The 227,217-nt window shown below is 71.7% G+C and carries 208 protein-coding genes and 2 riboswitches (2 of these 210 cut by a window edge); of the genes, 84 read left to right on the plus strand and 124 right to left on the minus strand.

Going from position 1 to position 227,217, the window contains the following annotated elements; genetic code table 11:
- Positions 1-2,238, minus strand: the beginning of a protein-coding gene (gltB, locus tag ACIP63_RS01295) for a glutamate synthase large subunit (protein WP_401510311.1). It extends 2,322 nt beyond the left edge of the window; 2,238 of the gene's 4,560 nt are visible here — the first part of the coding sequence; the start codon lies at positions 2,236-2,238; its stop codon lies beyond the left edge, outside the window.
- Between the two features lie 434 nt (positions 2,239-2,672).
- Positions 2,673-3,404, minus strand: coding sequence for a VIT1/CCC1 transporter family protein (locus tag ACIP63_RS01300; protein ID WP_401510312.1), 732 nt, complete (start codon positions 3,402-3,404; stop codon positions 2,673-2,675).
- A 222-nt stretch (positions 3,405-3,626) separates the two neighbouring features.
- Between ACIP63_RS01300 and ACIP63_RS01305 the strand changes: the two genes are divergently transcribed.
- The 7 genes from ACIP63_RS01305 (at position 3,627) to ACIP63_RS01335 (ending at position 11,485) form a co-directional block, all read left to right on the plus strand.
- A complete protein-coding gene (locus ACIP63_RS01305) occupies positions 3,627-4,775 on the plus strand; it encodes an ADP-ribosylglycohydrolase family protein (protein ID WP_401510314.1) in 1,149 nt (382 codons plus the stop codon).
- Between the two features lie 71 nt (positions 4,776-4,846).
- Positions 4,847-6,097, plus strand: a complete 1,251-nt coding sequence (locus tag ACIP63_RS01310) for an ADP-ribosylglycohydrolase family protein (protein WP_401512225.1) — start codon at positions 4,847-4,849, stop codon at positions 6,095-6,097.
- A complete protein-coding gene (locus ACIP63_RS01315; protein WP_401510316.1) occupies positions 6,033-7,229 on the plus strand; it encodes an ADP-ribosylglycohydrolase family protein in 1,197 nt (398 codons plus the stop codon). The genes ACIP63_RS01310 and ACIP63_RS01315 overlap by 65 nt, the downstream gene beginning before the upstream one ends.
- Positions 7,226-8,593: an ADP-ribosylglycohydrolase family protein gene (locus ACIP63_RS01320; protein WP_401510317.1), complete on the plus strand. Its 1,368-nt coding sequence runs from the start codon at positions 7,226-7,228 to the stop codon at positions 8,591-8,593. Before ACIP63_RS01315 ends, ACIP63_RS01320 begins: the two co-directional genes overlap by 4 nt.
- A complete protein-coding gene (gene rbsK / locus ACIP63_RS01325) occupies positions 8,590-9,474 on the plus strand; it encodes a ribokinase (RefSeq protein WP_401510319.1) in 885 nt (294 codons plus the stop codon). The genes ACIP63_RS01320 and rbsK overlap by 4 nt, the downstream gene beginning before the upstream one ends.
- Positions 9,471-10,667 carry a CaiB/BaiF CoA transferase family protein gene (locus ACIP63_RS01330; RefSeq protein ID WP_401510321.1) on the plus strand — a complete coding sequence of 399 codons (1,197 nt, stop codon included), beginning with the start codon at positions 9,471-9,473 and terminating at the stop codon, positions 10,665-10,667. The genes rbsK and ACIP63_RS01330 overlap by 4 nt, the downstream gene beginning before the upstream one ends.
- Complete coding sequence (locus ACIP63_RS01335) at positions 10,664-11,485, plus strand: HpcH/HpaI aldolase/citrate lyase family protein (RefSeq protein WP_401510322.1); 822 nt, start codon at positions 10,664-10,666, stop codon at positions 11,483-11,485. Before ACIP63_RS01330 ends, ACIP63_RS01335 begins: the two co-directional genes overlap by 4 nt.
- Positions 11,486-11,564: 79 nt before the next feature.
- Here ACIP63_RS01335 and lgt read toward each other — a convergent pair whose 3' ends face one another.
- Positions 11,565-12,551 carry a prolipoprotein diacylglyceryl transferase gene (gene lgt / locus ACIP63_RS01340; RefSeq protein WP_401510324.1) on the minus strand — a complete coding sequence of 329 codons (987 nt, stop codon included), beginning with the start codon at positions 12,549-12,551 and terminating at the stop codon, positions 11,565-11,567.
- A gap of 190 nt (positions 12,552-12,741) precedes the next feature.
- Here lgt and ACIP63_RS01345 point away from each other — a divergent pair, with 190 nt between their 5' ends.
- Both ACIP63_RS01345 and ACIP63_RS01350 read left to right on the plus strand, forming a co-directional pair.
- Positions 12,742-13,059 (plus strand): hypothetical protein, encoded by a 318-nt coding sequence (locus ACIP63_RS01345; protein WP_401510326.1) that lies wholly within the window; start codon positions 12,742-12,744, stop codon positions 13,057-13,059.
- A 35-nt stretch (positions 13,060-13,094) separates the two neighbouring features.
- Positions 13,095-13,379 carry a hypothetical protein gene (locus ACIP63_RS01350; protein ID WP_401510327.1) on the plus strand — a complete coding sequence of 95 codons (285 nt, stop codon included), beginning with the start codon at positions 13,095-13,097 and terminating at the stop codon, positions 13,377-13,379.
- Positions 13,380-13,529: 150 nt separating this feature from the next.
- On the opposite strand, the gene ACIP63_RS01355 is transcribed toward ACIP63_RS01350, so the two are convergent.
- From ACIP63_RS01355 to hisI, 10 genes are all read right to left on the minus strand, one after another.
- A complete protein-coding gene (locus ACIP63_RS01355) occupies positions 13,530-14,363 on the minus strand; it encodes a thioredoxin domain-containing protein (RefSeq protein ID WP_401510328.1) in 834 nt (277 codons plus the stop codon).
- A 75-nt stretch (positions 14,364-14,438) separates the two neighbouring features.
- Positions 14,439-15,251, minus strand: a complete 813-nt coding sequence (gene trpA / locus ACIP63_RS01360; protein ID WP_401510330.1) for a tryptophan synthase subunit alpha — start codon at positions 15,249-15,251, stop codon at positions 14,439-14,441.
- Positions 15,248-16,528, minus strand: coding sequence for a tryptophan synthase subunit beta (gene trpB, locus ACIP63_RS01365; protein WP_401510332.1), 1,281 nt, complete (start codon positions 16,526-16,528; stop codon positions 15,248-15,250). Before trpB ends, trpA begins: the two co-directional genes overlap by 4 nt.
- A 137-nt stretch (positions 16,529-16,665) precedes the next feature.
- Positions 16,666-16,854 carry a tryptophan biosynthesis modulator TrpM gene (gene trpM, locus ACIP63_RS01370; protein WP_107103173.1) on the minus strand — a complete coding sequence of 63 codons (189 nt, stop codon included), beginning with the start codon at positions 16,852-16,854 and terminating at the stop codon, positions 16,666-16,668.
- 35 nt (positions 16,855-16,889) lie between these two features.
- Positions 16,890-17,699, minus strand: coding sequence for an indole-3-glycerol phosphate synthase TrpC (trpC, locus tag ACIP63_RS01375; protein WP_401510334.1), 810 nt, complete (start codon positions 17,697-17,699; stop codon positions 16,890-16,892).
- A gap of 113 nt (positions 17,700-17,812) precedes the next feature.
- Positions 17,813-18,292, minus strand: a complete 480-nt coding sequence (locus tag ACIP63_RS01380) for a DUF2752 domain-containing protein (RefSeq protein ID WP_401510336.1) — start codon at positions 18,290-18,292, stop codon at positions 17,813-17,815.
- Between the two features lie 83 nt (positions 18,293-18,375).
- Positions 18,376-18,627 carry an HGxxPAAW family protein gene (locus tag ACIP63_RS01385; protein ID WP_401510338.1) on the minus strand — a complete coding sequence of 84 codons (252 nt, stop codon included), beginning with the start codon at positions 18,625-18,627 and terminating at the stop codon, positions 18,376-18,378.
- 94 nt (positions 18,628-18,721) lie between these two features.
- Positions 18,722-19,381, minus strand: coding sequence for a TIGR02234 family membrane protein (locus ACIP63_RS01390; protein WP_401510340.1), 660 nt, complete (start codon positions 19,379-19,381; stop codon positions 18,722-18,724).
- Between the two features lie 14 nt (positions 19,382-19,395).
- Positions 19,396-20,889, minus strand: a complete 1,494-nt coding sequence (locus ACIP63_RS01395) for an anthranilate synthase component I (RefSeq protein WP_401510342.1) — start codon at positions 20,887-20,889, stop codon at positions 19,396-19,398.
- Between the two features lie 11 nt (positions 20,890-20,900).
- Positions 20,901-21,281 (minus strand): phosphoribosyl-AMP cyclohydrolase, encoded by a 381-nt coding sequence (gene hisI, locus ACIP63_RS01400; RefSeq protein ID WP_401510343.1) that lies wholly within the window; start codon positions 21,279-21,281, stop codon positions 20,901-20,903.
- 85 nt (positions 21,282-21,366) lie between these two features.
- Between hisI and ACIP63_RS01405 the strand changes: the two genes are divergently transcribed.
- Positions 21,367-21,999, plus strand: a complete 633-nt coding sequence (locus ACIP63_RS01405) for a TIGR03085 family metal-binding protein (RefSeq protein WP_401510345.1) — start codon at positions 21,367-21,369, stop codon at positions 21,997-21,999.
- A gap of 16 nt (positions 22,000-22,015) precedes the next feature.
- Here ACIP63_RS01405 and ACIP63_RS01410 read toward each other — a convergent pair whose 3' ends face one another.
- From ACIP63_RS01410 to ACIP63_RS01420, 3 genes are all read right to left on the minus strand, one after another.
- Positions 22,016-23,617 carry a cation acetate symporter gene (locus tag ACIP63_RS01410; RefSeq protein ID WP_401512226.1) on the minus strand — a complete coding sequence of 534 codons (1,602 nt, stop codon included), beginning with the start codon at positions 23,615-23,617 and terminating at the stop codon, positions 22,016-22,018.
- Between the two features lie 233 nt (positions 23,618-23,850).
- Entirely contained in the window at positions 23,851-25,197 is a 1,347-nt protein-coding gene (locus ACIP63_RS01415; protein ID WP_401510347.1) for a PucR family transcriptional regulator, read from the minus strand.
- 470 nt (positions 25,198-25,667) lie between these two features.
- Entirely contained in the window at positions 25,668-28,418 is a 2,751-nt protein-coding gene (locus ACIP63_RS01420; protein ID WP_401510348.1) for a LuxR C-terminal-related transcriptional regulator, read from the minus strand.
- Positions 28,419-28,578: 160 nt separating this feature from the next.
- On the opposite strand from ACIP63_RS01420, the gene ACIP63_RS01425 reads away from it, so the two are divergent.
- Positions 28,579-29,352, plus strand: coding sequence for an alpha/beta fold hydrolase (locus ACIP63_RS01425; RefSeq protein ID WP_401510350.1), 774 nt, complete (start codon positions 28,579-28,581; stop codon positions 29,350-29,352).
- A gap of 62 nt (positions 29,353-29,414) precedes the next feature.
- On the opposite strand, the gene ACIP63_RS01430 is transcribed toward ACIP63_RS01425, so the two are convergent.
- The 10 genes from ACIP63_RS01430 to hisD all read right to left on the minus strand — a co-directional run bounded on the left by ACIP63_RS01430 (position 29,415) and on the right by hisD (position 37,463).
- Positions 29,415-30,344 carry an alpha/beta hydrolase family protein gene (locus ACIP63_RS01430; protein WP_401510351.1) on the minus strand — a complete coding sequence of 310 codons (930 nt, stop codon included), beginning with the start codon at positions 30,342-30,344 and terminating at the stop codon, positions 29,415-29,417.
- Positions 30,345-30,623: 279 nt separating this feature from the next.
- Positions 30,624-31,556, minus strand: coding sequence for an alpha/beta hydrolase family protein (locus tag ACIP63_RS01435; RefSeq protein ID WP_401510353.1), 933 nt, complete (start codon positions 31,554-31,556; stop codon positions 30,624-30,626).
- 190 nt (positions 31,557-31,746) lie between these two features.
- Positions 31,747-32,502: an imidazole glycerol phosphate synthase subunit HisF gene (gene hisF, locus ACIP63_RS01440; RefSeq protein ID WP_401510355.1), complete on the minus strand. Its 756-nt coding sequence runs from the start codon at positions 32,500-32,502 to the stop codon at positions 31,747-31,749.
- Positions 32,499-32,897, minus strand: coding sequence for a RidA family protein (locus ACIP63_RS01445; RefSeq protein ID WP_401510357.1), 399 nt, complete (start codon positions 32,895-32,897; stop codon positions 32,499-32,501). Before ACIP63_RS01445 ends, hisF begins: the two co-directional genes overlap by 4 nt.
- Positions 32,894-33,619, minus strand: coding sequence for a bifunctional 1-(5-phosphoribosyl)-5-((5-phosphoribosylamino)methylideneamino)imidazole-4-carboxamide isomerase/phosphoribosylanthranilate isomerase PriA (gene priA, locus ACIP63_RS01450; RefSeq protein WP_104789850.1), 726 nt, complete (start codon positions 33,617-33,619; stop codon positions 32,894-32,896). The genes ACIP63_RS01445 and priA overlap by 4 nt, the downstream gene beginning before the upstream one ends.
- Complete coding sequence (hisH, locus tag ACIP63_RS01455; protein ID WP_401510360.1) at positions 33,619-34,260, minus strand: imidazole glycerol phosphate synthase subunit HisH; 642 nt, start codon at positions 34,258-34,260, stop codon at positions 33,619-33,621. Before hisH ends, priA begins: the two co-directional genes overlap by 1 nt.
- 11 nt (positions 34,261-34,271) lie before the next feature.
- Positions 34,272-34,439: a hypothetical protein gene (locus ACIP63_RS01460; protein ID WP_164493711.1), complete on the minus strand. Its 168-nt coding sequence runs from the start codon at positions 34,437-34,439 to the stop codon at positions 34,272-34,274.
- Complete coding sequence (hisB, locus tag ACIP63_RS01465) at positions 34,436-35,029, minus strand: imidazoleglycerol-phosphate dehydratase HisB (protein ID WP_031098999.1); 594 nt, start codon at positions 35,027-35,029, stop codon at positions 34,436-34,438. Before hisB ends, ACIP63_RS01460 begins: the two co-directional genes overlap by 4 nt.
- Entirely contained in the window at positions 35,026-36,144 is a 1,119-nt protein-coding gene (locus ACIP63_RS01470; RefSeq protein ID WP_401510363.1) for a histidinol-phosphate transaminase, read from the minus strand. The genes hisB and ACIP63_RS01470 overlap by 4 nt, the downstream gene beginning before the upstream one ends.
- Positions 36,141-37,463, minus strand: coding sequence for a histidinol dehydrogenase (gene hisD, locus ACIP63_RS01475; RefSeq protein ID WP_401510365.1), 1,323 nt, complete (start codon positions 37,461-37,463; stop codon positions 36,141-36,143). Before hisD ends, ACIP63_RS01470 begins: the two co-directional genes overlap by 4 nt.
- Positions 37,464-37,623: 160 nt before the next feature.
- On the opposite strand from hisD, the gene ACIP63_RS01480 reads away from it, so the two are divergent.
- From ACIP63_RS01480 to ACIP63_RS01500, 5 genes are all read left to right on the plus strand, one after another.
- On the plus strand, positions 37,624-39,225 hold the full coding sequence (locus tag ACIP63_RS01480; protein ID WP_401510367.1) for an oxidoreductase: 1,602 nt from the start codon (positions 37,624-37,626) through the stop codon (positions 39,223-39,225).
- Between the two features lie 221 nt (positions 39,226-39,446).
- On the plus strand, positions 39,447-40,481 hold the full coding sequence (locus ACIP63_RS01485) for a hypothetical protein (protein WP_401510369.1): 1,035 nt from the start codon (positions 39,447-39,449) through the stop codon (positions 40,479-40,481).
- An 11-nt stretch (positions 40,482-40,492) separates the two neighbouring features.
- Positions 40,493-41,269, plus strand: coding sequence for an LON peptidase substrate-binding domain-containing protein (locus ACIP63_RS01490; RefSeq protein ID WP_401510371.1), 777 nt, complete (start codon positions 40,493-40,495; stop codon positions 41,267-41,269).
- A gap of 17 nt (positions 41,270-41,286) precedes the next feature.
- On the plus strand, positions 41,287-41,787 hold the full coding sequence (gene ybaK, locus ACIP63_RS01495) for a Cys-tRNA(Pro) deacylase (RefSeq protein WP_401510373.1): 501 nt from the start codon (positions 41,287-41,289) through the stop codon (positions 41,785-41,787).
- Positions 41,788-41,849: 62 nt separating this feature from the next.
- Complete coding sequence (locus ACIP63_RS01500; protein WP_401510375.1) at positions 41,850-42,239, plus strand: TraR/DksA family transcriptional regulator; 390 nt, start codon at positions 41,850-41,852, stop codon at positions 42,237-42,239.
- 51 nt (positions 42,240-42,290) lie between these two features.
- Here the strand turns inward: ACIP63_RS01500 and ACIP63_RS01505 are convergent, their stop codons facing one another.
- From ACIP63_RS01505 to ACIP63_RS01565, 13 genes are all read right to left on the minus strand, one after another.
- Positions 42,291-42,488 carry a hypothetical protein gene (locus ACIP63_RS01505; RefSeq protein WP_401512297.1) on the minus strand — a complete coding sequence of 66 codons (198 nt, stop codon included), beginning with the start codon at positions 42,486-42,488 and terminating at the stop codon, positions 42,291-42,293.
- Positions 42,485-43,594, minus strand: coding sequence for a metallopeptidase TldD-related protein (locus ACIP63_RS01510; protein ID WP_401510377.1), 1,110 nt, complete (start codon positions 43,592-43,594; stop codon positions 42,485-42,487). The genes ACIP63_RS01505 and ACIP63_RS01510 overlap by 4 nt, the downstream gene beginning before the upstream one ends.
- Entirely contained in the window at positions 43,591-44,376 is a 786-nt protein-coding gene (locus tag ACIP63_RS01515; protein ID WP_401510379.1) for a JmjC domain-containing protein, read from the minus strand. Before ACIP63_RS01515 ends, ACIP63_RS01510 begins: the two co-directional genes overlap by 4 nt.
- The gene (locus tag ACIP63_RS01520) at positions 44,373-45,209 is read right to left on the minus strand and encodes a hypothetical protein (protein WP_401510380.1); all 837 of its coding nucleotides are present in this window, start codon (positions 45,207-45,209) and stop codon (positions 44,373-44,375) included. The genes ACIP63_RS01515 and ACIP63_RS01520 overlap by 4 nt, the downstream gene beginning before the upstream one ends.
- Positions 45,199-46,134 (minus strand): DUF692 family multinuclear iron-containing protein, encoded by a 936-nt coding sequence (locus ACIP63_RS01525; RefSeq protein WP_401510381.1) that lies wholly within the window; start codon positions 46,132-46,134, stop codon positions 45,199-45,201. The genes ACIP63_RS01520 and ACIP63_RS01525 overlap by 11 nt, the downstream gene beginning before the upstream one ends.
- On the minus strand, positions 46,134-48,056 hold the full coding sequence (locus ACIP63_RS01530; protein WP_401510383.1) for a B12-binding domain-containing radical SAM protein: 1,923 nt from the start codon (positions 48,054-48,056) through the stop codon (positions 46,134-46,136). The genes ACIP63_RS01525 and ACIP63_RS01530 overlap by 1 nt, the downstream gene beginning before the upstream one ends.
- Positions 48,057-48,059: 3 nt before the next feature.
- Complete coding sequence (locus ACIP63_RS01535; RefSeq protein WP_401510384.1) at positions 48,060-49,319, minus strand: tetratricopeptide repeat protein; 1,260 nt, start codon at positions 49,317-49,319, stop codon at positions 48,060-48,062.
- Positions 49,303-50,658 (minus strand): MFS transporter, encoded by a 1,356-nt coding sequence (locus ACIP63_RS01540; RefSeq protein ID WP_401510386.1) that lies wholly within the window; start codon positions 50,656-50,658, stop codon positions 49,303-49,305. The genes ACIP63_RS01535 and ACIP63_RS01540 overlap by 17 nt, the downstream gene beginning before the upstream one ends.
- 184 nt (positions 50,659-50,842) lie before the next feature.
- A complete protein-coding gene (locus ACIP63_RS01545; RefSeq protein ID WP_393755593.1) occupies positions 50,843-50,968 on the minus strand; it encodes a hypothetical protein in 126 nt (41 codons plus the stop codon).
- 424 nt (positions 50,969-51,392) lie between these two features.
- Positions 51,393-52,118, minus strand: coding sequence for an ABC transporter permease (locus ACIP63_RS01550; RefSeq protein ID WP_401510388.1), 726 nt, complete (start codon positions 52,116-52,118; stop codon positions 51,393-51,395).
- Positions 52,119-52,152: 34 nt separating this feature from the next.
- The gene (locus tag ACIP63_RS01555) at positions 52,153-53,001 is read right to left on the minus strand and encodes an ABC transporter permease (protein ID WP_401510390.1); all 849 of its coding nucleotides are present in this window, start codon (positions 52,999-53,001) and stop codon (positions 52,153-52,155) included.
- Positions 53,002-53,056: 55 nt separating this feature from the next.
- Complete coding sequence (locus tag ACIP63_RS01560; protein WP_401512227.1) at positions 53,057-54,037, minus strand: ABC transporter ATP-binding protein; 981 nt, start codon at positions 54,035-54,037, stop codon at positions 53,057-53,059.
- A gap of 118 nt (positions 54,038-54,155) precedes the next feature.
- Positions 54,156-55,415: an NYN domain-containing protein gene (locus ACIP63_RS01565; protein WP_401510392.1), complete on the minus strand. Its 1,260-nt coding sequence runs from the start codon at positions 55,413-55,415 to the stop codon at positions 54,156-54,158.
- A gap of 268 nt (positions 55,416-55,683) precedes the next feature.
- Between ACIP63_RS01565 and ACIP63_RS01570 the strand changes: the two genes are divergently transcribed.
- A complete protein-coding gene (locus ACIP63_RS01570; protein ID WP_401510393.1) occupies positions 55,684-55,863 on the plus strand; it encodes a hypothetical protein in 180 nt (59 codons plus the stop codon).
- Between the two features lie 75 nt (positions 55,864-55,938).
- Here ACIP63_RS01570 and dnaE read toward each other — a convergent pair whose 3' ends face one another.
- On the minus strand, positions 55,939-59,475 hold the full coding sequence (dnaE, locus tag ACIP63_RS01575; RefSeq protein WP_401510395.1) for a DNA polymerase III subunit alpha: 3,537 nt from the start codon (positions 59,473-59,475) through the stop codon (positions 55,939-55,941).
- 169 nt (positions 59,476-59,644) lie between these two features.
- Here dnaE and ACIP63_RS01580 point away from each other — a divergent pair, with 169 nt between their 5' ends.
- From ACIP63_RS01580 to ACIP63_RS01595, 4 genes are all read left to right on the plus strand, one after another.
- Positions 59,645-60,970 carry a DUF2252 domain-containing protein gene (locus ACIP63_RS01580; protein ID WP_401510397.1) on the plus strand — a complete coding sequence of 442 codons (1,326 nt, stop codon included), beginning with the start codon at positions 59,645-59,647 and terminating at the stop codon, positions 60,968-60,970.
- A 69-nt stretch (positions 60,971-61,039) separates the two neighbouring features.
- The gene (locus ACIP63_RS01585) at positions 61,040-61,765 is read left to right on the plus strand and encodes a hypothetical protein (protein WP_401512229.1); all 726 of its coding nucleotides are present in this window, start codon (positions 61,040-61,042) and stop codon (positions 61,763-61,765) included.
- 47 nt (positions 61,766-61,812) lie between these two features.
- On the plus strand, positions 61,813-62,628 hold the full coding sequence (locus ACIP63_RS01590; RefSeq protein WP_401510398.1) for a thioredoxin domain-containing protein: 816 nt from the start codon (positions 61,813-61,815) through the stop codon (positions 62,626-62,628).
- A gap of 123 nt (positions 62,629-62,751) precedes the next feature.
- A complete protein-coding gene (locus tag ACIP63_RS01595; protein ID WP_401510400.1) occupies positions 62,752-64,416 on the plus strand; it encodes an alkaline phosphatase D family protein in 1,665 nt (554 codons plus the stop codon).
- Positions 64,417-64,469: 53 nt separating this feature from the next.
- Here ACIP63_RS01595 and ACIP63_RS01600 read toward each other — a convergent pair whose 3' ends face one another.
- A complete protein-coding gene (locus ACIP63_RS01600) occupies positions 64,470-65,048 on the minus strand; it encodes a dienelactone hydrolase family protein (protein WP_401510402.1) in 579 nt (192 codons plus the stop codon).
- 37 nt (positions 65,049-65,085) lie between these two features.
- Here ACIP63_RS01600 and ACIP63_RS01605 point away from each other — a divergent pair, with 37 nt between their 5' ends.
- Complete coding sequence (locus tag ACIP63_RS01605) at positions 65,086-66,228, plus strand: mechanosensitive ion channel family protein (protein WP_401510404.1); 1,143 nt, start codon at positions 65,086-65,088, stop codon at positions 66,226-66,228.
- Positions 66,229-66,251: 23 nt separating this feature from the next.
- Here the strand turns inward: ACIP63_RS01605 and ACIP63_RS01610 are convergent, their stop codons facing one another.
- The 5 genes from ACIP63_RS01610 to ACIP63_RS01630 form a co-directional block, all read right to left on the minus strand.
- Positions 66,252-67,838 (minus strand): Na+/H+ antiporter, encoded by a 1,587-nt coding sequence (locus tag ACIP63_RS01610; protein ID WP_393755616.1) that lies wholly within the window; start codon positions 67,836-67,838, stop codon positions 66,252-66,254.
- Between the two features lie 117 nt (positions 67,839-67,955).
- Positions 67,956-68,432 (minus strand): GNAT family N-acetyltransferase, encoded by a 477-nt coding sequence (locus tag ACIP63_RS01615; RefSeq protein ID WP_401510406.1) that lies wholly within the window; start codon positions 68,430-68,432, stop codon positions 67,956-67,958.
- Positions 68,429-69,370: an RluA family pseudouridine synthase gene (locus tag ACIP63_RS01620; RefSeq protein WP_362930420.1), complete on the minus strand. Its 942-nt coding sequence runs from the start codon at positions 69,368-69,370 to the stop codon at positions 68,429-68,431. Before ACIP63_RS01620 ends, ACIP63_RS01615 begins: the two co-directional genes overlap by 4 nt.
- A gap of 23 nt (positions 69,371-69,393) precedes the next feature.
- A complete protein-coding gene (gene lspA, locus ACIP63_RS01625) occupies positions 69,394-70,008 on the minus strand; it encodes a signal peptidase II (protein WP_401510408.1) in 615 nt (204 codons plus the stop codon).
- Positions 70,009-70,386: 378 nt separating this feature from the next.
- Complete coding sequence (locus ACIP63_RS01630) at positions 70,387-71,166, minus strand: TraR/DksA family transcriptional regulator (protein ID WP_401510410.1); 780 nt, start codon at positions 71,164-71,166, stop codon at positions 70,387-70,389.
- Positions 71,167-71,741: 575 nt separating this feature from the next.
- On the opposite strand from ACIP63_RS01630, the gene ileS reads away from it, so the two are divergent.
- Positions 71,742-74,885 carry an isoleucine--tRNA ligase gene (ileS, locus tag ACIP63_RS01635; protein WP_401510412.1) on the plus strand — a complete coding sequence of 1,048 codons (3,144 nt, stop codon included), beginning with the start codon at positions 71,742-71,744 and terminating at the stop codon, positions 74,883-74,885.
- Between the two features lie 583 nt (positions 74,886-75,468).
- On the opposite strand, the gene ACIP63_RS01640 is transcribed toward ileS, so the two are convergent.
- From ACIP63_RS01640 to rsmH, 16 genes are all read right to left on the minus strand, one after another.
- The gene (locus ACIP63_RS01640) at positions 75,469-76,623 is read right to left on the minus strand and encodes a DivIVA domain-containing protein (protein WP_356716597.1); all 1,155 of its coding nucleotides are present in this window, start codon (positions 76,621-76,623) and stop codon (positions 75,469-75,471) included.
- A gap of 49 nt (positions 76,624-76,672) precedes the next feature.
- Positions 76,673-76,969, minus strand: coding sequence for a YggT family protein (locus ACIP63_RS01645; RefSeq protein WP_401510415.1), 297 nt, complete (start codon positions 76,967-76,969; stop codon positions 76,673-76,675).
- Between the two features lie 67 nt (positions 76,970-77,036).
- The gene (locus ACIP63_RS01650) at positions 77,037-77,648 is read right to left on the minus strand and encodes a cell division protein SepF (protein WP_031098945.1); all 612 of its coding nucleotides are present in this window, start codon (positions 77,646-77,648) and stop codon (positions 77,037-77,039) included.
- A 127-nt stretch (positions 77,649-77,775) separates the two neighbouring features.
- On the minus strand, positions 77,776-78,495 hold the full coding sequence (locus ACIP63_RS01655; RefSeq protein WP_401510417.1) for a YggS family pyridoxal phosphate-dependent enzyme: 720 nt from the start codon (positions 78,493-78,495) through the stop codon (positions 77,776-77,778).
- A gap of 6 nt (positions 78,496-78,501) precedes the next feature.
- The gene (gene pgeF / locus ACIP63_RS01660) at positions 78,502-79,233 is read right to left on the minus strand and encodes a peptidoglycan editing factor PgeF (protein WP_401510419.1); all 732 of its coding nucleotides are present in this window, start codon (positions 79,231-79,233) and stop codon (positions 78,502-78,504) included.
- A 17-nt stretch (positions 79,234-79,250) separates the two neighbouring features.
- Positions 79,251-80,465, minus strand: coding sequence for a cell division protein FtsZ (ftsZ, locus tag ACIP63_RS01665; protein WP_401510421.1), 1,215 nt, complete (start codon positions 80,463-80,465; stop codon positions 79,251-79,253).
- 276 nt (positions 80,466-80,741) lie between these two features.
- Positions 80,742-81,536, minus strand: coding sequence for a cell division protein FtsQ/DivIB (locus tag ACIP63_RS01670; protein ID WP_401510422.1), 795 nt, complete (start codon positions 81,534-81,536; stop codon positions 80,742-80,744).
- Positions 81,537-81,585: 49 nt separating this feature from the next.
- The gene (gene murG, locus ACIP63_RS01675; protein WP_401510424.1) at positions 81,586-82,680 is read right to left on the minus strand and encodes an undecaprenyldiphospho-muramoylpentapeptide beta-N-acetylglucosaminyltransferase; all 1,095 of its coding nucleotides are present in this window, start codon (positions 82,678-82,680) and stop codon (positions 81,586-81,588) included.
- A 6-nt stretch (positions 82,681-82,686) separates the two neighbouring features.
- Positions 82,687-84,153, minus strand: coding sequence for a putative lipid II flippase FtsW (gene ftsW, locus ACIP63_RS01680; RefSeq protein ID WP_401510425.1), 1,467 nt, complete (start codon positions 84,151-84,153; stop codon positions 82,687-82,689).
- A gap of 130 nt (positions 84,154-84,283) precedes the next feature.
- Complete coding sequence (murD, locus tag ACIP63_RS01685) at positions 84,284-85,717, minus strand: UDP-N-acetylmuramoyl-L-alanine--D-glutamate ligase (protein WP_401510427.1); 1,434 nt, start codon at positions 85,715-85,717, stop codon at positions 84,284-84,286.
- The gene (gene mraY, locus ACIP63_RS01690; protein WP_104789809.1) at positions 85,699-86,769 is read right to left on the minus strand and encodes a phospho-N-acetylmuramoyl-pentapeptide-transferase; all 1,071 of its coding nucleotides are present in this window, start codon (positions 86,767-86,769) and stop codon (positions 85,699-85,701) included. Before mraY ends, murD begins: the two co-directional genes overlap by 19 nt.
- Positions 86,766-88,184 (minus strand): UDP-N-acetylmuramoyl-tripeptide--D-alanyl-D-alanine ligase, encoded by a 1,419-nt coding sequence (gene murF / locus ACIP63_RS01695; RefSeq protein WP_401510429.1) that lies wholly within the window; start codon positions 88,182-88,184, stop codon positions 86,766-86,768. Before murF ends, mraY begins: the two co-directional genes overlap by 4 nt.
- 4 nt (positions 88,185-88,188) lie before the next feature.
- Positions 88,189-89,916 carry a UDP-N-acetylmuramoyl-L-alanyl-D-glutamate--2,6-diaminopimelate ligase gene (locus ACIP63_RS01700; protein WP_401510431.1) on the minus strand — a complete coding sequence of 576 codons (1,728 nt, stop codon included), beginning with the start codon at positions 89,914-89,916 and terminating at the stop codon, positions 88,189-88,191.
- Between the two features lie 16 nt (positions 89,917-89,932).
- A complete protein-coding gene (locus ACIP63_RS01705) occupies positions 89,933-91,912 on the minus strand; it encodes a peptidoglycan D,D-transpeptidase FtsI family protein (protein ID WP_401510433.1) in 1,980 nt (659 codons plus the stop codon).
- 4 nt (positions 91,913-91,916) lie between these two features.
- Entirely contained in the window at positions 91,917-92,429 is a 513-nt protein-coding gene (locus tag ACIP63_RS01710; protein WP_401510435.1) for a septum formation initiator family protein, read from the minus strand.
- A 49-nt stretch (positions 92,430-92,478) separates the two neighbouring features.
- Positions 92,479-93,444, minus strand: coding sequence for a 16S rRNA (cytosine(1402)-N(4))-methyltransferase RsmH (rsmH, locus tag ACIP63_RS01715; RefSeq protein WP_401510437.1), 966 nt, complete (start codon positions 93,442-93,444; stop codon positions 92,479-92,481).
- Positions 93,445-93,852: 408 nt separating this feature from the next.
- On the opposite strand from rsmH, the gene ACIP63_RS01720 reads away from it, so the two are divergent.
- From ACIP63_RS01720 to ACIP63_RS01735, 4 genes are all read left to right on the plus strand, one after another.
- Positions 93,853-94,416, plus strand: coding sequence for a beta-class carbonic anhydrase (locus ACIP63_RS01720; protein ID WP_401510439.1), 564 nt, complete (start codon positions 93,853-93,855; stop codon positions 94,414-94,416).
- Between the two features lie 189 nt (positions 94,417-94,605).
- The gene (locus ACIP63_RS01725; protein ID WP_401510440.1) at positions 94,606-95,649 is read left to right on the plus strand and encodes an AAA family ATPase; all 1,044 of its coding nucleotides are present in this window, start codon (positions 94,606-94,608) and stop codon (positions 95,647-95,649) included.
- Entirely contained in the window at positions 95,649-97,022 is a 1,374-nt protein-coding gene (locus tag ACIP63_RS01730; RefSeq protein ID WP_401510442.1) for a DUF58 domain-containing protein, read from the plus strand. The genes ACIP63_RS01725 and ACIP63_RS01730 overlap by 1 nt, the downstream gene beginning before the upstream one ends.
- Positions 97,019-99,439 (plus strand): transglutaminaseTgpA domain-containing protein, encoded by a 2,421-nt coding sequence (locus tag ACIP63_RS01735; RefSeq protein WP_401510444.1) that lies wholly within the window; start codon positions 97,019-97,021, stop codon positions 99,437-99,439. The genes ACIP63_RS01730 and ACIP63_RS01735 overlap by 4 nt, the downstream gene beginning before the upstream one ends.
- A gap of 204 nt (positions 99,440-99,643) precedes the next feature.
- Here ACIP63_RS01735 and ACIP63_RS01740 read toward each other — a convergent pair whose 3' ends face one another.
- From ACIP63_RS01740 to ACIP63_RS01750, 3 genes are all read right to left on the minus strand, one after another.
- The gene (locus ACIP63_RS01740) at positions 99,644-100,048 is read right to left on the minus strand and encodes a DUF3040 domain-containing protein (RefSeq protein ID WP_033303312.1); all 405 of its coding nucleotides are present in this window, start codon (positions 100,046-100,048) and stop codon (positions 99,644-99,646) included.
- Between the two features lie 289 nt (positions 100,049-100,337).
- Entirely contained in the window at positions 100,338-101,108 is a 771-nt protein-coding gene (locus ACIP63_RS01745; protein WP_401510445.1) for a class I SAM-dependent methyltransferase, read from the minus strand.
- A gap of 102 nt (positions 101,109-101,210) precedes the next feature.
- Positions 101,211-101,750: an SAV_6107 family HEPN domain-containing protein gene (locus tag ACIP63_RS01750; protein ID WP_401510447.1), complete on the minus strand. Its 540-nt coding sequence runs from the start codon at positions 101,748-101,750 to the stop codon at positions 101,211-101,213.
- A 167-nt stretch (positions 101,751-101,917) separates the two neighbouring features.
- Here ACIP63_RS01750 and ACIP63_RS01755 point away from each other — a divergent pair, with 167 nt between their 5' ends.
- The 5 genes from ACIP63_RS01755 (at position 101,918) to ACIP63_RS01775 (ending at position 107,884) form a co-directional block, all read left to right on the plus strand.
- A complete protein-coding gene (locus ACIP63_RS01755; RefSeq protein WP_401510449.1) occupies positions 101,918-102,691 on the plus strand; it encodes an ATP-binding cassette domain-containing protein in 774 nt (257 codons plus the stop codon).
- Positions 102,663-104,750 (plus strand): YhgE/Pip family protein, encoded by a 2,088-nt coding sequence (locus ACIP63_RS01760; RefSeq protein ID WP_401510451.1) that lies wholly within the window; start codon positions 102,663-102,665, stop codon positions 104,748-104,750. The genes ACIP63_RS01755 and ACIP63_RS01760 overlap by 29 nt, the downstream gene beginning before the upstream one ends.
- Before the next feature lie 29 nt (positions 104,751-104,779).
- On the plus strand, positions 104,780-105,391 hold the full coding sequence (locus tag ACIP63_RS01765; RefSeq protein ID WP_356707290.1) for a TetR/AcrR family transcriptional regulator: 612 nt from the start codon (positions 104,780-104,782) through the stop codon (positions 105,389-105,391).
- Between the two features lie 347 nt (positions 105,392-105,738).
- The gene (locus ACIP63_RS01770) at positions 105,739-106,356 is read left to right on the plus strand and encodes a DUF4126 domain-containing protein (RefSeq protein ID WP_401510453.1); all 618 of its coding nucleotides are present in this window, start codon (positions 105,739-105,741) and stop codon (positions 106,354-106,356) included.
- A 31-nt stretch (positions 106,357-106,387) separates the two neighbouring features.
- On the plus strand, positions 106,388-107,884 hold the full coding sequence (locus ACIP63_RS01775; protein WP_401510455.1) for a phytoene desaturase family protein: 1,497 nt from the start codon (positions 106,388-106,390) through the stop codon (positions 107,882-107,884).
- Positions 107,885-107,939: 55 nt separating this feature from the next.
- Here the strand turns inward: ACIP63_RS01775 and ACIP63_RS01780 are convergent, their stop codons facing one another.
- The 5 genes from ACIP63_RS01780 to ACIP63_RS01800 all read right to left on the minus strand — a co-directional run bounded on the left by ACIP63_RS01780 (position 107,940) and on the right by ACIP63_RS01800 (position 112,402).
- A complete protein-coding gene (locus tag ACIP63_RS01780) occupies positions 107,940-108,851 on the minus strand; it encodes a hypothetical protein (RefSeq protein ID WP_401510457.1) in 912 nt (303 codons plus the stop codon).
- 50 nt (positions 108,852-108,901) lie between these two features.
- A complete protein-coding gene (metF, locus tag ACIP63_RS01785; protein WP_401510459.1) occupies positions 108,902-109,819 on the minus strand; it encodes a methylenetetrahydrofolate reductase [NAD(P)H] in 918 nt (305 codons plus the stop codon).
- A 119-nt stretch (positions 109,820-109,938) separates the two neighbouring features.
- Positions 109,939-110,589, minus strand: coding sequence for a thiamine phosphate synthase (gene thiE, locus ACIP63_RS01790; RefSeq protein WP_401510460.1), 651 nt, complete (start codon positions 110,587-110,589; stop codon positions 109,939-109,941).
- Between the two features lie 146 nt (positions 110,590-110,735).
- Positions 110,736-111,101: an Rv2175c family DNA-binding protein gene (locus ACIP63_RS01795; RefSeq protein ID WP_359466418.1), complete on the minus strand. Its 366-nt coding sequence runs from the start codon at positions 111,099-111,101 to the stop codon at positions 110,736-110,738.
- Between the two features lie 62 nt (positions 111,102-111,163).
- Positions 111,164-112,402: an NAD(P)/FAD-dependent oxidoreductase gene (locus ACIP63_RS01800; RefSeq protein WP_401510463.1), complete on the minus strand. Its 1,239-nt coding sequence runs from the start codon at positions 112,400-112,402 to the stop codon at positions 111,164-111,166.
- A gap of 146 nt (positions 112,403-112,548) precedes the next feature.
- A riboswitch (TPP riboswitch) is annotated at positions 112,549-112,661 on the plus strand.
- On the opposite strand from ACIP63_RS01800, the gene thiO reads away from it, so the two are divergent.
- From thiO to ACIP63_RS01825, 5 genes are all read left to right on the plus strand, one after another.
- Positions 112,659-113,873, plus strand: coding sequence for a glycine oxidase ThiO (gene thiO / locus ACIP63_RS01805; RefSeq protein WP_401510465.1), 1,215 nt, complete (start codon positions 112,659-112,661; stop codon positions 113,871-113,873). It overlaps the preceding riboswitch by 3 nt.
- A gap of 86 nt (positions 113,874-113,959) precedes the next feature.
- Positions 113,960-114,196 carry a sulfur carrier protein ThiS gene (gene thiS / locus ACIP63_RS01810; protein WP_401512230.1) on the plus strand — a complete coding sequence of 79 codons (237 nt, stop codon included), beginning with the start codon at positions 113,960-113,962 and terminating at the stop codon, positions 114,194-114,196.
- 2 nt (positions 114,197-114,198) lie between these two features.
- Entirely contained in the window at positions 114,199-114,993 is a 795-nt protein-coding gene (locus ACIP63_RS01815; RefSeq protein WP_401510467.1) for a thiazole synthase, read from the plus strand.
- A 127-nt stretch (positions 114,994-115,120) separates the two neighbouring features.
- Positions 115,121-117,040 carry a Stk1 family PASTA domain-containing Ser/Thr kinase gene (gene pknB / locus ACIP63_RS01820; protein WP_401510469.1) on the plus strand — a complete coding sequence of 640 codons (1,920 nt, stop codon included), beginning with the start codon at positions 115,121-115,123 and terminating at the stop codon, positions 117,038-117,040.
- A gap of 21 nt (positions 117,041-117,061) precedes the next feature.
- A complete protein-coding gene (locus ACIP63_RS01825) occupies positions 117,062-117,925 on the plus strand; it encodes a deoxyribonuclease IV (protein WP_401510470.1) in 864 nt (287 codons plus the stop codon).
- Positions 117,926-117,956: 31 nt separating this feature from the next.
- Here the strand turns inward: ACIP63_RS01825 and ACIP63_RS01830 are convergent, their stop codons facing one another.
- Complete coding sequence (locus ACIP63_RS01830) at positions 117,957-118,589, minus strand: sulfite oxidase-like oxidoreductase (protein ID WP_401510472.1); 633 nt, start codon at positions 118,587-118,589, stop codon at positions 117,957-117,959.
- 155 nt (positions 118,590-118,744) lie between these two features.
- Here ACIP63_RS01830 and bfr point away from each other — a divergent pair, with 155 nt between their 5' ends.
- Positions 118,745-119,224 (plus strand): bacterioferritin, encoded by a 480-nt coding sequence (gene bfr, locus ACIP63_RS01835; protein WP_356707303.1) that lies wholly within the window; start codon positions 118,745-118,747, stop codon positions 119,222-119,224.
- Positions 119,225-119,267: 43 nt separating this feature from the next.
- Here bfr and ACIP63_RS01840 read toward each other — a convergent pair whose 3' ends face one another.
- A complete protein-coding gene (locus tag ACIP63_RS01840; protein WP_401510475.1) occupies positions 119,268-119,537 on the minus strand; it encodes a bacterioferritin-associated ferredoxin in 270 nt (89 codons plus the stop codon).
- Between the two features lie 159 nt (positions 119,538-119,696).
- Entirely contained in the window at positions 119,697-121,043 is a 1,347-nt protein-coding gene (locus ACIP63_RS01845) for a class II 3-deoxy-7-phosphoheptulonate synthase (RefSeq protein ID WP_187355852.1), read from the minus strand.
- A gap of 104 nt (positions 121,044-121,147) precedes the next feature.
- Between ACIP63_RS01845 and ACIP63_RS01850 the strand changes: the two genes are divergently transcribed.
- Together ACIP63_RS01850 and ACIP63_RS01855 are read left to right on the plus strand one after the other, a co-directional pair.
- On the plus strand, positions 121,148-121,204 hold the full coding sequence (locus ACIP63_RS01850) for a trp operon leader peptide (RefSeq protein ID WP_124277238.1): 57 nt from the start codon (positions 121,148-121,150) through the stop codon (positions 121,202-121,204).
- Between the two features lie 119 nt (positions 121,205-121,323).
- Entirely contained in the window at positions 121,324-123,222 is a 1,899-nt protein-coding gene (locus ACIP63_RS01855) for an anthranilate synthase family protein (RefSeq protein WP_401512232.1), read from the plus strand.
- 115 nt (positions 123,223-123,337) lie between these two features.
- On the opposite strand, the gene ACIP63_RS01860 is transcribed toward ACIP63_RS01855, so the two are convergent.
- The 5 genes from ACIP63_RS01860 to ACIP63_RS01880 all read right to left on the minus strand — a co-directional run bounded on the left by ACIP63_RS01860 (position 123,338) and on the right by ACIP63_RS01880 (position 128,289).
- Positions 123,338-124,342, minus strand: a complete 1,005-nt coding sequence (locus tag ACIP63_RS01860; protein ID WP_401510477.1) for a 2-hydroxyacid dehydrogenase — start codon at positions 124,340-124,342, stop codon at positions 123,338-123,340.
- 99 nt (positions 124,343-124,441) lie between these two features.
- Entirely contained in the window at positions 124,442-125,479 is a 1,038-nt protein-coding gene (locus tag ACIP63_RS01865) for a 6-phosphofructokinase (protein WP_401510479.1), read from the minus strand.
- Between the two features lie 112 nt (positions 125,480-125,591).
- Complete coding sequence (locus ACIP63_RS01870) at positions 125,592-126,284, minus strand: response regulator (RefSeq protein ID WP_401510481.1); 693 nt, start codon at positions 126,282-126,284, stop codon at positions 125,592-125,594.
- Complete coding sequence (gene macS, locus ACIP63_RS01875; RefSeq protein ID WP_401510483.1) at positions 126,281-127,498, minus strand: MacS family sensor histidine kinase; 1,218 nt, start codon at positions 127,496-127,498, stop codon at positions 126,281-126,283. Before macS ends, ACIP63_RS01870 begins: the two co-directional genes overlap by 4 nt.
- 68 nt (positions 127,499-127,566) lie before the next feature.
- Positions 127,567-128,289 carry a lysophospholipid acyltransferase family protein gene (locus ACIP63_RS01880; RefSeq protein ID WP_401510485.1) on the minus strand — a complete coding sequence of 241 codons (723 nt, stop codon included), beginning with the start codon at positions 128,287-128,289 and terminating at the stop codon, positions 127,567-127,569.
- A gap of 215 nt (positions 128,290-128,504) precedes the next feature.
- Between ACIP63_RS01880 and ACIP63_RS01885 the strand changes: the two genes are divergently transcribed.
- On the plus strand, positions 128,505-129,284 hold the full coding sequence (locus ACIP63_RS01885) for an alpha/beta hydrolase (protein ID WP_401510487.1): 780 nt from the start codon (positions 128,505-128,507) through the stop codon (positions 129,282-129,284).
- A complete protein-coding gene (locus ACIP63_RS01890; RefSeq protein ID WP_401510489.1) occupies positions 129,277-129,945 on the plus strand; it encodes a hypothetical protein in 669 nt (222 codons plus the stop codon). Before ACIP63_RS01885 ends, ACIP63_RS01890 begins: the two co-directional genes overlap by 8 nt.
- Positions 129,946-129,962: 17 nt before the next feature.
- Here ACIP63_RS01890 and ACIP63_RS01895 read toward each other — a convergent pair whose 3' ends face one another.
- The 6 genes from ACIP63_RS01895 to ACIP63_RS01920 all read right to left on the minus strand — a co-directional run bounded on the left by ACIP63_RS01895 (position 129,963) and on the right by ACIP63_RS01920 (position 134,934).
- The gene (locus tag ACIP63_RS01895) at positions 129,963-130,724 is read right to left on the minus strand and encodes an endonuclease/exonuclease/phosphatase family protein (RefSeq protein WP_401510491.1); all 762 of its coding nucleotides are present in this window, start codon (positions 130,722-130,724) and stop codon (positions 129,963-129,965) included.
- A gap of 73 nt (positions 130,725-130,797) precedes the next feature.
- The gene (locus tag ACIP63_RS01900; protein WP_099176282.1) at positions 130,798-131,739 is read right to left on the minus strand and encodes an ROK family glucokinase; all 942 of its coding nucleotides are present in this window, start codon (positions 131,737-131,739) and stop codon (positions 130,798-130,800) included.
- A gap of 75 nt (positions 131,740-131,814) precedes the next feature.
- Positions 131,815-132,306: a DUF5304 domain-containing protein gene (locus ACIP63_RS01905; protein WP_401510493.1), complete on the minus strand. Its 492-nt coding sequence runs from the start codon at positions 132,304-132,306 to the stop codon at positions 131,815-131,817.
- Between the two features lie 80 nt (positions 132,307-132,386).
- On the minus strand, positions 132,387-133,550 hold the full coding sequence (locus tag ACIP63_RS01910) for an ArsA-related P-loop ATPase (RefSeq protein WP_401510495.1): 1,164 nt from the start codon (positions 133,548-133,550) through the stop codon (positions 132,387-132,389).
- Positions 133,551-133,554: 4 nt separating this feature from the next.
- Positions 133,555-134,004 carry an SRPBCC family protein gene (locus ACIP63_RS01915; protein WP_073747652.1) on the minus strand — a complete coding sequence of 150 codons (450 nt, stop codon included), beginning with the start codon at positions 134,002-134,004 and terminating at the stop codon, positions 133,555-133,557.
- Positions 134,005-134,124: 120 nt separating this feature from the next.
- Positions 134,125-134,934, minus strand: a complete 810-nt coding sequence (locus tag ACIP63_RS01920; protein ID WP_401510497.1) for a metallophosphoesterase — start codon at positions 134,932-134,934, stop codon at positions 134,125-134,127.
- A gap of 280 nt (positions 134,935-135,214) precedes the next feature.
- Here ACIP63_RS01920 and ACIP63_RS01925 point away from each other — a divergent pair, with 280 nt between their 5' ends.
- Positions 135,215-137,011 (plus strand): AMP-dependent synthetase/ligase, encoded by a 1,797-nt coding sequence (locus tag ACIP63_RS01925; RefSeq protein ID WP_401510499.1) that lies wholly within the window; start codon positions 135,215-135,217, stop codon positions 137,009-137,011.
- A gap of 64 nt (positions 137,012-137,075) precedes the next feature.
- Here the strand turns inward: ACIP63_RS01925 and ACIP63_RS01930 are convergent, their stop codons facing one another.
- Positions 137,076-138,218 (minus strand): glycosyltransferase family 4 protein, encoded by a 1,143-nt coding sequence (locus tag ACIP63_RS01930; protein WP_401510500.1) that lies wholly within the window; start codon positions 138,216-138,218, stop codon positions 137,076-137,078.
- 77 nt (positions 138,219-138,295) lie between these two features.
- On the opposite strand from ACIP63_RS01930, the gene ACIP63_RS01935 reads away from it, so the two are divergent.
- Entirely contained in the window at positions 138,296-139,552 is a 1,257-nt protein-coding gene (locus ACIP63_RS01935) for a glycosyltransferase 87 family protein (protein ID WP_401510502.1), read from the plus strand.
- Here ACIP63_RS01935 and ACIP63_RS01940 read toward each other — a convergent pair.
- From ACIP63_RS01940 to ACIP63_RS01955, 4 genes are all read right to left on the minus strand, one after another.
- Entirely contained in the window at positions 139,509-140,762 is a 1,254-nt protein-coding gene (locus ACIP63_RS01940; RefSeq protein ID WP_401510504.1) for a hypothetical protein, read from the minus strand. The two genes, ACIP63_RS01935 and ACIP63_RS01940, sit on opposite strands and share 44 nt — an antisense overlap.
- Before the next feature lie 194 nt (positions 140,763-140,956).
- Positions 140,957-141,982 carry an NlpC/P60 family protein gene (locus ACIP63_RS01945; RefSeq protein WP_401510506.1) on the minus strand — a complete coding sequence of 342 codons (1,026 nt, stop codon included), beginning with the start codon at positions 141,980-141,982 and terminating at the stop codon, positions 140,957-140,959.
- Positions 141,983-142,273: 291 nt separating this feature from the next.
- Positions 142,274-143,635, minus strand: a complete 1,362-nt coding sequence (locus ACIP63_RS01950; RefSeq protein ID WP_401510508.1) for an NYN domain-containing protein — start codon at positions 143,633-143,635, stop codon at positions 142,274-142,276.
- A gap of 37 nt (positions 143,636-143,672) precedes the next feature.
- Complete coding sequence (locus ACIP63_RS01955) at positions 143,673-143,915, minus strand: hypothetical protein (protein WP_014156692.1); 243 nt, start codon at positions 143,913-143,915, stop codon at positions 143,673-143,675.
- 151 nt (positions 143,916-144,066) lie between these two features.
- Here ACIP63_RS01955 and ACIP63_RS01960 point away from each other — a divergent pair, with 151 nt between their 5' ends.
- Positions 144,067-144,834 carry a rhomboid family intramembrane serine protease gene (locus tag ACIP63_RS01960; RefSeq protein ID WP_401510510.1) on the plus strand — a complete coding sequence of 256 codons (768 nt, stop codon included), beginning with the start codon at positions 144,067-144,069 and terminating at the stop codon, positions 144,832-144,834.
- Positions 144,831-145,112 carry an Lrp/AsnC family transcriptional regulator gene (locus ACIP63_RS01965; protein WP_104784870.1) on the plus strand — a complete coding sequence of 94 codons (282 nt, stop codon included), beginning with the start codon at positions 144,831-144,833 and terminating at the stop codon, positions 145,110-145,112. Before ACIP63_RS01960 ends, ACIP63_RS01965 begins: the two co-directional genes overlap by 4 nt.
- 73 nt (positions 145,113-145,185) lie before the next feature.
- On the opposite strand, the gene ACIP63_RS01970 is transcribed toward ACIP63_RS01965, so the two are convergent.
- From ACIP63_RS01970 to ACIP63_RS01995, 6 genes are all read right to left on the minus strand, one after another.
- Positions 145,186-146,562: an aminotransferase class V-fold PLP-dependent enzyme gene (locus tag ACIP63_RS01970; protein ID WP_401510512.1), complete on the minus strand. Its 1,377-nt coding sequence runs from the start codon at positions 146,560-146,562 to the stop codon at positions 145,186-145,188.
- A 182-nt stretch (positions 146,563-146,744) separates the two neighbouring features.
- Positions 146,745-146,862: riboswitch (SAM riboswitch) on the minus strand.
- An 84-nt stretch (positions 146,863-146,946) separates the two neighbouring features.
- Positions 146,947-148,011 carry an anthranilate phosphoribosyltransferase gene (gene trpD / locus ACIP63_RS01975; protein ID WP_401510514.1) on the minus strand — a complete coding sequence of 355 codons (1,065 nt, stop codon included), beginning with the start codon at positions 148,009-148,011 and terminating at the stop codon, positions 146,947-146,949.
- Positions 148,012-148,137: 126 nt separating this feature from the next.
- Positions 148,138-149,763, minus strand: coding sequence for a cytochrome bc complex cytochrome b subunit (locus ACIP63_RS01980; protein ID WP_401510516.1), 1,626 nt, complete (start codon positions 149,761-149,763; stop codon positions 148,138-148,140).
- Positions 149,760-150,812 (minus strand): Rieske 2Fe-2S domain-containing protein, encoded by a 1,053-nt coding sequence (locus ACIP63_RS01985; RefSeq protein WP_401510518.1) that lies wholly within the window; start codon positions 150,810-150,812, stop codon positions 149,760-149,762. The genes ACIP63_RS01980 and ACIP63_RS01985 overlap by 4 nt, the downstream gene beginning before the upstream one ends.
- Entirely contained in the window at positions 150,809-151,618 is an 810-nt protein-coding gene (locus ACIP63_RS01990; protein WP_401510519.1) for a c-type cytochrome, read from the minus strand. Before ACIP63_RS01990 ends, ACIP63_RS01985 begins: the two co-directional genes overlap by 4 nt.
- A gap of 55 nt (positions 151,619-151,673) precedes the next feature.
- A complete protein-coding gene (locus ACIP63_RS01995) occupies positions 151,674-152,294 on the minus strand; it encodes a heme-copper oxidase subunit III (RefSeq protein WP_014045480.1) in 621 nt (206 codons plus the stop codon).
- Positions 152,295-152,481: 187 nt separating this feature from the next.
- Between ACIP63_RS01995 and ACIP63_RS02000 the strand changes: the two genes are divergently transcribed.
- Positions 152,482-152,883: a hypothetical protein gene (locus ACIP63_RS02000; RefSeq protein ID WP_362930549.1), complete on the plus strand. Its 402-nt coding sequence runs from the start codon at positions 152,482-152,484 to the stop codon at positions 152,881-152,883.
- Positions 152,884-152,945: 62 nt separating this feature from the next.
- Here ACIP63_RS02000 and ACIP63_RS02005 read toward each other — a convergent pair whose 3' ends face one another.
- From ACIP63_RS02005 to coxB, 4 genes are all read right to left on the minus strand, one after another.
- On the minus strand, positions 152,946-154,202 hold the full coding sequence (locus ACIP63_RS02005) for an Ig-like domain-containing protein (RefSeq protein WP_401510522.1): 1,257 nt from the start codon (positions 154,200-154,202) through the stop codon (positions 152,946-152,948).
- A 125-nt stretch (positions 154,203-154,327) separates the two neighbouring features.
- The gene (locus ACIP63_RS02010) at positions 154,328-154,726 is read right to left on the minus strand and encodes a cytochrome c oxidase subunit 4 (protein WP_104784882.1); all 399 of its coding nucleotides are present in this window, start codon (positions 154,724-154,726) and stop codon (positions 154,328-154,330) included.
- Entirely contained in the window at positions 154,723-156,459 is a 1,737-nt protein-coding gene (gene ctaD / locus ACIP63_RS02015) for a cytochrome c oxidase subunit I (RefSeq protein ID WP_401510524.1), read from the minus strand. The genes ACIP63_RS02010 and ctaD overlap by 4 nt, the downstream gene beginning before the upstream one ends.
- Complete coding sequence (gene coxB, locus ACIP63_RS02020; protein ID WP_104784885.1) at positions 156,456-157,424, minus strand: cytochrome c oxidase subunit II; 969 nt, start codon at positions 157,422-157,424, stop codon at positions 156,456-156,458. The genes ctaD and coxB overlap by 4 nt, the downstream gene beginning before the upstream one ends.
- Before the next feature lie 272 nt (positions 157,425-157,696).
- On the opposite strand from coxB, the gene ACIP63_RS02025 reads away from it, so the two are divergent.
- Positions 157,697-159,079, plus strand: coding sequence for a cysteine desulfurase/sulfurtransferase TusA family protein (locus ACIP63_RS02025; RefSeq protein WP_401510525.1), 1,383 nt, complete (start codon positions 157,697-157,699; stop codon positions 159,077-159,079).
- Positions 159,080-159,110: 31 nt separating this feature from the next.
- Here ACIP63_RS02025 and ACIP63_RS02030 read toward each other — a convergent pair whose 3' ends face one another.
- Positions 159,111-160,085, minus strand: a complete 975-nt coding sequence (locus ACIP63_RS02030) for a carbohydrate kinase family protein (protein ID WP_401510527.1) — start codon at positions 160,083-160,085, stop codon at positions 159,111-159,113.
- A gap of 160 nt (positions 160,086-160,245) precedes the next feature.
- On the opposite strand from ACIP63_RS02030, the gene ACIP63_RS02035 reads away from it, so the two are divergent.
- A complete protein-coding gene (locus ACIP63_RS02035) occupies positions 160,246-160,458 on the plus strand; it encodes a hypothetical protein (protein WP_401510529.1) in 213 nt (70 codons plus the stop codon).
- Between the two features lie 132 nt (positions 160,459-160,590).
- The gene (locus ACIP63_RS02040) at positions 160,591-162,039 is read left to right on the plus strand and encodes a hypothetical protein (RefSeq protein ID WP_401510531.1); all 1,449 of its coding nucleotides are present in this window, start codon (positions 160,591-160,593) and stop codon (positions 162,037-162,039) included.
- A 76-nt stretch (positions 162,040-162,115) separates the two neighbouring features.
- Here ACIP63_RS02040 and ACIP63_RS02045 read toward each other — a convergent pair whose 3' ends face one another.
- On the minus strand, positions 162,116-162,472 hold the full coding sequence (locus tag ACIP63_RS02045) for an iron-sulfur cluster assembly accessory protein (protein WP_056784314.1): 357 nt from the start codon (positions 162,470-162,472) through the stop codon (positions 162,116-162,118).
- A gap of 220 nt (positions 162,473-162,692) precedes the next feature.
- Here ACIP63_RS02045 and nadA point away from each other — a divergent pair, with 220 nt between their 5' ends.
- Positions 162,693-163,880 carry a quinolinate synthase NadA gene (gene nadA, locus ACIP63_RS02050; RefSeq protein ID WP_401510533.1) on the plus strand — a complete coding sequence of 396 codons (1,188 nt, stop codon included), beginning with the start codon at positions 162,693-162,695 and terminating at the stop codon, positions 163,878-163,880.
- Between the two features lie 82 nt (positions 163,881-163,962).
- Here the strand turns inward: nadA and ACIP63_RS02055 are convergent, their stop codons facing one another.
- From ACIP63_RS02055 to ACIP63_RS02075, 5 genes are all read right to left on the minus strand, one after another.
- On the minus strand, positions 163,963-167,115 hold the full coding sequence (locus tag ACIP63_RS02055; RefSeq protein WP_401510535.1) for an efflux RND transporter permease subunit: 3,153 nt from the start codon (positions 167,113-167,115) through the stop codon (positions 163,963-163,965).
- Between the two features lie 183 nt (positions 167,116-167,298).
- Complete coding sequence (locus ACIP63_RS02060) at positions 167,299-167,985, minus strand: response regulator (protein WP_401510537.1); 687 nt, start codon at positions 167,983-167,985, stop codon at positions 167,299-167,301.
- Entirely contained in the window at positions 167,982-169,247 is a 1,266-nt protein-coding gene (locus ACIP63_RS02065; protein ID WP_401510539.1) for a sensor histidine kinase, read from the minus strand. The genes ACIP63_RS02060 and ACIP63_RS02065 overlap by 4 nt, the downstream gene beginning before the upstream one ends.
- A 131-nt stretch (positions 169,248-169,378) precedes the next feature.
- Positions 169,379-169,657: a hypothetical protein gene (locus ACIP63_RS02070; protein WP_401510540.1), complete on the minus strand. Its 279-nt coding sequence runs from the start codon at positions 169,655-169,657 to the stop codon at positions 169,379-169,381.
- A 10-nt stretch (positions 169,658-169,667) separates the two neighbouring features.
- On the minus strand, positions 169,668-170,450 hold the full coding sequence (locus ACIP63_RS02075; RefSeq protein ID WP_262346702.1) for a PspA/IM30 family protein: 783 nt from the start codon (positions 170,448-170,450) through the stop codon (positions 169,668-169,670).
- A 296-nt stretch (positions 170,451-170,746) separates the two neighbouring features.
- On the opposite strand from ACIP63_RS02075, the gene ACIP63_RS02080 reads away from it, so the two are divergent.
- From ACIP63_RS02080 to ACIP63_RS02090, 3 genes are all read left to right on the plus strand, one after another.
- Positions 170,747-171,346, plus strand: coding sequence for a DUF3043 domain-containing protein (locus ACIP63_RS02080; protein ID WP_104784900.1), 600 nt, complete (start codon positions 170,747-170,749; stop codon positions 171,344-171,346).
- A gap of 26 nt (positions 171,347-171,372) precedes the next feature.
- Entirely contained in the window at positions 171,373-172,140 is a 768-nt protein-coding gene (locus ACIP63_RS02085) for a class I SAM-dependent methyltransferase (RefSeq protein WP_401510543.1), read from the plus strand.
- A 119-nt stretch (positions 172,141-172,259) separates the two neighbouring features.
- Entirely contained in the window at positions 172,260-173,333 is a 1,074-nt protein-coding gene (locus tag ACIP63_RS02090; RefSeq protein ID WP_401510545.1) for a S1C family serine protease, read from the plus strand.
- A 71-nt stretch (positions 173,334-173,404) separates the two neighbouring features.
- Here the strand turns inward: ACIP63_RS02090 and ACIP63_RS02095 are convergent, their stop codons facing one another.
- The gene (locus ACIP63_RS02095) at positions 173,405-173,608 is read right to left on the minus strand and encodes a hypothetical protein (protein WP_099176312.1); all 204 of its coding nucleotides are present in this window, start codon (positions 173,606-173,608) and stop codon (positions 173,405-173,407) included.
- Positions 173,609-173,694: 86 nt separating this feature from the next.
- Here ACIP63_RS02095 and ACIP63_RS02100 point away from each other — a divergent pair, with 86 nt between their 5' ends.
- A complete protein-coding gene (locus ACIP63_RS02100) occupies positions 173,695-174,897 on the plus strand; it encodes a bifunctional adenosylcobinamide kinase/adenosylcobinamide-phosphate guanylyltransferase (protein ID WP_401510546.1) in 1,203 nt (400 codons plus the stop codon).
- Positions 174,898-175,015: 118 nt separating this feature from the next.
- On the plus strand, positions 175,016-176,065 hold the full coding sequence (gene cobT / locus ACIP63_RS02105) for a nicotinate-nucleotide--dimethylbenzimidazole phosphoribosyltransferase (protein WP_401510548.1): 1,050 nt from the start codon (positions 175,016-175,018) through the stop codon (positions 176,063-176,065).
- Between the two features lie 142 nt (positions 176,066-176,207).
- Here cobT and ACIP63_RS02110 read toward each other — a convergent pair whose 3' ends face one another.
- Complete coding sequence (locus ACIP63_RS02110; protein WP_401510550.1) at positions 176,208-176,981, minus strand: hypothetical protein; 774 nt, start codon at positions 176,979-176,981, stop codon at positions 176,208-176,210.
- An 87-nt stretch (positions 176,982-177,068) separates the two neighbouring features.
- Here ACIP63_RS02110 and ACIP63_RS02115 point away from each other — a divergent pair, with 87 nt between their 5' ends.
- The 9 genes from ACIP63_RS02115 to ACIP63_RS02155 all read left to right on the plus strand — a co-directional run bounded on the left by ACIP63_RS02115 (position 177,069) and on the right by ACIP63_RS02155 (position 190,615).
- Complete coding sequence (locus ACIP63_RS02115) at positions 177,069-177,857, plus strand: adenosylcobinamide-GDP ribazoletransferase (protein WP_401510552.1); 789 nt, start codon at positions 177,069-177,071, stop codon at positions 177,855-177,857.
- 193 nt (positions 177,858-178,050) lie between these two features.
- Complete coding sequence (locus ACIP63_RS02120) at positions 178,051-179,598, plus strand: leucyl aminopeptidase (protein ID WP_401510553.1); 1,548 nt, start codon at positions 178,051-178,053, stop codon at positions 179,596-179,598.
- Positions 179,599-179,941: 343 nt separating this feature from the next.
- Positions 179,942-181,330, plus strand: coding sequence for a dihydrolipoyl dehydrogenase (gene lpdA, locus ACIP63_RS02125; protein WP_401510554.1), 1,389 nt, complete (start codon positions 179,942-179,944; stop codon positions 181,328-181,330).
- Between the two features lie 55 nt (positions 181,331-181,385).
- Entirely contained in the window at positions 181,386-183,200 is a 1,815-nt protein-coding gene (gene sucB / locus ACIP63_RS02130) for a 2-oxoglutarate dehydrogenase, E2 component, dihydrolipoamide succinyltransferase (RefSeq protein ID WP_401510555.1), read from the plus strand.
- Between the two features lie 149 nt (positions 183,201-183,349).
- On the plus strand, positions 183,350-183,973 hold the full coding sequence (locus tag ACIP63_RS02135) for a GntR family transcriptional regulator (RefSeq protein WP_401510557.1): 624 nt from the start codon (positions 183,350-183,352) through the stop codon (positions 183,971-183,973).
- A 277-nt stretch (positions 183,974-184,250) separates the two neighbouring features.
- Positions 184,251-186,920, plus strand: a complete 2,670-nt coding sequence (gene aceE / locus ACIP63_RS02140; RefSeq protein WP_401510558.1) for a pyruvate dehydrogenase (acetyl-transferring), homodimeric type — start codon at positions 184,251-184,253, stop codon at positions 186,918-186,920.
- 387 nt (positions 186,921-187,307) lie between these two features.
- Positions 187,308-188,966 (plus strand): glycosyltransferase, encoded by a 1,659-nt coding sequence (locus ACIP63_RS02145; RefSeq protein WP_401510560.1) that lies wholly within the window; start codon positions 187,308-187,310, stop codon positions 188,964-188,966.
- A gap of 75 nt (positions 188,967-189,041) precedes the next feature.
- Positions 189,042-190,010, plus strand: a complete 969-nt coding sequence (locus ACIP63_RS02150) for a helix-turn-helix transcriptional regulator (RefSeq protein ID WP_401510562.1) — start codon at positions 189,042-189,044, stop codon at positions 190,008-190,010.
- Positions 190,011-190,093: 83 nt separating this feature from the next.
- Positions 190,094-190,615: a DUF4240 domain-containing protein gene (locus ACIP63_RS02155; protein WP_362934035.1), complete on the plus strand. Its 522-nt coding sequence runs from the start codon at positions 190,094-190,096 to the stop codon at positions 190,613-190,615.
- A gap of 22 nt (positions 190,616-190,637) precedes the next feature.
- Here ACIP63_RS02155 and ACIP63_RS02160 read toward each other — a convergent pair whose 3' ends face one another.
- Positions 190,638-191,165, minus strand: coding sequence for a GNAT family N-acetyltransferase (locus ACIP63_RS02160; RefSeq protein WP_401510564.1), 528 nt, complete (start codon positions 191,163-191,165; stop codon positions 190,638-190,640).
- 76 nt (positions 191,166-191,241) lie between these two features.
- Here ACIP63_RS02160 and ACIP63_RS02165 point away from each other — a divergent pair, with 76 nt between their 5' ends.
- Both ACIP63_RS02165 and ACIP63_RS02170 read left to right on the plus strand, forming a co-directional pair.
- Positions 191,242-192,141: a TIGR01777 family oxidoreductase gene (locus ACIP63_RS02165; RefSeq protein WP_401510566.1), complete on the plus strand. Its 900-nt coding sequence runs from the start codon at positions 191,242-191,244 to the stop codon at positions 192,139-192,141.
- Between the two features lie 185 nt (positions 192,142-192,326).
- Complete coding sequence (locus ACIP63_RS02170; RefSeq protein WP_401510568.1) at positions 192,327-193,625, plus strand: NAD(P)/FAD-dependent oxidoreductase; 1,299 nt, start codon at positions 192,327-192,329, stop codon at positions 193,623-193,625.
- Positions 193,626-193,633: 8 nt separating this feature from the next.
- On the opposite strand, the gene ACIP63_RS02175 is transcribed toward ACIP63_RS02170, so the two are convergent.
- A complete protein-coding gene (locus ACIP63_RS02175; RefSeq protein WP_401510570.1) occupies positions 193,634-195,256 on the minus strand; it encodes a regulator in 1,623 nt (540 codons plus the stop codon).
- A 312-nt stretch (positions 195,257-195,568) separates the two neighbouring features.
- On the opposite strand from ACIP63_RS02175, the gene lipB reads away from it, so the two are divergent.
- The 4 genes from lipB (at position 195,569) to ACIP63_RS02195 (ending at position 198,666) form a co-directional block, all read left to right on the plus strand.
- On the plus strand, positions 195,569-196,378 hold the full coding sequence (gene lipB / locus ACIP63_RS02180; protein ID WP_401510571.1) for a lipoyl(octanoyl) transferase LipB: 810 nt from the start codon (positions 195,569-195,571) through the stop codon (positions 196,376-196,378).
- A gap of 111 nt (positions 196,379-196,489) precedes the next feature.
- Positions 196,490-197,458: a lipoyl synthase gene (gene lipA / locus ACIP63_RS02185; RefSeq protein ID WP_399228590.1), complete on the plus strand. Its 969-nt coding sequence runs from the start codon at positions 196,490-196,492 to the stop codon at positions 197,456-197,458.
- A gap of 269 nt (positions 197,459-197,727) precedes the next feature.
- A complete protein-coding gene (locus tag ACIP63_RS02190; protein ID WP_356707364.1) occupies positions 197,728-197,928 on the plus strand; it encodes a hypothetical protein in 201 nt (66 codons plus the stop codon).
- A 30-nt stretch (positions 197,929-197,958) separates the two neighbouring features.
- Positions 197,959-198,666, plus strand: coding sequence for a DUF4191 domain-containing protein (locus ACIP63_RS02195; protein WP_104784929.1), 708 nt, complete (start codon positions 197,959-197,961; stop codon positions 198,664-198,666).
- A gap of 104 nt (positions 198,667-198,770) precedes the next feature.
- Here the strand turns inward: ACIP63_RS02195 and ACIP63_RS02200 are convergent, their stop codons facing one another.
- On the minus strand, positions 198,771-199,238 hold the full coding sequence (locus ACIP63_RS02200; RefSeq protein WP_401510573.1) for an RDD family protein: 468 nt from the start codon (positions 199,236-199,238) through the stop codon (positions 198,771-198,773).
- A gap of 222 nt (positions 199,239-199,460) precedes the next feature.
- Between ACIP63_RS02200 and glnA the strand changes: the two genes are divergently transcribed.
- Positions 199,461-200,870, plus strand: a complete 1,410-nt coding sequence (gene glnA, locus ACIP63_RS02205) for a type I glutamate--ammonia ligase (RefSeq protein WP_104784933.1) — start codon at positions 199,461-199,463, stop codon at positions 200,868-200,870.
- A gap of 72 nt (positions 200,871-200,942) precedes the next feature.
- Here glnA and ACIP63_RS02210 read toward each other — a convergent pair whose 3' ends face one another.
- Complete coding sequence (locus ACIP63_RS02210; protein WP_401510574.1) at positions 200,943-202,271, minus strand: NAD(P)-binding domain-containing protein; 1,329 nt, start codon at positions 202,269-202,271, stop codon at positions 200,943-200,945.
- Positions 202,272-202,374: 103 nt separating this feature from the next.
- Between ACIP63_RS02210 and ACIP63_RS02215 the strand changes: the two genes are divergently transcribed.
- On the plus strand, positions 202,375-202,740 hold the full coding sequence (locus ACIP63_RS02215) for an ArsR/SmtB family transcription factor (protein ID WP_401510575.1): 366 nt from the start codon (positions 202,375-202,377) through the stop codon (positions 202,738-202,740).
- Between the two features lie 14 nt (positions 202,741-202,754).
- Here the strand turns inward: ACIP63_RS02215 and arsB are convergent, their stop codons facing one another.
- Positions 202,755-203,882 carry an ACR3 family arsenite efflux transporter gene (gene arsB / locus ACIP63_RS02220; protein WP_401510577.1) on the minus strand — a complete coding sequence of 376 codons (1,128 nt, stop codon included), beginning with the start codon at positions 203,880-203,882 and terminating at the stop codon, positions 202,755-202,757.
- Positions 203,879-204,187, minus strand: coding sequence for an ArsR/SmtB family transcription factor (locus ACIP63_RS02225; protein WP_401510579.1), 309 nt, complete (start codon positions 204,185-204,187; stop codon positions 203,879-203,881). Before ACIP63_RS02225 ends, arsB begins: the two co-directional genes overlap by 4 nt.
- A 92-nt stretch (positions 204,188-204,279) precedes the next feature.
- Here ACIP63_RS02225 and ACIP63_RS02230 point away from each other — a divergent pair, with 92 nt between their 5' ends.
- Entirely contained in the window at positions 204,280-204,702 is a 423-nt protein-coding gene (locus ACIP63_RS02230) for an arsenate reductase ArsC (protein WP_401510581.1), read from the plus strand.
- Positions 204,703-204,753: 51 nt separating this feature from the next.
- Here the strand turns inward: ACIP63_RS02230 and ACIP63_RS02235 are convergent, their stop codons facing one another.
- The 5 genes from ACIP63_RS02235 to ACIP63_RS02255 all read right to left on the minus strand — a co-directional run bounded on the left by ACIP63_RS02235 (position 204,754) and on the right by ACIP63_RS02255 (position 209,046).
- The gene (locus ACIP63_RS02235) at positions 204,754-206,502 is read right to left on the minus strand and encodes a choline/carnitine O-acyltransferase (protein ID WP_401510583.1); all 1,749 of its coding nucleotides are present in this window, start codon (positions 206,500-206,502) and stop codon (positions 204,754-204,756) included.
- A gap of 99 nt (positions 206,503-206,601) precedes the next feature.
- A complete protein-coding gene (locus ACIP63_RS02240; RefSeq protein ID WP_401510585.1) occupies positions 206,602-207,408 on the minus strand; it encodes a class I SAM-dependent methyltransferase in 807 nt (268 codons plus the stop codon).
- Positions 207,409-207,457: 49 nt separating this feature from the next.
- Positions 207,458-208,321, minus strand: coding sequence for an arpA protein (locus ACIP63_RS02245; protein WP_401510587.1), 864 nt, complete (start codon positions 208,319-208,321; stop codon positions 207,458-207,460).
- 89 nt (positions 208,322-208,410) lie between these two features.
- A complete protein-coding gene (locus ACIP63_RS02250; protein WP_401510589.1) occupies positions 208,411-208,662 on the minus strand; it encodes a hypothetical protein in 252 nt (83 codons plus the stop codon).
- A 114-nt stretch (positions 208,663-208,776) separates the two neighbouring features.
- On the minus strand, positions 208,777-209,046 hold the full coding sequence (locus tag ACIP63_RS02255) for a hypothetical protein (protein WP_401510591.1): 270 nt from the start codon (positions 209,044-209,046) through the stop codon (positions 208,777-208,779).
- A 119-nt stretch (positions 209,047-209,165) separates the two neighbouring features.
- Here ACIP63_RS02255 and ACIP63_RS02260 point away from each other — a divergent pair, with 119 nt between their 5' ends.
- On the plus strand, positions 209,166-209,525 hold the full coding sequence (locus tag ACIP63_RS02260) for an arsenate reductase family protein (protein WP_401510593.1): 360 nt from the start codon (positions 209,166-209,168) through the stop codon (positions 209,523-209,525).
- A gap of 344 nt (positions 209,526-209,869) precedes the next feature.
- Here the strand turns inward: ACIP63_RS02260 and ACIP63_RS02265 are convergent, their stop codons facing one another.
- Positions 209,870-210,793: a Gfo/Idh/MocA family protein gene (locus ACIP63_RS02265; protein WP_401510595.1), complete on the minus strand. Its 924-nt coding sequence runs from the start codon at positions 210,791-210,793 to the stop codon at positions 209,870-209,872.
- Positions 210,794-210,998: 205 nt separating this feature from the next.
- On the opposite strand from ACIP63_RS02265, the gene glnII reads away from it, so the two are divergent.
- The 4 genes from glnII (at position 210,999) to ACIP63_RS02285 (ending at position 215,097) form a co-directional block, all read left to right on the plus strand.
- Positions 210,999-212,033, plus strand: coding sequence for a glutamine synthetase (gene glnII, locus ACIP63_RS02270; protein WP_393766253.1), 1,035 nt, complete (start codon positions 210,999-211,001; stop codon positions 212,031-212,033).
- Positions 212,034-212,389: 356 nt separating this feature from the next.
- Positions 212,390-213,022, plus strand: coding sequence for a winged helix-turn-helix domain-containing protein (locus ACIP63_RS02275; RefSeq protein ID WP_401510598.1), 633 nt, complete (start codon positions 212,390-212,392; stop codon positions 213,020-213,022).
- A gap of 177 nt (positions 213,023-213,199) precedes the next feature.
- Positions 213,200-214,465, plus strand: a complete 1,266-nt coding sequence (locus tag ACIP63_RS02280) for a sensor histidine kinase (RefSeq protein WP_401510600.1) — start codon at positions 213,200-213,202, stop codon at positions 214,463-214,465.
- Positions 214,450-215,097 carry a LuxR C-terminal-related transcriptional regulator gene (locus ACIP63_RS02285; protein WP_401510602.1) on the plus strand — a complete coding sequence of 216 codons (648 nt, stop codon included), beginning with the start codon at positions 214,450-214,452 and terminating at the stop codon, positions 215,095-215,097. Before ACIP63_RS02280 ends, ACIP63_RS02285 begins: the two co-directional genes overlap by 16 nt.
- A gap of 18 nt (positions 215,098-215,115) precedes the next feature.
- Here ACIP63_RS02285 and ACIP63_RS02290 read toward each other — a convergent pair whose 3' ends face one another.
- Complete coding sequence (locus tag ACIP63_RS02290; protein WP_401510603.1) at positions 215,116-215,598, minus strand: MarR family winged helix-turn-helix transcriptional regulator; 483 nt, start codon at positions 215,596-215,598, stop codon at positions 215,116-215,118.
- A 69-nt stretch (positions 215,599-215,667) separates the two neighbouring features.
- Between ACIP63_RS02290 and ACIP63_RS02295 the strand changes: the two genes are divergently transcribed.
- Positions 215,668-216,219 (plus strand): carboxymuconolactone decarboxylase family protein, encoded by a 552-nt coding sequence (locus ACIP63_RS02295; protein ID WP_401510605.1) that lies wholly within the window; start codon positions 215,668-215,670, stop codon positions 216,217-216,219.
- Positions 216,220-216,318: 99 nt separating this feature from the next.
- Positions 216,319-217,800, plus strand: a complete 1,482-nt coding sequence (locus ACIP63_RS02300; RefSeq protein ID WP_401510607.1) for a DUF1996 domain-containing protein — start codon at positions 216,319-216,321, stop codon at positions 217,798-217,800.
- A 36-nt stretch (positions 217,801-217,836) separates the two neighbouring features.
- Here ACIP63_RS02300 and ACIP63_RS02305 read toward each other — a convergent pair whose 3' ends face one another.
- Positions 217,837-218,271: a hypothetical protein gene (locus ACIP63_RS02305; RefSeq protein ID WP_401512234.1), complete on the minus strand. Its 435-nt coding sequence runs from the start codon at positions 218,269-218,271 to the stop codon at positions 217,837-217,839.
- Between the two features lie 150 nt (positions 218,272-218,421).
- Here ACIP63_RS02305 and ACIP63_RS02310 point away from each other — a divergent pair, with 150 nt between their 5' ends.
- Entirely contained in the window at positions 218,422-220,347 is a 1,926-nt protein-coding gene (locus ACIP63_RS02310; RefSeq protein ID WP_401510608.1) for a hypothetical protein, read from the plus strand.
- A 53-nt stretch (positions 220,348-220,400) separates the two neighbouring features.
- Positions 220,401-221,135 (plus strand): TetR/AcrR family transcriptional regulator, encoded by a 735-nt coding sequence (locus tag ACIP63_RS02315; protein ID WP_401510610.1) that lies wholly within the window; start codon positions 220,401-220,403, stop codon positions 221,133-221,135.
- Here the strand turns inward: ACIP63_RS02315 and ACIP63_RS02320 are convergent.
- The gene (locus ACIP63_RS02320; RefSeq protein ID WP_401510612.1) at positions 221,120-221,470 is read right to left on the minus strand and encodes a 5-carboxymethyl-2-hydroxymuconate Delta-isomerase; all 351 of its coding nucleotides are present in this window, start codon (positions 221,468-221,470) and stop codon (positions 221,120-221,122) included. The two genes, ACIP63_RS02315 and ACIP63_RS02320, sit on opposite strands and share 16 nt — an antisense overlap.
- A 114-nt stretch (positions 221,471-221,584) precedes the next feature.
- Here ACIP63_RS02320 and ACIP63_RS02325 point away from each other — a divergent pair, with 114 nt between their 5' ends.
- Positions 221,585-222,130: a YciI family protein gene (locus ACIP63_RS02325; protein WP_401510614.1), complete on the plus strand. Its 546-nt coding sequence runs from the start codon at positions 221,585-221,587 to the stop codon at positions 222,128-222,130.
- Between the two features lie 132 nt (positions 222,131-222,262).
- Here ACIP63_RS02325 and pulA read toward each other — a convergent pair whose 3' ends face one another.
- On the minus strand, positions 222,263-227,217 hold the 3' portion of the coding sequence (gene pulA / locus ACIP63_RS02330; RefSeq protein ID WP_401510615.1) for a pullulanase-type alpha-1,6-glucosidase. 352 nt of this gene lie beyond the right edge of the window; only the last 4,955 of its 5,307 coding nucleotides appear in the window; its start codon lies off the right edge, out of view; it ends in the stop codon at positions 222,263-222,265.

Here is a 227,217-nt window from a genome sequence, read left to right on the forward strand (position 1 = left end):
GGCCTCGAAGACCTGGGCGCCGCGGTAGGAGGCGACGGTCGAGATGCCCATCTTGGACATGACCTTCAGGACGCCCTTGCCGAGGGCGTAGATCAGGTTGCGGATGGCCAGCTCGGGCTCGATGCCCTCGATGAACGTACCGGCGCGGACGAGGTCCTCGACGGACTCCATGGCGAGGTACGGGTTGACGGCGGCGGCGCCGTAACCGATGAGCAGCGCGACGTGGTGGACCTCGCGGACGTCGCCGGCCTCGACCAGCAGGCCCACCTGGGTGCGCTGCTTGGTGCGGATGAGGTGGTGGTGGACGGCCGAGGTGAGCAGCAGCGAGGGGATCGGTGCGTGCTCGGCGTCGGAGTGCCGGTCGGACAGGACGATGAGGCGGGCGCCGTCCTCTATGGCGGCGTCGACCTCGGTGGTGATCTGCTCGATCCGTGCGGCGAGTGCCTCGCCGCCGCCGCTGACGCGGTAGAGGCCGGACAGGGTCGCGGCCTTCATTCCCGGCATGTCGCCGTCGGCGTTGATGTGTATGAGCTTGGCCAGCTCGTCGTTGTCGATCACCGGGAAGGGCAGAGTGACCGCGCGGCAGGCGGCGGCGGTCGGCTCCAGGATGTTGCCCTGGGGGCCGAGCGTGGAGCGCAGCGAGGTGACGAGCTCCTCGCGGATGGCGTCCAGCGGCGGGTTGGTGACCTGGGCGAAGAGCTGGGTGAAGTAGTCGAAGAGCAGCCGGGGGCGCTCGGAGAGCGCGGCGATGGGCGAGTCGGTGCCCATGGAGCCGAGGGGTTCGCCGGCGGTGCGGGCCATCGGGGCGAGGAGGACGCGGAGCTCTTCCTCGGTGTAGCCGAAGGTCTGCTGGCGGCGGGTGACCGAGGCGTGGGTGTGGACGATGTGCTCGCGCTCGGGGAGGTCCTCGAGCTCGATCTCGCCGGTTTCCAGCCACTCCTGGTACGGGTTCTCGGCGGCCAGGGACGCCTTGATCTCGTCGTCCTCGACGATGCGGTGCTCGGCGGTGTCGACGAGGAACATCCGGCCGGGCTGGAGGCGGCCCTTGCGGACGACCTTGGCCGGGTCGATGTCCAGGACGCCGACCTCGGAGGAGAGGACGACCAGGCCGTCGTCGGTGACCCAGTAGCGGCCGGGGCGCAGACCGTTGCGGTCGAGGACCGCGCCGACCTGGGTGCCGTCGGTGAAGGTGACACAGGCCGGGCCGTCCCAGGGCTCCATCATCGTGGAGTGGTACTGGTAGAAGGCGCGGCGGGCCGGGTCCATGGAGGCGTGGTTCTCCCATGCCTCGGGGACCATCATCAGCACCGAGTGCGGCAGGGAGCGGCCGCCGAGGTGGAGCAGCTCCAGGACCTCGTCGAAGGAGGCCGAGTCGGAGGCGTCCGGGGTGCAGACGGGGAAGATCCGGTCGAGCTGCGCCTCGCCGAAGAGGCTGGAGGCGAGCTGGGACTCGCGGGCCTTCATCCAGTTGCGGTTGCCCTTGACCGTGTTGATCTCGCCGTTGTGCGCGACGAAGCGGTACGGGTGGGCGAGCGGCCAGCTGGGGAAGGTGTTGGTGGAGAAGCGGGAGTGGACCAGCGCGACCGCGGTGGCGAAGCGGCGGTCGGAGAGGTCCGGGAAGAACGGCTCCAGCTGCCCGGTGGTGAGCATGCCCTTGTAGACGATCGTGCGTGCGGAGAGCGAGGGGAAGTACACCCCGGCCTCACGCTCGGCGCGCTTGCGCAGGACGAAGGCCTTGCGGTCCAGCGCGATGCCGGTGCTGCTTCCGTCGGCGACGATCAGCTGGCGGAACTCGGGCATGACGGCGCGGGCGCCGTTGCCGAGGATGTCCGGCGTGACCGGGACCTGGCGCCAGCCGAGGACGTCGAGGCCCTCTTCGGCGGCGATCTTCTCGATCTGCTTCACGGCGTCGGTGGAGTCGTCCGCGGGCAGGAAGGCGATGCCTACGGCGTAGGAGCCGGCCTCGGGGAGCTCGAACGCGGCCTCTTCGCGGAGGAAGGCGTCCGGGACCTGAAGGAGAATGCCGGCGCCGTCACCCGAGTCGGGCTCGGATCCGGTGGCGCCGCGGTGTTCGAGGTTGCGCAGTACGGTCAGCGCCTGCTCGACCAGCTCATGGCTGGCCACACCGGTCAGAGTGGCCACGAACCCGACACCACAGGCGTCGTGCTCGTTACGGGGGTCGTACATCCCCTGCTGGACAGGGCGACCGTCCATGGGCGACCAGGCGTCGGAACGCATTGGCTCTCCCGTCGTCGTCGTGGCATGTGCTGTGCCGAGGGACGACGCTGGCCCTCTGCGAAATTTCGTGCAGGTTACATGATGGAACGCTTCTCAAAAAGCGAATAGCCCGTTCCAACATGCGGACACCACGGAGCCGTGGTGCGGGTGGGTCACGATCGGAAGGATCATTGTGGATCACTGTCCGGGGAGACCGCAGAGAGCAGGCGTCGTTGCCCGCGAGTGTCTACGGCTCTTGCCCGGCGGTCATGGAATCGAAACCGCCGAGTAACGGCTACTTATGTGTAGCACTGCATAGCGTCTCATTTTACGGGCGGCTTACCTCATCCGCCCAGTGACGTGCGTCAAGACGTACGTCACACAGGTGCAACAACGCAAGGGTGCCCGGGAAATCCCGTCCGGCGGGCCGGGTTCCCGGGCACTGTCCGGCAGCCTCAGCCGACGGCCACCCCGAAGAGCGCGCCCAGGCCGTACGTGATCGCCGCGGCGGCCCCGCCGAGCACGAGCTGACGCAGTCCGCTGAACCACCAGGTGCGTGCCGTCACCCTGGCCACGACAGCCCCGCAGCCGAAGAGGCCGGCCAGGGCCAGCAGCACGGCGGGCCACATCTCGGTGGCGCCGAGCAGATAGGGCAGCACGGGCAGCAGGGCGCCCAGGGCGAAGGCGCCGAAGGAGGACAGGGCGGCGACGAGGGGCGAGGGCAGGTCGCCCGGGTCGATGCCCAGCTCCTCGCGGGCGTGTATCTCCAGCGCCTGCTCCGGGTCCCTGGACAGCTGGCGCGCGACCTCCTGGGCGAGGGCGGGCTCGACGCCGCGGGACTCGTAGAGCGCGGCGAGCTCCCGCATCTCGTCCTTCGGGTGCTTGCGCAGCTCGCGCCGCTCGACGGCGAGCTCGGCCTCGACGAGCTCGCGCTGCGAGGCGACGGAGGTGTACTCCCCCGCGGCCATCGAGAACGCGCCTGCGGCGAGTCCGGCCAGGCCCGTGATGACGATGGTCTGCTGGGAGACCGCCCCGCCGGCGACGCCCGTCATCAGGGCGAGGTTGGAGACGAGGCCGTCCATGGCGCCGAACACCGCGGGCCGCAGCCAGCCGCCGTTGACGTCACGGTGCGTGTGGTTGTCCCGGTGGGCCTCGTGCAGTACGGCGTCGGTCTCGATGATGGACACAGCTCTCCCCATTTCCGGGAGCGGTCCCCAAGTCGTGCTTCTCGCTCCGCACCGTCGAAAGTACGCACGAAAAAGGCCTCCCGCCAGCAAGGAAGGCCGAACTTACCTGCTTCACGGCCGTCACCCGGGCGGCCGATTTGTACGAAATACGAGCCTCTCTTCGGCGCGATCGGGGAACCTCTCCTATCCGGTGGTTCCGGGTGCGAGTGAAGGGTCGACACGATGGAGCTCATGGCGGACGGTCCGGCGGCGGGCACGGGTGACCGGGCGCGGGGGGCGTTGCTGGGACTCGCGGTGGGGGACGCGCTCGGCGCACCGGCGGAGAACATGCGCCCGTCCGAGATCCGCCGCCGCTGGGGCCGTATCGAGGGTTTCGTCAGCGACGATCCGGCGGGGACCGACGACACCGAGTACGCGATCTTCTCCGGGCTGCTGCTGGCCAGGCACGGATCGGCGCTCACCGTCTCGCATGTCGAACGGGCCTGGCACCACTGGATCGCGGATCTGGACGAGGGTCCGTTCCGGGGAGCCGGATTCAGCGAGCGCGGGACGCTGGAGAATCTGCGGCGCGGGCTGGCCGCCCCGATCTCGGCGCAGCACCGGCACGCCTGGAGTGACGGTCTCGCGATGCGGGCGGCGCCGTTCGGGGTGTTCGCGGCGGGCCGTCCCGCCGAGGCCGCCCGTCTGGTGGCGGTGGACGGCCGGGTGAGCCATGACGGGGAGGGCATCTACGGCGGCCAGGCGGTCGCGGCGGGGGTGGCGGCGGCGATGGTGGGTGCGGGGCTGGCCTCGGTGATCGCGGCCGCGCTCTCGGTCGTGCCGATGGACTCCTGGACGGCCCGTTCGCTGCGCCGCGCGGTCACGGCCGCACAGCGCTCCTACCCGGACCGGCTGGCCACCGAGCGCGCGGTGCGGTCCGCGGTGGTGATCGGCGGCTACCCGTGGACGGATCTGGCGCCGGAGGCGGTGGGCCTGGCCTTCGGCGCCCTCACGGCGGCGCGGGGCGATTTCCGTACGGCGGTGCTCACGGCGGTGAACATGGGCCGGGACGCCGACACCACGGCCGCGGTGGCGGGCGCGCTGGCCGGCGCCCTGCACGGGGCATCGGCGATCCCCAGGGACTGGGCGGCGGCGATCGGCCCGGTGCGGGGCAGCTGCCTGCCGTCCATGCGGGGCTATCACGTCCTGGACATCGCGGATCTGCTGACCCCGGACGACGGGGAGGACACGCCGGCCCCGGCCCGGGAGCCCGCACCCGTCCCCCCGCGGCACGGGCCGCCCGGGACGCGGTCGCCGGGCGGGGCGTGGCACACGCCCGTACGCACCGCCCCGGCCGCTCCGGCCTCCGGTGTCCGGCAGGACGCCCGGTGACCGCCGCCCGCGGCCCCCGGCGGGACGCGCCCACCGCGCCGGCGGAGCCCGCCCCGCACGTGGCCATCACGATCACCTCCGGGCCGGCGGCCGACGGCGGCGTCAGGGGCCGCGGCGCACCGGGCAGGCAGGCCAGGATCGAGGGGCTGCTGCTCGGGCTGGCCGCCGGCGACGCGGCCGGGTGGCCGGCCGCGCGGCACCGTGCGGCGCGGATGCCGGAGTGGACGAGGCGGCTCACCAGGGAGCTGGACACCTTCGCGGAGCAGAACGCGACGACGACCCTCCCCGTGCCCATCGCCCTCAACCAGCCGCCCGAGCCGCTGCGGCTCGGCCCGTCCGACGACGCCGAGTGGGCCGCGTTCTCCGCCCGGACCGTGCTGGCCGCCGCGGCCGACCACGCGCCGGGCCTCTCCCCCGGCCACCGGATGCGGGACGCGGTGGACCGTTCGTGGAACGCGCTGGCGGCGAAGGTGGCCGCCGCGAGTGCCCGGGCGCCCGAGGTCGAGTCGGCCGTCCTTCCGCTGCGGGCCCGGATCTCCGTACGCGCCGGGCTCGGCAATCTGGCCGCCGGGCTCCGCCCGCCCGCCACCGGCCACGACAATCCGCACTACTTCGACGACGCGGCCTGCGTGCGGGCCGCCGTGCTCGCGGTAGTGCACCCCGGCGACCCGGCGGCGGCGGCCGGGCTCGCCGAGTTCGACGCCCGGTACACGCAGGACGGCGACGGGGTGCACGGCGCCCGCGCGATCGCCGCCGCGATCGCCGAGGCCCTGGCCGGGGCGGACGTCGACACGGTGGTGAACGCCGCGCTCGACCAGCTTCCCGAGGGCACCGAGATCGCGCGCAACGCCGTCCACGCGGTGCGGCTGGCCCGGGAGTTCACGGACGAGGCGGCGGGCGCGTTCGCGCTCGTCCCCGTGCTGGAGCACCAGATCGTGGACCACGTCTACAGCTACGGGATCGCCGCCGCCGAGACCGTGCCGGTCGCCCTCGCCCTGACGACCGCCGCCCGGGGCGAGTTCGCCCAGGCCGTGCCCGCGGCGGCCTGTCTGTCCCGGGTCGCCGATTCGGCGCCGGCGCTGGCCGGGGCCCTGACCGGGGCGCTGGGCGGGACGGCGACCGTGCCCGAGGGCTGGCGGGAGGCCTGCCGGACGCTGGCCGGGTGCGCGCTGCCCCGGCTCGCCGGTACGGACCTCATCGAACTCGCCGGGCTGCTGGCAGCCACGGAACCGGCCACCCCGGGTGGACAATCCCGACATGGCACACAAAACATCCGCACCGCTCGAGGCCGGCACGACCACCACGACGCTCACCCTGGATGAACGCATCACCGGAGCCCTCGTCGGCGCGGCCGTGGGGGACGCGCTCGGCGGACCCGTCGAGGGCTGGACACCCGAGCAGATCGCCGAGCGTCACGGCGGCCGGGTGACCGGCGTCGTCGGGCCCTGGTACGGCGACGACTGGCGCACGGCGCGCCCCATCGCCCCGTACCACAAGGGCGACGGGCACGTCACCGACGACACCTTGATGACCCACGCTCTGGTCCGGGTGTACGAGACGGTGCGCGGTCACCTCGACGCGTACTCCGTCGCCGACCACCTCGTCCCGGACCTGATGTCGCGGCCCCGCTGGATCCCGGAGCTGGAGGCCGAGGCGCTCCCCCTGCAGCGGATCTTCCTCGCCGAGAAGTGGATCGTCACCCGGCTGCACTACGGGCACGCCGACCCCCGCGAGGCGGGCTCGGGGAACATCGTCAACTGCGGGGCGGCGATGTACATGGCCCCGGTCGGCCTGGTGAACGCGGCCGACCCGGAGGCCGCGTACGCGGAGGCGCTGGATGTCGCCGGCGCCCACCAGTCCTCGTACGGCCGGGAGGCGGCCGGGGTCCTGGCCGCCGCGGTCGCGGCCGCGTGCACTCCGGACGCGACCCCCGCCTCGGTCGTCGGGACCGCTCTGGCCCTGGCCAAGGACGGCACGCGGTCGGCGATCGAGGCGGTGTGCGAAGTGGCCGCCCGCTACACGGACTTCGAGTCGGCGCTGGCGCCGCTGCGCGCGGCGGTCGCCCCGTTCGACACGGTGGGGCCCCACTACCGCGACCCCTCGCTGGGCGCCCGGCGGCCCTCCCGGCTGCACTCCGTCGAGGAGCTTCCGGTCGCGCTCGGCATGCTGCTCGTCGGCGACGGCGACTACCGGCGCTCGGTGCTCGGCTCGGTCAACTACGGCCGGGACTGCGACTCGATCGCCACGATGAGCGGCGCGCTCGCGGGCGCGCTCCACGGCGAGCAGGGCATCCCCGCGGCCTGGGTGAAGACGGTCGCCGAGGCCAGCCGCCTCGATCTGCACGCCCCGGCGCGGGCCCTCGCGCAGGTGGCCCGGGAGGTCTTCGCCCGGGACACCGCCCGGCGCCGCGCGCACGAGGCGGCGTTCGCCGTGCTGACGGGCGACGGCCGGTGACCGTACGCCTGACATGGGTCCAGCCCGAGGACCTGGTGGGCCACGAGCTGCGCCAGGCCGCGCAGGACGGCCGTGACGCCGGGGACGTCGAGCGGCGCTGGTATGCGGCGGGCGGTGCGCCCGCCCCGGAGCGTGCGGGGGCCTCGGAGCCCGCCGCGCCTCGCCGGCTGCGTGCGCTCGCCGGGGAACTCCTCGACGAACTCGCCCTGCTGGAGTGCCCGTCGGCCGGGGACGAGCCGACGGGCCTGGCCGGGATCCGGGCCGCGTGCCCCCGCTGGCCCGCCCCGCGCGCCCGGCCGGTGTCCTTCGGGCCCGACCGTCTGCACGCGGCCTGGCTGGGGCGGGCCGCGGGCTGTCTGCTGGGCAAGCCGGTCGAGAAGCTGCCCCTGGCCGGCATCCGCGCCCTGGCCCGCGCCACCGGCAACTGGCCGCTCACCACCTGGTTCACCGCCCGCGGACTGCCCGGAGAACTGACCGCCGCCTACCCGTGGAACCGCCGCTCGGCACCCACCTCCCTCGCCGAGAACATCGACGGGATGCCGGAGGACGACGACCTCAACTACCCCCTGCTGACGGTGCTGCTGCTCCAGCGGCACGGTCACGGGTTCAGCACCTCCGACCTTGCCCGGCTGTGGCTGGACGAGCTCCCGGCAGGCCGTGTCTTCACCGCTGAACGGGTCGCGTACCGCAATCTGCTCGACGGGATCGAGCCGCCGGACACCGCGCGCCACCGCAACCCGTTCCGGGAGTGGATCGGCGCCCAGATCCGGGCCGATGTGCACGGCTGGACGCATCCCGGCGACCCGGGGGCCGCCGCGGAACAGGCCCACCGGGACGCGGTCCTCACCCATACGGCGAACGGGGTGTACGGCGCGATGTTCACCGCAGCCGCCCTCGCCGAGGCCGCCGGCGGCGAGACGGACGTGCACGGCTGTCTGGCGGCCGGGCTGCGGGTGGTGCCGCCCCGGTCCCGGTACGCGCGCGCGGTACGCCTCGGTGTCCGGACCGCCTGTGAGGAACCCGACTTCGACACGGTCGTGGACCGCCTCCACGACGCGTACGGCACCACCCACCACTGGGTGCACGTCCTGCCCAACGCGGCGCTGCTCGCCGCCGCGCTCACCCACGCGGACGGGGACTTCGGCCGCTCGGTCTGCTGTGCGGTGTCCGGCGGCTGGGACACCGACTCGAACGGTGCGACGGCCGGTTCGCTCGCGGGCCTGCTGGCCGGGCGGGCCTCCGCGCTGCCCGACCGGTGGACCGCCCCGCTCAAGAACCGCCTCGCCACCTCCGTCCCCGGTTTCGACTCCATCGGCTTCGACACCCTCGCGGAACTGACCCATCAGGAGGTATGCCGCCCATGACGGCCATCGCCGTGCTCGGCAGCACCAATATGGACCTGGTCGCCTACGTCGCCCGGGCTCCCGCGCGCGGGGAGACCGTCACCGGAAGGGAGTTCCGGACCGTCCCCGGCGGCAAGGGGGCCAACCAGGCGGTCGCCGCGGCCCGCGCGGGAGGCGAGGTGGTGATGATCGGAGCGGTCGGGACCGATGAGTACGGCTCGTCGCTCCGGACGAACCTGGAGCACGCCGGTGTGGACACGGACCTGCTGCACACCGTCGCCGGGCCCAGCGGCACCGCGCACATCGTCGTCGACGACGAGGGGTCCAACGCGATCGTGGTGATCCCCGGCGCGAACGGCACCGTGACCGCGCTGGGCCCCGGGGAGAGAGCCGCCGTCGCCGCGGCCGGCCTGCTCCTCCTCCAGCTGGAACTCCCGCTCTCCGTCGTGGTGGAGGGAGCACGGACCGCGAAGGCCCGGGGTGTGCGGACGATCCTCACCCCCTCCCCCGTGCAGCCCCTGCCGTCCGGACTCCTGGACGACGTGGACCTGCTGATCCCCAACGAGCACGAGGCCGCGGAGCTCACCGGGTGCTCGGAACCGCACGCCGCGGCCCAGATCCTCCTGCGGCAGGTCCCCGAGGTCGTGATCACGCTCGGCAGGAAGGGGTGCCTGTACGCCGCACGCGGCGGCGAACCGGTCCTCTTCCCCGCCCCCGAGGTCACCGCCGTCGACACGACCGGAGCCGGTGACACCTTCGTCGGCACGCTCGCCGTGGCACTCGGCGAGGGCCGGCCCGTACCGGAGGCGCTGGCCTGGGCGTCCTCCGCCGCCGCGCTCTGTGTGCAGAAACCGGGCGCCTCCACGTCCATGCCGTACCGAAGCGAGATCGAGGCCCTATGAGTACGACGACCGCTCCCCTCTCCGGCCTGCGGGTCCTGGACCTCGCCACCCTCTTCGCCGGGCCCCTCGCGGCCACCATGCTCGGGGACTTCGGGGCCGAGGTCATCAAGGTCGAGCATCCGCGCAAGCCCGATCCCTCGCGCGGTCACGGCCCCGCGAAGGACGGCATCGGCCTGTGGTGGAAGCTGCTCGGCCGGAACAAGCGCACGCTGACCCTCGACCTGTCCGCCCCGGGCGGCCGGGACGTGCTGCTGAGGCTGGCCGCGGACACCGATGTGATCATCGAGAACTTCCGGCCCGGAACCCTGGAGCGCTGGGGTCTGGGCTGGGAGGAACTCCGTGCCGTCAACCCCCGGCTGGTGCTGGCCAGGGTCACGGGCTTCGGGCAGACCGGCCCGTACGCACACCGGCCCGGTTTCGGCACGCTCGCCGAGGCGATGAGCGGCTTCGCCGCCGTCACCGGGGAGCCCGACGGGCCGCCGACCCTGCCACCGTTCGGGCTGGCCGATTCGATCGCGGCCCTCGCCACGGCGTACGCGGTGATGACGGCACTGTCCGGGCGCGACCTCACCGGGCAGGGACAGGTGGTGGACATGGCGATCATCGAGCCGATCCTCACCGTGCTGGGGCCGCAGCCGCTCTGGTACGACCAGCTCGGGTACGTCCAGCCGCGGACCGGGAACCGCTCCCGCAACAACGCCCCGCGCAACACCTACCGCACCTCCGACGGCCACTGGGTCGCCGTCTCCACCTCGGCCCAGTCGGTCGCGGAACGCGTGATGCGCCTGGTGGGGCGCCCGGAACTGATCGAGGAACCGTGGTTCTCCGCCGGGACGACCCGCGCCGAGCACGCCGACGAACTCGACGAGGCGGTGGGCCACTGGATCGCCCGGCGCACCAGGGAGGAGGCGGTGGACGCCTTCGAGAAGGCCGAGGCGGCGATCGCACCGATCCAGGACGTACGGGACGTGATGGAGGACCCCCAGTACCGGGCGCTGGGCACGATCACCGAGGTCGACGACCCCGAGCTGGGGCCGCTGCGCATGCAGAACGTGCTGTTCCGGCTCTCGGAGACGCCGGGGGCGATCCGCTGGGCCGGCCGGCCGCACGGAGCGGACACGGACGAGATCCTGGCGGAGCTCGGCCTCTCCGCCCCCGCGGTCGCGGCGCTGCGGGACGAGGGGGCGCTGTGAGCGGCCCGGCGGTGGCGCTGACCTGGCTGTACGTTCCCGGGGACCGGCCCGAGGTGGTCCGCAAGGCGCTCGGCTCGGGCGCGGATGTGGTGATCATCGACCTGGAGGACGCCGTCGCACCGGACCGTAAGGAGTACGCGCGGTCGGCGACGGCGGAGCTCCTCTCCGATCCGGTCACGGCGGACCCGATGGCGGTGCCGGTCCATGTCCGGGTCCACGGCGAGGACGACGTGAAGGCGCTGGCGGGGCTGGCGGGGCTGTCCGGGATGCGGCTTCCGAAGATCACCCATGCGGCGTCCGTGCACCATGTCGCGGCCCTGGCCCCGGGTGTGCCGCTGTATCCGCTGCTGGAATCGGCGCTGGCCATCGAGCACGCGTACTCGATCGCGGGGGCGCATCACGCCGTACGGGGTGTGGCGCTCGGCGAGGCGGACCTCCGGGCGGATCTGGGGGTGCGCGACGACGCCGGTCTCGACTGGCCGCGCAGCCGTGTGGTGGTCGCCGCCCGGGCGGCGGGGCTGGATCCGCCCGTGATGTCGGTGTACACGGATGTCCGGGACCTGTCGGGACTGCGGTCGTCCTGTGCGCACGGGAGGGATCTCGGGCTGCTCGGCCGTGCGGCGATCCATCCCCGGCAGCTGCCGGTGATCGAGCGGGCCTTCCGGCCGACCTCACGGGAGGTGGAGGCGGCGGAGCAGATCGTGGAGGCGTCCCGGGCGGAGGCGGGGGCGCAGGCCCTGCCGGACGGAAGGTTCGTCGACGCGGCGGTGGTGGCGACCGCGGAACGCACGCTCGCGTTGGCGCGCTCGCACCGATGATGCCCGTGCACGGGCGAAGGGGCCGCCGGACCGTCGTGGTCCGGCGGCCCCTTCGCGATGTGTGCGGGGACGGGGAGCGTCAGCTCCTGTCGGCCTTCTCAGGGGTCCCGTCGGCCTCGGGGGCCGGCGCGTCGGCCTCCTCGGTGGTCCCGGAGCCGGTCTCTTCGGAAGCGGACTCCTGGGAAGCGGGCTCCTCGGAGCCGGTCTCCCCCGAGGCATCGGCGGTCTTCTCGCCGTCCTTGGCCAGGCTCACCGCGGCGGGCTCGACGATCTCCTCGCGGCCGGGGCGCACCTTCGCCGAGATCACGATGTAGACGACGGCGAGCACGAACACGATGATCGCGGTCCACACGTTGAGCCGGAGGCCCAGCACGTGGTGCGCCTCGTCGACGCGCATGTACTCGATCCATCCGCGGCCCGCGCAGTACGCGGCGACGTACAGCGCGAAGGCGCGGCCGTGGCCGAGCTTGAAGCGGCGGTCCGCCCAGATGACCAGGAGCGCGACACCGACGCACCACAGGGACTCGTACAGGAACGTCGGGTGGTAGGTGCCCTCGACCCGGTTCGTGCCCTCGCTGATCTTCAGCGCCCAGGGGAGGTCGGTCGGCTTGCCGTACAGCTCCTGGTTGAACCAGTTGCCCCAGCGGCCGATCGCCTGGGCGAAGGCGATACCGGGCGCCAGTGCGTCGGCCCAGGCCGGGAGCGGGATCCCACGGCGGCGGCAGCCGATCCAGGCACCGACCGCGCCGAGCGCGATCGCGCCCCAGATGCCGAGGCCGCCCTCCCAGATCTTGAAGGCGTCCACCCAGTTCTCACCGTCGCTGAAGTACAGCTGGTAGTCGGTGATCACGTGGTAGAGCCTGCCGCCGACCAGACCGAAGGGCACGGCCCAGACGGCGATGTCGGCGACGGTGCCGGCTTTGCCGCCTCTGGCGACCCAGCGCTTGTTGCCGAACCAGACGGCGACGAAGACACCGATGATGATGCAGAACGCGTAGCCGCGGAGCGGGATCGGGCCGAGCTCGATCACGCCGGTCGACGGGCTGGGAATGAAGGCAAGGTTCATGACGGGGTCGACGCTACCCTGCCGGACGGGACGTACGGCAAGCCGTCCGGCAACTTCTGGGTAACGGGGCCCCGGCGGAGTGCCCGCTCCCACCCCCGGCGTGGCCGCGACAGAGATGCCTTTCACCTGGGCTCGGCCGGGGTGCGGTGCCTTCTGGACGGGAAGGCCGCCTTCCGCCACCCTACTTGTCATGAACGCGACTCAAAGATTGAGCGTTGCCCTCGCCGCGACCGCAGCTCTCGCCCTCGGCAACGCCGGTGCCGCGCGGGCGGAACCGACCGTGCCGGAACACGCTGTCATCGTCTGTGACAGTGCGAGTCTCTACGCGAATTACGACAGCGCGTCAGGTCCGGCCGGACTGAAACGGACCTTGCTCCGCGGCGACAAGGTGGGGCACACCCGTGGTGCCCACCCGGTCTACAACGGCTGGGCGGCCACGTTCGACTTCGGACCCAACGACTGGGGCTTCGTCAGGCAGGAATGCCTGGGCGGCTTCGGATCCTGGTGATCGACGACCATGACGAGACGACGGAAGGACCCTTCATGACCCGCACGAGCAGGCTCGTCACCCTGGCCCTGGCGCTTGCCGCGACAACGGTGATGACCGTCAGCCCGGCCATCTCCGCCAACGGCACGGTGGGCGAACGCGAAACCGTCTGCGCCGAGGACCTCTTCGTCCGGGTCACCGCCCCCCACGGAGCGTGGATGGGCACGCTGCGCCGAGGGCAGACCTTCCTGGTCGAACAAGGCGGCGGCGACTGGGTCTACGGCTTCGCCTACGGGGACATCAACCGCCGCGGCTGGGTGCAGAACGGCTGGTTCTGCTGAAGCACTGCTCGACACGTGACGGGCCCGTGCTGCCCGGCGTCGAAGGCGGGCGGGTGACCTCCGGCAGTTGCCGGCGTGACGGCACCTGCCGGAGGCACGCCACGGCCGGCGGCATGACGCGGCCGTCCGCCGCGCGGGGTGGCTCGGCCGTCAGTCCTCCGCGGGGGACGCCGACGGCGTTGCCCCCACGGTGCCCGGCTTCTTGCCCTTGTTGGCCTCGGCGACCCACTTCTTGATGTTGGCGGCGGAGATCTGTTCGTTCCCCTTCTTCGGGAAGATCGACTCGCCGTTGAGCAGCGCGGTCGGTGTGCCCTGGAAGCCGCCGTCGGTGAACGCCTTGTTGGACTTCTCGACCCAGCTGTCGTGCGTACCGTCCTCCACACAGCTGCGGAAGGCGGGCGTGTCCAGGCCCTTCACCTTGCCGGCCAGCTCGATCAGCTTGCTGTTCTCACCGAAGGCGTCGTCGGTCTCGGCGGGCTGATTGCGGAAGAGGGTGTCGTGGTACGGGGCGAACTTGCCCGCGTCCTGGGCGCAGGCGGCCGCGTTGGCCGCGCGCAGCGAACCGCTGCCGCCGAGGTTGCCGTCGATGATCGTGGCCAGGTGGTACTCCACCTTGAGCCGGCCGCTGTCGGTGAGCTCCGTGATCGTGTCGCGGAAGGTGTTCTCGAACTGGGCGCAGACGGGGCAGCGGAAGTCCTCCCAGATCGTGAGCGTGGACGGCGCGTCGTCGGCCCCGACCTGGAGGGCGAGGCCGTCCTTGCCCATCGCCCCGGACGGGGTGACGGCGGGCCCGGCCTCGCTGTCCTTGTCGTTCTTGCCGGCATTGGCCGCGATCACACCGATCACGGCTGCCAGCGCCAGCACCCCCACCACGGCGGTCGAGACGATCAGCGTGCGGCGGCGGCGGTCCCGCGCCCGGTCCTGCTCACGCTGCTGGGCCAGCCGGTCGCGCGCGGCTCTTCTGCGGTCTTGGTTCTCGCTCACACCGCGCAAACGAACCGGGGAGGCACGTCAGCGCCTCCCCGGTCCCAGGTCCACCCGTACGGATGACGCCCGCTGTCAGCGCTTTCGAACGCCTTCGGCCAGTTCGGCCGCCAGCGCGCGGACGGCGGCGAGACCTGCGGCCTCGTCCGGGGCGTCCAGCATCCGCTTGACGAAGGCCGAGCCGACGATCACGCCGTCGGCGAAGCCGGCGACCCGCTGGGCGTGCTCGGCCGTGGAGACGCCGATGCCCACGCAGACGGGCAGGTCCGTGGTGGCGCGGGTGCGCCGCACCAGGTCCTGGGCCTGCTCGCCGACCGATTCGCGGGTGCCGGTGACGCCCATCAGCGAGGAGGCGTACACGAATCCGGAGCCCGCGGCCGTGATGGTGGCGAGGCGCTCGTCCTTGCTGCTCGGGGCGACGACGAAGACGGTGGCGAGACCGTGCTTCTCGGCGTGCTCCCTCCACAGCGCGGACTCCTGGACGGGCAGGTCGGGCAGGATGCACCCGGCGCCGCCCGCCTCGGCGAGCTCGGCGGTGAAGCGTTCCACGCCGTAGCGGTCGATCGGGTTCCAGTACGTCATGACGAGGATCGGCGCGCCCGTGGCCTCGTGCGTCTCACGGACCGTACGCATGACGTCGGCGATCTTGAGGCCGCCGCGCAGCGCGATGTCGTCGGCGGTCTGGATGACCGGCCCGTCGAGCACGGGGTCGCTGTGCGGGAGCCCGACCTCGATGACGTCGGCGCCGCCCGCGACGGCGGCCTTGACGGCGGCGATGCCGCCGTCGACGGTCGGGAAGCCGCCGGGCAGGTAGGCGATGAGCGCCGCCCGGTCCTCGGACGCGGCCTTGGCCAGCGTCGATTCGAGAAGCTCTCGGTTGCCGCTCACTTGGTGACCTCTTCCTCTCCGTCGGCCACATCGGCCTCCACGACCGCGTCGGCGCCGTCGTACAGCCCGAAGTACCTCGCTGCCGTGTCCATGTCCTTGTCGCCGCGGCCGGACAGGTTGATCAGGATCAGTCCGTCCGGGCCGAGCTCCCGTCCGACCTCCAGGGCCCCCGCCAGCGCGTGCGCGCTCTCGATGGCCGGGATGATCCCCTCGGTGCGGGAGAGGAGGCGCAGCGCCTGCATGGCGTCGTCGTCGGTGACGGCGCGGTACTCGCCGCGGCCGACGTCCTTGAGGTAGGCGTGCTCGGGGCCGATGCCCGGGTAGTCGAGTCCGGCCGAGATCGAGTAGGGCTCGGTGATCTGGCCTTCCTCGTCCTGGAGGACGTAACTGCGCGAGCCGTGCAGGATCCCGGGCTCGCCCGCGGTCAGGGTCGCCGCGTGCTCGCCTGTCTCCACGCCGTGTCCGGCGGGTTCGCAGCCGATCAGCCGGACGCCCGCGTCCGGGATGAAGGCGTGGAAGAGACCGATGGCGTTGGAGCCGCCGCCGACGCAGGCGACCGCGGCGTCAGGCAGCCGGCCGGTGCGCTCCAGGATCTGGCGGCGGGCCTCGACGCCGATCACCCGGTGGAAGTCGCGGACCATCGCCGGGAAGGGGTGCGGTCCGGCGACCGTGCCGAAGAGGTAGTGCGTGCGGTCCACATTGGCGACCCAGTCGCGGAACGCCTCGTTGATGGCGTCCTTGAGTGTCCTGGAGCCGGACTTCACGGCGACGACCTCGGCGCCGAGCATCCGCATGCGCGCCACGTTCAGCGCCTGCCGCTCGGTGTCGATCTCGCCCATGTAGATGGTGCACTCGAGCCCGAAGAGGGCGCAGGCCGTGGCGGTGGCGACGCCGTGCTGCCCCGCTCCGGTCTCCGCGATGACGCGGGTCTTGCCCATGCGCTTGGTGAGCAGGGCCTGGCCGAGCACGTTGTTGATCTTGTGCGAGCCGGTGTGGTTGAGGTCCTCGCGCTTGAGGAAGACGCGGGCTCCTCCGGCGTGCTCGGCGAAGCGCGAGACCTCGGTCAGCGCGCTGGGCCGGCCCGTGTAGTCGGCCATGAGCTGGTTGAGCTCGGCGGCGAAGGCCGGGTCCGCCTTGGCCTTGTCGTATTCGACGGCCACCTCGTCCACGGCGGCGACCAGCGCCTCCGGGATGAACTTGCCACCGAACGCGCCGAAGTATCCCTCGGCGCTGGGGATCAGACCCTCGGGGTCCGGGATGAAGAAGTCGGACGACATGCGACGTGCTCCTCGAATCGCAACGGGTGGTGTCACCGTATGCGCCATGGGCGGAGCGCCACGCCGACCGGTCGACGGGCGGTGCGGTGGGCGTGCGGATCCCCCTGTACGGGGGGACGGGCGACGGCCGGGGCTCGCTACGGCGCGGACCCCGTGCGCCATCGCATCCCGTTGACCTGGCCCGGCTCGTCGCCGATCACGTACCGCACGCGCCGGCCGTGCACACGCCGGGCGGGGGCACGGCAGCCGCGGGGCCGGCAGCCGCGCGCCAGCGGCGCGTGCGGGTCCCGGGCGCTCGCGCCGGCGGGGCGCAGGCCCGGCCGGATGCGGGCTACGGGACGGTCGGCGGGCACGGGTGGGGTCAGCTCCGTCCGTGCCGGAGTGCCGGGTGGGCGCCTGCGGCGACCAGGTCGGCGACGGCGGCCCGGGGGTCGCGGCCGGTGACCAGGGACTCGCCGACGAGCACCGCGTCCGCGCCGGCGTTGGCGTAGGCGATGAGGTCGTGCGGGCCGCGGACGCCGGACTCGGCGACCTTGACGATGTGGTCGGGGATCTCGGGGGCGACGCGTTCGAAGGTGGAACGGTCGACCTTGAGGTCCTTGAGGTTGCGCGCGTTGACACCGATGATCTTCGCCCCGGCGTCCACGGCGCGCTCCGCCTCCTCCTCGTCGTGGGCCTCGACGAGCGGCGTGAGGCCGATCGACTCGGCCCGCTCGATCAGCGAGACGAGGGCCTCCTGGTCGAGGGCGGCGACGATCAGCAGGGCGAGGTCGGCGCCGTGTGCCCGGGCCTCCCACAGCTGGTACGAGGTGACGATGAAGTCCTTGCGCAGGACCGGGATGTCGACCTTGGCGCGGACGGCCTCCAGGTCGGCGAGCGATCCGCCGAAGCGGCGCTCCTCGGTGAGGACCGAGATGACGGACGCCCCGCCGGCCTCGTAGTCCGCGGCGAGCGCGGCCGGGTCGGCGATGGCGGCAAGGGCCCCCTTGGAGGGGCTGGAGCGCTTGACCTCGCAGATGACGGTCACGCCCTCGCCGCGCAGGGCGGCGACTCCGTCCTTGGCCCGGGGAGCGCGCGCGGCGCGTTCCTTGAGCTCGTCGAGGCTGACACGCGCCTGCCGCTCCGCGAGGTCGGCGCGGACGCCGTCGATGATCTCGTCGAGCACACTCACGCGAGCGGCCCCCTTCCGAAGCGGTGATAGGTACAGGATCAGCCATCTCGATGGTATCCGCAGGACGGCTCAGGGCCCGCATCCGGCGGCGTTACGTCCCACTACCTGGTCATTCAGGGCGCCAGGGCCGAGCCGAACGGCAGATTCCTGACCACGGAGAACGCCAGCAGCACCGCCCCGATGCCCCACCAGTAACCGGGCGCGAGGCCGATCCGCAGGGTCCGTCCCCGGCTCGCGCGGACCACCCAGAGCAGCCAGAGCGCGGCGAAGACGGCGTAGCCGACGACGGCCAGGGCGTTGGCGCCGAGGGCGGCGGCCAGGTCTCCGTGGGCGAACGCGTGGGCGCTGCGCAGCCCGCCGCAGCCGGGGCAGAACAGGCCGGTGAAGCGGAGCATGGGGCAGACCGGGTAGTGGCCGGGTTCGTTCGGGTCGACCGTGGCGACGTATCCGAAGGCTCCGACGACGGCGGCCATGACGCCGACCGGCGTGGCGAGCCGGCGGAGCCGGGATACGGGGGCGGGGGCCGGCAGGCCGGGGCCCGTGAAGGGGGGCTGGTCCGGGGCGGCGGCTGCGGGAGAGGCTGAGGCGTCCACGGGCCGATTGTCCCCGCTCACGACGCGAGGCGCAGCCCCGTCCGGGCTGCGCCTCGCGTCGTGTCGCCGGTGCTCGTGACCGGTCAGGCCGTGATCTGTTCCCGGGAGGCGCGGGCCCGGGCGGCCGCCATCTCGGCGGACTCCTTCGGCATGCCGAGGCCCGCCATCTTCATGGCGAGACCGACGACCCCGCCGAGGAGGACGACGGCGATACCGGCCCAGAAGCCGAGCGTGTTCGCCGCGACCATGAAGAGGCCGGCGATGCAGAAGCCGATGAAGGAGATGATGACACCGGTCCAGGCGGCCGGGGTGTGTCCGTGGCTGCTGCCCGCCATGAGTTGCTCCTAGTTGGTGTTGCGCTGAAGGTGTCGCGCTTACGAAGGCTTGCTGTCATTGTCCCGTACGTGCCGGTGGACGTGAGGCTGGGGGTCATGCCTCGCGCGTCGGGTCCTCGCCGCGGTCCAGGGCCTTCCACAGTTCCTCGGGCCGGTCGGGGTCCGGGGCGGTGCGGGGGGCCTTGCGGGGGCGGGGGGTGCCGTCCCGTTCGTACCGGCCCGACATGGCCGGCCAGCGGCTGCCGTAGCGCAGGGCGAGCAGCCCGGCGAGCAGGATGAGCAGTCCGCCGGCCGCGGTGACGTAGGGCCAGGCGGTGTGGCTGAGGGCGTCGACGGTGGCCGAGGTGTTGCCCGTGGTCTGCGCGGCCCGCTCGTCCAGGGCAGCGCTGTTCGAGGCTCCGGACCAGGCGCTCAGTCCGGCGCCGAGGCCGCTGAGGGCCAGCAGGCCGGCGACGATCAGCCGGCCGCCGCCGCGGACGGCGAAGACGGCGACGAGGGCGGCCAGGCCGACCACGGCCAGGGCGGCGGGAAGGCCGGTGACGTCCTGGCCGTCGGCGCTGAGCGGGAGGGTGCCGCCGCCGACGGCCGCCTTGCCCTCGGCCCAGGTCTGCCCGGAGGCGAGGAGGACGACGGTGGCGCCGGCTGCCCCGAGGAGCAGGCCGGCGGCCAGGCTTCGGCGGCTTCCCGCGCTGTCGGGCGCGGAGGCGGCTCGGGCACGGGGCTGGGGTACGGGGACAGCACTCACGTACTCCACTATCCCCTACCGGCTCAGCGAGCCCCGAGGCGGTTCGCCGTATGCACGGCTCGCAGGACCGCGGCGGCCTTGTTCCGGCACTCCATGTCCTCGGCGACCGGGTCGGAGTCCGCGACGATGCCGGCGCCCGCCTGGACGTACGCGGTGCCGTCGCGGAGCAGGGCCGTCCGGATGGCGATGGCGGTGTCGGAGTCCCCGGCGAAGTCGAGGTAGCCGACGCAGCCGCCGTACAGGCCCCGGCGGCTGGGTTCGAGCTCCTCGATGATCTGCAGGGCGCGGGGCTTGGGCGCGCCGGAGAGGGTGCCCGCGGGGAAGCACGCGGTGAGGACGTCGAAGGCGCCGCGGCCCTCGGCGACGCGTCCCGTGACGGTGGAGACGATGTGCATCACGTGCGAGTACCGCTCGACCGACATGAAGTCGACGACCTCGACGCTGCCGGGCTCGCAGACCCGCCCCAGGTCGTTGCGGCCGAGGTCGACGAGCATCAGGTGCTCGGCGCGTTCCTTCGGGTCGGCGAGGAGCTCGTCGGCGAGCGCCTGGTCCTCCTGCGGGGTGGCGCCGCGGTGCCTGGTACCGGCGATCGGGTGAACCATGGCCCGGCCGTCCTCGACCTTGACGAGCGCCTCGGGGCTGGAGCCGACGACGTCGAAGCCGTCGAAGCGGAAGAGGTACATGTACGGCGACGGGTTGGTGGCGCGCAGGACCCGGTAGACGTCCAGGGCGCTCGCCGTGCAGGGCGTCTCGAAACGCTGGGAGGGGACGACCTGGAAGGCCTCGCCCGCCCTGATGCGCTCCTTGACGTCCTCCACGGCGTCCATGAACGCCTGGCCGCCCCAGAGCGCGGTGTACGGCGGGAGCTCGGAGGGCGGCAGCGCGGCGGGGGTGGTCTCCACGGGCCTGGAGAGGTCGCGCTCCATGGCGTCGAGCCGGGCGACCGCGTCCTGGTAGGCCTCGTCGACCCCGGTGTCCAGGTCGTTGTGGTTGATCGCGTTGGCGATCAGCAGGACGGTGCCGTTCCCGTGGTCGAGCACGGCGAGGTCCGAGGTGAGCAGCATGGTGAGCTCGGGCAGCTTCAGGTCGTCGCCGCCGTGCTCGGTGATCCGCTCCAGCCGGCGGACGACGTCGTAGCCGAGGTAGCCGACCATGCCGCCGGTGAACGGCGGCAGGCCCTCGTCGCCGACCAGGTCGCGGGGGGTGTGCAGGGTCTCGACGGTGGCCCGGAGCGCCTGCAGCGGGTCGCCTTCGACGGGGACGCCGACGGGCGGGGTGCCCAGCCAGTGGGCAGCTCCGTCGAGGGAGGTCAGGGTGGCGGCGCTGCGTACCCCGATGAAGGAGTAGCGGGACCAGGTGCGGCCGTTCTCCGCGGATTCGAGGAGGAACGTGCCGGTGCGTTCGGCCGCGAGCTTGCGGTAGAGCCCGACCGGGGTGTCACCGTCCGCGAGGAGCCGGCGGCTGACGGGGATGACGCGCCGGTCGACGGCGAGCTTGCGGAAGGTCTCGAGATCCATGGCGGCTGACCTTATCGGGGCGCGGTGAGCGGGAGGACGTCCTTGTCGAAGCAGGTGCGGGCCCCGGTGTGGCAGGCGGCACCCGTCTGGTCGACCTTCACCAGGACGGTGTCGGCGTCGCAGTCCAGGGCGACGGACCTGACCTTCTGGATGTGGCCGGAGGTGTCGCCCTTGACCCAGTACTCCTGGCGGCTGCGGGACCAGTAGGTGCAGCGGCCCGTGGTGAGGGTGCGGTGCAGCGCCTCGTCGTCCATCCAGCCGAGCATGAGCACCTCGCCCGTGTCGTACTGCTGGGCGATGGCCGGGAACAGTCCGTCGGGGCCGCGCTTGAGGCGGGCGGCGACGGCCGGGTCGAGATTGCTGGCGGGCGTGGAGCCGGGCGTGCTGGTCATGGGCCCCATTGTGCCGCGCCGGACGGGGCCTCCCGGTCGTCCGTCCACTGGGCGGACCGGGGGCGTCGGTCGTACGCTGGCGGGCATGTCGACCCATGCGAAGCGTGAACGTCTTCTGCTCGCCGACCTGTTGGAAGCGGCGGGTCCCGAAGCCCAGACCCTGTGCAACGGCTGGAAGACCCGTGACCTGGCCGCCCATGTCGTGGTACGTGAACGCCGCGCCGACGCGGCGGGCGGGATCATGCTGGGTGCCCTGAAGAACCGGCTGGAGCGGGTCCAGGCCGAGTTCGCCGCCAAGCCGTACGAGGAGCTGATCCAGCTCATCCGTACGGGACCGCCGCGCTTCTCCCCCTTCGGTCTGAAGCAGCTGGACGAGGCGGCCAACACCGTGGAGTTCTACATCCATACGGAGGACGTGCGCAGGGCCCAGCCCGACTGGTCCCAGCGGGACCTCGACCCGGTCTTCGCCGATGTGCTGTGGTCGCGTACGGAGAAGACGGCACGGATGCTGGGCCGCCGTGCACCCGTGGGGCTGGTGCTGCGGCGCCCGGACGGCCAGACGGCGGTCGCCCACAAGGGCACCCCGGTGGTCACGGTCACCGGGGAGCCGGGTGAGCTGCTGCTGTTCGCCGCCGGGCGGCAGGACGCGGCGCGGGTGGAGCTGGACGGCGACAAGGACGCGCTGGCCCGGCTGCACACGGCCGAGCTCGGGCTGTAGCCCCTTCCCGGACCGCTCAGGCGCCGCCGCGTGCTCGTTCGGGTGTCCAGCGGGCCCGGTGGCGGTGCCGCTCGTCCGGTGGGGCGTCCTGGTCCCGCCGGGACCCCAGCAGTCCCAGCAGGAAGCCCGCGGGGATCGTGACCAGGCCCGGGGTCTGGAGCGGGAAGACGTCGAAGTCCCACTCCGGGAAGAGCGCGACCGGAGTGCCGGAGAACGCCGGTGACAGGACCATCAGGACGCCGATCAGCGGAAGCGTCCCGTACACGGTCCACCGCACCCCGCGGGCGTTGAAGCGCGGCCGGAACAGGGCGTACAGCAGGACGGGCGGCAGGACCGAGGCCGCCGCCGCGAACGAGAGGGAGAGCAGCACCTGGGGGTTGCGTTCGTGGGTGTACGCCGAGAGGAGGACGGCGAGCGCCCCGATGCCGACGACGGCCCAGCGGGCGCGCCGGATCTCCCTGGCGGATGCCTTGCCCTCGCCCTGCGCGCCCGACTTCGCCCTGAAGTCGCGGGCCAGGGACGAGGCGGCGGCCAGGGTGATCCCGGCGACGGCGGCGAGAGTGGTGGCGAACGCGGCGCAGGCGACGACTGCGAACAGGGGACTGTCGCGCGGCCCGGCCGCACCGGGGTCGAGGGCGCTGGTCACCATCAGCAGGGCGGTACCGCCGGCCGGATCGGCGGCGTGCAGCAGGTCCCGGCCGATCAGCGCGGAGGCGCCGAGTCCGACGATGACGATGCCGACGCACAGCAGGGCGACGGGGCTCACGGCCCAGATCCCTGCCCGGCGGGCGGTCCAGGCGTCACGGATGGGATGGAGCCGCATCATGATGTGCGGCATGCAGGCGGCGCCGAGCACGAGGGTGGCCTGGAAGCCGATCAGGTCGAGCCCTCCGGCGAGTCCGTGTCCGAACTGCAGCCCGGGGCGCGCGTAGTCGCCGCCCGCCTTGCTGCCTGCCTGCGCGGCGTCGAAGAGGGCGAACGGGGACCAGTCGAAGCGCGCGAGGACGAGTCCCGCGAGCAGGGTGACCGCTCCCAGGACGACGGCCACCTTGAGGATCTGGATGTAGCCGGTGCCCCGCATCCCGCCGAACGCCGAGTAGCAGACCATCAGTGCGCCACTGGCGACGGTGCAGCCGGTGAGGGCGCCGTCGGGCAGCCCGAACATGGAGGTCATGACACGGCCGGCGGTGGTGAGCTGTACGAGCAGCAGCGGGGCCAGCACGACGAGGGTGGCCACGCCGAGCGCACGGCGTACGGACCCGTCGCCGAGCCGGTCGGCGAGGAAGTCCCCCATGGTGAACACGCCTTTGCGGCGCAGGCGTTCGGCGAAGAGGCGCATGACGAGGAGCAGCGAGGCGACCGTCGCCAGGGCGAACAGCAGGCCGTCGAATCCGGCGAGCGCGACGGATCCGGTGGTGGAGAGCAGCGTGGCGGCGGATACGTAGTCCCCGGCGATGGCCAGTCCGGCGCCGACGGGTCCGAGGGTGGCGCCGCCCGCGTAGAAGTGTTCCGGATCGTCCTGGTCGGCGGCGGCGAGTCCGCACAGCAGCAGGGACACGGCGACGAAGGCGAGGAAGATCACCACGGCGAGGGACCGGGCGTCGATCGCGCCGCTCACCGGGTCCGCTCCGCCGGTACGGCTGTGCAAGGGGCAGCTGTAGACATGCGCGTCATGGCATCAGCCGGGGCGGGTGCGGCACAGGGGACCGGGACGGGGCGCGGCGCGGGTACAGCCCACCCGGCGAAGGACTGTGCCGCCGCACAGCCGGCGCCACCGGGCCCGGGGAGGACCGCCCCCGAGGCCCGGCTCCTCCGGGGCCGGTCGCCCCCGCCGCCGTGTGGGGGCCGCCGTCAGCCCGGCAGCAGCCGCCGTGCCGCCAGCGCCAGGGACACCTCGACGGCGTCGGACGGCCGTGTCAGACAGCGGCCCGTCAGCTGCTCGAACCGACGCAGCCTGTTCAGCACCGTGTTGCGGTGGCAGTACAGCTTCGCTCCGGCCCGCTGGGCCGAGCCGTCCGAGTCGAGCCACGCGGTCAGCGTCTCGATGAGCACGTCCCGGTCCGCCGGGTCGAGCCGGTCCAGCGGCCCCAGGACCCGGTCGGCGAGTGCCGTCCCGAGGCCGGGCGAGGAGACGACGAGTGCGGCGGGCAGGTGCTCGTCGAGCAGGACGGTGCCGCCGGAGGCCGGGCAGGTGCGCAGGGCCGTCTCGGCGAGGCGCCGCGCGTCACCGACGGAGGTGAGGCCGTCGACCACCGAGCTGATGCCGACGCGGGTGCCCGGAGGCGCCGTCAGGCCCTCGGCGAGCGCGGTGAGTTCACCGTCGGGGACCGGGTCGGAGGCGGGCGCGGCCTCGGTGTCGCCGTCGCCCGGGGGCTCCGGCTCGGAGGCCGCCGGGGCGGCCCCCAGCGGCAGGATCGCCAGCTCCACTTCCCCCGCCGAGTGCCAGAGTGCGGGCGTCCCCTCGGCCAGGGCGACCGGCGGCCGCCCGGTGCCGTGCGGGGCGCGGCGGGGCCCCGCGACCGCGAGCACGGCGTATCGCCCCTGCACCGGGAGGCCCAGCATCGCCGCGGCGTCCGGGAGGTCCGCGATCCGGGCGGTGCCGTCCAGCAGGGCCGCCGTCATCAGGCGCTGCTGGTTCTCGCGGCGCCAGGAGAGCCGCCGTTCGGCCTGCCGGTACGCCTCGGCCACCACCCCGCAGTGCTCGTCGACGAAGTTCCATACGTCCGCGGCGACATGGACGAGCAGCCGGGTGTCCTCGGGGTGGCGCCGGGCCGTGTCGTCGACCAGGTCCTGCCAGACCATCGCGCCGCCCATGCGGAAGGCGTGCATGACCGCGTCGAGCGGTACGCCCTGTTCGGCCCTGCTCTCGCCGATCCACCGGGAGGTGCGGTGGGCGGCCTCCCGGAACTCGCGGGGCTGGATGAGCGAGGCGACGTTGTGCCGCAGCGAGTGGTGGACCTCCTGCCAGATCTCGGCGGACTCGGTCTCCATCGCGGCGCGGTAGGCGGGCTCCTGCTCCCGCAACGCCTCGACCAGCCGGTCCGTGAGCTCCGGCAGCGACTCCAGGAGCCCGCGGGCCGCCCGGTGGAGCACCGCTACGGCCTCGCGGTCGGCCAGGGAGCGGAAGCGGTGCGGCAACGGCGCTACGGGGGGTGGTCCGTGCAGCGCCCTGATCCGTGAACGTACGACCTGTGGCATGGCGGCCTCCACCGGGAATCGGCCGGCCGAGGTGGGCCGGCCCCGGTGTGTACCCGGCCCGGCATTGGGCGGGCGCACACCGATCGATCCTGACGACCGCAGAATGGCATACCGCCCGGTCGGTACCTAGAGGTATGCGCGGTTCTTCTCATCACGGTCCTGCAACCTCGCCCCGCCGGCCCGATCCGGACGGGAGACCTGGGGTCTTTCGCTCGGATCAGGCCGGATGAGGCCTAGCGTCTTTCGCTCGGATCAGGCCGGATGAGGCCTAGCGTCTTTCGTTCGGATCAGGCCGGATCAGGGAGCGTGGTCCGGTGCCGTGCATCGCAAGGCGGAGGAGGGAGACGTCGGGGTATCTCCCCTGCTCGAGCGAAGCCGAGAGCTCGGGGAAGGAGCCATGCCGACCGACGACGACGCCGCGAGGTGCGGAGCCAGGGCGCGCGAGCCCAGCATGATCCGAACGAGAGGCCCTAGCGGTCCAGCAGCCTCGCGAGCTCGGTCCGGGACCTGACCCCGAGCGCCGCGAAGACGTTGCGGAGATGGTGGTCGACGGTCCGCGGGCTGACCGAGAGCCGCACCGCCACCTCGCGGTTGGTGGCGCCCTCCGCGACACAGCGCGCGATCCGCTGCTGCTGGGGGGTCAGTCCGGCAAGCGGCCCGGGGCCGCTCTGGTCCGGCGCGTCCACCGCCTCCCCGGCGGCCCGCAGCTCCCCGCCCGCCCGTTCGGCCCAGACGCGGGCCGAGCAGCGCTCGAAGGCGACCAGCGCGTCGCGCAGCGGGCCGCGGGCCTCACGGGTGCGGCGCAGCCGGCGCAGCAGCTGGCCGTGGAGGAGCTGAGTGCGGGCGCGCTCGAAGTCGCCGCCCGCGCGGTCGTGGTGGGCCAGCGCCTCCTCGTACCGGGCGGCGGCCTCCTCGGGCGGTGCCAGCAGGGCGCGGCAGCGGGCGAGCTGGGCGGGGACCTGGGGGTCGGTCGTCCGGGCGGTCCACAGCGCGAACTCCTCCACGGCCACGGCGAGTTCTCCGGCCCCGTCGTCGGCGCGGCCGGAGAGCACCATCGCCTCGATGTAGCACGGCACGGCGAGCATCCGGGTGGCGAAGTGCCCCGTCCCCGGCCCCGGCCTGACCAGCGGGCCGAGCCGGGCCGCCGCCTCGCCGGGCCGCCCGGCCGCCAGGTCCGCGCGGGCGACCGCCCAGGTGGCGAGCATGGCGGCCTGGGCCAGACCGTGCGGCCCCGCCCCGGCCAGCGCTGCGTCGGCATGGGCGGCGCACGCCTCGGCGGGCCCCTCCACCGAGGCGGCGAGCGCGAGCACGGAGTGCAGATGGGTGGCGGAGTTCTGCTGCCCGGTACGGCGGGCCGCGTGCAGCCCTTCCAGTGCGTGGGCCCGGGCCCTGGCGTGCTGCCCGGAGCGCAGTTCGGCGTAGGCGAGCTGTTCCAGGGCGTGCGGCAGCAGGGCTTCGGGCCCCCGGAGGCGTACGACGGCGAGGGCGCGGGCCCCTGCCCGGCAGGCCGCGTCGACCTCGCCGAGCACCAGGGCCGAGGCGCCCGCCCGCACGAGCTCCTCGGCGTCCTCGGCGCGGTCGGCGGAGTCGAGGCAGCACCGCAGGAGGGCGTGGCCCCGGTCGGAGTGTCCGGCGAGCACGGCGCACATCCCGGCGCGGTACTGCGCCATGGACCGGTCGGCGGCGGCGACGGGGACGCGGTTCATGGCGTCCAGGTAGGCGATGGCGTCCCCCATGTCCCACGCCGCCTCCGCCGCGCCGAACAGGGCGTCCAGGGTGCGGCGGGGATCGTGCGGGGCGAGCAGCTCCGCCGCGGTCAGGAGGGCCTCACGGGCGTCGGCGGCCGGCCCGTCGCGCAGGGCGAGCATGCCGCGTACGTAGGGCGCGGCGCCTCCGGCGAGGTGGGGGCCGACGCGGGCCAGCATGGCGCGGGCCCGGCCGGAGTCGCCGGCCAGCCGTGCCTGTTCGGCGGCGGCGGTGAACCGTGCGGCGCGCAGGGCCTCGTCGGTGGAGAGCGCGGCGGCGCGGGCCAGCGCCGCCGAGCGTTCGCCGTGCGGGCGCGGGGCGGTGGCAGCGGCCTCCAGCTTTGCGGCGAGCGCGGCGTCCGGCCCGGGCGCGGCGCAGGCCAGCTGGACGAGCGCGGGCAGCGGGGCCGAGCCGGGCCCGGTGAGCAGCCCGGCGAGCAGTTCGTGCACGGCCCTGCGGCGGCCGGGCGGTGCCCGGTGCAGGACGGCGCGGCGCAGCAGCGGGTGGCTGAAGTGCACGCGGCTGCCCGCGCGTTGGAGCGCCCCGGCGGTGCCGGCGGGCGCGAAGAGCACCCGGTCGAGGTACGCGGTCGCCAGCCCGGCGCGGGCCCCCGCCCTCAGCAGGAGGGCGGCGTCGGCTCCGGCCCCGTCCGGCTCGTGCTCCTCCGCGGCCGCGGCCAGCAGGAGCAGGGTGCGGGTCTCGGGCGGCAGGCCGTCCAGGTGCTCGGCGTGGGCGTCGAGGACGCCCTCGGCGCCGGGGAGCGGGTACGGCAGCGCGGTGCGCCCGGCCAGCTGCCCCGGAGTGAGACGGCCGGCCAGCCCGGCCAGCAGCCGCGGGTTGCCCGCCGCCTCGCGCAGGAGTTCGCTGCGTACGACGGGGTCGAGATCCACCGTGCCGTCGGTCAGCCGGTCCAGGAGCGCGGTCGCCGCGTCGTCGTCGAGCGGGCCGAGGCGCAGGGCGGGCAGCCCTGCGAAGGCGGTCTCGTCGGCCGCGCCGATCACCACGGCGACCCGGCTGCCCGCGCCGAGTCTGCGGGCGGCGAAGACGAGTGCGGCCCGGGAGTCGGGGTCCCAGGCGTGCGCGTCGTCCACGCAGACCAGCAGGGGCTGTTCGGCTCCCAGGCCCCGCAGCAGGCCGAGCAGTCCGCCGGGGGTGATCCCGGAGCCCAGGATGGTGTCGGGCGTGACGGGCAGCGGGCCGGGGGCGGAGCAGAGGAGGGCGTGCAGCCCGCTGTAGGGCAGTCGCCGTTCGGTGGGGGCGGCGGCGGCGTACAGGACGGGTCCGCCGTGCCGTCCGAGGTAGTGGGCGGCGGCCTGCCGCAGCAGGGCGGTACGGCCGAGGCCGGGTGGCGAGGTCAGCACGAGGGTTCCGCCGTCCCCTGCCCGCAGCTTTCCCAACAGGGTTTCCAGGATGGCCAGTTCACCGCTGCGGCCGTACAGCCGGAGCGGACTGTGCACGGTCGTCGATGGGGTCACGCCCTCACGTTACTTCCGCGTAAACAGCGTCGGAAGGCTCGCGTCCGCTCCCGGTTCCCCGTCGGCCCGGAGCGGTGCGGGCTCCCAACGGAACGGCGTCCGTGCTGTGCCGGGGCACAGCCGAGGCCCGTTCCGCGGCGGCCGCCCGTAACGTCGGTGCATGACTGATGAATTGCGTACACACGACGGTTTGACCCTGCGTTACTGGTCCTGGTCGCGGAATCCGGACGGCGGCCTGCCCCCGGTCGTCCTGCTGCACGGCTTCGCCGCGCACGCCCGGCTGAACTGGGAGGGCCCCGGCGTCGTCGAGGCGCTCGTGGCGCGGGGCCGGCGGGTGTACGCCCTGGACGCGCGGGGCCACGGCGAGTCGGACCGGCCGCACGACGACACCTACTACGGCGAGTCGCTGATGGCCCGTGACGTGCGTCTGCTCATCGACCGCATCGGCGCGGACCACGTGCATCTCGTGGGGTATTCCATGGGCGCGGTGGTGGCGGTCCTGGCCGCGGCGGAGGACGCGCGCGTCAGCCGTCTGGTGGCCGGGGGCATAGGTGCGGGCGCGGTGGAGGTGGGCGGCCTGGACACCCGGGTGATGCCGCCCGAACTGGTGTCGGCGGCGCTGACGGCCGACGACGCGGCGGACGCCCCGGAGCGGACCCGGGCGTTCCGGGTGCTGGCCGACACGGCGGGCGGCGACCGGCTGGCGCTGGCCGCGCAGATACGGGCGGTGCACCGGGACGCGCTCCCGCTGGACCGGATCGTCGTCCCCACGCTGGTCCTGGCCGGTGCGAGCGATCCCCTCGCGAACCGGCCCGAGGTGCTGGCCTCGGCGATCGCGGGGGCCGAGCTGACCGTGCTGCCGGGCGACCACCTGACGGCGGTGCGCGATCCCGGATTCGCCGAGGCCATCACGGCGTTCCTCTCGCGCGGCTGAGACCGGGCGACGCGAAGGGGCCGGACCGCGGTACGCGCGGTCCGGCCCCGGTCGCCCCCGGATCAGTGCGGGCAGTTGCCCCGGTACTCCGCGATCGTCAGGCTCGTCGACGGGATCGGGCAGAGGAACTGCTCGTAGCGGGTGTCGTTGTCGATGAAGCGCTTCAGCCACGAGATGCTGTACTTCGCGATCGTCGTGTTGGACGTGTTCGGCGTGAAGTGGGTGGCACCCCGAAGCTCCAGGTACGCCTTGTCCAGCGAGCTCGGCAGCGAGTTGTAGAACGGCTCCGAGTGCGAGGCGACCGACGCGACCGTGTCACCGTCCGCCCCGACCACCAGGGTCGGGGTCTGCACCTCCGGCCACGTCTTGTCCGTGTTCCAGCCGGTCAGCGGGATCGCCGCCTTCAGCGACGGACGGTCCTTCGCGGCCTCCAGCGTGCCGCCACCACCCATGGAGTGCCCCATCACGCCAAGCCGGGAGGAGTCCACCCGGGTACGGACCGAACTGTCCTCGGTCAGGTAGTCGAGCGCGGCGAGCAGTTGGTCACCGCGACTGGCCGGCTGGTCCAGCGTGGTGTTGGTGTCGATGGTGAACACCACGAAGCCCTGCGACGCCAGACGCGGACCCAGCCACGCGATGCTCGACTGGTAGGCGGTGAAACCGGGCGAGATGACGACCGCGCCGAACGTCCCGTCCGAGGTGGACGTCGGGTAGTAGATCGTGCCGCCGCCGAACCCTCTGACGCTCAGCGACGACACGGACGTCTGGGACGTGGCGTACGAACCGCGGCTCGCCTCGATGCTCGAGTTGCTGGGCGCCGGACCGCGCTCGTACGGGTTGTCGGCGGCCTGGGCGCCGCCGGGGACGAGCGCGGTGAGCAGACCGGCGGTCGCCGCCGCTGCCGCCAGGGCGCCCTTGACGGTGCGGGAGCGGCTCTTCGACATCCGGTGGCGGCTCGGGGAGATGTCGCCGGAGGGGAGGTGCTGCTGCACGGGGATTCCTCTCGATTGTGGCGGAACCGCGTCGGGCCGCCGACCGCCCCGTCGTCCAGGGGCTTCGGGAGTGCACCGCGTCGGTAGCGCCGTCCTTCATCGACCTGCCGCCACTCTCGCGCCGGGCACCCCACGCGGTCATCGGCGAGATCGCCGGTCTTCGCTCCGGATCCCGCGGCCGACCGACGGGCGGCGGGCGGCGGGCAGCGGACAGCGGGCGGCGGGCGGCAGCACGAAGGGCCGGACCGCGTGCACGCGGTCCGGCCCCTGGTCCGTCGGTCAGGAGGTGTGCGGGCAGTTGCCCTTGTACTCGGCGATCGTCAGGCTCGTCGACGGGATCGGGCAGAGGAACTGCTCGTAGCGGGTGTCGTTGTCGATGAAGCGCTTCAGCCACGAGATGCTGTACTTCGCGATCGTCGTGTTGGACGTGTTCGGCGTGAAGTGGGTGGCACCCCGAAGCTCCAGGTACGCCTTGTCCAGCGAGCTCGGCAGCGAGTTGTAGAACGGCTCCGAGTGCGAGGCGACCGACGCGACCGTGTCACCGTCCGCCCCGACCACCAGAGTGGGGGTCTGCACCTCCGGCCAGGACTTGTCGAGGTTCCAGCCGGTCAGCGGGATCGCCGCCTTCAGCGACGGACGGTCCTTGGCGGCCTCCAGCGTGCCGCCACCACCCATCGAGTGCCCCATCACACCAAGCCGGGAGGAGTCCACCCGGGTACGGACCGAACTGTCCCCGGTCAGGTAGTCCAGCGCGGCAAGCAGTTGGTCACCGCGACTGGCCGGCTGGTCCGACGTGGTGTTGGTGTCGATGGTGAACACCACGAAGCCCTGCGACGCCAGACGCGGACCCAGCCACGCGATGCTCGACTGGTAGGCGGTGAAACCGGGCGAGATGACGACCGCGCCGAACGTCCCGTCCGAGGTGGACGTCGGGTAGTAGATCGTGCCGCCGCCGAAGCCCCTGACACTCAGTGAGGAGACCGTGGTCTGGGACGTCGCGTACGAACCGCGGCTCGCCTCGATGCTCGAATTGCTCGGCGCCGGACCGCGCTCGTACGGATTGTCGGCGGCCTGGGCGCCCGGCATCAGCGCCGTGACCAGACCGGCCGTGGCGGCCGCCGCCGCGACGGCGAACTTGACGGTGCGGGACCGGCTCTTGGACATCCGGTGGCGGCGCGGGGAGATGTCGCCGGAGGGGAGGTGCTGCTGCACGAGGGGGGATCCTCTCGGTTGTGGCGAACCACACCGCGGCAGCCGGCCGCCCCGTCGTCCTGGGGCCTTCGGGGGAGCACCGCGTGGTGGCGCCGTCATGTTGTTGACGGCGCCACTCTGTCGGCGCGCCCACCGGGCGGACATCGGCGAGATCGCCGGTCTTCGCGGCCGGCGATCTCCCCGCCCCGGGTCAGCGAACGGGGTGCCCGGCCTCGCGCAGGGCACCCTTGACCTCGGAGATCCGCAGGTCACCGAAGTGGAAGACCGACGCTGCGAGCACCGCGTCGGCGCCGGCGCCGACGGCCGGCGGGAAGTCCGCGAGACGGCCCGCGCCGCCCGAGGCGATGACGGGGACGGTGACGTGGGCCCGTACCGCCTTGATCATCTCGGTGTCGTAGCCGTCCTTCGTGCCGTCCGCGTCCATCGAGTTGAGCAGGATCTCGCCCGCCCCGAGCTCGGCCGCCCGGTGCGCCCACTCGACGGCGCCGATGCCGGTGCCCCTGCGGCCGCCGTGGGTCGTCACCTCGAAGGTGCCCTCGGGGGTGCGCCGGGCGTCGACGGAAAGCACGAGTACCTGGCGCCCGAAGCGTTCGGCGATCTCGCGGATCAGGTCGGGGCGGGCGATGGCGGCGGTGTTGACGCCGACCTTGTCGGCCCCGGCGCGCAGCAGCTTGTCGACATCGTCGGGGGTGCGGACCCCGCCGCCGACGGTGAGCGGGATGAAGACCTGCTCGGCGGTGCGGCGCACCACGTCGTACGTCGTCTCGCGGTCACCGCTGGAGGCGGTGATGTCGAGGAAGGTCAGCTCGTCGGCGCCCTCGGCGTCGTACAGCTTGGCCATCTCGACGGGGTCGCCCGCGTCGCGCAGGTTCTGGAAGTTGACGCCCTTGACGACGCGGCCCTGGTCGACGTCCAGGCACGGGATGACCCGTACGGCGAGGCTCATCGCTCACCTGCCCGGTAGGCCTCGACCTCGACCTCGACGACGAGGGAGGGGTCGACGAAGCCGGACACGATGATCATGGAGGCCGCGGGGCGCACGTCGTCGAACAGCTCCTTGTGGGCGCGGCCCACCTCGTCGACGTCGCGGGCGTGCGTGATGTACATCCGGGTACGGACGACGTCCTCGCGGCCGAGTCCGGCCTGCTTCAGGGCGTCGAAGGCGACCTGGAAGGAGGCGACGGCCTGCTCGTACGGACCGCCCGCGGAGATCTGGCCGTTGACCACGGAGGTGCAGCCGGAGACCAGGACAAGGCCGTTCGGGAGCTGGACCGCCCGGGAGTAGCCGAACTTCTCCTCCCAGGGGCCGCCCGAGGAGAGGCGGCGTACGAAGTCCGTCATCCGGCGACCGCCTTGAGGGCCTCTTCCAGGGTGAACGCCTTGGCGTACAGCGCCTTGCCGACGATGGCTCCCTCGACGCCTTCCGGGACGAGCAGGGAGATCGCGCGGAGGTCGGCCAGCGAGGAGACGCCGCCGGAGGCGACGACGGGCTTGTCGGTGGCGGCGCAGACGTCGCGCAGGAGGGCGAGGTTGGGGCCCTGCAGCGTGCCGTCCTTGGCGATGTCGGTCACCACGTAGCGGGCGCAGCCCTCGGAGTCGAGGCGGGCGAGCGTCTCGTAGAGGTCGCCGCCGTCGCGGGTCCAGCCGCGGCCGCGCAGGGTGGTGCCCCGGACGTCGAGGCCGACGGCGATCTTGTCGCCGTGCTCGGCGATGACCTTGGCGACCCACTCGGGGGTTTCCAGCGCGGCGGTGCCGAGATTGACGCGGCGGCAGCCGGTGGCGAGGGCGGCCTCCAGGGAGGCGTCGTCGCGGATGCCCCCGGAGAGCTCGACCTTGATGTCCATGGCTCCGGCCACCTCGGCGATGAGCGCGCGGTTGTCGCCGGTGCCGAAGGCGGCGTCCAGGTCGACGAGGTGGAGCCACTCGGCGCCGGAGCTCTGCCAGGCGAGGGCCGCCTCGAGCGGGGAGCCGTAGGAGGTCTCGGAGCCGGATTCGCCGTGCACGAGGCGGACGGCCTGTCCGTCGCGGACGTCTACGGCGGGGAGCAGTTCAAGCTTCGGCATTACAGCGTCTCGATCCAGTTGGTCAGCAGCTGGGCGCCGGCATCGCCGGACTTCTCGGGGTGGAACTGGGTGGCCCACAGCGCGCCGTTCTCCACGGCGGCCACGAACCGCTCTCCGTGCGTGGCCCAGGTGACCTTGGGGGCACGGATCTTGGCGTTGGTCACTTCGAGGGACCAGTCGTGCGCCGCGTAGGAGTGCACGAAGTAGTAGCGGGCGTCGGCGTCCAGGCCCGCGAAGAGCTGGGACCCCTCGGGGGCCTCGACGGTGTTCCAGCCCATGTGCGGGACGACGTCGGCCTTCAGCGGTCCGACGGTGCCGGGCCACTCGTCGAGGCCCTCCGTCTCGACGCCGTGCTCGATGCCGCGCTCGAACAGGATCTGCATGCCGACGCAGATGCCCATGACGGGACGCCCGCCGGACAGCCTGCGGCCGACGATCCAGTCGCCGCGCGCCTCCTTCAGGCCCGCCATGCAGGCGGAGAAGGCGCCGACGCCGGGGACGAGGAGTCCGTCGGCGTTCATCGCGGTGTCGAAGTCGCGGGTGATCTCCACGTCCCCGCCGACGTGGGCGAGGGCCCGCTCGGCGGAACGGACGTTGCCGAAGCCGTAGTCGAAGACGACGACCTTCTTCTTGTCGCTCACAGTCCTCTACCTCAGTCCCAGAGTCCCTGGATCCGCATGATGCCCGCCACCAGGCACATCACGGATCCGATTCCGAGGAGCACGACGACGCCCTTGGGCATGCCCTGCTTCCAGAAGGAGTAGACGCCGCCGGCCAGGAAGAGGCCGACGATGATCAGAACGGTGTTGAGGCCGGTCACAGGGCGCCCTTCGTGGACGGGAGGATCCCGGCTGCGCGCGGGTCGTGCTCGCTGGCGTAGCGCAGGGCGCGGGCCAGCGCCTTGAACTGGCACTCCACGATGTGGTGGGCGTTGCGGCCGTACGGGACGTGGACGTGCAGGGCGATCTGCGCCTGGGCGACGAAGGACTCCAGGATGTGCCGGGTCATCGTCGTGTCGTACTCGCCGATCATCGGCGCCATCTTCTCCGGCTCGGTGTGCACCAGGTAGGGGCGGCCGGAGAGGTCGACGGTGACCTGGGCGAGCGACTCGTCGAGGGGGACGGTGCAGTTGCCGAAGCGGTAGATGCCGACCTTGTCGCCGAGCGCCTGCTTGAAGGCGGCGCCGAGCGCGAGGGCGGTGTCCTCGATGGTGTGGTGCGAGTCGATGTGCAGGTCGCCCTCGGTCTTCACCGTGAGGTCGAAGAGCCCGTGCCGGCCGAGCTGGTCGAGCATGTGGTCGTAGAAGCCGACCCCGGTCGCGACATCGACCTTGCCGGTGCCGTCGAGGTTGATCTCGACGAGCACGGAGGTCTCCTTGGTGGTCCGTTCCACCCTGCCTACGCGGCTCATGCGTCGTGCTCCTTCTTCAGTTCGCGCACCGCATCGAGGAACGCGTCGTTCTCTGCCGGGGTTCCCGCGGAGACCCGCAGCCACCCCGGTACGCCGTTGTCCCGGACCAGGACGCCCCGGTCGAGGATCTGCTGCCAGGCGATGTGGCTGTCGGCGAAGCGGCCGAACTGGACGAAGTTGGCGTCCGAGTCGGTGACGGCGAAGCCGGACTCCCGCAGCGCGTCGACCAGCCGGTCGCGCTCGCTCTTGAGCTGCGCGACGTACCCGAGCAGCGTATCGGTGTGCTCCAGGGCGGCGAGCGCGGTGGCCTGCGTGACGGAGGACAGGTGGTACGGCAGCCGCACCAGCTGGACCGCGTCGACGACGGCCGGTGCCGCCGCGAGGTAGCCGAGGCGCAGGCCCGCGGCGCCGAACGCCTTGGACATGGTGCGCGAGAGGACCAGGTGCGGGCGGCCCTCGATCAGCGGGAGCAGCGAGGGGCGGTGGCTGAACTCGCCGTACGCCTCGTCGACGACGACCATCGAGGGCCGGGCGGCCTGGGCCGCGTCGTACAGGGCGACGACGGTGTCCGCGTCCACGGCGGTGCCGGTGGGGTTGTTGGGCGAGGTGATGAAGACGACCTCGGGCCGGTGCTCGGCGATGGTCTTCCTCGCCGCCTCCACGTCGATGGTGAAGTCCTCGTTGCGCGGTCCGGAGATCCAGCCGGTGCCGGTGCCGCGGGCGATGAGGGCGTGCATGGAGTACGAGGGCTCGAAGCCGATCGCGGTGCGCCCGGGGCCGCCGAAGGTCTGCAGCAGCTGCTGGAGGACCTCGTTGGATCCGTTGGCCGCCCAGACGTTGGCCGCCGCCACCTCGTGGCCCGCGGTGCGGGTGAGGTAGCGGGCGAGCTCGGTGCGCAGCTCCACGGCGTCGCGGTCGGGGTAGCGGTTGAGGTCGCGGGCGGCCTCGCGGACCCGCTCGGCGATGCGGTCGACGAGCGCGTCGGGCAGGGGGTAAGGGTTCTCGTTGGTGTTCAGCCGGACCGGCACGTCGAGCTGGGGCGCCCCGTACGGGGACTGGCCGCGCAGCTCGTCGCGGATCGGGAGCGCGTCCCAGGCGTTGGTGCTGTTCGTCACGCTTGCGGAACCTTCCAGCCGAACCTGGCCTTGAGCGCGGCGCCGTGGGCGGGGAGGTCCTCCGCCTCGGCGAGGGTCACCACGTGGTGGGTGACCTCGGCGAGGGCGTCGCGGGTGTAGTCGACGATGTGGATGCCGCGCAGGAAGGACTGCACGGAGAGGCCCGAGGAGTGGCAGGCGCAGCCGCCGGTGGGCAGGACGTGGTTGGAGCCGGCGCAGTAGTCGCCGAGGGAGACGGGCGACCACGGGCCGACGAAGACCGCACCGGCGTTGCGGACCCGGCCGGCGACGGCGGCGGCGTTCTCCGTCTGGATCTCCAGGTGCTCGGCGGCGTACGCGTCGACGACCTTGAGGCCGTCCTCCAGGTCGTCGACCAGGACGATCGCGGACTGGCGGCCGGTCAGCGCGGGCTCGATGCGCTCCTCGACGTGCTTGGTCGCGGCGACCTGGGGCCCGAGCTCGGCCTCGGTGGCGGCGGCCAGCTCCTCGGAGTCGGTGACGAGGACGGCGGCGGCCATCGGGTCGTGCTCGGCCTGGCTGATCAGGTCGGCGGCGACGTGCACCGGGTCGGCGCTCGCGTCGGCGAGGATCGCGATCTCGGTGGGGCCGGCCTCGGCGTCGATGCCGATACGGCCCTTGAGGAGGCGCTTGGCGGCGGCGACGTAGATGTTGCCGGGGCCCGTGACGAGGTTCACGGGCAGGCAGTCCTCGGTGCCGTACGCGAACATCGCGACGGCCTGGGCGCCGCCGGCGGCGTACACCTCGTCGACGCCGAGCAGGGCGCAGGCGGCGAGGATCGTGGGGTGCGGCAGGCCGCCGAACTCCTTCTGGGGCGGGGAGGAGACGGCGAGGCCCTCGACGCCCGCCTCCTGGGCGGGGACGACGTTCATCACGACGGAGGACGGGTAGACCGCACGCCCGCCCGGCACGTAGAGCCCTACGCGCTCGACGGGCACCCACTTCTCGGTGACCGTGCCGCCGGGGACGACCTGGGTGGTGTGGGTGGTGCGGCGCTGCTCGCGGTGGACGAGGCGGGCGCGGCGGATCGACTCCTCCAGGGCGGCGCGCACGGCGGGATCGAGCTGCTCCAGGGCCTCGGTGATCGCGCGGGCGGGGACCCGGATCGAGTCGAGCCGGACGCGGTCGAATTTCTCCCCCCAGTCGATCACTGCCGCCGAGCCACGATGGCGTACGTCCTCGCAGATGGGCCGCACCGTCTCCAGGGCGGCTTCCACGTCGAACTCGGCACGGGGCAGCAGGTCGCGCAGGGCGCCACCCTCGGGGAGGGCGGTACCGCGCAGATCGATTCGAGAGATCACACCGCAATTCTCTCAGACCGGTTCAGCCGTCCGGTCGCCCGTATCACTGGCTGATACATGTCCCGGCTGTCACTGCTGACCATTAGCGTTCACGTGGTCACACAGAGGGAAGAACGACTGTACGAAGCGCGGGTCTGACCGCGCAGGCGGAGGTGAGGCAGTGACCGAACCGCACGACGGCGAGATCCCCGACGGGCTCAGCGCCGCGGAGCTGGGTATGTGGCAGTCCTTCCGGAACGGTACGACCTACGATCTACGTTCGCACGATCCGGTGCGCGACGATCCCTTCGCCCCGCACATCTGGGGCCCCGAGCGCAGTGTGGGCGCGCGCACGGTGGCGCGCCTGCTCCTCGACGGCCCGCCCGCGCGGCCGGGGCGGGTGGCCGCGCTGAAGCTCCGGGGCCTGCGGATCACCGGGAAGCTGGACCTGGCGGGCGGCCGGGTGTCCCCGTACGTCGAGCTCACGGGCTGCCGCTTCGAGCAGGAGGTCGTCCTGCCCGAGTGCCACTTCACCACGCTGCGGATGGTGGGCTGCGCGGTGCCGAGGCTGGACGCGGCCCGGCTGCACACGGAGGGTGATCTGCATCTGCCGCGCTGCCGGATCGAGCGCGGTATCCGGCTGACCGACGCCCAGATCGGCACGGACCTCCTGATCAACCAGATCGCCATCGGCCCCGACCGGCGCGGCCGCGCCTTCGTCGGCGACGGGATGTCGGTGGCGCAGGACCTGCAGGCCGAGATGATCGACACGCGCGGGGAGCTGAGCCTGCGGGGGGCGAAGGTCGGCGGTTCGCTGAGCCTGCGCGGCAGCCGGCTGCGCGCCACGGACGGGCGGCGGGCGCTGAACGCCCCGCAGCTGAGCGTGGAGCGCACGCTGTACATGACGGAGGCGTGGGTGAGCATCGACACGGGGAACCAGGGCACCACTCCCCCGTTCGGTGTCGCGCGCGGCGGTGGTCCGGCGCGCGGGACGCGGGCGCAGGTCTTCGAGTGCCGGGGCGCGGTGCGGCTCGACGACGGGCGGTTCGGGGACGCGGTGGACCTGCACAAGGCCCGCTTCGTGCTCGCCGATCGCGAGGAGCTCTCACTGCGCCGGATCGTCACGCCCGAACTGCGCTTCAACGCGGAGCGCCCGAGGGAGGGCCGGGTCGTGCTGAACGGCGCGAAGGTGGTCACCCTGATCGACGTGTCGAGCAGCTGGCCCGGCCCGGGCGGCCTGGCGATGGGCGGCTTCGTGTACGAGAACCTCGTCCCGTACGGCCATTTCCCGCTCTCCCGGCGCCTGGAGTGGGTGCTGGCCGCGACCCCGGAGTACGTCCCGGAGCCGTACGAGCGTCTCGCGACGGTGCTCCGCAGCTGCGGGGAGGACGCGGACGCCCGCGAGGTGCTGCTGGCCAAGCAGCGGCGCCGGCGCGAGACGCTGCCGCCCGCGGGAAGGATCTGGGGCTATCTGCAGGACTGGACGGTGGCGTACGGCTACCGCCCGGGGCGGGCCCTGGTCTGGATGGCGGTGCTGTGGGCGGCGGGGGCGGTGGCCTTCTCCCGGTACCGCCCGGAGTCGATCAAGGGGAGCGAGCATCCGCAGTGGAATCCCGCGCTGTACGCGCTGGATCTGCTGGTGCCGGTGATCAATCTCGGGCAGGACGGCTACTGGCTGCTGGAGGGCGGCTGGCAGTGGACGGCGGCGGCCCTCGTGCTGCTGGGGTGGATACTGGCCACGACGGTGGCGGCGGGCGCGTCCCGGCTCCTGCGGCGCGGCTGACCGGGGGCGGCGCCCCGTCCGGCCGGATCCCTGTCGGCGCAGCGGTCGAAAGGCCGGTCGAGTCCCGGCAGGACGGGCGGTTATCGGCAACCGTACGGTCGGAATCGCGCCACTGACGCGCGCTTCCTTTGCCCTTTCTTGACCTCGGCCAGGGCAACCCTTCCACTCGCTACAGAAGCTTCACAGAGGCCCTCTGGCGCAGCCCTCACCAGGGCTTTTCAATGGTCTGCACCATGGCTTTCCTCCGCGCACTGCTGAGTTCCGCGCGCACGTTCCGGTACGGCCCCGGGCTGACCGCCGGGCTGCCGGCGGACGACGCGGTGATGCTCGACGCCCCCGACGAGCGGCTCTCCCCCGCGCTGGTGGCGGCGGCCCTCGGCGACTTCGAGCCCGCGGCCAAGCTCCTCGCCACGACCAGGGACGCCGCCGACTGGGAGACGCGGGACCGCACGCTGGCCCGGCTGGTCGCCTTCGCGCACGGCCGCGACGGCTGGCTGACCGGCTGGCTGGCCGCCGCCCCGCGCGATCCGGACGCCCTGCTCGTCAAGGCCGCGCTGGCGGTGCGCCGCGCCTGGGAGTCCCCCGCCCACGCGGAGCTGCTGCACGAGGTGGGGCCGCTGATCACGGCGGCGACGGAGGCCGACGCCCATGACCCGGTGCCGTGGCGGCTGGCGCTCGACCACGCCCGGGGCACGCACGCCTCGCACACGGTCTTCGAGTCGCTGTGGGAGCAGGCCGTCCGCCGCTCGCCGCACCACTACGGCAGCCACGTCTCCGCTCTCCGGTATCTCTCGGCCGAGTGGTACGGCTCCCACCGCGAGTGCTTCGACTTCGCCGAGCGGGCGGCCGAGGACGCCGCCGGGGACTCCCTGGTGCAGGCCCTGCCCGTACGGGCGGCCTTCGCCCTGCTGCGGGACGAGAGGGCGTTCGCGCGGGCGACCTCCGTGCAGACGGACCGGATCGACGCCGCCGCCGACCTCGCCATCCGGCTCTCGGCCGGATTCGTCGCCGGTGATCCCTGGCCGGCGGAGGTCCGCAACCTGCTGGCGTACGTGCTGGTCGCACGCGGCCGTGCGGCCGAGGCACTGGAGCAGTTCCGGCTGATCGGGCCCTACGCGACCTCGTTCCCGTGGGCCTCCGTGACCGGGGAGGCGCTCGGCGGATTCCTCGACGCGCGCACCGGTGTCCGGCTCCGGGTGGCCTCTTCCACACCTCTGTGCGGGCGGCCGGAACACGGCGGGCGCCGCGGCCATTAGGCTTGGCCGTTGTGACCACCGCTCGCCTGCCTCTCTTCCCGCTGAACGCGGTGCTGTTCCCCGGCCTCGTGCTGCCGCTCAACGTCTTCGAGGAGCGTTATCGCGCCATGATGCGCGACCTGCTCGAGATCGACGAGGACGAACCGCGCCGCTTCGTGGTGGTCGCGATCCGCGACGGCCGCGAGACCGCCCCGACGGCCACCGGCATGCCGGACACGGCCGCCACCGCGCCTCCCGCCGAGCGGGCCCCGGGCGACGGGTTCGGGCCCGATCCCCTCCAGACCTTCCACCGGGTCGGCTGCGTCGCCGACGCGGCGAAGATCCGTGAGCGCGCCGACGGCAGTTACGAGGTGCTGGCGACCGGCACCACACGGGTCCGGCTGCTCTCCGTCGACGCGAGCGGCCCGTTCCTGACGGCCGAGGTCGAGGAACTGCCCGAGGACCCGGGGGCCGCCGAGGGCGAGGACTCGCCCACGGACGAGGCGGGTGCCCTCTCGGAGGGCGTCCTGCGCGCCTTCCGCAGCTACCAGAAGCGGCTGGCCGGAGCGAGCGAGCGTTCCCTGACGACGGGCGCGGACCTGCCCGACGACCCGTCCGTCGTCTCGTACCTCGTGGCCGCCGCCGCCGTGCTCGACGTCCCGACGAAGCAGCGCCTGCTCCAGGCCCCGGACACCGCGACCCGGCTGCGCGAGGAGCTGGCGCTCCTGCGCAGGGAGACGGCCGTCATCCGGCACCTGCCCTCCCTGCCCTCGTCCGAACTCACCCGCGATCCCACGTACCCCAACTGACCCGAGGACCGGCCCCGGTGGCGAAGAAGTCCAGGAAACAGCAGTCCGGCTCCACCCCGGCCACGGTCGCCCTGACCGCGGCCGGCACCGCGTTCACGGTCCACGCGTACGACCACGACCCCTCGTCACCGTCGTACGGGGAGGAGGCGGCCGAGGCTCTCGGCGTCTCCGCCGACCGGGTGTTCAAGACCCTGGTCGCCGACGTCGACGGTGAGCTGGTCGTCGCGGTCGTCCCCGTCGCGGGGTCCCTGGACCTGAAGGCGCTGGCGTCCGCGGTGGGCGGCAAGCGTGCGGCCATGGCCGACCCGTCGGCCGCCGAACGCACCACGGGCTATGTACGGGGAGGCATCTCCCCGCTGGGCCAGCGCAAGCGCCTGCGCACGGTGCTGGACGCGTCGGCAGGCTCGTATCCCACGATCTGCGTCTCGGCGGGGCGCCGGGGCCTGGAGGTCGAGCTCTCACCCTCCGACCTGGCCACCCTGACGGACGCCACCCTGGCCCCGGTCGGCCGGTCGTAGCGGGAACCCCCGGCGCGTGAGGTGCGCGGAATGCGGACCCCCGTACGACCGTTTCCGCACAGGTGAACGAGTTTTCTGATTCTGTACGTGCCGGACCGGGCGGCCTCGCGGCCACCCGGGAGCGACTGCTCGCGGAGCGCGGCTCCACGGAGTCCCGGCTCACGGCGCTGCGGAGTGATTTCGACGGGATCGTCGAGGCGAACGCGCTGGTGGCGGTCGACGACGAACACGACCCGGAGGGATCCAGCACCGCCTTCGAGCGGGCCCACGTCGCCTCGCTGCTGGACCGGGCGCGGGACCACCTGGAGGAGGTGGACCGGGCCCTGGAGCGGCTGGAGCGAGGCGCCTACGGGCGCTGCGAGGCGTGCGGTGAGCCGATCCCACCGGGCCGTCTGGAGGTGCGTCCGGCAGCGACGACCTGTGTGCGGTGCGCTGCCGGCGCACCCCGCTGACGCCGTCGGCGACGGGCCGGGGAAGCGTGAACCGCTTCCGCGGGCACGCGGTCAGCGCTTGAAGGCGTCCTTCGACTTCTCCTTGGTGGCACGGCCCTTGCCGCGGGCCTCCAGGGCCGCTCCCTTGGCCGCGGTGGTGTCGTCGCCGACCGCGTGGGCAACCTTGCGTACGGCCTTCCCGACGATCTGCTCGGTCTTGGCCTTGCTCTTCTCTCCGGCGCTCATGTCGGTCCTTTCGTAGGTGCTCACCCAGTCGCCTGCCCCTGTCCGCGGGGCGGAAACGGCCCGAAGCCGGAACGCGCCGTGCCACGCGGGGCCGCCGCGCCCGCGGACTCGTCACCGGTCCTGCTCGGCGTGGGTACGCCCGGAGCTCCCGAGCGGGTCAGCAGCCGTTCGACGTCCGCGAGCGGACGCAGGACGCAGCGGTCGAGCAGCAGGGACGGACTGATGAGGGTCGAGCCGACCTCGTGCCCGGCCTTGACGCACGTGTAGGGCGAGCTGTGCACCGTCACGTCGTCGCCGGCCGCCGTGATCCGGCCGGCCAGCGCCGCCTTGCGGGCGCAGATCGCCACCGGTCCGACGATCTCCCGGGTCGCGCGGCCCGCCCGTACCCTCCGCGCCCACAGCAGCTCCAGGATCAGGTGCCCGCGCACGGAGAAGCCGCCGATCGCCGTGCCGAGCAGCCAGCCGTCGCCCATCCGGCCGCGCAGCACCTGCGCCGTGTCCCGGCCGGCCGCGACCTCCAGCACGCTGCAGCGCGGGACGACCGCGCCCCTGCGGCCCCGTCCGTGCCCGGTGCTGCGGCCACCGCTGAGCGCGCGGGTGCTCCGGTCGGTGAGCAGCCCCGTCCAGTAGCCCTCGCGCAGCAGCGTGACGGTCCGCGCGGCGGTGCCCTCGTCGTCGCGCGTGTAGCTGCCCGCGTACGGACGGGCCGCCGGCCGGTCCCGTACGGTCAGCGGGGCCGGTGTCCAGCGGTCGCCGAGGACGCGGCCGAGTGCGCCGCCGTCGGAGAGGTAGTTGTCGGCCTCGCTCGTGTGCCCGAAGCATTCGTGCGCCAGTACCCCGGCTGCCGTGGGCGACAGCAGCGCCGGTCCTGTCACCGGCTCCGTCAGCGGTGAGCGCAGCCGTAGCAGCGCCTGGTCGTCGAGGAGCTGCCGTACGCCCTGCCGCACCTGTCCTGCCACGAAAGGCGGGTCGTAGGCGGCGGCTCCCCACTGGGGCGTCGTGCCGTGGTCCGGAGCACCGAGGCTGATGCGCACCCGCCACAGCCCGTCCCGCTCGTCCGGGACGATCCGTGCCCGCGGCCCCAGCTCCAGGCGCGCCGCGGCCAACGCCGCGGCCAGGACGTCGGTCACGGCGAGGGCACGTCCGTCACCGCCCGCAGCGCTCGTCGCAACGCGTCCTCGAGCCCTTCGGTGTCGGGCGCGCCGAGCGGCAGCGGCTGCCACCAGGCGGCTTCCCGTGACAGTGCGCTCAGCAGGGGCTTGAGGTGCTGGGAGAGCGCGCTCCGCGCGTTGTAGGAGAAGGAGACACTGACGGAGCCTTCACCGTCGTCCCCCTCCACGCCCTCGTGCGGTGCGAACAGCGGCAGGTAGAGCACGTCGCCGGGGTGCAGCTCCGCGCGCAGCGGCTCCTCGGGCAGGTGGCCGGAGGGGACGAAGCCCTTGGTCTCCAGCATGCGGCTGCGCTGCCGCTCCGGCGCGGTGTCCTCGGGCAGACCCACCAGCCAGGTCTTCGAACCCCGCTGCTGCACGACGAAGTTGTCACTGTGGTCGAAGTGGCAGCCGATCCCCGCACCGCGGCCCCGGGTCACCGACAGGTCCGCCGTGCACTCGTCCCAGCCGAACAGGTCGGTCAGCTTCGCGCAGGCGTCGGCCAGTTCCGGCAGGGTGTGCTGCGCCTGGTTGACGAAGAGCACCGTGCCGTCAGGCCGCCGCCGCACCTGCGCTCCGGACCCGGGCTCCCGCGGTGTCCCTTCGAGGCTGTGCTCCAGGGCCTCGATGTCGGGCCAGTCGAGGGAGGGGGCCAGGAAGCGCGGGCCCACGCCGCGCCAGAGGGCCGGGCGGCGGCGCCAGTGCTCGCGGTAGAAGAGGTCCAGGTCGAACCGGTCCGCCTCCGGCAGAATCCGTGTGGTCATCGCAGCCCCCAGGCCCGCAGTCGCTGAAGCAGTTTCGCCCGTACGTCGGGTGGCGTACCCACGTCGTGACCGGCCAGGACCGAGGTCAGGGCGTCGAAGAGGGGGCGTCCGGCCGGGCCGATGACGCAGCGCCCCGCACCCGCGAGGAACATCGTGGGGCGCAGGTCCCAGTCGGCGGGCGCCTCGGAGTAGTCGCGGAAGGCGCAGAAGGTGCCTCCGTGAAAGGCCGAGTCGCGGAGCGTGACGTCGAAGGTGGCCTCCGCGCCCGTGGCGATCGCCCGGGCGACGGCGCAGGCGGCCTCGTGGTGCGCGAGCGGCTCAAGGGCGCACTCGGGGTCGAAGGCCGGTCCGGCAGCCATGAACCGGTGGAAGCACTCGGGCAGCGAGAGACCACGCCCCCGGGGCGAGTAGGGCACGTCGCGGAAGTGCTGGAACTGCGGTGAGGCGAGGAAGAGTTCGGCCACCGCGTTGGTCCCGTGGCCGTGCCGCTGCCGGATCGTCTCCAGGGTGCGCGCGAAGGCCCCCTTGAGACCCTGCCCCGTGCCCGTCCCGCCGCTGACCACCGCCGAGCGGATGTTGCGCCCGACCAACCGCAGTTCCGTCAGGTCCACCCGGTCGAAGACCTCGATCAGGTCCGCGTCGAGCGGCGGCCGCATGCCTCCGGGGCCCTCCGCGGCGAACGCGGAGCGGAACCGCTGGTCGTACAGCAGCCGGTCGAGGACGCCCAGGATGCGTCCGTGCCGCCCGGCCTCGGCCGCGTCACCCGGACCCGGCCCGCCCTTCACGTCGTACGCGTCGTCCGCGTGGTCCACCGCGGTGGCCTCATGCGGCATGAGCGGTCTCCTTCCAGTCGCGTACGAGGGAGAAGAGGCGCTCCGCGTTCGGTCGCGACTTGGGCACGAGCGCCCCGTCGGCGGTGAACTTGGGGTCCTCGTAGGTGATTCCGGTCAGCCGCGGCATCATCGGCAGCAGGTGTTCCAGCAGGGTGAGCTGCTCGTCGAGGAGCACGCCGTGGTGCAGGTCCCGGAAGCGTCCGTCGACGATCTGGCAGCCGGACAGGTGCACCTCGTGGCAGCGGTCGAGCGGCAGGGCCTCGAGACCGTCGAACATGCGCGCTCCGGTGCGCCCCATCAGCCACTGGTAGGCGAGGATGTGACCGATGTCGATCGTCGCGTGCACGCCCGTCTCCCGGACGACGGTGTCGAAGAACGCGAAGGCGTCCAGCGTGCCGACCAGGAAGCTGCCGCCCTCGGTGAAGCCGGGGAACTCCACGGACAGTGGAGCCCGCAGCCGCTCGCGCCACTCCGCGACCCCCGCCACGCAGCGCCGCAGCCCCTCCGCGGTCAGTACGGGCGGCATCGGGTACGGCAGGCTGCGGCCCCCCAGCGACCAGATCCCCAGGTCCTCGATGATCCAGCGGAATCCGTAGCGTTCGACCAGCGCGTTGGTGAAGTCCGCGACGGCGGACCGCTCGTACCCCTCCGGGGAGCCGGTGTTGAGCAGGGTGTGGTGGAAGGCGCGCGGGCGGCCGTCTCCGAACAGTGCGAAGAGGTCGTCGTACGCGGGGTAGTAGCGCTCGGGTGTGAGCGGGCCGTAGTCGATGGGCTGGAAGGCGACGAACATGTAGTCGTACGTCTGCGCGTTGCGCCGCAGGAACGCCGCGACCTGGTCGGTCGGGCGGCCCTCCCCCGTCTTCTCGAATCCGATGCGTTCGCCCCAGACGAGGTCCATGCCCAGGCCGAGTCCCAGTTTGTCCATCAGGCACTCTCCGCTTCCGGTGGGTCGAGCACGAGCAGCCGCTTGTCGACCATCTGCGCCAGCCAGCGGCGCGCCCCCGGCTCCTCTGAGGTGAGGCCGCCGCCGGGGGTACGCTCCACGCCCGCGGGTACGGCCGCCATCCGTGGCCAGGCGACGTCGGCCAGGAACCAGCGTGTACGGACGGAGTCGAGCGCCACTCCGAAACGCGGCCGGGCCCGCAGCGCCGGCCCGGTGGCCGCCGTCCCCGCCGCGGGCCGGTCCCGCGCGCGCGGCGAAAGGTCGGGCCGGACGGCCCGTTCGGCGTCCGGCACCGCCTCGACGGTCATCCGCAGCAGCCGCTGCCTGGCCTCCTCCGTCGCGGTGTCCTCGAGGAGCGCGCCGCCGACCCGGCCGCCGGCGAAGGCAAGGCCCTCGTTGGTGATCAGGTAGGCGTCGTCGTCCTGGCGCCGTCGGTCGGCCCACAGGTAGCTGCCCGGCTCGGCGACGACCAGTTGCATGGTGTCCAGGCCCATCTCCGCCGGGTGACGCTGCACCACCTCGACCGTCTCGCGGGAGCCCTGGACGGCGTCGTCGTGGTCGAAGCCGTCCATGAACGACAGGTTGGTGACGATCCCGGCCCGGGTGAGGTTGAGCACGGCGCGCTCCGCGTGCGCCGCGTCCTGGCCCTTGTGCAGGGAGTCGAGAATGCCTTGGTTCGCGGTCTCGAACCCGGTCGACAGCTGCACACAGCCCGCCGCGCGCAGCCGTTCGCAGAAGGCGGGGTCGGCCAGTTCGCGTTCAAGACGCGCCCGGACCCGGAAGGTGAGCGACGCGCCCCGTCGGCGGACCGCCTCGGTCACGCGCAGCAGATGGCGCAGTCCGGTGTTCTCGTCGGTGACCGCCACATCGGTCATCCCCAACCGGCCGGACAGCGCCACCAGGTGTCCGGCGGCCACCTCCGGGTCGATCTGCTGGAAGGCACGGGCGTCGCGGTAGCGGTTGCCGTACGAGCAGAAGGTGCACTTCCCCCAGTAGCAGCCGACCGTGAGCCGGTAGGGGAACTGGTGGGCCATGTTGGTGTAGACGGAGAAGTCGAACGGCGCGAAGTCCGGCATCGGCTGCTCGCTCAGCACGAAGCCGTCCGCGAGCCCCGTCCGCTCTCGCACGGCGCCGCTCGCGCCGGTGGTCGCCTCCCGCGTGGCCGCTCTCCTCCCCTCCCCCGGTACGCGGGCGCCGGGGCCCAGGACGCGGGCGAGGAAGCCCTCGCCGTGGCCGAGGCACCAGTGGTCGACGGCGTGGGAGGCGGTGACGTGCCGGCGCAGCGGCGCCGCCCACATCTGCACGGTGGGTCCGCCGAGCGCGATCCGCAGCGCGGGGCGCCGTTCCTTGAGCAGCACGCACAGGGTGAGGACGGGGACGAGCTGGCTGAAGAAGGGTACGGAGAAGGCCAGCATCCGTGGCGGGTCGTCGGACAGCAGTTCGTCGAGGCGGTCGGCGCACCAGCGCGCCGACCAGCTCTCGCGGCCGGCGTCGACGTACCTGTCGAGTTCGGGCAGGAGCAGGGGGCCGTCGACGATCCAGCCGTCCTGGGAGGCCTGCTGGGTGACGTAGCGGACCGACGCCTGGATGGCCGTCTCCTGGGCGAAGCCGGTGGAGCGGTCGCGGGCGGTCTCCAGGAGCAGGGTGCCGTGCCGGGCCCGGTAACGCTCACTGACGGTCCGGTAGATCTCGCCCGCGCTCGGCGCGGACGCGCCGGGGACCGCGTCCGCGGCGGACGGTTCGTGACGGCGGAGCAGGACGCGGGCGCGGTACTCCAGGTTCAGATCGAGGGTGCGGACCCGGTAGTCCTGAGCCGTCCAGGCGGCGGCGAGCTGCGGCAACGCCAGGTACGGGAACTGGACGGCCTCGCTCACAGGCGGCATCACCAGCAGTACGTCGCTCATCGCTCATCCCCCTCCCGTGCTCCCGGTGGTCCGTGCCCGCGTCAGCCGTTCGATGAGGTCCAGACGGTCCCGTGCCGCCCCTGCGCTCTCCGGGTCGCCCCGCGCCTCGGCGAGCACCCGGACGGTGCGCCAGACCCCGGCGCGCAGCGGCAGTTCCTCGGCCACGGCGCGGAATTCCGCCAGCGCGGCGCCGGGGCCCTCCAGCCGCAGGGTGGCGCGGGCCGACAGGACTCGCGCGTGCATCGCGAGGGTGTCGCGCGGGTCGAGCGCGACGGCCTCGCGCAGTCGGTCCCTCGCGGCGCCGTGTTCGCCCCGCGCGTAGTGCGCCGCGCCGATCTTGTACGCCAGCCAGCTCGACCGGTACCCCTGGGCGGCTGCCCGCTCGTAGCACTCCTGGGCCCCTTCGGGGCTCGCGGAGGCGTTCGCCAGGCCGCGCAGGGCCACCGCCACCCCTGGCGCGGGATCCTCCGCGCCGGCCTGCCCGCCCTCCGCCGCGGGCTCGTCGTGAGCCGGGAGCCCGGCGCCCTGGTGAACACGCAGCATCAGGTCCTCCGGCCACGGGGTGGCGGGCAGGAAGGAGGACTGCCGGGCACTCAGCCCCAGCCGTCCCGCGACGTCCGGGCCGACCCCGCGGAACTCGCCGGGCAGGAACCCGGAGCGGGTGGACCACGTCATCGCGGAGAGTTCACCCCCGCAGGCCGCGACCAGGTCGGCCAGGTCCTCGACGGAGTGGTCGGCCCTGCCGTGCTCGTCCACCAGCCAGTCCAGGTCGATGTCGGTGACGACGTCTCCGGTCACATGCCGGTCCAGGTGGCGGGTGAGGAGATCGGGGGGTACGACCGAGAGCCGTACGCCGCACAGTGTCACCGCCAGGCAGCACCCGCCGGTCCGCGCGTCGACCGGGGCGCCGCCGGTGGCGATGAGGGACACGCAGTCCACCGCCCTGCTCTCCCAGCCCGCGTACGAGGTCCAGCTCGGCACCCACACCAGGTCGGTGAGGGCGGCTGCGAGGGCGGCGGCGGACCAGAAGTCGTCGAGCCCGAAGGCGCCGGGCACGCCGCGCACGGGCAACCGGCGCAGCAGCTCCGCGGGGGACGTCCCGGCGGCTGCCGCGGCGCGCAGGGCCTTCTCGCCGCCGGGGGCGAGGGGCTTGAGGTCCAGGTGGCGGTCGAAGCAGACGACGGTGCGGTCGCGGTAGGGGCTCTGCGGCCACAGTGCCGCGACCTCGCCGTGCTCCTCGAAGAGGTCAACCCGTCCCTGCATCCCGCACCCTTTCCGGAAGCGGCGCGGCCGGCGCCGGCGCGGGGGGCGTCCTGGGGGCGGGCAGCGGCGCCGAGGAGAAGCGGCGCGCGTCCGGGCTGAGCATGGTGGCGGCCGTGGTCACCAGGACGAGGACGCCTGCCCACAGCATGATCGTGCGGGCGTCGGCGAAGCGGAGCAGTACTGCGCCGAAGAGCTGACCGAGGGGCAGCGAGGCGAAGGAGAAGAAGAAGTCGGCGGAGAACGCCCTGCCGTGCAGCCTCTCGGGCACCTCCCGGCGCAGCCCGGCCATCTTGACGACGTCGAACGCCTGCTGGCCGATGCCGCCCGCGACGAACGCGGCGGTGAGCAGCAGCACCGATCCGGTGGCCACGGGTGCGAGCACGGTCACGCCGAAGAGGCCGAGCAGCGCAAGGGAGTACAGGCCCTTGCTCCGGCCTGTGACGCGCCCGCCGACCAGTGCGCCCACGACGGTGCCCACCGCGAAGGAGCCGAGCACGAAACCGTAGACGGTGGCGCTGTGTCCCGTTTCCAGCAGGAACACCGGCAGGGCGACCATCCACGGTCCGACGGCGAGCAGGACGTGGACGACGGCGAGAATCTGCACGTGCCGCAGCCACCGCACCCGCCACAGCACGGCGAGCCCGCCGAGGGCGGAGCGCAGCAGTGACTCATCGGGCTTCTCCGGCTCGTCGGACGTCGCTGCGGCCGATCCGGCTTTCGCGGGGCTGTCCGTCACGGGACCGTCCGTCAAGGGGCTGTCCGTCACAGAGCTGTCCGGTACGGGGCGCGCCGCGTACCGGGCGCCCGCCCAACGGGTCACGACCGCGGACAGCCCGAAGGCCACGGCGGCGGCGACGGCTCCCGCCGACGAGCTGAGAACGGCGACGACGGTGGCGGCGAGGGTGGGGCCGACGATGCCGGAGGTGTTGCGCATGCCTTCGAGGAGGCCGTACGCGGCGGTGACTGCGGCTTCTTCCGGGTCGGAGCTGCCGGAGCGGTCGGGCGCGTCGGTTTCTCCGTCAGGCTTCCCGGCCGCGCGCGTGCCCCTGCGCAGCACCTGTGGGGTGATCAGCAGCAAGGCCGGTTCGCTCACCGCTTCACACAGGCCGATGAGGACGGCGACGCCGAGAATGACGGCGTCCAGCCGGCCGTCCCAGAGGAGGGCCAGCGCGATGAGTGCGAAGAAGCGGGTGGCATCCGCGGTGACCGCCGCGGCGACGGGATTGACGCGGTCGAGAAGTGCGCCGCTGAAGAGGACGACACCGCCGAGTGCGATGAAGCGGGCGGCGAATACCGCTCCGATGGTCTCCGCTGTCGTTCCCGACCGGGCCGCCGCCACGACGACGATGATCGGAAAGAATGCGTCACCGAGCAGAGAAACAGCCTGCGCAAGGCAGAGCCCGGCGAAACGCCGATTTCCGAGCAGCTGTAGATATGTTCTCACCGGGGACGCGAGACCTTTCTCGAGGAGCCTGCCACCGGCGGTTCCACCGGCCGACGGCAGGCCTGCGTCGGTCCTTCGGTCAGTTCTTGAAGCGGAACGCGTGGAAGGCGACGCTCTCGTCCAGGTCCTCGGCCTCCAGAACTTCCAGGCTGTCGAGGTCTTCGATTTCGTCGAGGATGGTCTGCTCGTTGCGTGACTCGCCCATAATTCCTCCTGAAAACGGAAGGAGCGCGGCAGGCTGATTCCCACAGCGCCGAGAAAAATGCTATCCGGGGACTTCCTGCTTTGAGAATGGCGCACACCCTTTCTGGCCGAAAGGGCGCCCCGAACAGATCGAAGGGCGTTCCGAACAGATCGCCCCCGCACCCGGGAATACCGGTGCCGAGCTGGGCGGAATGCGTGAGCGGAATGGGGAATTCAGAATTCGCAAGGACGTGCGATGGCCGGTTCCTCATCCTTCGAAAGGGTGTCGTCCGGCTCCGCGGTCAAGCGGTGCCCGCGAGTCCGGGGGCAGCACCACTTCGGGTCGTCCGCTTCGGCAGGAAACACACCGCCGTACGGGAGACCTCCCGGCCGCAGAGCACGGACGCCGGCCGCTGATGCCGGCAGGCGACCGTGTCCGGAGCCCGCTACGGCCGTCCCGGGTCCGGCTTGTCCGCCGGCCGGCCGGCCTCTGCCGCCGGCCACTCGGGGGCGCCGGAGGCGGCCCCGTCCCCCGTCTCGGCCCGGGGTGCCCCGTACGGGCTCTCCCACTCCGGCTCAGGGTCCCGCGGTCCGAACAGCGCCGTCAGCCCCAGGTGGACGATCATCGCGGCGATGGGCCAGGCGAGCATCGCCGCCCCCACCGCGTGCAGCTCCAGCGGCGCGTCGAAGGTGACACCCTTGCCGACCTCCTTGGCATGGGCCACCACATCGGACGTCGGCCCGAACCAGGTGCCGATCCCCCACGCCAGCAGGGAGCCGAGCAGCCCGCCCAGGGCGAGCCCCACCACCAGCGGGATGCCTCCGCGACGGCGCAGGAGGAACACGACGGCCGCCGAGACCAGGCCGAAGGCGAGGGCCAGCAGCACGAACGTGCCGTCGGCGCCGATGGCCTCCTCGCCTTCGCTGTTCTTGAGGAACACCGCGGTGTCGTCGGAGACGAGCGGCACCCGGGGCGCCAGCCACAGCCAGAGCAGCCCGAGGCCGGCACCGGCCACCGTCAGCACCACGGCGATCACCGCGGCCTGCCGTAGCTCCGCGCGCCGCTCGTCCGGGCCGGGCTGCTCGCCGGGCAGGACGTGCGAACCGGTGGGCGGGTTCTGCCACGGGTCGTTCGGCTGGGGCTGGTGCGGCGGCGTCAACGGTGCGGTCACGGTGCCATCGTGCCAGGCGGACGTGTGCGCCGCCTCACCGGACCGCCGCACGCCGGTACGCCCATGTGGCCACGGCCAGCGAGAGCACACCGACCGCCGCGCACACCGCGAGGTCGAGGGCGACGACCGCCCAGTCGGGGTGGGCGTCGAAGGACCGGGAGAGCGCCTCGACGCCGTAGGTCGAAGGGAGCAGATCGCGCGCCCACCCGACCGGGCCGGGCAGCCGCTCGGCCGGCAGCACGCCCAGCAGCAGTGCCGCCGACATGCCCAGCTGCCCGAGCAGCGTCGCGATCTCCTGCCGAGGCGCCAGCAGCCCGAGCGCGGCGCCGAGGCCGGAGAGCGCGGCCCCGGAGAGCGGGATGACCGCGACGAGTACCCACAGGTGCGTCATCGGGAGCCCGAACAGCGCGCTGCCCGCCACCGCCGTGACGATCGTGCCGGGCACGGTGAACGAGGCGTACGCGCCGGCCGCTCCCAGCACCACCGCGGCCGGCGGTACCGGCAGCGTCGCGTAGTGGTCGAGCCCACCGCCGGCCCGGAGCTGGCCGAAGTACTGGGCGAGCAGGTTGAGCGCGACGAAGGCCACGACCAGCACGCTGGAACCGGCGACGACGGCCCGTGCCTCCGCACCGCCGTCGACGACCCCTCGCATCAGCACCATGATCCCGACGGACTGGAAGGTCGCGACGAACAGCAGCGGGATGCGCGCGACCCTGGCCCGCGACAGCTGCGCCCGGTACACGGCGGCCAGTGACGGGAGCAGCCTGGCCCGCGGCGCGAGGGCCGCGGGGGCCGTACGGGCGGGCGGACCGTTCCGTACGGCGGAGGCCCGCCCCTTCGGCCCGGTCACCTTCGCGGACTCCGTGGGAACGATGCTCGTCACCTGGCAGTGCTCCCGTCCGACTCCGACACGTCTCGCGACACGTTCACCGTCCTGCTCACGCCTTCACCAGTCCCTCGGCCCTGGCGGCGTCCCCGCCGAGCGCCAGATAGACGTCCTCCAGGCTGGGCGTGGCCAGCGTGAAGTCGTCGAGCGAGGAGAACGCCGCCCCGCCGGTCACCGCGGCGACCGCGGCCCGCGCCTCGTCGGGTCCGAGCCGCAGCACCCACTTGCGCCCCGACTCCTGCGCGGATTCGCGGAGCGCGGCCACCTCCGGGACGTCCAGCGGTGCGCGCTCGCGCCACACGAGCTCGACCCGCACCTCGCCCGCCACCCGTTCCTTGAGCCCGGACGGGGTGTCACAGGCGATGACCTTGCCGCGCTCCATGACCGCCACCCGGTCCAGGACGGTCTCGGCCTCGATGACGTTGTGGGTCACGAGGAGCACCGTCGCCCCGTGCTCGGCACGCCTCCGGTCGACGGCGGACCAGACGGAGCGCCGGGCGACGGGGTCCATGCCGGTCGTCGGTTCGTCCAGCACCAGGACGGGGCGCTCGCCGACCAGCGTCGCTGCGAAGCAGGCCAGCCGCCGCTGTCCGCCGGACAGCTTCTTCAGCGGGCGTCCGGCGAGGCCGGTGATCCCGAGTTCCTCGAGTACGTCGTCGCGGGCGGCGCGGGCCACCCGTACGGGCAGGCCCCTGAGCCGCCCGGTGGTCTCCGCGGCGAGCGACACGGTCAGTTCGTCGAGGGCGGTGGACTCCTGGCCCAGGTAGCCGATGAGCCGCGAGGCCCGCTCGGGGTGGCGCACCAGGTCGTGTCCCAGCACCTCGACGCTCCCGGAGTCGGGACGCATCAGTCCGGTGAGCTGGCGTACGAGCGTGGACTTGCCCGCGCCGTTGGGTCCGAGCAGTCCGAAGATCTCGCCGCGCCGGACATCGAGGCGGACCCCGTCGGTGGCGCGCACCTCGGGGGTGGCGGCGCGGCCTCGTCGGCCGCGGACGGCGGGGTAGGTCTTGACCAGGTCACGCACCGCGCACACGGTGCCGGTCTGTGCCTGCGCTGCGCCCGTAGCCTGTGCTGTGCCCGTACTCACGAGGTATGAGCCTACGGGGTCGGATGCCCCGTATCGCGTCCGGGGCCGGGCAGCGCCGCCCCTCTCACTCCCCCGAGGGAGCGTGCTCGGCGGCGGCCCGTACGTCGATCTCGCGCCAGAATCCCGCCCTGATGGCATAGCGGTCGTGCTCGTCGATCTGGTCGTCCTTGTGCGCGAGCAGGCCGAAGCGGGCCGCGTACCTCAGGAGTTCCCCGTCGATGCGGTGCGGGATGCGCGGGTACATGGTGGACAGCTTCTGCAGGTGGACGGTCTCCGGCAGCCGTTCCATCCAGCGCCGGGCGAAGACCTGGCCGACCTCGAAGGGGTCACCGCCGACGGTGGTGATGTCCTCCTCCCGGTCCGCCCAGCGCTGTTCCGCGCTGGTGAGATGGGCCAGGGTCGGCAGGGACGCGGTCTCGGCCGGCTCGCCGAGCGGCCCGCCGCGCTCGACCCAGCCCTTGTCGGACGACCAGCGCAGTGTCGCGTTGGCGGCCGGCGGCTGCGCGGTCTGCTGCGCGGTCCCCGCTCCGGGGGCGCGCAGGCTCGCCAGGTCCTTGGGGGTGGGGACGCCCTTGTGCCCGGGCGCCGGCTGGGGGTGCGGGGCGGCTTCCGCGCCGGCCGTGCCGGTGCCGTTACGGGCCGCGGCGGCCTGGGCCTCCGAAGCCCGCTCGGCGGAGGCGGCGAGGGCGGCCTCGGGCAGCGGCGCGGACAGGATCGCGGCGATCTCGGGGCGCGGTACGGGCGGGGGCGCGCAGACGCCGCCGGTCTCCTTGGCCCGTACGGCCTTGGTGATCCAGGCCCGGTCGAGCACCCGCCGCTCGTCGGCCTCGGCGACGAGGTCCTCGGACTGGTTGTAGTCACCGTCGGCGGCCTGGACGGCCCAGAGGTGGACGGCGACGCCGTGCTCCTTGGCGGACATGAGTCCGGGCAGCAGATCGCCGTCACCGGTCACGAGCACCACGTCGGAGCAGGCGCGGTTCCTGGCCAGCTCGGTCAGTTCGGCGTGCATGGCCGCGTCCACGCCCTTCTGCGCCCACCGCCCGTCACTGCGGGTGAGCGCGCCGAGCCGAACGGTCACCCGGGGCATGACGCGCAGCCTGCGGTGCTCGGGCTGCGGCACGCGGTCGGGGGCGCCGTCGAACCAGTAGATGCGCAGCAGGGGCTGTTCCGTATCGGCCTCCGCGCGCTCGCGCAGGCCCTGGATGAGGGCCGCGTGGTCGACGGTGATGCGGGAACGGGCGGGCTCTCCGGCCAGCAGACTCGCGGCTGCGCCCAGCAAGTAGCCGGCGTCCACCAGGACGACGCAACGGTCCACGCGTTCCACCCTCTTCCAATTCGGGAGCGGATCAGCGGCCCCTGACATGGGGGATGCGTCCGCCGGCCCGGGTTCGCTTACTCAGGGTTTCCTTCGAGTCTGCCCGACGGCACGGGGGTTAAGGTCCGGAACTCGATCATCGGCGTGGCGGATCCGGGAACGGCGGATGATACCTCGCCTACTACGCTCGGTAATGATCCAACATGCGTCCTTTGTGGTGATATGTGAGTCTGACAGCGGTTCTGGACCCCCCAGAGCTTCCACAGGAGGCATCACGATGGCGAAGAACAAGAACCGCAAGCAGGGCAGCCAGCACGACCGCGCCTCGGCCGCGGAGCGGGGCGCCGAGGAGGCCAAGTCGACGGCGTACGAGTCGCAGACCCAGGCCCAGTCGCAGGCGCAGGGCAGCCCGGCGGACGTCGCGCGCAAGCACCAGAAGCGCTTCGGCCACAACTGACCGGTTCACGGGCCGGCAGGCCGAGAGGGGCGCCCCGCCGTGGCGGGGCGCCCCTCTCGTGGGTGCGGGGAGCCGTCAGCCGGCCAGGCAGGACGGGCCGAGCAGCACCTTCAGGTCGCCGAAGAGGGCGGGGTCCGGCTTGACCCGGTGCCGGTCGAGCCGGAGCACGGTGGTCTTGCGGGGGCCCTGGAGCCTGATGCGCACCTCGGTGTCGCCGCGGTGGTTGGCGAGGACCTCGCCGAGCCGGCTGACCATGGGCGGGGTGACCCTCACCGTGGGGATCGTCAGGATGACGGGCGCGTTGGACCCGGCGTTGGAGATGTCGGGGACCTGCATCTCCATGGCGACGAGGCGCGGCACGTCCTCGCGCTTGTCGAGGCGTCCCTTGACGAAGACGACGGTGTCCTCGACGAGCTGGGTGGAGACCAGCTGGTAGGTCGCGGGGAAGAACATGCACTCGATGGAGCCCGCGAGGTCCTCCACGGTCGCGATGGCCCAGGCGTTGCCCTGCTTGGTCATCTTGCGCTGGAGGCCGGAGATGATGCCGCCCACGGTGACGATCGCGCCGTCGGAGTGCTCACCTCCCGTGAGCTGCGAGATCGCCGCGTCCGACTTGTCGGACAGGACGTGCTCCAGGCCGAAGAGCGGGTGGTCGGAGACGTACAGTCCGAGCATCTCGCGCTCCTGCGCGAGCAGGTAGGACTTCTCCCACTCGATGTCGGAGAACTCCACGTCGAGTCCGAAGCCGGGTTCGCCGCTGTCCTCCTCGCCGCCGCCGAAGAGGTCGAACTGCCCCTCGGCCTCCTTGCGCTTGACCTGCACCACGTTGTCGATCATCGGCTCGTGGTGGGCGACGAGCCCCTTGCGGGTGTGCCCCATCTCGTCGAAGGCGCCGGCCTTGATCAGCGACTCGACGGTGCGCTTGTTGCACACGACCGCCTCGACCTTGTCGAGGAAGTCGGGGAACGTGGAGTACTTCCCCTTCGCCTTACGGCACCTGATGATCGAGTCGACCACGTTCTGCCCGACGTTGCGGACGGCGGTCAGCCCGAAGAGGATCACGTCGTCACCCTGGGCGGCGAAGTTCGACTCGGACTCGTTGACGTTCGGCGGGAGCACCTTGATGCCCATGCGCCGGCACTCGTTGAGGTAGACCGCGGACTTGTCCTTGTCGTCCTTGACGGAGGTCAGCAGCGCCGCCATGTACTCGGCGGGGTAGTTCGCCTTGAGGTACGCGGTCCAGTAGGTGACCAGGCCGTAGGCGGAGGAGTGCGCCTTGTTGAACGCGTATCCGGCGAAGGGCACCAGGACGTCCCACAGCGCCTTGATCGCCGCGTCGGAGAAGCCGTTCTTCTTGGCACCGGCCTCGAAGAGGACGAAGTTCTTCGCCAGCTCGTCGGCCTTCTTCTTGCCCATCACGCGGCGCAGGATGTCGGCCTCGCCGAGCGAGTAGCCGGCGACGATCTGGGCGGCCTTCTGCACCTGCTCCTGGTAGACGATCAGGCCGTAGGTGAGGCCGAGGACCTCCTTGAGCGGCTCCTCCAGCTCCGGGTGGATCGGGGTGATCTCCTGGCGGCCGTTCTTGCGCTCGGCGTAGTTCGTGTGCGAGTTCATTCCCATCGGGCCCGGCCGGTAGAGGGCCGAGACGGCGGAGATGTCCTCGAAGTTGTCGGGCTGCATCTGGCGCAGCAGCGAACGCATGGGGCCGCCGTCGAACTGGAACACCCCGAGCGTGTCACCGCGGCAGAGCAGTTCGTACGTCTTGGGGTCGTCCAGCGGCAGGGAGAGCATCTCCAGGTCGACGCCCTTGTTGGCCTTCACCATCTTGATGGCGTCGTCCATGATCGTCAGGTTGCGCAGGCCCAGGAAGTCCATCTTCAGGAGGCCGAGCGACTCGCACTGGGGGTAGTCCCACTGCGTGATGGTGACGCCGTCGGTGTGCCGCACCCAGACGGGGGCGTGGTCGACGATGGGCTCGCTGGACATGATCACGCCGGCGGCGTGCACGCCCATCTGCCGGACGAGGCCCTCGACGCCCTTCGCGGTGTCGATGACCTTCTGGACGTCCGGCTCGTTCTCGTACATCCCCCGGATCTCGCCCGCCTCGCTGTAGCGCGGGTGCTTGGGGTCGGTGATGCCGCTGAGGTCGATGCCCTTGCCGAGGACGTCGGCGGGCATGGCCTTGGTGAGGCGGTCGCCCATCGCGTAGGGGTAGCCCAGGACGCGCGCGGAGTCCTTGATGGCGTTCTTGGCCTTGATCTTGCCGTAGGTGCCGATCATGGCGACCTTGTCGGCGCCGTACTTCTCGGTGACGTACCGGATCACCTCGACGCGCCTGCGCTCGTCGAAGTCGATGTCGACGTCGGGCATGGAGACGCGCTCGGGGTTGAGGAAGCGCTCGAAGATCAGCCCGTGGGTGATCGGGTCGAGGTCGGTGATGCCCATGGCGTACGCGACGATCGAACCGGCGGCGGAACCACGGCCGGGGCCGACCGCGATGCCGTTGTTCTTGGCCCACATGATGAAGTCGGCGACGACGAGGAAGTACCCCGGGAACCCCATCTGGATGATGATGTCCATCTCGTACTCGGCCTGCTTCTGCCGGTCCTCGGGGACGCCTCCGGGATAGCGGCGGTCCATGCCGACCCGGACCTCCTCCTGGAACCAGGTGACCTCGGTGAAGCCCTCCGGGATGTCGAACTTCGGCATCAGGTCGCGCTTCTCGAACATGCCGGTGGTGTCGATCTGCTGCGCGACCAGGAGGGTGTTGGCGCAGCCCTCCTGCCAGGCGTCCGAGGAGTCGACGGCGTACATCTCGTCCGTCGTCTTCAGGTAGTAGCCCGTGCCGTCGAAGCGGAAGCGGTCCGGGTCGGAGAGGTTCTTGCCGGTCTGGATGCAGAGCAGCGCGTCGTGCGCGGTCGCCTCGTTGGCGTAGGTGTAGTGCGAGTCGTTCGTCACGAGCGGCGGGATGCCGAGCTTCTTGCCGACCCGCAGCAGGTCGTCGCGGACCCGGCGCTCGATGTCGATGCCGTGGTCCATCAGCTCCAGGAAGTACCGGTCCTTGCCGAAGATGTCCTGGTACTCGGCCGCCGCCTTGACCGCCTCGTCGAACTGGCCGAGGCGCAGACGGGTCTGCAGCTCACCCGAGGGGCACCCGGTGGAGGCGATCAGGCCCTCGGACCACTGGGAGATGGTCTCCTTGTCCATGCGCGGCCACTTCTGCAGCCAGCCCTCGGCGTAGGCGTCCGAGGAGAGCTTGAAGAGGTTGTGCAGTCCCGTGCTGTTCGCCGCCCAGATCGTCTTGTGGGTGTAACCACCGGAACCCGAGACGTCGTCCCGCTTCTGGTGCGGCTGGCCCCACTGGACCTTGCGCTTGTGCTTGCGGGACTCGGGGGCGACGTACGCCTCGATCCCGATGATCGGCGTCACACCCGCCTTCTTGGCCGAGTGGAAGAAGTCGTAGGCGCCGTGGAGGTTGCCGTGGTCGGTCATCGCGATGTGCGACATGCCCATCGTGTTCGCCGCCTCGAACATGTCCTTGAGCCGCGCGGCACCGTCCAGCAGCGAGTACTGGGTGTGGACGTGCAGGTGCGTGAAGGGCGGCTTGGTCACGGCGCTGTGCCTCCGGAGAAACTCGGGATGACGACTGAGGGGAACAGCGTGGAAGTCTACGTCTCCGAGGTGACAAGCGGCGGGCACTCCGGGGTACGGTCGCGCGTTGGAAGACCGGGGACGCCCGTCCCATTTGTCATGAACGCCATGTACCAGGAGGCACCCAGCGATGTCGGACACGCAGACCGGCGCAGAGCAGCGCGGGGAGCAGATTCTCGCAGTTTTCGACACCGCGTTCGGGCAGCTCTTGGCCGCCGACCCCGCAGCCTTCCGGGTCAAGTTCCGCAAGATGGCGGGCTCGGCCTTCGCGTTCTACCGGGGCTCGGCCGGCCTCTTCTACGCCGATCTGGACCGCGAGCAGCACACCGGCGCCTATCTCGACGAGCGCACGAGCAGGGTGTGGATCCACGGCGACCTGCACGCCGAGAATTTCGGCACGTACATGGACGCCAACGGCCGGCTCGTGTTCAACGTCAACGACTTCGACGAGGCCTATGTGGGTCCCTTCACCTGGGACCTCAAGCGCTTCGCCGCCTCCGTCGCCCTGATCGGTTACGCCAAGGCGCTGGGTGACGACCAGATCGGTGAGCTGGTGCGGGTCTACGCCGCCGCCTACCGCGAGCGGATCCACGCCCTGGCGACCGGCGCCAAGAACGACGAGGTGCCGCCCTTCACCCTGGACACCGCCGACGGCCCGCTGCTGGGCGCGCTGCGTGACGCCCGGGCGCTGACCCGGTTCGGTCTGCTGGACTCGATGACGGAGATCCGGGACTTCGAGCGCCGCTTCACCGCCGACGGCGGCACGATCGACCTGGACGCGGCGACGCGGTACAAGGTGCTCGCGGCGTTCGACGGCTATCTGGAGACGCTGCCGGAGTCGAGCCTCACGCGCCCCGACTCCTACCGGGTGAAGGACGTCGTCGGCCGCCGGGGCATCGGCATCGGGTCGGCCGGCCTGCCCTCGTACAACATCCTTCTGGAGGGCAACAGCGACGCCCTGGAGAACGATGTGGTGATCTATCTCAAGCAGGCGCAGACCCCGGCCGTGTCCCGGCACATCACGGACGCGGCCGTGCGGGACTACTTCCAGCACGAGGGGCACCGCACGGTGATCTCGCAGCGCGCCCTCCAGGCGCACGCCGACCCGTGGCTGGGCTGGACCGAGCTGGACGGGTCCGGACAGCTGGTCGCCGAGGTCTCCCCGTACGCGGTCGACCTGGACTGGTCCGACATCGACGAGCCGGAGGAGATCGCGGCGGTGGTCGCCGACCTCGGCCGGGCCACGGCGACGATGCACTCGGCGGCGGACGACGAGAGCGGGCACTCGCTGGTGCCGTTCTCCACGGAGCGCGCGATCGACGCGGCCATCGCGGCCGACGAGGAGGGCTTCGCCGACCTGCTGGTGGACTTCGCGCACAGCTACGGCGCGCGCGCCCGTGCCGATCACCAGATCTTCGTCGACCTCTTCCGCAACGGCCGCATCCCGGGCCTCTAGGGCTCCCGGGCCCCGGCCCCGCGGATCCTTAGGGCTCCCATACAGGAACGCATGGCAAACTCTCCGGCGATGGACGTATCAGGGACATCGGTCAGAGCGGTACGCGCGGCGTTGTTCACCGCGCTCGTCGTCACGCTCTCGTCCGCGTCCCATGTGCTGCTCTCCCGGGTTCCGCTGCCGATGGCCGCCGTGGCGCTGCTGGCGGGGGCCGTCTTCGCCGTGGCGTTCGCGCTGGCGGGCCGGGAGCGCGGCTTCGGCGCGATCGCCGGGCTGCTGGTCCCGCTGGAGCTGGCCGCCGACACGGTGTTCACCACCGGCCAGCACCTCTGTTACGGGGCGGCGGGCGGCCCGATCGCGGGCCCGCTGCGCTCCGTGGGCGTCGACGTGCTCTGCGGCGGAGAGCCGGGGGCCGGTGCCGACGCACTCTCCGGCGTGGCCTCGGTCGGCACACCGCTGGCCGGGGTGACGGGCGAGGGCGGCCATGCCGCCGCCCTGCTGGCCTCACCCGGGCCCGCTGTCCCCTGGCTGCTGCTGGCCGCGCACGTGGCCGTCGGACTGCTGGCCGCCGCCTGGCTGCGGCGCGGCGAGTCCGCGCTCGCGGGGCTGCTGCGCGCGGCCGCCGCCGTCGCCTTCCGGCCGCTGCTCACCGCGGTGGCCGTGGTGGGCAGGGCCCGCGGCCGCGTGCGGTCCGGCGCCCGGCGCGCCGGGCGCCCGCATCCGCTCGCCCCGGCCCGCTTCCTGGTGCACTCCGTGGGACGGAGGGGCCCGCCGCGTCCGGCTCCCACCCCTGCCTGAGTACGCGGTAAGTCCCCCGAGCCACCCCACATCCACGGAGCACCCCCATGAGCAAGCGCAACAGCCAGGCCAACAAGTCCGCCGCCCGCGAGCGGCTGCGCGAGGAGCGCGAGCGCCAGGCCAGGAAGGACAAGACCCGCAAGCAGATCGTCGTCGGCGTCTCGGTCGTCGCCGTCCTCGCGATCGCCGGCGGTGTCAGCTACGGCGTGATGCAGCTGAACAAGCCCTCCGCCTGGGAGGCCGCGGCGGACGCGAAGAACGTCACCGCCCCGAAGAACACCTCGGGCGACGACGGCACGACCGTCGTCATCGGCGAGTCGAGCGCGAAGAAGACCCTGGAGCTGTACGAGGACTCGCGCTGCCCGATCTGCGCCACGTTCGAGCAGACGGTCGGCGAGACCGTGGCCAAGGACGTGGAGGCCGGCAAGTACAAGATCAAGTACGTCGGCGCGACCTTCATCGACAACTCGGACAGCGGCGAGGGCTCGAAGAACGCCCTGAGTGCGCTGGGCGCGGCGCTGAACGTGAGCCCCGACGCCTTCATGGAGTACAAGGCCGCGCTGTACTCCGCGAAGTACCACCCCGAGGAGACGAACGACAAGTTCGCCAAGGACAGCTACCTGATCGAGGTCGCGGACTCGGTGGACGCGCTGAAGGGCAACAAGGCGTTCCGGAAGAACGTCGAGGACGGCACGTACGACGCCTGGGCGATCAAGATGTCCAAGGCGTTCGACAAGAGCGGGGTCCAGGGCACGCCGACCCTCAAGATGGACGGCAAGACGCTCACCGCCGAGGGCAGCGAGAACGCGCCCATGACGGTGGCCGACTTCAACGCGGCTGTCACCAAGGCACTCAAGGGCTGACAGGAGAACCCGCGGCCCGACGGGTACCGCGGGCACAACTCCGGGCGTCATCCGGCCAACAGGCGGGCGAACTTCCTTTGTTCGCCCGCCTGTTCGCTCTACCCGCCAGTAGGGTGATCGTCCGTGACCAGACGACTCCTCTCCGCCTCACCCAGCCGCCGCACGGTCGTGAAGGCCGCCGCCGCCACCGCGGTCGCCGGCACCGTGCTCACCGCCACCGGCGCCCACGCCGCCGACGGCCCCGCCTTCCTGCACGGTGTCGCCTCCGGCGACCCGCTGCCCGACGGCATACTCCTGTGGACCCGCGTCACCCCCTCCCCGGACGCCGTGCCCGGCTCGGGCCTCGGCGCCGATACGCCGGTGGTCTGGGAGATCGCCGAGGACAAGGCCTTCTCCAGGGTCGCCGCACGCGGCACTGCCGTCGCGCGGGCCGGCGCCGACCACACCGTCAAGGCCGACGTCCGGGGGCTGCGCCCGGCCACGACCTACTGGTTCCGCTTCTCGGCTCCCCCCGGCGGGACCGGGGGCGGGCAGGGCGTCCTCTCCCCCGTCGGCCGCACCCGCACCGCGCCCGCCGCCGGGGCCGCCGTCGCCGGGATCCGGTTCGGGGTGGTCTCCTGCGCCAACTGGGAGGCCGGCTGGTTCTCCCCGTACCGCCACCTCGCGGACCGCGCCGACCTCGACGCCGTGCTGCACCTGGGCGACTACATCTACGAGTACGCGTCGGGCAGTTACCCGACCCAGGACACCGTCGTACGCCCCCACGCCCCGCTGCACGAGATCCTCACCCTCGGCGACTACCGCCTCCGGCACGGCACGTACAAGACGGACACCGACCTCCAGGCACTGCACGCCGCCCACCCGGTGATCGCCATCTGGGACGACCACGAGTTCGCCAACGACGCCTGGTCGGGGGGAGCCGAGAATCACACCCCCGGCACGGAGGGCCCCTGGGCCGCCCGGGTGGCCGCCGCGAAGCAGGCGTACTTCGAGTGGATGCCGGTCCGCGCCTCCACCGAGGGCACCGTCTACCGGCGTCTGAGCTTCGGCGGCCTCGCCGAGCTGCACCTGCTCGACCTGCGCAGCTTCCGTTCCGAGCAGGCATCCATAGGCAACGGCGCGGTCGACGACCCCGGGCGCTCGATCACGGGGCGGGCGCAGCTGGACTGGCTCAAGGCCGGGCTGGCCTCGTCGGATGCCCGCTGGAAGCTCGTCGGCACCTCGGTGATGATCTCGCCGGTCGCCTTCGGGGCGCTGCCGGCACATCTGCTCGCACCGCTCGCGGAGCTGCTGGGGCTGCCCGCGGAAGGGCTGGCGGTCAACGTCGACCAGTGGGACGGCTACACCGACGACCGCAAGGAGCTGATCTCCGATCTGCGGGACAACGGCGTCAGCGACACGGTCTTCCTGACCGGCGACATCCACATGGCGTGGGCCAACGACGTGCCGGTGAAGGCGGCGACGTATCCGCTCTCCGCCTCCGCGGCCACCGAATTCGTGGTGACGTCGGTGACCTCGGACAACCTGGACGACATCCTGAGGGCGGCCCCCCAGACGGTGTCGCTCGTCGCCGCGGCGGCGGTGAGGACCGCCAACCGCCACGTGAAGTGGGTCGATCTGGACTCGCACGGCTACGGCGTCCTCGACGTGACGGCCGAACGCTCGCAGATGGACTACTACGCGGTCTCCGACAAGACCGCGAAGGACGCGACGTCGTCCTGGGTCCGCTCCTACCGCACGCTCAGCGGCACGCAGCGGATCGAGCGGGTGAGCGCACCGGTGCGCTGACCGGCGCGGACCTGGCAGGGCCGCGCACCGGGGTGCGCGGCCCTGCCACGTGACTACAGCGTGGCGAGGAAGCCGAGCGCCACCTTCCAGGTCAGGTCGGCGGCGTCCTGGTCGAAGTCGGGCAGATCGGGGTCGGTGTAGAGGTGCCCGGCCCCGGGGTAGCGGTAGATCTCGACGTCGGCCCCGGTCCGCTGCATCTGGAGGTACCAGCTGTTCAGCCAGTCCGGCGACTCGAAGACGTCGGGGTCGGCGACGTGCAGCTGTACGGGCAGTTCGTCCACCGAGGCGTTCTCGGCGATGTCCGACGTGCCGTGGAGCAGGAGCAGGCCGCGGGCCTTGGCGTCGCCGAGCGAGAGGGTCTGCGCCACGGACGCGCCGAACGAGAATCCCGCGTACACGAGGCCCTGGTCGGAGTAGGGCGCCGCGGCCAGGACGGCGCGCTTGAGCAGCTCCTCCTTGCCCACCTCTTCCTTGAAGGCCATTCCGTCCTCGACCGTTTCGAAGGTGTGCCCCTCGAAGAGATCGGGCACGCGCACGTCGTGCCCTGCTGCGCGCAGCCGCTCGGCGGAAGCGTGCACGGCCGGCCTCAGACCGTAGATCGAGTGGAAAAGCATGATGTTCATGCGGTCCATGGTGCCAGGCCTGCCCCGACTCTTGGAGGACGACGGAATGGAGAACGTACTGCGGCCGGTGCTCGTGCTGGGCGGGTCGCTGCTGATCACCCTGCTGGTGGGGTGGCTGGTCGATCTGCTGCTGCGCCGCGCCGACAGCCGCCATCACGAGACCCCTCTCTGGGGTCTGCTGCGGCTCTGCCGTCCGCCCATGCAGGTGGTGCTCTGCACGGCGCTGCTGAGGGCCAGCTTCGACCAGCTCCGGCTCCCCGTCGTGCGGGACAACCGGGACGCGATCGGGCAGGTCCTGACCCTGGTGCTGATCGCGGCGTCGGCGTGGCTGGTGATCCGCGTAGCCGCCACGATCGTCCAGTCCTCGTACGCCCGTTACGCGACCTCCACCCGCGATCCCGCACGTGTCCGCCGGGTCCGGACCCAGGTCACGCTGATCCAGCGTGTGGTCACCGCGGTGGTGGCGACGGTCGCGGTCGCGGCGATGCTGCTCACCTTCCCCGCGATGCAGACCGTCGGCACGTCGATGCTGGCCTCGGCCGGTGTGCTCGGCATCGTCGCCGGTGTCGCGGCCCAGTCGACGCTCGGCAACCTGTTCGCCGGGTTCCAGATCGCCTTCGGCGACATGGTGCGGCTCGGTGACACCGTGGTGGTGGACGGGGAATGGGGCACGGTGGAGGAGATCACCCTGACCTTCCTCACCGTGCGGACCTGGGACGAGCGGCGGTTCACGATGCCCGTGTCCTACTTCACGAGCAACCCGTTCGAGAACTGGTCGCGCGGCGGCGTGCAGATGACCGGCACCGTCTTCTTCCAGCTCGACCACTCGGCCCCGGTCGCGGCGATGCGGGACCGGCTGCGCGACATCCTCGGGGAGTGCGCCGCCTGGGACGGCCGCGACTGGTCCCTGGCCGTCACGGACACCACCCCGACCACGATGGAGGTGCGGGCGGTGGTCACCGCGAAGGACGCGGACGACATCTGGACGGTGCGCTGCGCGGTCCGGGAGCAGATGATCGGCTGGCTCCGGGACAACCACCCGTACGCGCTGCCCCGGATCGTGACGTCGCCGGCGGTGCTGCCGCCGGGAGACCACTGGCGGGAGCTGACGGGTGCGGACACCGACCTTACGCCGTCCAACGGTCATGTGCCGACCCCGGGCAAGGCGCCCCGCACAGGACGCGGCTGAGCGGCCCCGGGCGGGTGGGCCGGTCAGCGGAGGCTGCGTACGTCCAGGTAGCGCAGCACCCGGTCCACCACCTCGGGGTCCGATCCGGGCTCGCTGCGCGCGGCGAGCACCGCGTGACGGGCGGCGGACATCATCTCGCGCTGGATCCGGGCGACCTCCTTGAAGCGCTCGGCGCGCTGCGCGTACGCCTCGCGCCGCTCCTCGTCGACCATGTCGGGGCTGATCCGCGCCCCGATGTCGTACGCGGCGCGCTGCAGCCGCTCCAGGACCTCCTCGGGGAGCCCCTCGGTGTCCTGGACCTCCTTGAGGCGGGTCTTGGCCGCCTTGGCCGCCCTGATCGCGAGGTCGCGCTCCAGCGCCTGCTCGGCCTCGGTGTCCGCCCGGACGCCGAGCTTGCGCACGAGCCACGGCAGGGTCAGGCCCTGGAGGACGAGGGTCACCATGATGACGACGAAGGCGATGAAGACGATCTCGTCCCGGCCGGGGAACGGCTTGCCGTCGTCCGTCTCCAGCGGGATCGCCAGCGCCAGCGCGACGGAGGCGACTCCCCGCATCCCCGCCCACCACATGATGACGGTCTCGCGCACGCCGGTGGGGATCTCCTCGCTGACGTCACGCCGGGTGTGCAGCCGCTTGGCGAGCCAGGCGGCGGGCAGCAGCCAGAGGAGCCGGACGCCGATGACGACCGCGGCGACGGCGAGGCCCCAGCCCAGCAGGCGCAGTTCGTGTCCGTCGGCGGTTCCGAAGACGTTGTGGAGTTCGAGGCCGATCAGGCCGAAGGCGACGCCGGTGATGAGGGTGTCGACGATCTCCCAGAAGGACCGGCCGGTGAGCCGCCCGAGGACGTCGTCGGCGTCGGCGGTGTGTTCGGCGAGGAAGAGCGCGGTGGTGAGGACGGCGAGCACGCCCGAACCCATCAGCTCCTCGGCGAGTACGTAACTGACGAACGGCACGAGGAGGGTCAGGCCGACCTGGAGGGTGGTGTCTCCCAGGTACCCCATGAGTTTGATGGTGAGCCAGCCGAGCACCAGCCCGACCACCACGGCGACGACGGCGGAGAGGATGAGCAGTCCGAACGCGGCCGGCAGCGAGAAGGTGCCGCTGACGGCGGCGGCGATCGCCACGTGGTAGAGGACGATGGCCGTGACGTCGTTGAACAGCCCCTCGCCCTCCAGGATCGACACGAGCCGGCGCGGCAGCCCGACCGAACCGGCCACGGCCGTCGCCGCGACCGGATCGGGCGGGGCGACGAGCGCCCCCAGGGCCACGGCGGCGGCGATCGGCAGACCGGGTACGAGCGCGTTCGCGACGGCCGCGACGGCTGCCGTGGTGACGAAGACGAGGGCGACGGCCAGCAGGAAGATCGGCCGTCGGTTGGCCGCGAACTGCCGCCAGGAGGTGCGCTGCACGGAGGCGTAGAGCAGCGGCGGCAGGAGGGCGGGGAGGATGAACTCCGGCGGGATGTCCACGTCGGGCACGAAGCTGGCGAAGGCCATGACGATCCCCGCGAGGGTCATCAGGATCGGCGCCGGGAGACGCAGGCGCTCCCCGAGCGGCACCGTGACCACCGCTCCGAGCAGGAGCAGGAGCAGGAGCGCCATCTGGTCCACGTTGTGCCTTCCGCAGCGCGCGCGGACCTCCGGGCCCGCATTGATCAGCCGGTCAGAGCTCCCAGCCTGTCACGCGCACCCCGCGGACCTGCGGCAGCCCCCTGCGGGCCGCGCGGGTCAGAGCGCGCGGCGCATGGCCCGGTGCGGGATCCCGGCGTCCGGGAACTCGGGGCCGTACGCCGCGTAGCCGAGCCGCTCGTAGAAGCCGAGCGCGTGCGTCTGGGCGTGCAGGTCCACGGCGGCCAGGCCGAGCGTGCGGGCCTGTTCCTCTATGGCGCGGACCAGAGCGGCCCCGACGCCCAGTCCGCGGGCCTCGCGGGTCACGGCGAGCCGGCCGAGCGAACCGACGGTCAGGTCGCCGCCGGTCCTGTCCGCCGCGCCCTCGCCGTGCAGCAGCCGTCCCGTGCCGAGCGCGGAGCCGTCGGCGGCCACGGCGATGACGTGCACCGCGGTGGCGTCATGGGCGTCGTACTCGATCTCCTCGGGGACCTGCTGCTCGCCGACGAAGACGTCCTTGCGGACCTGGAAGCACGCCGCGAGGTCGCTCTCGCCGAGGGCCCTGCGGGTGCTGTACGGGGCGGGCCCGGGGTTCATTCGCTCTCCGCGGCGATCGTGTCGAGGGCATGGCGCAGGTCGTCCGGGTAGACGCTCTCGAATTCGACCCAGCCGCCGTCGGCCGGGTGCTCGAAGCCGAGCCGGACCGCGTGCAGCCACTGCCGGGTCAGGCCGAGGCGCTTGGCCAGCGTGGGGTCGGCGCCGTACGTCAGGTCGCCGACGCAGGGGTGGCGGTGCGCGGACATGTGCACGCGGATCTGGTGTGTGCGCCCGGTCTCCAGCTTGATGTCGAGCAGGCTGGCCGCGCGGTAGGCCTCGATGAGGTCGTAGTGCGTCACGGAGGGCTTGCCCTCGGCGGTGACGGCCCACTTGTAGTCGTGCTGCGGGTGACGGCCGATGGGGGCGTCGATGGTGCCGCTCATCGGGTCGGGGTGGCCCTGCACGAGGGCGTGGTACTTCTTCTCGACGACCCGGTCGCGGAACTGCGCCTTGAGCAGGGTGTACGCCCGCTCGGACTTGGCCACGACCATCAGGCCGGAGGTGCCGACGTCCAGCCGGTGCACGATGCCCTGGCGCTCGGCGGCGCCCGACGTCGAGATGCGGTAGCCGGCCGCGGCGAGGCCGCCGATGACGGTGGTGCCGGTCCAGCCGGGGCTGGGGTGGGCGGCGACGCCGACCGGCTTCATGATGACGACTATGTCGTCGTCGTCATGGACGATCTCCATGCCCTCGACGGGCTCGGCGACGACCTGGACCGGAGCGGGTGCCTGGGGCATCTCCACTTCCAGCCAGGCACCGCCGTGCACCCGCTCGGACTTCCCGGCCACCGCGCCGTCCACCTGGACCTTCCCGGCAGCGGCCAGCTCGGCGGCCTTGGTGCGGGAGAAACCGAACATCCGGGAGATGGCGGCGTCGACACGCTCGCCCTCCAGGCCGTCGGGTACGGGCAGGGTGCGGACCTCGGGATACGTACTCACCAGTCGAGTATGCCTTGCGCCCGCTAGTCCTTGTGCACGGTGCCGTCGGGGTCCAGGCCCTTGAAGGAAAGGATCACGATGAGGATTCCGCCGCAGACGATCGCCGAGTCGGCGAGGTTGAAGACGGCGAAGTGCGCGGGGGCGATGAAGTCGACCACCGCGCCCTTGAATACGCCGGGCGCGCGGAAGATGCGGTCGGTGAGGTTGCCGAGCGCTCCGCCGAGCAGCAGTCCCAGGGCGATGGCCCAGGGCAGGCTGTAGAGCTTGCGGGCGAGCCTGATGATCACGATGATCACGACGGCCGCGATGGCGGTGAAGATCACGGTGAACGCCTCGCCGATCCCGAAGGCGGCGCCCGCGTTGCGGATCGCGTCGAACTTCAGCCAGTCGCCGAAGATCTCGATCGGCTCCTCGTGCTCCAGCTTCGCGACCACGATCATCTTGCTGATCAGGTCCAGGAGGTAGGCGAGGACCGCCACACCGAGGAGGACCAGGATCTTCTTCCTGCCCCGGCCGCTGCCGGGCTCGTCACTCCCTGCCGGGGTCGGGCCCCCGGCGGGCTGCCGGGGCTCAGCCCCGTCGGCCCCCTCGGCATCAGGGATGTCCGGCGTACCGATGATGCGCTCCGCCTCTGCCACGTGAGTCCCTCAACCTAGGTGCCTGACTGAGGACGAGGGTACGACACACCCGGGGGATCAGGGGCGTCAGGACCCGGGCCTCCCGAGCTTCCACGGCCCTTGAGGTCTTCCGTCCGGGTCGGGCCCGGCCCTTGAGGTCTTCCGTCCGGGTCGGGCCCGGCCCTTGAGGTCTTCCGTCCGGGCCCGGACGGCGCCCCGGACGGAAGACGGCCCCTCCGGATCCTCCGCCCGGACCAGGCCGGGTCAGGGAGCGGGGTTCGGTGATGGGGGGCACCTCCCACGCCTTTCAGGCCGGCGAAGGAGCCAGGGCGCCCGACGACCACGCCGCGAGGCGCGGTGCCGGGGCACGCGAACCCAGCATGATCCACACGAGAGGCCCTAGCCGCGCCGCTCCTGCTTCTGCTTGTCCTCCACGCAGAGCGTGGCCCGGGGGAAGGCCTGCATGCGCGCCTTGCCGATCGGCTTGCCGCAGACCTCGCAGAGCCCGTAGGTGCCCGCGTCGAGCCTGGCGAGCGCCCGCTCGGTCTGGTCCAGGGTTTCCTGGGCGTGGGCCGCCAGGGAGAGCTCGTGCTCCCTGGTGATGTTCTTCGTGCCGGTGTCCGCGTCGTCGTCCCCCGCTCCGTCCCCCGAGTCACGCATCAGGCCGGCGAGCGCCGCGCCCGACGCCTCCAGCTCGGTGCGCAGCCGCAGGACCTCGCCGGCCAGCTCGGTCCGCGCCGCGTCGACCTCCTCCGGGGTCCAGGGGTCCTCCCCCGGCCTGACCGCCAGGTCTCCGGGCGCCGTCGCGGCGCCGGCCCTGGCCGGGGGGACCGCGGTCGCGGTGCCCTCTCCTACAGCCGTGGTCCGGGCCGCGCTCTTCTTGGCTACCACCGTGTGGGCTCCTGTCTGCTCGGCGGCCTGGGCCGCCCCCGTGGCCTTCTTCGACGCCTTCTTGGCTGCGCTCTTCTTCGCCGTGCTCTTCTTCGCCGTGCTCTTCTTCGCCGTGCTCTTCTTCGCCGTGCTCTTCTTCGCCGGCTCGTGATGCGCCGGGTCCTGACCGGCCTCTTCCGGTTCCGGCGGATGGTCCGCCGTCCTCTTCCCGGCGGCCTTCTCCTCGGCAGCCGCAGCCGTGGATCTCTCGGACGCCGATCTCGATGCGGCGGTCTTCTTCGCCACCATGGCCGCGGCCCCTTCACATATTGTGATCTTGCACGCGAATCGTGCTGGGACGATAAATCGGCCCCAGCTCCGCGGCAACGGGGCACGCCGCCGGTTCGCCCCCTCCCGCTGCCGGTCGGTGGCGCGCCTGCAACCGTTGTGCCCAGCTCCCCGCCCGGTAATCCGTCCTCGCGCGCCCTCCGGAGACTCCGTCCGTCCCGACTGGCCATTCGGGTGCAAGCGCCTTCCACGTGCCCGTCGGTCGAAAACCGGTCGGCCGTCGCCCGCGAGGGCCCGTACACTGGCCGCAGCGAGAGGCATGGATGGGACGAGTAGCGTCGTACGCAGCCAGGAGCGACCCGGGGACGGTGGGAGCCCGGGGGCGAGCGCGCCGTGAAGATCAGCCCGGAGCCGCCGGAAGAAAGCTCTGGACAGTGGGCCCGGCCCACGGACAGGGCGACTAGACCCGGCATCGCGACCCCAATGAGGGGGCCACGGGCGCACGCCCGGGGCCAAGGAGGGTGGTACCGCGGGAGCTGACCAGGCTCTCGTCCCTCCGACGGAAGTGGAAGACGTCCGCCGGAGGAAGCCCGCACATGACATCGCCGCAGTACCGCCAGGTACCCGCCCAGGTCGACCTGCCCGCCCTCGAGCACGCCGTGCTCGACTTCTGGCGCGACGGCAAGGTCTTCGACAAGAGCCTCGAACAGTCCGAGGGCCGCCCCGAGTGGGTCTTCTACGAGGGGCCCCCGACGGCCAACGGCATGCCCGGGGCCCACCACATCGAGGCCCGCGTCTTCAAGGACGTCTTCCCGCGCTTCCGCACCATGCAGGGCTACCACGTCGGCCGCAAGGCCGGCTGGGACTGCCATGGCCTGCCGGTCGAGCTCGCGGTGGAGAAGGAGCTGGGCTTCAACGGCAAGAAGGACATCGAGGCCTACGGCATCGCCGAGTTCAACGCGAAGTGCCGTGAGTCCGTGACCCGCCACACCGACGCGTTCAGCGAGCTCACGACCCGCATGGGTTACTGGGTCGACCTGGACGACGCCTACCGCACGATGGACCCCGAGTACGTCGACTCCGTGTGGTGGTCGCTGAAGGAGATCTTCAACAAGGACCTGCTGGTCCAGGACCACCGTGTCGCCCCCTGGTGTCCCCGCTGCGGCACCGGCCTCTCGGACCACGAACTGGCCCAGGGCTACGAGACGGTCGTCGACCCCTCGGTCTTCGTACGCTTCCCGCTCACGTCCGGCCCGCTGGCCGGCGAGGCCGCGCTGCTGGTCTGGACGACCACGCCGTGGACCCTGGTCTCCAACACCGCCGTCGCCGCGCACCCCGACGTCGACTACGTGGTCGCGACGGACGGCGAGGAGAAGCTCGTCGTGGCCCGGCCGCTGGTCGGGAAGGCGCTCGGCGAGGGCTGGGAGCTCACCGGCGAGACCTTCACCGGCCGTGACATGGAGCGCTGGACGTACGAACGCCCCTTCCAGCTGGTCGAGTTCCCGAGCGAGGCGCACTTCGTCGTCAACGCCGAGTACGTCACGACGGAGGACGGCACCGGTCTGGTCCACCAGTCCCCCGCGTTCGGCGCCGACGACCTCCTGGTCTGCAAGGCGTACGGCCTCCCCGTGGTGAACCCGGTCCGCCCCGACGGCACCTTCGAGGAGGACCTCCCGCTGGTCGGCGGCGTCTTCTTCAAGAAGGCCGACGAGGCGCTCACCGAGGACCTGGCCGCACGCGGCAAGCTCTTCCGCCACGTCCCGTACGAGCACAGCTACCCGCACTGCTGGCGCTGCCACACGGCCCTGCTGTACTACGCGCAGCCGTCCTGGTACATCCGCACGACGGCGGTCAAGGACCGGCTGCTCCAGGAGAACGAGAAGACCAACTGGTTCCCGGACTCGGTCAAGAACGGCCGCTTCGGCGACTGGCTGACCAACAACGTCGACTGGGCGCTGTCGCGCAACCGCTACTGGGGCACCCCGCTGCCGATCTGGCGCTGCGAGGACGGCCACCTGACCTGCGTGGGCTCCCGCGCCGAGCTGTCCGAGCTCACCGGCGCCGACCAGTCGGGACTGGACCCGCACCGGCCGTTCGTCGACGAGATCACGTTCACCTGCTCGCACGAGAACTGCCAGCTGGAGGCGTACCGCGTCCCGGAGGTCATCGACGCCTGGTACGACTCGGGTTCGATGCCGTTCGCGCAGTGGGGCTACCCGTACAAGAACAAGGAGGTCTTCGAGTCCCGGTATCCGGCGCAGTTCATCTCGGAGGCCATCGACCAGACCCGCGGCTGGTTCTACACGCTGATGGCGGTCGGCACGCTCGTCTTCGACAAGTCCAGTTACGAGAACGTGGTCTGCCTGGGCCACATCCTCGCCGAGGACGGCCGGAAGATGTCCAAGCACCTGGGCAACACCCTCGACCCGATCCCGCTGATGGACCAGCACGGCGCCGACGCGGTCCGCTGGTTCATGGCGGCGGGCGGCTCCCCCTGGGCCGCACGCCGGGTGGGCCACGGCACGATCCAGGAGGTCGTCCGCAAGACACTCCTCACGTACTGGAACACGGTGGCCTTCCAGGCCCTGTACGCCCGTACGTCGAACTGGGCGCCGTCGGCGGCCGACCCGGCCCCCGCCGACCGCACGGTCCTGGACCGCTGGCTGCTGAGCGAGCTCGGCGCCCTGGTGGACGGGGTCACCAAGGCTCTGGAGGGTTACGACACCCAGCGCGCCGGCAAGCTGCTCTCGGCGTTCGTCGACGACCTGTCCAACTGGTACGTCCGCCGCTCGCGCCGCCGCTTCTGGCAGGGCGACAAGGCGGCGCTGCGCACGCTGCACGAGGTCGTGGAGACGATCACCCGGCTCCTGGCCCCGCTGACGCCGTTCATCACGGAGCGGGTCTGGCAGGACCTGATCGTCCCCGTCACCCCGGACGCCCCGGAGTCGGTGCACCTGTCCGACTGGCCGAAGGCGGACCCGGCGGCGATCGACCCCGCGCTCTCCTCGCAGATGGCGCTGGTGCGCCGCCTGGTGGAGCTCGGCCGCGCCACGCGCGCCGAGTCGGGGGTCAAGACCCGGCAGCCGTTGTCGCGGGCCCTGGTCGCGGCCTCGGGCTTCGAGTCGCTCACACCGGAGCTGCGCGCCCAGATCACGGAGGAGCTGAACGTCTCCTCCCTGGCCTCGCTCTCGGAGGTCGGCGGCTCGCTGGTCGACACCACGGCGAAGGCGAACTTCCGCGCGCTGGGCAAGCGCTTCGGCAAGGGCGTCCAGGCGGTGGCCAAGGCCGTCGCGAACGCCGACGCGGCCGCGCTCAGCCTGGCGCTGCGCGAGGGCACGGCCTCGGTAGAGGTCGACGGTGAGCGGATCACCCTCGGCCCCGACGAGGTCATCATCACGGAGACCCCCCGCGAGGGCTGGTCGGTGGCGTCCGACTCGGGCGCGACGGTCGCCCTGGACCTGGAGATCACCCCGGAGCTGCGGGCCGCCGGACTGGCCCGTGACGCGATCCGGCTGATCCAGGAGGCACGCAAGAACAGCGGCCTGGACGTGGCGGACCGGATCGCGGTCCGCTGGACGTCCACGTCCCCCGCGACGGCCGAGGCCCTGACCGCCCACGCGACGCTGATCGCGGACGAGGTCCTGGCCCTGGACTACGCGCAGGGCGAGGCGGACGACACGTACGGCACCCCGTTCGAGGACGAGGGCCTCGCCCTCACGTTCCGCCTCCGCAAGCACTGACGCGCACGACCTGAGCGGCCCGCCCATCCAACCGGATGGACGGGCCGCTCCGCGTTTCCCGGGCGCCCCTAAGCACAGGGGGACCCGATCCTGCGGCTCCAGACCCCGGGGAAGGCAACATCCCACCAGGGCCCCACCCCCGGGGCCCCCAGCCAGGGCTCACCCCCGGAGAAACGCCCCCAGCCAAGGCTCGCTCACCCCTGGGTGACCGCCACCTTCTCCAGTCCGGGGGGCCGCCCACCCCCTGGGGAGCCGCCTCCTCCACTGCGGAGAAGCCGACAGCCAAGGCTTGCTCACCCCCTGGGTGGCCGGCCCCTCCTCAGCCCGGGATGCAACCAGCCCCCGCCCCCTCCCGGGACGCCCCACCCGCCCCCTCGGGAACACTTCCCAGCCCCTCCGGCGATTGAGGAGCGGGGGTCCGGGGGCGGAGCCCCCGGTTACGGGAAGGGGCGGGGAGGGGACAAGCCCCGCGCAGCGGCCCGCCCGCCCGCGAAGAGGGCACACAAAAGGGCCGGGCCCCGGGAAATCCCGGGGCCCGGCCCTCAGCCTGCCGACGGCTACGCGCTCAGCGAGCGCGAACCGCTCAGTTGTCGTCCTCGTCGATCAGGAACCCACGCATCGGCGACGGCGCCTGCTGCATCGGCTGCGGCGCCTGCGGCCGCACCGGTGCCATCGGCTGCGTCATCGCGGGCGACATCTGCTGCTGGCCGCCGCCGTACGACGGGCCACCGCCCATCGACTGGTTGCCGCCACCCATCTGCTGGTTGCCGTGACCACCGTGGTTGCCACCCATGGTGTGCCCCATCGCACCCGCACCGGCCGGAGCCAGCGAAGGCGACGGCGGCAGCGAGGCGGCGGCGGGCGTCCGCGGCGGAGCCAGCGAGTCGTCGGCCTGGGTCTCCAGCTGACGCAGCTGGCTCTCCAGGTAGGACTTCAGACGGGTCCGGTACTCGCGCTCGAAGCCACGCAGGTCCTCGACCTTGCGCTCCAGCGTCGCGCGGGCCGACTCCAGCGAGCCCATCGCCACGCGGTGCTTCTCCTGCGCGTCCCGCTCCAGGGCGTCCGCCTTGGCACGGGCGTCACGCTCAAGGCCCTCGGCACGGCTGCGCGCCTCGCCGACGATCTTGTTGGCCTCGGAACGGGCCTCCGCGATCGCCTGGTCGGCGGTCTGCTGAGCAAGGGAGAGGACACGGGCGGCGCTGTCGCCACCGGGACCGCCCTGACCGGGCTGCTGCATCTGCTGCTGCTGCTGCATCTGCTGCATCTGCTGCTGCGGTGCGTGACCGCCCATGGGACCGCCCATCGGGCCACCCATGGGACCGCCCTGCATCGGGCCGGGGCCGTGCGGGCCCTGCGGACCGGGACCGTGGCCACCCTGGGGGCCATGGCCGCTGGGACCGGCAGGCAGCTGCGGAGCTCCACCGGGCAGCTGGGGGGGACCCATCTGCGGGGGCTGCTGCTGCTGTACCGGCGGACCAGATATGGCGGCGGGCACCGGGGCCCCCGGCCGGTCCTGCTGCTCCGGCGGTTTACGCATTCCCTGCTGCTGCTGGTTCTGCGCGGCGGCACGCGTGGCCGCGGCCAGCTTGGCGCGCAGGTCCTCGTTCTCACGGAGCAGTCGGGTCAGTTCCGATTCGACCTCGTCGAGGAAGGCATCGACCTCGTCCTCGTCATAGCCTTCTCGGAGGCGGACGGTCGTGAACTGCTTGTTCCGCACGTCCTCGGGGGTCAGCGGCATCTCTTCTTCACCTCTACGTAGTCGTCGGCAGTCGGCAAGACCGTATCGTTCACACGCTGCTCGCAAGCTTGCCCACGAGGCTGAGCAGAATGTAGACGATGATCATCAGAACGAAGAAGGACAGGTCAAGTGCCACGCCCCCGAGACGCAACGGCGGTATGAACCGCCGCAGAAGCTTCAGCGGTGGATCCGTGACAGTGTAAGTGCCCTCGAGAACGACCACCATCGCCTTGCCTGGCTGCCATGAACGTGCGAACTGGAAGACATAGTCCATGACCAGCCGGAAGATCAGCACGATGAGGAAACACATCAGCGCGATATAGACCACATCCAGTGCGATGCCCATGTCCCGCGCTTCCCTCTCCCCTGGCTCTCGTAGCCCCGGCCACCCGGCCGGGTTGTTCCCGGTGTTCTCAGCTCTGGTTGAAGAACCCGCCCTCTGCGATGCGGGCCTTGTCCTCCGCCGTGACATCGACGTTAGCAGGCGACAACAGGAACACCTTCTGCGTCACACGCTCAATGCTGCCATGGAGACCGAAGACAAGTCCCGCGGCAAAGTCGACAAGTCGCTTCGCGTCCGTGTCGTCCATCTCCGTGAGATTCATGATCACCGGAGTGCCTTCGCGGAAGTGTTCCCCGATGGTACGGGCCTCGTTGTAGGTCCTGGGGTGCAGCGTGGTGATCCTGTAGGGCTCACGCTCGGACACGACCTTGGGCATGATCACCGGTGCGTTCTTCTCCATGTTCGGGCGGTCGGGTGTGATGGATGCCACGGGTGCGATTCGGGCGGGTCGTCCGCTTTCCGCCGGGAGCTGAACCGGTTCCCGTGGCGCGGGCGGCTGTACCGATCGCACCGGTTCGTCCCGCTCCCGCTCCACAGGATGCGCGGGCTGGTGCCGCCGCCGGTCCCGCTCGGGCTCCGGCTCGGGTTCGAATTCGTCGTCGGGGTCGAACCCCGGACCGTCGTACCCATCGTCCTCCACGAGGCCGAGGTAGACCGCCATCTTGCGCATCGCGCCGGCCATGCTCCGAGTCCTCCGCTCTGTGGTGGATCGGCATTCGTGTCACCAAGTGCCCGAGATCCACTCCGGCCTGCCCGCTTCAAGCGGGAATGACCATATTTTCTGCTGTGGTCCGACTTGCTTCGCGACGTTACCCGAGCCGGGGTCGGACTCCGAGTACCGCCGTACCGACGCGTACATGTGTCGCCCCGGCCGCGACCGCGTCCTCGAGATCCGCGCTCATCCCAGCAGAGACCATGTTCGCAGCCGGATGGTTCCCGCGCAGGCGGGATGAGAATTCCATCAGGCGGTCGAACGCGGCCCGTTGCCGGCCGGCGTAGGGACCGGCGAGCGGGGCGACGGTCATCAGGCCGTCGAGTCTGAGCCCTTCCGCCGCTTCCACCGAGGCCGCCAACTCCTCGATCGCGTCCGGCGCGACCCCGCCCCGGTCCCCTCGCTCACCGCTCTCGGCGTCGAGGGCGACCTGGATGAGGCAGCCGAGCTCACGCTCACCCCGGACCGCCGCCCCCGAGAGCGCGGTGACCAGCTTCACGCGGTCCACAGACTGCACCACGTCGGCATAACCGGCCACGGAGCGGACCTTGTTGGTCTGCAACTGCCCGACAAAGTGCCATGTGAGCGACAGATCCGCACAAGCCTCGGCTTTTGGCGCAGCGTCCTGATCACGGTTCTCCGCGACCTGACGCACACCGAGTTCGTGCAGAATGCGCACATCGCTCGCGGGGTAGGTCTTGGTGACCACGATGAGGGTCACTTCCTCCCGCTTGCGGCCGGCCGAGGCGCAGGCGGAGGCAATGCGCTCCTCCACCTGTGCCAGGTTTGCCGCGAGTTGAGCTCTGCGATCCGTCATGCCCTATCAGTCCAACCAGACATATCCGGCGAGCCGTCCTGTGGTGCGGTCGCGGCGGTACGAGAAATGGTCGCCGGATTCCAGGGTGCAGAACGGCGAGCTGTGCAGGTCCCCGACGCCGAGCTCCGCGAGCTGGGCGTGGACCCCGGCCGTGACGTCCACCGCGGGTGTTCCCCAAGCGGTCTCCGACCACGACGCCGGGACGGCCTCGGCGACCTCCGCGCGCATCCGCTCCGGAACCTCGTAACACCGTCCGCAGACGGCCGGCCCGGTGTGCGCGGTGATCCGGGACGGTTCCGCCCCGAGTGCGACCATGGCCTCGACCGCGGCCGGTACGACTCCCGCGACCAGACCGGGCCTTCCCGCGTGAGCGGCGGCGATGACACCGGCCGCCGGATCGGCGAGCAGCACGGGCGTGCAGTCGGCGGTGAGCACCGCGAGCGGGAGTCCGCACCGCGCCGTCACCACCGCGTCCACCGCGGGAATGTCCGCGGTGTCGCCCCAGGGCCCGTCCACCACGGCCACGTCACGCCCGTGCACCTGGTTCATCCAGACCACCAGGTCCGGGTCGAGGCCGAGGGAACGGGCCGCGCGCGCACGGTTCGCGCCGACGGCGGCGGGATCGTCGCCGACCGCACCGCCGAGGTTGAGCTCCTCGTACGGAACGGCGCTCACTCCGCCCCACCTGTCGGTGAAGGCGAAATGGGCGCCGCCCGCCGAAGACTCCGCGGCTGTCACCGCGTGCTGCGGACCTATCACTTCAAGAAGTCCGGTACGTCCAGCTCTTCGGCCTGGTTGTCCTGGTAGGGACGGGCCGTCGGGACGTGCGGCGGGGTGACCGGCGGCAGCGAGGTCTCGTTCGCCGCCGGCGCCGGCTCGGCCGGCGTCTGGGGCTCCTCGCGCGGGGGCACGGAGCCCAGTCCGCCGGTCTGGCGGGCCGGCTCGGCGGTCCGGGCCGGCGGAGCCGGCTCCTCGCGCTTGCCGGCACTGGATCCGAGGACGTTCTCCCGGCGGGCCGGCGGCTGTCCGCCGTCGAAGCCCGCGGCGATGACGGTGACCCGCACCTCGTCGCCCAGGGCGTCGTCGATGACGGCGCCGAAGATGATGTTCGCCTCGGGGTGGGCCGCCTCGCTCACCAGCTGGGCGGCCTCGTTGATCTCGAAGAGACCGAGGTCGCTGCCGCCGGAGATCGAGAGCAGGACCCCGCGGGCGCCGTCGATGGACGCCTCCAGGAGCGGCGAGGAGATCGCCATCTCCGCCGCAGCCACCGCGCGGTCGTCGCCACGGGCGGAGCCGATGCCCATGAGCGCCGATCCGGCCTCGGACATGACCGACTTGACGTCGGCGAAGTCGAGGTTGATCAGGCCCGGCGTGGTGATGAGGTCGGTGATGCCCTGGACACCCGAGAGCAGCACCTGGTCGGCCGACTTGAACGCGTCGAGCACGCTGACCTGGCGGTCCGAGATGGACAGCAGCCGGTCGTTGGGAATGACGATGAGGGTGTCGACCTCTTCGCGGAGCTCGGCGATGCCGTCCTCCGCCTGGTTCGCGCGTCGCCGGCCCTCGAATGTGAACGGGCGGGTGACCACGCCGATCGTCAGGGCGCCCAGCGAGCGCGCGATGTTGGCGACGACGGGTGCGCCGCCGGTGCCGGTGCCGCCGCCTTCTCCGGCGGTGACGAAGACCATGTCGGCCCCCTTGAGGACCTCCTCGATCTCCTCACGGTGGTCCTCTGCCGCCTTACGACCGACGGCCGGGTTCGCCCCGGCGCCGAGGCCACGGGTGAGTTCACGGCCGACGTCGAGCTTGACGTCGGCGTCGCTCATCAACAGTGCTTGCGCATCGGTGTTGATCGCGATGAACTCGACGCCCTTGAGACCGACCTCGATCATTCGGTTGATGGCATTGACACCACCGCCGCCGACACCGATGACCTTGATGACTGCGAGGTAGTTCTGCGGTGCTGCCACGTCGAAGGCCTCTCGCCTCGAGTTACGTGTCGTCGCTTCGCGGTAGTCCCGCCGCGACGACGGATGCCGATTGGGTCGGTCCGGACGCCGACCCAAACCCTAACCTTGAAGTTTAGGGTTACCAGTGTGTCTGCTTCATGGACTCTTCCGAACAGGACACTAAGTCGACAAGTGGCGCACGTTCAACGAACACGCCGAACCTCCCGTTTTTCTTTTCACCCTATGTGATCACCCGTAGCGCTGACCAACCAGGGGGCTGGCCAGGCCAAACGTGCGTCAACTCTTCGACACGGCAGGGGCGGTGGGAGCACTCACGTCGAAGTGTCCCGCTTTGGGAGACGCTTTCATGAGAGCGGTGAGCACCCGCGCCTTCACGGGTCCTTCCTCACTGCTGCCCCACATCACCGTCCGCCCCCCGGTCAGTTCGAGGACGGTGGAGTCGTACGAGGTGACCCGCACGGTCCTGGTCTCCCCCGCCACCTGCCCCGGAAGGTCCCCCGCGACACGGACCGCTTCGCGCAGCAGACGGTCACTGCCGAAGCGGCGCAGGCTCGCCGACTGATCAGGCGTCAATTCGAGCAGCGGCACATGCGGCGGCGCTTTGTCCACGGTTGCGAAGCGAACGCCTTTCGCGTCCACTTCAATGAACTTTGCGCCCTTTTCGACCAACAGGACCGGTTTCCGTTCGGTCACTTTAAGGCTGACACCGTGTGGCCATGACCGTACGACATCCACGGAGTCGATACGAGGCAACTTCTGGCGCAACCGGTCCGCGATCACCCCGGTGTCGACGGAGACCAGCGGGGATCCGACCGGGGCCGCCGCGGCGGCCTCCACCTCGCCCCGCGTGAGCACGTCGGTTCCGGTGGTCGTGACCCGCTCCAGCCTCAGCCAGGACGAGCCGTAGAGCACCCAGACCGTGGCGGCGGCGGTCAGCACCAAGCCGACGGCGGCCAGGACGAGCCGCGTACGGCCCGTCAGTCTTCGCCCCTGGGGGCCGATGTGCGGCGGGCGGGCCGGGGTGTCGGCCCGCTCGGCCTCACCGCGCTGGGCGGTCGTCGGTCCGGCCACGCTCGCTCCTTCGCCGGACCCGGGGCGCGTGCCCCGGGTCCGCACCGCCTCACGCCTTGCGGCGTGCGGCAATCGCTTCGTACACCATGCCGACGAGCAGGTCGTCGGCATCCCGTCGCCCGAACTCCGCGGCGGCACGGGACATCTCGTACAGCCGGTGCGGGTCCGAGAGCACCGGAAGGACGTTGCCCTGCACCCATTCCGGGGTGAGTGCCGCGTCGTCCACCAGCAGACCACCGCCGGCGTTCACCACCGGCTGGGCGTTGAGCCGCTGTTCGCCGTTGCCGATCGGCAACGGGACGTAGGCGGCGGGCAGCCCGACGGCGGAGAGCTCGGCGACGGTCATCGCGCCCGCGCGGCAGAGCATCATGTCGGCCGCGGCGTACGCGAGGTCCATCCGGTCCACGTACGGTACCGGGATGTAGGGCGGCATCCCCGGCATGTTGTCGATGCGCGGCATTTCGTTCTTCGGACCGACCACGTGCAGGATCTGGATCCCGGACCGCTGGAGCAGCGGTGCGATCCGCGTGACCACCTCGTTGAGGTGGCGGGCGCCCTGCGAGCCGCCGGAGACGAGCAGCGTCGGCAGGTTGGGGTCGAGACCGAAGGCGGCACGCGCCTCCGGGCGGACCCTGGCCCGGTCGAGGGTGGCGATGGTGCGGCGCAGCGGGATGCCGATGTAGCGGGCGCCGCGCAGCTTGCTGTCCGGGGTGGAGACGGCGACGCCGTGGGCGTACCGCGAACCGATCTTGTTGGCCAGGCCCGGCCGGGCGTTGGCCTCGTGGACGACGATCGGGACCCCTGCGCGCTTGGCCGCGAGGTAACCGGGCAGGGCGACGTAGCCGCCGAAGCCGACCACGCAGTCCGCCTTGGTGCGCTCCAGGATCTGCTCGGCGGCCTTGATGGTGCCGCGCAGCCGCCCCGGGACGGTGATCAGCTCGGGTGTGGGCTTACGCGGCAGCGGTACGGCAGGGATCAGTGCCAGTTCGTACCCCCGCTCGGGTACGAGCCTGGTCTCGAGTCCGCGCTCCGTGCCGAGGGCAGTGATTCCCACGGTCGGGTCCTGCCTCCGCAGGGCGTCTGCGAGGGCAAGCGCGGGCTCGATGTGCCCGGCGGTCCCCCCGCCGGCGAGTACGACATGCACCGAAATTCACCGCTCTCCGGACGGACGCTTCATGACGCGCCGTCTCATCGTCTTCCATCTGACCCCGGGCCTCCGCATGGCCAGGGCCGCTCTCGCCGCCGGGTCCTCTCGCGCGAAGGCGATCAGGAGTCCGACGGCGAACATGGTCGGCAGCAGGGCGGAACCCCCGTAGGAGAACAGCGGCAACGGGACACCGGCGATCGGCAACAGGCCGAGCACCGCACCGATGTTGATCACGGCCTGCGCCGTGATCCAGGTGGTCACGCCTCCCGCTGCGTACCTCACGAAGGGGTCCTCCGTGCGTCCGGCCACGCGGATACCCGCATAGCCTAGAGCCGCGAAGAGGGCCAGCACCGACAGCGTCCCCGCCAGGCCCAGTTCCTCCCCGGTGATGGCGAAGATGAAGTCGGTGTGCGGTTCGGGAAGTTGCCCCCATTTTTCCACACTCGCACCGAGCCCGGAACCGAACCATCCGCCCGAGGCGAGAGCATAGATTCCGTGCACCGCCTGCCAGCACGAGTCGCCGGGGCCGGGTTCGGACGCTCCGATGCAGCCGAGCCGGGACATCCGGTTGGGGCTGGTCTTGATGAGCAGGAAGCCGATGAGGCACGCGAAGGCGAGCACACCGGCGAAGAGCCTGGTGGGAGCGCCCGCGAGCCAGAGCAGGCCGAAGAGGATCGCGGTGAGGATGATCGCGGTGCCCATGTCACCGCCGAGCATGATCAGTCCGAGCAGCATGAAGGCGACCGGCACGAGCGGCACGAGCATGTGCTTCCACTGGGCCAGCAGCCGTTTGTCCTGTTTGCGGGCGAGCAGGTCGGCGCCCCAGAGGATGAGGGCGAGCTTGCCGAACTCGCTGGGCTGGAGCTGGAAGGGGCCGCCGAGATAGATCCAGTTCTGGTTGCCGTTGACCGACATCCCTATCCCCGGCACCTGGACCAGGACCATCAGGAAGACCGTGCCCATGAGCAGCGGATAGGCCAGCGCCCGGTGCAGTTTGACGGGCATCCTGGAGGCCAGCAGCATCAGGCCGGCCCCGATCACGGCGGCGAGGAACTGCTTGCGGAAGAAGTAGGTGCCGGGCCGTGCCAGCTCCAGCGCCTTGATCATCGAGGCGGAGTAGACCATGACGAGGCCGAGCACGGTGATGAGCATGCCGGCGCCGAGGATCAGGTAGTACGCGGTCAGAGGCCGGTCCCAGGCCCGTCGTGCCCGCTCGTACGTCCGCCGCACCCCGGCGCCCCGGCGCGGCCGGGGCTGGCCGCCGCCGGACCTCGACGTTCCCCCGCCACGCGGCGAGGGAGGCCGTCGGGGGCCTGTGGCGGGCCGGCTCCGCAGGGCGAGCCCGTCCAGCGGCCCGGGGCCCGCGGGCGGCGGTCCGGCGAGCAGGGGCGGTGTGAACACCCGGCTGATCGCGGCGGTGGCCCGTGAACGGCCGGCTCCGCGCGCGGCTGGGCTCTCGTCGGCCGGCATTGTCGCTGTCCCCTCCACTGCTCGTGCCCGGGGCTGTCGCCCGGGGCCCCGGCCCCCGGCGGTGCTGCTCGTGCCGGGTCCCGGGGCCCTCCCGGTCCTCCGGGACAGTACGACGCGGAGACCGGGCCCGTCAGGCGCTCTCGTCGGCGAGTTGGCGGACCGCGTCCGCGAACGCCTCGCCCCGCTTGTTGTAGTTGACGAACATGTCCATCGAGGCACAGGCCGGGGCCAGCAGGACGGTGTCACCGTGCCGGGCCAGCCGTGCCGCTTCACGGACCGCTGCGGACATCGCCCCAGTGTCGGTCCGGTCGAGGTCGACCACGGGTACCTCGGGGGCGTGTCGCGCCAGGGCTTCACGGATCAGCGCCCGGTCGGCGCCCATCAGCACGACACCCCTCAGCCGCTTCGCGGCCCCGCTGACCAGTTCGTCGAAGGTGGCGCCCTTGGCGAGGCCTCCGGCGATCCAGACGATCGGCTCGTAGGCCGCGAGGGAGGCCTCGGCGGCATGGGTGTTGGTGGCCTTGGAGTCGTCGATGTACGAGACCCCGGAGACGTCGGCGACGTGTTCGATGCGGTGGGCGTCGGGGCGGAAGGCCCGCAGCCCGTCGCGCACGGCCGCCGGCGGTACGCCGAAGGCGCGGGCGAGGGCCGCCGCCGCCAGGGCGTTGGCGATGTTGTGCGGGGCCGGCGGATTGACGTCGCCGACCTCGGCCAGTTCCTGCGCCTGCTTCTGCCGGTTGGCCACGAAGGCCCGGTCGACGAGGATGCCGTCGACCACCCCGAGCTGTGAGGGGCCGGGCGTACCGAGGGTGAACCCGATGGCCCGGCAGCCCTCCTCGACGTCGGCCTCGCGCACGAGGTCCTCCGTCGCCCCGTCCTGCGCGTTGTAGACGCAGGCGACGCTGTTGCCCTCGTAGATCCGGCCCTTGTCGGCGGCGTAGTCGGCCATGGAGCCGTGCCAGTCGAGGTGGTCGGGGGCGAGGTTGAGCACGGCCCCGGAGTGGGCGCGCAGCGAGGGCGCCCAGTGGAGCTGGTAGCTGGAGAGCTCGACGGCGAGTACGTCGTACGTCTCGTCGCCGAGCACGGCGTCCAGCAGGGAGACCCCGATGTTGCCGACCGCGGCCGTGCGCAGGCCCGCGGCCTCGAGGATCGAGGCGAGCATCCGCACGGTCGTGGTCTTGCCGTTGGTGCCGGTGACCGCGAGCCAGGGTGCGGCGTCGGGGCCCCGCAGCCGCCAGGCGAGTTCGACGTCGCCCCAGACGGGGACGCCGGCCTCGGCGGCCGCCCGGAAGAGCGGCTTGCCGGGCTTCCAGCCGGGGGCCGTGACCACGAGCTCGGTGGACTCGGGCAGGGTGTCGCCGTCGCCGAGGCGCACGGTGATGCCGAGCGCCTCCAGCTCGGCGGCCTGGGCGCGGGAGCGCTCGTCGTCGCCGTCGTTGACGACGGTGACGAGAGCCCCCCGCTCGTGCAGGGCGCGGGCCGCGGGGATGCCGCTGACGCCGAGACCGGCCACCGTGACGTGCTTGCCCTGCCAGTCCACGTCGTTCACTTCTTGGCTGCCCATCCCGCGTAGAAGAGGCCGAGTCCGACGATCACGCACATGCCCTGGATGATCCAGAAGCGGACCACGACAAGGACTTCGGACCACCCCTTGAGTTCGAAGTGGTGCTGGAGCGGCGCCATGCGGAAGACCCGCTTGCCGGTCATCTTGAACGAGCCGACCTGGATGACCACCGACATGGTGATCATCACGAAGAGGCCGCCGAGGATGGCCATCAGGAACTCGGTGCGGGAGCAGATCGCGAGACCGGCGAGCGCTCCGCCGAGGGCGAGCGAACCGGTGTCACCCATGAAGATCTTGGCGGGCGAGGTGTTCCACCACAGGAAGCCGAAGCAGGCGCCCATCAGGGCCGAGGCGACGACCGCGAGGTCGAGTGGGTCTCTCACCTCGAAACAGGCTTCCGGGTTGGTCAGGGTCGTCGCGTTGGCGCAGGACTCCTGGAACTGCCACAGCCCGATGAAGGTGTACGCGCCGAAGACCATCACCGACGCGCCGGTGGCGAGACCGTCCAGACCGTCCGTCAGGTTCACGCCGTTGGACATGGCGAGAATCATGAACAGGGCCCAGACGACGAACAGCACCGGTCCGATGGACCAGCCGAAGTCCTCGACGAAGGAGAGCCGGGTCGATGCCGGGGTGTTGCCGCGGAGGTCGGCGAACTGGAGCGAGAGCACCGCGAAGGCGATGCCGACGATCAGCTGGCCGGCCATCTTCGCCTTGGCGCGCAGGCCCAGCGAGCGCTGCTTGACGATCTTGATGTAGTCGTCGAGGAAGCCGACGAGGCCCATCCCGGCCATCAGGAACAGGACGAGGACACCGGAGAAGCGCATCTCCTCGCCGGTGATCACCTTCGCCAGGACGTACGCGATGATCGTGGCCAGGATGAAGGCGATACCACCCATGGTGGGCGTGCCCTTTTTGCTGCCGTGGGTACGCGGGCCGTCGTCCCGGATGAACTGCCCGTAGCCCTTGCGGGCCAGAAGTTTGATCAGCAGCGGGGTGCCGACCAGGGTCAGGAAGAGCCCTATGGCTCCCGCGAAGAGGATCTGCCTCATCGGACGGCGACCTCGCCCTCGGTCGTCTCCAGCAGTGCCAGGGCGACCTTCTCCAGGCCGACCGACCGGGACGCCTTCACCAGCACGACGTCTCCCGGGCGCAGTTCACTGCGCAACAGGTCGACGGCCGCCTGTGCGTCGGACACGTGCACCGACTCCTCACCCCACGAACCCTCGTTATATGCGCCCAGTTGCAGCCAGGAGGCTTCTTGCCCCCCGACAGCGACGAGCTTGCTGACGTTGAGCCGGACGGCGAGCCGTCCGACCGCGTCGTGCTCGGCGAGCGACGCGTCACCGAGCTCGGCCATCTGACCGAGCACCGCCCACGTGCGCCCCCCGGCTGCCTGTCGGGCCTTGCCCATGGCGGCCAGCGCACGGAGTGCGGCCTTCATGGATTCGGGGTTCGCGTTGTAGGCGTCATTGACGACCGTCACACCGTCCGGACGCTCGGTGACCTCCATGCGCCAGCGGGAGAGGGTGCCCGCCCCGGAGAGCGCATCGGCGATCTCGGTCACGGACATGCCCAACTCATGGGCGACGGCGGCCGCGGCGAGCGCGTTCGACACGTGGTGCTCACCGTACAGGCGCAAGGTCACGTCGCTGCACCCGGTCGGGGTGTGGAGCGCGAAAGCGGGGCGCCCGTCGTCCGTGAGCCGCACGTCTTCTCCCCGTACGTCCGCATCCGGGGCCTCTCCGAAGAGGAGCACCCGCGCTTTTGTGCGGGACGCCATGGCCCGCACGAGCGGGTCGTCGGCGTTGAGGATCGCGGCTCCGTCCTCCGGGAGGACCTCGACGAGCTCACCCTTGGCCTGGGCGATCGCCTCGCGGCTGCCGAACTCCCCGATGTGGGCGCTGCCCACGTTGAGGACCAGGCCGATCCTCGGCGGGGTCAGGCCGGCGAGGTAGTGGATGTGGCCGATACCGCGTGCGCCCATCTCCAGCACGAGATGGCGGGTTTCCGCCGTCGCGCGCAGCGCGGTCAGCGGCAGACCGATCTCGTTGTTGAGGGAGCCCGGCGTCCAGACCGTGGGCGCCTTGCGCTCCAGCAGCTGGGCGATCAGGTCCTTCGTGGACGTCTTGCCGGCCGAGCCGGTCAGCGCGACGACGGTGGTGCCGAGGCGTTCCACGACGGCGCGGGCGAGGGCGCCGAGGGCGGCCACGACGTCGTCGACGACGATCGCCGGGGCTCCGACGGGGCGGGCGGCGAGCACGGCCACCGCGCCCGCCTCGACGGCGCGCTGCGCGTAGTCGTGGCCGTCGACGCGCTCGCCCGCGAACGCTGCGAACAGGGAGCCCTGCCGCACCTCCCGGGAGTCGATGACGACGGGGCCGGTGACGACGACGGATCCGTCCGGTACGTCGTGCGGCTGCCCGCCGACGATTCCGGCGATCTCGGCGAGGGAAAGGGCGATCACTTGGTCATCCCTGACTGTTGTTCTCGTGGGTGTGTACGCGGTCCTCGGCGTGCGCGGTGTCCGTGCGCCCCAGGGAGCGTTCGATGGCCTCGCGCAGGACCTTCCGGTCGTCGAAGGGGCGCACCACTCCGTGGATGTCCTGGCCCTGCTCGTGTCCCTTTCCGGCCACCAGCACGGTGTCACCGGGCTCGGCCCGGGCGACCGCGGCGGCGATGGCCGCGGCCCGGTCGGCCTCGACGAGCACGTCGCCGCGCTCGTGGACGGGCACCTCGGCCGCGCCGGAGAGCATCGCGGCGAGGATCGCGAGCGGGTCCTCGGAGCGGGGGTTGTCGGAGGTCAGTACGGCGGTGTCGGCGAGCCGTGCCGCGGCGGCGCCCATCGCGCCGCGCTTCGTCGTGTCGCGGTCGCCGCCGCAGCCGAGCACGATGTGCACCCGGCCCTCGGTGACCTTCCGCAGGGAGCGCAGGACGGATTCGACGGCGTCGGTCTTGTGCGCGTAGTCGACGACCGCGAGGTACGGCTGTCCGGCGTCGACGCGTTCCAGCCGGCCGGGTACGCCGGGGACGGCGGCGATGCCGTCGGCCGCGGTCTGCGGGTCGACGCCCGCGACGGCCAGGGTGACGATCGCGGCGAGGGTGTTGGCGACGTTGAACGGGCCGGGCAGCGGGGCCTTGGCGGTGATGCGCTCGCCCTTGGGGCCGATCACGGTGAAGCTGCTGTCCCGGGGGCCGACTTCGACGTCCTCGGCCCGCCACTCGGCGTCCGGGTGGCCCTCCGCCGAGAAGGTGACGACCGGGACGGACGCCTCCTTGACCAGCCGGCGGCCGTACTCGTCGTCGAAGTTGACGACGCCGAGCTTGCTGCGCTCCGGGGTGAACAGCTGCGCCTTGGCCTGGAAGTAGTCCTCCATCCCGGAGTGGAACTCCATGTGCTCCGGGCTGAGGTTGTTGAACACGGCGACGTCGAAGACGCAGCCGTCGACCCGGCCGAGCACCAGGGCGTGGCTGGAGACCTCCATGGCGACCGCCTCGACCCCGCGTTCGCGCATGACGGCGAACAGCGCCTGGAGGTCGGTGGCCTCGGGGGTGGTGCGCTCCGACTTGATGCGCTCGTCGCCGATCCGCATCTCGACGGTGCCGATCAGTCCGGTGCTGCGTCCGGCGCCGCGCAGCCCGCCCTCGACGAGGTACGCCGTGGTGGTCTTGCCGGACGTTCCGGTGATGCCGATCTGGAGGAGGCCGATCCCCGGCCGGCCGTAGATCTCGGCCGCGATGTCGCCCATCCGGCCGCGCGGGTCCTCGGTGACGAGGACCGGGAGGCCGGTGCCGGCGGCGCGCTCGGCGCCCGCCGGGTCGGTGAGGATCGCGGCCGCGCCGAGGCCCGCGGCCTGGGCGGCGAAGTCGGCACCGTGGAAACGGGCGCCGGGCAGGGCCGCGTACACGTCTCCGGGGCGCACGGCCCGGGAGTCGTGGGTGATTCCGGTGACCTCACCGGAATCCTGCGGTCCGGCACCGAGCCTGGCGGCCAGCTCTCCGAGGGACGTGGGCCGGAGCCTGTCCGGTCGGGGCGCTCCCGGGTAGGTCACAGGCGCGTCCTTCTGAGTGGTTTGACACTGATCAGCGTGGGGCACGGCGGTGAGCGTACCGGGCGGACCCGGCCTCTCGCGAAGTGAGGGGCCGGGGTTGCGGTACTTCTCGTTCCGGTTCCCGGGATCAGGGGTGATGGTCGTCACTGAGGGTTCCCCCGAGTTACTCGCCGGGCTTGAAGGACACCGGCAGCCGGGCGGGATCGCTGCCGGAGGGAGGGGTCTGGAGGGTCTTCAGGGCGAACTCCATGACCTTCTTGTAGATCGGGCCACAGATCTGGCCCCCGAAGTAGCTGCCCTTGGTGGGGTTCTGGATGGCGCAGTAGACCGCGATCTGCGGATCGTCGGCGGGGGCGAACCCCGCGAAGGACGCGGTGTAGCCCTTGTAGACGCCGCGTACGGGGTCGACACGGTTGGCCGTGCCGGTCTTGCCCGCGACCCGGTAGCCCTCGATGTGGGCCTTGGTCCCGGTGCCTTCCTCGTCGTCCACCACGGACTCCAGCATCTTCGCCAGGGTCTTGGCCGTCTTCTCGCTGACCACCCGGGTGCGTTCCGGGGCTTCGGACGCCGTGTAGCGGTCGTCCGCGTCCTTGGTCCCGCGGACCAGGGTGGGCTCGATCCGGACCCCGCCGTTGGCGATGGTCTGGTAGACCGAGGCGGCCTGCATGGCGTTGAGCGAGAGTCCCTGGCCGAACGGGATCGTGTACTGCTGCGAGGTCGACCAGTCCTTGGGGTGGGCGATGATGCCGGGCGACTCCCCCGGGTAGTCGAGCCCCGTGGTGCTGCCGATGCCGAACTTGCGCAGGTACGAGTACAGGACCTTGTTGGCCTCGGCCTGGGTCTTCCCGAGCTGCCCGGTGGCCAGGATGGTGCCGATGTTGCTCGACTTGGCGAGTACGCCGTTGAGCGTGAGGTACCAGGTGGGGTGGTCGATGTCGTCCCGGAAGAGCCGGTCGCCCCGGTGCAGCCTGTTGGGCACGGTGACGTGCGTACCGGGCGTGGCTGCCCCCTCCTCCAGCACGGCGGCCATGGACATGACCTTGCTGGTGGAGCCGGGTTCGTACACGTCCTGGAGGGCGGCGTTGCCCAGGGCGGCCGTGTTGCTCTGGGCGAGGTCGTTGGGGTCGTAGCCGGGGGCGTTGGCCATGGCCAGCACCTCACCGGTCTTCGTGTTCTGGACGACCACGTAGCCGCGGTCCGCCTCGGACTCCTCGACCTGGTCGGCGATGGCGCGCTGGGCCGCCCACTGGATGTCGCGGTCGATCGTCAGCTCGACGTCGGTGCCGGCGACGGCCGGGATCTCCGTGGAGCCGGCGGTCGGCACGGGCCGGCCGCCCGCCTGGGCGTAGCGGATCTTGCCGTCCTCGCCCTGGAGCTGCTTGTTCAGCTGTGCTTCCAGGCCGCCGCCGCCCTTGCCCTCGGCGTTGACGAATCCCAGTATCCCGGCGGCGAGGTCGCCGTTGGGGTACACGCGCTTGGTGGTGGGCTCCTGGAGGACCCCGGCCAGGACGTTGGCTCCGGGGCCGCCGTTCGCCTTGTCCTCGGCCGCCTTCTCCGCGAAGACGGACTTGAGGTCCTTGATCTGCTTCCAGACCTGCGGGGTCTGGCGCCGTGCCAGCACCGTGTAGCGGCTCTTGGGGGTGGAGAGCTTCTTCGCCAGGTCCGCCTCGTCCTTGCCGAGGATCGGGGCGAGCAGCGCCGCCGCCTGCTGCGGCGCGTCCGGGGCCTTGCTGTCCTCGGGGGTGAAGAGCTTCGGGTCGGCCGTGATGTCGTGCGCGTCGACGCTGGTGGCCAGGGCGATGCCGCTGCGGTCGGTGATCTCACCGCGTTCGGCGGCGATCGTGTACTCCAGATAGCGGTTCTTCTCGGCCTTGGCGGAGTACGTGTCGGCGTCGACGGCCTGGACCTGGAGGAGCCGGACGACGAAGGCCAGCATGACGAGCGTCAGGCAGAGGCTGATCAGGCGCAGCCGGGGGCGCGGGCTGCCCAGCCGGATGGAGCGCGGGGAGCCGCCGCGTCGCTTCCTGGCCGCCGGGCTCCGTGGACGCCGGGCGTCGGGACGGGGGCGCCCCGGTCCGCCGGCCGCGTTACGGGAGCGCGCGGGGCCGGGGACACGGCGGCGCGGCGGTTCCTTGGACGGCACTGCGTCACCTGCCGGGGCTCGTCGGGGGCGGGGTCGGGGTGTTCGAGGCCGGTGCGGTGGGGGCCGTCGACGGCGTCGCGGAGCCGGAGGACGCGGCCGGTCCGGCCGCGCTCGCCTCCGGCTCGGGGACCTTCGTGGGGGAAGGCTGTGCGGTGGCCCGCTCGGGCTCTCCGCGAACGGTGCCGTCCGGGTTCAGGAAGGCGGGGCTGCCGCCGGGCACCATGCCGAGCTCCCTGGCGCGGCGCTCCAGCGCGTCGGGTTCGGAGTAGCTGTCGACGTCCCTCTGGAGGGCCTGCTGCTCGTCGGTGAGCTCGGTGGTCTCCCGCTTCAGCTTGCTCAGCCTGAACGATCCTTCATTGAGCGCCGAGTTCAGCAGCAGGAGCGAGATCAGGCCACCCGCGAGCAGCAGCACGACCAGCAGGACGAAGGGGGTGCGGGCGGCGGTGCTCGGCCCCGACGGCATCAGCCGGGCGAGCCGGCCGGCCCGCCCCTTCATCTGCTCGGCCGTCCTGGTCACCGCGGTGCCACCGCCCTCATGCGTGCCCGGCCGGCCCGGCGGGGTCCGCTCATCGCTCCTCCTCGCGGATCCGCTGGGCGCCGCGCAGCCTGGCGGGGGCGGCACGCCGGTTCTCGGCGACCTCTTCCTCGGTGGGCAGTTCGGCGCCGCGGGTCAGCAGCTTCAGCCTGGGCTGGTAACGCTCGGGGACCACGGGCAGTCCGGGCGGCGCCGTGTTGGCGGCGCCGGCGGCGAAGACCTGCTTGACGAGGCGGTCCTCCAGCGAGTGGTACGAGAGGACGGCGATCCGGCCGCCGACCGCGAGGCTCCGCACCGCCGCCGGGATCGCCCGCTCCAGGACGGTGAGTTCACCGTTCACCTCGATGCGCAGGGCCTGGAAGGTGCGCTTGGCCGGATTGCCGCCGGTGCGCTTGGCGGCCTGCGGCAGGGAGTCACGGATCAGCTCGACGAGGCGGGCGCTGTTGCTGAAGGGTTCCTTCTCGCGTTCGCGGACGACGGCGGAGACGATGCGCTTGGCCTGCTTCTCCTCGCCGTACGCCCGCAGGATCCGTACGAGTTCGCCCGGCGGGTAGGTGTTGAGCACCTCGGCCGCGCCGATGCCGGTCGTCTGGTCCATGCGCATGTCGAGCGGCGCGTCCTGGGCGTACGCGAAGCCGCGGTCCGCCTCGTCCAGCTGCATGGAGGAGACACCGAGGTCGAACAGCACGCCCTGGACCTTGGGGATCCCCAGCCGGTCGAGGACCTCGGGGAGTTCGTCGTAGACCGCGTGCACCAGCGTGGCGCGGTCGCCGTACGGGGCGAGGCGCTCGCCGGAGAGCCGCAGCGCTTCCTTGTCCCGGTCGAGGGCGACCAGCCGGACCTCGGGGAAGGCGGCGAGCAGCGCCTCGCTGTGCCCGCCGAGCCCGAGGGTGCAGTCGACGACGACCGGGGGCCGCGGTCCCGTCGCCTCCAGAGCCGGGGCCAGCAGGTCCAGGCATCGCTGGAGCATCACCGGGACGTGTCGGGTCTGGCTCAAAGCGCCCTCTCAGGCTATGTCCCGTGTGGCCGCACATACGGCCTGGTCCCCGCCCGCCCGGAAGGGGAGGTCGGCCGGCGCCGGGGAAGGAGGCGTCGGCCGGCCGACGGGCGGGAGAGGGCCGGACCGCATGTACGCCGCACATCACGGGAACTCGAAACATGTAAAAACATGCAGAATGTGCAGGCGTGTCGGTAACTTCGCGTCACTTTAGTCCACCCTGCCATTCGATCCATTCCCGATCAACGAACCGCGCAGCGCGTCGCACCGCCGCGACGGACCGGGAACCTCACCCGGCCGGGTGCCTGACAGTGAGGCTTGTGGGTTACCTCACAACAAGCCACGTTGACGTTCTTTGTCCCCTTCCACAGCACGCCAGGTGCGGTCTTGAACGCTAACGTCATAGCTATGTCGACTTCTGCGCAGACTTCCGCCCAGACCGATTCCCCTTCGTCCTCCGCCGCCCGTTCCGGGGGGACGGTGACCGACCGCCTGGTCGAACTGAACACGCGTTACGCGGAGAAGTTCAGCGACCCGGGCATGGACGCGCGACCCGTGCTGCAGGTCGCCGTGGTCGCCTGCATGGACGCCCGCCTCGACCTCCACGCCGCGCTGGGCCTGGAGCTCGGCGACTGCCACACCATCCGTAACGCGGGCGGCGTCGTCACCGACGACGTCATCCGGTCGCTGACGATCAGCCAGCGGGCCCTCGGCACCCGCAGCGTCGTGCTCATCCACCACACGAACTGCGGCATGGAATCGATCACCGAGGAGTTCCGGAAGGATCTGGAGTTCGAGGTCGGACAGCGCCCGGCCTGGGCGGTGGAGGCCTACACGGACGCCGACCAGGACGTACGGCAGTCGATGCAGCGCGTGCGCACCTCCCCGTTCCTCCTGCACACGGACGACGTCCGCGGCTTCGTCTTCGACGTGACCACCGGCTCGCTGCGCGAGATCCTGCCCGCCTCCTGAACCCCTCGACATACGGACCACATCCGGCATTTCGCCCCCACTTATCCACAGGCGAGTGACACGAAGCGGTAACGGCAACAAGAATGCGGGTGTGACATCTCTCCGGGTCCTCCGGAGAGTGTCCGTATTTCGGGGCGGGCCGGGCAGCTTTGTGCGTCGGCCCGTGCACAAGGGGCCGAGGAGGGCCGGGTGACGACCTATGACGATCGAGCGAGCCTCACAGATCTGACCACCACAGCGGAGCGGGTACGCAGGTCGGTCGAGGGTGTGATCGAGGGCAAGCCTGAGGTCGTACGGCTCTCTCTGACCGTGCTGCTGGCCGAGGGTCATCTCCTGATCGAGGATGTGCCCGGGGTCGGCAAGACGATGCTGGCCAAGGCGCTGGCACGGTCCATCGACTGTTCGGTGCGGCGGATCCAGTTCACGCCGGACCTGCTGCCCTCGGACATCACCGGCGTCTCGATCTTCGATCAGCAGCGACGGGACTTCGAGTTCAAGCCGGGCGCGATCTTCGCCCAGATCGTGATCGGCGACGAGATCAACCGCGCGTCGCCCAAGACCCAGTCGGCGCTGCTGGAGTCGATGGAGGAACGCCAGGTCACCATCGACGGGCACACCTACGAGCTGCCCGACCCCTTCATGGTCGTGGCCACCCAGAACCCGGTGGAGATGGAGGGGACCTACCCTCTGCCCGAGGCGCAGCGCGACCGCTTCATGGCCCGGGTGTCGATCGGCTACCCGAGCGCCGAGGCCGAGCTCCAGATGCTCGACGTGCACGGCGGGGCCTCCCCGCTGGACGATTTGCAGCCGGTGGCCCACGCCCACGACATCGTGAAGCTGATCGACGCGGTGCGCACGGTGCACGTGGCCGAATCCGTCCGGCGCTACGCCGTGCAGCTGGTGGCGGCCACCCGCCAGCACCCGGATCTCAGACTCGGGGCCTCGCCGCGCGCGACCCTGCATCTGCTGCGCGCCGCCAAGGCGTCGGCCGCGCTGAGCGGGCGGGACTACGCCCTGCCGGACGACGTCCAGGCCCTCGCGGTCGCGGTGCTCGCCCACCGGCTGCTACCGACAGCCCAGGCGCAGCTCAACCGCCGTACGGCCGAGCAGGTCGTGCTGGACATCCTGCAGCGCACCCCGGTGCCGACCTCGGGCGGCACGGCTGCCCCCGCGCAGCCCCAGCACCAGCCGGGCACCCCGGTGTACGGCCGGCCCGGCGCACGGCGGCTGTGATGACGTCCGGGGCGCCCGGCCCCGTGGACGACAGCGACGACAAGGGCGGCCTGCGGGCGGCCCTCGGCGGACTCACGACCCGGGGGCGGTCCTTCCTGGCCGCCGGCCTGGCGGCGGCGGTCTGCGCCTACGTGCTGGGCCAGGGCGACCTGCTCCGGGTGGGTCTGCTGCTGGCGGTGCTGCCACTGGTCTGCGTCACCGTCCTCTACCGCACCCGCTACAGGGTGGCCGGCAGCCGCCGGCTGTCGCCGTCCCGGGTGCCGGCGGGATCGGAGGCGCGGGTCCATCTGCGCATGGACAACGTGTCCCGCCTGCACACGGGCCTGCTCATGCTCCAGGACCGCGTTCCGTACGTCCTCGGCCCCCGGCCCCGCTTCGTGCTGGACCGGGTGGAGCCGGGCGGCGTACGGGAGGTGTCCTACCGGGTGCGCTCCGACCTGCGCGGGCGCTATCCGCTGGGACCGCTGCAGCTGCAGCTGAGCGATCCGTTCGGGATGTGCGAGCTGACGCGCTCCTTCAGCGCCTACGACACCCTCGTGGTGATCCCCCGTACCGAGCCGCTTCCGCCGCTCCGGCCGGCCGGGGCGACCTCCGGGTACGGCGACGGCAGGCAGCGTTCGCTGGCGCTGGCCGGCGAGGACGACATCATTCCGCGCGGTTACCGCCACGGTGACGACCTGCGCCGGGTGCACTGGCGCTCCACCGCGCGCTACGGCGAGCTGATGGTGCGGCGGGAGGAACAGCCGCAGCGCGCGAGGTGCACGGTGCTGCTGGACACCCGGCGGATCGCCTATCAGGGTGCCGGCCCCGGATCGGCCTTCGAATGGGCGGTGTCCGGGGCGGCTTCCACGCTGGTGCACATGCTGGAGCGGGGTTACGCGGTGCGGCTGCTCACGGACGAGGGGAGCTCCGTGCCGGGTGAGAGCGCGGACGGCTTCGCCGGGTCGACCCAGGAGTCCGCGGACTCGGCGGGTCTGATGATGGACACCCTCGCGGTCGTCGACCACTCCGACGGGGGCGGTCTCTCCCGGGCGTACGACGTGCTGCGCGGGGGCGGTGAAGGGCTGCTGGTGGCGTTCTTCGGCGATCTCGACGAGGAGCAGACGGCGGTGGCTGCCAGGATGCGGCAGCGCAGCCGGGGAGCCGTCGCGTTCGTGCTGGACGGCGACGACTGGGCGCGCGGCGCGGAAGCCGTGCCACCGGCACCGGTCTCCGACCGCTTGCGGCTGCTGCGCGAGGCGGGATGGACGGCGATGGCGGTGCCACCCGGGGCGGAGCTCGCCCGGCTGTGGCAGCAGGCGGGCCAGGAGGGCGCGGGCGACCGGTCGCCCACGGCCGGAACGACGTCGGGGCTCTCCGGGAGTTGGTCATGAGCGGGCGTACCCGGCTGGCGCTGTGCGCCTTCGCGGCCACGATGCTGGCGGCGGGCTCCCTGCTGCCCCTGGTGGAGACGTCGAAGTGGGTCCTGACGGCCGCGTTCCTGCTGGCCCTCCAGAGCGGTGTGGGCGTGCTCGCCCGCCGGATGCGCGTGGCGCGGATCCTCACGGTCTCCCTCCAGACGCTCGTGACCCTGCTGGCCCTGACCGTGACGTTCGCCAGGGAGCACGCCCTGTTCGGTGTGGTGCCCGGGCCCCAGGCGGTCCAGCGGCTCGCCGAGCTGCTGACCCTGGGCGCGGACGACGTCAACAGGTACGCCATCCCGGCACCGGCGACGGACGGCATCCGGCTGATGCTGATCGGCGGCGTGCTGCTGATCGGGCTCACCGTGGACGTCCTCGCGGTGACCCTCCGCGCCGCGGCGCCGGCCGGTCTGCCGCTGCTCGCCCTCTACTCGGTCGCGGCCGGGCTCTCCGACGGCGGGGCCGGCTGGCTCTGGTTCCTGCTCGCGGCGTGCGGCTATCTGCTGCTCCTGCTGGCCGAGGGCCGGGACCGGCTCTCCCAGTGGGGGCGGGTGTTCGGCGGTGTGTCCCGTACGTCGGGCGGCCTGGCGGCCGGCCTGGACGGGTCCGGACGCGCCGGGGCGTCGGTCCGTACGGGACGGCGGATCGGCGTGGTGGCGCTGGGCATCGCGCTGGCCGTGCCCGCGGCCCTGCCCGCGCTCGACGGCGGGCTCCTGGGCGGCACGGGAGGCGGGTCGGGCAGGGGGAGCGGTGGGGGCACGATCTCCGCGGTGAACCCGCTGGTCTCGTTGCAGAACAATCTCAACCAGCCGGAGAACCGGGAGGTGATGTCGTACCGCACCAACGCGGGGAACCCGCAGGACTTCTATCTGCGCATCCTGGCTCTGGACCAGTTCAACGGCAGCGAGTGGCGTCCGTCGACCCGTCGGCTGAGGGACGTCCCGGCCAGGCTGCCGCAGCCGGCCGGCCTGGACGGGGGTGTCGCCGTCACCGAGATCCGGACGAACATCTCGGCGTCGCGCTCGTACCAGCAGACGTATCTGCCGCTCCCCTACCCGGCGAGCGAGGTGGACATCCAGGGCCGCTGGCGGTTCGAGCCCGAGGGACGCACCCTCGTCGGCGACGACGGCCAGACGACGCGCGGTGCCCGGTACGAGGTCAGCAGCCTGGTGGTGGAGCCCACGGCCGCGCAGCTCGCCGCGGCCATGGAACCGCGTTCGGACCTGGCCCGTGAGTACACGCGGGTTCCCGCGTCGCTGCCCGATGTGGTCGAGGAGACCGCCCAGCGGGTGACCGCGGGCGCCTCCGACGACTACGAGCGGGCGGTGAAGCTGCAGGACTGGTTCGCCTCGGCAGGCGGTTTCCGCTACGACACGACGGTGACGTCGGGTACCGGCACCGCCGCGATCGAGCGCTTCCTGAGGGACAAGGAGGGCTTCTGCGTCCACTTCTCCTTCACGATGGCCGCCATGGCCAGGACCCTCGGCATCCCGGCCCGGGTCGCGGTGGGCTTCACGCCCGGCACGGTCCAGGCGGACGGTTCGGTGTCGGTCGGGCTGCGGGACGCGCACGCCTGGCCCGAGCTGTATTTCGAGGGCGTGGGCTGGACCCGCTTCGAGCCGACACCGTCCCGCGGCACCACCCCGGCGTACACCCTGCCGGACGCTCCCTCGCAGGACGCCAGCGATCCGGCGCTGCCGACGGAAGGTGCCTCCGCGGCGCCCACGGCCGCCCCCTCCGCCACGGAGTCCTGCCCCGCGCAGATGCGTCGGCAGGGTGAGTGCGGTGCGTCCACGGCCCCCGGTGCGATGGACTCCGCCGATCCCGGGACCCCGGCCGGCACGGTGGCGCTGTGGGTGATCGGTGCCCTGGTGGTGCTCGCCCTCCCGCTGGTGCCGATGCTCTGGCGGATACGGGCTCGTGGCCGGAGGCTCGGCTCGTCAGGAGGGCGTACGGCCGCCGACGCGGCGGCCAGGGTGATGGCCGCGTGGTGGGAGATCACCGATACGGCCTGGGACCACGGCATCCCGCCGGACGAGTCGCAGACCCCTCGCAAGGCGGCGGCGCGCGTCGTACGGCTGGGGCGGCTCGACGGGCAGGCGGCCGCCGCCGTCCACCGGGCGGCGGGTGCGGTGGAGCAGGTGCTGTACGCACCCGAACCGGGCGCCACGTCCGCGTCGGCCGATGACGTGCGGGCCGTCCGGGCGGGGCTGTGGGCCTCGGCCGGCCGGTGGGCGAAGGTGCGTGCGACGCTCGCGCCCCGTTCGGCCGTCCGGGTGATCTGGGCGCTCTCGGAACGCCGGACGGAGTTCGGCCGCCGATGGTCGGAGCGCGTGGGACGCGACCGGTGGGCGGCGCGGCTGCGCCGCCCGTCACGGCAGCAGGGCTGATCTCCCGGAGCGGGGCCGGCGGCCGGCCGGCCCCGCTTTCAGGACCGGGACCGTCGCGGGTCACGGGCAGAGCTGGAAACGCGTGAGGGGCGGTCGCTGCACAGCGACCGCCCCTCACGTGTGAGGTCCAGCGTCAAGTTCTCGGTGTGCGCGGACCGCGTCCGGTGCCGGTGGCTGCCCGCCGCCGGCCGGGAAGCGGAAAGCTCACTGGCCCTGTTCGTCGCGGCGGCGCTGCCACCGCTGTTCGATCCGGTTCATCATCGACCGGCGCTGCCTGGGATGTCGGCGTTCGCCTCCGCCCCCGCTCGCACTCCCCGCCGGCTGCTGCTCACCGGGCTTCGGCGCCTTGCGCCATCCGGTGACCGCCAGCACGGCACAGCCCAGCATGACGAGGAACCCCGCCACGCTGACCCAGGTCTGCTGGAAAACCATTCCGGCCATGAGGAGCGCGATACCCACCAGAAAACCGGCTACCGCCTGGTAGACCCGTCGCCGGGTGTACCTGCGCAGCCCGCTTCCCTCAAGCGCTGTAGCGAACTTGGGATCTTCGGCGTACAGCGCTCGCTCCATCTGCTCGAGCATTCGCTGCTCGTGCTCCGAGAGCGGCACGGAGTCCTCCTCGTCGTCGGCCGCGGGGGCGACCGGTATGCGGCCCTTCCAGGATAGGCAGGGATTCGCCCCCGTGAAACCCGCCCTCTAGCCATAGCCAGTCCGGACCGCCATTTCGGCTCGGCTGCTGAGGCGTAGATTCCCCGACCTCCGATCCGTCATGCCGGATGGTGTCACCCGATCATACGGGGCTCGCGGCCCGATCGGGTGTTCCCGGCCGTACTCCGTCTGCAGCTGCGTTGCTGATCAGCCGTGCTCCCGCAGCTTTCGCGGCTGTACTCCGGCAGTGTCACCGTCGCGGCTGGGCGCTCTTCTCTCCCAGAACGTGCAGCTGGGTCGCCACCGAGTGGAAGGCCGGCAGTTCCGCGACGGCCGCTTCCAGCTTGAGGAGCTCCTCCATCGCACCCGGTTCGGTGTCCACGAGGACGCCCGGCACGAGGTCGCCGAAGACCCGGACGCCGTGGACAGCGCCGACCTCGACTCCCGCGGCGCCGACCAGTCCGGTCAGCTGGTCGGCGGTGAACCTGCGGGGCACGGGGTCGCCGTCGCCCCAGCGTCCGGCGGGGTCCCTCAGCGCCTGCCGGGCCTCGGAGAAGTGGCCCGCGAGCGCCCGGGCCAGGACGGCACCGCCGAGGCCGGCGCCGAGCAGACTGAGGGCACCGGACGGGCGGAGCGCGTCGACCGCGTTGCGGACGCCCTCGGCGGGGTCGTCCACGTACTCCAGGACGCCGTGGCAGAGGACCGCGTCGTAACCGGCACGGTCCACCACCTCGAAGAGGCCGAGGATGTCGCCCTGGACGCCCCGGACGCGGTCGGCGACACCGGCCTCCTCAGCCCGGCGCTCCAGTGCGAACAGGGCGTTCGGGCTGGGGTCGACGACGGTGACGCGGTGGCCGAGCCGGGCGACGGGCACGGCGAAATTGCCGGTGCCGCCGCCGGTGTCCAGCACGTCCAGGGCTTCCCTGCCGGTCGCCTTGACCCGGCGCTCGAGAGCGTCCTTGAGGACCTCCCAGACCACGGCGGTACGGAGGGAGGCGCGGGGGCGCAGCTGGTCCGACACGGCAGTTGACTCCTCGGCACGGTGCCGCCACGGACGGCGGAGCGTGAACAGTGCAGGTGGTACGGGTGCTGTCCACCCTATTGCCTCGCACCGCCGGCGTGGTCATCCCGCGTCGGGCCGCTGACCGGAGCCGTCCCTCCGGGGCTGCGGCAGGACGGGCTGGAGGACCAGCATCCGCTCGACCAGGCGCAGGAACATGGCCGCGTCGCGCAGCAGATCGTCGGCGTCGCGGCTGGTGGCCGCGCCGGGTATGCCCGCCTCCGCCCGGGCCCTGCGCGGGGCTCCGGAGGCGAACAGGGCGCTCCATTCGGTGAGTTCCGGCGCGATGTCCGGGAGGACCTCCCAGGCGCTGCGGATCCGCTCCCTGCGGCGCCTGCCGGTCTCGGGCCGCCCGCGAGCGGCGAGCACGGCGGCCGCGGTGCGCAGCGCGGCGAGGTGGGCGGTGGCGTACCGCTCGTTGGGCACGTCGAGTACGGCGGCCTCGTCCAGGCCGGCGTGGGCCTGGGCGAGCAGATCGAGGGCGGCGGGCGGCGCTGTGGTGCGGCGCAGAACGGGGTGGACGTCGGTTGCCGGACCGGTCAGTGAGGGGGCAGGGCTGCCTGCGCGGCGCCGCGGGGCGGCGGCTGCGGACGAGCTGGCCATGACGAACCTCCTGTCGTCGTGTGACGGCTCCGTGGCCGTATGTGTCCATCGTGACGGCCCCCACTGACAATCCCTCAGATCGCGCCTCTGACCAGGCGCTTTGCTTCGCGCACGAGTTCGGGCTAGTTTTTTGCACTGACCAGTCAGTGCAAAAAGGGGGTGAGGTCGTGGACAGCCCGCACGGGGCGTCTCTGAGCGCCGAGGACTTCGGGCTGAAGGGTCCGCGCGGCTGGGCCTTCCGGGGGGTGGAGTTCACCGCCGGCCCCGGATCGCTCGTCGCGGTGGAAGGGCCCTCCGGCTCCGGCCGTACCTGTCTGCTGCTGGCGCTCACCGGCCGGATGCGTTCCACGCGGGGGCACGCCGAGGTCGGGGGTGAACGCCTGCCCGGACGCCTCGCCGCCGTACGCCGCTTCAGTGCCCTCGGCCCGGTCCCTGGGGTCAGCGACCTGGACCCCTCCCTCACCGTGGCCGAGCATCTGCGGGAACGGGCCCTGCTGCGGCGCCGCTTCGGCGGTTCGCCGCGCGCCCTGCTGCGCCCCCGCGCCGAACGCGCCGCCACGGCACGGGCGTGGGTCGACACCGCGCTGGAGTCCGCGGGGCTCGACCTCGCGACGCTGCCCAAGGCCGAACGGACCTCCGTGCGCGACCTGGAGCGCCTGGAGGCCCTGCGCCTGTCCGTCGCCCTCGCCCTGATGAGCCGCCCGCGGCTCCTCGCCGTCGACGACACGGATCTCAAACTCTCCGCCACGGACCGCGCCCTGGCCTGGGAGCTGCTCCGCACCCTCGCGGCCGGCGGGACCACGGTGCTGGCCGTGTGCAGCGAGTCCCCGGAGGACGCGCTCACCGTGCGCACCCGTCCGGAGACCGGAGCGGACACACCCGACGACACGACGACCGGGAAGGACACGGCCGATGCGATCGCCGAGACTGGCCGCGCTTGAGCTGCGGCGGTTCGGGAGGGGCCGGATGCCGCGCGCCGCACTCGTGGCGCTCCTCCTGCTGCCCCTGCTGTACGGAGCGCTCTACCTCTGGTCGTTCTGGGACCCGTACGGGCGGCTCGACCGCATCCCCGTGGCTCTCGTCAACGAGGACAAGGGGGCGGACACCGGCGGCGAACACCTCGCGGCCGGTGACGAGATCACCGGCAAGCTGCTCGACTCGAAGGTCTTCGACTGGCACCGGGTCGGCTCCGCCGAGGCGGAAAAGGGCGTCGAGGACGGGACGTACTACCTCTCGCTGACCATGCCGTCGGACTTCAGCGAGCGGATCGCGTCGAGCTCCGGGGACTCCCCCGGCACCGGCGCCCTGCGGGTGCGCACGAACGACGCCAACAACTACATCGTCGGGCAGATCTCCAGGACGGTCTTCGCCGAGGTCCGCAGTGCCGCGTCGGCCAAGGCCTCGCGTGGCTTCCTGGACCGGATCTTCATCAACTTCTCGGGTCTGCACGACGCGACCGCGAAAGCGGCCAAGGGGGCCGACGACCTCGAGAGCGGCCTCACGAAGGCGAAGAAGGGCTCCAAGGACCTGGCGGACGGCCTCAAGGACGCCAAGTCGGGCAGCGGCACGCTCTCCACCGGCGTCACCAAGCTGGACAAGGGGGCCGGCGATCTCGAGACGGGGTCCCGGCAGGTCGCCGGCGGCACGCAGCTGCTCGCCGACAAGGTCAACGCGGTCGCCGAGGACGTACGCCCCTTCCTGAAGGACAACGGAAAGGCCATCGGGGACACCGCCCGGCTGGTCGCCGACTCCTCGAAGGCCGTACGCGACAACCTGGACCTGCTCGCCGAAGCGGCGCCCACCGCCTCGGCCGCCGCCCACACGGCCTCCGACGACCTGGCCGAGGTCTACCGTGAGCGCTGCGAGGACCAGCCGCTGCCCGACCCCGGGGTCTGCCCGCAGCTGAAGCGCGCCAAGACCGCGGCGGAGGACGTCGCGAAGGTGTCCGACGACGTGAACGCCCTGGTCAAGAACCAGAAGGGTGACCTGACGACGCTGCGGAACCGGCTGACCACCCTGGAGAAGCAGGCCGACGCCCTGGCGAAGCGCTCGCCGGACCTGGACTCGGACCTGGAGTCCGCCGTGAAGAAGATCAACGCGCTCAACACGGGAGCACACAAGGTCGCCAAGGGCGCCGACACGCTCCACACGGGTCTCGGGACCGCCCGGAAGGGCGCCGGGGACCTGGACGCCGGCGTCAAGAAGCTCAAGACGGGCGCGACGACCCTGGACAGCGGGCTGTACCGGCTGGGTGACGGATCCTCGACGCTCGCCCAGGGGCTGAACGACGGGGTCGGAAAGATCCCCGACTACGACAAGAAGGACCGCGACGCCCGTACCGGTGTCATGGCCGACCCCGTGCAGCTGGCCTCGTCCTCGCTGCACGCGGCGCCCAACTACGGCACCGGCTTCGCCCCGTACTTCATCCCGCTCTCGCTGTGGGTGGGCGCGATGGTGGCGTACATGCTGATCCAGCCGCTCAACCGGCGGGCGCTCGCGGCCGGGGCCCCGGCCTGGCGGATCGCCTTCGCGGGCTGGCTGCCCGTCGCCGCGACAGGCCTGCTCCAGGTCGCCGCCCTGATGTCGGTGCTGCACTGGCAGCTCGGTCTGCGGATGGCGCACGCCGCCGGGACGATCGGCTTCCTGGCCCTGGTGACCTGCTGCTTCGCAGCGATCGTGCAGTGGCTCAACGCCCGCTTCGGCGCGGCGGGCCGGATCCTCGTCCTGGCGGTGCTGATGCTGCAGCTGACCTCGGCCGGGGGCACCTATCCCGTCCAGACCAGTCCTGGGTTCTTCGGGGCGATCCACCCCTACCTGCCGATGACCTACGTCGTGGACGGGCTGCGCCGGCTGATCACGGGCGGCGGGCTCGGCCCGGTCTGGCAGGGCTGCGCCGTGCTGCTGGCCTTCACCGCGGGTGCTCTGGCGCTGACCGCCCTGTCCGCCCGCCGCAAGCAGGTGTGGACCCTGGACCGGCTGCACCCGGAGCTGAGTCTGTGACCGTGCCGGGACCTGTGAGAATCAAGGGCATGGACAGCAGTGGCACCACGCGCCGACAGGTCACCCGGCAGAAGCTCTACGAGGCGGCGGTGACCCTCATCGCGGAAAAAGGGTTCTCCGCGACGACGGTCGACGAGATCGCCGAACGCGCGGGGGTGGCCAAGGGCACGGTCTACTACAACTTCAAGAGCAAGACCGAGCTGTTCGAGGAGCTGCTGCGGCACGGGGTCGGCCTGCTCACCCAGTCGCTGCGTTCGGCCGCCGACTCGGCGGAGGCGCGCGGAGGCACCCGTGTGGAGGCGCTGGACGCCATGATCAGGGCGGGTCTGGTCTTCATCGACCGCTACCCGGCCTTCACCCAGCTGTACGTCGCCGAGCTCTGGCGCACCAACCGTGCCTGGCAGTCCACCCTCCTGGTGGTCCGCCAGGAGGCCGTGGCCGTCGTCGAGGAAGTGCTCCGGGAAGGCGTCGCGGGCGGCGAGCTCAGCGAGGAGATCGACATCCAGCTGACGGCCGCCGCGCTGGTCGGGATGGTCCTGGTGGCGGCTCTCGACTGGCAGGCGTTCCAGCCCGAGCGGACGATCGACGACGTGCACTCCGCGTTGTCGCTGCTGCTGCACGGCCGGGTCAGCGGGCGCTGAGGCGGCCCGCGCACGGACAGGACGCCGGTCCGGTGGAATTCGATCCCCCCGAATTCCGCCGGACCGGCGTCCCGTTCCGCCGCGAAGCCCTCCCCCGTGACCCCGTGCTGTCCCCCGTGGTCCCGGAGCTCCGCGTCGTGCGCCCCCGTTACGTCCGGGGTGCCGCGCCGTTCCGCCGCCCCGTGCCGGCGGTCCTGGCGCCACGCCCCTTCCGTGGTCCCCACTCTTCCGTCCGCGCAGGTGGGAGCCCATCCGCATCCCTACTCATCTCCCGCACTAGGTAGGGATACTCAGGCCTGCGCCGCAAGGCCCACCCGGGCCTCCCCCGACTGGTTACGATCGCGTCCGTGTCCGTACTCCCCCTGGTGTTCACGAGTGGCTGGGCGAGCGGGATCAACGCCTACGCGGTGGTCCTCCTCTTCGGCATCTTCGGCGCGACCGGTCTCACGGACGAGGTGCCCGAGTCCCTGCAGCGCACCGATGTGCTCGTGACCGCCGGGGTGCTGTTCCTGTGCGAGGCGGTGGCCGACAAGATCCCGTACGTGGACTCGGCCTGGGACACGGCGCACACGGTGATCCGGCCCGTGGCGGGCGCAGTCGTCGCCGCGCTGCTGGCAGGGGAGAGCGGCTCGCTGCCGGAGCTCGCGGCGGGAGCCGTGGGCGGCTCCACCGCGCTGATGAGCCACCTGGTGAAGGCCGGCACCAGGATGGCGGTCAACACCTCGCCCGAACCCTTCAGCAACATCGGGGTCAGCGTCGCGGAGGATCTCGGCGTCGCGGGGATCATCACCTTCGCGGTCTTCAACCCGGTGGCGGCGGCCGTCGTCGCCGGCGTCCTGCTCCTGCTCGGCCTGCTGACACTGGTCTTCCTGGCCTCCAGGATCCGCCGGTTCCTGCGCCGCAGGGCCCGGCGCCGCGAGGAGAGACGTCCGGCCGGGGCGGGCAGGCACCGGCCTCACGAATGAGCTGTCGGTGGCACCCCTTAGGGTCACTGACATGGCACGAATTGCGGTGATCGGCGCCGGGACCGGCGCGATGGCGGCGGCTGCCCGGCTCTCCGTGGCAGGCCACCGGGTGACGGTGTACGAGCGGTCGGAGACCTACGGCGGCTCGCTCGGCCGGTACGAGCGTGACGGTTTCGTCTTCGACACCGGCCCCGGGCTGCTGCATCTCCCCGCGGTCTACCGCGACCTGTTCGTGAAGACGGGCAAGGAGAGCCTGGAGCAGTGCGTCACGCTCACCCAGGTCGACCCGGCGAGCCGCCACCTCTTCGCGGACGGCACGACGGTGTCCCTGCCCAACGCGTCGCGGGCGGGGGTGGTAGGCGCGCTGGACCGTGCACTCGGTGAAGGGGCCGGGGCCCGCTGGGGGGACTTCCTCGGCCGGGCCGGGACCGCCTGGGACCGGTCGCGCAGGCCACTGCTGGAGGAGCCGCTGCCCGAGGACCCGCGGCCACTGGGCCGCGACCCCTACCCCGCGGTGCGCCGGCGCAGGCTGTTGCGCGCCGCCCGGGAGGCGGGAACGCCGTCGGAGGTGGGCGCCTGGGAGCTGGCGGACCCCCGCCTGGCGGCCCTGCTCGACGGTTACGCCCTGTCGTACGGGCTCGACCCCCGCCGCGCCCCGGCCGCCGCGGCCCTCCTGCCGTACATGGAGGAGACGTTCGGCACCTGGTACGTCGCCGGGGGCATGCGCGCGCTGGCCGACGCGGTGTACGAGCGGTGCCTGGCCCGCAAGGTGGAGTTCGTCTTCGGCGCCGAGGCGGTCCGTGTGTCCGAGAAGGACGGGCGGGCGGCAGGGATCGAGCTGGCGGACGGCACAGGCGTGGAGGCCGATCACGTGGTCCTCGGCGCGCAGCCGGCGCCCGGTCTCCTGCCGGTCCGGGAGGGGTGGCCCACCATGGAGCGCGGGGCTCCGGCACCGGGACGCTTCGTCGTCCTGCTGTCGCTGCGCGGCGCCCGGGAGCCCGGCGCCGTGCACCGGACCGTGGTGCACGCCGCGGACCCGGGCGCGGAGCAGGAGGCGGTCTTCGGCGGCCGGACGGCGGAGCGGCCCACGGTGACGGTGCTGCGCCCGGACGACCCGGCCACCCGCCCCGACGAGGAGCACGAGGCGGTGACCCTGATGGTGACGGTGGCGCCGCACGGCCCGGTCGACTGGACGGACGCCGCGCTGCGCCGACGGTTCGCGGACGTGGTGATCGGCCGGGCCGCCGAGGCTGTTCCGGGTCTCCGCGAGCGGGTGATCCACGCCGAGGTGCGCACACCCGCCGAGACCGCGGCCGACACGGGAGCCGAGGGCGGGTCGGTGCCGCCTCCGGCCCTGGCCGGGGCGGGCGGCGCGTATCTGCACTCCGGGAACCGCACGCCGCTGCCGGGCCTGTATCTGGCGGGCGGCTGGTCGCATCCGGGCGGCGGGCCGGCCCACGCCGGGATGTCGGGCGCCCTGGTGGCCGGTCTCGTCGTGGAGGGTGACGGCTTCCGCGGCTCGCGGTGAGCTCGCGGCCGGCGCACCGGAGCCGGCCGCCGCGTGCCGGCGGCCGGTCCGCGGGTCAGTAGCGGTACTGCTCGTTCTGGCCGGTGTCGTATCCGTTGCCGTACGGAGCGGGCTGGACGGGTGCCTCGGGCGGCAGCGGGGGGTACTGGTCGCTCTCGCGCTGCTGCGGGACCCAGACGCCGCCCGGCGGGGTGTCGGTGTACTGCCCGGCGTACGGGTCCGCGGGCTGCTGCCCGGCGCCGTAGGAGGGGTCGTAGCCGCTGTCGTACGCCGCGTACTGCCCGGTGCCCGTGGTGGTGCCCGTGCCGGTGTAGGGGTCGGAGTACGCGGCGTAGCCCGCCTGGTCCGTCCCGTAGTCGTACTGGCTCGCGTAGGAGCCCTGGTCCTGGTGGGTGTCCTGGCCCCCGTAGCCGTCCTGCCCGCCGTAGAGGTCCTGGCCGGCCGGCTGGCCGTAGCCGTTGTACGGGTCGTAGCCGGCGTGCTGGGGCTGCGGTTCGCCGTGCTGGTCCTGGCCGTCGCGGCCCGCGGGGGCGGGGTCGGTGTAGATGCCGTACTGCCCGGTGTCGTCCGGCAGCGGCTCCGGCGCGTAGACCGCGGCGGGGGCTGCCTCCGTCTGCCGGTCGTCTCCCCCGTACTCCAGGCCGGAGACCTCGAGCGTGGGCTTCTGGGCCCCCGGGCCGCCCGCTCCGCGCCGGCGGCGGCTCTCACCCGGGCTGCCGCCGATGGCCCATCCCGTCGAGAAGCCGCGCCTGAAGGAGAGCGTCACATACGTCTGGCCCGTCGCGAAGGCGATCGCTCCGAGGGCGATCACCGGCACGGAGGCGATGAGGACACCGAGGACCACACCGAGGAAGCCGGCGAAGGCGAGCAGCCGCCAGCGCAGGCGTGCCTTGTACTGCAGGAGCACCTCGCCCAGCAGCCACAACGCCACTATGCCGAATGCGATGTAGAGGACCGTCCAGCCCACGCCCGCCCCCTCCTACGGCCACCGCCCCGGTCGGTGGCGGGTACGGCCGGTCAGGACTGCTTGTGCAGTCCGAGATTCTCGTAGATCTCGAGTGTCGCCGTCGAGTTGTTGAGCGTGATGAAGTGCAGCCCCGGGACACCCTCGGAGAGCAGTTTCGCGCAGAACTCCGTGGCGAACTCGATGCCAATGGAGCGTACAGCCGCCGGGTCGTCCTTCGCGGCGAGGATGCGCTCTTTCAGCGAGGAAGGCAGGGACGCGTTGCTGAGCTGCGCGAATCTCTCCAGTTGTTTGACGCTGGTGAGCGGCATCACCTCGGGGATGACCGGGGTGTCGCAACCCGCGGCGACCACGCGGTCACGCATCTGGAGATAGCTCTCCGGGTGGAAGAACATCTGGGTGATCGCGTAGTCGGCACCGGCGCGGCACTTGTCCACGAAATGACCGATGTCGGTGTCCCAGTCGGCGGATCGCGGGTGCATCTCGGGAAAGGCCGCGACGCCGACGCAGAAATCACCGGCTTCCTTGATCAGCCGGACGAGATCCGCCGCGTACCGCACGCCCTGCGGGTGCTCGACCCACTCGCCCATCGGGTCGCCGGGCGGGTCTCCGCGCACCGCGAGGATGTTGCGGATGCCGGCGTCGGCGTACTGCCCGACCATGTTGCGCAGCTCGGCCACGGAGTGGTCGACGGCGGTGAGGTGGGCGACGGGCGTGAGCGTGGAGTCCGCGGCGATCTGCTGGGTCGCCCGGACCGTCCCGGCACGGGTCGAACCGCCGGCCCCGTACGTCACGGAGACGAAACTCGGTCCCACCGCCTCGACCCGGCGCAGGGCGTTCCAGAGGTTCCGTTCGCCCTTCTCCGTCTTGGGCGCCCAGAACTCGAACGAGAACGACGTCTCGCCGGTCGCGAGCAGCTCACGCACGGTGCGCGCGTGATCTGTCCGGGTGGAAGGTGTACCAAGGGCCATACTGGGAGGTTAACCAGGGCCCGGCGGTACCCCAACCAGAGCGAGCGAATTGCCCGGAATGAGGCGGGTTTTGTCCACCCTTCGGACAGCCGCTCCGACCGGGTGGGAGGCCGCCGGGTTCAGAGGGCGTGTGCCCGGACGCGGCGCGCGAGCGATGCCGCCGCCTCGGCCGGGTCCGCCGCCTCGGTGATCGCCCGCACGACGACGACGCGGCGGGCGCCGGCGTCCAGCACCTCGTCCAGATTGCCGGCGTCGATCCCGCCGATGGCGAACCACGGCCGTGTCGTGCCGAGCGAGGCGGCGTAGCGCACCAGGCCGAGGCCCGGGGCGTGCCGGCCGGGCTTGGTCGGGGTGGGCCAGCAGGGGCCCGTGCAGAAGTAGTCGACGCCGGCCTCGGCGACGGCGGCGTCGACCTCGGCCTCGGCGTGGGTGGAGCGGCCGATCACCACGTCGTCGCCGATGACGGCGCGGGCGGCAGGCAGCGGCAGATCGCCCTGGCCGAGGTGGAGCACGTCGGAGCCGATGGCGTGGGCGACATCGGCCCGGTCGTTCACCGCGAGGAGGGCCCCGTGGCGCTTGCAGGCGTCGGCGAACACCGCGAGGTGGTCGAGCTCCTCGGCCGCCTCCATGCCCTTGTCCCGCAACTGCACGATGTCCACGCCGCCGGCCAGCACGGCGTCGAGGAACTCGGGGAGGTCCCCCTGCCGCTTGCGGGCGTCCGTGCACAGATAGAGCCGGGCGCCGGAAAGCTGGTCGCGAGGCGTGGACATGAAGATTTCCCCCGTCGGTACGTCGTTGGATCACTGAGGCGGCGACAACTCACCGTACGTCGATGGATCGCCGTGCCGGCAGGCCGGTCACGGCGGAGTGCGGGCCGTGATGTGCCACGGCCCGCACTCCGCCCACGGTCCTCCGGTCAGACGGCGAGCGCCTGGGCCCGGCGCTTCACCTCCGTACCGCGATTCTCGCTCAGGGCCTGCGCGGGCGTGCCGGGCAGGGTCGGGTCGGGGGTGAAGAGCCAGTCCAGCATCTCTTCGTCGTTGTAGCCGTCGTCCCTCAGGAGCGTCAGGGTCCCTACGAGACCCTTGACCACCTTGTCGCCGTCGATGAAGGCGGCAGGCACCTGGAGCGCCCGGTTCTCACCACGTCGTACGGCGATCAGCTGGCCTTCCTTGACCAGCTGCCGTACGCGCGTCACCTCGACATCGAGCATTTCCGCGATGTCGGGAAGGTGGAGCCATGCGGGGACGAGAGCATCGATCTTTGCGTCAATCTCGGTCACAGGGACAAGCGTGCCATCCCGGACCGGCAGTCGGTAGCCGGGCCGGGCGTACGAGGCCGTGCCTACCCCTGGAGCACCGTCGATTTCAGCGGGACGGAGGAGTCGGCGGCCCGCTCCGGGTCGATCCGCGCCCCCGCCTCGACGAGCTTGCGCCCCTGCGCCAGGTCACGGGGCCTGCTGACGGCCAGCACGGCGACCAGGATCCCCTGCCGCAGCCAGCAGACCGTCCAGGTCGGGTCACCGGGGTCGCCCCGCCACAGCAGCGTGTCGGAGCCCGCGTGGTGGCCGGCGTACTGCACGAAGCGGCCGAACTGCTCGGACCAGAAGTAGGGCACCGGGTCGTACGTCCTGACCGCACCGTCCGCGAGGGCGGCGGCAACCGTCCTCGGGCCCTGGAGGGCGTTGTCCCAGTGGTGGACCAGCAGCCGCTCCCCGTAGCGGGCGGACGGGAAGGAGGCGCAGTCGCCCACGGCGTAGACATCGGGCAGCGACGTGCGGAGCGAGCTGTCCGCGGTGACCGAGCCGTCGGGGCCGAGGCCGATGCCCGAGCCCGCGAGCCATGCGGTTGCGGGCCTGGCACCGATGCCGACGACCACCGCTCCGGCGGGGAGCACCCGGCCGTCCGCGAGGTGGACGGCGCCCTGTTCGACACGTGCGACGCGGGCGCCGGTGAGGAGTTCGGCTCCGCTCTCGGCGTACCAGGCGGCCATCGGCTCGGCGACCTCGGCGGGCATCGTGCCCGCGAGGGGACGGCCGGCGGCCTCCACGACGGTGACCGCGCACCCGGCGGCGCGGGCCGCCGTGGCGAACTCGGCGCCGATCCAGCCCGCGCCGACGACGACCACGTCGTGCTGCCGCTCCAGGACGGGCCGCAGCCGTGCCGCGTCGTCGAGGGTGCGCAGCAGATGGACGCCCGGTACACCCTCGGCGCCGGGCAGTGCGACGGGTTCCGCTCCGGTGGCGAGGACCAGGACGTCGTAGGCGACGGGCCCCTCCGGGGTGTCCAGTTCGTGCGCCCCGGCACGGAGTCCGGCCACGTCGAGCCCCAGGCGCAGAGTGATGTCCAGGGCCTCGAAGTCGACGTCGAAGGCCGAGTCCTCCGCCTTGCCGAGGAGGACCGCCTTGGACAGGGGCGGCCTGTCGTACGGCTGGTGGGGTTCGGCGCCGATCAGGGTGACGGGGCCGGTGAAGCCCTGTTCCCGCAGGGCCACGGCCGTCTGCACTCCGGCCATGCCGGCGCCCACGATCACGACTCCGCTCGGCCGCTGTCCCGCTGCCGGGTCCTGTGTCTGCTCGCTCACCTGTCCACCCTAGGGCCTCCCGTCCGGATCACGCCGGGCTCGTGGGACCTGGCCGGCGACCGCGGGAGCACGGGTCCGCCGGGCGAACGGGCCACGGGTACCGGTCCCTTACCGGCTGCGAGGGGCGGGGTCTAGGCTGGCGACCGTAAGGCACTCGCGGGAGTCCGGGCGTACCGGGCTGAGAGGGAGGCTGGCCGGCCTCCGACCGTACGAACCTGATCCGGGTCATGCCGGCGAAGGGAGGGGCTGGACGCCCATGCGTATCTCCGCAGACAGTTCCGACGTCCTGGTCGTCGGAGGCGGCATCATCGGGCTGGTGACCGCCTGGCGGTCGGCCCAGCACGGCCTGCGCACCACACTGGCCGATCCCGCGCCGGGCGGCGGCGCCGCCCAGGTCGCGGCCGGGATGCTCGCCGCCGTCACCGAACTCCACTACGGCGAGCAGACGCTGCTCGGCCTCAACGTGGCTTCCGCCGCGCGCTATCCGGCGTTCGTGGCCGAGCTGGAGGAGGCGAGCGGGCAGGAGACCGGCTTCCGCGCCTGCGGCACCCTGTCCGTCGCCCTGGACTCCGACGACCGGGCGCATCTGCGGGAGCTGCACGCTCTGCAGCAGCGTTCAGGCCTGGAGTCCGAGTGGCTGAGCGGCCGCGAGTGCCGCCGCCTGGAACCGATGCTCGCCCCCGGCGTGCGCGGCGGGCTTCGCGTCGACGGCGACCACCAGGTGGATCCCAGGCGGCTGGCCTCGGCCCTGGTCACCGCGTGCGAGCGGGCGGGTGTGGTCTTCCGCCGTGCCTGGGTCCAGCGGCTCTCCGTCACGGGCGGCCGCGCGACGGGAGCGGTCCTGGCGGACGGCACCGAGCTCGCGGCCGGACAGGTGGTGCTCGCCGGCGGCAGCCTCAGCGGCCGGCTGCAGGGCGTTCCCGAGGCGGTCCTGCCGCCGGTGCGCCCGGTCAAGGGCCAGGTGCTGCGGCTGACCGTGCCTCCCGCCTACGCTCCCTTCCTCAGCCGGACGGTGCGGGCGGTCGTGCGCGGCAGCCAGGTCTATCTGGTCCCCCGTGCCAACGGTGAGCTGGTGGTCGGCGCGACCACGGAGGAGATGGGCTGGGACACGACGGTGACCGCGGGCGGGGTGTACGAGCTGCTGCGGGACGCCCATGAGCTGATGCCCGGCATCACGGAGCTGCCGCTGACCGAGACCCGGGCCGGTCTGCGGCCCGCCTCGCCGGACAACGCGCCGCTGCTGGGGCCCACGGCACTGCCCGGACTGCATCTCGCCACCGGGCACCACCGCAACGGGGTGCTGCTGACTCCCGTCACCGGCGATGTGATGGCCCATGTGCTGACCACCGGCGAGCTGCCCGAGCTGGGCCGCCCCTTCGCGCCGCGCCGCTTCGCCGCGGTCCCCCCGGAGAGCTCACCGGCCTCCTCCCCCGAAGAAACCGCCCCCGCGCCGCAGGAGCAGCCCGTATGACACAGCCCGCGCCCTCCGCCGTCCCGGGTTCCGAGCCCGAGGCCGGTTCCGTGCCCTTTTCCGAGTCCGGGCCCGTTTCCGGGTCCATGCCCGTTCCCGGGTCCCTCTCCGTTCCCGGGTCCGTTTCCGTGTCCGTCAACGGGGAAGGCCGCACCGTGCCCGCCGGCACCGCGCTGGACACGTTGGTCGCGGCGCTGACCACAGCGCCCTCCGGGGTCGCCGCCGCGGTGAACGAGGCCGTCGTCCCCCGCGGTCAGTGGTCCGCCACCACGCTCGCCGACGGCGACCGCGTCGAGGTCCTCACCGCGGTCCAGGGAGGCTGACCATGTCCGACGATCTCTTCACGCTCGGTTCCACCGCGTTCTCGTCCCGGCTGATCATGGGGACGGGCGGGGCGCCCAGCCTCGACGTACTGGAACGCTCCCTGATCGCTTCGGGCACCGAGCTGACCACCGTGGCGATGCGTCGGCTCGACCCGACCGTGCAGGGCTCGGTGCTCTCCGTCCTGGAACGCCTCTCCATCCAGGTCCTGCCGAACACCGCGGGCTGTTTCACCGCGGGCGAGGCCGTGCTGACGGCCAGGCTGGCCAGGGAGGCGCTGGGCACCGACTGGATCAAGCTGGAGGTCGTGGCCGACGAGCGGACCCTCCTGCCCGACCCGATCGAGCTGCTGGACGCCGCCGAGATCCTGGTCGACGACGGCTTCACGGTCCTGCCGTACACCAATGACGACCCGGTTCTGGCCCGCAAGCTCCAGGACGTGGGGTGCGCGGCGATCATGCCGCTCGGCTCCCCCATCGGTTCCGGGCTCGGCATCCGCAACCCCCACAACTTCCAGCTCATCGTCGAGCAGGCCGCGGTCCCGGTGATCCTGGACGCCGGCGCCGGGACGGCCTCGGACGCGGCGCTGGCGATGGAGCTCGGCTGTGCCGCTGTGATGCTCGCCTCGGCGGTGACCCGGGCGCAGGAGCCCGAGCTGATGGCGGCGGCGATGCGGCACGCGGTGGACGGCGGACGCCTGGCGTACCGGGCGGGACGCATCCCACGGCGCCATTTCGCGGAGGCGTCCTCACCGTCACAGGGCCGCGCGGTGCTGGATCCGGAGCGCCCGGCCTTCTGAGGGCCGTGCACCGGCGGGGGTCTCCCCGTCACAGCACGCGCATGCCCCTGTCACGGCTCGGCACCGGAACGTCCCCCGGGAGGCCAGGCCCATCCGTGGTGTCCGTGGCAGCTCGTAGACTCGCCCCGTGGACACGACCCTCCAGGACCCCCTAGTCGGGCAGCTGCTCGACGGCCGCTATCGCATCGATGCGCGCATCGCCGTCGGCGGTATGGCCACGGTCTACCGGGCCGTGGACACCCGGCTCGACCGGGTGCTCGCCCTCAAGGTGATGCACCCGGCGCTGGCGACCGACGCGGCGTTCGTCGAGCGCTTCATCCGCGAGGCCAAGTCCGTCGCCCGGCTCGCCCACCCCAATGTGGTGGCCGTGTTCGACCAGGGCGCCCAGGGCGCGTACGTGTATCTGGCGATGGAGTACGTCTCGGGGTGCACCCTGCGTGACGTCCTGCGCGAGCGCGGGGCGTTGCAGCCCCGGGCGGCGCTGGACATCCTCGAACCGGTGCTGGCCGCCCTCGGCGCCGCGCACCGGGCGGGCTTCGTCCACCGCGACATGAAGCCGGAGAACGTCCTCATCGGGGACGACGGCCGGGTGAAGGTCGCCGACTTCGGTCTCGTGCGCGCGGTGGGAACCGCCACGGACACCACCGGCTCACTCCTGGGCACGGTCTCGTACCTCGCTCCGGAGCAGATCGAGCAGGGCACGGCCGACACCCGGTCCGATGTGTACGCCTGCGGTGTGGTGCTCTACGAGATGCTGACCGGCGACAAGCCCCATGGCGGTGACACCGCCGCCCAGGTCCTCTACCGGCATCTGAACCAGGACGTCCCGGCACCGTCCGGCGCCGTTCCGGACCTGGCCGCCGGGCTGGACGAGCTGGTGGCCGCCGCGACGGCGCGCAACCCCGACGTCCGTCCGTCCGACGCGGTGGCCCTGCTCGCGCGGTCCCGTGAGATACGGGCGGCTCTCACCGAGGAGCAGCTCGACGCGATGCCTCCGCAGGCCGTCACGGAGGAGCACGACGGCGCCGAGGACCGTACGAGCGTGATCCCCAGGGTGATCCCGGCCGGCCAGGGCACCGCGCACCACACCAGCCGGCTGGAGATGCCCCCGGCATCGCCCCGGGAGCCCGGGCGCGGGCGGCGGCCCTTCGCCGGCCGCGGCCGGCGCGGGACGCTCGCGGTGCTCGTCGCCGTCCTCCTGGTGCTGGGGGCCGGCGTGGGCGTCTGGTACATCAACTCGGGGCAGTTCACCCGGGTCCCGTCCCTCTTGGGCCAGACCCAGAGCGCTGCGGAGAAGCGGCTCGCGGACGAGGGCCTCGACCTGAAGGGCGTCGAGCGCTCCTACAGCGACACGGTGAAGCGCGGGACGGTGATCAGCAGCGATCCGGGCTCCGGTGAGCGCATCCGGGGCAACGACGCGGTGAGACTGGTGATCTCGCGCGGCCCGGAGATCGTGAAGGTCCCCGATGTCGAGGCGCTCGCCCTCGCCGAGGCCCGGCGTGAGCTGAAGAAGGCGGGGCTCGCACCCGGAATGGCGACCCGGGAGTTCAGCGAGGAGATCGACCGGGGCAAGGTCATCCGTACGGATCCGCGGGCCGGTACCGAGCGCCATGCCGACTCGGCGGTCGCCCTGGTCGTCAGCAAGGGCAGCCCGGTCGACGTGCCCGACGTCTCCGGGCTCTCCGTCGAGGACGCCACGGCCGCTCTGGACGAGGCGGGTCTCGAGGCGAAGGTCCTGAGCGACCGGGTCAACTCACCCGAGGCCGCGGGCGAGATCGCCCGGCAGTCGCCCGGGAGCGGCGCGGAGGCCGCCGAGGGCGACACGGTGGAGCTGACGGTCTCCAAGGGCCCGCGCATGCTCCAGGTCCCCGATGTCACGGGGAAGGACGTCGACGAGGCACGGAGCACACTGGAGGAGGCGGGGTTCGAGGTCAAGGTCGACCGCCCGTTCCTCTCGTTCAGCGACACGGTCGGCAGCCAGTCGGTCGAGGGCGGCGAGAAGGCCGCGGAAGGTTCCACGATCACCATCAGGACCAAGGCCCTGTAGACCCACGAGGACTGGCAGCACATGCGCAACCCCATCGGCGGTCACGTCCCCGTGGCCGGCGGACTCGCCAAGGTCGGCCTCGGCTACGCGCGGGAGCTGGCGGCGGAGACCGTGCAGGTCTTCGTCGCCAATCCGCGCGGCTGGGCGACACCGCGGGGGAACCCGGCACAGGACGAGCTGTTCCGCTCGGAGTGCGCCGCCGGGCGGATTCCCGCGTACGTCCATGCCCCGTACCTGATCAATTTCGGCTCGCACACCGAGGCCACGGTCGAGCGGTCGGTCGTGTCGCTGCGCCACTCGCTGCGCCGGGCGAGAGAGATCGGCGCCCTGGGCGTGGTGGTGCACACCGGCTCGGCGACCGGCGGCCGCGCGCGTGAGGTGGCGCTCGCCCAGGTGCGTACGCACATGCTTCCGCTGCTGGACGAGCTGACCCATGACGACGACCCGTTCCTGCTGCTGGAGTCGACCGCGGGGCAGGGCTCCTCGCTCTGCTCGCGGACCTGGGACTTCGGCCCGTATTTCGAGGCCCTGGACTCCCACCCCAGGCTGGGGATCTGCCTGGACACCTGCCACATCTACGCGGCGGGCCACGATCTGACCGGCCCCTCGGGCATGCGGAAGACCCTGGATCTGCTGGTGGACACGGTCGGCGAGGGCCGGCTGAAGCTGATCCACGCCAATGACTCCAAGGACGTGGCGGGCGCCCACAAGGACCGGCACGAGAACATCGGCGCGGGTCACATAGGCGCCGAGCCGTTCCGCGAGCTGTTCTCCCATCCGGCGACCGAGGGTGTGCCGCTGATCATCGAGACGCCGGGCGGCAAGGAGGGCCATGCGGCGGACGTGGCCCGGCTGAAGGAGCTCAGGGGCACCGCCACCGGGTGAGACGGCACGCCCTCAGGGGCCGGCGGACCGCTCAGAGCTCGGGGCCGTCCCCGGGCTCCTCCTGGTAGGAGTAGCGCTGCTCGCTCCACGGGTCGCCGATGTTGTGGTAGCCGCGCTCCTCCCAGAAGCCACGGCGGTCGGCCGACATGTATTCGATGCCCCGGACCCATTTGGGCCCCTTCCAGGCATACAGATGCGGCACGACGAGGCGCAGCGGGAATCCGTGTTCGGCGGTGAGCAGTTCGCCGTCCTTATGGGTGGCGAACAGCGTCCGGTCGGACGCGAAGTCGGCGATCCGGAGGTTCGAGCTGAATCCGTATTCGGCCCAGACCATCACATGGGTGACGTGGGGCGCCGGAGGTGCCAGTTCCACCACCTCGCGGGCCAGGATTCCGCCCCATTCGGCGCCGAGCATGCTGAATTTCGTCACGCAGTGGAGGTCCGCGACGACGGAGGAGAAGGGGAGCGCCGTGAATTCCTGGTGATTCCAGCAGTGCTTGTCACCGTCGGCCGTGGCCCCGAAGACCCTGAACTCCCAGCGGTCCGGTTTGAACTTGGGCACGGGCCCGTAATGGGTGACCGGCCAGCCGCGCTGCAGTCGTTGCCCCGGTGGAAGCCCGGACTGCTCTGCTGTGCCGCGTTTCCGGCTTTCCGGCTGACCCATGCCTCCATGGTGACAGACAGGCAGGGGTGGTCATGACCAGGGGAGAGTCGATTCGGGCAACTCATACTAAGCATGCACTTACTGGACGGCGGCATGGTGCGATGCGAGGATGCGCGCAAACGTGCCCAGTTCACCGGTTGGAAGGAGCCTCTGCGATGCAGGGCGACCCCGAGGTCCTCGAGTTCCTGAACGAACAGCTGACCGCCGAATTGACTGCCATCAATCAGTACTTCCTGCACGCGAAGATGCAGGACAACTTCGGCTGGACGAAGCTCGCCAAGTACACGCGGGCCGAATCGTTCGACGAGATGAAGCACGCGGAGATCCTTACCGACCGGATCCTGTTCCTGGACGGCCTGCCCAACTATCAGCGGCTCTTCCACGTGCGGGTCGGTCAGACGGTCACCGAGATGTTCCAGGCCGACCGCCAGGTCGAGGTGGAGGCGATCGACCGCCTCAGGCGCGGCATCGAGGTGATGCGCGGCAAGGGCGACATCACTTCGGCGAACATCTTCGAGTCCATCCTCGAGGACGAGGAGCACCACATCGATTATCTCGACACCCAGCTGGAGCTGGTCGAGAAACTCGGGGAACCGCTCTACATCGCCCAGCTGATCGAGCAGCCGGACAGCTGATCCACGGGCTCCGACAAGCTTCCGCGCGGTCCGCGAGGAATTCTCAGGCGGCGTCGGAGAGCCGGACGTCCGGCGTGGTGCCGAGAGCGACGGGCGCACCGGCCGGGGCGCCCTCCGGCGCCGTACGTCCCTCGACGAGCTCACGGCGCGGGCAGTCGCCACGGCCGAGCAGCGCCTGGATCCTGCGGACGCAGCCGCCGCAGTCGGTGCCGGCCTTGCACGCGGAAGCGATCTGGCGAGGCGTGCACGCTCCGCCGTCCGCATGCTGTTTGACCTGGTCCTCCGTGATGCCGAAGCAGGAGCAGACGTACATGCGGTTCACCTCCCGACGGGTCGATCGCTGCGCCGTCCCGAATTGTCGGTGAGGCTAACCTAACCTTACCCGCGAGCCCCCGCACGCAAAAGCCCCGGTACGCCTGTGGGGCACGGATCACATCGATCCGTGCCCCACGTGCGTCACCAGGGGTGATCCCTACTGGTCGCGGTACATCTCGGCGACCAGGAAGGCCAGGTCGAGGGACTGGCTGCGGTTGAGGCGCGGGTCGCAGGCCGTCTCGTAGCGCTGGTGCAGATCGTCCACGAAGATCTCGTGGCCGCCGCCGACGCACTCGGTGACGTCGTCGCCCGTGAGCTCGACGTGGATGCCGCCGGGGTGCGTCCCGAGCTCCTTGTGGACCTCGAAGAAGCCCTTGACCTCGTCGAGGACGTCGTCGAAGCGGCGGGTCTTGTGGCCGGACGCGGCCTCGAAGGTGTTGCCGTGCATCGGGTCGGTCACCCACACCACCTTGGCGCCGGACGCCGTGACCTTCTCGACCAGCTCGGGGAGCTTGTCGCGGACCTTGTCGGCGCCCATGCGGACGATGAAGGTCAGCCGGCCGGGCTCGCGCTCGGGGTCGAGGCGGTCGATGTAGCCGAGCGCCTCGTCGACGGTGGTCGTCGGGCCGAGCTTGATCCCGATGGGGTTGCGGATCTTCGAGGCGAACTCGATGTGCGCGCCGTCCATCTGGCGGGTGCGCTCACCGACCCAGACCATGTGGCCCGAGGTGTCGTACAGCTGTCCGGTGCGCGAGTCGGTGCGGGTCAGCGACGACTCGTAGTCCAGCAGCAGCGCCTCGTGCGAGGCGTAGAACTCGACCGCCTTGAACTCGGCCGGGTCCGTGCCGCACGCCTTCATGAAGTTCAGCGCGTTGTCGATCTCGCGGGCCAGGGCCTCGTAACGCTGCCCGGACGGCGAGGACTTCACGAAGTCCTGGTTCCAGGCGTGCACCTGGCGCAGGTCGGCGTAACCACCGGTGGTGAACGCGCGTACCAGGTTCAGCGTGGAAGCGGACGCGTGGTACATCTGCTTCAGCCGCTCGGGGTCCGGGATCCGGGCCGCCTCGGTGAACTCGAAGCCGTTGACGGAGTCGCCGCGGTAGGTCGGCAGGGTCACGCCGTCGCGGGTCTCGGTCGGCTTGGAGCGCGGCTTGGAGTACTGCCCGGCGATCCGGCCGATCTTGACGACCGGCACGGAGGCCGCGTACGTCAGGACGGCGCTCATCTGGAGCAGCGTCTTCAGCTTGGCCCGGATGTGCTCGGCGGACACGGCGTCGAAGGCCTCGGCACAGTCGCCGCCCTGCAGCAGGAACGCCTCGCCCTTGGCGACGGCTCCCAGACGGGCGCGCAGCTGGTCGCACTCGCCTGCGAAGACGAGCGGAGGATACGACTCGAGGTCCGCGAGTACGTCGCGCAGAGCCTCGGCATCGGGGTACTCGGGCTGCTGCGCCGCGGGAAGGTCTCGCCAGGTGTGGCCACCGGCGACGGAGGTATTGGCGTTCACGGTCACCTTGACAACATTACGGGGTCGGCGAGCGCGCCCCGTCCGCCCGCTCAGCAAATGAGACGCGCGCTCGTTTGTCCACCCCGTCCGCTAAGGTACGTGGCATGTTCGCGCAGACAACCCAGAACTGGTGGTGGACCGCTCATCCGGCGGCCCGCTGATTCATCGCGCGTACAGACTCCGCGAAGGCCGCCCGAGGGGCGGCCTTCTCTGCGTTTCTGAGCCGGGAGCCGTTCCTCATCAGGAAGGAACGCCCATGCCCGAGCCCATGCCCGAGCCCATGTCCCGGCCCACGCCCGGCCGTGCCCTCGACCTGCTGTCCATGCTGCTCCGCGACGACTCCCCGCCCTTCGCCCTGCTGCGCAGGCGCACGCCCGGCAGGGACCACGACGTCGTCGAGGTCCTGACCGGTGAGGTGCGGGAGGTGGAGCGGCTCGCCGACATCCCGGTGGGCGATCTGCCCTCGCTGGCCCTGGTGCCCTTCCGGCAGATCGCCGAGCGCGGTTTCGACGTACGGGACGACGGCACCCCGCTCTCCGTGCTGGTCGCCGGGGAGGCGTACGAGCTGCCGCTGGCCGAGGTGCTCGCGCACCTTCCCGGCCATGACGTGCGGGTCGAGGGCGGCGCCTTCGACGTCCCGGACGAGGAGTACGCCGGCATCGTCCGGCGGGTCATCGAGGACGAGATCGGGCAGGGCGAGGGCGCGAACTTCGTGATCCGGCGGACCTTCGGCGGCGAGATCCCCGGTTTCGGCCGAGCCGACGCGCTGGCGCTGTTCCGGCGGCTGCTGTCGGGCGAGCGCGGGGCGTACTGGACGTTCGTCGTCCACACGGAGGACCGGACGCTGGTCGGCGCCAGCCCGGAGGTCCATGTGCGGATGTCCGGCGGGACCGTCGTGATGAACCCGATCAGCGGGACCTACCGCTACCCGGCCGAGGGGCCGACCGCGGAGAGCCTGCTGGCCTTCCTCGGCGACCGGAAGGAGACCGAGGAGCTCTCCATGGTGGTCGACGAGGAGCTCAAGATGATGTGCACCGTCGGCGACATGGGCGGCGTGGTGGTCGGGCCCCGGCTCAAGGAGATGGCCCATCTCGCGCACACGGAGTACGAGCTGCGGGGGCGTTCCTCACTGGACGTGCGCGAGGTCCTGAAGGAGACCATGTTCGCGGCCACGGTCACCGGCTCCCCCGTCCAGAACGCCTGCCGGGTGATCGAGCGGTACGAGCCGGGGGGCCGCGGTTACTACGCGGGCGCCCTCGCGCTGGTGAGCCGGGAGCCGGGCGGGGCGCAGACGCTGGACTCGCCGATCCTGATCCGCACCGCCGACATCTCGGCGTCCGGCCGGCTGCGGGTGCCGGTCGGGGCCACGCTCGTACGCCACTCCGACCCGGCGGGGGAGGTCGCCGAGACCCATGCGAAGGCGGCCGGTGTGCTCGCGGCGCTGGGTGTCAGGCCGGGGCGGCCCGAGGCGGAGGCGGACCGCCCGCGGCTGGCGTCCGATCCGCGGGTGCGGGCGGCGCTGGACGACCGCCGCGGTGGTCTGGCCCCCTTCTGGCTGCGGATGCAGGAGCGCACGCAGGACCTGTCCGGTCACGCGCTGGTGGTGGACGGCGAGGACACCTTCACCGCGATGCTCGCCCATCTGCTGCGCTCCTCGGGCCTCACGGTCTCGGTGCGCCGGTACGACGAGCCCGGGCTCCGGGAGGCCGTACGGGCGCACGAGGGGCCAGTGGTACTGGGGCCCGGGCCCGGCGACCCGGGGGACACGGCCGATCCGAAGATGCGGCTGCTGCGCGGGCTGGCCGCCGAGCTGGTGCGGGAGCACCGCCACGGGCTGCTCGGCGTCTGCCTCGGCCATGAGCTGATCGCGGCGGAGCTGGGCCTGGAGATCGCGCGGAAGGCCGTGCCGTACCAGGGGGCGCAGACCCGGATCGATCTGTTCGGCAGGCCCGAGACGGTCGGCTTCTACAACAGCTTCACCGCTCTCTGCGACGAGGCGGCGGCCACGGAGCTGAGCGCGCACGGCATCGAGGCGAGCCGGGACACGGCCTCCGGTGAGCTGCACGCGCTGCGGGGCCGGGGCTTCGCCTCGGTGCAGTTCCACCCCGAGTCGGTACTGACGCTGCGCGGCGCCGCGATCGTGACCGGGCTGCTGGCGGCGCTGCCCGTGCCCAGCTGAAGGGTGCGGACGGCACGGACGGTGCGGCCGGCGGGGACTCCCCCTGCGGCTCGGAGGAGGAGACAGCGGCGTACGCGGGCGCGTTCCTGAAGGAGCAGGCGAAGGGGCACGCGGGCTATCGCGCGGGGAGCGCCGGGACCAGGACGTTGTCGCTGCGGCGGCCCGCCAGGTAGTCGGTGACGTTCCGCACCGTGGCGTCGATGATCTGCCCCACCGCGTCGCGCGTGTAGTACGCCTGGTGCGAGGTCACGATGACGTTCGGGAAGGTGACGAGCCGGGCGAGGGTGTCGTCGTCGATGCCCTCCATCGACTTGTCGACGTAGAAGAGCCCTGCCTCGGCCTCGTAGACGTCGAGCCCCACACCGGTGAAACGGCCGGTCCGCAGCTCGGTGACGAGAGCGCGGGTGTCGATCAGGCCACCCCGGCTGGAGTTGACCAGGATCGCGTCGTCCTTCATCAAGGACAGGGCTTCCTCGCCGATGATGTGCCGTGTGGCCGGCAGCAGGGGCACGTGGAGGCTGATCAGGTCGGACTCGGCGAAGAGGCGCTCCTTGTCCACGTACGTCATGCCGAGCGCGGTGCAGGCGGGATTCTCGGCGACGTCCCAGCCGAGCAGCTCCATGCCGAAGCCATGGGCGATCCGGGTGAACGCCTCACCGATCTTCCCCGTGCCGACCACACCCGCCGTGCGGCCGTGCATGTCCCGGCCGAGGAGCCCGTCGAGCCGGAAGTCGAAGTCCCGGGTGCGGCCCACCGCGCGGACGATGCGGCGGTTGACGGCCATGGCCAGGGTCCAGGCGAATTCGGCGACCGAGTGGGGCGAGTAGTACGAGACGCGGGCGACGCGCAGGGCGAGACGTTCCGCGACGTCGAGGTCGATGTTGTTGAAGCCGGTGGAGCGCTGGGCGATCATCTGCGTACCACCCGCCGCGAGTGACTGCAGGACGCGGCTGCCGAGGTCGGCGTTGACGCTGGTGGAGATGATCTCGTAGCCGGCCGCGATCGGGGCGGTGTCCTCGGTGAGGAAGACGTCCAGGCAGCGGACTTCGTGCAGGCCGGCGAAGGCCTTCTCGATCAGTGGCTTCTCGTCGGACTGCACGCCGAATGCCAGGATTTCCACGACGTCTCCCGGAAGAGGGGGCGGGGCCGGTCCTCGCGAATATACGACCCGCGCCCCCAGGGCGCCGCCCGGCCGGAGCGGGACCGGCCGGGAAGCGGATCAGCCGAAGAAGACCCCCGCCTCCGCGTACAGGGCGGGGTCGACCGTCTTCAGGCGTGCCGTCGCCTCCGCGATCGGCACCCGGACGATGTCCGTCCCCCGGAGGGCGACCATCACCCCGGTGGCACCCTCGTGGACCGCGTCGATGGCGTGCAGCCCGAAGCGGGTGGCGAGCCAGCGGTCGAAGGCACTCGGCGTGCCGCCGCGCTGGACATGCCCGAGGACCGTGGTCCTGGCCTCCTTGCCGGTGCGCCGCTCGATCTCCTTGGCCAGCCATTCGCCCACACCCGAGAGCCGGACATGACCGAAGGAGTCGTGGGAGTCGTCCTTGAGGATCATCTCCCCCCGCGCGGGCGCCGCCCCCTCGGCCACCACCACGATCGGCGCGTAGCTCGCCCGGAAGCGGGAGGTGACCCACTCGCAGACCTGGTCGGTGTCGAAGCGCTGCTCCGGGATGAGGATGACGTTGGCCCCGCCGGCCAGACCGGAGTGGAGCGCGATCCAGCCCGCGTGGCGCCCCATCACCTCGACGACGAGTACCCGCATATGGGATTCGGCCGTGGTGTGGAGCCGGTCGATGGCCTCGGTGGCGATGGAGACGGCGGTGTCGAAACCGAAGGTGTAGTCGGTTCCCGAGAGGTCGTTGTCGATGGTCTTGGGAACGCCTACGCACGGGACGCCGTAGTCGTCGGACAGCTTCGCCGCGACGCCGAGGGTGTCCTCCCCGCCGATCGTGATCAGGGAGTCGATCTCGTACTTGGCGAGGCTGTCCTTGATGCGGCGGACCCCCTGGCCGGCGTACTCGGCGTCGAACGGATTGGTCCGGGAAGAGCCGAGGATGGTGCCTTCGCGCGGCAGGATGCCCCGCACCACCGGTATGGAGAGCGGCACGGTCACGCCCTCCAGGGGGCCGCGCCAGCCGTCGCGGAACCCGGTGAAGTCGTAGCCGTACTCCTGCACGCCCTTGCGGACGATCGCGCGGATGACCGCGTTGAGCCCGGGGCAGTCGCCGCCCCCGGTCAGTACTCCGACCCGCATGAAAGCATCCCTTCGCCGAAGTGAGCTCGCTACGGGCCACGCTAATGGTGACCCAGGTCACTCCGGGATGGGTCGGACGGTCAATTCCGTTGCCGTACGCGCCGGTTGTCCGTCAGGCGTCGTCGAGGCCGGCCTCGATGGCATAGCGGACGAGCTCCACCCGGTTGTGCAGCTGGAGCTTGCCCAGGGTGTTCTGGACGTGGTTCTGCACGGTGCGGTGGGAGATGACCAGGCGCTCGGCGATCTGCTTGTACGAGAGCCCCTTGGCGACCAGCCGCAGGACCTCGGTCTCACGGTCGGTGAGCTGCGGGACCTTCGGCTGGTCGGGGGCCGCGGGGGCCGGGTCGGAGGCGAGCCGGCGGTACTCGCCGAGGACCAGTCCGGCGAGGCCCGGTGTGAAGACCGGGTCGCCGGCCGCGGTCGCGCGTACGGCGTCGGTCAGCTCCTGGGTGCTCGCCGACTTCAGCAGATAGCCGGTGGCGCCGGACTTCACGGCCTCCAGGACGTCGGCGTGCTCGCCGCTGGCGGAGAGCACCAGGACGCGCAGCCCCGGGTGCGATCCGACCAGCTCCTTGCAGACCTGGACGCCGGGCATCCCCGGCAGGTTCAGGTCGAGCACCAGGACGTCCGGCACTGCGGCCCTGGCCCGGCGCACGGCGCCCGGCCCGTCGCCGGCGGTCGCGACCACGTCGAAGCCGGACTCGGCCAGATCGCGGGCGACGGCGTCGCGCCACATCGGGTGGTCGTCGACGACCATCACCCTGATGGCCCGTTCCTCGGTTGCCTGTGTCTGCGGTGTACTCATCGGGCCGTTCCTGCCTTCCCCCGTGAAACCTTCGGGACCTTCAATTCGACCTCGGTGCCCTGGCCCGGGACCGAGATCAGTTCCGCTGTGCCGCCCAGATCGCGCAGCCGCCCGCGGATCGAGAGGGCGACGCCGAGCCGGCCCTCCCCCTCCGCCTGGTCGAGTCTGCCCTCCGGGATGCCCGGGCCGTCGTCCCGGACCGTGACGATCACCTCGTCCGGCTCGTCCTCGACCAGGATCCACGCCTGGGCGTCCGGCCCCGCGTGGACCCGGACGTTGTCCAGCGCGGCGCTCACCGCGGCGGCCAGCTCACGCGCCGCACCGGCCGCCAGCACCACCGGGGCGCCGGGCTCCGCGAAGGTGACCCGGGATCCGGCGTGCGGGGCGAGCAGCGCGCGCAGGTCGGCCTCGGCGCTCTCCTCCTCGGGGATCTCCACCGCGCGGACCACCGCGCCCTCGGCGCTGTCCTCGGAGACCCGGGTCGTCGGCACCAGACCGCTGGAGACCAGGGTCCGCAGGGCGACCTCCTGCTCCCCGGCCATCCTGCCGAGCTCCGCGGCCTCGCCTCCCAGGGCCGTGCCGCGCCGCTGGACCATGGCCAGGACCTGGAGGACGCTGTCGTGGATGTCGCGGGCGAGCCGCTCCCGCTCCCGGGTGGCGGCCTCGATCTCCAGGGCCCGCGCCAGGGTGCGCTCACTGGCCCGGGCCACCTCGACGACGTAGCCGATGGCGATGGAGGCGACCCAGACCAGCAGCACGTTGTGGAAGGTGTCCTCGCTGGGCTCGCCGCGCTCGACGATGTTGGCGGCGGCGACGAGGGTGGAGGCGAAGGCCGCCCAGCGCCAGCCGCCCTTGAGCGCGAAGGCGAGGACCGAGCCCGCGGTCCAGATCGACGGGAGCGTCGGGCCGTCCATGTGCTGGGCGTCGAAGTCGGCCAGCGGGGTCAGAAGGATGCCGGTCAGGGCGACCGTGAGGTCCAGGCCGAGGAAGCGCTTCGTGCAGCTCGCGGCGTTGGCCACCCTGGGAAGGGTGACGAGCGTCCAGAGCGCGAGGAACGCCAGGAAGGCCACGGCGACCCAGGGGCGCTCCCACTTGTCACGGCCGAAGCCGGCGAGCAGCGCCGCGTAGATCAGCGTCAGCACGCGGTACGCGGTCAGCGCACGCCACAGCGGCTGCTCGACCGACATCCGTACGACTCGTTCACGCCCGGCCATGTCCCTGCGTCCCCTCCCCCGGTTCCCGCCCCTGCCACGCTGCCCGTTCCGGGCGGCCGGCGGCGCTCCTACGCGCCGCCGGGCCTCTGCGGCCCCTTGTTCTTCGCCTCCTCGGCGATCTGCCGTTTGGCCGCGGTCGCGTAGATGTCCACGTACTCCTGGCCGGAGAGCTTCATGATCTCGTACATGACCTCGTCGGTCACCGAGCGCAGGATGAACCGGTCACCCTCCATGCCCTGGTAGCGGCTGAAGTCCAGCGGCTTGCCGATCCTGATCCCGGGCCGCATCAGCTTGGGCATCACCTGGCCGGGGGGCTGGATCTTCTCCGTGTCGATCATCGCCACGGGGATGACGGGCGCACCCGTGGCGAGGGTCACCCGGGCGAGGCCGCCGGGCTTGCCCCGGTAGAGCCGGCCGTCGGGCGACCGGGTGCCCTCCGGGTAGATACCGAAGAGCCCCCCGCTCTCGATGACCTGGATGCCGGCCCTGACGGCCGCCTCGCCCGCGCCGCGACCGCCGGAGCGGTCCACCGGGAGCTGTCCGACGCCCTTGAAGAAGGCGGCGGTGAGCTTCCCCTTCACTCCGGGGGCGGTGAAGTACTCCGCCTTGGCGATGAAGGTCACCTTGCGGTCGAGGACCGCCGGCAGGAAGAAGGAGTCGGAGAACGAGAGATGGTTGCTCGCGAGGATCGCCGGCCCGTGTACGGGGATGTTCTCCAGGCCCTCCACCCACGGCCTGAAGGCGAGCTTCAGAGAGCCGCCGATGGAGAACTTCATTGCGCCGTAGATCAACTCGGGTGCCTCCTGTGTGCCGTCGATGAGACCTTAGCCTGTGGGGCCGCGGCCTCCCCCGCCCGCTCGGGACGGTGTCCCTCGCGGACGCCCCGCAGGTGACGGCCGCTCGGGCGGTGACGGCCCTGGTCGGTGTCGGTCCGGTCGCGTACGGTGAAGTAATCCTTTTGCACGCCCCCCGCACCCCCGCCCCGCTTCATGAACAGGAGACCCCGGTGCCGGTCCTCCCTGGAGCCGAGCCGTTCCGCCACGAGGGCGGAGAGGTCGGCGTCCTCCTCTGTCACGGATTCACGGGTTCGCCGCAGTCCCTGCGCCCCTGGGCCGGCTATCTGGCGGAGCGCGGACTGACCGTGTCGCTCCCTCTGCTGCCCGGCCACGGCACACGCTGGGAGGACATGGCGGTCACGGGCTGGCAGGACTGGTACGCGGAGGTGGACCGTGAGCTGCGGGCGCTCCGGGCGCGGTGCGAGCAGGTCTTCGTCTTCGGTCTCTCCATGGGCGGCGCCCTCGCATTGCGCCTCGCCGCGAAGCACGGTGACGAGATCACGGGCCTGGTGCTGGTGAACCCGGCGAACAAGGTGCACGGCCTCTCGGCGTACGCCCTGCCGGTGGCCCGCCATGTGGTGCGGACGACGAAGGGGCTGACCAGCGACATCGCGCTGGAGGGTGCCGAGGAGATCGGCTACGACCGGGTGCCGCTGCACGCCGCGCACTCCGTGCGGGCGTTCTTCCGGCTGGTCGACGCCGATCTGCCGCAGGTCACCCAGCCGATCGTGCTGCTGCACAGTCCGCAGGACCATGTCGTGCCGCCGGCCGACTCGGCGCGGATCCTCAGCCGGGTCTCGTCCAGGGACGTCGAGGAGATCCTCCTGGAACAGAGCTACCACGTGGCGACGTTGGACCACGATGCGGAGCGGATCTTCGACGAGAGCTACCGGTTCATCGACCGCCTCGCAACCGACGCTGGCAAGAAGGGGAGCACGTCCGGTGGCTGAGCACGACGCGGAGCGCGCGGGCAGTGACGAGGAGCGCGAACCGCGCCCCACGGAAGGAACGGCTGCCCCCGAGGGCGCGGAGGGGGCCCGGCTCGACGAGGCAGCGGCCTGGGAGGCGATCGTCGCGGGGTACGGCGAGGAGCCGCCGGACCCGCCGGGCGCCAAGCCGTTCAAGTCGATCGAGGATCTGGCCCTGCTGGAGGACGACCAGGTCAACGTCCTGGAACCCTCTCCGGAGTCCGGCGCGGGTGACGACGCCGACAAGGGCGTGGGCGGGAAGACGTCCGGCGGGCCGCCGGAGAAGAAGCCGCTCGGCGGTTCGGTGGTCTTCGCGCCCGGAGTCGCGGGCCCGCGCGACTACGGCCTGGAGGAGCCCGAGGACAGCGACGTCGACGATCCGGACGACAGCGAGGAGGGACACTTCGTCCCGCCGGAGCCGCCGCCGCTTCCCGAGGCCGACGTGACGGCCAAGTTCGCCTGGCTCGCGGTCGTCGGCGGTCCGGTGCTGATGCTGGTCGCGGTGCTGATGCAGTGGGAGATGACGTGGTGGCTCACCACTCTCTCCATCGGCGGCTTTCTGGGCGGGTTCGCCACCCTGGTGGCGCGCATGCCCCACGACGACGAAGAGGACGACGACCCGGGGCGCGGCGCGGTCGTCTGACCCGCCCCCGGGCAGGCTCAGCTCCCCGCGGGCACCCTGAGGGCGGCCAGCACGGGCAGATGGTCCGTGGCCGCCCGCAGGTCCGCGCCGGTGACGCCGGGCAGGTCCTCGGGGACGCCGCAGCCGAGCACCTCGATGCCGCCGGTCGCGAACACCGCGTCGATCCGCTTGCGCGGTGCGTCGGGCGGGAAGGTGAGCTCGCCGCCCCAGGGCCGCACGGTCCGGCAGTCCTGCAGCCGCCCCGCCAGCCGCCGGAAGGCGCTCCCGTCCGGTACGTCGTTGAGGTCGCCGGCCACGACGGCGTGCGGGACGCCCATCGCGTCGATCCGCTCCAGCAGCAGTCCCGCCTGGGCCTGCCGTTCCTCGCGCTGGAGGCTGAGGTGGCAGCTGACGACACCGGTCCGCGCCCCGCCGAACCGTACGACCGCCGTGGCCAGGCCTCGCCGGTGCAGCCCCGGTGTGAGCGGCAGCAGGATGTCCTCGGTGCGTTCCACGGTGGCCCGCAGGGAGCAGAGCAGCAGCGGCCCCGCCGCCGTGGCCCCGCCGCTGAGGACCACCAGGTCGGTCATGGCCGCGAGCCGGGCCGCCGCCTTGCGCCAGCGGAAGAAGCGGGGGGCCTCCTGGACGCACACCAGGTCCGGTGCGCAGGCGCGGATGACACGGGCCAGCGCCTCGGTGTCGTCGCGCAGCGAGCGGACGTTGTAGCTGAGCACTCTGATGACGGCCGAACCGTCCGGCTCGGTACGGGAGTCGGGCAGGGGCATCGGCTTCGTGACCATGGAAGGCACGATACGACGGACGCCCGCCGCTCCCCATGGGGCGCGACGGGCGTCGGACGTGCTGCGGGTGAGGTCAGCCCTGGCGTGCCAGGTCCGCCGCGCCCACCAGGCCCGCCTTGCCGCCCAGTTGGGCGGCGAGGACCTGGGCGTGCGGGCGCCACTCGCCGCCGATCAGCCAGCGCCGGAACGACTTGCGGATCGGGTCGAGGACCAGCTCCCCCTCGTCCGAGACGCCGCCGCCGACGATGAAGGCCGACGGGTCGAAGAGCGAGGCGAGGTCGGCCAGTCCGGCTCCGGCCCAGCGGGCCAGCTCACGGAAGGAGTCGACGGCCACCGGGCAGCCCTGCCGGGCGGCCTCGCTGATGTGCTTGCCCTCGATGCCCTCCACGGTGCCGTCGCCGAGCCCCAGGAGGATCGGCGCGTTCTCCGGGGTGGCGTTGGCGCGCTGCTTCGCGTACCGCACGAGAGCGCGCCCGGAGGCGTACTGCTCCCAGCAGCCCTGGCTGCCGCAGCCGCAGAGCAGGCCGTCCGGGACGACCCGGATGTGACCGAATTCCGCCGCCACACCGAAGCGTCCCCGGCGCAGCTTGTTGCCGATGATGATGCCGCCGCCCAGGCCGGTGCCGAGCGTGATGCAGATGACGTCGTCGTGGCCCTGGCCGGCGCCGAAGCGGTATTCGCCCCAGGCCGCCGCGTTGGCGTCGTTCTCGACGACGACGGGCAGGCCGACGCGCTGCTCGACCTTGTCCTTGAGCGGCTCGTGGCGCCAGTTGATGTTCGGGGCGAACAGCACGGTCGCACGCTTGTCGTCGACGTATCCGGCCGCGCCGATGCCTACGGCCTCGACGTCGTGCCCTTCGCTCGCCCCGGACACGGCGGCGCTGATCGCGTCCACGATGCCTTCGGCGGTCGGCGGGGTCGATACCTTGAACGTCGAGAGGATCCGGCCCTCTTCGTCGACCACTCCAGCCGCGATCTTCGTGCCGCCGATATCGACGCCGATGGTGAGTCCCATGAATCCCTCAGTTTCGGTCGAGCCCCGCTACGGCCAACCGTACCCGAGCCGGGGACGGGTATTTCCTGCCCTCGGTCAGTCCAGGTCGATGTGTTCGCTGCCGCCGGTGCCCTCGTCGCGCGGGTCGGAGGGGTCGTCGGCCGCCTTCCTGGCGGTGCCGGGGGTGGATCCGGTGCCGCCCGAGGTGCCTCCGGCGCCCTCTGTGCCCCGGGTCCAGCGGCCCTCCTGGCCCTCGACGGCGGAGCGGTAGGCGGCGAGGAGTTCGTTCCCCGCGGCGGCGAGATGGTCGAAGAGGTCCGGGTTCCGCTCGATGACGGGCTCGACCGCGGACTTGGCCTGCCGGATCACCTGCTGGACGGTGCCCTGGGCGGCCATGCCGAGCAGTGGCGACTGCAGCGAGGAGACCTTGTCGGCCACCACGTCGAACAGTTTGCGCAGCTCCTCGGCGGCGGACCCCGGCTGCTGCCCGTACTGTGCCCGGCGGCGGGCCTTCTCCGCTTCGAGGTCCTCGGCGCAGGCCTCCGCCCACGCGTCGTCGTCGACGGGACGATCGGTGGCTTCACTCATGGCGGACTCCTGCGACGCGGTTGCCTGCGTGACCGTGCGGGCCACGTACTACCGACGTTACCCGAACGGTGGTACGCCGTTCATTGTGTCCGGGGCCAGAGGGCGGGGTCAGGTGTGAACCGGACACGCAGGACACCGTCGGTGAGCGCGGCCCCTGAGACGGTGCAGCGGCGCAGCGCGGACTCCAGGCGGACGATCCGGCGGAACGGTCCGGCGGTGAGGAAGAGTTCGTCGCCGCGCCGGACGAGCTCGAGGTCCTCCTTGACCGCCCCGGGCAGCGGGAGGCACCAGGCGATGACACCGTCCCCGGCGTCCTCGGTCCACCAGGGGTCTCCGGCGTGTCCCGGCGCCCGGTCGTCCGGCGCGCAGTTCTCGGCGAGCAGGGCCAGGTCCTCGACGGTGCGCGGCTCGCGGCCGAGGTGGGCGGTCTCGCGTACGGACGCGCCGGGAGTCCACTCCTGGTGCCAGAGGTCCAGGCACTTCTCCTGCCGGGCGGCCAGGTCGGCGAACCAGGGGTCGGCGGAGTGCCGGGGCAGGACCCGGGAGGCCACGACGGAGTCGACGCGCAGCCCGTGCAGGGCGAGTCCGGTACGGGCGGAGCGCAGCGCCTCGCCGGCGGCCTGCCCGGGTTCGGCGACCAGGCGCACCGTGGTCGCGTTGTCCTCGACGAGGGCCTCGACGGCGGCCAGTTCGGCGTCCTTGCGGGCCGCGGCCTCGTACAGCCACTGCGCGGGCATGGGGACGCCGGCGAGCTGGGCGAGCACCGGGCGCAGGGCGCGGGCCGCCTGGCGTTCGGCGGGCAGGAGGCGGCGCAGATAGCGGCGCAGCTGTCCCGGCAGGGCGAGCAGGGCTAGGGCGTCGGGGAGCGGGGGCAGGTCGACGACGAGGACCTCGTGGCCGGCCTCCGGCCCGTCGCCCTCGGCCGCCCGGCGCAGGGCGTGCAGGACGGCGAGCTGTGGGCTGCCCGGCAGTTCGGTGAGTTCCTCGCCGTCGAGCCGGTTGGCGCCGAGCAGGTCGAGCACCCCGGACGCCCGGTCCTGGAGCTCCAGGAGCTCGTCGCGGAAGTGCGCGGCGGAGTCGATGCGCGCGCGGGACAGGTGCTCGGTGTCCGCGGGCAGTGCGGGTACGGCGTCCGCGGAGATCAGCAGGGTGCGGCGGCCGGCGCGCGCCGAGGCGAGCGCGGTCGCCGCGGCGACGGTGGTACGGCCTGCGCCGCCGGGGCCGGTGACGAGGACCGTACGCACGTGATCAGGCCTTCGGGACGGACTCGACGCGCTTCTTCAGCCCGGCGAGGGCCCGGTCGATGATGACCTTCTCGGCCTTGCGCTTGATCATGCCGAGGAGCGGGATCTTGACGTCGACGGCGAGCCGGTAGGTGACCTCGGTGCGGTCGCCGTCGCCCAGCGGCGCCAGTGCGTAACTGCCGTCGAGGGCGCGCAGCATCTGGGACTTGACCAGGGTCCAGCCGACCTCGTACGGGCTGTTCCAGGTGTAGGCGAGGACGTGGTCGTCCTTGATCGCTCCGGCGTCCAGGACGAGGCGGACCTGCTCGGCGCGGCCCTGGTCGTCGGTGGCCAGGATCTCGGCCTCCTTCACCTCGCCGGTCCACTCCGGGTAGCGGGCGAAGTCGGCGATCACTCCCATGACGTCGGCCGGTGCCGCCTCGATCGTGATGCTCGAGCTGGTGTGTTCAGCCATCGCCGTGGCCCTCCAGTGCGGTGTACCGGTCGCGTTCGGCAGAGGCCTGCCGTGTGCAGGCTATCGCGTGCCGGTGGCCCTCCCGCCCGCGCCCCGGCCCGCGGGCGGTGGCCGTGTCGTTCACCACTCCAGGGCCCACGGGCGCCCGCTCGAGGCGAAGTGGCCGACGTTGACGCACTCGGTGACGCCGATCCGCATCCTGCGGACCAGCGGCTGGTGGACATGGCCGAAAATCGCGTAACGGGGGCGGGTCCGGTGGATGGCGTCGAGGAGCGCGCGGCTGCCCCGCTCGAAGCGCCGGGCCACGGTGTCGTACGTCAGCTCCGGCACGTCCGGCGGGATGTGTGAGCACAGGACGTCCACCGGGCCGAGCGCCTCGACCTTGGCGGCGTACTCCTCGTCACTGATCTCGTACGGGGTGTTCATGGGGGTCCTGAGGCCTCCCCCTACGAACCCGAAGACGCGGCCTCCGATCTCGGCACGTTCGCCGTCCAGCACGGTCATACCGGAATGGGCGTACTCGGGCCAGAGCGCGGGGACGTCGACGTTGCCGTACGTGGCGTAGGTCGGGGTGGGCATGACCGCGAACATCTCGGCGTACTGCTTGCGCACCGCGGACAGGATCGCCGCGTTACGGTCCCTGCCCGCCCACAGCTCACGGCCGAAGGCGCGTGCCTCGTCGAAACGGCGCGCGGTGCGCAGCTCGACGATGCGGTCGGCGTTGGCGACGCCGAACAGGTCGGGGAAGATGCCGCGCGAATGGTCCGCGTAGTCGAGGAAGAGGACCAGGTCACCCAGACAGATCAGGGCGTCCGCACCGTCCCCCGCGCGCGCCAGCGCCTCCGTGTTCCCGTGGACGTCGCTGACGACGTGCACGCGTGTCCGTCGAGTGGGGGTTGTGTGCTGATTGTGCGGTGTGCCGGCTCCCATGGAGATCACCCTAGGTCTCCGCTCGCTGCTCTGGGTAGAGGCCGTCGGACCTGCGATTACTTCCGGATCGGGACACGGGTGGACTAATGTGCGCCGAAGGACCACCGATATGTGTGATGCATAAGACATCTGGCCGGAACCCCCTTTCCGGAATCGAGTACCGGTGGGTAACGTCCCGCCAGTCCAGTCGTGCTCACCCCACTGAGCATCTGCCAGTCTTGGACCGATCCGGTGCGTCGCACAGAGCCGTGGAACCGGAGCCCGATGAGGAGCAGCAGTCTTGCGCGAGTTCAGCCTTCCGGCCCTGTACGAGGTCCCTACGGACGGCAACCTGACGGATCTCATCCGCCGCAACGCCGCTCAGCATCCCGATGTCGCGGTGATGAGCCGGAAGGTGGCCGGCGTCTGGACGGACGTCACGGCGACCCGGTTCCTCGCTGAGGTCAGAGACGCCGCCAAGGGCCTGATCGCGGCGGGCATCCAGCCCGGCGACCGGGTCGCGCTCATGTCCCGCACCCGCTTCGAGTGGGTCCTGCTGGACTTCGCCATCTGGAGCGCGGGCGCCGTCACCGTGCCGGTGTACGAGACCAGCTCCGCCGAGCAGGTCCAGTGGATACTCGGCGACTCGGGCGCGGTCGCGGTCGTCGTGGAGAGCGGGACCCACGCGGAGTCCGTCACCTCGGTGCGGGACCGGCTCCCCGGTCTGCGCCACGTCTGGGAGATCGACCGGGGTGCCGTCGGCGAGCTCGTCGCGGCGGGTGCCGAGGTCTCCGACGAGTCGCTGGACCTGCGCATGGTGAGCGCCAAGGCCGACGACCCGGCGACGATCGTCTACACCTCGGGCACCACCGGCCGCCCCAAGGGCTGTGTGCTGACGCACCGCAGCTTCTTCGCGGAGTGCGGCAACATCGTGGAGCGGCTCAAGCCCCTCTTCCGCACCGGCGAGTGCTCCGTCCTCCTCTTCCTTCCCACGGCGCACGTCTTCGGCCGCCTGGTCGAGGTCGCGTCGGTGATGGCCCCGATCAAGCTCGGCTGCGTGCCGGACATCAAGAACCTGACGGACGAGCTGGCCTCGTTCCGGCCGACGCTGATCCTCGGTGTGCCGCGGGTGTTCGAGAAGGTCTACAACTCGGCGCGGGCCAAGGCCCAGGCCGACGGCAAGGGCAAGATCTTCGACCGGGCCGCGGACACCGCGATCGCGTACAGCCGCGCGCTGGGCACGCCCGAGGGCCCCTCGGTGGGCCTGAAGGTCAAGCACAAGGTCTTCGACAAGCTGGTGTTCAGCAAGCTGCGGGCCGTGCTCGGCGGCCGCGGCGAGTACGCGATCTCCGGCGGCGCCCCGCTGGGCGAGCGGCTCGGCCACTTCTTCCGCGGCATCGGCTTCACGGTGCTGGAGGGCTACGGCCTCACCGAGAGCTGCGCGGCCACCGCGTTCAATCCGTGGGACCGGCAGAAGATCGGTACGGTCGGCCAGCCGCTGCCGGGCTCGGTCGTGCGGATCGCGGACGACGGCGAGGTGCTGCTGCACGGCGAGCACCTGTTCACCGGCTACTGGCAGAACGAGGCCGCGACGGCCGAGGCGCTGGCCGACGGCTGGTTCCACACGGGTGACATCGGCACGCTCGACGCGGACGGCTATCTCGCGATCACGGGCCGCAAGAAGGAGATCATCGTCACGGCGGGCGGCAAGAACGTCGCGCCCGCGGTGATCGAGGACCGGATCCGCGCGCACGCCCTGGTGGCCGAGTGCATGGTCGTCGGCGACGGACGTCCGTTCGTCGGCGCGCTGCTCACCCTCGACGAGGAGTTCCTCTCCCGCTGGGCCGAGGAGAACGGCAAGCCGGCCGGTTCGACGGCGGTCTCGCTGCGCGACGACCCCGATCTGCTGGCCGAGGTGCAGCGGGCCGTGGACGACGGCAACGCGGCGGTCTCCAAGGCGGAGTCGGTACGCAAGTTCCGCGTGCTGGCGGCTCAGTTCACCGAGGAGGCGGGTCACATCACGCCCTCGCTGAAGCTGAAGCGCAACGTCGTGGCGAAGGACTTCGCGGACGAGGTGGAGTCGCTCTACCGCGGCTGAACCCGGACGCACGCAGAAGGAGGGGCCCGCACGGCGAACCGTGCGGGCCCCTCCTCGCGCGTGGTCAGAGCAGCGTCTTCAGCTGCTCGGCGAGCAGGTCCCAGCGCCACTTCTCCTCGACCCACGCCCTGCCCCGCTCCCCCATGCGCCGGCGCAGTTCCGGGTCGCGGAGCAGGGTGACGATCCGGTCGGCGGACTCCTCGGCGGAGCCGCCCCGCACCACCCAGCCGGTCTCACCGTCGAGCACGGCGTCGGGGGCGCCCCCCGAGTCGCCCCCCACGACGGGCAGTCCGGTCGCCGACGCCTCCAGGTAGACGATGCCGAGGCCTTCGACGTCGAGTCCGCCGCGCCGGGTGCGGCAGGGCATGGCGAAGACGTCGCCGGCGCCGTAGTGCGCGGGCAGCTCCTCCCAGGGCACCGGCCCGGTGAAGCGCACGGAGTCCTCGACGCCGGTCTCGGCCGCCAGCTTCTTCAGCTGCCCGGCGTACGGGCCGCCGCCCACGACGAGCAGGACCGCGTCCGGCACGCGCGCCAGGATCGCGGGCATGGCCAGGATGAGCGTGTCCTGGCCCTTGCGCGGCACCAGCCGCGAGACGCACACGACGACGGGCCGGTCAGCGAGCCCGAGCCGGGCCCTGATCCGGTCGCCGCCGGAGGCCGGGTGGAAGGTCCTCTCGTCGACCCCTGGCGGCAGCTGCACCATGCGGGCCGCGGCCTCGGGGGTGAGCGCCGCGGCGATCCTGGACCGGGTGTACTCGCCGAGGTAGGTGAGGGTGTCGGTGCCCTCCCCGACGCGGCGCAGCAGCTGCCGGGAGGCGGGCAGTTGTGCCCAGCCGGCCTCGTGGCCGTGGGTGGTGGCCACGATCTTGCGGGCGCCGGCCCCGCGCAACGCGGGCGCCATCAGCCCGAGGGGGGCGGCCGCGCCGAACCACACGGAGGAGCAGCCGTGTTCACGCAGCAGCCGGACCGCCCGCCGGGTGACCCCCGGGGTGGGCAGCAGCATCGTCGTACGGTCGCGTACGACGGTGAACGGCTGCTCGGCGTCGAAGGCGGCGGTGGCCTCGGCGCCTTCCGTGCCGCGCTTCCAGGTGGAGGCGTAGACCACGATCCGGTCGGGATCCATGCGCAGCGCCATGTTGTGGAGGAAGGCCTGGATGCCGCCGGGCCGGGGCGGGAAGTCGTTCGTCACGATCAGCGTCTTGTCCATCGCCGCCGACAGTACCGGGCGGCCCGACGGCCCTGCCTGACGGCTCCCGCACAGGCCGGGCCTGCATCATGGCGTGCATGACGGTCAGGACGGACGCGATCAACCGGGCTCCGGCCCTCGCCGTATGGGGTCTCACCCGGGCGGTGCTGCTGCTCTGCGTCTTCAAGGTGTTCACGGTGCCGGGCCCCGACGTCACGAGCGACGTCTCGGTGATCTACCGGGGCTGGTACGAGGTGCTCCGCACCGGCACGTACCCGCTGGACGACGTCACGTGGCAGTATCCGCCCGCCGCCGCCCTCGCCGTGCTCTCCCCGGATCTGCTGCCGTTCCTGGAGTACGCCTCCGCCTTCTTCGTCCTCGTACTGCTGTGTGACGCGCTGGTGTTCGGTCTTCTGCTGTACGCGGGAAGCCGTCCGGGCATGCGCGACGCGGGCGCCTGGCTGTGGGTGGCGGGCGTGCCGCTGCTCGGGCCGACCGTGTACGCGCGCTACGACCTGATGGTGACGGCCGTCGCGGTGGCGGCGCTGCTGGCGGGTGTCCGTCACCCCCGGGTGCTGGGGGCGCTGGCCGCCTTCGGCACGCTGCTGAAGGTGTGGCCGGTGCTGGTGCTGGTGGGCACCGCCCGGGGCAGGGCCACCCGCCGTTCCTGGTCGGCGGCGGCGGTGACGGGCGCGCTGCTGGCCCTGGTGGCGGCGGTGGCGGTGCCCGGCGCGTACGCCTTCCTGACGTTCCAGCGGGACCGGGGGCTGGAGATCGAGTCGCTGGGGGCGCTCGTCTTCCACGTGGCCCGGCAGTTCGGCTGGGAGGGCCGGGTGGAGCTCCGCTACGGCTCGATGGAGTTCGCCGGCCCGCATGTGGCGCTGGTGAGCACCCTGGCCCTGGCGCTGAGCGTGCTGGCCTTCGGCTGGCTGCTGGTGTGGCGGCTGCGGGCCCGCACGTTCGCGGTGCACACCCCGGCCGACGCGGCGTTCACCGCGGTGCTGCTGTTCACCGTGACCAGCCGCGTCATCAGCCCCCAGTACATGGTGTGGCCGCTCGGTGTCGCCGCGGTGTGCCTGGCCTTCCGGGGCAGCAGGATGGCGCTGCCCGCGTGTCTGGTCCTGGTGGCCACGGCCGTCACCCTGCTGGAGTTCCCGCTCGGCTTCGGGCATGTGGTGGCCAGCGACGCGGAGGGCCTGGAGCTCATGGCCGTACGCAACGGTCTGCTGCTCGCCGCGACGCTGAGCGCCGGGCGGCGGCTCTGGCGGGACACCGTGCCGCGGGCGGAGCGGGGGCGGGCGGCGGAGCGGGTCAGCCCAGCCGGGCGCGCAGATACTCCCGCCAGCGCGCCGTGAAGTCCTGGGGCGTGGTGCCGAGCACCGTGTGCATGGCCTGCTCGACTGCCCCGTCCCGCTCGGAACGGCTCCCCACGGCCCTGTAGAAGGCGATCAGCTCCTCCTCGCCCCAGTCCCTCGCGATCAGCTCGCAGGCCAGCCAGGCGCCCTCGTACGCCTGGGAGAGCTTCGCCGCGTCCTCGCCGAAGCCGAAGTCCTCGTCGGCCGGGAGCCGGGCGGGCAGGTCACCGCCCCGGACGGCCTCGGCGAGCTCCGGTGCGATCTCCGGGGCGGTGCGGCTCTCCTGGCGGTAGGCGGTCCAGTCGGCGAAGCCCTCGGAGAGCCAGACGGGTGTGGCGGCGGAGGTGTGTGCCCGGGTCGCCACATGGGTGGTCTCGTGGGTGAGGACGACCCGCTGCCCGAAGTCGCCGAGCATTCCGTACGCCTGCGGATTGACGATCACCCGGTCCGCGGGCTCCCGGCCGCTTCCGCCCACCTTGCCGGTGGTGACCGCCGCTATGCCCTGGTAGCTGGCCGCGGGTGAGTCCAGGAGCCCCGCCATGTCCTCCACGGACTCCGGGACGAGCACCACGACCCGCTCGGCCCAGGGCTCCGGCCAGGTGCCGGTGACGGCCGGGACGGCCCGGTCCGCGGTGGCCGCGATCCGGCGCAGCTCCGCGGTCCGGCGGCCGACCCCGAGGACCAGGCTGTGCGTGCCCCGTACGACCTCGACGTCGCCCTGCTGCCAGAGCTGCTCCGGGGAGCCGTCGGCGGCCCGGTCGGCGGCGATGTACCAACGGCCGCCCTCCCCCCGGCGGACCAGCTCCACCGTGCGGGAGGAAGCCATGGGGGCCATGTCGTAGCCCTTGATCCGGTAGCGCAGTTCGACCTCGGCGGTCACCCGGTCCGCGCCCTCGCCGGTGACGCCCTTCACCTTGTACGCCCAGGACTCCAGCGGCACGTCGGCGAGGTTGCTCAGTTCGGTGCGCTGTGCGGCCCGGAAGGAGGCGGCACGGGGGTCGAGCGCGGCCAGGTACGCGCCGGTGTCGTGCTCCATGACCGCCTCGGCCCGGCGGTCCAGGGCGGCGCCGACCTCCCGCGCGGTGATGCCGGTGCCGGAGTCCCCGGGGCCGGCGCAGGCGGGCGCGAGCAGCAGGGCGGCGAGCACGGCGCCCGCCGTGCTCCGTCTGCGGGTGCGCTCCCGCCGCGCGTCCTGCGTCCGAACAGCCATCGGGCCGATCGTACGGTCATACGCGGGTGACCGAGGAGACGGGCGTCATGCCGACGGGGCCGTGGCGCACCGGCGCTCCGGGGTACGGGGCGTGGGAGCGGGAGGGGGAAGGAAAAAGCCCCGCCCGCCGGTGACCTGTGGTCTCCGGCGGGCGGGGCTCCGTCGAGGGGTACCGCGATTCGCCCGTTCGGGCGTCAGACGCGCACGCCGAACTGGAAGGTGCCCATGTAGTCCATCGACTCGTAGCGGACCACGGCGCCGGGCTTCGGGGCGTGCAGGATCTGGTTGTTGCCCGCGTACAGGCCCACGTGCGAGGTGTTGTTGAAGAAGACCAGGTCGCCCGGCTTCAGGGCGCTGCGGCCGATCCGGACACCGTCGTTGATCTGGGTGTACGTGGTGCGGGTGATCTGGACGCCGGCCTGGGCGTAGGCCCACTGGGTCAGACCCGAGCAGTCGTAGGCGTTGGGGCCGGTGGCACCGGAGACGTACGCCTTGCCCTGCTGCGTGGAGGCGGCCTGGAGGGCGGCGGCGCCACGGGCGGAGGCGGGGACCTCGTTGCCGAGGTCGACCCGGTCACCGGCGGCGCGGCTGGCGCGCTGCTCGTCCTCGGCCATCTTGGCGCGCTCGGCCGCGGTGAGGGTGTTCAGCAGCTTCTGCGCGTCGGCGAGCTTGCCCTGGTACTTCTTCTTGTTCTCGTTGAGCGACTTGCGGACGTCGGCGAGGTCCGCGAGCTTGCCCTCGGCCTCCTTGCGCTGCTGCGCGAGGGTGCGCTGCTTCGCCTGGATCTTCTGCAGCGACTCGGCCTGCTTGGCCGTCAGCTGGTCGAGCGCGGAGGCCTGGTCGAGGAAGCTGTCCGGGTCCGAGGAGAGCAGCAGCTGGACCGACGGGTCGAGGCCACCGGAGCGGTACTGGGCCGTCGCGAGCGAACCGAGCTCGCCGCGCAGGGCGTTGAGCTCGTCCTGGCCGCGGGCGACCTTGTCCTGGAGCGCGTCGGCCTGCTTCTTGAGCTTGTCCTGCTGCTCCTTGGCGCCGTTGGCCTTCTCGGTGGCGACCTCGGCCTCGTGGTAGAGCTTGTCGACCTTCGCCTTGACCTCGCTCTTGGTCGGCTTGGGGTCGGCGTGGGCGGCCTGGGAGGTCAGGGCCACGGCCGCGGCGGCGGTCGCGGTGAGCACGGTCACGCGAGTGCGGCTCGGCTGCTTGGGACGACGGTGGGACGCCACGAAGGCGAGCTCCTTCTTCCTCGAGCCGCCTACCGGGCTGTGGGGGAAAGAATCCCCGGCTCCGTGCACGTCACGGACTCGGCGGTTCCTTCGCCGTCACCCCGGGTGGGCAATCAACCGTGCGAAGGTTCGAGGCCTGACCCTAGTGACCATCTTGTGATCAGTTCAAATCCTCACGAGCAAAATCTCGTCACACCAGGCACTTCTTTACTTTCATCACACTGCGCGTAGCGGCGACTTGACGGTACGTTCCAAAAATTCCGGCAAGTCACTCATGTCTCACATGACGCCTCAGACGCGCGAAAGGCGCTTCAGGAGCAAGGCGGACGCGACCGGACGCGCGCCGGCCTTCGCCACCCCGTCGGCGACTTCGCGGTCGGTGGAGACCACGACGACGGGCCTGCCCGGCGGTTCGGCGCGCGCCAGTTGCCGGATCAGCTCGTCCGCGGTCACGCCCGCCTTGCTGAAGAGGACGCGGACCCCGCGGGGTGGTGCGAGCAGGACCGGGACGGCCAGTTCGGCGCCGTCGAAGACGCAGGTCATCTCGGCCCCGGTCTGCGCCGCGAGGACCGAGAGGCCGCCCAGGAGGCGCAACCGCTGCTTCTCCAGCGGCATCTGCGGATAGCCGGTCTTGGTGACGTTGTAGCCGTCGACGATCAGATGCGCCTGCGGCAGGGCGAGCAGCTGGTCGAGCAGCGCCGGATCGGTCTCCGAAAGGGCCCTGGCGGCAATGTCCTTCGGTGACATCCGGCCGGGCTCCACAGCTTCGACGCTGTCCGCGGGGCGGAGCGAGGAAGGGGGCAGGGCCAGTTCACGGCGGAGACCCTGTGCCGCGTCGAGCACGGTGTCCAGGAGCAGCCGCAGCCGCATGTCCTCGACCGAGCGCCCCTCCCTGGCCGCCCGGCGGCCCGCCTCGACGGAGGCCTCCGCCTCGGCCAGCCGCGCCTTGAGCCGGCGGGACTCGCTCTCGGCCGCGGAGACCTGGGCCGCGGCCTCGGCCCGCACGGCGTCGGTCTCGGCGCCCGCCTTGCGCAGAGCCGCCTCTCCGCGCTTCACCTCGCTGAGGGCGCTGCGCAGTTTGCGGTGGAGGGAGTCGGTCTCCTTGCGGGAGGCCTCCAGCTCCGAGCGCAGCCGTTCGGTGTCGGCCCTGGTCTGGCCGCGGGCGCGGTCGAGCTCCTCACGCAGCCGCTCCAGCTCGCGCCTGGTCTCCTCGTCCGCACGCTCGGCGTGGGCCCGCTGGACCTCCTCGCCGGCCGCGGCCACCAGCTTGACCCAGCCCGGCGGCCGCAGCACATAGGCGGCGGCCGCCACATCGACGGGGTCTGCGGCGGCGGGCGCGGCACCGGACGCGAGGGCGTCGGCCAGCTCCGGCTGGGTCTGGCCGATCCGCTCACCGATGCGCCGGCGGAACACCGGGTCGCTCTCCAGGGCCGCGGCCATCGCGTTACCCGCGAACTTGGCCCGCCTGCTCGGGGTGAACCGGGCGTACTGCCGGAGCTGGGCGGGGAGTTCGCCGACGGTCAGACCGCCGAACGCGTCCGAGACCAGCGCGACCACCTTGCGGCGCACGCCCTCGGGCAGCGGACGGTCGAGCGACTCCGCGGTGCCGTCGGCCGCGTCGGCCGGTCCGGCGCCGCCTGTCGGCTGCTCCACCATCCATCACCCCAATATGTCTGTCCGCACGGCCCCGTCAGGAGTCGGCACCAGGCCTGTCGACCAGTTCGATCTGGTCCACGGCGTTGCACCAACGACAGCGCACCGACTCGATGGTCTCACTGACCACCTCGCGCTCCTCGACACTCGACTCCCCGGCCAGGTCGAGATGCACGTACTCCACGACCTTGGAGGAGCGCGTCACATCGAAACGGGTCAGGTTGCCGCAGAGCGTGCAGCGCCAGCGGGTCCCGTCCGTCGGCTGGGGAACCGTCGTCATCGTTGCGTCCTCTTTCGTCGTTCGTCGAGTCTCGTGCGTGCCCAGGCTTCGATCTCGCGGTGCGCCGTCGAACTGCGGATGTACTGCTGTAACCCTACGGCCTTGCGCATACCTATCGGCACGGCGAGGCGGTCTGTCCTGTTCTCGCCTGGTGCGTCATGCTCTGTGCGTGACCTATCGGCGGGCAGTCCACTGGCGGAGGCGGGCCGGAGAGCTCCGGGCCGCGGCCGCGGCGGGCGGCGCCCCGGTGACGTACGGGCTGATCGCGCTCTGCTGCGCGGTGTTCCTGATCAGCCCGCTCTCCGGGTTCAACCCCGCCTATGGCGGCGCCGACGCGCTGCTGGCCGCTCAGGCCGGGTACTTCGAGCGGTGGGGCGTGATCCCCGCCGAGCTCGTGGAGGGCTCGGCCCACGCGGTCCTGACCCCGCTGACCGCGCTCTTCGTCCACGGCAGCTGGCTGCACCTGCTGGGCAACATGCTCTTCCTCTACGTGTTCGGCGCGATGGCCGAGGAGCGCATGGGCCGCACCGAGTTCACCTTCTTCTATCTCGCCTGCGGTTACTTCGCCCTGGTGGCCTACGCGGTGGTGCACGCGGACTCCGACCAGACACTGGTCGGCGCGTCGGGGGCGATCTCAGCGGTGCTCGGCGCGTTCCTCCATCTCTTCCCCCGGGCCCGTGTCACCAGCCTCTTCCCCTTCCTCTTCTTCCTGCCGCTGCGTTTCCCCGCCTGGATCGTGCTCGTGTTCTGGTTCGTCCTGCAGTGGCTGGCGGCGCGGAGCGCGGGCAGCGGCCCGGGCGTGGCGTACCTCGCGCACGTGGCGGGTTTCGCGGCCGGGTTCCTCTACTCCTGGGTGAGGTTCGGGCGTACTAGAGTGAAGTCTCCAGCCACGGCCACTGAGGGAGAAAGCCAGCCGTGATCACCGCGATCGTGCTCATCAAAACCAGCGTGGACCGGATTCCCGAGATCGCCGAGGCCATCGCCGCGCTGGACAGTGTCAGCGAGGTCTTCTCGGTCACCGGCACGTACGACCTGATCGCCATGGTCCGGGTCGCCCGGCACGACGATCTGGCCGACGTCATCCCGGGCCGGATCAGCAAGATCCAGGGCGTCGAGGGCACCGACACCCACGTGGCCTTCCGCACCTACTCGCAGCACGACCTCGAGGCGGCCTTCGCCATCGGGCTCGACGCCTGAGACGGCGTACGGCTCCGGCCGGGGACGGGGCGACATGCCTCCCGTCCCCGGCCGGAGCCGTCTCCGGACCCGCTCAGACCTGCGCGGCGCCCCGGTCGGGCACGCAGCGGCCCTCCTCGGTGCGGTAGCTCCAGCGGGCGCCCTTGCTGACGAGCTCGCGGACGGCGCCCAGGAACCTCTCGATGTGCTCGTCCGGCGTGCCGGCGCCGAAGCTCACCCGAATGGCGTTGAGGGACCTCTCCCCCGGCGCGGCCTCCGGCGCGCCACACTCACCCGGCTCCTGCGGCTCGCTGCCCAGCAGGGTCCGCACCAGCGGGTGTGCGCAGAACAGTCCGTCGCGCACCCCGATGCCGTACTCGGCGGAGAGTGCCGCGGCGAAGTGCGAGCTGTTCCATCCCTCGACCACGAAGGAGATGACGCCGACCCTCGGGGCGTCGTCGCCGAAGAGCGAGAGCACCTTGACCTGGGGAACGCCGGCGAGCCCCTCACGGACCCGTGTCACCAGCCGCTGCTCCCGGGCGACCAGCCGGTCGAACCCGGCCTCGGTCAGGGCCTTGCAGGCCGAGGCGATGGAGTAGACGCCGATGACGTTGGGCGATCCCGCCTCGTGCCGGGCCGGGGTGGTGTGCCACTCGACGTCCACACCGCCGTCGGTGCGCCGGGCGACCTTACGGGAGGCGCCGCCACCCGCGAGATACGGCTCCGCGTCCACCAGCCAGTCGGCGCGGCCGGCGAGGACGCCCGAGCCGAAGGGCGCGTACAGCTTGTGCCCGGAGAAGGCGACCCAGTCGACGTCCAGCTCGGCGATGTCCACCGGGTGGTGGGGTGCCAGCTGCGCCGCGTCGAGCACGATCCGCGCCCCGTGGGCGTGGGCGGCTGCGGCCAGTTCCTTCACCGGCCACAGCTCACCGGTGACGTTGGACGCGCCCGTCACGCAGACCAGTGCCGGGTCACTGAGGCCACGGCCGGCCAGCGCCCGCTCCAGCGTGGCGACCGCCTGGTCCGGGGTACGCGGGGCGTCCAGGTAGGTCACCCGGGCGTCACGCCAGGGCAGCAGCGAGGCGTGGTGCTCGGTCTCGAACACGAACACCTCGCAGCCGGCGGGCAGCGCGGCGGCGAGCAGGTTGAGGGAGTCGGTCGTCGAGCGGGTGAAGACCACCTGGTCCTCCGCGCGGCAGCCGAGGAACTCCGCCACGGTCCGGCGGCTGTTCTCGAACAGGTCGGTGGAGAGCTGCGAGAGGTAGCCGGCGCCCCGGTGCACGCTGCCGTAGTACGGGGCATAGGCCGCCACGTCGTCCCAGACCCGCTGGAGCGCCGGAGCACTGGCCGCGTAGTCGAGGGCGGCGTAGGTGACGTCTCCGCCGGTAACGAGCGGAACGGTGACATCGGCGCCCAGAACCGGCAGAGGGGCACAAATGGACTGGTCGACGGCAGCGGTGGAGACAGACATGGCGAACTCCCGTAAAAGGCAGGCGAGATCCACGCACCGGCGGCCCGACAGGACGCAGCAGTGCGGGGAGAGAAAGAAAAAGGGGTGTGCGGAGGAGGGCCTAGAGCCCTATCGCATTCGCTTGCTCACAGAAGACTCCCTGGGACCAGGACCCCAAGGGGTGGCATCCAACGATGCCGAGGGGCCCGCGCTTGCCACAGACCTCGCTGCCTGCGGCCTGGTCTTCACCCGGGGCACCCCGCCACGGACGGAGGGTTGCCGGACAGCGGGCCGGGGCCGTAGTCGCTGTCACTCATGACCTGCGCAGCATCTTGCCATACCCACGGCGACGCGCAAGGGCGCAGTCCGCGATCCGGACTGCGCCCTCGCTCACACCCTGCGCGCTCAGGCGTTGCTGGCCGCCACCCAGCGCTCCAGCGCGCTCCTGGCCGCGCCCGAGTCGATCGACTGCGCGGCCCGCGCGATCCCGGCCGCGAGCTGCTCCTCCAGCGACCCCTCGACCGGGTCCAGCGCGACCAGTGCGGCAGCCGAGTTGAGCAGCACCGCGTCGCGTACGGGGCCGGTCTCCCCGTCGAGCAGCCGGCGGGCCACATCCGCGTTGTACGAGGAGTCCGCGCCGCGCAGCGCCTCGACGGGGACCAGGTCCAGGCCGACGTCGCGGGGGTCGAAGGCCTGCTCGCGCACGGTGCCGTCGCGGACGATCCAGACCCGCGAGGTCGCCGTGGTGGTCAGCTCGTCGAGCCCGTCGTCGCCCCGGAAGACGAGTGCCGAATTCCCCCGGTCCGCCAGCACGCCCGCGACGATGGGCGCCATCTTCGGGTCGGCGACCCCGATGGCCTGGGAACGCACCCGGGCCGGGTTGGTGAGAGGGCCCAGGATGTTGAAGGTGGTCTGCGTGCCCAGCTCCTTGCGCGCCCTGGCCGCGTACCGCAGGGCGGGGTGGAACTTCACGGCGAAGCAGAAGGTGATGCCCGCCTCCTCGGCGACGGCGACGACGCGCTGCGGCGTCAGTTCGAGGTTGACGCCGAGCTTCTCCAGCACGTCGGAGGCCCCGCTCGCCGAGGAGGAGGCCCGGTTGCCGTGCTTGACGACCTTCGCGCCGGTCCCCGCGACGACGATCGCCGACATGGTGGAGATGTTGACCGTCTTGGCCATGTCGCCGCCGGTGCCCACGATGTCGACCGTGCGGCCGGGCACCTCGATGGTGTGGGCGTGCTCGTACATGGCGCGGACGAGTCCGGTGACCTCGTCGACGGTCTCGCCCTTGGCCCGCAGGGCGACGGCGAAGCCCGCGATCTGCACGTCCGTGGCCTCGCCGCTCATGATGCGGTCCATGGCCCACGCGGTGTCGTCCGCGCCCAGGTGCTCGCCGCGCAGCAGGGGGGTCAGCACGCCGGGCCAGGTACGGTCCGCCACGCTGTCGCCGCCGTCCGGGGTCACAACGTTCATGGTCCGCTCCTGGGGGTCCACAGCCGATACAAGGGATCGCCTCCCACCCTATCCAGGCCCGGGGGCAGCGAAGAGCCCCGTCCATCGGATGGACGGGGCTCCTGCTGTGGCGGTCAGCTGAGGTGATCAGTGGTGGCCGTGGCCGCTGGTGATCTCCTTGTACTCCTCGGCGGTGGGCTTGGCGATCTGGTTGTCCTCGCCGTAGTAGCTCTTGCTGAGCCTGGCCCGGAGCTTCTGCAGCGCCGAAGGCTTGCGCTCGACACCGTTCTCGTCGACCGTCGGGCCGATCTCGACCGGCTTGTACTGCTCGTGCGCGGTGAGCGTGTGCAGCTGGCCGGGGCTGAGCGGCTCGTGGATCTCGACGAACTCACCGTGCGGCAGGCGCTTGATGGTGCCGGACTCGCGCCCGTGCAGCACCTTCTCCTTGTCGCGGCGCTGGAGTCCGAGGCAGATCCGCCGGGTGACGACGAACGCGACGACCGGGCCGACGAAGAAGGCGATCCGTACGAACCAGCTGATCGCGTTGAGCGACATGTGGAAGTGGGTCGCCCAGATGTCGTTGCCGCCGCCGATCAGCATGACGAAGTAGATCGTCACCCAGGCGACGCCGAGACCCGTACGGGTCGGAGCGTTGCGCGGACGGTCCAGGATGTGGTGCTCGCGCTTGTCCCCGGTGATCCAGGACTCGATGAACGGATAGAGCGCGAGTGCCCCGAGCACCACACCGAAGAGGACCAGCGGGATCAGCACGCCGAGGACCAGCGTGTGGCCCCAGAGGTTGATCTCCCAGCCCGGCATGACACGGACGAAGCCTTCGGCGAAGCCCATGTACCAGTCCGGCTGGGCGCCCGTGGACACCTGGTCGGGACGGTAGGGGCCGAGCGCCCAGATCGGGTTGATCGAGGCGATGCCCGCGATGATCGCGATGAAGCCGAAGACCAGGAAGAAGAATCCGCCTGCCTTGGCCATGTAGACCGGCAGCAGCGGCATGCCGACGACGTTCTTGTTCGTCTTGCCCGGACCCGCGAACTGCGTGTGCTTGTGGAAGAACACCAGGATGAGGTGGCCGACCACGAGCCCGAGCATGATGCCCGGCAGCAGCAGGATGTGGATCGAGTAGAACCTCGCGATGATGTCGGTCCCGGGGAACTCCCCGCCGAACAGGAACATCGAGATGTACGTGCCCACGATCGGCATCGACAGGATCGCGCCCTGCGTGAAGCGCACACCCGTGCCGGAGAGCAGGTCGTCCGGGAGCGAGTAGCCGGTGAACCCGGTGAACATGCCGAGGACGAACAGCAGGAAGCCGAACAGCCAGTTGATCTCGCGCGGCTTGCGGTACGCGCCGGTGAAGAACACCCGGAACATGTGCACGAACATGCCGGCGAGGAAGATCACCGCTGCCCAGTGGTGGATCTGCCGGACGAGCAGACCACCGCGGACGTCGAAGCTGATGTCCAGCGTCGAGGCGTAGGCCTCGGACATCCGGATGCCCTGCATCGGCTCGTACGAGCCGTGGTAGACGACCTCGTTCATGCTCGGGTGGAAGAACAGCGTCAGGTACACACCCGTGAGGATGATGATGATGAAGCTGTAGAGGCAGATCTCACCGAGCATGAAGGACCAGTGGTCCGGGAAGATCTTGCGCATGTTGGCCTTGGCCAGGCCGTAGATGCCGAGCCGGCCGTCCGCCCAGTCGGCCACCCGCTCACCGGCGGGCGCCTTGCGCTGTGTGTCTGTCGCAGTACTCATCCGCGCTCCCAGAAGGCAGGACCGACGGGCTCTTCGAAGTCACCGAGCGCCTCGAGGTTGCCCTCGCTGTTCACACCGATCCGCAGCTGCGGAAGCGCGTGACCGGCCGGACCGAAGATGACGCGGGCGCCGTCGGAGAGGTCGAAGGTGGACTGGTGGCACGGGCAGAGCACGTGGTGCGTCTGCTGCTCGTACAGGCTGATCGGGCAGCCGACGTGGGTGCAGATCTTGGAGAAGGCCACGATTCCCTCGTGGGCCCACTCGCGCTCACGCTTGTCCTTGATGTTGTCCGGCTCGATGCGGATGATCATCAGGGCGGCCTTGGCGATCTGCGACTGGAAGTCGTGCGCGTCCTCCTCCAGGCCCTCGGGCATGGCGAAGGTCAGCGAACCGACGACGACGTCCTCGGGACGCAGCGGCTCCATCGTGTTCATGTTGACGAGCTGCTTGCCCTTGGCCCACAGGGTCTTGCGGAGCTTCTTCTCCGGCAGCGGGCCGAGGTCGCGCAGCAGCACCACACCGGAGAGCGGCACCAGGGCCAGCGCACCGAACATGGTGTTGCGGATCAGCTTGCGCCGTCCGAGCGCGGACTCCCGGGCGCCGTCCGCGAAGTCGGCCATGACCTTGGCCTTGACCTCGGGCGCCGCCTCGATCGGGTGCCGGTCGTCGGCGACCTCCACGTCGGACATCAGGGTGCGCGCCCAGTGGACGGCCCCCGCGCCGATGAGGAAGAGCGCCAGGCCCAGGGTCAGCCCCAAGGAGAAGTTCAGCGCGCTCACGTGGCCGAACGGCCAGATGTAGACGATCTTGTCGACCGGGAAGATGACGTAGGCGGCGATGAAGCCGACCGTCGCCAGCATGGACAGCGTGAACATGAAGGCGACGGCCCGCTCGGAGCGGTTCGCGGCGCGTTCGTCGATGTCCTGGATGCGCGGCTTGTGGGCCGGCAGCCCCGGGTCGGCGAACGGGTCGCCCGCACCCTCTACCGCGCCGTGCGCGGTGCCCTGCTCTACCGGCAGGTTCTCTTCTGGAATCTGTTGGCTACTCATGACTTCTTGGCCTTAGCGGTGTGGGCCGCGACCCATACGGCGATGGCGATCAGGCCGCCCAGGCCGAAGATCCAGCCGAAGAGACCTTCGCTGACGGGGCCGAGGCCACCGAGCGAGAGCCCGCCGGGGTCCTCCGACTCATCACCGTTGACGGTCTTGATGTACGCGATGATGTCTTTCTTCTCCTGCTCGGGCATGGTGCTGTCCGGGAAGGAGGGCATGCTCTGCGGGCCGGTCTGCATGGCCTCGTAGATGTGCTTCGGGCTCACGCCTTCGAGGTCCGGGGCGTACTTGCCGTTCGTCAGCGCGCCGCCCTTGCCGGTGAAGTTGTGACACTGCGCGCAGTTGGTACGGAAGAGGTCTCCGCCCTTGGCCACGTCGGCACCCGAGGGGTCGACCTGGCTCTTGGTGGGCGTGATCGGGCCGGCGCCCAGGGACGCGACGTACGCCGCGAGCTGGTCGATCTCGGCCTGGTTGTAGATGACCTTCTTCTTCGGGACCTGGGCGCCCGGCTGCTGGGCCGGCATGCGTCCGGTACCGACCTGGAAGTCGACGGCGGCGGAGCCGACGCCCACGAGGGACGGCCCGTCGGTGGTGCCCTGACCGCCGGATCCGTGGCAGCTGGCGCAGCCCACGGAGTAGAGCTTCTTGCCCTCGTCGATGGCGAGGGACTGGGCGGTTTCGTCGGCCTGCGCCTTACCCGCAGGCGCGAACGCGGCGTACAGCCCCCCGGTAGCCGCCAGCGCGAGGAGTAGTACGACGACCGCCGCCAGCGGATGGCGTCGTCGTGCGGAGAGCTTTTTCACGGATTACCCCGGTGTCAGGATCTTCTGCGTCGATGATGGGTGGGTGCGAGCCCTGTTACTTGATCATGTAGATCGTGGCGAACAGACCGATCCAGACGACATCGACGAAGTGCCAGTAGTAGGACACGACGATGGCGGCGGTGGCCTGTTCATGGGTGAATCTCGAGGCCGCGTATGTCCTGCCCAGGACGAGCAGGAAGGCGATGAGACCGCCTGTCACATGCAGACCGTGGAAGCCGGTCGTCAGGTAGAACACCGAACCGTACGGGTCGGAGGACAGGGAGAGACCCGCCTCCTTGACCAGCTCGGTGTACTCGAGGACCTGGCCTCCGATGAAGATCGCACCCATCACGAACGTGATGATGAACCAGGTGCGGAGCTTCTTCACGTCGCCCCGCTCCGCGGCGAAAACGCCGAGCTGGCAGGTGAGAGAGGAAAGCACCAGGATCGTGGTGTTCGTCGCCGAGAACGGGAAGTTCAGATGGTGAGCCATCTCCTTCCAGTGATCGGGTCCCATCACCGATCGCAGGGTGAAGTACATCGCGAAGAGGGCCGCGAAGAACATCAGCTCGGAACTCAACCAGATGATGGTTCCGACGCTGGTGAGGTTCGGCCGATTGACCGACGGGTGCGCGTGCCCGGTTTCTACTGTCGTTGCTGTCGCCACGACCGACATTATGTCGGTCGCTTATCCCGCCCTCACTCCGGGGGGTGCCGTTCGGTGTGTCAGAGGCGTGTGTCCTCACCGAACGGCCCATCGAATCGCTGTCCTTACCGGTGCTGACACGCAGTCCGCCGGAGTACGATCCGCCCATCGGTTCATGCCCGTAGAGCCCCGAAGACACAGACGTCACGGAGGAACAATGCAGCCGACCGCCACGGTCCTGGTCTACAGCGACGACGCCAACACCCGCGAGCAGGTGAGGCTGGCAGCCGGTCGGAGGCCTGCGGCGGACGTGCCACCGGTGGAGTTCCTGGAGTGCGCCACCCTGCCCGCCGTCCTGAGCGCGCTGGACCGGGGCGGTGTCGACGTCTGTGTGCTGGACGGCGAGACGGCTCCCGCGGGCGGTATGGGCGTCTGCCGGCAGATCAAGGACGAGATCTTCGACTGCCCGCCCGTCCTGCTGCTGATCGGCCGCCCGCAGGACGCCTGGCTGGCCACGTGGAGCCGTGCGGACGCCGCTGTGACGCATCCGGTGGATCCGGTCGACTTCGCGGACGCCCTGGCCTCCCTGCTGCGCCACAGGCTGTCCGTAGGGGCCTGAGGCGGAGGGGCCCCGAGCCCCTCCGCGGTGTCCTTCGCGGGCGCGGCGCACTCCCGGCCGGGTCAGACCTGGGGGCGCAGCCGCGCCGCCTCGACGTCGGTGCCCGAGTCCGGTGTGCCGCCCCCGTGCAGGGCGCTGCCCTTCCGCCAGGCGTCCCAGTCCAGGTTCCAGTCGCCGAAGCCGTTGTCGAACGGCGTCATCGTCTCGCCGTCGCTCCCGACGACCTTGACGATGTCGCCCTCACGTACGGTCTCGAAGAACCATTGGGCGTCGGCGGTGCTCATCCCCGTGCAGCCGTGGCTGACGTTGGCGCTGCCCTGCGAACCGGTCGACCAGGGTGCCGCGTGGACGTACTCACCGCTCCAGGTGACGCGTGTCGCCCAGTAGACGGGCAGGTCGTACGACTCCGAGGAGCCGGCGGCGATGCCGATGCTCTCCCCGCGCATGCGTACGAACTGCTCCTTGGCCAGCACCACCTTGACGCCGTTGCGCGTGTCGAAGCCGGGCTTGCCCGTGGTGACCGGCAGCGTGTTGATCACCTCACCGTTGCGCAGCACGGTCATGGAGTGGTCGGAGGCGTCGGTGATCGCTTCTATGCGGTCGCCGGTGGTGAGCTTCAGGGGCTTCGCGGCCGCCCCGTAGAGGGCGTTGCTGACTTTTATGCCCTTGAGGTTGCTGCGGACGTCGATGGTGGCGTCGGCGGGCCAGTACTCCTTGGGCCGGTAGTGCAGGGTCTTGGCGTCGACCCAGTACCAGGAGCCCGTGACGGCGGGGGTGGACCGGACCTGCAGCCCGCGTTCCACGGTGGCCCTGGAGGCCTTGTCGGTGACCGGAGCGCTGAGTTCCGCTGTGAGGGGCTGTCCGACGCCGTAGGTGCCCGTCTGCGGGCCGAAGGCCACCTTCAGGAACTTCTTGGCCGAGGTCGTGCCGAAGCCGTACGTACGGCTGCCAGGGGCGCCGTCGCCGTTCTCGGTGGAGACCTTGACGGTGTATCGGGTGCCGGCCGCGAGCGAGGTGGTGGAGTGCCACCGCTTCCCGTCGGCGTCGAGCTCGCCCGCCAGGTGGCGGCCCTCCCTGTCGACGGCCGTCACGTCCGTGATCTTCGCGTCGTCGTCCTTGACGGTGACTTCGAGGGGCTTGTCGGGGTCGGCCTTCTCGTTCCCGGAGGGGCCGTTGAAGGAGACCAGGTCGGCCGCGTCGTACGGCTTCAGCGACAGCGGATGACCGTCGGGCTCGCCACAGGCGGTCGCACCCGCTACCAGGGTCACGACCAGCAGGGTGCAGCTCACTACGGTGCGGATGCGCGGCGTGTGGTTCATGAACCCACGCTAAGAAGATTCATCCGATCCAGCGCGTTCAGTGACTGCAAACGGGGGCCCGGCCCGCTCATCGCTGAGCGGGCCGGGCCCCCGTACGGGTGCGACGCGTCCTGTGAGGGCGTGTCCTACTGGGTGCGGTTCTCTCCCCGGTAGTACTCGAAGACCCAGCCGAAGAGGCCGATCAGGAGCAACGGGGCCGAGAAGTAGGCCAGCCACCAGCCGAAGACGACGGCCATGAAGAGGAACGCCCCGCCGATGGCCAGCGAGAGCGGCTGCCAGCTGTGCGGCGAGAAGAAGCCCACCTCACCGGCCTCGTCCGCGACGTCGGCTTCCTTGTTGTCCTGGGCCATCGCGTCGACCCTGTTGGCCGTGAAGGCCAGGTAGAAGCCGATCATGATGGTCAGCCCGAAGGCCAGGACCAGCGCGGTGGTACCGACCGGCTCCTTGGACCAGACGCCGTACGTGACGGCCATGGCCAGCATGAAGACGCTCAGCCAGATGAAGAGCTTGCCCTGGATCTTCACTTGCCGTCCTCCTTGCCACCGACGAGGACCTTGTCACCCTCGGACAGGTGATCGAGCTGCTCGAGTGCCGCGATCTCCGGGTGGTGCAGGTCGAACGCCGGGGATTCGGAACGGATCCTCGGCAGGCTGAGGAAGTTGTGCCGCGGGGGCGGGCAGGACGTCGCCCATTCGAGCGAACGGCCGTAGCCCCAGGGGTCGTCGACCTCGATCTTCTTGCCGTACTTGGCGGTCTTCCAGACGTTGTACATGAACGGAAGCATCGACAGTCCGAGCACGAACGAGGAGATCGTCGAGATCGTGTTCAGGGCGGTGAAGCCGTCGGCGGCGAGGTAGTCCGCGTAGCGACGCGGCATGCCCTCGGCACCGAGCCAGTGCTGCACCAGGAAGGTGCCGTGGAAGCCGATGAACAGCGTCCAGAAGGTCATCTTCCCGAGCCGCTCGTCCAGCATCTTGCCGGTGAACTTCGGCCACCAGAAGTGGAACCCGGCGAACATCGCGAAGACCACGGTGCCGAAGACGACGTAGTGGAAGTGCGCGACGACGAAGTACGAGTCGGAGATGTGGAAGTCCAGCGGCGGCGAGGCCAGGATCACGCCGGTCAGACCACCGAAGGCGAAGGTGATCAGGAAGCCGACCGACCAGAGCATCGGTGTCTCGAAGGACAAAGACCCCTTCCACATCGTGCCGATCCAGTTGAAGAACTTCACACCGGTCGGTACCGCGATGAGGAATGTCATGAAGGAGAAGAACGGCAGGAGCACGCCGCCCGTCACATACATGTGGTGCGCCCACACCGTCACCGAAAGGCCGGCGATGGCGATCGTCGCGCTGATCAGACCGACATAGCCGAACATCGGCTTGCGGCTGAAGACCGGAATGATTTCGGAAATGATTCCGAAGAATGGTAGCGCGATGATGTACACCTCTGGATGGCCGAAGAACCAGAAGAGGTGTTGCCAGAGCAATGCGCCACCGTTGGCCGCATCGAAGATATGTGCGCCGAATTTTCGGTCGACCTCCAGCGCGAAGAGCGCGGCGGCCAGGACCGGGAAGGCCAGCAGGACCAGGACACCGGTCAGCAGGACGTTCCAGGTGAAGATCGGCATGCGGAACATCGTCATGCCGGGGGCGCGCATGCAGATGATCGTGGTGATGAAGTTGACCGAGCCGAGGATCGTGCCGAAGCCGGAGAAGGCCAGACCCATGATCCACATGTCGGCACCGACGCCCGGCGAGCGGACGGCGTCCGACAGCGGGGAGTAGGCGAACCAGCCGAAGTCGGCCGCACCCTGCGGGGTGAGGAAGCCGCCCACGGCGATCAGCGAGCCGAAGAGGTACAGCCAGTACGCGAACATGTTCAGCCGCGGGAACGCCACGTCGGGCGCGCCGATCTGCAGCGGCATGATCCAGTTCGCGAACCCCGCGAACAGCGGCGTCGCGAACATCAGCAGCATGATCGTGCCGTGCATCGTGAACGCCTGGTTGAACTGCTCGTTCGACATGATCTGCGTACCCGGACGGGCCAGCTCGGCGCGCATGAAGAGCGCCAGGAGGCCACCGATGCAGAAGAACGCGAACGATGTGACCAGGTACATCGTGCCGATCGTCTTGTGGTCAGTGGTGGTCAGCCACTTGACGACGACACTCCCCGGCTGCTTGCGCCGCACCGGCAGCTCGTCCTCGAACGAGTCGTCTGCTGCCGCGGCACCCTGGGATTCATTGAGGATGCTCACAGTTTGTTCGTCTCCGCATTCCTGGCCGGGTCCGTCTGCTCGATGCCTGACGGCACGTAGCCCGTCTGACCCTTCTCCGCCAGCTCCTTGAGGTGCTGCTGGTAACGCTCCGGAGAAACGATCTTGACGTTGAAGAGCATCCGGGAGTGGTCGACGCCGCAGAGCTCGGCGCACTTACCCATGTAGGTGCCCTCCTTCTTCGGCGTGACCTCGAAGGAGTTGGTGTGGCCCGGAATGACGTCCTGCTTCATGAGGAACGGCACCACCCAGAAGGAGTGGATGACGTCACGCGAAGTCAGGATGAAACGGACCTTCTCGCCCTTCGGCAGCCACAGGGTCGGACCCGGGTTGCCGTTCTGCGGGTTACGCGTCCCAGGGATGCCCACGTCGTAGACGCCGTTGGCGTTCGCGGGGAAGTCCTTCTGGAACTTGTCGGGGATGGCGTCGAGCTCCTTGGAGATCTTGCCGCCGGTGGAGGGCTCGCCCTCCACGTTCTCGATGTAGTTGAAGCCCCAGCTCCACTGGTAGCCGACCACGTTGATCGTGTGGGCCGGCTTCGGGCTGAGCTCGAGGAGCTTCGATTCATCGCGCGCGGTGAAGTAGAAGAACACCGAGACGATGATCAGGGGGACCACTGTGTACAGCGCCTCGATAGGCATGTTGTACCTGGTCTGCTGAGGTACCTCCACCTTGGTCCTGCTTCGCCGGTGGAAGATGACGCTCCACAGGATCAGCCCCCAGACAAGGACGCCCGTGGCGAGCGCTGCCGCCCACGAGCCCTGCCAGAGGGAGAGGATCCGAGGGGCCTCTTCCGTTACCGGGGTGGGCATACCGAGGCGGGGGAAATCCTCCCAGTTGTATGAACAACCGGAGGCCGTCGCCAGGACCAGGCCCGCAGTCAGCACCTGCGGCAGCTTCCGCCGCATCGGGCGCCGCGACGAGCGGTCGGAGCCGTTGGGACTCACGTAGCGCCTTCCCGAGAGTCTCGCCCGCACGGTCGGCGCGGCCGTCTCACTTGGTCGGTCGCCGGCCCTGACGCGGGCAGGGGTTTGGATGTTTATGCGGACCAAACCCTACTGGACGCTATTTGGGGTCGCGCGGGGAGGGTGCCCAACGCGCCGCACGACACCCCGAAGGGATGGAATGCGGGCCTCCGGCCGTCATCTGACGCTCCCTCTCCCTGGTGACCGGGCGGCCGGTCACCTGGTCACGCACCTGCGCGGGCTAGCGTGGCGGTGTGCCCTACTTCGACGCGGCTTCCTCCGCCCCCCTGCACCCCGTCGCCCGCCAGGCGCTGCACGCCTCGCTGGACGAGGGCTGGGCCGATCCCGCCCGGCTCTACCGCGAGGGGCGGCGGGCCGCGATGCTCCTGGACGCGGCCAGGGAGACGGCGGCGGAGGCGGTCGGCTGCCGTCCGGACGAGCTCGTCTTCACCTCGTCCGGCACCCGGGCGGTGCACTCGGCGGTCTCCGGCGCGCTTTCCGGGCGTCGGCGTGTCGGCCGCCATCTGGTGCTCTCGGCCGTCGAGCACTCCTCGGTACTCCACTCGGCCGCGGCACTCGAAGCGGCGGGCGGATCCTTCACCGAGGTGCCGGTGGACCGGACCGGCGCGGTCGACCCGTCGGCGTACGGCCGGGCCCTTCGACCGGACACCGCGCTGGCCTGCCTGCAGTCCGCCAACCACGAGGTGGGGACCGAGCAGCCGGTGGCCGAGACCGCCGAGCTCTGTGCCGACGCGGGCGTGCCGCTGCTGGTGGACGCCGCGCAGTCGCTGGGCTGGGGACCGGTGCCCGGCCGCTGGTCGCTGCTGGCCGCGAGCGCCCACAAGTGGGGCGGGCCGGCCGGGGTCGGACTGCTGGCCGTGCGCAAGGGGGTCAGATTCGCGCCCCAAGGCCCGGCCGACGAAAGGGAGTCGGGCCGGGCGGCCGGCTTCGAGAACATCCCGGCCGTCGTGGCGGCCGCGGCCTCACTGCGGGCGGTACGCGCGGAGGCCGAGGCGGAGGGCGCCCGGCTGCGCGCCCTCGTGGACCGGATCCGGGCCTCGGTGGCGGGCCTGGTGCCCGATGTGGAGGTGGTCGGCGATCCGGTGCGGCGGCTGCCGCATCTGGTCACCTTCTCCTGTCTCTATGTCGACGGAGAGACACTGCTCCATGAGCTGGACCGGGCCGGATTCTCCGTCTCGTCCGGGTCGTCCTGCACGAGCAGCACCCTGACGCCCAGCCATGTCCTCAAGGCGATGGGGGTGCTCACGGAGGGGAACATCCGGGTGTCGCTTCCGCCCGGGACGACGGAGGAAGAGGTCGGCGGCTTCCTCGACGTGCTGCCCGGGGTGGTCGCCGAGGTGCGGGAGAGGCTCGGCGCACCCGCGCCGGCAGCCCCCTCCCCGGCGCCGCGGGCCTCGCTCGTGGTCGACGCGCTGGGCCGCCGCTGCCCGATTCCGGTGATCGAACTCGCAAAGGTGATCGGAGAGGTACCCGTGGGCGGCACGGTGACGGTGCTCTCGGACGACGAGGCCGCCCGCCTCGACATCCCGGCCTGGTGCGCGATGCGCGCACAGGAGTACGTGGGCGAGGAGCCGGCGGACCACGGCTCGGCCTATGTGGTCCGCCGGCTCCGGTGAGCCTCGTACCGCTTCCGTCGTGCCTACGGCCCTAGGAGAGGTGCTTGCGGACCTCGGAGGCCGCCTCGTCCCCGTAGGCCTTGGTGAAGCGGTCCATGAAGTTGGTGCGGCGCAGGGTGTACTCCTGCGTGCCGACCGTCTCGATGACGAGGGTCGCGAGCATGCAGCCGACCTGGGCGGCACGCTCCAGGCCGACGCCCCAGGCGAGGCCGGAGAGGAAACCGGCCCGGAAGGCGTCGCCGACGCCGGTGGGGTCCGCCTTGCGCTCCTCCTCGGCGCAGCCGACCTCGACGGGGTCCTGGCCGGCCTGCTCGATGCGGACGCCGCGGGCGCCGAGGGTGGTGACGCGGTGACCGACCTTGGACAGGATCTCCTCGTCGCTCCAGCCGGTCTTGGACTCGATGAGCCCCTTTTCGTACTCGTTGGAGAAGAGGTACGTCGCGCCGTCGAGGAGGATCCGGATCTCCTCGCCGTCCATCCGGGCGATCTGCTGCGAGAAGTCCGCGGCGAAGGGGATGCCCCGGGAGCGGCACTCCTCCGTGTGGCGGAGCATCGCCTCGGGGTCGTCGGCCCCGATCGAGACGAGGTCGAGGCCGCCCACGCGGTCGGCGACGCTCTTGAGCTCGATCAGCCGGGCCTCGCTCATGGCGCCCGTGTAGAAGGAGCCGATCTGGTTGTGGTCGGCGTCCGTGGTGCAGACGAAGCGCGCGGTGTGCAGCACCTCGGAGACACGGACGGAATCGGTGTCGACGCCGTGCCGGTCGAGCCAGGCGCGGTAGTCGTCGAAGTCCGACCCGACGGCGCCGACGAGGATCGGCCGCGTGCCGAGCACGCCCATGCCGAAGGCGATGTTGGCACCGACCCCGCCGCGTCGCACGTCGAGGTTGTCGACGAGGAAGGAGAGGGAGACCGTGTGCAGCTGATCCGCGACCAGCTGGTCGGCGAATCGGCCGGGGAAGGTCATGAGGTGGTCGGTTGCGATGGAGCCGGTGACTGCGATGCGCACGGGGTGGCTGCTCCTGCGGAAGGCGGAGGAAACGTGTGAACGCACCCTCCGGGACGGCGTGACAGTTCACGCTACCCGGTGACGCCACCGTAGCCGAAGGGGCAAAACTACCCGATAGTAGGTCTTTCTGCCTGGGTGCCCCTGTGCGTACGGTGCGGATATGTCGAACACCATCGTTCCGCGTGAGTCCGTTCCGCGTGAGTCCGAGATGAGCCTGGCCGAGCTGCGCGGTGACTGCGCACAGATGGCGCCGCATTGGGTCGCGCCCACGAGGACCACCACGAAGCCGGTGGAGCCCTCCCGCATCCACGGGGTCACGGTGCCGGCCTCCTCGGCCCGCCTGATCGACTCCATGTCCGACTACGGGGACTGATCGGAGGCTTCACCGGCGGTTCCCCCGCGCACGCGGGGGAACCGCGCGCTCCCCTGGCCCGTCCCACCGGTGTCCCCGCCCCGGGGACGGATGATGTGCCCATGACGGCCAGGCAGCCGAAGGAGCGATCCGGTGAGCACCGAACGACCCGAGAATGACGTGACCGGCCCCCGGCGGCGGCGGTCGCCGCTCGTCGTGGCCTCGGTGGCGGCAGCCGTGCTGCTGGCCGGGGGCGGCGGTGCGTACTGGGCGTCCCACACCCCGGGCGAGGCCGGGCCCGGCCTCCTCCCCGATCCCGGGACCGGTGCGGCCCCCCTGCTGTCGCTCGACACCCCGGCGGACGGTGACACGTCGGCGCCTGCGGGCATCGCGCCGGGCGAGCCGGATCCCCATGGCGGCGGAACCGTCTACCGCGCCTCGGGCGAGCTGCCCGACGGCCCGGACGCGGCCGCCGTCCACCGCACGACGGGGACGGTGACCTCGGCCGAGGTGGCCCGCCTCGCGAAGGCCCTCGGGGTGCGGGGAACGCCCCGTACGGGAGGTGCGGCCTGGAAGGTGGGCAGTGACGGGGACGGCTCGGGGCCCCTTCTGCGGGTGACCAAGCAGGCTCCGGGCACCTGGACCTTCGCCCGGTACGGCTCCGGTGGTCCGGACGCGTGCGAGTCCCCCACGGTCTGTTCGAAGGAGACGGCACCGGGCACCGGCACCGGCTCGCCGGTGAGCGAGAAGGCCGCCGAAGCCGCGGCGGCACCGGTCCTGAAGGCGGTGGGGCAGGACGACGCCGCGCTCGACGCGGCCCAGCTCATGGGTGCCGTGCGCGTGGTGAACGCCGACCCCGTGGTGGGCGGACTGCCGACGTACGGATGGTCGACCGGGATCCAGGTGGGTGCCGGGGGCGAGATCGTCGGCGGCAGCGGGCACCTGAAGTCCCTGGAGAAGGGCGACAGCTATCCGGTGACCGGTGCGGAGGACGCCCTGAGGCTGCTGAACGCGGAGAGCCGGCGGGCCGCGAAGTCCGACATCGGCGGCTGCGCGACCACCGAGCCGCTGGAGGGTGATCCGGCCTCGCCGAAGACCGACTGCGGCACCCGCGGCGGGACCCCGCCGGCCACCACGGCGACGGTCGGGAAGGCCGTGTTCGGGCTCGCGGCGCAGTACTCGGACGGCGAGCCGATCCTCGTGCCCTCGTGGCTCTTCTCCGTACGGCCCGAAGGGGGCGGTCCCGCGGACACGGTCGTCCAGGTCGCGGTGGACCCGGACCGCCTGGCACCGGAGAGCACCCGGCCGGCCCCGGAGCCCACGAAGGACCCGCAGGGCGAGGGAGCGCCTCTCATCGCGTACAGCGCCGACGGCCGGACGCTGGAGGTGACGTTCTGGGGCGGCGTGTGCAGCACGTACACGGCCCGCGCCACGGAGGACGCCACGACCGTGCGGGTCACGGTCTCCGAGTCGAAGCCGGGCCCCGGGAAGGCCTGCATCATGATCGCCAAGGAGCTGACCCGGACGGTGACGCTGGACGCGCCGCTGGACGGCCGCAAGGTGGTCGACGCCGGGTCGGGCGAGGCCGTGCCGCGCGGCTGAGACCCTCGCACCGGCACACGACAGCGGCGGCGCTCCCAGGCCGGGGAGCGCCGCCGCTGTCGTCACGACTCAGGGGTCAGCTGAAGGAGTCACCGCAGGCGCAGGAGCCCGTGGCGTTCGGGTTGTCGATCGTGAAGCCCTGCTTCTCGATGGTGTCCACGAAGTCCACGGAGGCGCCGCCCAGGTACGGGGCGCTCATCCGGTCCGTGACGACCTTGACGCCGCCGAAGTCCTTCACGACGTCGCCGTCGAGCGAGCGCTCGTCGAAGAAGAGCTGGTAGCGCAGGCCCGAGCAGCCGCCGGGCTGTACGGCGACGCGCAGCGCGAGGTCGTCACGGCCTTCCTGCTCCAGCAGGGTCCTGACCTTGTCTGCGGCGGCGTCGGACAGGAGGATGCCGTCGCTCACGGTGGTGGTCTCGTCCGATACGGACATCTGCTTCTCTCCCGGGGTTGTACGGACTGCTTGCCGACGGTCCAACCATCGGGGCCGCGGATTCATTCCGGGCCAGGCGCGTGTCTGTTCCCTTCATGCTCGCACACCGCGTGCGCGGGGGATGCGTCACATCGACGCTATGGGCATCGTCAAGCTGACGCAAAGCGGTTATGATAGATAGCGTCAATTAGACGAAAAGGCTTTTCGCAGAAAAGAAAGGGTGCGTGTCGTGACCACCGCCCAGCCCCTGGATGTCCAGCCGACACCCCTCGCCCTTCTGCTGCTCGGCCGCGAGGCCGACCCGCGGAGCGAGCGCGGGGTCGAATGCCCCGGCGACCTGCCCTCCCCGTCCGACCCGGACCTGGTGGAGCGGGCTCGCGCCGCCAAGGAGAAGCTCGGGGACAAGGTCTTCGTGCTCGGGCACCACTACCAGCGCGACGAGGTCATCCAGTTCGCGGACGTCACCGGCGACTCCTTCAAGCTCGCCCGTGACGCGGCGGCACGGCCCGAGGCGGAGTACATCGTCTTCTGCGGCGTGCACTTCATGGCCGAGTCCGCGGACATCCTGACGGGCGACGACCAGAAGGTCGTCCTGCCGGACCTGGCCGCCGGCTGCTCGATGGCCGACATGGCCACCGCGGAGCAGGTCGCCGAGTGCTGGGACGTCCTGACGGAGGCGGGAGTCGCCGACCAGGTCGTGCCGGTCTCGTACATGAACTCCTCCGCCGACATCAAGGCCTTCACGGGTAAGCACGGCGGCACCATCTGCACCTCGTCCAACGCGAAGCGGGCGCTGGAGTGGGCCTTCGACCAGGGCGAGAAGGTGCTCTTCCTGCCGGACCAGCACCTGGGCCGGAACACGGCCGTGCGGGACATGGGGATGACCCTGGAGGACTGCGTCCTCTACAACCCGCACAAGCCGAACGGCGGCCTGACGGCGGAGCAGCTGCGTGACGCGAAGATGATCCTGTGGCGCGGGCACTGCTCGGTGCACGGACGCTTCTCGGTGGAGTCCGTCGAGGACGTACGGGAGCGGATCCCGGGCGTCAACGTGCTGGTGCACCCGGAGTGCAAGCACGAGGTCGTGGCGGCCGCGGACTACGTGGGCTCGACGGAGTACATCATCAAGGCCCTGGAGGCGGCCCCGGCCGGCTCGAAGTGGGCCATCGGCACGGAGCTGAACCTCGTGCGCCGGCTGGCGAACCGTTTCGCCGATGAGGACAAGGAGATCGTCTTCCTCGACAAGACGGTGTGCTTCTGCTCGACGATGAACCGGATCGACCTGCCGCACCTGGTGTGGACCCTGGAGTCCCTGGCCGAGGGGAACCTCGTCAACCGGATCCAGGTCGACGCGGAGACGGAGAAGTTCGCGAAGCTGGCGCTGGAGCGGATGCTGGCGCTTCCGTAGCCCCGGGGCTCCCCCGTTGTACGGAGAAGGCCCCCGACGCCCTTGTACGGCGTCGGGGGCCTTCCTCTGTCACCCGAGGGTGTCAGGCCTTCGCGGGCTCCGGCTCCTCGGAGGTGGCTTCCTCCGGAGCGCCCGGGGCCGCCTCGCCGGACTGCGCCTCGCGCTTGGCCGCCTTCTTCTTCGCGCGGCGCTCCTTGCGGAGCTCGACCATCGCGTAGAGCGTCGGCACCAGGAGCAGGGTCAGCAGCGTGGAGGTGATCAGACCGCCGATCACCACGACCGCCAGTGGCTGCGAGATGAAGCCGCCCTCACCCGTGACGCCGAGCGCCATCGGGAGCAGGGCGAAGATCGTCGCCAGTGCCGTCATCAGGATCGGGCGCAGACGGTGGCGACCGCCCTCGACGACCGCCTCGACGACGCCCATGCCCTGTGCCCTGTACTGGTTGATCAGGTCGATCAGCACGATCGCGTTGGTCACCACGATGCCGATCAGCATCAGCATGCCGATCATCGCCGGGACGCCCATCGGGGTGCCGGTGGCGACCAGGAGGCCGATGGCGCCCGTCGCCGCGAACGGGATGGAGACCAGCAGGATCAGCGGCTGGATGAGCGACCGGAAGGTGGCCACCAGCAGCATGAAGACGATCGCGATGGCCGCCAGCATGGCCAGGCCGAGCTTCATGAAGGCGTCGTTCTGGTCCTGGGAGACACCGCCGATGGTCGCGGTGGCGCCCTCCGGGAGGTCCAGGGCGTCGATCTTCTGCTGGAGCGAGGTGGTGACCGCGCCCGTGTTGTCGCCGGTCGGCTTGGCGGTGATCGTCGCCGCGCGCTGACCGTCGATCCGGGTCATCGAGACCGGCCCGGGGACCAGCTTCACGTCGGCGATGTCGCCGAGCTTCACGGGACCGAGCGGCAGCGCCTTCAGCTCGGCCATCGTGGTGGCCGGCTTCGCCGACTTCACCAGGACGTCACGCTCGGTGTCGTCCATGATCGCCGTGCCGGACGGGGTGCCGCTCACCGCGCCGGCGACCGCCGCGCCGAGGGTGGTCTCGTTGAACCCGGCGTCGGCCGCCTTGTCGTTGGCCTTGACCGAGATGCGCGGGACGCTCTGCGCGAGGTCGCTCTGGACATCCGTGACGTCCTTGAGCTCGGCGACCTCGCCGCGCACCGCTTCGGAGGCCTTCTTCAGGACGTCCGCGTCGGCGGCCTTCACCACGACGCTGAGGTCCTGGCTGCCGAAGCCGTCGCCGCCGGCGATGGTGGTGTCACCGATGCCGTCGAGCTTGCCCAGGGCCTCGTCGATGCGGTCCTGGGTGGCGTCGAAGTCCGCCGAGTCCTTGAGCGTGACCTGGTAGGAGGCCTGGTTGGCGCCCGTGCCCCCGCCGAAGGCCGCCATGAAGCCCGAGGAGCCCACGGTGACCTGGTAGTCCTCGACGCCCTTGTCGGCCGCGAGGACCTTCTCGACCTTCTGCGCGGCCTCGTCCGCCGCGGCCAGGCTGGTGCCGGGAGTCAGCTCCTGCTTGATGGAGAGGACTTCCTGCTCGCCCTGGTCGAAGAAGTTCGTCTTCAGGAGGGGGGCCATGCCGAAGGTGCCGAACAGGACCACGAAGGCGATGACGATGCTCGTGATGCGGCGCCGGGTCGCGAAGCGCAGCACCGGGACGTAGATCCGCTGGAGCCGGCTGGCGGCTTCCTTCTCCTCGGCCTTGCGGCGCGCCTCGTCCGGGTTCGCGGCGGTGCCCTTGGGGGCCCGCAGGAACCAGTACGAGAGGACCGGGACCACGGTCAGCGAGACCAGCAGGGAGGCCAGCAGGGCCGCCGTGACGGTGAGGGAGAACGACCCGAAGAGCTGGCCGACCATGCCGCCGACCAGACCGATGGGCAGGAAGACCGCGACGGTGGTGAGCGTGGACGAGGTGACCGCGCCGGCCACCTCCTTGACCGCGGTGATGATCGCCGACTGGCGCTCCTCGCCGTAGCCGAGGTGCCGCTTGATGTTCTCCAGGACCACGATCGAGTCGTCGACGACGCGGCCGATCGCGATGGTCAGCGCGCCGAGGGTGAGCATGTTCAGCGACAGGTCGCGGGTCCAGAGCACGATCAGCGCGAGGACCACGGAGAGCGGGATGGAGACCGCGGTGACCAGCGTCGAGCGGATCGAGGCGAGGAACACCAGGATCACGACGACCGCGAAGAGCAGGCCGAGCGCGCCTTCCGTGGTGAGACCGGAGATCGCCTTGGAGACGGCGGGCCCCTGGTCGGAGACGACGGTCAGCTCGGCACCGGCGCCGAGGTCCTTGCGCAGGTCCGGGAGCTTGTCCTCGACGGCGTCCGAGATGGCGACGGCACTGCCGTCCTTGTCCATCGTCGCCATGACGGCGAGGCTCGGCTTGCCGTTCGTACGGGTGAGGGAGACCGCGGTCGCGGGCTCCTGCTTCACCGTGGCGACGTCACCGACGCGGACCGGCTTTCCGGGCTTGCCCGCCGGGTCCGCCGCGGAGACCTTCAGGTCCTCGATCTGCTGGAGCGAGGTGAAGGAACCGCCGACCTGGACGGTGCGGCTCTTGCCCGACTCGGAGAAGGAGCCGGCCGGGACGGTGGCTCCGCCGGCCTGGAGCGCCTGGGCCAGCGAGGCGGCGTTCATGCCCGCCGCGGCGAGCTTCCTGTCGTCGGGGACGACGGAGACCTGGAGCTCCTGGACACCGTCGATCGCGACCTGGCCGACGCCCTCGATGTCCTCGAGCGCCGGGACGACCGTGCGGTCCAGCTTGTCGGCGAGCGCCTGCTGGTCCTCGTCGGAGGTGACGGCGAGGACGACGGTCGGGATGTCGTCCGTCGAACCCGCGATGACCTGCGGGTCCACATCGTCGGGCAGTTGGGCGCGGGCGCGGTTCACGGCCTGCTGGATGTCGGCGACGAGCTGCTTCGTGCCTTCGTCACCGAAGTCGAAGCTCGCCATGATGACGGCGTTGCCCTCGCTGGCGGTCGAGGTGATGCCCTCGACTCCGTCGACGGCCTTGATGGCATCTTCGAGGGGTTCGACGACCTGCTTCTCGACCACGTCGGGGGACGCACCCTGGTAGGGCGCCAGCACCGACACCATCGGGAGTTCGATGGTGGGCAGCAGCTGCTGCTTGAGCTGCGGGATCGCGATCGCTCCGAAAACGAGCGCGACGATCGAGATCAGCCCGATCAGGGCCCGTTGCGCGAGGCTGAATCTGGACAGCCAGGACATGGGTGGGTCTCTCTTCTGTGGCGTACGCGGCAGGTGGAGGACCGTTCGGTGCTCACCCGGTGAGCACAGGGGACACGGCCCGCCCATCTATACGATCGCCGTCCCCGTGACCGAAATCGTCGGCCCCCGGGTTGCTTTCTTATCGCGCGCATACCGCAGCTGGAGTAGCCGCTTCTCCACCCGTCACTCCACCCTGGGGCGGACCAGTCCCGATTCGTACGCAATGACGACCAATTGCGCACGGTCCCGCGCGCCCAGCTTCGCCATGGCCCGGTTGACATGGGTCTTCACGGTGAGGGGGCTGACGACGAGCCGTTCGGCGATCTGGTCGTTGGAGTGACCGCCCGCGACCTGGACGAGCACCTCGCGCTCGCGACCGGTGAGCGCGGCGAGGCGCTCGGTGTACTCCGTGCCGTCCGGGTCCTCCGCCCCTCCGCCCTGGGCCAGGAAGCTGGCGATGAGGCCCTTGGTCGCGACCGGGGACAGCAGGGCCTCTCCGGCCGCGGCGACACGGATGGCGTTGAGCAGCTCGTCCGGCTCCGCGCCCTTGCCCAGGAAGCCGGACGCGCCGGCGCGCAGGGACTGCACCACGTACTCGTCCACCTCGAAGGTGGTGAGCATGACGATCCGCACGCCCGCCAGGTCCGGGTCCGCGCTGATCATGCGGGTGGCGGCGAGTCCGTCGGTGCCCGGCATCCGGATGTCCATCAGCACGACGTCGGCCAGGGTCGAGCGGGCCAGTTCCACGGCCTCCGCCCCGTCGGCGGCCTCGCCGACGACCCGCATGTCGGGCTCGGAGTCGACCAGCACCCGGAAGGCGCTGCGCAGCAGCGCCTGGTCGTCGGCGAGCAGCACCTTGATGGGTGTCATGCGCGTCCCCCCGTCGTCCCCGCCGTGCCCGGCCCTTCCGGAGCGCGTGTGCGGGACGTGACGGGCAGGATCGCATGGACCCTGAATCCGCCTCCGTAACGGGGCCCCGCCGTGAGGGTGCCGCCCAGGGCCGTGACGCGCTCGCGCATGCCGAGCAGGCCGTGCCCGCCACCGTCGGACGGAGCGGGGCGCGGGCCCGCTCCCCTGCCGTCGTCGAGCACGGTGATCTCCACGGTCCTCCCGACCCGTACGACGCTCACCTCGGCCTTCGCGCCGGCGCCCGCGTGTTTGCGTACGTTGGTCAGCGCCTCCTGGATGATCCGGTAGGCCGCGAGGTCGACCGCCGCGGGCAGCGGGTCGTCCGGGTCGGTGCGGGCGACCTCGACGGGGAGCCCGGCGTTGCGGAAGGTATCGACCAGGGTGTCGAGGACGGCGAGCCCCGGGGCGGGTTCGGTGGGCGCCTCCGGGTCGCCGGACTGGCGCAGCAGCCCGACCGTGGCCCGCAGTTCGTTGAGGGCGGAGCGGCTGGCCTCCCTCACGTGGGCGAGCGCCTCCTTCGCCTGGTCGGGGCGCTTGTCCATGACGTGGGCCGCGACCCCGGCCTGGACGTTGACCAGGGCGATGTGGTGGGCGACGACGTCGTGGAGGTCCCGGGCGATCCGCAGCCGCTCCTCGGCGACCCTGCGGCGGGCCTCCTCCTCGCGGGTGCGTTCCGCGCGTTCGGCCCGTTCCCTGATCGCGTCGATGAACGCGCGCCTGCTGCGTACGGCGTCACCCGCGGCACCGGCGAGGCCGGTCCAGGCGAGGACGCCGAGGTTCTCCTGGCTGTACCAGGGCGTCGTGCCGACCACCATCGCGGCCACCGTCAGCACCACCATGGTCAGCAGTCCGACCCGCCAGGTGGTGGGGCGGTCGGTACTGGCCGCGACGGTGAAGAGCGCGATGACGGCGCTCATCACGACGGGGGCGGGCGGATCCATGAAGACGAACTCGACGACCGACAGCAGCCCGGTCACCGCCAGCACCGTCATGGGCCTGCGCCGGCGCAGGACGAGTGCCGCGGCGGCGGGCACCATCAGCAGGACGCTCGACACCTCGGGCGTCCGCGCTCCGAAGACGGGCCCGTGGCCCGGGTCCGGCTCGGCGAACGACGCGCTGATCATGCAGACGAGCACGGCCAGGGCGAGGCCGGCGTCGAAGGCGAGGGGGTGGCCCCGCAGCCAGCGGCGGGTGCGCACGAGCCCGGTTCCGAGGGTGGTCACGTCGGGCTACGGTACGGCGTGCCGCCGACGGTGCGGTCCGGACGGTGTCAGGGCGGTGTGCGCTCGGCACGATGCCCCGTACCGGTCCGGCCGGTACGGGGCATCGTGGGAGTGCGGAGCGGGCGGTCCGGTCAGCCGGGGATCAGCCCGTCGTCGCGGAGCATGGAGCGCACCTCTTCGAGGGTGGCGTCGGGTGACGGCAGGATCAGTTCGGACGGCTCCAGGGAGTCGTCGGCGAGCGGAGAGCCGAGCTCGCGCACCTTGTCCAGGAGAGCGTGGAGCGTGGTGCGGAAGCCTGGTCCGTCCCCGCTCTCCATCTCCGCGAGGAGTATGTCGTCGAGCTTGTTCAGCTCGGCGACATGACTGTCGGCCAGTACGACCTGGCCCTCCCCCATGATCCGTACGATCATGACGCCGCCCTCACTGCTTGTCGAACTTGTGCGGGGACTGCTGCGCCTGCGGTGCCGCGTCCTCGGCGCCGCCCTCGATGGCCTGCTGCTGCCCGGCGGAACCGCCGGCCAGCTCCGCCTTCATGCGCTGCAGCTCCAGTTCTACATCCGTACCACCGGAGATCCGGTCCAGCTCGGCGGCGATGTCGTCCTTCGCCGTGCCGGACGGGTCGTCGAGGGCCCCGGAGGCCAGCAGTTCGTCGATGGCCCCGGCGCGTGCCTGGAGCTGCTGGGTCTTGTCCTCGGCCCGCTGGATCGCCAGGCCGACGTCCCCCATCTCCTCGGAGATGCCGGAGAAGGCCTCACCGATCCGCGTCTGGGCCTGGGCCGCGGTGTAGGTGGCCTTGATGGTCTCCTTCTTCGTCCGGAAGGCGTCGACCTTGGCCTGCAGACGCTGGGCCGCGAGGGTGAGCTTCTCCTCCTCGCCCTGTAGCGTCTGGTGCTGCGTCTCCAGGTCCGTGACCTGCTGCTGGAGGGCGGCGCGCCGCGACAGCGCCTCGCGGGCGAGGTCCTCGCGGCCGAGCGCGAGCGCCTTGCGGCCCTGGTCCTCCAGCTTGGACGACTGTCCCTGCAGCTGGTTCAGCTGCAACTCCAGCCGCTTGCGCGAGGTCGCCACATCGGCGACGCCGCGGCGTACCTTCTGAAGCAGCTCCAGCTGCTTCTGGTACGAGTAATCGAGGGTCTCGCGCGGATCCTCGGCCCGGTCAAGGGCCTTGTTTGCCTTCGCGCGGAAGATCATTCCCATACGCTTCATGACACCGCTCATGGGCTTCGCGCGCCCCCTTCTGACGGACTGAGCTCCAGCACTCCAACAGAACCCACAGTACGGGCCCTGTCTCCATTACCGCACTGTTCGAGCACGGATGTGCTCCTCCGCAAGGACGACTGGCGCCGGTAACCGCTCCCGCGCAGGGAGTAGAAGACCCTCGGGGATGGCGTCGGCAACGTCCGTTCTGCCCCTGTCGGGACGCTTTTCAGGACGCGGGCCGTTGCCGGATCGTTCCCGGCCGGTCCCCGGTAGTACCGGAGGACCCCGTACCCTTGGGTTTTGTGTTCCGTAGCCGTTCCAAGGAAGAGAAGGCCCCCACCGGCAAGGTGACGGCGGACCTCTCCAAGCAGCCCCGCGACCCCCAGGCTCCCAAGGGTCGCCCCACCCCCAAGCGCAGCGACGCCCAGACGCAGCGCCGACGTGCCTCCAGCGGTGCGCCGACCGACCGCAAGGAGGCCGCCAAGCGCCAGCGCGAAGCACGCCGGGCCGACATGGCCCGGCAGCGGGAGGCTCTCGCTTCGGGTGACGAGCGCTATCTGCCGGTGCGTGACAAGGGGCCCGTGCGGCGCTTCGTCCGTGACTTCGTGGACTCGCGCTTCTGCATCGCGGAGTACTTCCTTCCGCTCGCGGTGATCATCCTGATCCTCAGCGTGATCCAGGTCCAGAACATCCAGAACATCTCGCTGCTGCTCTGGCTCGGCGTGATCGTGCTGATCGTCGTGGACTCCATCGGCCTCGGGTTCCGCCTCAAGAAGCAGCTGGCCCAGCGCTTCCCCGACGCCCCGAAGCGCGGCGCGGTGGCCTACGGCCTGATGCGTACGCTCCAGATGCGCCGGCTGCGCCTTCCCAAGCCCCAGGTCAAGCGGGGAGAGCGGCCCTGAGCACGGAGACCTCCGGCTTCACGGGGGTGTCCTCCCGGTGGCTGGGCGGGCTCGGCAGACTGCGCAACACGGTCCGCCAGGAGCTCGTCGCCCGGCAGCTCGACGAGCAGATAGCCGCGCGCTACCCCGTGGGGCAGCGGCTGCGGGTGCTCGACGTCGGCATGGGCCAGGGCACGCAGGCACTGCGCCTGGCCCGGGCCGGCCACTCCGTGACGGGCCTCGAGTCCGACGCCGAGATGCTGCGGTCGGCCCGGGAGTCCCTGGCGGCCGAGCCCGAGGGCATCCGGGAGCGGGTGCGGCTCATCGAGGGCGACGGCCGTGACACCGGGGTGCACTTCCTGCCCGGCAGCTTCGACGTGGTGCTCTGCCACGGGGTGCTGATGTACGTCCCCGAGCCGGATCCGCTGCTGGCCGGCCTGGCCAGGATGCTGGCGCCCGGCGGGCTGCTCTCCCTGCTCGTGCGGAACGCGGACGCGCTGGCGATGCGCCCGGGATCGGCCGGCGACTTCGGCGCGGCCCTCGCCGCGTTCGACACGGACACCTACACGAACAGGCTCGGCCTCGACGTCCGGGCCGACCGGCTCGAAGTCCTGAGGGCCACCCTCGCGGGGATCGCCGCCCCGCTGCACGCCTGGTACGGCGTACGGGTCTTCACGGACAACGTGAGCAACGAGGCGGAACTCCCCGGCCCCGAGGAGCTGGCGCGGGTGTTCGCCGCCGAGGACCGCGCGGGGCGGACCGATCCGTACCGCGGGGTGGCGGCGCTGCTGCACCTGTGCGGCGTACGCGGCTGACGCCGCCGGGGGCGCACCCCGGACCACCACGGCCCGAGCGGCCGCATCCCTCGCCGCCGTACGCCTGATCGGCCCACCAGCGCAGGCCGTGGGCGGCGGGCCCTGGCGATACTCCGGGCATGGACCCAACCCCTTCCCGCAGGCGGGTACGCCGCTCACTCATGCCCCTGGCCGCCGGTGCCTGCGTGATCGCCCTGGCGGTCGGCTGCGCCGGGCCGGGGCCCGCCCCGTCCGCCGCTCCGGCCCAGCAGGCGGTGGTGTCCCGGGCCACGGGCGATCTGGAGACTCAGTACCAGACCGTCATCAAGGACGTGCTGCCCTCCGTCGTGCAGATCGGCGCCGGGGACGCGCTCGGCTCGGGCATCGTCTACGACGACAAGGGCCACATCGTCACGAACGCCCATGTCGTGGGCAGCGAGAAGACCTTCGACGTCAGCGTCGCCACCGGCGAGAAGGTGCTCAAGGCGTCCCTGGTCTCGTCCTACCCGGAGCAGGACCTGGCGGTCATCAAGCTGGACGCCGTCCCCGGCGGGCTGCGGGCCGCGGAGTTCGGGGACACGGACGAGGTCGAGGTGGGACAGATCGTCCTGGCGATGGGCTCACCGCTCGGCCTCTCCAGCAGCGTCACCCAGGGCATCGTCTCCGCCGTGGGCCGGACGGTCAGCGAAGGCCGCTCGGGCGGCGGCACCGGGGCGACGCTCGCCGACATGGTGCAGACCTCGGCGGCCATCAACCCGGGCAACAGCGGCGGCGCCCTGGTGAACCTCGACAGCGAGATCATCGGCATCCCGACCCTCGCGGCGACGGACAGCGAACAGGGCGGTGGTGCGGCGCCCGGGATCGGGTTCGCCATTCCCGTCTCGATGGTGCGGACGGTCGCGGACCAGATCATCCGGTCGGGGAAGGTCACCGACTCGGGCCGGGCGGCTCTGGACATCATGGGCCGCACCGTCGTCGACGACGACTACCGGCCCGCCGGTGTCGCGATCGTCAGCGTAGAGAAGGACGGGGCGGCGGCCGAGGCCGGTCTGCGCGTCGGGGACGTCATCACCCGGATCGGCGACACCCCCGTCACGACGATCACCTCGCTCTCGGAGGCCCTGGCGGGCGAGAAGCCGGGCCGGAAGGTCCGGGTGACGTACACGCGGGGGGACTCGAGGAAGACGGCCGAGGTCACCCTCGGCGAGATCTGAGGGCCGGCCGGGTGAGGGACGGGGAGACGACGTCCCGCCCGGGCCCCGGGGCCCGGGCGGTCGCGGGGGCCTCAGTCGGCCTGGAGGCTCATCGGGCCGTAGATCTTCGTCGCGTCCTCGAAGAGCGTCACCTGGTCCGCGCCGCCTTCGAGGAGCTCCTTCCAGAACTCACCGATCCAGGACTCCGCGTCGCCCTGAGTCGTGAACTCCTCCGGCTGCAGCGCCGGCTCCGTCTCCGTACCGTCGGACTTCTCGAACCGCCACGTCCACGCCATGTCCGCCTCCTGGGTCACGTTGCTCCCCGAAGACTAGTGGGTGTCCCGGGCGCGCAGGTGGTTCACGGACACGGGAGGATCGACACGTGGAACTGACACTGCTCGGCACCGGAGCCCCCGACGGGCTGCCGCGGCCCGACTGCCCCTGCGCCGTCTGCGCGTCCTCCCGCGGCGCCGGGGCCCGCGCCGCGACCGCTCTGCTCGTGGACGACGCGCTGCTGCTGGACCTCACCCCGGGCGCCGTGTTCGCCGCCGCCCGCGCGGGGCACTCGCTCGCCGGCGTGCGGCAGGTGCTGCTGACCCACCCCCATGACGGGCCCGCCGTGGAGCTGCCCGCCTCGCTCCCGCCCGCCGGGCGTGTCCCGGACGGCCAGGAGCTGACGCTGATCAGCGGGCACCGGATCCGGGCGCTGGCGATGGACGCCCCTGGCACCGGTTACGAGGTGACGGCACCGGAGGGCGAGCGCCTGCTCTATCTGCCGCCCGGGGCCTCCCCCGCCGGTCTGGCCGACCCGGTGGCGGAGCCGTACGACATGGTCGTGTGCGACGTGATCGCGCGGCCGGACGCCGTGGCCCGGCTGCGGGCCGTGCAGGCCGTGGGGCCCACCACCGAGGTGATCGCCGTCCATCTGGACCACGACGCGCCGCCGGGCCCCGCGCTGGACCGCCGGCTCGCCGCCGGCGGGGCGCGGGCGGTGCCGGACGGGACGACACTGCCGGTGGGCGCCTACCACGCCGTGCCCGAGGTCCCCCGCCGCACTCTGGTCACGGGCGGGGCCCGGTCGGGGAAGTCGGTGGAGGCCGAACAGCGCCTGGAGACCTTCCCCGAGGTGGTGTACGTGGCGACGGGCGGGCGCCGCGAGGGGGACGCGGAGTGGGAGTCCCGGATCGGGCTGCACCGGGAGCGCAGGCCTGCCGCCTGGCGCACCGAGGAGACCTGCGAGCTGGCCGGTCTGCTGGAGGAGGACGGCCCGCCGCTGCTGATCGACTGTCTGTCGCTGTGGCTGACGGACGCGATGGACCGCGTCGGCGCGTGGGACGACGAACGGTGGGCGGGCGGCGGGGAGGAGAAGCTGCGCGGACGGGTCGCCGAGCTGGTCCGCGCGGTGCGCGGGACCCGTCGTACGGTCGTCGCCGTGACCAACGAGACCGGCTCGGGCGTCGTCCCGGCGACGGCCTCCGGCCGGCGCTTCCGGGACGAACTGGGCCGTCTGAACGCCGCGTTCGCGGCCGAGTGCGAGCAGGTGCTGCTGGTGGTCGCGGGGCAGGCGCTGGTGCTGCGGGGCTGAGCCGTGGGCGGACGCGGGGCCGTGGGTGAGGGAAGGAGCGCCGGGTACTGTTCCGGGCAGGAGCCCCCCGGCGGGTTCCGGCCCGCCCAATTAGCGCCGACCCGCGAGGCAGACCCCCGTGAACCTGGACGACTTCTCCGACCTGATCGAACGCCCCGACGGGGGCGTACGGCGTGATGCCGAGGAACGACGGGAGCGGCTCACCGTCCCCGCCGGTGCGCTCGGCCGCCTGGACGAGCTGGGTGAATGGCTGTCGGCCGCCCAGCAGTCGGTGCCCGTCAAGGCGGTCGAGCAGCCGCGCGTCGTGCTGTTCGCCGGTGATCACGGGGTGGCGGAGCTGGAGGTCTCCGGGCGGGCCGCGGGAACCGCCCACGAGCTCGTCCGGGCGGTGCTGGACGGTGCGAGCCCGGTCGCCGTGCTGGCCCGGCGCTTCTCCGTCCCCGTACGGATCGTGGACGCCGGCCTGGACTGCGACCCGGAGCTGCTGCCCGAAGCCGTCGTACGCCACCGGGTGCGGCGCGGCAGCGGCCGGATCGACGTCGAGGACGCGCTGACGGCCGAGGAGGCCGAGGAGGCCGTACGCCTCGGGATGCGCGTCGCCGACGAGGAGGCCGACTCCGGCACGGACCTGGTGGTGCTGGGCGATCTGAGCGTCGGCGGTACGACGGCCGCCTCGACCCTGATCGCCGCCCTCTGCGGCACGGACGCCTCGGTGGTGACCGGGCGCGGCGGTGCGGGTATCGACGACCTGGCGTGGATGCGTAAGTGCGCCGCGATCCGGGACGCGCTGCGGCGGGCCCGGCCGGTCCTCGGTGACCAGCTGGAGCTGCTGGCGGCCGTGGGCGGCGCGGACCTGGCGGCCATGACGGGGTTCCTGCTGCAGAGCGCGGTGCGCCGGATGCCCGTGGTGCTGGACGGCGTGGTCTCGGCGGCCTGCGCGCTGGTGGCCCAGCGGGCGGCCTTCCGGGCGCCGGACTGGTGGCTGGCGGGGCAGCTCAGCGGGGAGCCGGCCCAGCTGAAGGCGCTGGACCGGATGGCGCTGACCCCGCTGCTGGACCACGGGGTGACGGTGGGCGAGGGAAGCGGGGCCCTGCTGGCGCTGCCGCTCGTCCAGGCCGCGGCGGCGCTGGCGGCGGAGCTGCCCGAGCGCGCTCCGGAACCTGAGTAGGAGCCCGGGGAGGAGCCCGGTTCGCAGCTCCCGTCGGAGTCCGCGCCGGAGGAGAGGGCAGCGGAGACCGAGGAGCCGTCGAAGGCCGCGGACACGAGCGCCTGAGGCGACGCCCCCTCAGGGGCGGCCCGGTGGCGTGGCCTCAGGTCCCGCCGCCGGGGCCGGGCCCCGGCAGCGAGGTCCTGTCCGGCGCTCCTCCGATCAGGTCCTGGAAGCGGCGCCGGGGCCCCGCCCAGCGGACATCGTGGTGATAGGCCCTCAGTACCGCCTTGGCGCGGGCCCGGTGGCGGCGGCGGTAGAAGCGCTTCGCCCACAGCGAGGCGGGCCGGGCCAGGCGGAGCGCCGCGATCAGCGCGATGAACGGAACGAGGGTGCCGAGCACCGCCATCCGGGCCTTGCCCTTGAACAGCGCGATCAGGACGAAGCCGAAGTTGAGGACGTAGGTCAGGACGACCCCCAGCCTGTTCTGCTGCTGCTCACCGGTCAGTTCGTCCACACCGAGCGGTGAGAAGCCGGCGAGCACGAGCAGGACGAGCGAGGCGGTGAGGACGACCACCTCCACGCTCTGGCGGCCCTCCTCGGTCCAGTACACGTCGTCGAGGTGCAGGATCAGGGCGAACTCGTCGAGGACCAGGCCCGCCCCCATCCCGAAGACCACCGCGAGGATCCCGGCGGCGACACCCCGCTGGCCGCTCGCGACCGCCCCGAAGCCACCGACCACCGTGAGCACGACGCCCGGCACCACGTGGTGGACGTGCACACCGCCGGGTGTGATGTTGCGGAACGGGCCCTTCCCGGCCCTGATCATCCGGGTGACCGTCCGGGTGATGGCGAAGGTCAGCACGAACGCGCTCAGGGCGAGCAGCAGCGGGAGTTTGCCGGGCTCGACGACGTTCTGCTGGATCCAGTGACCCATGCCACCTCCGTCCGGAGAGCCGCGTCTGCGGCTTATGTGCCACTCTGCCCAATCCGGCACGCCGCCGCACCGGCTAGCCTGCGCGCGGTGACCTCCCTGAACAGCCACGGTCCGCGCTTCGCCTTCGGCACCCTGACCGCGCTCCCCGTCCGCGTCTCCCGCTGGGACCGCGGTACCGCCCGCGCCGGCATGCTGTGCGCCCCGCTCGCCGGACTCGTCGTGGGAGTGCTCGCGGCGGTCCCCGGGGCGCTGTTCCTGTGGGGCGGGTCGGGGCCCCTGGTGGCGGCGGTCGCCTCCGCCGCGCTCCCCGCCGCGCTGACACGTGGGCTGCACCTGGACGGACTCGCGGACACCGCGGACGGGCTCGGCAGCGCGAAGCCGGCCGAGGACGCGCTGCGGATCATGAAGCAGTCGGACATCGGCCCGTTCGGCGTGATCACGCTCCTGTTCGTGCTGCTGGCCCAGGTCGCCGCGCTCCACGAGCTCTACGGCCGCGCCTGGGCGGACGGCGCGCTGGGCACCGTCGCCGCCGCCGTCACCGCACGTCTCGCACTCACGCTGGCCTCGCGCCGCGGCGTGCCGCCCGCCCGCCCGGAGGGCCTCGGCGCGGCGGTGGCGGGCACCGTCCCGCCCGGGGGCGCAGCTGCCGTGGCCTGTGCGGTGATCGCGTGCTGCGCGGCGGCCGGTGCGCTCCTGGGCGGATACGGCACCGGACTGCACCAAGCCCTCGCCGCGCTGGCCGGCCTCGGCGCCGCGCAGGTGATGCTGCGTCACTGCGTACGCCGCTTCGGCGGGGTGACCGGCGACGTGTTCGGCGCGCTGGAGGAGACGGCGGCCACGGTGACGCTGCTGGCGCTCTCCCTCGGCCTCTCGTGACGGGGCCCCGGGGGCCCTTCACAGCCGGGCCGGACCCCGGACGGCCCCGCCCCCGTGAGCCGGAAGCAGGGGCGCGCGTAGGCTCGTTCCCGGCGCGTCACGGCGGGATCTACGATGCGCTGGGGCACGGTCGGCCACCCTCTCGACCGACACAGACCGGCACACAACTCAACGGAAGCGAGATTTCACCACCGTGACTGCTCTCACTCTCAGCACCTCAGGTGCGGCGACGCTGCGCGCCGACGCACTCGTCGTCGGCGTCGCCAAGGGAGCCAAGGGGCCGGTCCTCGCACCGGGCGCCGAGGCCGTGGACAAGGCGTTCGACGGAAAGCTCGCCACCGTCCTGGAGACCCTGGGTGCCTCCGGTGCCGAGGGCGAAGTGACCAAGCTCCCCGCCCCGTCCGGCCTCAAGGTCCCGGTCGTCGTCGCGGTCGGACTCGGTCCGGTCCCGGCGAAGGACGAGGCGTACGAGGCCGAGGCGCTGCGCCGGGCCGCCGGCTCCGCCGCGCGTGCGCTGAAGGGGTCGAAGAAGGCCGGGTTCGCGCTGCCCGCCGAGTCCGCCGAGGACGCCGGGGCCGTCGCGGAGGGCGCCCTGCTGGGCGCGTACGCGTTCACCGCCTACCAGGGCGGCGAGGACAAGCTCGCCCCCAGGAGCGCCAAGTCCGGCCGTAGCGACGCGAAGCTGCCGCTCGCCGAGGTCGCCCTGCTCGGCGCCAAGCCGCGCGACAAGGCCTTCAAGGCGGCCGCCGAGCGCGCCGTCGCGGTCACCGAGGAGATCAACCGGGCCCGCGACCTGATCAACACCCCGCCGAACGACCTGTACCCCGAGTCCTTCGCCGCCGTGGCCACCGCCGCCGGCAAGGAGCACGGCATCAAGGTGCAGGTCCTCGACGAGAAGGCGCTCGTCAAGGGCGGCTACGGCGGTCTGCTCGGCGTCGGCCAGGGCTCCACGCACGGCCCGCGCCTGGTCAGGCTCGCCTACACGCACCCCAAGGCGGAGAAGACGCTCGCCCTGGTCGGCAAGGGCATCACCTACGACTCGGGCGGCATCTCGCTCAAGCCGGCGGGCCACAACGAGACGATGAAGTGCGACATGAGCGGCGCCGCCGCCGTGTTCGCCGCCGTCGTCGCGGCCTCCCGCCTCGGCCTCCAGGTCAACGTCACCGGCTGGCTGGCGCTCGCCGAGAACATGCCGTCCGGCAACGCCACCCGCCCGGGTGACGTCCTGCACATGTACAGCGGCAAGACCGTCGAGGTCCTCAACACCGACGCCGAGGGCCGGCTCGTCCTCGCCGACGCGCTGACCCGCGCCTCGGAGGAGAAGCCGGACGCGATCGTCGACGTGGCGACCCTGACCGGTGCGATGGTCCTGGCGCTGGGCAACCGCACCTTCGGTGTGATGGCCAACGACGACGCGTTCCGTACGTCGGTCCACGAGATCGCCGAGGAGGTCGGCGAGGCCTCCTGGCCGATGCCGCTCCCCGCCGACCTGCGCAAGGGCATGGACTCCCCGACCGCCGACATCGCCAACATGGGCGAGCGCATGGGCGGCGGCCTGGTGGCCGGCCTGTTCCTGAAGGAGTTCGTGGGCGAGGGCATCGCCTGGGCGCACCTGGACATCGCGGGCCCGGCCTTCCACGAGGGCGCGCCGTACGGCTACACGCCCAAGGGCGGCACCGGGTCCGCCGTCCGCACCCTGGTGCGGCTGGCGGAGCGCACCGCGGCCGGCGACCTCGGCTGAGTCCGGAGCCGGCACCGCGCGCGGATCCCGCGCGCGAAGTTCGCTTGCGGCGCAGACGGCCCCGGGCATACGTCCGGGGCCGTCGGTGTTCCTCAGGGTGGCCCCGACCGGCATATTTCCGGAAATCTGTACGTATCGGTAACCATCCGGCCGCGATCTTCGTCCGGCCCGGAGCAGGGGCCCGCGTCCCGTCCGGACTCAACAAGTGCGAAGATGGGTTCTCGGCAGGACAGGGCCCCCACCACAGGGCCGAATAACGCAAGCGGCCGAACACCAGCCGACCGGCCGGTCACACCCCAGCGACGGGGCCCGGCATACGGCGCACATGCATGGAGGACGTGACGTGGCGAACGACGCCAGCACCGTTTTCGACCTAGTGATCCTCGGCGGTGGTAGCGGCGGTTACGCCGCGGCCCTGCGCGGAGCTCAGCTGGGCCTGGACGTCGCACTGATCGAGAAGGGCAAGGTCGGCGGCACCTGCCTGCACAACGGCTGCATCCCCACGAAGGCGCTGCTGCACGCCGGCGAGATCGCCGACCAGGCCCGCGAGGCCGAGCAGTTCGGCGTGAAGGCCACCTTCGAGGGCATCGACATGGAGGCCGTCCACAAGTACAAGGACGACGTGATCTCGGGCCTGTACAAGGGCCTGCAGGGTCTCATCGCCTCGCGCAAGGTGCACTACATCGAGGGTGAGGGCCGTCTCTCGTCGCCCACCTCGGTGGATGTCAACGGTCAGCGCGTCCAGGGCCGTCATGTGCTGCTGGCGACCGGCTCCGTGCCGAAGTCGCTGCCCGGCCTGGAGATCGACGGCAACCGCGTCATCTCCTCGGACCACGCGCTGAAGCTCGACCGCGTGCCGAAGTCCGCGGTCGTCCTGGGCGGCGGCGTCATCGGCGTCGAGTTCGCCTCGGCGTGGAAGTCCTTCGGGGCCGACATCACGATCGTCGAGGGCCTGAAGCACCTGGTCCCGGTCGAGGACGAGAACAGCTCGAAGCTTCTCGAGCGCGCGTTCCGCAAGCGCGGCATCAAGTTCAACCTCGGCACCTTCTTCGACAAGGCCGAGTACACGCAGGACGGCGTCCGGGTGACCCTCGCCGACGGCAAGACCTTCGAGGCGGAGGTGCTGCTGGTCGCGATCGGCCGCGGCCCGGTCTCGCAGGGTCTGGGCTACGAGGAGGCGGGTGTCGCGATGGACCGCGGCTACGTCCTCGTCGACGAGTACATGCAGACCAACGTCCCGACGATCTCGGCCGTCGGCGACCTGGTCCCGACCCTCCAGCTCGCCCACGTCGGCTTCGCCGAGGGCATCCTGGTGGCGGAGCGGCTCGCCGGACTCAAGACCGTGCCGGTCGACTACGACGGCGTGCCGAAGGTGACGTACTGCCACCCCGAGGTCGCCTCCGTCGGCATCACCGAGGCCAAGGCCAAGGAGATCTACGGTGCGGACAAGGTCGTCGCCCTCAAGTACAACCTGGCGGGCAACGGCAAGAGCAAGATCCTGAAGACCGCGGGCGAGATCAAGCTCGTCCAGGTCAAGGACGGTGCCGTGGTCGGCGTCCACATGGTCGGTGACCGTATGGGCGAGCAGGTCGGCGAAGCCCAGCTGATCTACAACTGGGAGGCGCTGCCGGCCGAGGTCGCGCAGCTCATCCACGCCCACCCGACGCAGAACGAGGCGATGGGCGAGGCCCACCTGGCCCTGGCCGGCAAGCCTCTCCACTCCCACGACTGATCCAGTCCCGGGGACGACCGACCACTTCACACTTTCGTAAGGAGCAACTGAAACCATGTCGGTTTCCGTAACCCTTCCGGCGCTCGGCGAGAGCGTCACCGAGGGCACCGTCACCCGCTGGCTGAAGGCCGAGGGCGAGCACGTCGAGGCCGACGAGCCGCTGCTCGAGGTCTCGACCGACAAGGTCGACACCGAGATCCCCGCGCCCGCCTCGGGCACCCTCGCGTCCATCAAGGTCGCCGAGGACGAGACCGTCGAGGTCGGCGCCGAGCTGGCCGTCATCGACGACGGTTCGGGCGCGCCCTCCGCCGAGGCGGCTCCCGCCGCCGAGCCGGAGGCCGCTCCGGCCCCGGCCCAGGAGGCCCCGGCCCAGGAGGCTCCGGCGCCCGCCGCCGAGGCCCCCGCCGCGCAGGCCCCCGCCGCCGAGGCTCCCGCCGCCGCTCCGGCCGGTGGCGCCTCCGGTACCGACGTCACCCTTCCGGCGCTCGGCGAGAGCGTCACCGAGGGCACCGTCACCCGCTGGCTGAAGGAGGTCGGCGAGGAGGTCGCGGAGGACGAGCCCCTGCTCGAGGTCTCCACGGACAAGGTCGACACCGAGATCCCCGCCCCGGTCGCCGGCGTGCTGCTGGAGATCGTCGTCGGCGAGGACGAGACCGCCGAGGTGGGCGCCAAGCTCGCCGTCATCGGCGCTCCGGGTGCCGCACCGGCCGCCGCTCCGGCAGAGGCCGCCCCGGCCCCCGCCGCGGCTCCGGCCGAGGCCGCCCCGGCCCCTGCCGCACCCGCACCCGCACCGGCCGCTCCGGCGCCGGCTCCCGCAGCCCCGGCCGCCCCTGCTCCGGCACCGGCCCAGGCCGCGCCCGCCGCTCCGGCACCGGCTCCGGCCGCCCCGGTGCAGCCCGCCGCTCCGGCTCCGGCCGCCCCGGCCGCGTCCGCCGGTGACGACGGCGCGTACGTCACGCCGCTGGTCCGCAAGCTCGCCGCCGAGAACGGCGTCGACCTGGGCTCGGTCAAGGGCACCGGCGTCGGTGGCCGTATCCGCAAGCAGGACGTCGTCGCCGCGGCGGAGGCCGCCAAGGCCGCCGCCGCCGCTCCGGCTCCGGCTGCCGCCGCTCCCGCGGCCAAGGCCGCGCCGAAGCTCGAGGCGTCCCCGCTGCGCGGTCAGACGGTCAAGATGACCCGCATGCGCAAGGTCATCGGCGACAACATGATGAAGGCGCTGCACTCGCAGGCCCAGCTGACCACGGTCCTCGAGGTCGACATCACGAAGCTGATGAAGCTGCGCAACCAGGCGAAGGAGTCCTTCGCCGCCCGTGAGGGCGTCAAGCTGTCCCCGATGCCGTTCTTCGTGAAGGCGGCGGCCCAGGCGCTGAAGGCCCACCCGGTCGTCAACGCCCGGATCAACGAGGGCGAGGGCACCATCACGTACTTCGACTCGGAGAACATCGGCATCGCCGTGGACGCCGAGAAGGGTCTGATGACCCCGGTCATCAAGGGTGCGGGCGACCTGAACATCGCCGGTATCGCGAAGAAGACCGCCGAGCTGGCCGGCAAGGCCCGCGGTGGTGGCCTCACCCCGGACGACATGTCGGGGGCGACCTTCACCGTCAGCAACACCGGTTCGCGCGGTGCGCTGTTCGACACGGTCATCGTGCCGCCGAACCAGGCGGCCATCCTGGGCATCGGTGCCACGGTCAAGCGTCCGGCGGTCATCGAGACCGCCGAGGGCACCGTCATCGGCGTCCGCGACATGACCTACCTCTCGCTCTCCTACGACCACCGTCTGGTGGACGGCGCGGACGCCGCCCGTTACCTGACCACGGTCAAGGCGATCCTCGAGGCGGGCGAGTTCGAGGTCGAGCTCGGCCTCTGAGCCGTACAGCTGTAACCAGCCTCACCAGCGGCGCCCCCGTCCGGAACACTTCCGGGCGGGGGCGCCGCCGTATTGTCTAGACACCACCGGTCGCCCCCGGCCGCCGCGTCGGTGAGCAGCACCGGTTTGTTCGCCCGAAGGAGCCCGTCATGACCCCGCCCGTCGTTCACTCGCTGCGCGAGCAGATCCGCGAGCACATCGTGGAAGGGATAGTCAGCGGGCGCTGGAAGCCGGGTGAACGGATCGTGGAGCGCCGCATCGCCACCGAGCTGGAGGTCAGCCAGACGCCCGTGCGCGAGGCCCTGCGCGAGCTGGAGACGCTGCGGCTGATCGAGTCGGCGCCCAACAAGGGGGTCCGGGTACGCAGTCTCACCGCGGCCGACCTGGAGGAGAGCTATCCCGTGCGGGCCGGTCTCGAGCAGATCGCGGCGGAGCTGGCGGCCCCCGCGCTCGGCGAGGACTGCTCGGCGCTCGCCCCGCACGTGGCGGCGCTGTACGAGGCGGACCGGCTGGCCGACGGCGAGGCGCAGGTGCGGCACACGGTGGCCTTCCACCGGGAGATGGTGCGCGCCGCCGGAAACGCCGTGCTGCTGCACACCTGGGAGGGACTGGGCATCGAGGTGTTCACGGCCCTGTCGATCCGCTGGCTGGGCACCGTGCAGAAGTCGTACGCGGAGGAGCACGAGGCTCTCATCGAGGCGTTCCTGCGCCGGGACCCGCAGATCGCCGTGATGGTGAAGGAGCACGTCCTCGGGTGCGCGCCGCGCGCCTGAGGCGTGAGGTCCGACGCCGGGCGGGCGCGCACATCTGGGTCGCAACCCGCTCGGCCGTGCAGGTCAGCGCCCGTTTCGCCCCCTTGATCCCGTCACTCCGTGCCCCGTTTCGCGGCACCGCATGCCACTTTTCTTCATATCGAGAAGTTTTGCCCTTCACCCTTTGATCGATCATCGATCGGAGACTTACAGTTCAGTCGCGGGCCCACCGGCCCCATCGCCCTGTCCTGCCAGCCAGGGACTTCTCCACCCCCTCCCACTCCGGAAGGCGGCGATCATGACCGACCCCGTAGCAACGCTTCCGAGCGAGCTCGACCAGCTCCCGGACCGCGACCCCGAGGAGACCGCCGAATGGGCGGCCTCCCTCGACGCCGTCACCAAGGCCGCGGGCCCGCACCGCGCCGCGTACCTGATGCGGCGTTCGCTCCAGCACGCTGAGGGCGCCGGCATCGCGCTGCCCAAGCTGCTGGAGAGCGATTACGTCAACACCATCCCCACCGCCGCCGAGCCCGCGTTCGACGGCGACCTGGAGATGGAATCGAGGATCACCGCGTGGAACCGCTGGAACGCGGCCGCGATGGTGACCCGCGGCGCCCGGTACGGCGTCGGCGGTCACATCGCCACGTTCGCCTCGGCGGCATGGCTGTACGAGACCGGCTTCAACCACTTCTTCCGCGGCAAGGAAGGTGACGGCTCCGGCGACCAGCTCTACATCCAGGGCCACGCCTCGCCCGGCATCTACGCCCGCGCCTTCCTCGACGGCCGCCTCTCCGAGCAGCAGCTCGACAACTTCCGCCAGGAGTCGGGGGGCGACGGCCTGCCGTCCTACCCGCACCCGCGGCGGCTGCCCTGGCTGTGGGAGTTCCCCACCGTCTCGATGGGCCTCGGCCCGCTCTCGGCGATCTACCAGGCGCGCTTCAACCGCTATCTGACCAACCGCAAGATCAAGGACACGTCGAACTCGCACGTCTGGGCCTTCCTGGGCGACGGCGAGATGGACGAGCCCGAGTCGACCGCCGCCCTCGCCCTCGCGGCCCGTGAGCAGCTCGACAACCTGACCTTCGTCATCAACTGCAACCTGCAGCGCCTCGACGGCCCGGTCCGCGCCAACTTCCGCGTGGTCCAGGAGCTGGAGGGCGCCTTCCGCGGCGCCGGCTGGAACGTCATCAAGACGCTCTGGGGCAACGCCTGGGACGAGCTGTTCCAGCTCGACACCACGGGCGCGCTGATCCGCCGCCTCCGCGAGGTCCCGGACGCGCAGTTCCAGACGTACGCGACGCGCGACGTGGCCTACATCCGCGAGCACTTCTTCGGCGCCGAGCCCGCCCTCGCCGAGCTGGCGAAACTCCTGAGCGACGCGAAGATCGCCGAGTGTTTCTACAGCTCCCGCGGCGGCCACGAGGCCCGCAAGGTGTACGCGGCCTACCGCGCGGCCCTGGAGCACAAGGGCGCGCCGACCGTGATCCTGGCCCAGACGGTCAAGGGCTACACGCTCGGCAAGGGCTTCGAGTCCAAGAACGCCAACCACCAGATGAAGAAGCTGTCGATCGACGAGTTCAAGGGCATGCGCGAGCTGCTCGGCCTCCCGATCCCGGACAGCGCCTTCGAGGACGGGCTGGTCCCGTACGGCCACCCGGGCGCCGACTCCCCCGAGGTCCGCTACCTCCAGGAGCGCCGTGCCGCCCTCGGCGGCCCGGCCCCCGCCCGCCGGGTGCACGCCGCCTCGCTGCCCCAGCCGGAGGAGCGCGCGTTCAAGGCCCTGTACAAGGGGTCCGGCAAGCAGGAGATGGCCACCACCATGGCGTTCGTCCGCCTGGTGAAGGACCTGATGCGGGACAAGGAGACCGGCAGGCGCTGGGTTCCGATCGTCCCGGACGAGGCCCGTACCTTCGGTATGGAGTCGTTGTTCCCCTCGGCCGGCATCTACTCGCCGCTCGGCCAGACGTACGAGCCGGTCGACCGCGACCAGCTGATGTACTACAAGGAGGCCAAGGACGGCCAGATCCTCAACGAGGGGATCACCGAGGCCGGGGCCATGGCCGACTTCATCGCCGCCGCCTCGTCGTACGCGACGCACGGCGAGACGATGATCCCGTTCTACATCTTCTACTCGATGTTCGGCTGGCAGCGGACCGGCGACCAGATGTGGCAGCTCGCCGACCAGCTCGGCAAGGGCTTCATCGTCGGCGCCACCGCGGGCCGTACGACGCTCACGGGTGAGGGCCTCCAGCACGCGGACGGCCATTCGCACCTGATCGCGTCCACGAACCCGGCGTCGCTGAACTACGACCCGGCGTTCGCGTACGAGATCGCGGTGATCGTCAAGGACGGTCTGCGGAGGATGTACGGCCCCGAGGCCGAGAACGTCTTCTACTACCTGACGGTCTACAACGAGCCGAAGCAGCAGCCCGCGATGCCGGAAGGCGTCGAGGAGGGCATCGTCAAGGGCCTGTACCGCTTCAAGGAGGGCACGCCCGCCTCGGCGGACGCCCCGCGCCTCCAGCTGCTGGGCTCCGGCACGGCGATCCACTGGGCGCTGAAGGCGCAGGAGCTGCTGGCCTCCGACTGGGGTGTCACGGCCGACGTCTGGTCCGCCACCTCGTGGGGCGAGCTGCGCCGCGAGGCGCTGGAGTGCGACGAGGCGCTGCTCCGCGGCGAGGAGCGCGTGCCCTACGTGACCCAGGCGCTCTCCGGTGCGCCGGGCCCCGTTCTCGCGGTCAGCGACTGGATGCGCGCGGTCCCGGACTCCATCAGCCAGTGGGTGGAGCAGGACTGGTCCTCGCTGGGCACGGACGGCTTCGGCCTCTCCGACACCCGTGAGGGCGCCCGCCGCCACTTCGGTGTCGACGCCGAGTCCGTCGCGGTCGCCGCGCTGGCCCAGCTGGCCCGCCGTGGCGAGATCCCGGCCTCCAAGGTCAAGGAGGCCCGGGAGAAGTACGGTCTCTGAGGGGCTGGAGCCGGAGGGCTGTCTCCCTTCACACCGCAGGGCGGGCTCGTTTCGAGCCCGCCCTGCGGGCGTTCACCCACCGCGTCCCGGCGCGTACCCCCTGGGGCACGCGGGCGTCCACTTCATGAACCACAGCACACCGAACCAATAACTTCATACGAAGAATCGGAAGCACCGTGCAACGCAAGGCGGTGTTCGACGGTCTAGGAGGGTGAGTCCTACGCCTCTCGGGCGAAGGCCGGCTTCCGGGGGGAAACCGGACGGCACAGACCTGTCCCTCGATCAGCGATTTATGGGCTCATACGGGTATATCTACCGAACACCGTTTCGTGCGATTGGGCCGGGTATCCCCCACTACCCCCCGGCACGGCCTTGAGGGGACGCAGCATGACCACTGCTGAGAAGTTCGCACCGCACACACTGCGGGCCACGATCGTCGTTCCGATCTACAACGCGTCGCATTACATCGAGTCGTGCGCCCCGTCCCTGCTCCGGCAGAGCATCGGGCCCGACCAGTACGAAGTCGTCTACGTCGACGACGGATCGACCGACGACTCCGGGGAGCGTCTGGACCGGCTGGCCGCCGCCCACCCGCACGTCCGCGTCATCCACCAGGAGAACTCGGGCTGGCCCGGCAAGCCGCGCAACGTGGGGGTGGCGAGCAGCAGGGGCGAGTTCATCCAGTTCGTGGACCAGGACGACGAGCTGGGCGAGGAGGCTCTGGAGCGGCTGTGCGCCCTGGGCACGAGGAACGAGTCGGACATCGTGCTGGGCAAGGTCGTCGGCACCATGCAGCCGCCCAGCACCGTGTTCGCCCGGACCATCGACCGGTGCTCGGTGCGTGACCACTCGCTGATGGATTCGCTCACCCCGCACAAGATGTTCCGGCGGTCGTTCCTCCTGGAGAACGGCATCACGTTCCCCGAGGGCAGATGCCGGCTGGAGGACCAGCTGTTCATGGCCCGCGCCTACGTCGCCACCGATCGGGTCTCCGTGCTGGCCGACCACCCCTGCTACTACTGGATGCGCCGCGAGGACAGGGGCAACAACAGCAGTGCCCCGATCGACGTACAGGGTTACTTCGGCAATCTCCGCCAGGTCGTCCAGGCACTGAAGGACGGCACGGAGCCGGGCCCGGAGCGCGACGCGCTGCTGCGCCGCACCTACCGCGTGGAGATCCTCCACCAGGTGAGCGAGCCCCGGGTGCTCAGCTCCGCCCTGGACGTACGGGCCCGGTTCGAGACGGTCCGGCAGCTCGTCGCGGACGAGTTCTCCCCCGGCGTACGGGAAGGGCTCCCCGCCGTGCAGCGGCTGCGCGCGACGCTCCTGGAGGACGGCCGCCTCGACGGTCTGCGCGCCCTGGCCGAGCGCACCCGCACCCTGCGGTCACGGGCCGATCTGGGCCGGCTGCGCTGGCGGGACGGCAGGCTGACCGCCCCTCTGCAGATGACCATGACGCACGCGGACGGCACACCGGTGGTCATGGTGGAGCGCGACGGACGTCTGCTGCTCGACCCCAGGCTGCTGGAGGGGAACCCGGCGGTCACGGAGTGGGAGGTCGGCGACCCCCTGCGCGCTGTGTCCGCGCACGTGCTCCTGAAGGACCGCAAGCGCCCCATGGGCTGGTTCCCCACCTGCGACTTCAGGGCGGCCGTCGTCCCCGCCGGCCCGGGACGGAGCCGGCTGGTCGTCCGGGGCGAGCTGGAGATCGACCCGCTCACGGCGGCCGGCGGCGGCCCACTCCAGCGAGGGATCTACGACGTGCGGGGCTCGCTGCAGCTGTTCGGCGTGGGCAGGAGCGTCCGGATCGAGGGGGACCGGCGCAGTGAGCTCACAGCGGCCGGAGCCACCCGGGTCGGCCCCGACGCCGTCGGCGTCGTTCCCTACTGGACCGCCGGGCGCACGCTCGCCGTCGACGTCGACGAGTTCTACCACCGCATGGACGCCCTCCCGCCGCGCAGGTGGACCGTGCACATCCCGGCACCTGCGCGCCGCCCGCTCGGCCGGACCTGGCGCAGCCTGCGCGCGATGGTTCCCCGGCGCTGAGCCGGTGCGGCCGCGCCGCGCCTCCACGGGCCGGGCTCCCTGTGGCGGTGCGGCGCCGGCACGCACAATGGCCGCATGCGTGCTGCCCGGCTGATCAAGATGGTGCTGCTCCTGCAGTCCCGGCCCTCCATGACCGCCGCCCAGCTGGCCGAGGAGCTGGAGGTGTCGGAGCGCACCGTCACACGGGACGCCCAGGCGCTCTCGGAGGCGGGCGTGCCCGTGTACGCCGACCGCGGCCGGGCGGGCGGCTACCGGCTCGTGGGCGGCTACCGGACGCGGCTCACCGGGCTGGCCCGCCATGAGGCCGAGGCGCTCTTCCTGTCCGGGCTGCCCTCGGCCCTGCGTGAGATGGGGCTCGACGACGCCGCCTCGGCCGCCCGGCTGAAGGTCTCGGCGGCCCTGCTCCCCTCACTGCGGGACGCCTCGCGCACGGTGGCCCAGCGCTTCCATCTGGACGCCCCCGGCTGGTACCACGAACCGGCCACCCCGGAGCTCCTGCCCGCGGTCGCGGAGGCCGTCTGGGACGACCGGCTGGTCCGGGCGCGCTACAGCCGCCGCCCCTCGGGCGAGGTGGAGCGCGAGCTGGCTCCGTACGGGCTCGTCCTGAAGGCCGGGGTCTGGTACCTCTGCGCCCGCGCCGGGGACGACTTCCGGGTGTACCGGATCGACCGGTTCGCCGCCGTCGCCGTCTCGGAGACCCGCTTCGTACGGGACGAGGACTTCGACCTGCCGCGCTTCTGGGAGGAACGGGCCGCGCAGTTCGCCCGGTCGATCCTGCGGACCGAGGTGACCGTGCGGCTGTCGGAGGCGGGGGTCCGGCGGCTGCCGCACGCCATGGACCGGGCCGCCGTCGACGAGGCGCTGTCCGGGGCCGGCGCACCGGACGCGGAGGGCCGGCGCACGGTGGTCCTGCCGGTCGAGTCCGCCGAGGTGGCGTACGGCCAGCTGCTGTCCCTCGGGCCCGAGGTGGAGGTCCTGGAGCCCGCCGCCCTGCGCGAACGCTTTGCCGATACCGCCGAACGACTGCGCGACCTCTATCGCTGAAGTGGCCCGGAAGTGACGTCGGAGGCTTCAATTCGGTGTCTGGGCGTGCGTCGCCTGCCGCCGGGGCAGATGCTGGACCCGTGATGGACGAGACGGAGTTCTGGGAGATCATCGACAGCACCCGCGAGGCCGCCGAGGGCGACCCCGAGGACCACGCCGACCTGCTCGTCGAACGGCTGGTGCGGCTCGATCCCGACTCCGTGCTGGACTTCGCCAGGCACTTCGAGGCCCGCTACAACCGCGCGTACCGCTGGGACCTGTGGGGCGCGGCGGCCGTGCTGCTCGGCGGGGCGAGCGACGACGCCTTCGACTACTTCCGCTGCTGGCTGATCGCGCAGGGGCGCGAGGTCTTCGAGGGGGCGGTGCACGACCCGGACAGCCTGGCCGAGCTGCTGGACGACTTCGACGAGGAGCTCGACGGGGACGGCGAGGACCTCGGTTACGCCGCCGACGAGGCGTACGAGCAGCTCACCGGCGTCGTCGCCCCCGACCTGGGGCTGCCGCCGCAGGCGGCGGAACCGGCGGGCACGCCCTTCGGCTTCGACGACGACGCGGCGCTGGCGGAGCGTTACCCGGCCCTCTGGGAACGCTTCGGCCCGGTCTGAGCCCCGGACACGCGCCCGGGATTCAGTCCGTCAGCGAGCGGCCCATCAGGATGTCGTCGACGTACCGCCCGCCCAGGAAGAATTCGCCGGGCAGTACGCCCTCGACGGCGAAGCCCTCGGACGCGTAGAGCGCCTGCGCGGCGGTGTTGTGGCCGAGCACCCGCAGGGTGAGCCGTCCGGCGCCCTGGCGTCGCGCCTCGGCGTACGCGGCGTGCAGCAGCGCACGTGCGACGCCGTGGCGCCGCCACCGGTCGGCGACGGCGAGGCCCTGTATCTGGCGGACGTGCGCGTTGCAGGCGAGCGGGGTCGGGCGGGCCAGCCGGATGTAGCCGGCCAGGCGCGCCTCGTCCGTACCGGTGACCGCCTCGACGACCAGGTGTTCACCGGGCAGGTGCCGCTCGTCGAAGAAGGGCTCGTACGGCGGCTGCGGCCTCGGCTGCACGGCGTGGAGGGTCGACCAGGTGGCCCGGTCGAGCTCGGCGAGGGCGGTCTCGTCCTCGGGGACGGCGGGACGGACGGGACCGAGGGACCGGAATCGTGGCACGGACATGCGTGCAACTGTGCCATGCGTGTCCGGCGCCTGAGACTCCCGCGTGGCCGAGGGCGCATGGGGCAGGATGGACCGCATGCCGCATTCCCGAATCGCCGTCACCGGATCGACCGGACTCATCGGAGCGGCCCTCGTGCGCTCGCTGCGTGCCGACGGGCACGAGGTGGTGCGCATGGTGCGCCGCCCGGCCGCGACCGGTGACGAGGTGGAGTGGGACCCCAGGCGCCAGTACGTCGACGCGGCGGGCCTGGTCGGCTGTGACGCGGTCGTCCACCTCGCGGGGGCGGGGGTCGGGGACCACCGGTGGACCGAGGCCTACAAGCGGGAGATCCGTGACAGCCGGGTGCTGGGCACGGCGGCCGTCGCCGAGGCGGTGGCTTCGCTGGACACCCCTCCGAAGGTGCTGCTGTCCGGGTCGGCCATCGGCTTCTACGGCGACACCGGCGACCGTGCCGTCGACGAGAGCGCGCCGCCCGGCGAGGGTTTCCTGCCGTCCGTCTGCGTGGAGTGGGAGGAGGCGACGGCTCCGGCCGAGGAGGCGGGCGTCCGCACCGTCCACGCGCGGACCGGTCTGGTCGTCTCCCGGCGGGGCGGGGCATGGGGGCGGCTCTTCCCGCTGTTCAAGGCGGGGCTCGGCGGACGGATGGGGAACGGCCGGCAGTACTGGAGCTTCATCGCGCTGCACGACCACATCGCGGCGCTGCGGCACATCCTGGACACCGAGGCGCTGTCCGGCCCGGTGAACCTGACGGGCCCCTCCCCCGTGACCAACGGCGAGGTGACGGCCGCCATGGGACGGGTGCTGCGGCGCCCGACCCTGTTCACCGCCCCGGCGCCCGCCCTGAAGGCCGCGCTCGGGGAGTTCTCCGGGGACGTCCTGGCCAGCCAGCGGGTGCTGCCCGGCCAACTTCTCGACTCGGGCTTCGCGTTCGCCTTCCCCGGCATCGACGACGCCGTCCGCGCCGCGCTGCGCTGACCACGGCACGGCGCTCCCCCGGACCCGGCGCGGGTCCGCCGTGCGACCCCGTGCACCGGTGCCCGGGGCGCGCGCTACTGCGCCTCTCTCGGCCATACACCTAGCCTCGACCCGAACTCGGGCATTCCGGGGGCCTGTTGGGGGCAATAGCCCCCCACCAGTCGCACCGACTCGGGGAGGGGCACGTGATCGGGGCACACACAGCGGACCACGCGGATGTGGTCATCATCGGGGCCGGGATCGCCGGCCTGACGGCGGCTCACCAGCTGATCGCCGCAGGGGTGGGCGTCAGCGTCCTGGAGGCCGCCGCGCGGGTGGGCGGCCGGATGGCCACCCATGACATGGACGGGTTCCGGCTCGACCACCTGGGCCCGCTGCTCAGTTCGGCGTATCCGGAGCTGAGCGACGCCCCAGGACTCGAAGGACTGGTGCTGCGGGACTTCGCCCCGGGGGTGCTCGTCCACAGCGGGGGGCGGCAGTACCGCGCCGGAGACGTACGGAGCGCGAGGGGCGCACTCCGTGCGGTGCGCTCCCGGTCGAGCGCCCCTCGCGCGCCCCTGGGCGGGGCGATCGAACAGGCCAGGCTCGGCGCCTGGCTGGCCCGGCTCGCCACCACTCCGGAGTCCCGGATCCTGGCCAGGCCCGACAGGGCCGCGTCCGAGGCGCTGTCCGGCCTGCCGGCCCGCACGGTCGGCGGGTTCCTGCGGCCCCTCCTCTCGGCGCTGCTCGGCGACCCGGGGCTCACCACGTCCAGCCGCATGGCCGACCTCACCCTCCGGGACTACGCCCGCGGCCGGCTCTGCGTGCCCGCGGGCGGTTCCGCGACGCTGCCCGAGCTGCTGGCGGCCGCCCTGCCGCCCGGGACCGTACGCACCGGGGTGCACGTGACCGCGGCCGACATCACGTCCGTACGCACCAAGGAGCACGGCGAGCTCGGCTGCCGGTCGCTCCTGCTGGCCACCGGCGCGGGGGCCGCCGCCGAACTGCTGCCGGGGCTGCGGACGCCCGCCTTCCACCCGGTGACCGTGCTGCACCACACCACACGGGAGGCGCCGGCCACCGGGGGCCGTCTGCTGCTGGACGCGGACCGCTCGGGCCCGGTCGCGCACACCGCCGTGATGAGCGAGGTCGACCCCTCGCGCGCCCCGCGCGGCCGGGCCCTGATCACGTCCACGGTGCTCGGACCTCCGCCGCGGGACCTCGACGGCGAGGTGCGCGCGCACCTGGCCTCGCTGTACGGCACGCCCACCGACGACTGGGAGCTGCTGGCCGCCCATCACGACCCGGAGGCGGTCCCCGCCATGCCGCCGCCGCACGACCCCCGCCGCCCGGTGCGCCTGCTCGCCGGGCTGTACGTCTGCGGCGACCACCGCGACACCAGCACGGTCCAGGGCGCGCTGCGCTCCGGGAGGCGCGCCGCCTCGGCGATCCTCGCGGACCTGGGGGTGCGCCGCCAGGGAACGGCGCTGCCCGCCGCCGCGTAGGCCGTCGGTCAGCCCAGGGCCGCGACCCGGTCGCGGTATCCCCGTACGGCGACGGCGTCGCGGTACGGCTCCAGGCGGCGCTCGAAGTCCCGTACGTACTCCGTCGCGCGCACCGACCGCATCTCCGCGGCCTGCTGGGCCGCCTCGGCGCCCAGCAGGCACGCCTGGTCCAGCTCCCCGAGCCCCAGCCGCGCGGAGGCGAGCACCACCCGGCAGAACAGCCGGCTCCGGGCGTACGCCGGCGCGCGCAGCTGGAGCGACCGCTCGGCGTGCTGGGCGGAGACGCGGTACTGCTGGAGATCGCGGTGGCAGTGGCCGAACTCGTCGGCGAGCTGGGCCTCGTCGAAGTAGCGGGCCCAGTGCGGCACGTCGTCCCCGGGCCGGGAGATCCCCAGCGCGCGTTCCGCCCGTACGAGCGCGGCGACGCAGGGCCTGGTCTCCCCGAGGACGCCGTGCCCGCGCGCCTCGACCGCGTGCAGCAGGGCCAGGACGACGGGCGGGGCGGAGGAACCGATGCCCTGCTGGGCGACGCGAGCGAGCTGGACGGCTTCCCTGCCGTGCCCGAGATAGACCGCCTGCCGGCTCATCGTGATCAGGACGTAGGCGCCGTACGCCCGGTCCCCGGCGGCCTGGGCGAGCCGCAGCGCCTGGACGAAGTAGCGCTGGGCGAGGCCGTGCGCCGCGATGTCGTACGAGGTCCAGCCCGCGAGCCGGGTCAGATCGGCCGCGGCGGAGAACAGCCGGCGGCCCAGCGCCTCGCCGTAGCTCCCGCGCAGCATGGGCTCGGCCTCGTGCTCCAGGTACCGGACGAGGGCCTGCCTGGCGTGGCCGCCGCCGTAGGCGTTGTCCAGCGTGCGGAAGAGCTCGGCCACCGAGCGCAGGGCGGCGACGTCGCCGCTGCCGACCCGCTGGCCCGTCCCGCGGTCGGTCTGCCGCTGGCGCGGGACACCCGGGAGCGGGGCCACGGGAGGGCGGGAGGGGGCGGGGCCGCGGCCGGCGCCGGCCCGGGAGCCGTTGGCGCCCGCCCCGTACACCGGACCGGGGGCGCCGGGTGCCTGGAGGGCGCCGCCCCCGGGAGCCTGCTGGAGTCCGTGCGGGGGCCGGTTCCCGTGGCCCTCGGCGGGCGTACGGGGGGCCGGCAGGCCGGTGGCGCCCTTCGCTCGCTCCTGGGGCTCGCCCCGGCCGACCCATTCGTCGGCCCGCCCGATCAGCCAGTCCCTGCTGGGGACGACCAGTCCGGCGGGGGTGAACGCGATCTTGCGCAGCTCCGCATGGCTGCCCGAGTCCTTGCGCCACAGCCCGCTGACGATGTCGACGGCCTCGGCGGGAGTGGCCGCGAACTCCAGACCGGCGTAGACGGGCGCACACGCGTCCAGGCCCAGGTCCTGCGCGGAGAGCCGGCGTCCGAGCCGTCTGGTGAAGACCTCGGCGATCAGCGCGGGGGTGGTGCCCCGGGGCTGCTGGCCCCGCAGCCAGCGGGTCACCGAGGTCTTGTCGTATCGCAGGTCGAGCCCGTGTTCGAGGCCGAGCTGGTCCACCCGGCGGGCCAGGCCCGCATGGGAGAACCCGGCCTCCGCGATGAGGGCAGCGAGCCGCCGGTTCGGGGTGCGCTGCGGAGGTCGTTCCGACATCAGCTGTAAGGTCTCCTGCCTTCGGCGCCGGGCGGGCAGCCCTTACGGGCTCCCCCACGATTGGGAGCGGGCGAGCCCGTTATGGAACGGCGCGAACTTAACTGCCCCGGCGGCGGCTCCAGCGGCCTTCGCTCCACGTTCATCCGATCGTGTGAGGATTAGTGGATCGCTGACGGGAAGCGCCCCGTCCGTAACCTGCCGGACCCGGTGTTCGGGAGCGGTCGTACAGTGGCTCAGGGCGCACACGGATGGTGCCGTGACTCCGGGGACACCCCCCGGCCGGCCGGCACCGCGAGCAGGGAGGCACCCGGAGTGAGTGAGCTGCGGTTCGTCCGTCTGGGATTCGGCGAGGAGCGGGTCGACTACCAGGAGGCCTGGCAGAGGCAGCGCGAGGTGCACGCCGCCAGGTTCGAGGACACCGTCCCCGACACCTGCCTGCTCCTCGAGCACCCGTCCGTCTACACCGCGGGACGGCGCACGACGGAGAGCGAGCGTCCGCTCGACGGCACCCCGGTCATCGACGTCGACCGCGGCGGGAAGATCACCTGGCACGGCCCGGGACAGCTCATCGGCTACCCGATCCTCAAGCTCCCCCGCCCGGTGGACGTGGTGGCGCACGTCCGCCGCCTGGAGGACGCCCTGATCCGCACGGCCGCCGAGTTCGGCGTGGAGACCAGCCGGGTCGAGGGCCGCAGCGGTGTCTGGGTCCTCGGCGACCCGGTCGAGGACCGCCCCTCGCTCGGCGGGCTCTCCCTCGACTTCGACCCCCGGCTGCACGACGAGGAGTTCGACCCCCGGCTGAACGGCCCCGAGTACGCGCCCTCGAACGCCGGGCAGCGCCGCGAGGACCGCAAGCTGGCCGCGATCGGCATCCGGGTCGCCAAGGGCGTCACCATGCACGGCTTCTCGCTGAACGTGAACCCGGACAACACCTCGTTCGACCGGATCGTGCCGTGCGGGATCCGGGACGCGGGCGTGACCTCGCTCTCGTACGAACTGGGCCGCGAGATCACGATCGACGACGTCCTCCCGGTCGCCGAGAGGCACCTGCGGGACGTCCTGGAGAACGCGGAGCTCGCGCCCCGCGTCCTCGCGCCGAAGGAACCGGCCGCCTCGGCGTAGGGAATAGGCCCCGTCGGCCACAGGTTGGGCAGACGCAAGGCCGTTCTAACCACGGGCGTACCCTGGTGTTCGCCGAAGAATCCAATGCAGCGAAAGCAAAGGGGTGCCGGAGTGTCCGGTGTCGCACCCGACGGGCGCAAGATGCTGCGCCTGGAGGTCCGAAACAGCCAGACCCCCATCGAGCGCAAGCCCGAGTGGATCAAAACCCGGGCGAAGATGGGCCCCGAGTACACGAAGATGCAGGCGCTCGTGAAGGGCGAGGGTCTGCACACCGTGTGCCAGGAGGCCGGCTGTCCGAACATCTACGAGTGCTGGGAAGACCGCGAGGCGACGTTCCTCATCGGCGGTGACCAGTGCACCCGGCGCTGCGACTTCTGCCAGATCGACACGGGGAAGCCGCAGGCGCTGGACCGTGACGAGCCCCGCCGCGTGGGCGAGTCCGTCGTGACGATGGACCTGAACTACGCCACGATCACCGGCGTCGCACGCGACGACCTGGAGGACGGCGGCGCGTGGCTGTACGCGGAGACCGTGCGCCAGATCCACGCGCAGACCGCGGGGCGGGAGGGCGGCGCCACGAAGGTGGAGCTGCTCATCCCCGACTTCAACGCGGAGCCCGCGCAGCTCGCCGAGGTCTTCTCCTCGCGCCCGCAGGTGCTCGCGCACAACGTCGAGACGGTGCCGCGGATCTTCAAGCGGATCCGGCCCGGCTTCCGTTACGAGCGCTCCCTGGACGTCATCACCCGGGCCCGCGAGGCCGGCCTGGTGACGAAGTCCAACCTGATCCTCGGCATGGGCGAGACCCGCGAGGAAGTCAGCGAGGCGCTCCAGGACCTGCACGACGCGGGTTGCGAGCTCATCACGATTACGCAGTACCTCCGGCCCTCCGCGCGGCACCATCCGGTCGAGCGCTGGGTGAAGCCCCATGAGTTCGTGGAGCTGAAGGACGAGGCCGACGCGATCGGTTACTCGGGCGTCATGTCCGGACCGCTGGTGCGCTCCTCGTACCGCGCCGGACGCCTCTTCCAGCAGGCGATGGAGCGGCGCGGTGCGACCGCCGCGACCGCACCGGCCGTGTGAATCGGCGCACAAGAAGCCACTGAGCGTCGATACCCGCGAAGACGCGGCCCGTACGTCCCCCGCAGGCCGGGGGCCCGTATGGGCCGCGTCGGCGTGCGCGCCGCCGAAATCAGAGTTTCATTGGTGTTTGACCGACCGGTCATGCACTGGTAACACCGAGCAGTGACCCTAGGTACATACGCGGTGGCTCCGCAGCCGCCGTCGTCATTGCTTCCCGCTACTCAGTGCGCGCCGGGCGCGCGCATCCGCTCCGAGGGGGAACACCCACGATGCACGCCGCACCGGTACGAGCCAACGCCATCCCGACCGTCACCACCGCACTCCGCGCCGTCGAGTCCCTGCTGATGAGCGGCGGCCAGCGCACCGCCCGCCGCAACGCCTGGACGGCCGTCCTCGAGGACCGCCGCAGGGCGCAGGACCGGGTCGAGGCGGAGCACGTGCTGAAGGCTGTGGCCGACCACCGTTCCTAGGTCACTCCCGCGCCACGTAAACTTCCGTACATGGCGAGGAAGGCAAACACTGACGGCGCGGACAGCGCCGAGAACGCGGGGCGGCTCAAGCAGATCGCCCTGACCTACAAGATGACCAGGCGGTCGGACCCCAAGGTGGGTCTCGTCGTCGCGGGTGTGGGAATCGTCACCTTCGGTGTCCTCCTCGCCATCGGTTTCCTGATCGGTCACCCGGTCTACGCGGGCATCCTGGGCTTCGTCCTGGCCTTCCTCGCGATGGCGATCATCTTCGGACGGCGTGCCGAGCGCGCGGCCTTCGGTCAGATGGAGGGACAGCCCGGCGCGGCCGCGGCGGTGCTGGACCGGGTCGGCCGCGGCTGGACCACGACCCCGGCCGTCGCGATGAACCGCAGCCAGGACGTCGTCCACCGGGCGGTCGGCAAGGCCGGCATCGTCCTGGTGGCGGAGGGCAACCCGAACCGGGTGAAGAGCCTGCTGGCGGCCGAGAAGAAGCGGATGGCCCGCATCGTCGTGGACGTGCCGGTGCACGACATCATCGTCGGCGACGGCGAGGGCCAGGTGCCGCTGAAGAAGGTGCGCACCACGATGCTGAAGCTTCCGCGGGTCCTGACCGGCCCGCAGGTGACCGCCGCCAACGACCGGCTCCGGGCGATGGGCGACCTGATGAGCAACATGCCGCTGCCCAAGGGCCCGATGCCGAAGGGCATGCGGATGCCGCGCGGCGGAAAGATGCGCTGACCGAGCACGAACGCGGAAGAGCGGCCCCGGACGATGTACGCGTCCGGGGCCGCTCTTCTGCGTCCGCGTCTTCTTCTTCGTACGTGCTCGGGGGTGCGGGCGCCTCAGATGCGGACCTGGACGGCGCGGGCGAGCCGGTCGTGGAGGCCGCGGCTGTCGCGGTCCCAGACGATGGCCGGGATCACCAGGAGGAGCAGCACGCTCCGTACGACGACCCGCACGACGCCCAGCCGTCCGCCGTCCTCGGCGATGACCCGCAGGCCGAGAATCCGCTTGCCCGGGGTGGAGCCGACGGTTCCGACCGTCAGGAAGCTCATGACGAGGAAGACGCCGAGCGCCCAGTTCCCCGCCGACTGCTGGTCACCACGAGCGAGCAGGCCGTATGCGATCACCATGCACAGGGCCCAGTCGATGAAGAGGGCCCCGAAACGGCGGCCCAGCGGGGCGACGGACCCCGGGCCTCCCTGGGGCAGACCGAGGCGCTCGCCCCGGTAACCGAAGTCGGCGCCCATCTCCTCGGCCGCCGCGCGCGGCCCCGAGAGCCACGATCCGATTGCTTGCCTGTTGTCCACCCGACCACGGTACTGCGCCCGCGTTTGTACCCGGCCGGGCGGGGCACCGAACACGTCGTCGAGGTGCTGCCCACGGCCGCCCTGGTTAACTTGTGCGAAACAAATGGGTCATGCTGGAGAAATCCCGTCTGCCTATGGTCGGGTCCAGCGTGTGCCACCGCACTGGCCACACAAACGAGCTGCAACCCCGCCCTTTCCCGGGTCGGGAGTAGGAGGAGTTGGATGTTCCAGAACGCCGACGAAGTCCAGAAGTACATCGCCGACAACGACGTCAAGTTCGTCGACGTCCGGTTCTGCGACCTGCCGGGTGTGATGCAGCACTTCACGATCCCGGCGGCGTCCTTCGACCCGGCCGAGGAACTGGCCTTCGACGGCTCGTCGATCCGCGGCTTCCAGGCCATCCACGAGTCGGACATGGCGCTCCGTGCGGACCTGTCCACGGCCCGTGTCGACCCGTTCCGCCGCGACAAGACGGTGAACGTCAACTTCTTCATCCACGACCCGATCACCGGCGAGCAGTACAGCCGTGACCCGCGGAACGTGGCCAAGAAGGCCGAGGCCTACCTCGCCTCGACCGGCATCGCCGACACCGCGTACTTCGGCCCCGAGGCCGAGTTCTACGTCTTCGACAACGTCCGCTTCCAGACGTCGGCGAACGAGAGCTTCTACCACATCGACTCCGAGGCCGGCGCCTGGAACACCGGTGCGGTCGAGAACAACCGTGGTTACAAGGTCCGCTACAAGGGCGGCTACTTCCCGACGCCGCCGGTCGACCACTTCGCCGACCTGCGCGCCGAGATCTCCATGGAGCTGGACAAGAACGGCCTCCAGGTCGAGCGCCAGCACCACGAGGTCGGCACCGCCGGCCAGGCCGAGATCAACTACAAGTTCAACACGCTGCTCGCCGCGGCCGACGACCTGATGCTCTTCAAGTACATCGTGAAGAACGTCGCCTGGCGCAACGGCAAGACCGCGACCTTCATGCCGAAGCCGATCTTCGGTGACAACGGCTCGGGCATGCACGTCCACCAGTCCCTGTGGTCCGGCGGCTCCCCGCTCTTCTACGACGAGCAGGGCTACGCGGGCCTCTCGGACATGGCGCGCTACTACATCGGCGGCATCCTGAAGCACGCCCCGTCGCTGCTGGCCTTCACCAACCCGACGGTGAACTCCTACCACCGTCTGGTCCCGGGCTTCGAGGCGCCGGTCAACATGGTGTACTCGCAGCGCAACCGCTCCGCCGCGATGCGCATCCCGATCACGGGCTCCAACCCGAAGGCGAAGCGCGTCGAGTTCCGCGCCCCCGACCCGTCCTCCAACCCCTACCTGGCGTTCTCGGCCCTGCTGATGGCCGGCCTGGACGGCGTCAAGAACAAGATCGAGCCCCCGGAGCCGATCGACAAGGACCTCTACGAGCTGGCCCCCGAGGAGCACGCGGGCGTCCAGCAGGTCCCGACGTCGCTCCCGGCGGTCCTCGACGCGCTCGAGGCCGACCACGAGTACCTCCAGGCCGGCGGCGTCTTCACGCCCGACCTGATCGAGACGTGGATCGACTACAAGCGCACGCACGAGATCGCCCCGATCCAGCTGCGCCCGCACCCGCACGAGTTCGAGCTGTACTTCGACCTCTAGACACGCAGCGGGTCGCAGGAACATGAGCGAGGGCCGCCATCCCCTGGTCGGGATGGCGGCCCTCGCTCGTCGTCATGCCGGAAGGGCTCCGGCGACCGGAGCGCAGCAGCCACCGCCGTCGCTCCGTCCTTCGGCGGGTTCGTCGAAGAGTCCCGCGCCGCCGCACACTCCGGTCTCGGGAAGGGCGAGTGCGACGCGGTCGGCGGACCCGGTGTCACCGGCGATGGCGGCGGTGACCGAGCGGACCTGCTCGTGGCCGGTCATGGCCAGGAAGGTCGGGGCACGGCCGTAGGACTTCATGCCGACCAGGTAGAGGCCCTGTTCGGGGTGGGACAGTTCGCGGTGGCCGTGGGGGTGAACGGTGCCGCAGGAGTGCTGGTTCGGGTCGATGAGCGGGGCAAGCTCCACCGGTGCCTGAAGACGTTCGTCCAGGGCGAGGCGGAGCTCCGACAGGAACGACAGGTCGGGGCGCAGTCCGGTCAGGACGATGACCTCGTCCACCGGGTCGAGGCGCCGGCCGTCCTCACCGGCCAGGACCAGGCGGCCGTCGTCGAGGGCTTCGACGGCTTCGGTGCGGAAGCCGGTGACGGCGTCCGCGTACCCGTCGTGGACCGCGGCCTCGGCGGCCAGGCCCAGGGCACCGCGGGCGGGGAGCTGGTCGGCGCTGCCGCCGCCGAAGGTGGAGCCACTGATGCCGCGGCGCAGGATCCACACGGAGTGGGTGCCGGGTTCGTTCTTCGCGAGCTCGGCGAGACCGGCCAGGGCGGTGAACGCGGAGGCTCCGGAGCCGATGACGGCGGTGCGCTTTCCCGCGTACCGGGCGCGGACGGCGGGGTCCCTCAGGTCGGGGACGCGGTAGGAGACGCGGGCGGAGGCGGCGCGTTCGCCGAGGGCGGGGAGGCCGTCGGCGCCGGCCGGGCCGGGGGTGGACCAGGTGCCGGACGCGTCGATCACGGCCCTGCCCAGCATCCGCTCCTCGCCGCCGTCGGCGCGTGTGAAGCGGATGGTGAAGGGCTGCTGCTCCCGGTCGGCGTCGACGATCCGGTCGCGGCCGAGGCGGGAGACTCCGGTGACGGTGGCGCCGTAGCGGACCCTGTCCCCGAGGACACCCGCGAGCGGCTGGAGGTACCGCTCGGCCCAGTCCCGCCCCGTCGGGCACGTGCTCGCGTCGGGCCTGGACCAGCCGGTGGGCGCCAGGAGCTTCTCGGCGGCCGGGTCGGTGAGCTCGCTCCAGGTGGAGAAGAGCCGTACGTGCGACCAGTCGCGCACCGCGGTGGCCGCGGTGGGTCCGGCCTCGATGACCAGTGGTTCGATGCCGCGCTCCACGAGGTGCGCGGCGGCCGCCAGCCCGGTGGGCCCGGCGCCGATGACGACGACCGGCAGGTCTGCTGTGGTGGTCATGTCGGTGATGCCCTCCAGGACGGGCGACCGCTCCCGGCCGCTGATTCGATGTCTGTCTATATGAAGCCTGGCACTTTGCATCGACGAGTGTCAACATAGACGCATGTCGAATTCAGAGCGCGTGGAGCTGCCCGTCCTGGACGCGGGTGCCGCGGTGCCGTGCTGCCCGCCGATCACTGCGGGAGAGCTGTCGCAGGACGACGCGGAGCGGATGGCCGTGATGTTCAAGGCACTGTCCGACCCGGTGCGGCTCCGCCTCTTCTCCAAGGTCGCCTCGCACCCCGGCGGCGAGGCGTGCGTGTGCGACATCTCCGACGTCGGCGTCTCCCAGCCGACGGTCTCCCACCATCTGAAGAAGCTGCGCGAGGCCGGTCTGCTGACGTCGGAGCGGCGCGGGACCTGGGTCTACTACCAGGTCGCCCCGTCCGTGGTGGCGGCCATGTCCGCCCTGCTCGACCTGCGCGTCTGATCGCGGGTGCCGCGTCAGACCTCCCCGCCCCGCGTGGTGAGGCCCGCGGAGGCGAACCTCCTTCGCCAGGCCAGCGCGACGTACACGAGTCCGATCAGGACGGGGACTTCGATGAGCGGGCCGACGACACCGGAGAGCGCCTGGCCGGAGGTGACGCCGAAGGTCGCGATGGCGACGGCGATGGCCAGCTCGAAGTTGTTGCCCGCCGCGGTGAACGCCAGCGTCGCGGTGCGGTCGTAGGCCAGCCCCAGGGACTTGCCGAGGAGGAAGCTGCCGAAGAACATGATCGCGAAGTAGACGAGCAGCGGCAGTGCGATCCGTACGACGTCCAGCGGTTGCGAGGTGATGGTCTTCCCCTGGAGCGCGAAGAGGATGACGATCGTGAACAGCAGCCCGTACAGCGCCCAGGGACCGATCTTCGGCAGGAACTCCGCCTCGTAGCTCTCGCGGCCCTTTTTCCGCTCGCCGATGCGGCGGGTGAGGAAGCCGGCGAGCAGGGGGACGCCGAGGAAGACGACGACGTTCAGCGCGATGTGCCACACGGACACATCCAGGCCCTGCCCGTCGCCGAGGCCCAGCCACCGGGGCAGCAGGTCGAGGTAGAACCAGCCGAGCAGGCCGAACGCGACGACCTGGAACACGGAGTTGAGGGCGACGAGGACCGCCGCGGCCTCGCGGTCGCCGCAGGCCAGATCGTTCCAGATGATGACCATGGCGATGCAGCGGGCGAGGCCGACGACGATCAGGCCGGTGCGGTACTCGGGCAGGTCGGGCAGGAAGATCCACGCCGGGGCGAACATGACCGCGGGGCCGACGATCCAGTTGATGACCAGCGAGGAGACCAGCAGCCTGCGGTCGCCGGTCACGCGGCCGAGCCGGTCGTAGCGGACCTTGGCCAGCACCGGGTACATCATCACCAGCAGGCCGAGGGCGATGGGCAGGGAGATCCCGCCGATCTCGGTCCTGGCGAGCGCGTCGTTCATCCCGGGGACCAGCCGGCCCAGCCCCAGCCCGACGGCCATGGCCAGCAGGATCCACACCGCGAGGTAGCGGTCGAGCGTGGACAGCTTCTCGACGACCGAGCCGCCCTCACCCCCGGTGCGGCCGGCGGCGGGGGCCGTGGCGACCCGCTCGCCGGTCACGGGCAGGACCTCTTCTTCCCGGCCGTCGTACGGGCGGACTCGGCGAGCGCCGCGAACTGTTCCGAGAGGCCGGAAAGAACCTCGGGGCGCAGCTTGTAGTAGGTGAAGCGGCCACAGGGCTCCGCCTCCACCACTCCGGCCTCACGCAGGACCTTCATGTGGTTGGAGAGGTTGGTCTGCTTGGCTCCGGTCTCCTCGACCAGGTGGGTCGTGCACAGGGTCTCGCGGGCCAGCAGGGTCACGATCCGGAGGCGGAGCGGATCACCCAGCACCCGGATGAGATCAGGATCCACTGAAGTCAGCATGCGCTGATACTGTCACATCATTCTTTGCTGATATCCAGGGGCTGAAGTCATGTGCGGCCGGTCCAGCCGTACGACAAGAGAGAGCGAGCACCATGGCCGACTCCTCGGGCAAGCCGTCCGTCCTCTTCGTCTGCGTCCACAACGCCGGCCGCTCCCAGATGGCGGCCGCCTGGCTGACCCACCTGGCCGGGGACCGCGTCGAGGTCCGCTCCGCCGGCTCGGACCCGCGCGCCTCCGTCAACCCGGCCGCCGTCGCGGCGATGGCCGAGGCCGGCATCGACATCTCGGCCGAGACTCCCAAGGTCCTGACCGTCGACGCCGTACGCGAGTCGGACGTGTGCGTCACCATGGGCTGCGGCGACACCTGCCCCGTCCTCCCCGGCAAGCGCTACCTCGACTGGCAGCTGGAGGACCCGGCCGGCCAGGGCGTGGAAGCCGTGCGGCCGATCCGCGACGAGATCAGGGCCCTGGTCGAGGGCCTGATCGAGGAGATCGCCCCGGAGGCCACGGCCTGAGCGGGCCGGAGTGCGCTCGCCCGGCCCGCCCCTTCCCTTCCGTATCTCCGGTCAGTCCGCGAGGAGTTCGCGTAGTTCGGTCACCGCCTCGCGGAGGTGGTCGCCGAAGGCGTGCATCTGGCCGGCCACCGCCTGCGGGGTGCTCAGGTAGAGGTTGAAGCGGTCCGGCAGCAGGACGTAGGCGACGCCGATGCAGCGGCTGCTCGTGGAGCCGAAGCCGAAGTACTGGATGTTCTCGGACGGCGCCGAGCTCGTGCTCAGGTAGTCGTCGCGCAGGGTGAGCCAGCCCGGGGAGCGGTACAGCGCGGGCTGTTCGTCCACGCCGAGTTCGTGGCCGCGACGGCGCTGGATCAGTTCGAGCTCCCAGAGGTGCTGCTCGGGGGCCTCGCCCGCCTGGCACTCCTTCGCCCGCGCCACATGGGCCCCGGCGGCGGCCCGGAAGGCGGCGCGGCGGGTGTCGCGGTCGGCCGTCGGATCGTCCATCGCCGCGACGAAGGCGGGCATCTCGGGGGTGACCACGCGCATCGCCTCGGTGCGGCCGTGGCGGTACTGCCGGGTGGCGATCGACTCGTACGTGGCTCCCAGGTGGCCCTTGGCGCGCAGGTGGGCCAGCTGGTACGCGACCTGGACGAAGGCGTCGGGGGACACTCCGAGCGCCTTGGCCGCCGTACTGCCGAAGTCCTCGAACGACACGGTGCGGGTGGCGGTGGCGTCGCCGTACGCGGCGAACTCCTCGGCCGCGGTGCGCACCCGCGCCCGCTGGGACGCGTCTAGTTCGAAGGTCAGGGGGCGCGGGGCCGGCTCGCCCTGGGGGCGGGCTCCGGAGAGGCGGGAGTGCTCGTCCGGCGTGGTGCCGAGCAGGGCGTCGGTGAAGCTGAGGATGGTCGTCCCGTCCAGCTCGCAGTGCTCGACGTTGATGCCGGCCCGGCCGTCCGCGAAGACGACGAAGGAGACGGCCTTGTCGAACCAGCGGTTGCCGCGGTCGCCGTACAGCAGTTCGTCGCACGCGGCCTGGGTGTCCTGGGGTGCGAAGTCCTCCAGGCAGACGCAGAAGAGCGCGGTCTCGATGTCGTCCAGCGTGCGGGCGTTGCCTGGGTGGCCGTCGACGAGGGAGGCCCGGGTGGCCGCCCACTCGGCGCGCGCCATGGTGGTGAGGTGGCCGGCCCGGTCCTCCTCGGGGGTGTGGACGTCGGCCTTGGTGACGGCGCGCAGCCCGGCCTCGATCTCGTCGAGGCTGTGCGGCACCCCGTCGGGGCCGAGCACGTCCAGCCGGAACATGGTGCCGCGGAAGAACACGACGATGTGCCGGGCCGTGGACGGCCCGGGCGCCTGCTCGCTGTACGGGGCGCGCACCGTGTCCAGCGGCACCCCGGGGATGCGGGTCGTGGAGAAGAGGTACGCGTTCTGCACCATCGACTGGGGAACGCCGCGCTGCTCCACCGGCGCGATCAGCCCCTCGTCGAGCCGCCGCTTGTAGTGCAGCGCCCCCGCGACGAGCCCGGCCGCCCGGTCGAGCTGCCCCTGCCCGGTGTCCTGGAACAGGAAGAAGAAGTTCGCGTTGAGCGCGATCCGGTCCCGGCGGCCGAGGTAGCGGTACGGCCAGAAGGTGTCGAGCCAGCTGTGCACACCCTCCGTGGCGTCGTACTCCTCCAGCGCCGCGTGCAGCGTCCGGCCGGGGCCGTCGGGCCGCAGGAAGGCGGCGACCTCGGCCTCCGTCGCGGCCCGCTCCTCGGCGGTCAGCAGTGGGGCGCACCAGGCGAGGAACCTCTCGCAGCTCGCCTCGACCGTGGGCAGCGGCACTCGCGGAAGGCTTCCTTCACGGGCGAAGGTCGCGCCGGCTGCTGCTTCCTGACTGACGTTCAATGCGGCTCTCTTCTCGGTGAGTGGGGATGGTGGGGTCTACCGGTGCTGCGGCCTGGAGAGATGGAGCTGGGCGTAGAGCCAGCCTTCCTCCTCCAGCCCGCTCGCGTCCACACCGGCCGCGGCGAGACCGTCCAGGACGCCCTGCCGCTCCTGCGGGCCCGCGAACCGCCGCTGCCTGAAGACCCCGTCGACCCGGGTCGTCCGGTAACCCAGCTTTTCTAGGGCCTTCTCGACGGGGTCGAAGGGGAACATCCGCAGCACGAAGTGCGCCATCCAGGGGAGGCGGCCGTCCTGTGCCTCGACGACACGGACGAGGGTGCGCTCGGTGACGTAGCCGATGCAGCCCGTCGAGATCACCAGGTCCGTCCCGGCGAGCAGGTCGCGCTGCGCGGGAGTGGGGTCGCCGGCCTCGAGGTCGGCGTTGACGGTGTCGTCGAGGAATCCGGCCTCGTGGGCGTAGGCCAGTGCGTCGGCGGAGGCGTCCAGGCCGGTGAAACGCAGGCCCTGCGCGGGGCTCCGGGAGCGGGAGAGGTCGCGGTCGCGCTCCAGCAGCCCGGCGCGGGTGCCGGGGCCGCTGCCGTCGTAGCGCGCGTACAGCTCGTCCATCGTGGCGTCGTACTTGAGCAGGGCGGCGTTGATCCCGTACGAGCAGCCGATGTCCAGCACGCGAGGGACGGCGACCTGTTCCGTCTCCCGGTACTCCTTGACGAGCTTGTCGAAGTAGGGCTTGGCCAGTTGGGGCACGCAGTAGCCGAGCGGGCGGAGCACCTGGAAGTACGTGCGGGGGTCGGGCGCGGTGTAGATGTGGTCCAGCGAGACTTTTCCGGACGCGTCGAGACGCAAGGGGTTCTCCTCGTGGGGCGCGTGGCGGTGCCTGAACCGTTCGCCTGGACTAGTCCAGGAGCTGGTCACCCCGTACGGCCCGGCCTTCCGCCGCCAGGTGTTCGGGCAGTACGCGGCCGAAGAGCTGCCGGGTGCGCGACACGCTCCCGATGACCCCGGGGCGCTCGCTGTAGGCGAAGATCGCGCTGTGGCGCGCGAGGTCGCCCCGGACGGGGCTGACCCGGTGCAGCGAGTAGCGGCCCATGAACAGCTGGAGGTCGCCCGGGCGCAGGGGCAGGCGCTCCGGCGTGCCCTTGCCGTCCAGGACGTCCAGGACGTCGTCGAAGCGCTCGTCGTCGGCGGACCTGATGTTCGGGCAGTACTCGAACGATCCGCCCTCCTGTGCCTCCTGGGTCAGCATGCTGACCGTGTACTCGTTGGTGTCGAAGTGCCAGGGGTGCTCCATGCCCGGCCGTACGACGTTGAGCACCAGCCCGGAGAGCGGGTCGGCGAGTTCGTGGAGGCGGGGCAGTCCGAAGCAGTCGGCGACGAAGCGCTGGAACGCCTCGTGGGCGTAGAGCCGGCCGATGAGGGAGCCCCGGGGGATGTGGTCGCGGGCGACGAACGCGTTGCCGCGCTCGAAGGTGCGGCGGCCGGGGTGGTGCTCGGGCAGGTCCTCGTCCACGTCGATGTTGTAGACGTTGACCGTCTCGACGTCGAAGTACGCGTGCGGGGCGAGGGCGGCGCACTCATGTCGCAGGACCTCCTGGAGCGGAGGGCGGACGAAGTCCGGCAGTACGGTGCAGCCCGCCTCGGCCAGTTCGCGCCTCGCCCGCGCCACCACGGCGCGGGCCCGTGGGCTCCCGGGTTCCGACAGGGGGTAGTGGTCCGTGTCGACCACCTGGTCGAGCGTGATGGCTCGCAGAGTGCTCATTCGACCCTCTCACGCGTGGACGTCGGTAACTCAACTGGCGAGTAACAGAGTTGAAGTTCCCACAGCACTGCTGTGTTGTCTGTGACACGTCACACTTCCGGAGTGCGTGTGCGGTGGCCGGAGGCCCTTTCCGGCCGCGCCGTCGCCCCAGCGGAAGAGTGGGCGGGCGCCGGCTCCGCGAGCAGTTCGGGGACCGGCGAGGGGAGTTCGGGCAGCTTTCTGGGCTCGACCGCCATCAGCACCGTGGGCAGGGTGACCGTGCGCGGCGGGGTCATCACCCGCGCGAGCCGCTCGCGCGGGTCAGCCTCGAAGCCGAAGCCGCCCGCGAGGGCTCTCCTCACCGCAGGAGACGAGCTGTGCGGGAAGGGACTGCCAGGCGGCCTCATCCGCGTCCCGCACGGCGGCGGAACCGCCGTCCGTGCCCCCGGCTCCTCCGGGGGCACGGACGGGCCGGGTCAGCGGCCGTAGCGGATCAGGGCACGGACCATGCGGCAGGTGGTGTCGGACGGCGGGTGGATGGCGAGACGGTCCGCGGTCGCGCGGATGCGGGCGTTGTCGGCGCTCGACGGCTGGTACACCCCGGTGTCGAGCAGGGCTATCGCCAGGCGCATGGCCTTCAGGCGGCGGTTGTGGGAGACATACCACTCGCGGGGCCGGCCCGCGGGGAGCGGCTTCTTCCGCAGCGGCTCGTGGAGCGGCTGGGTCGTGACTGTGGCAACGGCCATCGGCAACCTCCTGGCACGGTGGTGGAACCCTCACGAACTACCCCCATTTTACTGCCCACCACTGACAATCGCCCCTGGCCAGAGGGGTTTTCGGGGACCCCTCCCGTACCCTGGGCCCCATGGAGATCTGGATCAATCCCGCCTGTTCCAAATGCCGCAGCGCGGTCAGCCTGCTCGACGCGGAGGGTGCCGATTACACGGTCCGCCGCTACCTGGAGGACGTGCCCTCGCCCGAGGAGATCCGGGCCGTGCTCGGCCGTCTCGGACTGGAGCCGTGGGACATCACCCGGACCCAGGAGGCGGAGGCGAAGGAGCTCGGGGTCAAGGAGTGGCCGAGGGACGCCGGTTCGCGCGAGCGGTGGATCGCGGCGCTGGCCGGACACCCGAAGCTGATCCAGCGTCCGATCATCACCGCGCAGGACGGTTCGGCCGTGGTGGCGCGGACGGACGAGGCGGTACGGGACGCGCTGGGTCGCTGAGGAAGACCTCGACGTGGCGGCTGATCCCGGCCGCCCCGGGGGCACCCAGCGGCATGGAGTGATGGGTGGCTCCCCCGACCGTCACCGTGCCGGCGCGCGGGAGCAGCCGGCCGACGGCCGCGGCGACGCGTCCCGCGTCGTGGGCGCGGCTGTCCTCGGCGAGCGTCTCCCGCGCCTCGCGGCGCTTGCGGTGATCGGCCCGGCGCCGCGGCTCGCCCTGCCCGCGGCGGCCCGCGCCCTCTCCTCGGAGATTCGTCTTCCGGCGTCCGGCCCCGCACGGTCCGGACGCCGGCACCATAACCGGCCGTCCTGACCTGCTCCTGGGCCGTGACGAGCGGATCAGATCAGGCCCGTCCCACCGCTTCCTCGGCCTGCGCGAGCACCTCGGTGAGCCGCAGCCCGAACCGTACGTCGCAGGGGTGCGCCACCCCCGTACGTGCCGCGTCGGCCAGCGCGTCCACGGCCGCCCCGAACGCGCCGAGCGCGTCCCCGCCTCCCGTCGGCAGGGCGGACACGCCCCGCTCGCCCCGGAATTCGACCTCGGTCCCGGCCGCGCCCTCCGGTGCGCCCAGGGCGAGCGTCACCGTGCTCGACGCGCCGGAGGTGTGGCGCAGCAGCAGTTGGGTGGTGTCGGCCGGGCCGCGGGCCGCGACCACCTCCGTCACATCGCCCAGGACCGGGATCAGGACCGAGAGGGCGTGCGGGCCCACGTCCCAGAGGCCGCCCTTCTCGCGGCGCCAGGGCGAGGCGCCGAACTCGCTGCTCGCACCCGGGGCGAACAGCGCGCCCATCCACAGCGCGCGTGCCGTGAACCAGCCGCCCGCCGCTGCCTGCTCGGCGATCCACCCGGCCGTGCCCTCGGCGAAGCGCAGCGTGCAGAAGACCACGGAGGCGACCCCGGCCCGCTCGGCGGCGTCGGCGACCGCGCGTGCACCCGCCACGGTGGTGGCGACGGGCTTGTCCAGCAGGAGGTGGCATCCGGCCTCGGCGGCGCGCGCGGCCAGGGGGGCCTGGACGTCGGGCGGCACGGCGAACGCCACCGCGTCGCTCGCGGCCAGGAGCGCGTCGACGCCCGCCTCGCCGGTGTACGCCTCGGTGCCGTGGGCTGCGGCGAGCGCGTCCGCCGCTTCGGGGCGGCGCCCCCATACGCCGCTCAGCACGGCTGCGGGGTGGGCGGCGAGGGCGGGGGCGTGGGTGAGGCGCGCCCAGGGGCCCGCCCCGACGAGGCCGATGCGCAGCGGCGCGGCGGAATCCGGGTGTGTGGTCATGCCGCCAGTCTGCCCGGACCGGATCGCCGGTGCGGAACGTATCCAGTGCGCCGCTGGGTGAGACGGCGTCGGGCGGCGGGGACCTGCCGTCGGGTGCCTTCGCGAAACCTCGGTAACACGGGGTTCACATTCGGGCAACGGTCGGGAAATCGCGCCTTGCGAAGCTGCGCACCATAGACCGCAGCACCCGCAAAGGATGGCGTCCGTGACGTTCAAGGCTGAGTACATCTGGATCGACGGCACCGAGCCGACCGCCAAGCTTCGTTCCAAGACGAAGATCATGGCCGGGAGCCCTTCGAAGGCCGTGGCGGATCTGCCCATCTGGGGCTTCGACGGTTCGAGCACCAACCAGGCCGAGGGCCACGCCTCCGACCGGGTCCTGAAGCCGGTCTTCGCGTGTCCGGACCCGATCCGCGGCGGGGACGACATCCTCGTCCTGTGCGAGGTCTTCCACATCGACATGACTCCGCACGAGTCCAACACCCGCGCCTCGCTGCGTCCGGTCGCCGAGCAGTTCGCGGGCCAGGAGCCGATCTTCGGCATCGAGCAGGAGTACACCTTCTTCGACGGACACCGTCCGCTCGGCTTCCCCGAGGGCGGCTTCCCGGCCGCGCAGGGCGGCTACTACTGCGGTGTGGGCTCGGACGAGATCTTCGGCCGCGAGATCGTCGAGAAGCACCTGGACAACTGCCTGAAGGCGGGCCTCGCGATCTCCGGCATCAACGCCGAGGTCATGCCCGGCCAGTGGGAGTTCCAGGTCGGTCCGGTCTCGCCGCTGGAGGTCTCCGACCACCTGTGGATCGCCCGCTGGCTGCTCTACCGCACCGCCGAGGACTTCAACGTCTCCGCGACCCTCGACCCGAAGCCGGTCAAGGGCGACTGGAACGGCGCGGGCGCGCACACCAACTTCTCCACGAAGGCGATGCGCGAGGGTTACGAGGCGATCATCACCGCGGCCGAGTCGCTCGGTGAGGGCTCGAAGCCGATGGACCACGTCAAGAACTACGGCGCGGGCATCGACGACCGCCTGACCGGCCTGCACGAGACCGCCCCGTGGAACGAGTACAGCTACGGCGTCTCCAACCGCGGCGCCTCGGTCCGCATCCCGTGGCAGGTCGAGCAGGACCAGAAGGGCTACATCGAGGACCGTCGCCCGAACGCCAACGTCGACCCGTACGTGGTCACGCGGCTGATCGTCGACACCTGCTGCACCGCGCTGGAGAAGGCCGGCCAGGTCTGATCCGTCATCGGCTCGGCACGAAGGGGCGTCCGCTCGCGGGCGCCCCTTCGGCGTGCCCGGCCGGTGCGGGAGGCGCCGTGAGGAACCTGACACGGCGGCCCGTATCGACGGGTGAGAGGACTCTCCTGCGCGGCGGCAATCTCTGCTTCAATGGGGACATGGCCAGCTTCCAGCACACCGCGTCGGGTCGCAGCGACCTCGAGCCGTTCTGGCCCTCTCGTCAGCACCATGACTTCGACCGGGTGTGTTGCCGCGCGTGGAACGCGCAGGCCCTCTAAAGCCGCATCACCCCGGCCTTCGGCCCGCGCGCACGACGTACGTCCTGGACGACTCCTCGCGCGAAAGAGCTGACCCTCATGGCGAACACCCGTACCTTCTCCACCGCTTCCGCCGCCACCGCGGCGTCCGCGGTGCCCGCTGCGGCCACCACCAACGCCCGCAACACCCTTTCCCCCAACCGCCACCGGCTGCGTGCCGTCGACCGTGACGAGGTCGTCGAGCTCTCCGACGTCGCCGGCTTCCTGCCGCCGGGCGCCACCTGGCTGCCCGCACCCCAGCACACGCTGCCCGCCCTGCCGGGCCGGCCTCCGATGGTCGGCTACCTGGTGCTCGTGCCCGCCGACCAGCAGCCCGCTCTGGCCGGCGCCGTGGCCTCCGCCCGGAACCGGGAGTCCGTTCCGGAGCCGGCCGTGGCCGACGCCCCGGCCGGCGGCCCCGTGCGGATCGACTCGTCGCGGCGCACCGCCGCCGTGGACGGCGTCACCCTCGACCTCACGTACCTGGAGTTCGAGCTGCTGGCACACCTGGTGGCACACCCGCACCGGGTGCACACCCGGGACCAGCTGGTGACGACGGTCTGGGGTTACGGGCACGTGGGCGACGGGCGCACCGTCGACGTCCACGTGGCCCGGCTGCGCCGCAAGCTGGGCGCCGAGCACCGCCGGTCGATCCAGACCGTGCGGCGCGTGGGCTACAAGTACGCGCCCTGATCGCACACCGCTCGTACGGGAGGCCCCGGGTTCTTCCCCGGGGCCTCCCGCCGTTCCGACGGTGGTGCCAGGTACACCCCGGCCGGGGGCCGGAACGGCTGACGGCGCCCCTCGTGCACGGGCGAGACTGGGTGCCGAACGGGATCCGATGTGGACCCGGCGAGGGGAGACACCACCATGAAGTCGGCACAGAGCCGGGTACGGACCGCGATGCTCACCGGAGGGCGGGCGTTCGTCCTCTCCTTCGCGAGCATCGCGGGCTCGGTCACCCTCTTCGTCCTGTCGGTCCTCTCGATCACCTTCGTCGTGCTCGGTGTGGGGCTGGTCACCACCCCGTGGGTCCTGGGAGCCGTGCGCAAGCACGCCGACCGGCGCCGGCTGCTCGCGGCGAGCTGGGCGGACATCCGCATCCCGGTGCCCTACCGGCCGTTCCCGAAGGATGTGCGCTCCGGGTTCACCGGGCAGGTCGAGCGCACCACCCTCCTGCTGAAGGACCCCGCCACCTGGCGGGATCTCCGGTGGCTGCTGATCGACATGACGGCGGGGTACGTCCTGCTGGTCCTCACCTTCGGCCTGCTGGTCTGGCCGCTGGAGGGCCTCGTCCTGGCGGCGGGACTGTGGCGGGTCTTCGAGGACGACGCGTACTGGTACGGATTCGTGCCGGTGGACAGCCAGATGACGGGCCTGGCCGCAGCGGCGCTCGGCATCGTGCTCTTCCATGTCGGGCTGTTCGCGAGCAAGCCCCTGCTGCGCCTGCACTTCGTCCTCGCCCGGTCGGCGCTGTCGCCCACCCCGGAGGAGCTCGCGCAGCGCATCGACCGTCTCACCGAGACCCGGCACGAGGCCGTGGACACGGCGGCGTCCGAACTGCGGCGCATCGAGCGGGATCTGCACGACGGGGCGCAGGCCCGGCTGGTCGCCATGGGCATGAACCTCGGCACCATCGAGGCGCTCATCGAGAAGGACCCGGCGGAGGCCAAGAAGCTGCTGGCGATGGCCCGCACGTCCTCCGCGGAGGCCCTGACCGAGCTGCGTGATCTCGTACGGGGCATCCACCCGCCGGTGCTCGCCGAACGCGGGCTCGGGGACGCGGTGAAGGCGCTGGCCCTGCGGCTGCCGATCGCGTCGGAGGTGACCGTGGAGCTCGGCGGCCGGGCCGGGGCGCCGGTCGAGTCGGCGGCGTACTTCGCGGTGAGCGAGATCCTGACGAACGCGGTGAAGCACTCCGGAGCCGACCGCCTCTGGGTGGACGTGCACCACGCCGAGGGCATGCTGCGGATCTCCGTCACGGACAACGGCAAGGGCGGTGCGACCGTCGGAACGGGCTCGGGACTGAGCGGAGTCGAACGCCGGCTGGGTACATTCGACGGCGTCCTGGCCGTCAGCAGTCCTGCGGGCGGTCCCACCATGGTGACCATGGAGATCCCTTGCGCGTTGTCCTAGCCGAAGATCTCTTCCTGCTCCGCGACGGCCTCGTGCGCATGCTGGAAGCCTACGATTTCGAGATCGCGGCGGCGGTCGAGTCCGGGCCCGAACTGACCAAGGCCCTGGCCGAGCTGGAGCCGGACGTCGCCGTCGTCGACGTCCGGCTCCCGCCGTCCCACACGGACGAGGGCCTCCAGTGCGCGCTGGCCGCCCGCCGCCGCAGACCCGGGCTCCCGGTGCTCGTCCTGTCGCAGCACGTGGAGCAGCTGTACGCCCGGGAGCTGTTGGCCGACGGTGACGGCGGGATCGGCTATCTGCTGAAGGACCGGGTGTTCGACGCCGACCAGTTCATCGACGCCGTGCGCCGGGTCGCCGCAGGGGGTACGGCGATGGATCCCCAGGTTATCTCGCAGCTGCTGTCGCGGCGTTCGGCGGACGAGCCGATGGGCGGCCTGACGCCCCGGGAGCGTGAGGTCATGGAGCTGATGGCACAGGGCCGTTCGAACGTGGCGATCGCGTCGCAGCTGGTGGTCACGGAGCGGGCGGTGGCCAAGCACACCTCGAACATCTTCGGCAAGCTCGGCCTGCCCGTCTCGGACGACGACAACCGGCGCGTGCTCGCGGTCCTGGCCTACCTCGACCGGGGCTGAGCGCACGTCCGGCTCCGCTCAGCCGGCGAACCAGCGCTCCGCGTCCAGCCGGAAGGCGGCCGCGGGTGCCATCCTCCGCAGGTCCGCCTCCAGGGCCCCGACCCGCTCCGCGCCGAGCTCCTGGACCCACTCCGCGCGGAGCCGGTCGAAGCCCTCGGCGGATCTGGCCAGCATGTCGACGCCGCGCGCGGTGAGCCTGACCAGTTTGCGCCGGCCGTCGCCGGGGTCGTCGGCCCGTTCGACGTATCCGAGGCCCTCCAGCTTGTCGACCGTCTTCCCCGCCGCCTGCTTGGAGACTCCCAGCCGACGGCCGATCTCACTGGCGCTCGCACCCTCCCGCCCCACCGCCTGAAGCGCGAAGCCGTAGGCAGGGCGCACGTCCGGGTGGCCGTGGGCGGCCAGGTCGCGGTGCAGGGCGTCGATGACCGACCGGAAGCCCGCGAACAGCAGCAGGGGCAGCTCGAATCCCGCCTCTTCTCCTCCGCTCCTCTCCTCAGCCATTGCACATCTCGACAACCTGGTTTACTTTTTCGACAATCACGTTGTCGAGTTTACCGCGAGGGGACCGCCATGTCCGGTACACACTTCCCCGATCACACCATCGGCTCGGCGCCGCAGGCGTCCCGCCGCACCATGGAGGCCATGGCCGCCAAGCAGGGGGGCCGTGTCCCGTCCGCCGTGGCCCGGCTCGCCACGTCGCCGGAGACGCTCCACGGCTTCCTCCAGGCGAGCGCGGCCTTCGAGTCGAGCACGCTGGACCCGCTGTCCCGCGAGGTCGTCGTCATGACGGTGGCCACGCGCAACGACTGCCACATCTGCGTGGAGATGCACACGGGGAGACTGCGGTCGCTCGGCGCGGCACCCGAGCTCGTCGCGGCGCTGCGGGCCTCCGCCTCCGACGGGCGGCCCCTGCCGGACGAACGGCTGGAGGGCGTACGGCGGTTCACCCTCGCGGTCCTGGAGTCGGCCGGTGCGGTCGGGGACGAGCGCCTCCAGGACTTCCTGTCGCTCGGCCACACCCCGCGCAACGCCCTGGAGGTGGTTCTCGGCATCGGCGCCTACACGATGTCGACGCTGGCCAACCGCCTGACGGGGGCGCCGGTGGAGGCCGTGCCGGTGTAGTCCGCCCGTACGAATTCCGCGGTGTGCTGAACGGGCGGGGCTGTCGGTCCGTATGGGACGTCACGCTTCTGACTCGAAGCACCGGAGCGGAGGAGTTCCATGGGACGCACATCGCGCAAGAAACGTTCGACGCTCGCCGGCCGGGCCGTGGCCGCCGCGGCCGCCCTGGCCCTGGGCGGAGGTGGACTGGTCGCCGTCAATGTCTACGCGAGCGCCGGAGAGGGCGGGTCCGGCCCGCCTCCGGCCCGGGCCGGGGACACGGCCCGCCAGATGTCCACCATCGACTGTCCCGACGCGGGGATCGCTCTTCCCGACGTGCCGGACGGGGCGCGGCCGGAGGTCGACCGCGAACTGGCCGCCATGGATACGCAGATCACCGACGCGTACCGGGAGTTCGCGGACCGCAGGGAGCGGATCGCCCGGGATCCGGCGCTCGCAGGGAACGCGGTGCTCGGTCCGCTGAGGAGCAGGCGGGCGGCCAGCCTCGAACGGATCCGGATCGCCGTCGAGCGGGCCCGGGGCGAACAGCCGCAGGGCCTGGAGGGGCTCGCGGGATGCAGCCTGCGCGCCGACGACGAGCAGGGCCAGGACGGCGGGGGCGGGGACGGCGAACAGGGCGGCGAGGGCGAAGGGCAGGAGGGCGGCCAGGGCCAGGGGGACGACCAGGACCAGGGCGGCGGACAGGGTCAGCAGGGCAACGGCCCCGAGGCGTCCGACTTCGTCGACATCCGGTCCGTGCAGCCCCGCACCGACCGCCCCCGTAACCGCAGGGGCGCCTCCCGGGGTACGTTCACCACCGACTGCGGCCGCAACGAGAACGGCAAGTTCAACCCGGACAACGTCATCGCCGCCCCGGGCGTGAGCAACGGCGCCCACCACATGCACGACTACGTCGGCAATCAGGCCACCGACGCCTTCGCCGGCGACGACGACCTGGCCGCCGGAGAGACGACCTGCCGCAACCAGGGCGACCGGTCCACGTACTACTGGCCCGTGCTCCGTCTGCAGAACGGCCAGGACGAGGACGACGTGGACGCGGACGGCGGCGGCAAGGACCAGAACACCGGGGAGATCCAGACCCCGTCCCAGGTCACGCTGAAGTTCACCGGCTCCCCCGCCGGGAAGGTCACGGCCATGCCGCGCTTCCTGCGGATCATCACCGGGGACGCCAAGGCCTTCACCAACGGCGACGCCAATGCCAACGCGTCCTGGAGCTGCACCGGTTTCGAGGACAGGCAGCTGAAGGACAAGTACCCGATCTGCCCGGAGGGCAGCCAGGTGGTGCGGTCCTTCGCCTTCCAGAGCTGCTGGGACGGGCGGAACACCGACAGCGCCAACCACCGCACCCATGTGGCGTTCGCCCAGGACGACGGGCGGTGCCCGGACGGCTTCAGGGCCGTCCCGCAGCTGGTCCAGCGCATCGTGTACGACGTCCCGCCCGGCCCGGGCTTCGCCGTGGACTCCTTCCCGGAGCAGCTGCACAAGCCCGTGACCGATCACGGCGACTTCATCAACGTCTTCGACGACGCGTTGATGAAGAAGGTGGTGAGCTGCGTCAACGGCGGGCGCAGGTGCCGCTGACCCCGCGGCCCCTCCCTGCCCCTTCTACCTGCGCGGTCAGCTCCCGTGGTGACCGGAGTGCCCTTCCTCGCTCCCCCCACTGCCACTGCTCCCCGAGTGGTGCGGCGAGGCGGTCTCCACCGTCCCCCCGAGCCGGCCGCGCAGCGCCGTGACCACGTCCGCGTCACCGACCGCGACCCACTTGCGCCCGACCAGATACGAGCCGCCGTAGTCGTTGGCCTCGTTGATCCACTCGCGCTGGCCGCGGTCGGTGGCGAAGGTCGCCAGCACGTAACGCCCGTCGCCCGTCACGCAGTTGGCCTGCCTGAGCTCCTCGGCGTCGGTCTGCACGTCCGGCCGGCACCGTGCCTTCGACGCGAGCTGCTCCAGGGTCCCGCTCGCGGTGGGCGGCACGGCGGGCTTGTCGTCACCGTCCGCTCCCCCGCCGCACGCGGTGAGCAGTCCGATCCCCGTCAGCACGGCCACGGTCATCCGGCCGGCCCGCCGTCGTCGCCACTCCCGCTGCTCCGCCATGCGGCCATCGTGCCCCGGGGCCCCCGGCTCCCGGGGGGAAACCGCGCAACCCGCTCCGGAGCGCGCGCGCCGGAGTGACCATCGCACCATTCGCTCGTTCAGCTGAATATGCCCCCACTGCGAGCAGTACCGCCGTCCGCCGGCCGCCCGTATGCGGAGCAGGCCGCCGGGGAGCGGGCCGAGGCCACGCCGGCCGAGCACTACGCCCGGCTGGTGCGGCTCGCGTATCTCGTGCTGGCCCCCTCCCTCGGCCGTAACCGGCGGGTGCTGTCGGCCCACTGGCTCGTCCAGCGCGCCCTGGCCGGCGGGAAGGGCTCGGACCCGGGGAGCGCGTACGCGTACGTACGTCTCCGGGTGCTGCGTTCCGCGCTGGAGGCGGGGCTGCCGCTGCTCCGGTTCGGCCGGCCTCGGCGGGCGCAGTTCCCGCCGCTGGTGCCGCAGGTGTGGGGGCTGCGGCTGTTCCCGCACTCCTGCGGCGCGGACGAGCTGGCTCTGGAGCAGACGCTGGCCGAGACGTCGGGGCCCTGCCGGGCCGCGCACGTGCTGCGGGGGCTCGAAGGGCTCGGCGACGCCGAGGTGTGCCGGGTTCTGGAGGCGGCGGGTGTCGACGACCCCCGGGCGGCGCTGCTGGAGGCCGACGCGCTCACGGCGCCCCACACCCTGCTGGCCTCACCGGAATTCGACCCGTGCTCGTTGCAGGTCAGGCCGACCGATCCGGTCCGCCGCCGGCGGCGCGGGCGGGCCCTTCTGGCCGGCGTCGGCGCCCTGCTGGTCTGCGGGACGCTGGTGCTGATGCCGGGGGACGGCCTGGGCGGCCCCGACGCCTCTTCGGCGCCGCTGTACTCACGCAACCACGCCGCCCAGCAGGCCCTGGACCCGGGCGAGTTGCGCCGGGTGCCCGGCGGGCTCTGGCGGGGCTCCACGCGCAGGGACTTCACCGTCTGGCCCACGCGCGGCGACCGGGCCGGGGACACCGGCCTGCTGGGCCGCGCCCTCGCCGCGTGGGCGCGGCCCGGCCCGGCGGTGACCGCGTCGGCGACGCCCGGGACGCCCGACGGGCCGCCGATGGGACCACCGCAGCTGCTGTATGCGGGCGAGGTGGGCCGGGCCACCGTGGTGCTGTTCCACGACGGCCTGCGCGTCGTGCGCTACGCCGAGCCCCGCAACGCCGATCCGTCCGGGGGTGCCGCGCTGGACTTCGCCCGGGTGGACGGCGCGGACGCCGTGGCGGCGAGTGCCCTGGTGGTGCAGCGCCATGCCGGCCGGATCCGCTATCTGACCGCGCCCTGGGTGCGGGGCGTCGGCGTACGTGACCTGCTCGCGCCGCACGAGGCGGCCCGGCCGCTGGCCCGGGACCGCCACGGGGTGACGGACCCGCTGACGCTTCCGCAGACCGAGGAGGGTGGCCGGGCCGACTGCCGTTCCTGGCAGGCCCTGGAGATGCGGGACGACACCGCGGCACGGCTGATGACGGATCTCGGGGAGCTCACTCCCGTACGCCTCACCTCCGGTGCGCCGTCCGCCCCGCACGACGTGGCGGGCCGGGCCGAGCGGGAGAGCTGGGCGCGCACGGCCTGTCTGCTGCCGGCGGTGCGGTCCAACGGCGTGCGGTCGGTGAACTCCTGGCGGTACGCGAAGCAGCGGCTGCCGGAGGGAGGAGGGGACGCCCTGTGGTTCTGCACCAGGGCGGACACCTGGCGGGGCACGGGCAGCAGGGTCCTGGCCCAGTTCCAGGCGCCGCCCGAGCTCTCGGGGGGCGCCGGGGCGCCGGCGGCGGTCGCGGCCCGCGCCGCGGACTCGCCGGACTGCGGGATACGCAGGCCCCGGGTGCTGGCGGGTGTGCTCTGGAGGTCGGACGGCGGCCGGTGGTACGTACTGGCGGCGGGCTCACGGCAGTTCGCGGCCCTGACCGCGACCGGCGGCGTGCGGGGCATGACTCACGGGCGGCTGCTGGCACTGCCGGCCAGGGAGGGTGACCGGCCCCGGCTGGACGGGGTGCTGGCGGACGGCAGCCGGGTGGGCTCCCTGCGCTGAGACCGGGGCGGGCAGGCGCAGGTCACCTGCCCTGTCCCGTTAGGCTGTTCGGCATGACGACCGGGGTGCGCCGCAGGATGGGCGTCGATGAGCGCAGGGCCCAGTTGATCGGCGTCGCGCTGGAGTTGTTCAGTCACCGCTCGCCCGACGACGTGTCCATCGACGAGATCGCGGCGGCGGCCGGCATCTCGCGCCCGCTCGTCTACCACTACTTCCCGGGGAAGCGCAGTCTGTACGAGGCGGCGCTGAAGCGGGCCGCCGACGAGCTGTCGGGCCGCTTCCTGGAGGCGCACGAAGGGCCCCTGGGGGCCCGCCTGATCCGGGTGATGCGCCGGTTCTTCGACTTCGTCGAGGAGCACGGTCCGGGCTTCGCCGCCCTGATGCGGGGTGGCCCGGCCGGCGGTTCCTCCCAGGCCGACGCCCTGGTGGACGGGGTGCGGCAGGCGGCGTACGAGCAGATCATCGCGCATCTCGGCGTCCCGCACCCGCCTGCCAGGCTGGAACTCGTCGTGCGGTCCTGGGTGTCGCTGGCCGAGTCGACGGCGCTGCTCTGGCTCGACGGCAAGCGCATCCCGCGTGGAGAGCTGGAGTTGCAGCTGGTGCACGACTTCGCGGCGCTGGCGTCGGTGAGCGCCGCGTACGACCAGGAGATGGCCGGCATCATGCTGCGGGTCTTCGCGCAGGAGCCGGCGGACGGCCCGTTCGGCGAACTGCTCTCCAGGCTCTCGGTCCTGGCCCCCGCCGCCCCGGCCGTCCCGCCGCAGCGGCTTCCTCAGTCCTTGCGGTAGGACGCGTCCAGGTCCCGCACCTCGGCCGAGGCGTGGACGGTGAGGCCGTCGACCGGCTTCAAGTACCCGGACAGCAGCTCCAGGACGGCCTCCGTCAGCCGCGCCTTGATCTCGGGGGTCCGGCCGGGCAGCATCGCGATGGAGACGTTCACGAGGGAGTCGCCGGCCGGGGCGTCACCGACGACGGAGTCCTCGGCCCTGCGGAAGCGGGTCTTGCAGGCGGGGACCTTCGTGGAGACGGTCTCGGCGACGAGCGGGTGCAGGGCGAGGGCGAAACCGCGCCGGTCGAAGCTTTCGTCGAGCTCGGCGGAGTAGTCGACGGTGATCTGCGGCATCAAGCGCTCCTGATCGCGGGTACGAGTACGCATACGTGTACAGCGTGCACGCACGTGTACGGCATCAGCTTCGCGTGATCCCGCCGCCCGCACAAGTGAGCGCAGACTGTGGGCATGGAGTTCTTCTGTTACCACCGCGACCGGCCCGGCTCCCTCACGTTACGCAACGAGCTGGTGGAGGAGCACTGGTCCTACATGGACCGGTACGCCGAGGAGCTGATCGCTCGCGGCCCGACCTTCGCCGACGACGAGACACCCACCGGCAGCGTGCACATCGTCGACCTGCCCGATGCCGCCACCGCCCGCGCGTTCGCGTTCGACGAGCCCAACTACCAGGCCGGCGCCTACCGGGACGTACTGCTGCGCCGGTGGCGCAACCTGCTGGGGCGCACCATGTGGGAGTTCCCCGGCGACCGCACCCGTGGCAACCGCTACCTGGTGCTCGGCCTCGGCTCGGGCCGGCCCGCCGACCTCGAGGTGCCGCCCGGCCGGGACGACCTGATCGCGTACGGGCCGCTGCTGTCCGACGACGGCGCCACCTGGCTGGGTACGGCGGTGCTGCTCACGGCCTCCGACCCGGATATGGCGCGCGCCGTCCTGACGGCGGACCGGTATGCCGCCACAGAAGTTCATGACTGGGACTTCGGCGGGCGCAGGTGACCGGCCGAGGACGGCGGGAGTCCGCCCCCTGCCGCCGTAGTACTCACGTGAACGCGGTCACCCCGCAGAACGCGGCCGGCCCCGGCTTCCGCCACGAGAGGCGGGAGCCGGGGCCGGCCGGAGGGGCGGGCGTCAGCGCCGGGTGAACACGGCGACCGTGCGTCCCGGGACGGTGAAGCTGCCCGTCTCCTTCCCGTACGAGGACTTCTTGACGGCGGCGTCCGCGCCCGCCGCCTGGACGGGGTGCAGGGCGTACGCCTTCCCGGCGAGCCCGGGGATGTCCTGGCTCTGCGTACCGGGGGTGGCGTTCATGACGACGACCAGGTCGCCCAGGCGCATCGTGATCACGCCGGGGGTCTCCTCCTTGCCGGAGAGCGGGAAGGACAGGGTGTCCTGCACCTGCTCGGTCGTGGCGAGGGCGAAGTCCTTCTCGGTGGTGCGGATGGTGAGCAGGTCCTGATAGGCGGCGGAGGCGCCGGTGATCTGCGCGCACCCGGGGGTGAGCGCGGCGGCGGTCAGCAGCGGTTTGCCGTAGGACCACTTGTCCTTGTTGTCGGCGGCGGGCGGCAGGCCCCGCCCGAAGCCGTTGCCCTTGCGGCAGTCCCAGTGCAGCGCGTTGAACCAGTCGCCGCTGTCGTAGGAGTTGCGGTCCAGCGACTTGGAGCGCAGCAGGTCGGTGCCGGCCTGGGAGAGCGCCGGTCCCTGCGAGAGCACGGCGGTCGCCATCGCCACGACCTGCATGCGGGCCCGGTCGGCGGCGGAGGTGTCCGCCGGGAGCTTGAAGGCGAGTGCGTCGTAGAGGGTTTCGTTGTCGTGGGCGTCGGCGTAGGCCAGCGCGTCGCCGGGAGCCGCGGCGTATCCGGCGGGGGCGCCGTTGTAGTCGACGGCCGAGCCCTTGACCGTACGGCCCTGGGTGTCGGTGAAGGTGTAGTCGGCGAGGTTGCCGGTGAGGCCGACCTTGATCAGGTCCTGGTAGTGGAGCAGCCGGGCCTTCTGTTCGGCCTCGGTGCCGTTGGCGGCCGAGGTGTTGGGGTCGGTGTAGAGGCCGGAGGCGAAGCCCTGGACGCCGGGGTCCTCGTCGAAGGGGCCGCCGCCGCGCACGGCGTCGCGGGCCCGGTCGGAGAAGGTGGCGACGCCGGTGCCGGCCATGTTCTTCTGGGTGGCCTGGACGAAGCGGGCGTCGTCGGCGATCTCACCGAAGTTCCAGCCCTCGCCGTACAGGATGATCTTCTTCCCGTCGACGCCGTCCTTGGCGACGGTCAGCTCGTCGAGGGCCTCCCGGACCGCGAGGATGTTCTCCTTGGGGTGGTGTCCCATCAGGTCGAAGCGGAAGCCGTCGACCTTGTACTCCTTGGCCCAGGTGACGATCGAGTCCACGACGAGCTTGCCCATCATGGTGTTCTCGGGCGCGGTGTTGGCGCAGCAGGTCGAGGTGGCGACGGTGCCGTCCTCCAGGAGCCGCTGGTAGTAGCCGGGCACGATCCTGTCGAGGACGGACTTGTCGTCCTGGCCGGAGGCGACGGTGTGGTTGTAGACGACGTCCATGACGGTCCGCAGTCCGGCGCCGTTCAGCCCCTGGACCATCTGCCGGAATTCGACCGTGCGCTTCGTGCCGTCGGGGTCGGAGGCGTAACTGCCCTCGGGGACCGTGTAGTGCAGCGGGTCGTATCCCCAGTTGAACGCGTCCTTCGCGGCGGCCTTCGAGACGCAGGCCTGCTGTTCCTCCGAGTCGGGGGCGTAGACGGACAGGTCACAGGCCGGCTGCTGCTGACCGGACTTCTTCTCGGGGATCGTCCCGATGTCGAAGGCGGGCAGCAGGTGGACGTAGCTGGTGCCGGAGTCCGCGAGCTCCTTGAGGTGCTTCATGCCGTCGGAGCGGGTGTCGGTGAAGGCGAGGTACTCGCCGGGGTGCTTCGACGTGGTGTCCGTGACCGAGAAGTCGCGGATGTGCAGCTCCTGGATCTGGGCGTCGCGCATCGGGACGGCGGCGGGCTTCTTCAGGCCGGACCAGCCGCGCGGGGCGAGCTTCGGGTCGTCGAGGTCGACGAGGAGGCTGCGGGCGGAATCGGTGGTCAGGGCGGTGGAGTAGGGGTCGGTCACCTTGTTGGTGACCATCTTCTGGACGGTGGGTGCCCAGACCTGGACGGCGTAGCGGTAGGGCTTGCCGTTCCAGCTCTTCTTGCCGGTGACCGACCAGACGCCGGTGCGGTCGTCGCGCCGCATCGGGACGGTCTTCCCGTCGAGTTCGAGCGAGACGGTGCGGGCGGTGGGTGCCCAGACGGAGAGCGCCGGGCCGCTCTTGCGGAGGACGGGTCCGAGGGCGGCGCCGCTCGCGGCCTTCCCGTACAGCGCGTCCAGCACACCCGCGGTCTGTACGCCGGTGGCGGCGAGCAGGGCGCCGTTGGCGGCGCGCTGGGTGGCGATCAGCTGGCCGCGCAGGGATTCGCGGACCCTGTCCCGGTCACGGGTGTCGACGGTGAACGCCGGATAGTCCTTGAGGTGCGGGTACTTCGCCTTCTGCGCGTCGGTGAGTCCGGTGGCGCCGAGCCGGAGCCACTGCCCCTCGTCGGAGAGGGCGCCGTCGACGACGGAGATCCCGCCGTTCTTCGCGTACACGAGCTGCTGGCTGGTGGCGTCGGTGGCCTTCACCTTCCAGACCACGGTGTTCGCGTCGATCCACTGGGCCTCGGCCTTGGCCAGGTCCGGGGTGGGCACGCCGCCGGCCTGCGGCAGCAGGTAGCCGGACTTCCCGCCGAGCATCCAGACCTCGTGCCCGTACGAGGCGATGTCGAGGGACTGGTCGCTGGGGAGGTCCTTCTCGTCGCCCTTGTGGAGGATGTAGCTGAGCGAGGTGGCGCCTTCGGTGAGCGGCACCTCGAAGGTGACTCCGTAGGCGTCGGTCTTCACGGGCCCCAGCGGCTTCGCCCAGTCCGTGGGGGCGGCGGCGCCCGTCCAGGTGTGCAGGCCCCAGCCGTCGTAGTTCCCGTCGGCGCGGTGGTAGTGCAGGACGGCCTTGGAGGTGTCCTGCGCCGGGGCCTCGGGAGCCTCGGTGGCCTGCTCGTCCTTGCCCTGCTCGATCCAGACCTGGCCGGTCCTGGCCAGGTCGACGGTGCGCTCGGGGCCGTCGGCGGTGCCGTTCTTCTCAACGGTGTACGGGACCGAGGAGGCGCCCTCGTCGAGGTCGATCCAGGCGAAGGCTCCGTAGGAGTCCCGGCCGATGAAGTCGGCGCTCCTGTCGCCGGACTTCAGCTGCCAGCCCTCGTAGTCCCCGTCGGCGCGCTTGTAGTGGACGACGGCGTGGTCGCGTTCGACGGCCACGGGCTTCGGGGTGGGCGGTGCCTGGCCCGCCGTGGTGGAGGCCAGGGCGCTCGCGGTGCGTCCGGCGCGGTCGACGACCACGGCCTTGTAGCGCAGCGCGGTCCCGGCCTTCACCGACTCGTCCAGGTGCTGGGTGACCTTGTACGGTGCGTGGTCGGCGGAGCCGAGGGTGACCCACTTGCCGTTGCCGGTCTGCGCGGCGAACACGACGCGGTTCAGGTCTCCGCCGTCCACGTCGGCGCTGATCTCGACGGTGCCGGTGGCTCCGGCGGCCGGGGCCTTCAGGGTGACCGAGGGCTTGGTGGCGGGGGTGCCGAGCGGCTTGTCGGCGCGGAGCACGACGCTGGACAGCGCGGGCACGGTGACCTTGACGGTCTTGTCGGAGCTGCTGCGGACGGTGCCGGAACCGCCGTACAGGGTGCGGAAGTTCATGCCGGCCGACTCGGTGGGCAGCTCGACGGTCCTCGCCTCGGCGGAGTTGTTGGAGGCGACGAGGTATTCGTACGGGCGCTTGGTGTCCGTACGCGAGAAGGCGTGGACGGAGTCCTTGGAGTAGCGCTCGGTCTGCACGCCGTCGCGCAGGGCCGGGTGTTCCGCCGTGAGCTTCGACAGGGCCGCTATGGAGCGGTAGAGCGGGTGGGTCGTGTCGTACGCGTCGGAGGCGTGCGTACGGTCGGTGCCCAGCTGGTCGTCGTCGAGGTAGTCGGCGGTCTTCGACGCGAACATCGTCTGCCGGGCGTCCTTGTCGCCGCCCGCGCCGGTGTAGCCCTGCTCGTCGCCGTAGTAGATCACCGGGTTGCCTCGGCCGAGGAACATCAGCTCGTTGGCGAGGCGGGCCCGGTCCAGGAGTTCGGCGTCGCCGGCCTTCGGGTTGTCCTGCTTCAGGAAGGTGCCGATGCGGCCCATGTCGTGGTTGCCGAGGAAGGTCACCTGCTCGTAGGCGTTGGCCTTGCCGGTGGTGTAGCGGTAGTCGTCACCGTAGACCGAGGCGAGCTTCGAGGCAGGGGCGCCCTGGGAGGCGTACTGCCGGGCGGCTTCCTGGAACGGGAAGTCGAGTGTGGCGTCGAGCCTGCCCCGCGTCACGTAGGGCGAGGTGATCGCGGTGTCGGCGGAGTAGACCTCGCCGAACATGAAGAAGTCGTCGCGGCCGCGCTTCGCCGCGTAGTCGTCGAGGGCGGTGGCCCACTGGGTCCAGAAGTCGAGGTCGACGTGTTTGACGGTGTCGATGCGGAAGCCGTCGATGTCGAAGTCGCGGACCCACTTCTCGTAGATCTTCTCCATGCCGGAGACGACCTCGGGGCGCTCGGTCCACAGGTCGTCGAGGCCGGAGAAGTCGCCGTACTCGGTGGACTCGCCGGCATAGGTCGAGTCGCCCCTGTTGTGGTACATCGTGGGGTCGTTGAGCCAGGCCGGGACCTTCTTTCCCGTGGTGGCGGGGGTGTACGGGAAGGAGTCGGCGTCCACCTCCTCGACGCCCTGGGCGTCGTCGAAGGGGCGGCCGTTCTCGTCGAGGTACGGGAAGGCGCCCTTGGGCTTGTAGCCGTACGTCTTCTCGGCGTAGTCGACGGTGTCGGCCGTGTGGTTGGTGATGACGTCGAAGAAGACCTTCATGCCCTTGCCGTGGGCCTTGTCGATCAGCTTCGTGAGGTCGGCGTTGGTCCCGAAGTGCGGGTCGACCTGCGTGAAGTCGGTGATCCAGTAGCCGTGGTAGCCGGCCGACGCGTTGTCGCCCGTGCCCTGGACGGGTCGGTTCTTGAAGATCGGGGCGA

The organism is Streptomyces sp. NPDC088746, from assembly GCF_044751065.1.
Lineage (GTDB): Bacteria > Actinomycetota > Actinomycetes > Streptomycetales > Streptomycetaceae > Streptomyces.

Excerpts from the sequence above, each read along its gene's own strand:
- ACIP63_RS01305 (WP_401510314.1), top strand. The coding sequence starts at position 3,627 with ATGGAGCTCATGGCGGACGGTCCGGCGGCGGGCACGGGTGACCGGGCG.
- ACIP63_RS01315 (WP_401510316.1), top strand. The coding sequence starts at position 6,033 with ATGGCACACAAAACATCCGCACCGCTCGAGGCCGGCACGACCACCACG.
- rbsK (WP_401510319.1), top strand. The coding sequence starts at position 8,590 with ATGACGGCCATCGCCGTGCTCGGCAGCACCAATATGGACCTGGTCGCC.
- ACIP63_RS01330 (WP_401510321.1), top strand. The coding sequence starts at position 9,471 with ATGAGTACGACGACCGCTCCCCTCTCCGGCCTGCGGGTCCTGGACCTC.
- lgt (WP_401510324.1), bottom strand. The coding sequence starts at position 12,551 with ATGAACCTTGCCTTCATTCCCAGCCCGTCGACCGGCGTGATCGAGCTC.
- ACIP63_RS01345 (WP_401510326.1), top strand. The coding sequence starts at position 12,742 with ATGAACGCGACTCAAAGATTGAGCGTTGCCCTCGCCGCGACCGCAGCT.
- ACIP63_RS01350 (WP_401510327.1), top strand. The coding sequence starts at position 13,095 with ATGACCCGCACGAGCAGGCTCGTCACCCTGGCCCTGGCGCTTGCCGCG.
- trpB (WP_401510332.1), bottom strand. The coding sequence starts at position 16,528 with ATGTCGTCCGACTTCTTCATCCCGGACCCCGAGGGTCTGATCCCCAGC.
- ACIP63_RS01385 (WP_401510338.1), bottom strand. The coding sequence starts at position 18,627 with ATGGCGGGCAGCAGCCACGGACACACCCCGGCCGCCTGGACCGGTGTC.
- ACIP63_RS01395 (WP_401510342.1), bottom strand. The coding sequence starts at position 20,889 with ATGGATCTCGAGACCTTCCGCAAGCTCGCCGTCGACCGGCGCGTCATC.
- hisI (WP_401510343.1), bottom strand. The coding sequence starts at position 21,281 with ATGACCAGCACGCCCGGCTCCACGCCCGCCAGCAATCTCGACCCGGCC.
- ACIP63_RS01405 (WP_401510345.1), top strand. The coding sequence starts at position 21,367 with ATGTCGACCCATGCGAAGCGTGAACGTCTTCTGCTCGCCGACCTGTTG.
- ACIP63_RS01415 (WP_401510347.1), bottom strand. The coding sequence starts at position 25,197 with ATGCCACAGGTCGTACGTTCACGGATCAGGGCGCTGCACGGACCACCC.
- ACIP63_RS01425 (WP_401510350.1), top strand. The coding sequence starts at position 28,579 with ATGACTGATGAATTGCGTACACACGACGGTTTGACCCTGCGTTACTGG.
- hisF (WP_401510355.1), bottom strand. The coding sequence starts at position 32,502 with ATGAGCCTCGCCGTACGGGTCATCCCGTGCCTGGACGTCGACCAGGGC.
- ACIP63_RS01445 (WP_401510357.1), bottom strand. The coding sequence starts at position 32,897 with ATGACGGACTTCGTACGCCGCCTCTCCTCGGGCGGCCCCTGGGAGGAG.
- priA (WP_104789850.1), bottom strand. The coding sequence starts at position 33,619 with ATGCCGAAGCTTGAACTGCTCCCCGCCGTAGACGTCCGCGACGGACAG.
- hisB (WP_031098999.1), bottom strand. The coding sequence starts at position 35,029 with ATGAGCCGCGTAGGCAGGGTGGAACGGACCACCAAGGAGACCTCCGTG.
- ACIP63_RS01485 (WP_401510369.1), top strand. The coding sequence starts at position 39,447 with ATGGTCTGCACCATGGCTTTCCTCCGCGCACTGCTGAGTTCCGCGCGC.
- ACIP63_RS01515 (WP_401510379.1), bottom strand. The coding sequence starts at position 44,376 with ATGACCACACGGATTCTGCCGGAGGCGGACCGGTTCGACCTGGACCTC.
- ACIP63_RS01520 (WP_401510380.1), bottom strand. The coding sequence starts at position 45,209 with ATGCCGCATGAGGCCACCGCGGTGGACCACGCGGACGACGCGTACGAC.
- ACIP63_RS01525 (WP_401510381.1), bottom strand. The coding sequence starts at position 46,134 with ATGGACAAACTGGGACTCGGCCTGGGCATGGACCTCGTCTGGGGCGAA.
- ACIP63_RS01530 (WP_401510383.1), bottom strand. The coding sequence starts at position 48,056 with ATGAGCGACGTACTGCTGGTGATGCCGCCTGTGAGCGAGGCCGTCCAG.
- ACIP63_RS01535 (WP_401510384.1), bottom strand. The coding sequence starts at position 49,319 with ATGCAGGGACGGGTTGACCTCTTCGAGGAGCACGGCGAGGTCGCGGCA.
- ACIP63_RS01545 (WP_393755593.1), bottom strand. The coding sequence starts at position 50,968 with ATGGGCGAGTCACGCAACGAGCAGACCATCCTCGACGAAATCGAAGAC.
- ACIP63_RS01570 (WP_401510393.1), top strand. The coding sequence starts at position 55,684 with ATGGCGAAGAACAAGAACCGCAAGCAGGGCAGCCAGCACGACCGCGCC.
- ACIP63_RS01580 (WP_401510397.1), top strand. The coding sequence starts at position 59,645 with ATGTCGGACACGCAGACCGGCGCAGAGCAGCGCGGGGAGCAGATTCTC.
- ACIP63_RS01585 (WP_401512229.1), top strand. The coding sequence starts at position 61,040 with ATGGACGTATCAGGGACATCGGTCAGAGCGGTACGCGCGGCGTTGTTC.
- ACIP63_RS01590 (WP_401510398.1), top strand. The coding sequence starts at position 61,813 with ATGAGCAAGCGCAACAGCCAGGCCAACAAGTCCGCCGCCCGCGAGCGG.
- ACIP63_RS01600 (WP_401510402.1), bottom strand. The coding sequence starts at position 65,048 with ATGGACCGCATGAACATCATGCTTTTCCACTCGATCTACGGTCTGAGG.
- ACIP63_RS01605 (WP_401510404.1), top strand. The coding sequence starts at position 65,086 with ATGGAGAACGTACTGCGGCCGGTGCTCGTGCTGGGCGGGTCGCTGCTG.
- ACIP63_RS01615 (WP_401510406.1), bottom strand. The coding sequence starts at position 68,432 with ATGAACCCCGGGCCCGCCCCGTACAGCACCCGCAGGGCCCTCGGCGAG.
- ACIP63_RS01630 (WP_401510410.1), bottom strand. The coding sequence starts at position 71,166 with ATGGTGGCGAAGAAGACCGCCGCATCGAGATCGGCGTCCGAGAGATCC.
- ileS (WP_401510412.1), top strand. The coding sequence starts at position 71,742 with ATGACATCGCCGCAGTACCGCCAGGTACCCGCCCAGGTCGACCTGCCC.
- ACIP63_RS01640 (WP_356716597.1), bottom strand. The coding sequence starts at position 76,623 with ATGCCGCTGACCCCCGAGGACGTGCGGAACAAGCAGTTCACGACCGTC.
- ACIP63_RS01645 (WP_401510415.1), bottom strand. The coding sequence starts at position 76,969 with ATGGGCATCGCACTGGATGTGGTCTATATCGCGCTGATGTGTTTCCTC.
- ACIP63_RS01650 (WP_031098945.1), bottom strand. The coding sequence starts at position 77,648 with ATGGCCGGCGCGATGCGCAAGATGGCGGTCTACCTCGGCCTCGTGGAG.
- ACIP63_RS01655 (WP_401510417.1), bottom strand. The coding sequence starts at position 78,495 with ATGACGGATCGCAGAGCTCAACTCGCGGCAAACCTGGCACAGGTGGAG.
- ftsW (WP_401510425.1), bottom strand. The coding sequence starts at position 84,153 with ATGCCGGCCGACGAGAGCCCAGCCGCGCGCGGAGCCGGCCGTTCACGG.
- murD (WP_401510427.1), bottom strand. The coding sequence starts at position 85,717 with ATGGGCAGCCAAGAAGTGAACGACGTGGACTGGCAGGGCAAGCACGTC.
- mraY (WP_104789809.1), bottom strand. The coding sequence starts at position 86,769 with ATGAGGCAGATCCTCTTCGCGGGAGCCATAGGGCTCTTCCTGACCCTG.
- ACIP63_RS01720 (WP_401510439.1), top strand. The coding sequence starts at position 93,853 with ATGTCGACTTCTGCGCAGACTTCCGCCCAGACCGATTCCCCTTCGTCC.
- ACIP63_RS01730 (WP_401510442.1), top strand. The coding sequence starts at position 95,649 with ATGACGTCCGGGGCGCCCGGCCCCGTGGACGACAGCGACGACAAGGGC.
- ACIP63_RS01735 (WP_401510444.1), top strand. The coding sequence starts at position 97,019 with ATGAGCGGGCGTACCCGGCTGGCGCTGTGCGCCTTCGCGGCCACGATG.
- ACIP63_RS01750 (WP_401510447.1), bottom strand. The coding sequence starts at position 101,750 with ATGGCCAGCTCGTCCGCAGCCGCCGCCCCGCGGCGCCGCGCAGGCAGC.
- ACIP63_RS01760 (WP_401510451.1), top strand. The coding sequence starts at position 102,663 with ATGCGATCGCCGAGACTGGCCGCGCTTGAGCTGCGGCGGTTCGGGAGG.
- ACIP63_RS01765 (WP_356707290.1), top strand. The coding sequence starts at position 104,780 with ATGGACAGCAGTGGCACCACGCGCCGACAGGTCACCCGGCAGAAGCTC.
- ACIP63_RS01775 (WP_401510455.1), top strand. The coding sequence starts at position 106,388 with ATGGCACGAATTGCGGTGATCGGCGCCGGGACCGGCGCGATGGCGGCG.
- metF (WP_401510459.1), bottom strand. The coding sequence starts at position 109,819 with ATGGCCCTTGGTACACCTTCCACCCGGACAGATCACGCGCGCACCGTG.
- thiE (WP_401510460.1), bottom strand. The coding sequence starts at position 110,589 with ATGTCCACGCCTCGCGACCAGCTTTCCGGCGCCCGGCTCTATCTGTGC.
- thiO (WP_401510465.1), top strand. The coding sequence starts at position 112,659 with ATGCGTATCTCCGCAGACAGTTCCGACGTCCTGGTCGTCGGAGGCGGC.
- thiS (WP_401512230.1), top strand. The coding sequence starts at position 113,960 with ATGCCCGTTCCCGGGTCCCTCTCCGTTCCCGGGTCCGTTTCCGTGTCC.
- ACIP63_RS01815 (WP_401510467.1), top strand. The coding sequence starts at position 114,199 with ATGTCCGACGATCTCTTCACGCTCGGTTCCACCGCGTTCTCGTCCCGG.
- ACIP63_RS01825 (WP_401510470.1), top strand. The coding sequence starts at position 117,062 with ATGCGCAACCCCATCGGCGGTCACGTCCCCGTGGCCGGCGGACTCGCC.
- ACIP63_RS01830 (WP_401510472.1), bottom strand. The coding sequence starts at position 118,589 with ATGGGTCAGCCGGAAAGCCGGAAACGCGGCACAGCAGAGCAGTCCGGG.
- bfr (WP_356707303.1), top strand. The coding sequence starts at position 118,745 with ATGCAGGGCGACCCCGAGGTCCTCGAGTTCCTGAACGAACAGCTGACC.
- ACIP63_RS01840 (WP_401510475.1), bottom strand. The coding sequence starts at position 119,537 with ATGTACGTCTGCTCCTGCTTCGGCATCACGGAGGACCAGGTCAAACAG.
- ACIP63_RS01855 (WP_401512232.1), top strand. The coding sequence starts at position 121,324 with ATGTCCCGGCCCACGCCCGGCCGTGCCCTCGACCTGCTGTCCATGCTG.
- ACIP63_RS01865 (WP_401510479.1), bottom strand. The coding sequence starts at position 125,479 with ATGCGGGTCGGAGTACTGACCGGGGGCGGCGACTGCCCCGGGCTCAAC.
- ACIP63_RS01870 (WP_401510481.1), bottom strand. The coding sequence starts at position 126,284 with ATGAGTACACCGCAGACACAGGCAACCGAGGAACGGGCCATCAGGGTG.
- macS (WP_401510483.1), bottom strand. The coding sequence starts at position 127,498 with ATGGCCGGGCGTGAACGAGTCGTACGGATGTCGGTCGAGCAGCCGCTG.
- ACIP63_RS01895 (WP_401510491.1), bottom strand. The coding sequence starts at position 130,724 with ATGGTCACGAAGCCGATGCCCCTGCCCGACTCCCGTACCGAGCCGGAC.
- ACIP63_RS01900 (WP_099176282.1), bottom strand. The coding sequence starts at position 131,739 with ATGGGACTCACCATCGGCGTCGATATCGGCGGCACGAAGATCGCGGCT.
- ACIP63_RS01905 (WP_401510493.1), bottom strand. The coding sequence starts at position 132,306 with ATGAGTGAAGCCACCGATCGTCCCGTCGACGACGACGCGTGGGCGGAG.
- ACIP63_RS01915 (WP_073747652.1), bottom strand. The coding sequence starts at position 134,004 with ATGGCTGAACACACCAGCTCGAGCATCACGATCGAGGCGGCACCGGCC.
- ACIP63_RS01920 (WP_401510497.1), bottom strand. The coding sequence starts at position 134,934 with ATGGGAGCCGGCACACCGCACAATCAGCACACAACCCCCACTCGACGG.
- ACIP63_RS01930 (WP_401510500.1), bottom strand. The coding sequence starts at position 138,218 with ATGGACAAGACGCTGATCGTGACGAACGACTTCCCGCCCCGGCCCGGC.
- ACIP63_RS01935 (WP_401510502.1), top strand. The coding sequence starts at position 138,296 with ATGACGGTCAGGACGGACGCGATCAACCGGGCTCCGGCCCTCGCCGTA.
- ACIP63_RS01940 (WP_401510504.1), bottom strand. The coding sequence starts at position 140,762 with ATGGCTGTTCGGACGCAGGACGCGCGGCGGGAGCGCACCCGCAGACGG.
- ACIP63_RS01955 (WP_014156692.1), bottom strand. The coding sequence starts at position 143,915 with ATGACGACGGTTCCCCAGCCGACGGACGGGACCCGCTGGCGCTGCACG.
- ACIP63_RS01970 (WP_401510512.1), bottom strand. The coding sequence starts at position 146,562 with ATGTCTGTCTCCACCGCTGCCGTCGACCAGTCCATTTGTGCCCCTCTG.
- trpD (WP_401510514.1), bottom strand. The coding sequence starts at position 148,011 with ATGAACGTTGTGACCCCGGACGGCGGCGACAGCGTGGCGGACCGTACC.
- ACIP63_RS01980 (WP_401510516.1), bottom strand. The coding sequence starts at position 149,763 with ATGAGTACTGCGACAGACACACAGCGCAAGGCGCCCGCCGGTGAGCGG.
- ACIP63_RS01985 (WP_401510518.1), bottom strand. The coding sequence starts at position 150,812 with ATGAGTAGCCAACAGATTCCAGAAGAGAACCTGCCGGTAGAGCAGGGC.
- ACIP63_RS01995 (WP_014045480.1), bottom strand. The coding sequence starts at position 152,294 with ATGTCGGTCGTGGCGACAGCAACGACAGTAGAAACCGGGCACGCGCAC.
- ACIP63_RS02000 (WP_362930549.1), top strand. The coding sequence starts at position 152,482 with ATGCAGCCGACCGCCACGGTCCTGGTCTACAGCGACGACGCCAACACC.
- ACIP63_RS02005 (WP_401510522.1), bottom strand. The coding sequence starts at position 154,202 with ATGAACCACACGCCGCGCATCCGCACCGTAGTGAGCTGCACCCTGCTG.
- ACIP63_RS02035 (WP_401510529.1), top strand. The coding sequence starts at position 160,246 with ATGTCGAACACCATCGTTCCGCGTGAGTCCGTTCCGCGTGAGTCCGAG.
- ACIP63_RS02045 (WP_056784314.1), bottom strand. The coding sequence starts at position 162,472 with ATGTCCGTATCGGACGAGACCACCACCGTGAGCGACGGCATCCTCCTG.
- ACIP63_RS02055 (WP_401510535.1), bottom strand. The coding sequence starts at position 167,115 with ATGTCCTGGCTGTCCAGATTCAGCCTCGCGCAACGGGCCCTGATCGGG.
- ACIP63_RS02060 (WP_401510537.1), bottom strand. The coding sequence starts at position 167,985 with ATGACACCCATCAAGGTGCTGCTCGCCGACGACCAGGCGCTGCTGCGC.
- ACIP63_RS02070 (WP_401510540.1), bottom strand. The coding sequence starts at position 169,657 with ATGATCGTACGGATCATGGGGGAGGGCCAGGTCGTACTGGCCGACAGT.
- ACIP63_RS02075 (WP_262346702.1), bottom strand. The coding sequence starts at position 170,450 with ATGAAGCGTATGGGAATGATCTTCCGCGCGAAGGCAAACAAGGCCCTT.
- ACIP63_RS02090 (WP_401510545.1), top strand. The coding sequence starts at position 172,260 with ATGGACCCAACCCCTTCCCGCAGGCGGGTACGCCGCTCACTCATGCCC.
- ACIP63_RS02095 (WP_099176312.1), bottom strand. The coding sequence starts at position 173,608 with ATGGCGTGGACGTGGCGGTTCGAGAAGTCCGACGGTACGGAGACGGAG.
- ACIP63_RS02110 (WP_401510550.1), bottom strand. The coding sequence starts at position 176,981 with ATGGGTCACTGGATCCAGCAGAACGTCGTCGAGCCCGGCAAACTCCCG.
- sucB (WP_401510555.1), top strand. The coding sequence starts at position 181,386 with ATGTCGGTTTCCGTAACCCTTCCGGCGCTCGGCGAGAGCGTCACCGAG.
- ACIP63_RS02135 (WP_401510557.1), top strand. The coding sequence starts at position 183,350 with ATGACCCCGCCCGTCGTTCACTCGCTGCGCGAGCAGATCCGCGAGCAC.
- aceE (WP_401510558.1), top strand. The coding sequence starts at position 184,251 with ATGACCGACCCCGTAGCAACGCTTCCGAGCGAGCTCGACCAGCTCCCG.
- ACIP63_RS02145 (WP_401510560.1), top strand. The coding sequence starts at position 187,308 with ATGACCACTGCTGAGAAGTTCGCACCGCACACACTGCGGGCCACGATC.
- ACIP63_RS02150 (WP_401510562.1), top strand. The coding sequence starts at position 189,042 with ATGCGTGCTGCCCGGCTGATCAAGATGGTGCTGCTCCTGCAGTCCCGG.
- ACIP63_RS02155 (WP_362934035.1), top strand. The coding sequence starts at position 190,094 with ATGGACGAGACGGAGTTCTGGGAGATCATCGACAGCACCCGCGAGGCC.
- ACIP63_RS02160 (WP_401510564.1), bottom strand. The coding sequence starts at position 191,165 with ATGTCCGTGCCACGATTCCGGTCCCTCGGTCCCGTCCGTCCCGCCGTC.
- ACIP63_RS02165 (WP_401510566.1), top strand. The coding sequence starts at position 191,242 with ATGCCGCATTCCCGAATCGCCGTCACCGGATCGACCGGACTCATCGGA.
- ACIP63_RS02175 (WP_401510570.1), bottom strand. The coding sequence starts at position 195,256 with ATGTCGGAACGACCTCCGCAGCGCACCCCGAACCGGCGGCTCGCTGCC.
- ACIP63_RS02190 (WP_356707364.1), top strand. The coding sequence starts at position 197,728 with ATGCACGCCGCACCGGTACGAGCCAACGCCATCCCGACCGTCACCACC.
- ACIP63_RS02195 (WP_104784929.1), top strand. The coding sequence starts at position 197,959 with ATGGCGAGGAAGGCAAACACTGACGGCGCGGACAGCGCCGAGAACGCG.
- glnA (WP_104784933.1), top strand. The coding sequence starts at position 199,461 with ATGTTCCAGAACGCCGACGAAGTCCAGAAGTACATCGCCGACAACGAC.
- ACIP63_RS02210 (WP_401510574.1), bottom strand. The coding sequence starts at position 202,271 with ATGACCACCACAGCAGACCTGCCGGTCGTCGTCATCGGCGCCGGGCCC.
- ACIP63_RS02215 (WP_401510575.1), top strand. The coding sequence starts at position 202,375 with ATGTCGAATTCAGAGCGCGTGGAGCTGCCCGTCCTGGACGCGGGTGCC.
- ACIP63_RS02225 (WP_401510579.1), bottom strand. The coding sequence starts at position 204,187 with ATGCTGACTTCAGTGGATCCTGATCTCATCCGGGTGCTGGGTGATCCG.
- ACIP63_RS02230 (WP_401510581.1), top strand. The coding sequence starts at position 204,280 with ATGGCCGACTCCTCGGGCAAGCCGTCCGTCCTCTTCGTCTGCGTCCAC.
- ACIP63_RS02245 (WP_401510587.1), bottom strand. The coding sequence starts at position 208,321 with ATGAGCACTCTGCGAGCCATCACGCTCGACCAGGTGGTCGACACGGAC.
- ACIP63_RS02255 (WP_401510591.1), bottom strand. The coding sequence starts at position 209,046 with ATGGCCGTTGCCACAGTCACGACCCAGCCGCTCCACGAGCCGCTGCGG.
- ACIP63_RS02260 (WP_401510593.1), top strand. The coding sequence starts at position 209,166 with ATGGAGATCTGGATCAATCCCGCCTGTTCCAAATGCCGCAGCGCGGTC.
- ACIP63_RS02265 (WP_401510595.1), bottom strand. The coding sequence starts at position 210,793 with ATGACCACACACCCGGATTCCGCCGCGCCGCTGCGCATCGGCCTCGTC.
- ACIP63_RS02275 (WP_401510598.1), top strand. The coding sequence starts at position 212,390 with ATGGCGAACACCCGTACCTTCTCCACCGCTTCCGCCGCCACCGCGGCG.
- ACIP63_RS02280 (WP_401510600.1), top strand. The coding sequence starts at position 213,200 with ATGAAGTCGGCACAGAGCCGGGTACGGACCGCGATGCTCACCGGAGGG.
- ACIP63_RS02290 (WP_401510603.1), bottom strand. The coding sequence starts at position 215,598 with ATGGCTGAGGAGAGGAGCGGAGGAGAAGAGGCGGGATTCGAGCTGCCC.
- ACIP63_RS02295 (WP_401510605.1), top strand. The coding sequence starts at position 215,668 with ATGTCCGGTACACACTTCCCCGATCACACCATCGGCTCGGCGCCGCAG.
- ACIP63_RS02300 (WP_401510607.1), top strand. The coding sequence starts at position 216,319 with ATGGGACGCACATCGCGCAAGAAACGTTCGACGCTCGCCGGCCGGGCC.
- ACIP63_RS02305 (WP_401512234.1), bottom strand. The coding sequence starts at position 218,271 with ATGACCGTGGCCGTGCTGACGGGGATCGGACTGCTCACCGCGTGCGGC.
- ACIP63_RS02310 (WP_401510608.1), top strand. The coding sequence starts at position 218,422 with ATGCCCCCACTGCGAGCAGTACCGCCGTCCGCCGGCCGCCCGTATGCG.
- ACIP63_RS02315 (WP_401510610.1), top strand. The coding sequence starts at position 220,401 with ATGACGACCGGGGTGCGCCGCAGGATGGGCGTCGATGAGCGCAGGGCC.
- ACIP63_RS02320 (WP_401510612.1), bottom strand. The coding sequence starts at position 221,470 with ATGCCGCAGATCACCGTCGACTACTCCGCCGAGCTCGACGAAAGCTTC.
- ACIP63_RS02325 (WP_401510614.1), top strand. The coding sequence starts at position 221,585 with ATGGAGTTCTTCTGTTACCACCGCGACCGGCCCGGCTCCCTCACGTTA.